The 230,686-nt window shown below is 39.0% G+C and carries 215 protein-coding genes, 6 pseudogenes and 4 riboswitches (1 of these 225 running past the window's edge); of the genes and pseudogenes, 191 read left to right on the forward strand and 30 right to left on the reverse strand.

The window, feature by feature from the left end:
* Positions 1-18: 18 nt before the first annotated feature.
* A complete protein-coding gene (locus NV377_RS02015) occupies positions 19-765 on the reverse strand; it encodes an EcsC family protein (RefSeq protein WP_258199500.1) in 747 nt (248 codons plus the stop codon).
* A 327-nt stretch (positions 766-1,092) separates the two neighbouring features.
* Entirely contained in the window at positions 1,093-1,905 is an 813-nt protein-coding gene (locus NV377_RS02020) for a class I SAM-dependent methyltransferase (protein WP_258199501.1), read from the reverse strand.
* 513 nt (positions 1,906-2,418) lie between these two features.
* Between NV377_RS02020 and NV377_RS02025 the strand changes: the two genes are divergently transcribed.
* Together NV377_RS02025 and NV377_RS02030 are read left to right on the forward strand one after the other, a co-directional pair.
* Entirely contained in the window at positions 2,419-2,757 is a 339-nt protein-coding gene (locus tag NV377_RS02025; protein ID WP_258199502.1) for a PadR family transcriptional regulator, read from the forward strand.
* Positions 2,754-3,656 carry a permease prefix domain 1-containing protein gene (locus tag NV377_RS02030; RefSeq protein WP_258199503.1) on the forward strand — a complete coding sequence of 301 codons (903 nt, stop codon included), beginning with the start codon at positions 2,754-2,756 and terminating at the stop codon, positions 3,654-3,656. Before NV377_RS02025 ends, NV377_RS02030 begins: the two co-directional genes overlap by 4 nt.
* Before the next feature lie 130 nt (positions 3,657-3,786).
* Here the strand turns inward: NV377_RS02030 and NV377_RS02035 are convergent, their stop codons facing one another.
* On the reverse strand, positions 3,787-4,968 hold the full coding sequence (locus NV377_RS02035; RefSeq protein ID WP_258199504.1) for an acetoin utilization protein AcuC: 1,182 nt from the start codon (positions 4,966-4,968) through the stop codon (positions 3,787-3,789).
* 39 nt (positions 4,969-5,007) lie between these two features.
* A complete protein-coding gene (locus NV377_RS02040) occupies positions 5,008-5,646 on the reverse strand; it encodes a GNAT family N-acetyltransferase (protein ID WP_258199505.1) in 639 nt (212 codons plus the stop codon).
* A gap of 181 nt (positions 5,647-5,827) precedes the next feature.
* Here NV377_RS02040 and acsA point away from each other — a divergent pair, with 181 nt between their 5' ends.
* A complete protein-coding gene (gene acsA, locus NV377_RS02045) occupies positions 5,828-7,552 on the forward strand; it encodes an acetate--CoA ligase (RefSeq protein ID WP_258199506.1) in 1,725 nt (574 codons plus the stop codon).
* Between the two features lie 166 nt (positions 7,553-7,718).
* Here the strand turns inward: acsA and NV377_RS02050 are convergent, their stop codons facing one another.
* Complete coding sequence (locus tag NV377_RS02050) at positions 7,719-10,805, reverse strand: transglycosylase domain-containing protein (RefSeq protein WP_258199507.1); 3,087 nt, start codon at positions 10,803-10,805, stop codon at positions 7,719-7,721.
* A gap of 386 nt (positions 10,806-11,191) precedes the next feature.
* Here NV377_RS02050 and NV377_RS02055 point away from each other — a divergent pair, with 386 nt between their 5' ends.
* Positions 11,192-11,719 (forward strand): NfeD family membrane protein, encoded by a 528-nt coding sequence (locus NV377_RS02055; RefSeq protein ID WP_258199508.1) that lies wholly within the window; start codon positions 11,192-11,194, stop codon positions 11,717-11,719.
* 33 nt (positions 11,720-11,752) lie between these two features.
* Entirely contained in the window at positions 11,753-13,273 is a 1,521-nt protein-coding gene (gene floT / locus NV377_RS02060; RefSeq protein WP_258200339.1) for a flotillin lipid rafts scaffold protein FloT, read from the forward strand.
* Between the two features lie 72 nt (positions 13,274-13,345).
* Here the strand turns inward: floT and rpsD are convergent, their stop codons facing one another.
* Positions 13,346-13,945 carry a 30S ribosomal protein S4 gene (gene rpsD, locus NV377_RS02065; RefSeq protein WP_258199509.1) on the reverse strand — a complete coding sequence of 200 codons (600 nt, stop codon included), beginning with the start codon at positions 13,943-13,945 and terminating at the stop codon, positions 13,346-13,348.
* Positions 13,946-14,312: 367 nt separating this feature from the next.
* On the opposite strand from rpsD, the gene NV377_RS02070 reads away from it, so the two are divergent.
* The 6 genes from NV377_RS02070 to NV377_RS02095 all read left to right on the forward strand — a co-directional run bounded on the left by NV377_RS02070 (position 14,313) and on the right by NV377_RS02095 (position 19,631).
* Complete coding sequence (locus NV377_RS02070; protein ID WP_258199510.1) at positions 14,313-16,211, forward strand: sensor domain-containing diguanylate cyclase; 1,899 nt, start codon at positions 14,313-14,315, stop codon at positions 16,209-16,211.
* A 153-nt stretch (positions 16,212-16,364) separates the two neighbouring features.
* Positions 16,365-17,081 (forward strand): hypothetical protein, encoded by a 717-nt coding sequence (locus NV377_RS02075; RefSeq protein WP_258199511.1) that lies wholly within the window; start codon positions 16,365-16,367, stop codon positions 17,079-17,081.
* 94 nt (positions 17,082-17,175) lie between these two features.
* The gene (locus NV377_RS02080; RefSeq protein ID WP_258199512.1) at positions 17,176-18,300 is read left to right on the forward strand and encodes an aminopeptidase; all 1,125 of its coding nucleotides are present in this window, start codon (positions 17,176-17,178) and stop codon (positions 18,298-18,300) included.
* A gap of 100 nt (positions 18,301-18,400) precedes the next feature.
* Positions 18,401-18,643 carry an HPr family phosphocarrier protein gene (locus NV377_RS02085; protein WP_258199513.1) on the forward strand — a complete coding sequence of 81 codons (243 nt, stop codon included), beginning with the start codon at positions 18,401-18,403 and terminating at the stop codon, positions 18,641-18,643.
* Between the two features lie 137 nt (positions 18,644-18,780).
* Entirely contained in the window at positions 18,781-19,077 is a 297-nt protein-coding gene (locus tag NV377_RS02090; protein WP_258199514.1) for an Fpa/YlaN family protein, read from the forward strand.
* A gap of 173 nt (positions 19,078-19,250) precedes the next feature.
* Positions 19,251-19,631, forward strand: a complete 381-nt coding sequence (locus tag NV377_RS02095; RefSeq protein ID WP_258199515.1) for an Asp23/Gls24 family envelope stress response protein — start codon at positions 19,251-19,253, stop codon at positions 19,629-19,631.
* Between the two features lie 28 nt (positions 19,632-19,659).
* Here the strand turns inward: NV377_RS02095 and ftsW are convergent, their stop codons facing one another.
* Both ftsW and NV377_RS02105 read right to left on the reverse strand, forming a co-directional pair.
* A complete protein-coding gene (gene ftsW, locus NV377_RS02100; protein WP_258199516.1) occupies positions 19,660-20,862 on the reverse strand; it encodes a putative lipid II flippase FtsW in 1,203 nt (400 codons plus the stop codon).
* A gap of 15 nt (positions 20,863-20,877) precedes the next feature.
* Positions 20,878-21,222 (reverse strand): YugN family protein, encoded by a 345-nt coding sequence (locus NV377_RS02105; RefSeq protein ID WP_258199517.1) that lies wholly within the window; start codon positions 21,220-21,222, stop codon positions 20,878-20,880.
* Positions 21,223-21,597: 375 nt separating this feature from the next.
* Between NV377_RS02105 and NV377_RS02110 the strand changes: the two genes are divergently transcribed.
* Complete coding sequence (locus tag NV377_RS02110; protein ID WP_258199518.1) at positions 21,598-22,776, forward strand: amidohydrolase; 1,179 nt, start codon at positions 21,598-21,600, stop codon at positions 22,774-22,776.
* Positions 22,777-22,799: 23 nt separating this feature from the next.
* On the opposite strand, the gene NV377_RS02115 is transcribed toward NV377_RS02110, so the two are convergent.
* Positions 22,800-23,630, reverse strand: coding sequence for a lamin tail domain-containing protein (locus NV377_RS02115; protein ID WP_258199519.1), 831 nt, complete (start codon positions 23,628-23,630; stop codon positions 22,800-22,802).
* A gap of 179 nt (positions 23,631-23,809) precedes the next feature.
* Here NV377_RS02115 and NV377_RS02120 point away from each other — a divergent pair, with 179 nt between their 5' ends.
* From NV377_RS02120 to NV377_RS02150, 7 genes are all read left to right on the forward strand, one after another.
* On the forward strand, positions 23,810-25,480 hold the full coding sequence (locus tag NV377_RS02120; RefSeq protein WP_258199520.1) for a DNA repair helicase XPB: 1,671 nt from the start codon (positions 23,810-23,812) through the stop codon (positions 25,478-25,480).
* Entirely contained in the window at positions 25,477-27,297 is a 1,821-nt protein-coding gene (locus NV377_RS02125; RefSeq protein WP_258199521.1) for a helicase-associated domain-containing protein, read from the forward strand. The genes NV377_RS02120 and NV377_RS02125 overlap by 4 nt, the downstream gene beginning before the upstream one ends.
* 71 nt (positions 27,298-27,368) lie before the next feature.
* Positions 27,369-27,851 (forward strand): YlbF/YmcA family competence regulator, encoded by a 483-nt coding sequence (locus NV377_RS02130; protein ID WP_373425785.1) that lies wholly within the window; start codon positions 27,369-27,371, stop codon positions 27,849-27,851.
* Positions 27,852-27,955: 104 nt separating this feature from the next.
* A complete protein-coding gene (locus NV377_RS02135; protein WP_258199522.1) occupies positions 27,956-28,219 on the forward strand; it encodes a YlbG family protein in 264 nt (87 codons plus the stop codon).
* A 351-nt stretch (positions 28,220-28,570) separates the two neighbouring features.
* Positions 28,571-29,008 carry a hypothetical protein gene (locus NV377_RS02140; RefSeq protein WP_258199523.1) on the forward strand — a complete coding sequence of 146 codons (438 nt, stop codon included), beginning with the start codon at positions 28,571-28,573 and terminating at the stop codon, positions 29,006-29,008.
* Between the two features lie 260 nt (positions 29,009-29,268).
* A complete protein-coding gene (locus NV377_RS02145) occupies positions 29,269-30,180 on the forward strand; it encodes a selenium metabolism-associated LysR family transcriptional regulator (RefSeq protein ID WP_258199524.1) in 912 nt (303 codons plus the stop codon).
* Positions 30,171-31,028 (forward strand): PHP domain-containing protein, encoded by an 858-nt coding sequence (locus tag NV377_RS02150; protein ID WP_258199525.1) that lies wholly within the window; start codon positions 30,171-30,173, stop codon positions 31,026-31,028. Before NV377_RS02145 ends, NV377_RS02150 begins: the two co-directional genes overlap by 10 nt.
* 72 nt (positions 31,029-31,100) lie before the next feature.
* On the opposite strand, the gene NV377_RS02155 is transcribed toward NV377_RS02150, so the two are convergent.
* Positions 31,101-32,912: an Rqc2 family fibronectin-binding protein gene (locus tag NV377_RS02155; RefSeq protein WP_258199526.1), complete on the reverse strand. Its 1,812-nt coding sequence runs from the start codon at positions 32,910-32,912 to the stop codon at positions 31,101-31,103.
* A gap of 154 nt (positions 32,913-33,066) precedes the next feature.
* On the opposite strand from NV377_RS02155, the gene NV377_RS02160 reads away from it, so the two are divergent.
* From NV377_RS02160 to spoVM, 19 genes are all read left to right on the forward strand, one after another.
* On the forward strand, positions 33,067-35,826 hold the full coding sequence (locus NV377_RS02160; RefSeq protein WP_258199527.1) for a calcium-translocating P-type ATPase, SERCA-type: 2,760 nt from the start codon (positions 33,067-33,069) through the stop codon (positions 35,824-35,826).
* Positions 35,827-35,932: 106 nt separating this feature from the next.
* Positions 35,933-36,766 carry a diaminopimelate epimerase gene (dapF, locus tag NV377_RS02165; RefSeq protein WP_258199528.1) on the forward strand — a complete coding sequence of 278 codons (834 nt, stop codon included), beginning with the start codon at positions 35,933-35,935 and terminating at the stop codon, positions 36,764-36,766.
* A gap of 24 nt (positions 36,767-36,790) precedes the next feature.
* A complete protein-coding gene (locus NV377_RS02170) occupies positions 36,791-38,653 on the forward strand; it encodes a bifunctional homocysteine S-methyltransferase/methylenetetrahydrofolate reductase (protein WP_258199529.1) in 1,863 nt (620 codons plus the stop codon).
* Between the two features lie 709 nt (positions 38,654-39,362).
* Positions 39,363-39,623, forward strand: a complete 261-nt coding sequence (gene remA / locus NV377_RS02175; RefSeq protein WP_005548256.1) for an extracellular matrix/biofilm regulator RemA — start codon at positions 39,363-39,365, stop codon at positions 39,621-39,623.
* 19 nt (positions 39,624-39,642) lie between these two features.
* Positions 39,643-40,254 (forward strand): guanylate kinase, encoded by a 612-nt coding sequence (gene gmk / locus NV377_RS02180; protein WP_258199530.1) that lies wholly within the window; start codon positions 39,643-39,645, stop codon positions 40,252-40,254.
* A gap of 16 nt (positions 40,255-40,270) precedes the next feature.
* Complete coding sequence (gene rpoZ, locus NV377_RS02185; protein WP_258199531.1) at positions 40,271-40,516, forward strand: DNA-directed RNA polymerase subunit omega; 246 nt, start codon at positions 40,271-40,273, stop codon at positions 40,514-40,516.
* 219 nt (positions 40,517-40,735) lie between these two features.
* Positions 40,736-41,260, forward strand: a complete 525-nt coding sequence (locus tag NV377_RS02190; protein ID WP_258199532.1) for a YfiT family bacillithiol transferase — start codon at positions 40,736-40,738, stop codon at positions 41,258-41,260.
* A gap of 64 nt (positions 41,261-41,324) precedes the next feature.
* Complete coding sequence (gene coaBC, locus NV377_RS02195; protein ID WP_258199533.1) at positions 41,325-42,545, forward strand: bifunctional phosphopantothenoylcysteine decarboxylase/phosphopantothenate--cysteine ligase CoaBC; 1,221 nt, start codon at positions 41,325-41,327, stop codon at positions 42,543-42,545.
* Positions 42,535-45,018, forward strand: coding sequence for a primosomal protein N' (priA, locus tag NV377_RS02200; RefSeq protein ID WP_258199534.1), 2,484 nt, complete (start codon positions 42,535-42,537; stop codon positions 45,016-45,018). The genes coaBC and priA overlap by 11 nt, the downstream gene beginning before the upstream one ends.
* Positions 45,019-45,269: 251 nt before the next feature.
* Entirely contained in the window at positions 45,270-45,758 is a 489-nt protein-coding gene (def, locus tag NV377_RS02205; protein WP_258199535.1) for a peptide deformylase, read from the forward strand.
* A 1-nt stretch (position 45,759) separates the two neighbouring features.
* On the forward strand, positions 45,760-46,707 hold the full coding sequence (gene fmt, locus NV377_RS02210; RefSeq protein ID WP_258199536.1) for a methionyl-tRNA formyltransferase: 948 nt from the start codon (positions 45,760-45,762) through the stop codon (positions 46,705-46,707).
* A 3-nt stretch (positions 46,708-46,710) separates the two neighbouring features.
* Positions 46,711-48,183, forward strand: a complete 1,473-nt coding sequence (rsmB, locus tag NV377_RS02215; RefSeq protein WP_258199537.1) for a 16S rRNA (cytosine(967)-C(5))-methyltransferase RsmB — start codon at positions 46,711-46,713, stop codon at positions 48,181-48,183.
* 148 nt (positions 48,184-48,331) lie between these two features.
* Positions 48,332-49,378 carry a dual-specificity RNA methyltransferase RlmN gene (gene rlmN, locus NV377_RS02220; RefSeq protein ID WP_258199538.1) on the forward strand — a complete coding sequence of 349 codons (1,047 nt, stop codon included), beginning with the start codon at positions 48,332-48,334 and terminating at the stop codon, positions 49,376-49,378.
* A 12-nt stretch (positions 49,379-49,390) separates the two neighbouring features.
* On the forward strand, positions 49,391-50,152 hold the full coding sequence (locus tag NV377_RS02225; RefSeq protein ID WP_258199539.1) for a Stp1/IreP family PP2C-type Ser/Thr phosphatase: 762 nt from the start codon (positions 49,391-49,393) through the stop codon (positions 50,150-50,152).
* Complete coding sequence (gene pknB, locus NV377_RS02230) at positions 50,149-52,320, forward strand: Stk1 family PASTA domain-containing Ser/Thr kinase (RefSeq protein WP_258199540.1); 2,172 nt, start codon at positions 50,149-50,151, stop codon at positions 52,318-52,320. Before NV377_RS02225 ends, pknB begins: the two co-directional genes overlap by 4 nt.
* A complete protein-coding gene (gene rsgA, locus NV377_RS02235; protein WP_258199541.1) occupies positions 52,277-53,269 on the forward strand; it encodes a ribosome small subunit-dependent GTPase A in 993 nt (330 codons plus the stop codon). The genes pknB and rsgA overlap by 44 nt, the downstream gene beginning before the upstream one ends.
* A 5-nt stretch (positions 53,270-53,274) precedes the next feature.
* A complete protein-coding gene (gene rpe / locus NV377_RS02240; RefSeq protein ID WP_258199542.1) occupies positions 53,275-53,919 on the forward strand; it encodes a ribulose-phosphate 3-epimerase in 645 nt (214 codons plus the stop codon).
* A gap of 18 nt (positions 53,920-53,937) precedes the next feature.
* Entirely contained in the window at positions 53,938-54,210 is a 273-nt protein-coding gene (locus tag NV377_RS02245; protein WP_258199543.1) for a hypothetical protein, read from the forward strand.
* A 132-nt stretch (positions 54,211-54,342) separates the two neighbouring features.
* Positions 54,343-54,423 carry a stage V sporulation protein SpoVM gene (gene spoVM / locus NV377_RS02250; protein ID WP_258200341.1) on the forward strand — a complete coding sequence of 27 codons (81 nt, stop codon included), beginning with the start codon at positions 54,343-54,345 and terminating at the stop codon, positions 54,421-54,423.
* Positions 54,424-54,522: 99 nt separating this feature from the next.
* Here spoVM and rpmB read toward each other — a convergent pair whose 3' ends face one another.
* Positions 54,523-54,711, reverse strand: coding sequence for a 50S ribosomal protein L28 (gene rpmB / locus NV377_RS02255; protein ID WP_258199544.1), 189 nt, complete (start codon positions 54,709-54,711; stop codon positions 54,523-54,525).
* A gap of 267 nt (positions 54,712-54,978) precedes the next feature.
* On the opposite strand from rpmB, the gene NV377_RS02260 reads away from it, so the two are divergent.
* The 12 genes from NV377_RS02260 (at position 54,979) to NV377_RS02315 (ending at position 68,388) form a co-directional block, all read left to right on the forward strand.
* Positions 54,979-55,338: an Asp23/Gls24 family envelope stress response protein gene (locus NV377_RS02260; RefSeq protein ID WP_258199545.1), complete on the forward strand. Its 360-nt coding sequence runs from the start codon at positions 54,979-54,981 to the stop codon at positions 55,336-55,338.
* A gap of 17 nt (positions 55,339-55,355) precedes the next feature.
* Entirely contained in the window at positions 55,356-57,101 is a 1,746-nt protein-coding gene (gene fakA / locus NV377_RS02265; RefSeq protein ID WP_258199546.1) for a DAK2 domain-containing protein, read from the forward strand.
* A 37-nt stretch (positions 57,102-57,138) separates the two neighbouring features.
* Complete coding sequence (gene fakB, locus NV377_RS02270; protein WP_258199547.1) at positions 57,139-57,996, forward strand: DegV family protein; 858 nt, start codon at positions 57,139-57,141, stop codon at positions 57,994-57,996.
* Between the two features lie 7 nt (positions 57,997-58,003).
* Positions 58,004-60,061: an ATP-dependent DNA helicase RecG gene (recG, locus tag NV377_RS02275; RefSeq protein WP_258199548.1), complete on the forward strand. Its 2,058-nt coding sequence runs from the start codon at positions 58,004-58,006 to the stop codon at positions 60,059-60,061.
* A 71-nt stretch (positions 60,062-60,132) separates the two neighbouring features.
* Positions 60,133-60,420, forward strand: a complete 288-nt coding sequence (locus tag NV377_RS02280; protein WP_258199549.1) for a stage VI sporulation protein F — start codon at positions 60,133-60,135, stop codon at positions 60,418-60,420.
* A 294-nt stretch (positions 60,421-60,714) separates the two neighbouring features.
* A complete protein-coding gene (locus NV377_RS02285) occupies positions 60,715-61,959 on the forward strand; it encodes a DNA polymerase IV (protein WP_258199550.1) in 1,245 nt (414 codons plus the stop codon).
* Positions 61,956-62,291: a YolD-like family protein gene (locus NV377_RS02290; RefSeq protein WP_258199551.1), complete on the forward strand. Its 336-nt coding sequence runs from the start codon at positions 61,956-61,958 to the stop codon at positions 62,289-62,291. Before NV377_RS02285 ends, NV377_RS02290 begins: the two co-directional genes overlap by 4 nt.
* A 493-nt stretch (positions 62,292-62,784) precedes the next feature.
* Positions 62,785-65,091, forward strand: a complete 2,307-nt coding sequence (locus tag NV377_RS02295; RefSeq protein ID WP_258199552.1) for a glycoside hydrolase — start codon at positions 62,785-62,787, stop codon at positions 65,089-65,091.
* A gap of 125 nt (positions 65,092-65,216) precedes the next feature.
* Positions 65,217-65,477 carry a hypothetical protein gene (locus NV377_RS02300; RefSeq protein ID WP_258199553.1) on the forward strand — a complete coding sequence of 87 codons (261 nt, stop codon included), beginning with the start codon at positions 65,217-65,219 and terminating at the stop codon, positions 65,475-65,477.
* A gap of 51 nt (positions 65,478-65,528) precedes the next feature.
* A complete protein-coding gene (locus NV377_RS02305) occupies positions 65,529-66,521 on the forward strand; it encodes an LCP family protein (RefSeq protein WP_258199554.1) in 993 nt (330 codons plus the stop codon).
* Positions 66,522-66,856: 335 nt separating this feature from the next.
* Positions 66,857-67,366 carry a helix-turn-helix domain-containing protein gene (locus tag NV377_RS02310; protein ID WP_258199555.1) on the forward strand — a complete coding sequence of 170 codons (510 nt, stop codon included), beginning with the start codon at positions 66,857-66,859 and terminating at the stop codon, positions 67,364-67,366.
* Positions 67,367-67,368: 2 nt separating this feature from the next.
* A complete protein-coding gene (locus NV377_RS02315; protein WP_258199556.1) occupies positions 67,369-68,388 on the forward strand; it encodes a linear amide C-N hydrolase in 1,020 nt (339 codons plus the stop codon).
* Between the two features lie 222 nt (positions 68,389-68,610).
* Here NV377_RS02315 and NV377_RS02320 read toward each other — a convergent pair whose 3' ends face one another.
* The gene (locus tag NV377_RS02320; RefSeq protein ID WP_258200342.1) at positions 68,611-69,765 is read right to left on the reverse strand and encodes an MFS transporter; all 1,155 of its coding nucleotides are present in this window, start codon (positions 69,763-69,765) and stop codon (positions 68,611-68,613) included.
* A gap of 372 nt (positions 69,766-70,137) precedes the next feature.
* Here NV377_RS02320 and NV377_RS02325 point away from each other — a divergent pair, with 372 nt between their 5' ends.
* From NV377_RS02325 to NV377_RS02360, 9 genes and pseudogenes are all read left to right on the forward strand, one after another.
* Entirely contained in the window at positions 70,138-70,719 is a 582-nt protein-coding gene (locus NV377_RS02325) for a TetR/AcrR family transcriptional regulator (protein WP_258199557.1), read from the forward strand.
* 15 nt (positions 70,720-70,734) lie between these two features.
* A pseudogene (locus tag NV377_RS26010) lies at positions 70,735-70,907 on the forward strand (nuclear transport factor 2 family protein); the annotation flags it as partial.
* A gap of 202 nt (positions 70,908-71,109) precedes the next feature.
* On the forward strand, positions 71,110-71,910 hold the full coding sequence (locus NV377_RS02330) for an aminoglycoside phosphotransferase family protein (protein WP_258199558.1): 801 nt from the start codon (positions 71,110-71,112) through the stop codon (positions 71,908-71,910).
* Positions 71,911-72,503: 593 nt separating this feature from the next.
* A pseudogene (locus NV377_RS02335) lies at positions 72,504-72,599 on the forward strand (DUF4303 domain-containing protein); the annotation flags it as partial.
* 627 nt (positions 72,600-73,226) lie between these two features.
* On the forward strand, positions 73,227-73,658 hold the full coding sequence (locus tag NV377_RS02340; RefSeq protein ID WP_258200343.1) for a GNAT family N-acetyltransferase: 432 nt from the start codon (positions 73,227-73,229) through the stop codon (positions 73,656-73,658).
* 356 nt (positions 73,659-74,014) lie between these two features.
* Positions 74,015-74,323, forward strand: coding sequence for a VOC family protein (locus NV377_RS02345; RefSeq protein ID WP_258199559.1), 309 nt, complete (start codon positions 74,015-74,017; stop codon positions 74,321-74,323).
* Between the two features lie 274 nt (positions 74,324-74,597).
* Positions 74,598-75,281 (forward strand): Crp/Fnr family transcriptional regulator, encoded by a 684-nt coding sequence (locus NV377_RS02350; protein ID WP_258199560.1) that lies wholly within the window; start codon positions 74,598-74,600, stop codon positions 75,279-75,281.
* Positions 75,282-75,410: 129 nt separating this feature from the next.
* Positions 75,411-76,253 carry a DNA alkylation repair protein gene (locus NV377_RS02355; protein ID WP_258199561.1) on the forward strand — a complete coding sequence of 281 codons (843 nt, stop codon included), beginning with the start codon at positions 75,411-75,413 and terminating at the stop codon, positions 76,251-76,253.
* Between the two features lie 355 nt (positions 76,254-76,608).
* On the forward strand, positions 76,609-78,693 hold the full coding sequence (locus NV377_RS02360) for an alpha/beta hydrolase fold domain-containing protein (RefSeq protein WP_258199562.1): 2,085 nt from the start codon (positions 76,609-76,611) through the stop codon (positions 78,691-78,693).
* 152 nt (positions 78,694-78,845) lie between these two features.
* Here the strand turns inward: NV377_RS02360 and pgmB are convergent, their stop codons facing one another.
* Genes pgmB through NV377_RS02375 form a run of 3 tightly spaced genes read right to left on the reverse strand, consistent with a single transcriptional unit; the run spans position 78,846 to position 84,099 of the window.
* Positions 78,846-79,481, reverse strand: a complete 636-nt coding sequence (gene pgmB, locus NV377_RS02365; protein ID WP_258199563.1) for a beta-phosphoglucomutase — start codon at positions 79,479-79,481, stop codon at positions 78,846-78,848.
* 46 nt (positions 79,482-79,527) lie between these two features.
* A complete protein-coding gene (locus NV377_RS02370; protein WP_258199564.1) occupies positions 79,528-81,798 on the reverse strand; it encodes a glycosyl hydrolase family 65 domain-containing protein in 2,271 nt (756 codons plus the stop codon).
* 3 nt (positions 81,799-81,801) lie between these two features.
* Entirely contained in the window at positions 81,802-84,099 is a 2,298-nt protein-coding gene (locus tag NV377_RS02375) for a glycoside hydrolase family 65 protein (protein WP_258199565.1), read from the reverse strand.
* A gap of 411 nt (positions 84,100-84,510) precedes the next feature.
* Here NV377_RS02375 and NV377_RS02380 point away from each other — a divergent pair, with 411 nt between their 5' ends.
* The 4 genes from NV377_RS02380 to NV377_RS02395 are packed head-to-tail and all read left to right on the forward strand — an operon-like array spanning position 84,511 to position 88,238.
* Entirely contained in the window at positions 84,511-85,554 is a 1,044-nt protein-coding gene (locus NV377_RS02380; protein ID WP_258199566.1) for an HD domain-containing phosphohydrolase, read from the forward strand.
* A gap of 26 nt (positions 85,555-85,580) precedes the next feature.
* Positions 85,581-86,120: a heme NO-binding domain-containing protein gene (locus NV377_RS02385; RefSeq protein ID WP_258199567.1), complete on the forward strand. Its 540-nt coding sequence runs from the start codon at positions 85,581-85,583 to the stop codon at positions 86,118-86,120.
* Between the two features lie 8 nt (positions 86,121-86,128).
* Positions 86,129-87,877: an ATP-binding response regulator gene (locus NV377_RS02390; RefSeq protein ID WP_258199568.1), complete on the forward strand. Its 1,749-nt coding sequence runs from the start codon at positions 86,129-86,131 to the stop codon at positions 87,875-87,877.
* A complete protein-coding gene (locus tag NV377_RS02395) occupies positions 87,867-88,238 on the forward strand; it encodes a response regulator (protein ID WP_258199569.1) in 372 nt (123 codons plus the stop codon). The genes NV377_RS02390 and NV377_RS02395 overlap by 11 nt, the downstream gene beginning before the upstream one ends.
* Before the next feature lie 108 nt (positions 88,239-88,346).
* On the opposite strand, the gene NV377_RS02400 is transcribed toward NV377_RS02395, so the two are convergent.
* Together NV377_RS02400 and NV377_RS02405 are read right to left on the reverse strand one after the other, a co-directional pair.
* The gene (locus NV377_RS02400; protein ID WP_258199570.1) at positions 88,347-88,763 is read right to left on the reverse strand and encodes a VOC family protein; all 417 of its coding nucleotides are present in this window, start codon (positions 88,761-88,763) and stop codon (positions 88,347-88,349) included.
* Between the two features lie 172 nt (positions 88,764-88,935).
* Complete coding sequence (locus NV377_RS02405) at positions 88,936-89,538, reverse strand: TetR/AcrR family transcriptional regulator (protein ID WP_258199571.1); 603 nt, start codon at positions 89,536-89,538, stop codon at positions 88,936-88,938.
* Positions 89,539-89,875: 337 nt separating this feature from the next.
* On the opposite strand from NV377_RS02405, the gene NV377_RS02410 reads away from it, so the two are divergent.
* Both NV377_RS02410 and NV377_RS02415 read left to right on the forward strand, forming a co-directional pair.
* The gene (locus tag NV377_RS02410; RefSeq protein WP_258199572.1) at positions 89,876-91,219 is read left to right on the forward strand and encodes an FAD-binding oxidoreductase; all 1,344 of its coding nucleotides are present in this window, start codon (positions 89,876-89,878) and stop codon (positions 91,217-91,219) included.
* 267 nt (positions 91,220-91,486) lie between these two features.
* On the forward strand, positions 91,487-92,020 hold the full coding sequence (locus NV377_RS02415) for a hypothetical protein (RefSeq protein ID WP_258199573.1): 534 nt from the start codon (positions 91,487-91,489) through the stop codon (positions 92,018-92,020).
* Positions 92,021-92,049: 29 nt separating this feature from the next.
* Here the strand turns inward: NV377_RS02415 and NV377_RS25865 are convergent, their stop codons facing one another.
* The 3 genes from NV377_RS25865 to NV377_RS02425 are packed head-to-tail and all read right to left on the reverse strand — an operon-like array spanning position 92,050 to position 94,066.
* Positions 92,050-92,199: an S-layer homology domain-containing protein gene (locus tag NV377_RS25865; protein WP_373425798.1), complete on the reverse strand. Its 150-nt coding sequence runs from the start codon at positions 92,197-92,199 to the stop codon at positions 92,050-92,052.
* 57 nt (positions 92,200-92,256) lie between these two features.
* On the reverse strand, positions 92,257-93,459 hold the full coding sequence (locus NV377_RS02420) for an MFS transporter (protein ID WP_373425786.1): 1,203 nt from the start codon (positions 93,457-93,459) through the stop codon (positions 92,257-92,259).
* A gap of 25 nt (positions 93,460-93,484) precedes the next feature.
* On the reverse strand, positions 93,485-94,066 hold the full coding sequence (locus NV377_RS02425; protein WP_258199574.1) for a TetR/AcrR family transcriptional regulator: 582 nt from the start codon (positions 94,064-94,066) through the stop codon (positions 93,485-93,487).
* Between the two features lie 193 nt (positions 94,067-94,259).
* Between NV377_RS02425 and NV377_RS02430 the strand changes: the two are divergent.
* Positions 94,260-94,546: pseudogene (locus NV377_RS02430) on the forward strand (DUF4180 domain-containing protein).
* Between the two features lie 185 nt (positions 94,547-94,731).
* On the opposite strand, the gene NV377_RS02435 reads toward NV377_RS02430, so the two are convergent.
* Both NV377_RS02435 and NV377_RS02440 read right to left on the reverse strand, forming a co-directional pair.
* Positions 94,732-95,376: a phosphatase PAP2 family protein gene (locus NV377_RS02435; protein ID WP_258199575.1), complete on the reverse strand. Its 645-nt coding sequence runs from the start codon at positions 95,374-95,376 to the stop codon at positions 94,732-94,734.
* Positions 95,377-95,681: 305 nt separating this feature from the next.
* Positions 95,682-95,834, reverse strand: coding sequence for a hypothetical protein (locus tag NV377_RS02440; RefSeq protein ID WP_258199576.1), 153 nt, complete (start codon positions 95,832-95,834; stop codon positions 95,682-95,684).
* A 258-nt stretch (positions 95,835-96,092) separates the two neighbouring features.
* Here NV377_RS02440 and NV377_RS02445 point away from each other — a divergent pair, with 258 nt between their 5' ends.
* A complete protein-coding gene (locus tag NV377_RS02445; RefSeq protein WP_258199577.1) occupies positions 96,093-96,428 on the forward strand; it encodes a PadR family transcriptional regulator in 336 nt (111 codons plus the stop codon).
* A 14-nt stretch (positions 96,429-96,442) separates the two neighbouring features.
* Positions 96,443-97,462 (forward strand): HAAS signaling domain-containing protein, encoded by a 1,020-nt coding sequence (locus NV377_RS02450; RefSeq protein ID WP_258199578.1) that lies wholly within the window; start codon positions 96,443-96,445, stop codon positions 97,460-97,462.
* 272 nt (positions 97,463-97,734) lie between these two features.
* Here the strand turns inward: NV377_RS02450 and NV377_RS02455 are convergent, their stop codons facing one another.
* A complete protein-coding gene (locus NV377_RS02455; protein WP_258199579.1) occupies positions 97,735-98,175 on the reverse strand; it encodes a hypothetical protein in 441 nt (146 codons plus the stop codon).
* Positions 98,176-98,179: 4 nt separating this feature from the next.
* Positions 98,180-98,355: riboswitch (cyclic di-AMP (ydaO/yuaA leader) on the reverse strand.
* Positions 98,356-98,752: 397 nt separating this feature from the next.
* Positions 98,753-98,982: riboswitch (cyclic di-AMP (ydaO/yuaA leader) on the forward strand.
* A gap of 92 nt (positions 98,983-99,074) precedes the next feature.
* A riboswitch (cyclic di-AMP (ydaO/yuaA leader) is annotated at positions 99,075-99,245 on the forward strand.
* 136 nt (positions 99,246-99,381) lie between these two features.
* Here NV377_RS02455 and NV377_RS02460 point away from each other — a divergent pair.
* The 9 genes from NV377_RS02460 to NV377_RS02495 all read left to right on the forward strand — a co-directional run bounded on the left by NV377_RS02460 (position 99,382) and on the right by NV377_RS02495 (position 110,993).
* Positions 99,382-99,792, forward strand: a complete 411-nt coding sequence (locus tag NV377_RS02460; RefSeq protein WP_258199580.1) for a hypothetical protein — start codon at positions 99,382-99,384, stop codon at positions 99,790-99,792.
* A 131-nt stretch (positions 99,793-99,923) separates the two neighbouring features.
* Entirely contained in the window at positions 99,924-100,001 is a 78-nt protein-coding gene (kdpF, locus tag NV377_RS25870; RefSeq protein WP_373425799.1) for a K(+)-transporting ATPase subunit F, read from the forward strand.
* 128 nt (positions 100,002-100,129) lie between these two features.
* Positions 100,130-101,809, forward strand: a complete 1,680-nt coding sequence (kdpA, locus tag NV377_RS02465; RefSeq protein ID WP_258199581.1) for a potassium-transporting ATPase subunit KdpA — start codon at positions 100,130-100,132, stop codon at positions 101,807-101,809.
* A 17-nt stretch (positions 101,810-101,826) separates the two neighbouring features.
* Positions 101,827-103,860, forward strand: coding sequence for a potassium-transporting ATPase subunit KdpB (kdpB, locus tag NV377_RS02470; protein ID WP_258199582.1), 2,034 nt, complete (start codon positions 101,827-101,829; stop codon positions 103,858-103,860).
* Between the two features lie 31 nt (positions 103,861-103,891).
* Complete coding sequence (gene kdpC, locus NV377_RS02475; protein ID WP_258199583.1) at positions 103,892-104,506, forward strand: potassium-transporting ATPase subunit KdpC; 615 nt, start codon at positions 103,892-103,894, stop codon at positions 104,504-104,506.
* A gap of 65 nt (positions 104,507-104,571) precedes the next feature.
* On the forward strand, positions 104,572-106,881 hold the full coding sequence (locus NV377_RS02480) for a histidine kinase (protein WP_258199584.1): 2,310 nt from the start codon (positions 104,572-104,574) through the stop codon (positions 106,879-106,881).
* Between the two features lie 174 nt (positions 106,882-107,055).
* Entirely contained in the window at positions 107,056-108,669 is a 1,614-nt protein-coding gene (locus NV377_RS02485) for a glycosyl hydrolase family 18 protein (RefSeq protein WP_258199585.1), read from the forward strand.
* Between the two features lie 297 nt (positions 108,670-108,966).
* Positions 108,967-109,962 carry an NADPH:quinone oxidoreductase family protein gene (locus NV377_RS02490; protein WP_258199586.1) on the forward strand — a complete coding sequence of 332 codons (996 nt, stop codon included), beginning with the start codon at positions 108,967-108,969 and terminating at the stop codon, positions 109,960-109,962.
* Between the two features lie 14 nt (positions 109,963-109,976).
* On the forward strand, positions 109,977-110,993 hold the full coding sequence (locus tag NV377_RS02495) for a S66 family peptidase (RefSeq protein WP_258199587.1): 1,017 nt from the start codon (positions 109,977-109,979) through the stop codon (positions 110,991-110,993).
* A 103-nt stretch (positions 110,994-111,096) separates the two neighbouring features.
* Here the strand turns inward: NV377_RS02495 and NV377_RS02500 are convergent, their stop codons facing one another.
* Entirely contained in the window at positions 111,097-112,176 is a 1,080-nt protein-coding gene (locus NV377_RS02500; RefSeq protein ID WP_373425787.1) for a glycosyltransferase, read from the reverse strand.
* Positions 112,177-112,381: 205 nt separating this feature from the next.
* A riboswitch (TPP riboswitch) is annotated at positions 112,382-112,489 on the forward strand.
* Positions 112,490-112,659: 170 nt separating this feature from the next.
* On the opposite strand from NV377_RS02500, the gene NV377_RS02505 reads away from it, so the two are divergent.
* The 8 genes from NV377_RS02505 (at position 112,660) to NV377_RS02540 (ending at position 118,623) form a co-directional block, all read left to right on the forward strand.
* Positions 112,660-113,685 (forward strand): ABC transporter substrate-binding protein, encoded by a 1,026-nt coding sequence (locus NV377_RS02505; protein ID WP_258199589.1) that lies wholly within the window; start codon positions 112,660-112,662, stop codon positions 113,683-113,685.
* A gap of 72 nt (positions 113,686-113,757) precedes the next feature.
* Positions 113,758-114,060: a thiamine-binding protein gene (locus NV377_RS02510; RefSeq protein WP_258199590.1), complete on the forward strand. Its 303-nt coding sequence runs from the start codon at positions 113,758-113,760 to the stop codon at positions 114,058-114,060.
* A complete protein-coding gene (locus NV377_RS02515; RefSeq protein WP_258199591.1) occupies positions 114,050-114,826 on the forward strand; it encodes an ABC transporter permease in 777 nt (258 codons plus the stop codon). The genes NV377_RS02510 and NV377_RS02515 overlap by 11 nt, the downstream gene beginning before the upstream one ends.
* Complete coding sequence (locus NV377_RS02520; RefSeq protein WP_258199592.1) at positions 114,826-115,578, forward strand: ABC transporter ATP-binding protein; 753 nt, start codon at positions 114,826-114,828, stop codon at positions 115,576-115,578. Before NV377_RS02515 ends, NV377_RS02520 begins: the two co-directional genes overlap by 1 nt.
* A gap of 273 nt (positions 115,579-115,851) precedes the next feature.
* Positions 115,852-116,178, forward strand: a complete 327-nt coding sequence (locus NV377_RS02525) for an antibiotic biosynthesis monooxygenase family protein (RefSeq protein ID WP_258199593.1) — start codon at positions 115,852-115,854, stop codon at positions 116,176-116,178.
* An 11-nt stretch (positions 116,179-116,189) separates the two neighbouring features.
* Entirely contained in the window at positions 116,190-116,993 is an 804-nt protein-coding gene (locus NV377_RS02530) for a TatD family hydrolase (protein ID WP_258199594.1), read from the forward strand.
* A gap of 126 nt (positions 116,994-117,119) precedes the next feature.
* On the forward strand, positions 117,120-117,890 hold the full coding sequence (locus NV377_RS02535) for a glucosaminidase domain-containing protein (protein WP_258199595.1): 771 nt from the start codon (positions 117,120-117,122) through the stop codon (positions 117,888-117,890).
* Positions 117,865-118,623, forward strand: coding sequence for a peptidoglycan recognition protein family protein (locus NV377_RS02540; RefSeq protein ID WP_258199596.1), 759 nt, complete (start codon positions 117,865-117,867; stop codon positions 118,621-118,623). The genes NV377_RS02535 and NV377_RS02540 overlap by 26 nt, the downstream gene beginning before the upstream one ends.
* A 119-nt stretch (positions 118,624-118,742) precedes the next feature.
* Here NV377_RS02540 and NV377_RS02545 read toward each other — a convergent pair.
* Positions 118,743-119,420, reverse strand: a pseudogene (locus NV377_RS02545) (HAD hydrolase-like protein); the annotation flags it as partial.
* Positions 119,420-119,809 (reverse strand): annotated as a pseudogene (locus tag NV377_RS02550) (methyl-accepting chemotaxis protein); the annotation flags it as partial. The pseudogenes NV377_RS02550 and NV377_RS02545, both read right to left, overlap by 1 nt.
* A 706-nt stretch (positions 119,810-120,515) precedes the next feature.
* Between NV377_RS02550 and rsmD the strand changes: the two are divergent.
* Positions 120,516-121,088 (forward strand): 16S rRNA (guanine(966)-N(2))-methyltransferase RsmD, encoded by a 573-nt coding sequence (rsmD, locus tag NV377_RS02555; protein ID WP_373425788.1) that lies wholly within the window; start codon positions 120,516-120,518, stop codon positions 121,086-121,088.
* Positions 121,089-121,111: 23 nt separating this feature from the next.
* Positions 121,112-121,624: a pantetheine-phosphate adenylyltransferase gene (gene coaD, locus NV377_RS02560; protein WP_258199598.1), complete on the forward strand. Its 513-nt coding sequence runs from the start codon at positions 121,112-121,114 to the stop codon at positions 121,622-121,624.
* Between the two features lie 7 nt (positions 121,625-121,631).
* On the opposite strand, the gene NV377_RS02565 is transcribed toward coaD, so the two are convergent.
* On the reverse strand, positions 121,632-122,816 hold the full coding sequence (locus NV377_RS02565) for a hypothetical protein (RefSeq protein WP_258199599.1): 1,185 nt from the start codon (positions 122,814-122,816) through the stop codon (positions 121,632-121,634).
* 107 nt (positions 122,817-122,923) lie between these two features.
* On the opposite strand from NV377_RS02565, the gene NV377_RS02570 reads away from it, so the two are divergent.
* The gene (locus NV377_RS02570; protein ID WP_258200346.1) at positions 122,924-124,027 is read left to right on the forward strand and encodes a S16 family serine protease; all 1,104 of its coding nucleotides are present in this window, start codon (positions 122,924-122,926) and stop codon (positions 124,025-124,027) included.
* A 42-nt stretch (positions 124,028-124,069) separates the two neighbouring features.
* Here the strand turns inward: NV377_RS02570 and NV377_RS02575 are convergent, their stop codons facing one another.
* Positions 124,070-125,323: a nucleotidyltransferase gene (locus NV377_RS02575; RefSeq protein ID WP_258199600.1), complete on the reverse strand. Its 1,254-nt coding sequence runs from the start codon at positions 125,321-125,323 to the stop codon at positions 124,070-124,072.
* 349 nt (positions 125,324-125,672) lie between these two features.
* Between NV377_RS02575 and NV377_RS02580 the strand changes: the two genes are divergently transcribed.
* The 42 genes from NV377_RS02580 (at position 125,673) to NV377_RS02785 (ending at position 167,243) form a co-directional block, all read left to right on the forward strand.
* Positions 125,673-126,191: a YceD family protein gene (locus NV377_RS02580; protein WP_258199601.1), complete on the forward strand. Its 519-nt coding sequence runs from the start codon at positions 125,673-125,675 to the stop codon at positions 126,189-126,191.
* Positions 126,192-126,223: 32 nt separating this feature from the next.
* Positions 126,224-126,397 carry a 50S ribosomal protein L32 gene (rpmF, locus tag NV377_RS02585; protein WP_015845071.1) on the forward strand — a complete coding sequence of 58 codons (174 nt, stop codon included), beginning with the start codon at positions 126,224-126,226 and terminating at the stop codon, positions 126,395-126,397.
* Between the two features lie 258 nt (positions 126,398-126,655).
* On the forward strand, positions 126,656-127,228 hold the full coding sequence (gene fapR / locus NV377_RS02590) for a transcription factor FapR (protein ID WP_258199602.1): 573 nt from the start codon (positions 126,656-126,658) through the stop codon (positions 127,226-127,228).
* A gap of 14 nt (positions 127,229-127,242) precedes the next feature.
* Positions 127,243-128,232, forward strand: coding sequence for a phosphate acyltransferase PlsX (gene plsX / locus NV377_RS02595; RefSeq protein ID WP_258199603.1), 990 nt, complete (start codon positions 127,243-127,245; stop codon positions 128,230-128,232).
* A gap of 8 nt (positions 128,233-128,240) precedes the next feature.
* The gene (locus tag NV377_RS02600) at positions 128,241-129,224 is read left to right on the forward strand and encodes a beta-ketoacyl-ACP synthase III (protein ID WP_308860050.1); all 984 of its coding nucleotides are present in this window, start codon (positions 128,241-128,243) and stop codon (positions 129,222-129,224) included.
* 490 nt (positions 129,225-129,714) lie between these two features.
* Entirely contained in the window at positions 129,715-130,647 is a 933-nt protein-coding gene (gene fabD / locus NV377_RS02605) for an ACP S-malonyltransferase (protein ID WP_258199604.1), read from the forward strand.
* A 79-nt stretch (positions 130,648-130,726) separates the two neighbouring features.
* Positions 130,727-131,476 (forward strand): 3-oxoacyl-[acyl-carrier-protein] reductase, encoded by a 750-nt coding sequence (gene fabG, locus NV377_RS02610; protein ID WP_258199605.1) that lies wholly within the window; start codon positions 130,727-130,729, stop codon positions 131,474-131,476.
* A 315-nt stretch (positions 131,477-131,791) separates the two neighbouring features.
* Entirely contained in the window at positions 131,792-132,025 is a 234-nt protein-coding gene (locus NV377_RS02615; protein ID WP_258199606.1) for an acyl carrier protein, read from the forward strand.
* Positions 132,026-132,167: 142 nt separating this feature from the next.
* Entirely contained in the window at positions 132,168-133,409 is a 1,242-nt protein-coding gene (fabF, locus tag NV377_RS02620) for a beta-ketoacyl-ACP synthase II (RefSeq protein WP_258199607.1), read from the forward strand.
* Positions 133,399-134,112 carry a ribonuclease III gene (gene rnc, locus NV377_RS02625; RefSeq protein ID WP_258199608.1) on the forward strand — a complete coding sequence of 238 codons (714 nt, stop codon included), beginning with the start codon at positions 133,399-133,401 and terminating at the stop codon, positions 134,110-134,112. Before fabF ends, rnc begins: the two co-directional genes overlap by 11 nt.
* 154 nt (positions 134,113-134,266) lie before the next feature.
* Positions 134,267-137,851 (forward strand): chromosome segregation protein SMC, encoded by a 3,585-nt coding sequence (gene smc / locus NV377_RS02630; RefSeq protein ID WP_258199609.1) that lies wholly within the window; start codon positions 134,267-134,269, stop codon positions 137,849-137,851.
* Positions 137,852-138,010: 159 nt separating this feature from the next.
* Positions 138,011-139,009 (forward strand): signal recognition particle-docking protein FtsY, encoded by a 999-nt coding sequence (gene ftsY / locus NV377_RS02635; RefSeq protein ID WP_258199610.1) that lies wholly within the window; start codon positions 138,011-138,013, stop codon positions 139,007-139,009.
* Between the two features lie 223 nt (positions 139,010-139,232).
* A complete protein-coding gene (locus tag NV377_RS02640; RefSeq protein WP_258199611.1) occupies positions 139,233-140,111 on the forward strand; it encodes a LysR family transcriptional regulator in 879 nt (292 codons plus the stop codon).
* A gap of 146 nt (positions 140,112-140,257) precedes the next feature.
* A complete protein-coding gene (locus NV377_RS02645) occupies positions 140,258-141,274 on the forward strand; it encodes an LLM class flavin-dependent oxidoreductase (protein ID WP_258199612.1) in 1,017 nt (338 codons plus the stop codon).
* Between the two features lie 47 nt (positions 141,275-141,321).
* Complete coding sequence (locus tag NV377_RS02650; RefSeq protein ID WP_258199613.1) at positions 141,322-142,515, forward strand: amidohydrolase; 1,194 nt, start codon at positions 141,322-141,324, stop codon at positions 142,513-142,515.
* 54 nt (positions 142,516-142,569) lie between these two features.
* On the forward strand, positions 142,570-143,061 hold the full coding sequence (locus NV377_RS02655) for a DinB family protein (protein WP_258199614.1): 492 nt from the start codon (positions 142,570-142,572) through the stop codon (positions 143,059-143,061).
* Between the two features lie 2 nt (positions 143,062-143,063).
* Positions 143,064-144,401, forward strand: coding sequence for an LLM class flavin-dependent oxidoreductase (locus NV377_RS02660; RefSeq protein ID WP_258200348.1), 1,338 nt, complete (start codon positions 143,064-143,066; stop codon positions 144,399-144,401).
* On the forward strand, positions 144,398-145,654 hold the full coding sequence (locus NV377_RS02665; protein ID WP_258199615.1) for a M20 metallopeptidase family protein: 1,257 nt from the start codon (positions 144,398-144,400) through the stop codon (positions 145,652-145,654). Before NV377_RS02660 ends, NV377_RS02665 begins: the two co-directional genes overlap by 4 nt.
* Before the next feature lie 19 nt (positions 145,655-145,673).
* Positions 145,674-147,011 carry an LLM class flavin-dependent oxidoreductase gene (locus tag NV377_RS02670; protein WP_258199616.1) on the forward strand — a complete coding sequence of 446 codons (1,338 nt, stop codon included), beginning with the start codon at positions 145,674-145,676 and terminating at the stop codon, positions 147,009-147,011.
* Positions 147,012-147,053: 42 nt separating this feature from the next.
* Positions 147,054-148,733: an ABC transporter substrate-binding protein gene (locus NV377_RS02675; RefSeq protein WP_258199617.1), complete on the forward strand. Its 1,680-nt coding sequence runs from the start codon at positions 147,054-147,056 to the stop codon at positions 148,731-148,733.
* Between the two features lie 21 nt (positions 148,734-148,754).
* Positions 148,755-149,681, forward strand: coding sequence for an ABC transporter permease (locus tag NV377_RS02680; protein WP_258199618.1), 927 nt, complete (start codon positions 148,755-148,757; stop codon positions 149,679-149,681).
* Between the two features lie 87 nt (positions 149,682-149,768).
* Positions 149,769-150,593, forward strand: a complete 825-nt coding sequence (locus NV377_RS02685; protein ID WP_258200349.1) for an ABC transporter permease — start codon at positions 149,769-149,771, stop codon at positions 150,591-150,593.
* Positions 150,594-150,618: 25 nt separating this feature from the next.
* On the forward strand, positions 150,619-152,652 hold the full coding sequence (locus NV377_RS02690; RefSeq protein WP_258199619.1) for an ABC transporter ATP-binding protein: 2,034 nt from the start codon (positions 150,619-150,621) through the stop codon (positions 152,650-152,652).
* A 203-nt stretch (positions 152,653-152,855) separates the two neighbouring features.
* Positions 152,856-154,346 carry a DHA2 family efflux MFS transporter permease subunit gene (locus NV377_RS02695; protein WP_258199620.1) on the forward strand — a complete coding sequence of 497 codons (1,491 nt, stop codon included), beginning with the start codon at positions 152,856-152,858 and terminating at the stop codon, positions 154,344-154,346.
* A gap of 223 nt (positions 154,347-154,569) precedes the next feature.
* Positions 154,570-155,100, forward strand: coding sequence for a hypothetical protein (locus NV377_RS02700; protein ID WP_258199621.1), 531 nt, complete (start codon positions 154,570-154,572; stop codon positions 155,098-155,100).
* Positions 155,101-155,340: 240 nt separating this feature from the next.
* Complete coding sequence (gene ylxM / locus NV377_RS02705; RefSeq protein WP_258199622.1) at positions 155,341-155,742, forward strand: YlxM family DNA-binding protein; 402 nt, start codon at positions 155,341-155,343, stop codon at positions 155,740-155,742.
* Entirely contained in the window at positions 155,729-157,126 is a 1,398-nt protein-coding gene (gene ffh, locus NV377_RS02710) for a signal recognition particle protein (RefSeq protein WP_258199623.1), read from the forward strand. Before ylxM ends, ffh begins: the two co-directional genes overlap by 14 nt.
* Before the next feature lie 265 nt (positions 157,127-157,391).
* Positions 157,392-157,664: a 30S ribosomal protein S16 gene (rpsP, locus tag NV377_RS02715; RefSeq protein ID WP_258199624.1), complete on the forward strand. Its 273-nt coding sequence runs from the start codon at positions 157,392-157,394 to the stop codon at positions 157,662-157,664.
* Between the two features lie 42 nt (positions 157,665-157,706).
* On the forward strand, positions 157,707-157,934 hold the full coding sequence (locus tag NV377_RS02720; protein WP_258199625.1) for a KH domain-containing protein: 228 nt from the start codon (positions 157,707-157,709) through the stop codon (positions 157,932-157,934).
* A 91-nt stretch (positions 157,935-158,025) separates the two neighbouring features.
* Entirely contained in the window at positions 158,026-158,550 is a 525-nt protein-coding gene (gene rimM / locus NV377_RS02725) for a ribosome maturation factor RimM (RefSeq protein ID WP_258199626.1), read from the forward strand.
* A 1-nt stretch (position 158,551) separates the two neighbouring features.
* Positions 158,552-159,298, forward strand: a complete 747-nt coding sequence (gene trmD, locus NV377_RS02730; RefSeq protein ID WP_258199627.1) for a tRNA (guanosine(37)-N1)-methyltransferase TrmD — start codon at positions 158,552-158,554, stop codon at positions 159,296-159,298.
* A gap of 174 nt (positions 159,299-159,472) precedes the next feature.
* Positions 159,473-159,814, forward strand: coding sequence for a 50S ribosomal protein L19 (gene rplS, locus NV377_RS02735; RefSeq protein WP_258199628.1), 342 nt, complete (start codon positions 159,473-159,475; stop codon positions 159,812-159,814).
* Positions 159,815-159,898: 84 nt separating this feature from the next.
* Complete coding sequence (lepB, locus tag NV377_RS02740) at positions 159,899-160,618, forward strand: signal peptidase I (protein WP_258199629.1); 720 nt, start codon at positions 159,899-159,901, stop codon at positions 160,616-160,618.
* Positions 160,619-160,632: 14 nt separating this feature from the next.
* On the forward strand, positions 160,633-161,529 hold the full coding sequence (gene ylqF / locus NV377_RS02745) for a ribosome biogenesis GTPase YlqF (protein ID WP_258199630.1): 897 nt from the start codon (positions 160,633-160,635) through the stop codon (positions 161,527-161,529).
* Positions 161,530-162,171, forward strand: a complete 642-nt coding sequence (gene rnhB, locus NV377_RS02750; protein WP_258199631.1) for a ribonuclease HII — start codon at positions 161,530-161,532, stop codon at positions 162,169-162,171. It begins immediately after the preceding gene.
* 117 nt (positions 162,172-162,288) lie between these two features.
* Positions 162,289-162,819 (forward strand): GNAT family N-acetyltransferase, encoded by a 531-nt coding sequence (locus NV377_RS02755; protein ID WP_258199632.1) that lies wholly within the window; start codon positions 162,289-162,291, stop codon positions 162,817-162,819.
* Positions 162,820-163,000: 181 nt separating this feature from the next.
* A complete protein-coding gene (locus NV377_RS02760) occupies positions 163,001-165,082 on the forward strand; it encodes a TP0910 N-terminal domain-containing protein (protein WP_258199633.1) in 2,082 nt (693 codons plus the stop codon).
* The gene (locus NV377_RS02765; RefSeq protein ID WP_258199634.1) at positions 165,079-165,372 is read left to right on the forward strand and encodes an EscU/YscU/HrcU family type III secretion system export apparatus switch protein; all 294 of its coding nucleotides are present in this window, start codon (positions 165,079-165,081) and stop codon (positions 165,370-165,372) included. Before NV377_RS02760 ends, NV377_RS02765 begins: the two co-directional genes overlap by 4 nt.
* A complete protein-coding gene (locus NV377_RS02770; protein ID WP_258199635.1) occupies positions 165,369-165,746 on the forward strand; it encodes a YraN family protein in 378 nt (125 codons plus the stop codon). Before NV377_RS02765 ends, NV377_RS02770 begins: the two co-directional genes overlap by 4 nt.
* Before the next feature lie 161 nt (positions 165,747-165,907).
* Positions 165,908-166,060 (forward strand): hypothetical protein, encoded by a 153-nt coding sequence (locus tag NV377_RS02775; RefSeq protein WP_258199636.1) that lies wholly within the window; start codon positions 165,908-165,910, stop codon positions 166,058-166,060.
* A gap of 180 nt (positions 166,061-166,240) precedes the next feature.
* Positions 166,241-166,753, forward strand: coding sequence for a nucleoside deaminase (locus NV377_RS02780; RefSeq protein WP_258199637.1), 513 nt, complete (start codon positions 166,241-166,243; stop codon positions 166,751-166,753).
* Positions 166,754-166,781: 28 nt separating this feature from the next.
* Entirely contained in the window at positions 166,782-167,243 is a 462-nt protein-coding gene (locus tag NV377_RS02785) for a hypothetical protein (RefSeq protein WP_258199638.1), read from the forward strand.
* 186 nt (positions 167,244-167,429) lie between these two features.
* Here NV377_RS02785 and NV377_RS02790 read toward each other — a convergent pair whose 3' ends face one another.
* On the reverse strand, positions 167,430-169,328 hold the full coding sequence (locus NV377_RS02790) for a terpene cyclase/mutase family protein (RefSeq protein ID WP_258199639.1): 1,899 nt from the start codon (positions 169,326-169,328) through the stop codon (positions 167,430-167,432).
* Positions 169,329-169,448: 120 nt separating this feature from the next.
* On the opposite strand from NV377_RS02790, the pseudogene NV377_RS02795 reads away from it, so the two are divergent.
* The 6 genes and pseudogenes from NV377_RS02795 to NV377_RS02820 all read left to right on the forward strand — a co-directional run bounded on the left by NV377_RS02795 (position 169,449) and on the right by NV377_RS02820 (position 173,899).
* A pseudogene (locus NV377_RS02795) lies at positions 169,449-170,579 on the forward strand (glycerate kinase).
* Between the two features lie 131 nt (positions 170,580-170,710).
* Entirely contained in the window at positions 170,711-171,181 is a 471-nt protein-coding gene (locus NV377_RS02800) for a hypothetical protein (RefSeq protein WP_258199640.1), read from the forward strand.
* Between the two features lie 129 nt (positions 171,182-171,310).
* A complete protein-coding gene (locus NV377_RS02805) occupies positions 171,311-171,859 on the forward strand; it encodes a GNAT family N-acetyltransferase (protein ID WP_258199641.1) in 549 nt (182 codons plus the stop codon).
* Positions 171,860-172,119: 260 nt separating this feature from the next.
* On the forward strand, positions 172,120-172,626 hold the full coding sequence (locus tag NV377_RS02810) for a hypothetical protein (protein WP_258199642.1): 507 nt from the start codon (positions 172,120-172,122) through the stop codon (positions 172,624-172,626).
* Between the two features lie 44 nt (positions 172,627-172,670).
* Positions 172,671-173,378, forward strand: a complete 708-nt coding sequence (locus tag NV377_RS02815; RefSeq protein ID WP_258199643.1) for a class I SAM-dependent methyltransferase — start codon at positions 172,671-172,673, stop codon at positions 173,376-173,378.
* Positions 173,379-173,431: 53 nt separating this feature from the next.
* Complete coding sequence (locus tag NV377_RS02820; protein WP_258199644.1) at positions 173,432-173,899, forward strand: hypothetical protein; 468 nt, start codon at positions 173,432-173,434, stop codon at positions 173,897-173,899.
* Positions 173,900-173,924: 25 nt separating this feature from the next.
* Here NV377_RS02820 and NV377_RS02825 read toward each other — a convergent pair whose 3' ends face one another.
* Positions 173,925-175,472, reverse strand: a complete 1,548-nt coding sequence (locus tag NV377_RS02825) for a YifB family Mg chelatase-like AAA ATPase (protein ID WP_258199645.1) — start codon at positions 175,470-175,472, stop codon at positions 173,925-173,927.
* A gap of 935 nt (positions 175,473-176,407) precedes the next feature.
* On the opposite strand from NV377_RS02825, the gene sucC reads away from it, so the two are divergent.
* The 55 genes from sucC to NV377_RS03100 form a co-directional block, all read left to right on the forward strand.
* Positions 176,408-177,568, forward strand: coding sequence for an ADP-forming succinate--CoA ligase subunit beta (gene sucC, locus NV377_RS02830; RefSeq protein ID WP_258199646.1), 1,161 nt, complete (start codon positions 176,408-176,410; stop codon positions 177,566-177,568).
* Positions 177,569-177,619: 51 nt separating this feature from the next.
* Positions 177,620-178,552, forward strand: coding sequence for a succinate--CoA ligase subunit alpha (sucD, locus tag NV377_RS02835; protein WP_258199647.1), 933 nt, complete (start codon positions 177,620-177,622; stop codon positions 178,550-178,552).
* Between the two features lie 318 nt (positions 178,553-178,870).
* Positions 178,871-179,995, forward strand: coding sequence for a DNA-processing protein DprA (dprA, locus tag NV377_RS02840; RefSeq protein WP_258199648.1), 1,125 nt, complete (start codon positions 178,871-178,873; stop codon positions 179,993-179,995).
* 28 nt (positions 179,996-180,023) lie between these two features.
* The gene (gene topA, locus NV377_RS02845; RefSeq protein ID WP_258199649.1) at positions 180,024-182,120 is read left to right on the forward strand and encodes a type I DNA topoisomerase; all 2,097 of its coding nucleotides are present in this window, start codon (positions 180,024-180,026) and stop codon (positions 182,118-182,120) included.
* 117 nt (positions 182,121-182,237) lie between these two features.
* A complete protein-coding gene (gene trmFO / locus NV377_RS02850; protein WP_258199650.1) occupies positions 182,238-183,557 on the forward strand; it encodes an FADH(2)-oxidizing methylenetetrahydrofolate--tRNA-(uracil(54)-C(5))-methyltransferase TrmFO in 1,320 nt (439 codons plus the stop codon).
* Positions 183,558-183,659: 102 nt separating this feature from the next.
* A complete protein-coding gene (hslV, locus tag NV377_RS02855; protein ID WP_258199651.1) occupies positions 183,660-184,205 on the forward strand; it encodes an ATP-dependent protease subunit HslV in 546 nt (181 codons plus the stop codon).
* A 20-nt stretch (positions 184,206-184,225) separates the two neighbouring features.
* Positions 184,226-185,629: an ATP-dependent protease ATPase subunit HslU gene (gene hslU / locus NV377_RS02860; protein ID WP_258199652.1), complete on the forward strand. Its 1,404-nt coding sequence runs from the start codon at positions 184,226-184,228 to the stop codon at positions 185,627-185,629.
* A 28-nt stretch (positions 185,630-185,657) separates the two neighbouring features.
* Complete coding sequence (gene codY, locus NV377_RS02865) at positions 185,658-186,425, forward strand: GTP-sensing pleiotropic transcriptional regulator CodY (protein WP_258199653.1); 768 nt, start codon at positions 185,658-185,660, stop codon at positions 186,423-186,425.
* 211 nt (positions 186,426-186,636) lie between these two features.
* On the forward strand, positions 186,637-187,056 hold the full coding sequence (gene flgB / locus NV377_RS02870; RefSeq protein WP_258199654.1) for a flagellar basal body rod protein FlgB: 420 nt from the start codon (positions 186,637-186,639) through the stop codon (positions 187,054-187,056).
* 3 nt (positions 187,057-187,059) lie between these two features.
* A complete protein-coding gene (flgC, locus tag NV377_RS02875) occupies positions 187,060-187,518 on the forward strand; it encodes a flagellar basal body rod protein FlgC (protein WP_258199655.1) in 459 nt (152 codons plus the stop codon).
* A 26-nt stretch (positions 187,519-187,544) separates the two neighbouring features.
* Positions 187,545-187,847: a flagellar hook-basal body complex protein FliE gene (gene fliE / locus NV377_RS02880; RefSeq protein WP_258199656.1), complete on the forward strand. Its 303-nt coding sequence runs from the start codon at positions 187,545-187,547 to the stop codon at positions 187,845-187,847.
* 40 nt (positions 187,848-187,887) lie between these two features.
* Positions 187,888-189,474: a flagellar basal-body MS-ring/collar protein FliF gene (fliF, locus tag NV377_RS02885; protein ID WP_258199657.1), complete on the forward strand. Its 1,587-nt coding sequence runs from the start codon at positions 187,888-187,890 to the stop codon at positions 189,472-189,474.
* A gap of 11 nt (positions 189,475-189,485) precedes the next feature.
* Complete coding sequence (gene fliG, locus NV377_RS02890; protein WP_258199658.1) at positions 189,486-190,499, forward strand: flagellar motor switch protein FliG; 1,014 nt, start codon at positions 189,486-189,488, stop codon at positions 190,497-190,499.
* The gene (locus NV377_RS02895; RefSeq protein WP_258199659.1) at positions 190,492-191,337 is read left to right on the forward strand and encodes a FliH/SctL family protein; all 846 of its coding nucleotides are present in this window, start codon (positions 190,492-190,494) and stop codon (positions 191,335-191,337) included. The genes fliG and NV377_RS02895 overlap by 8 nt, the downstream gene beginning before the upstream one ends.
* Entirely contained in the window at positions 191,324-192,649 is a 1,326-nt protein-coding gene (gene fliI, locus NV377_RS02900; RefSeq protein ID WP_258199660.1) for a flagellar protein export ATPase FliI, read from the forward strand. The genes NV377_RS02895 and fliI overlap by 14 nt, the downstream gene beginning before the upstream one ends.
* Positions 192,650-192,656: 7 nt before the next feature.
* A complete protein-coding gene (gene fliJ / locus NV377_RS02905) occupies positions 192,657-193,103 on the forward strand; it encodes a flagellar export protein FliJ (protein WP_258199661.1) in 447 nt (148 codons plus the stop codon).
* 32 nt (positions 193,104-193,135) lie between these two features.
* Positions 193,136-194,041 (forward strand): MotE family protein, encoded by a 906-nt coding sequence (locus NV377_RS02910; RefSeq protein ID WP_258199662.1) that lies wholly within the window; start codon positions 193,136-193,138, stop codon positions 194,039-194,041.
* A gap of 28 nt (positions 194,042-194,069) precedes the next feature.
* The gene (locus tag NV377_RS02915; protein ID WP_258199663.1) at positions 194,070-195,392 is read left to right on the forward strand and encodes a flagellar hook-length control protein FliK; all 1,323 of its coding nucleotides are present in this window, start codon (positions 194,070-194,072) and stop codon (positions 195,390-195,392) included.
* A gap of 31 nt (positions 195,393-195,423) precedes the next feature.
* Complete coding sequence (locus NV377_RS02920; protein WP_258199664.1) at positions 195,424-195,963, forward strand: flagellar hook capping FlgD N-terminal domain-containing protein; 540 nt, start codon at positions 195,424-195,426, stop codon at positions 195,961-195,963.
* Positions 195,963-196,343 (forward strand): TIGR02530 family flagellar biosynthesis protein, encoded by a 381-nt coding sequence (locus tag NV377_RS02925; protein WP_258199665.1) that lies wholly within the window; start codon positions 195,963-195,965, stop codon positions 196,341-196,343. Before NV377_RS02920 ends, NV377_RS02925 begins: the two co-directional genes overlap by 1 nt.
* Before the next feature lie 76 nt (positions 196,344-196,419).
* Positions 196,420-197,232, forward strand: a complete 813-nt coding sequence (flgG, locus tag NV377_RS02930) for a flagellar basal body rod protein FlgG (protein ID WP_258199666.1) — start codon at positions 196,420-196,422, stop codon at positions 197,230-197,232.
* 59 nt (positions 197,233-197,291) lie between these two features.
* Complete coding sequence (locus tag NV377_RS02935; protein WP_258199667.1) at positions 197,292-197,519, forward strand: flagellar FlbD family protein; 228 nt, start codon at positions 197,292-197,294, stop codon at positions 197,517-197,519.
* Positions 197,516-197,980: a flagellar basal body-associated FliL family protein gene (locus NV377_RS02940; RefSeq protein WP_258199668.1), complete on the forward strand. Its 465-nt coding sequence runs from the start codon at positions 197,516-197,518 to the stop codon at positions 197,978-197,980. Before NV377_RS02935 ends, NV377_RS02940 begins: the two co-directional genes overlap by 4 nt.
* Positions 197,981-198,014: 34 nt before the next feature.
* On the forward strand, positions 198,015-199,016 hold the full coding sequence (gene fliM, locus NV377_RS02945; RefSeq protein WP_258199669.1) for a flagellar motor switch protein FliM: 1,002 nt from the start codon (positions 198,015-198,017) through the stop codon (positions 199,014-199,016).
* Positions 199,006-200,235: a flagellar motor switch phosphatase FliY gene (gene fliY, locus NV377_RS02950; protein WP_258199670.1), complete on the forward strand. Its 1,230-nt coding sequence runs from the start codon at positions 199,006-199,008 to the stop codon at positions 200,233-200,235. Before fliM ends, fliY begins: the two co-directional genes overlap by 11 nt.
* Before the next feature lie 22 nt (positions 200,236-200,257).
* Positions 200,258-200,620, forward strand: a complete 363-nt coding sequence (locus NV377_RS02955) for a response regulator (protein WP_258199671.1) — start codon at positions 200,258-200,260, stop codon at positions 200,618-200,620.
* 16 nt (positions 200,621-200,636) lie between these two features.
* Positions 200,637-201,251, forward strand: a complete 615-nt coding sequence (locus NV377_RS02960) for a flagellar biosynthetic protein FliO (protein WP_258199672.1) — start codon at positions 200,637-200,639, stop codon at positions 201,249-201,251.
* Positions 201,252-201,265: 14 nt separating this feature from the next.
* Complete coding sequence (gene fliP, locus NV377_RS02965; protein WP_258199673.1) at positions 201,266-202,021, forward strand: flagellar type III secretion system pore protein FliP; 756 nt, start codon at positions 201,266-201,268, stop codon at positions 202,019-202,021.
* Between the two features lie 21 nt (positions 202,022-202,042).
* A complete protein-coding gene (fliQ, locus tag NV377_RS02970) occupies positions 202,043-202,312 on the forward strand; it encodes a flagellar biosynthesis protein FliQ (protein ID WP_258199674.1) in 270 nt (89 codons plus the stop codon).
* 12 nt (positions 202,313-202,324) lie between these two features.
* Entirely contained in the window at positions 202,325-203,116 is a 792-nt protein-coding gene (gene fliR / locus NV377_RS02975; protein WP_258199675.1) for a flagellar biosynthetic protein FliR, read from the forward strand.
* A gap of 15 nt (positions 203,117-203,131) precedes the next feature.
* On the forward strand, positions 203,132-204,232 hold the full coding sequence (gene flhB / locus NV377_RS02980; RefSeq protein ID WP_258199676.1) for a flagellar biosynthesis protein FlhB: 1,101 nt from the start codon (positions 203,132-203,134) through the stop codon (positions 204,230-204,232).
* A gap of 18 nt (positions 204,233-204,250) precedes the next feature.
* Entirely contained in the window at positions 204,251-206,281 is a 2,031-nt protein-coding gene (gene flhA / locus NV377_RS02985; protein ID WP_258199677.1) for a flagellar biosynthesis protein FlhA, read from the forward strand.
* The gene (flhF, locus tag NV377_RS02990; protein ID WP_258199678.1) at positions 206,278-207,705 is read left to right on the forward strand and encodes a flagellar biosynthesis GTPase FlhF; all 1,428 of its coding nucleotides are present in this window, start codon (positions 206,278-206,280) and stop codon (positions 207,703-207,705) included. Before flhA ends, flhF begins: the two co-directional genes overlap by 4 nt.
* Positions 207,698-208,564 carry a MinD/ParA family protein gene (locus tag NV377_RS02995; protein WP_258199679.1) on the forward strand — a complete coding sequence of 289 codons (867 nt, stop codon included), beginning with the start codon at positions 207,698-207,700 and terminating at the stop codon, positions 208,562-208,564. The genes flhF and NV377_RS02995 overlap by 8 nt, the downstream gene beginning before the upstream one ends.
* 23 nt (positions 208,565-208,587) lie before the next feature.
* Complete coding sequence (locus NV377_RS03000) at positions 208,588-209,865, forward strand: protein-glutamate methylesterase/protein-glutamine glutaminase (protein ID WP_258199680.1); 1,278 nt, start codon at positions 208,588-208,590, stop codon at positions 209,863-209,865.
* A gap of 40 nt (positions 209,866-209,905) precedes the next feature.
* Positions 209,906-211,972: a chemotaxis protein CheA gene (locus tag NV377_RS03005; protein ID WP_258199681.1), complete on the forward strand. Its 2,067-nt coding sequence runs from the start codon at positions 209,906-209,908 to the stop codon at positions 211,970-211,972.
* A gap of 75 nt (positions 211,973-212,047) precedes the next feature.
* Positions 212,048-212,509, forward strand: coding sequence for a chemotaxis protein CheW (locus NV377_RS03010; protein ID WP_258199682.1), 462 nt, complete (start codon positions 212,048-212,050; stop codon positions 212,507-212,509).
* A gap of 3 nt (positions 212,510-212,512) precedes the next feature.
* Positions 212,513-213,133 carry a chemotaxis protein CheC gene (locus NV377_RS03015; RefSeq protein ID WP_258199683.1) on the forward strand — a complete coding sequence of 207 codons (621 nt, stop codon included), beginning with the start codon at positions 212,513-212,515 and terminating at the stop codon, positions 213,131-213,133.
* Positions 213,130-213,624, forward strand: coding sequence for a chemotaxis protein CheD (locus tag NV377_RS03020; RefSeq protein WP_258199684.1), 495 nt, complete (start codon positions 213,130-213,132; stop codon positions 213,622-213,624). The genes NV377_RS03015 and NV377_RS03020 overlap by 4 nt, the downstream gene beginning before the upstream one ends.
* Position 213,625: 1 nt before the next feature.
* Positions 213,626-214,081: a hypothetical protein gene (locus NV377_RS03025; RefSeq protein ID WP_258199685.1), complete on the forward strand. Its 456-nt coding sequence runs from the start codon at positions 213,626-213,628 to the stop codon at positions 214,079-214,081.
* 4 nt (positions 214,082-214,085) lie between these two features.
* Positions 214,086-214,871: a FliA/WhiG family RNA polymerase sigma factor gene (locus NV377_RS03030; RefSeq protein ID WP_258199686.1), complete on the forward strand. Its 786-nt coding sequence runs from the start codon at positions 214,086-214,088 to the stop codon at positions 214,869-214,871.
* Between the two features lie 14 nt (positions 214,872-214,885).
* Positions 214,886-216,289: a flagellar assembly protein A gene (locus NV377_RS03035; protein ID WP_258199687.1), complete on the forward strand. Its 1,404-nt coding sequence runs from the start codon at positions 214,886-214,888 to the stop codon at positions 216,287-216,289.
* A 29-nt stretch (positions 216,290-216,318) separates the two neighbouring features.
* On the forward strand, positions 216,319-216,639 hold the full coding sequence (locus tag NV377_RS03040) for a hypothetical protein (RefSeq protein WP_258199688.1): 321 nt from the start codon (positions 216,319-216,321) through the stop codon (positions 216,637-216,639).
* A 27-nt stretch (positions 216,640-216,666) separates the two neighbouring features.
* Positions 216,667-217,257, forward strand: a complete 591-nt coding sequence (locus NV377_RS03045; RefSeq protein ID WP_258199689.1) for a DUF6115 domain-containing protein — start codon at positions 216,667-216,669, stop codon at positions 217,255-217,257.
* Positions 217,250-217,882 (forward strand): hypothetical protein, encoded by a 633-nt coding sequence (locus NV377_RS03050; protein WP_258199690.1) that lies wholly within the window; start codon positions 217,250-217,252, stop codon positions 217,880-217,882. Before NV377_RS03045 ends, NV377_RS03050 begins: the two co-directional genes overlap by 8 nt.
* Positions 217,883-218,062: 180 nt before the next feature.
* Positions 218,063-218,761, forward strand: coding sequence for a 30S ribosomal protein S2 (rpsB, locus tag NV377_RS03055; RefSeq protein ID WP_258199691.1), 699 nt, complete (start codon positions 218,063-218,065; stop codon positions 218,759-218,761).
* A gap of 114 nt (positions 218,762-218,875) precedes the next feature.
* The gene (gene tsf, locus NV377_RS03060) at positions 218,876-219,526 is read left to right on the forward strand and encodes a translation elongation factor Ts (protein ID WP_258199692.1); all 651 of its coding nucleotides are present in this window, start codon (positions 218,876-218,878) and stop codon (positions 219,524-219,526) included.
* 105 nt (positions 219,527-219,631) lie between these two features.
* A complete protein-coding gene (gene pyrH, locus NV377_RS03065) occupies positions 219,632-220,360 on the forward strand; it encodes a UMP kinase (protein WP_258199693.1) in 729 nt (242 codons plus the stop codon).
* On the forward strand, positions 220,360-220,914 hold the full coding sequence (gene frr / locus NV377_RS03070) for a ribosome recycling factor (RefSeq protein WP_258199694.1): 555 nt from the start codon (positions 220,360-220,362) through the stop codon (positions 220,912-220,914). The genes pyrH and frr overlap by 1 nt, the downstream gene beginning before the upstream one ends.
* 77 nt (positions 220,915-220,991) lie before the next feature.
* Positions 220,992-221,756: an undecaprenyl pyrophosphate synthase gene (gene uppS / locus NV377_RS03075; RefSeq protein ID WP_258199695.1), complete on the forward strand. Its 765-nt coding sequence runs from the start codon at positions 220,992-220,994 to the stop codon at positions 221,754-221,756.
* 27 nt (positions 221,757-221,783) lie between these two features.
* Entirely contained in the window at positions 221,784-222,578 is a 795-nt protein-coding gene (locus tag NV377_RS03080; protein ID WP_258199696.1) for a phosphatidate cytidylyltransferase, read from the forward strand.
* A 15-nt stretch (positions 222,579-222,593) separates the two neighbouring features.
* Entirely contained in the window at positions 222,594-223,733 is a 1,140-nt protein-coding gene (locus tag NV377_RS03085; protein ID WP_258199697.1) for a 1-deoxy-D-xylulose-5-phosphate reductoisomerase, read from the forward strand.
* Between the two features lie 85 nt (positions 223,734-223,818).
* The gene (gene rseP / locus NV377_RS03090) at positions 223,819-225,084 is read left to right on the forward strand and encodes an RIP metalloprotease RseP (RefSeq protein ID WP_258199698.1); all 1,266 of its coding nucleotides are present in this window, start codon (positions 223,819-223,821) and stop codon (positions 225,082-225,084) included.
* Positions 225,085-225,093: 9 nt separating this feature from the next.
* Complete coding sequence (gene proS / locus NV377_RS03095) at positions 225,094-226,542, forward strand: proline--tRNA ligase (protein WP_258199699.1); 1,449 nt, start codon at positions 225,094-225,096, stop codon at positions 226,540-226,542.
* Positions 226,543-226,880: 338 nt separating this feature from the next.
* Positions 226,881-230,686, forward strand: partial view of a PolC-type DNA polymerase III gene (locus NV377_RS03100; RefSeq protein WP_258200350.1) — the 5' portion only. The gene runs 520 nt beyond the window's last position; 3,806 of the gene's 4,326 nt are visible here — the first part of the coding sequence; it begins with the start codon at positions 226,881-226,883; its stop codon lies off the right edge, out of view.

Below are 230,686 nucleotides of genomic sequence, written 5' to 3' on the forward strand. Positions count from 1 at the left end.
TGAGCAACAGAGAAAAGATTAACCTAGAACTTCGAAATCATCGTGTAATCTCCGCAGCCTGTAAGCGTTCATGGCGAATTCGCGTAGCTCCTCAAGAATGGTATAATTCGCCCAGGCACCTGCGACAGCCCCGATTCCTGGCACCATCTGCAGCATTTTCCGGAAATCAATGGCGTCGCGATACTCGATCTGAAATGTCTCCCAGTCCATATTTTTGGAGTATTCAGCTTCGGAGAGCCATTGTTCCTTTTCAACATGCCAATGCTTGATGGAATTCAACAACCTAACACGGTTTTCCGGCCCCGCAAACGTCATTTGAAAAACCTTAAGAATGAATACACGCTCAGCGAAATGTTTGGTGTCATAACCGTAAACATGCGCCAGTTCGAACAAAAATTTCATCTTGATCGCAATTAAAGCTGGAAAGTCCACCACGCTAAACATAATACCGCCTGCTCCGGTTCCTGCGCCTTCGGCAACAGCGATTTTTTGGTACAAGGCAAACAACTCTTTTGCTTCTTGATCGGCAAACTCCAGTTCCAAATTACGTTGCACCAGGCGGCTAGGCGTATATTCCGCTCCGAACAGTGCCGTACGCACGATCGATCGTATGGTGGTGGTAATGATGATGTGCACCTTCGGGGGAATCAAATGATTAATTCGATTGCCGATTGTTTTCGATGTTTTTTCCAGCCATCCCGGCGGTTTGAACATTTTTTGTTCCCAGTTGGCAACTTCCCTCTGTACTTTATGTTCGTAATTCATGATCCATAGCTCCTCCAAAAGACTTGGCTATATTGTAACGAATATTTCTGTGATTCGGAACAGACTGCAGGCAGGTAACGGACCTCGACTAAAGTCCAGCACTGCGTTGATGATAGATAAGATTGAAATGTTCGACTCAAAGACCGTTAAAGGCTTTTTGGGCGTAGTATCAAATATCAAGAGCTTGCAAAAGGGGAGCTCCCCTTTTCCATTGAAGTAATGGTATATTCAATCCAATCGCTTAAGGATGAAATAGCACTATGGGAAATATTGAACTTGTATGGCTGTGTATCTAAAATTTGCTAATCATGATCAAGCTATCAGATGTTAGAGCTTTCTTGCTTTAATTACAAAAGTTACAGGAAGCATTTTTGCTTTTTTTGCAAAATCGCTGTTACTGTCCCGCGACTGCATAATCTCATCATCAGATTGCTCAATCATTTGCTCAATTACAAATCCCGCTTTTGCTAACGCATTCACATAGGTTGATAGTTTACGGTCAGATAAGGTTAGCGTACTTTCGTCAAGAGAAACTGAATACCAGGATTCATCGAAATAACATTTTTTGAAAACAAGCATATCATTTTCTGCAACAACACATTTATGTATAGGGTGAGACCAACTGAAAATAAATACGCCGTCTTTTTTTAGGTAAGAAGCAATTCGGCAAAAAGTACCCTCAAGGTCCGTTGTCCAGCCTATGGCATAAATCGAATAAACAAAGTCAAAATAATCCACTGGTAGGCCACATTCATCTTCCATGGGAGAACAGATCAAATTGGCAGAAAGACCGCTCACCGTCAAGTACTGCCTTGTCTTTTCGATTTGGTTCTCTGATAAATCTATACCCCATAGTTCAGCTGCTTTGCGTTCCCCGTGATATTGCAAAGATTGTCCCCTACCACAGCCTATCTCCAGCATCTTTTTCCCTGAGACATCGCCAAAAAGTTGACATTGTTCTTCTGATACAAATGATCCATAAAAAGGAAGTGAGGTTGCTCCTAAAATATCATTTCCTTTTGTATCCCAAAATAAGCTATTTGTTTTATGAACAACATTTTTATCCTTATCGACCGATATGGCTACGCCAACCTCGCCAGCGCCTATAATGTTTGTTCTATATACAGAATTCTTGTCCAACCAGATACCCTCCCCAAATATAAATAATATGAGCCGAAACATATAACCCATTTACGCGTTATCCCGATAACACATATCAAACACGAACACTTTGTGGTATTAACTATAGAATAATTTACCATTTTCTTATGAACAAATCCACCTAAAATCATCCATCCAGCGCCCGTTTGATCTCGTATTCATAACTGAACCATCCTGCTACAATGGTTTCGGTCTGCAGCATAATATCATTAAAGTACACCTCTCCAGAGCAGTTTGTGATAACTAGACGGATTGTGATGGAGCGCAGTCTGCCATAACCCTTGGAAGAGGCGTACCATAGCACATGAGGAATTAGAAATGAGTAAAGGTGATATTTGCACCACGCTCATTACGCTGACGGGAGAAGATAGCTCAATGCCATCAAGAGAACCTTTTCTCATCTAAAGGGAAGGATAGTTTCAAAAGAGACTTTACTTTACTAGTACCTTACTATACAATGTACTTAATTATACAATGTTTAAGGGAGATTCCATGGAAATTGATAAAGAGATATTAAAGGGCCACATAGACACAATACTGCTCAGTCTTCTGAGGGAAAAACCGGTATATGGGTATGAGTTAGCAAGAACTGCGTTAGACCGTAGTGAAGGCGCTTTTGAGTTAAAAGAAGCAACGCTTTATTTATCTTTAAAGCGGTTGGAAAAGAATGAATTGGTTACATCGTTCTGGGGGGATTCAGATAGTGGTGGTGGCAGAAGGAAGTATTATGAGTTAACAGAGACAGGGAGATTACGCTTGAAGGAAAAAAAGGCGGAGTGGCTTTTTTTTAGAACGATAATAAATCAGTTTATGGAGGGAATTGAAGAATGAGTAAACCTTCTCTAGAAGCTAACAATCAAAAGCTTATTCATAAGTATATAGATAGGCTGTGCAATAAAATGAATGAGTCTCCCCAAGAAGTTAATGAATTTCGTGAAGAGATGATTAACAACCTTATGAGTAGCGTGAAATATTGGAAGTCAAAAGGCTTAGGTGAATCTGAAGCAGTTAGTAAAGCTTTGAACAGCTTTGGTGAACCACAAGAAATTGAAACAGAGTTGAAAACACTATACAGAATTAAGAAGGTGTTTTCAGGTAATATACTAAAAAGCTCAATCGCTATGTTATTTTTAGGAATAATCATAGTAGGATGGTTTTTGTACTGGAATGAACTCCGTCATTATGATGTTGCAGATGAAGCTTTTGAAATTGTACTCCAGGAAGTAGGAACAGCAGAAAATCCAATCAGTGACACAATGATTAAAGAATTGGAGCAGTACATTAATAAAAGTACAAGTGTTTCAGGAGTTGTTCTACGTATACAAGAGGATACGGGCATAGCCCCTCAAGATTATCCTATACAATATAAGTATCCAGAAAATCTAAAGTTGGATAAACTTAATAACATTCCTAACAATGAATACATCTTTACCTACATTGTTCCTAGTGGAACCAATATACTTATCCCAGGCACGAACAAAGCAATAAGTATTGATGTGGGCATACATTTGTTTAATGATACGACATTCATGATAGGTATTATTTTGTTGTTTGGATATTGGATATTATTTGCAGTTTGGGCAAGTATGAATGTTTACTATAAGGGTCATGGTAGAGCATTATTGGTAGTCTTATTTCTGCTACTAAATGTCGTTGGATACGCCCTTTATTTATTAGGGGTGAAATTAATTGGTGGTAGTACGGTAATTTGGAAGCATAGGCTAACATAAAACAGGAGCTAATAAGCCATAAAATTAGTATCTGAGTCGCTTGAAAATTAAAAAATGAGCGACATAGACAATAAAAGTAATGTCTATGTCGCTCAATTGAAGAGTAATGAGCAACGAAGATTAAAGCAATTCAAATATCTTGTATAACTATCGCTGCTACTTGTCGATTACGCTCGCTTATTTCGGTGCGCCTTGGCATTGGTATAATCATATGAGGTTCATCTTGCCAGTATAAAGGTAATTCATCTGTTGCATAGCTACTCCAATAATTTCTCCATTTGTCAGGTAGCGGGAGTAGTTCGGGTTTCTTGAATTGTTCTACAAGTTCATGATCGCTCATTGCTAGCCATACATGCGACCATGCCCTTGGGACAACCCGCCATAAATCATAGCCACCGCCACCGATTGCTACCCACTTACCATTACAATATTGATGGGCAAATTGATGGATGATATTAGGGATTTGCTCGTAAATACGCATCGAACAATGAAGATGCGAAAGCGGATCATATGCATGAGCATCACAGCCATGTTGGCTAACGATCAGATCAGGTTTATAATGTTCGATCACTTTAGTTAATGTAAGTTGAAAACATTCGAGCCATGAGTCATCTTCTGTGTAAGGATCAAGTGGCATATTGAAACAAGAGCCAAAACCATGATCAAGACCTTTCTCATAGTGATAACCTGTGCCTGGAAATAGAAATTTACCTGTTTCATGAATGGAATATGTACATACGTTGGGATCAGCGTAAAAACTGATCTGCACACCATCTCCATGATGAACATCGGTATCGATATAAAGAATTTTAACTTGATGCTGTTGCTGAATATGGCGAATAGCAATAACTGCATCATTATATATACAAAAGCCTGCTGCCCGATTCTCAAAGGCGTGATGTAATCCACCGGCCAAATGGAAGGCGTGATCTGTCTCTCCCGTTATAACGGCTTCAAGCGCACTTACAGTGCCTGATACAATAGAACAGGAAGCATCATGCATCCCTTGAAAGTAAGGCGTGTCATCCCCATGTAGTCCATACTGCTCAGCGATATCAATCAGACTATTATTCGGCGAGTCGCTACTTAAACCTTTAATAACATTTATATACTCTTGACTATGAGCCAAGGACAGTAGATGTTCGACATCAGTTATTGCAGGTTGCTGTATCTGATCAGGTAGAAGAGCTCCGATACTTTCCAACAAACTTATCGTTAATTGATAGCGAATAGGGTGGAAAGGGTGATTACTTTGAAATTGATAGGAATTAGCTAAAGTAGGATGAATGAAGACAGATTTTGACTTCAACATAATTACGATCCATTCCTTTCTGCATGCTAATCAGTTTACTTAATACATGAAGCGACTGCGGAAACGAACACGATCAAATCTTTCAATCGAGGGAAGAGGTACCTCTGCTCCGATTTTGACCATTAAGCAATTCGCTGGGTGAGCACAGATTTCTTCATCATCAGTCGCATACCAAATCATATCGACGGTCTGCATTAACTTTTCCATCATCTTGCGATAATCCCACACATTTAACCCACTGCCTTCCAAATCCCAATGCCAATAATATTCCGTCGTATAGACGATCATATTATCTAGCTGTTGTTCTGCGAAAGAAAGCTGAATCAAATCTTTGCCTAATCCAAGTCCACGATAATTATCCGCCACTTCGATAGCTCCGAGCTCCACAAGATCAATCATTTTACCTTGAGACCAGCGTTCGTATTCGTCTGGATAATGAAACGTTACATAGCCGATAATATGCTGATCTATTGTAGCTGTAATGATTCGACCTTCTGGCAGAGAAGCAATTTCAATTAACGCTTCATGCTGTTCTAATGGTCGCCTGAATGCATCAAGTGTTGCATCCATCGTCATGTCACGTAATTGTTCAGGAGGAATAGGTCCGGAGATTCTAATGTGTTTCTGTAAGGAAGGGATATATTTCTCAACCAACTGAAAACGCTTTCTATGCTCCATTATAGTTCCCCTTTTATATGAAAATAATTTTTATGTAATCAATAATTAGTGCACAGCATAACTATATACTAATTATTGATAGATTGGAAATAGATAGTGCAAAGTAATATAAATATGATATAATAATTACCATGTAAGCGCATTCTTATATCTTATATGTTTGAATTAGGAGAGTGATTCAATGATTGAATTACATCAAGAGCGTATACCTGCAACGGTGACTAATGGGAATTTACAAAGCTACGAACAATCACGAAAAAATTTTTCATGGGAACAAATCGAACAGCAACTAAGTTGGTCATCTACAGGGAAGCTCAATATGGCATACGAAGCAATTGATCGCCATGTCGAGAATGGAAAAGGAGATAAAGTTGCGTTAATTTATAGTGATCAACAGAGAGAAGAGAGCTATACATTTTTACAATTAAGTAAGGGTAGTAATCAATTCGCCAATGCTTTAAGAAAACTTGGTATTCAAAAGGGTGAGCGAATTTTTATATTTATGCCTCGTACACCAGAATTATATATGAGTGCATTAGGTAGTTTGAAGATCGGAGCTATTGTTGGTCCGTTATTCGAAGCGTTTATGGAAACAGCAGTTAAAGATCGTCTAGCAGACAGTGAAGCGATTGCTATAGTTACAACACCTGCATTATTATCTCGGATTAAACGTGATGAATTGCCTTCTCTGAAACATATTATCGTATTTGGTAATGATGTTGAAGAAGGCGATGGTATATTATCTTATGAGAGATTGATGGCTGAATCTAGCGATGAGCAAAATATCGAATGGGTTGATCGTGAAGATGGCATGATTCTTCATTACACATCAGGTTCGACTGGTAAACCGAAAGGTATTTATCATGTACACAATGCGATGGTGCAACATCTTTATACAGGTCAAATCGTACTAGATTTGAAGGAAGATGATGTATATTGGTGTACCGCTGACCCAGGATGGGTAACTGGTACTTCGTATGGTATCTTTGCTCCTTGGTTGAATGGCGTGACGAACATTGTGCGAGGCGGACGCTTTAGTCCAAGTGATTGGTATAGTGTTATAGAGAAGTATAAAGTAACGGTATGGTATAGTGCACCAACTGCATTCAGAATGTTGATGGGAGCAGGAGATGAAATTGTTAATCAATTCGATCTAAGTAGCCTACGCCATGTACTTAGTGTAGGAGAACCATTGAATCCTGAAGTTGTTCGTTGGGGCATGAAAGTATACGAACATCGAATTCATGATACATGGTGGATGACGGAGACAGGTGCGCAATTAATTTGTAATTATCCAAGTATGGATATTAAGCCAGGATCGATGGGTAAGCCGATTCCAGGAGTGAATGCAACGATTCTTGATGATTATGGTAATGAACTTCCACCATACCGCATGGGTAACTTAGCCATTGCTACACCATGGCCATCGATGATGCGCAAAGTATGGAATAATGATGCCAAATACGAAGAATATTTCCGAATCGCCGACTGGTATGTTTCAGGCGACTCTGCTTATCGTGATGAAGATGGCTACTTCTGGTTCCAAGGTCGCGTTGATGATGTAATAAACACCGCAGGTGAACGAGTAGGGCCTTTTGAAGTGGAATCTAAGCTAATTGAGCATCCAGCTGTTGCTGAAGCGGGAGTGATTGGTAAGCCTGATCCGATTCGTGGGGAAATCATTAAAGCGTTTATTGCTTTACGCGAAGGATACACTGCATCTGAGGAATTGAAAACAGAAATTGCACAGTTTGTAAAAGTGGGCTTGTCAGCACATGCTGCTCCGCGTGAAATTGAATTTAAAGATAAGCTTCCGAAGACGAGAAGTGGAAAAATAATGCGTCGAGTACTCAAAGCGTGGGAGCTTAATCTACCTACAGGTGATTTATCTACTATTGAAGACTAATAATTTAAGCTAACGTTGACTAAATGATTACATGATTAATGATAACCATGAGATACCATAACATACAAAAGGCATTTGGAATGAGAAATTCCAAATGCCTTTTGTCTACAGTCAGAAGGGCTTAAGAAGCACAATGTTGCCTCTCAAGCCCTTTTTTTAATATTTATTATTGCACAACTAATTTAGTAGATTGAGAAGATTCTCCAGTCTGGTTCTCAGCAGTGATGATATAGGCACCGCCAGGTTGAACCCCACTGTGTTCAATACTCGTTCCGTTTGTAGAACCAAGTAATTGATAATTCCCATCGTTAGCAGCACTGTAATACACATGGTAATTCGATACTTGTTCAGAAAGCGGATTAGGGCTCCAGCTTATAATCAAGTTAAGACCAGAGTATTCAGCATATAAACCACTAGGAGCTGCTGGGAGTGGTAGAGCTACAGAACCACCATTATCACCGCCATCTGGATTAGTAGGAATAGACGGGTCAGTTGGGTCTGTACCTGGATCAGTTTCAGGCATTGGATTCCAAAGGCCTGAAGTCACCGATAAGCTTGGACTAGACTGTTTCCCTACAACATCGACAGCAACGACATAGAAGCTAGTGAATTCAGCTGGATTTGTATCAACTGTAATAGAATAGCTATCTTTGCTGTAAATAATGGAATTACCGTATTTTTCGAATTCTCCATTGTTTACGGAACGGAATACCCGATATCCTACGATATCAGCAGCTTTACTATTAGAGAATGTCAATACGCCATTATTCAATCTAACACTTGATGGTGCATCAGGTAGAGAACCATCATCCACGCGAGGGTCCGTAATAGACGGAGCATCTCGACCGGCATCAGCAGGAACGTATACAGAAAGATCACGACGACTCTCAGCTGATAGTTTAGATTGAGCATTTTTTAGATCAAGCATCAGTTGATCTAGCGGCATTTTACGAACAATGACAAGTTTTTCAACTAACATATCTTCAGGTGTAAGTGAATTTGGAACATAATTAATACCGTTATATTCAATGACTTTCATATTGATTAACGTATCGTCAACCTTTTTCGGAATGAACTGTCTATTGAACCAATCCGTAACGACAAGACCTGCTTGTTTGTTAAGGGATGAAGGCAATAATCCACTTGTTGAAGATACAGTCGCTTTCACAATGTCATCTGGTTGTGTGAACTCTTTGTTCACGAATAACTGTGATTGCTTTTCTGTTAATTGATTCATAATAAGTGCCCAAATCGAGCGTGCTCGTGTGCGACCTGTTGTCGTTAATGTATGAGTAGGTTTCTCATAACCAGCCCATACGCCTAATGTAACATCCGGTGAGAATCCGACAAACCACACATCACCATAGCTTTGTGTAGATCCAGTTTTACCACCGAAGTCAATATCTTTATATGCTTTCAGTTGACCAGCTAAGGCGTGAGCAGTACCTGCGCCATCTGAAATTACAGTTCTAAGCATATCAGACATTAAAAAGGCACTTTGTTCAGATACGACTTGTTTAGGCATATCTTGATGTTCATACACAACTTTTCCATTTGTATCAGTAATTTTAGCAATCATGAATGCGTCGTTGAATACCCCTTTGTTAGGTATAGCACCGTAAGCATTTGTAAGTTCTTCTACGGTTACTCCGTTAAGTAGACCACCAATTACACCGGTTTTAGCAGAGTAATCACTTTCCGCAATTGTAGTAATACCCAATTCTTTAACAAAATCAAGCGCAACAGGTATTGTAAGTTCTTCGTTATAAATTTTTAGAGCTGGAATATTCATTGACCGATTAAGCGCATTACGTGCAGTGACCAAGCCAGTAAATTTACGATTAGCGTTCATTGGAATATGGAAACCCTTTTGACCATCTTGCAAAATTAATGGTGCATCATCAATGATACTTGCTGGTTGAATTAAACCTTTATCAATTGCAGGCAAGTATGCAGCGATCGTCTTCATCGTAGATCCTGGTTGACGAATCATTTGAGTTGCATGGTTCAGCTGTTCTTGATAGAAGTCACGACCTTCAATCATACCAAGAATAGCGCCTGTAGTATGATCAATTAGCATAGCTCCAACTTGCTCCACACCTTTTTCTGAACTATCTGGTGTAAAGTTTTCTGGATTACTACCGATCTCTCTCATAATATCGTAGATATCTTTATTGATCGTAGTATGAACATGATATCCGCCACGTAATAATTCTTCACGCGCGTCTTCAATTAAACTTGCATTTTCTGGTAACTTCAAATCCTCAGCTGTTAGCTCTTTGTTCTTTTGCAATAGTAATACTTTTGCTGCTTCACGCTCAGCCTCTAACATAAGGAAAGGATAAGTGTTGTATGCTTTTTCTGTTGGTTCAGCGATTGAAGCTCGAATATCAAATGCAAGCGCTGAATTATATTGGTCTTTATCAATTTTTCCAGTTTCAAGCATACGACTTAATACGACGCCTTGACGTTTGATCGCATTTTCAATACCTTTTTCATTATACTGTCCAGAACCAGTGAAGGCAGTATATGTTGATGGTAATTGTGGTAAGCCTGCAAGATACGCAGCTTGTGCAACATTAAGTTTACTCAAATCTTCAATACCGAAAATTCCTTTTGCGGCAGCTTGAATACCAAATACTTGATAACCGTTAGAACCATTACCGAAAGGCATTTTATTTAAATAAGCTGTAATAATTTCTTCTTTTTTCAAAAATCTTTCCATTCTCAAGGAAAGGAAAATTTCTTTGATTTTTCTACTATCCGTGCGATCCAAATTAAGGAATACTCGTCGAGCGAGTTGTTGCGTAATTGTACTACCACCAGTTTGAGTGTCCTCATTAAACAGTTTTTCTTTGACGGCACGACCAAGGCCCCATACATCAATACCCGGGTGTTCAAAGAAATGGCTATCTTCAGTCGCTACTAATGCATCAATTGCGATTTGAGGGATATCATCGTATGTAACTACGATACGATCTTCATCTGTCCGTAACTGCCCGACAAGTGTCTCATCGTTGAAATATACATAACCTGTCATAGAATACTCAGCAACTTTGCTTTGAATATAAGATTGTGATCTTACATCTTCACCCTTCACATTGGCTGCGACATAACCTGCAACGACACCGCCTGCTAATAAGCCACCAAATATGACGAATAATAGAATCCATTTGAATGTTAAGAAACTAATAAGTGCAAACCAACGCCATTTTCCATAAGGAAGTGGCTGTGATTGTTGTTCCTCATGCATGTTTTCACATTCCTCCTCTAGCATAACGGAAATATTATACCATAAATATGTTAGCCAAGTATATCGTTCATACAAAAGCTCATGCCCGATGGCTCCTTTATTAGTAGAAGCAATCTTCAAATTATGACAATTTATGTATCATTAATGAAATGATTTTTTTTTTCTATATACGTTTCATTAATTAATAATTAGACGGTGTTTATAGGTCATTAGTTGCATTATTTGGAAATATAAAGCGCTTTATTGTCGAATGATAAAAATGCATCTAAAGTGCTATTTGTATTGCATTGAAGTAAATTATGAAACCATCTTTGGGAAATGATGTATTATTTATTGTAATCATGTAAAATGAATATGATTGACAATATAGGTAAAGGAGGAGGGGAATGGAAACTTTATACTGGGGATGCCTCATATTCGGTATTTTGTATACCATTGTTGTCGTTATTTTTGGCGATGTTCTAGAAGGAGCACTCGATGCTTCACTGGAATGGCTTCAATTAGACAATCTACCATTAATTCAGCCAATCACTCTAGTTGGTGGATTAGCTATCTTTGGTGGAGCCGGAATCTTGCTTATGCACTACACGGATTTCGCAACAGCAATGGTAATCTTAATATCGATATGCATCGGAATCATTGGCATAATTCTTATTTACTTTGTGTATGTGAAGCCAATGGAGAACGCAGAAATGTCAACCAGCTATTCGATGTTAGAACTGGTAGGTAAGGAAGCTGTTGTTACTACTCCTGTTCCAGTTGAGGGGTTTGGAGAAGTGATTGTGAAGACAATCGCAGGCATTACGAGCCATATTGCTGCAAGTTATGATAAGCAACCAATTGCAGCAGGCAATCATGTCGTCGTTGTAGAAGTCCATGAAAGTATACTTTATGTTGCAGAAATTCATTTGTAAAAACGAGGAGGTAATTTAAAAGTGAACGAAGCGATGATAGTTCCTTTGATCGTAGTTGGTATTATTTTAATTATTGGTTTAGCATTTTGGGCAAGATACAAAACGGTTAGTCCTGACGAGGCGATGTTAATTACCGGATCATTTCTGGGTACGCGTAATACATCTGTAGATGAATCAGGCCGTAAGGTGAAAATTATACGAGGTGGCGGAGCGTTCATACTTCCAATATTTCAACAGGCACAATTCCTATCTCTTTTGTCTCATAAATTAGATATTGCTACCCCAGAAGTGTATTCTGCACAAGGTGTACCTGTGTTCTCAAATGGTGTAGCTATTATTAAAATTGGTGGTGCTGTTGAAGACATTGCGACAGCAGCTGAGCAATTTTTAGGTAAACCTACTGAAGCGTTGAAAAGTGAAGCTCAAGAAGTTTTGGAAGGACACTTACGAGCAATTCTAGGGATGATGACTGTTGAAGAAATTTATCGTAATCGTGATAAATTCGCTCAAGAAGTGCAAGGTGTTGCAGCTCGTGATTTGAAGAAGATGGGTCTTGTTATTGTTTCATTTACGATTAAAGATGTACGAGATAAACATGGGTATTTAGATGCACTTGGTAAGCCAAGAATTGCTGCAGTTAAGCGTGATGCCGAAATTGCTGAAGCGGAAGCAGCGCGTGATGCTACCATTCAAAAGGCACTAGCAACGGAAGCAGCACAAAAAGCTGAACTAATGAAAGATACAAATATTTCTGAAGCTGAACGTGATAAAGAAATGAAAATTGCTTCCTTTAAAAAGGATCAAGACACAGCAAAAGCAGAAGCGGACCAAGCGTATGCGATTCAAGAAGCAAAAGCTAAGCAGTCTGTAGTTGAAGAACAGATGCGTGTTGAACTCGTTCGTAAAGAACGTGAGATTGATCTGGAAGGAAAAGAAATACTTAGACGTGAGAAGCAATTTGATGCCGAAGTGAAAAAGAAAGCAGATGCTGATCGTTATGCTGTTGAACAGGCCGCAGAAGCAAATAAAGTGAAACAATTGAAAGAAGCAGACGCCATTCAATACCGTATTGAAGCGGAAGCGAGAGCAAATGCTGAACAAGTGCGTTTGGAAGGTATTGCAATTGCTGATGTTGAGCGCGCTCAGGGTACTGCAACTGCAGAAGTTATTCGCTTGAAAGGATTAGCTGAAGCCGAAGCGAAGGAGAAATTAGCAATAGCATTTGAGAAGTTCGGAGAAGCTGCTGTATTAGATATTGTACTGAAAATGCTTCCTGAATTAGCAGGAAAAGTTGCTGAGCCAATTAGTGCAATCGATAAACTATCGATCGTTGATACAGGAAATGGTGAAGGTGCAGCTAGATTAAGTAATTATGTTACTTCTTTAATGGCTACAGCACCAGAAATGCTTGAAAATGTAACGGGTATTAATGTGAATGAGCTTATTCAAAAGTTTGTTAACGTAGACAAGAAACAACCTGATATTATCGAGCAAACGTTAGCAGCAGTTGTAAATAACGAAAAAAAAGTGATTGACACTAGTACTGATTTGTAATCTATCGATCGATAACTGAATATATATAATAAAAAGGACTGCATCGAAATGCAGTCCTTTTTGTACCGAATATTAACGGCTGTAGAACTCGACAATTTGTTGCAAGTCGATTTCTTGAGAAAGTTCAGCACGTTCAGCAAGACGAGTGTATTTACCCTCAACTGCTGATTCGTTGAACTCAATGTAACCAGGAAGGTGCACACGAGATTCGATAGCTTCCTTAACTGATTTCATGCTACGGCTACGTTCACGAAGACCAATTACATCGCCAACAGAAACGGAGTAAGATGCAATGTCAACTTTTTTACCGTTTACTGTGATGTGACCGTGAGCAACTAGCTGACGAGCACCAGCACGAGTGTTAGCAAAAGCTAGACGGTAAACTAGGTTGTCAAGGCGGCTTTCAAGAAGCACGATGAAGTTATCACCAGCAATACCCTTGATTTTCGTAGCTTTAACGAATAGATTGTGGAATTGTTTTTCGCTCAAACCGTACATGTGGCGAAGTTTTTGTTTTTCCATAAGTTGTAGACCATAACCACTGATCTTGCGACGAGAGTTAGGGCCGTGTTGGCCTGGAGGGAAAGCTCTTTTCAAGTCTTTACCTGTACCGCTTAGAGAAATTCCAAGGCGGCGGCTTAATTTAAATTTAGGACCAGTATAACGTGACATGTGTCGATTAACTCCTTCATCAAATGAAATTATTGAGGATGGGGTTGTGTTTCGCGGATAAGAAGGTTATAAAGTAAGAATTCATTCTTACACTGCCCCGCACATCAGCCGCAGGCTTGACAGTCCTTACATATCCTGAGGGTGACACAAAACCGTACGCCCTAATACCATCATTCATATATTATAAAGTTTTACACTTAAAAGTCAAGAAATGAAATAAAACTAGCACTTTTAAATATATTTGTAGATAAGTGCCTAAAGTCCTAATATTTTGAAGGTTGTTAGTGCAAAGTTCTCAAAAATAGAGTATGATATGGAAGAGAAAGCTCATCTCCTTAGGAATTACAAGGGAAGGGTTGGGTGTGTGATGATGGACGGAACTATTGGATTAAATAAACCAACAATTTGGTTTGCAGATGAAGATTTCCATGATGCAGATGAACCGTACCTTCCAGAACTATTAACTGAAAGTTATAAGTCTTGGTACGATGATGCTGAGGACATGAAATTATGTATGTCTGGAATATTTAGACTGTACACTAAAGCGAATAGTTACTTTGGTAATCATTCGGAGTTATCGTTACCCGTGAGCGTGCTGCAGTTAGATGCTCAAATGAGTCGTGCAGCAGAATTATGTTTAGAGCAAGGACAATTTATTCAATTCAACTATGAGAACATTCAATATAGCGCGATACTTGTTAAGCGTAGAAGAGATTCTGTTGCTTTTGCAACTTTTGTGTATGCAACGAAAGTAGATCAAGCGATATCGGATATCGAACTTGAAGCATATATGAAACATTTCCGAGTACATTTTTATCGTATCTTTGAAAGTGTATTTGTGAAAGAAATTATGATCCAGAAAACATTGATCGACAAAGAAGCTAGTCACCGTGAACGTTTATTTCTAATTTCTAAGCGATTATATGATCAGATCAATGCTGAAAGTGTCGTTCGTGAAGTGTTGTATAGTCTTGAGGATCTTTATCAAGATTCCGAAATTTATTTGTATCTTTCACAAGATCACTTAGAAGGTGATGCTCGTGTTCGTCCTCTTGAATTTCGAAACTCAGCGAATGATATTGTGACGGAAGCGTTTTTGGAAGGTAAGTGTTGCATTGATCGTGAGCAGAATGGATATATCAAACTAGCGATACCGATGAATGGAAAGCAAGCTGCTTATGGTGTACTTTGTATTGAAATAAAAAATTCTCATTGGGATGAATCTGATTTGCCTGCATTTATGTTAATTGCAGATACTGCAGGTTCTGCATTTGAGAATGCAAAGTTGTATGAGCAATCCAATTTACTCATTAATGAATTGAAAATCATTAATGACATGACAAAGCGTTTGAATCAATCTTTACGTTCTAAAGAAATATTCCAATTTGCAACATCAGAGTTGATGAAAATATTTGAAGCAGATTACTGCTGTGTGTTACAACTTGATCGTGAGAGCAATGAGTTCAAGATGAAAGCAAGTAATCATGAAGCATTAGTAGGAAAGACCTACTCTATTGATTACGGATTTACTGGGATTGTGTACCGTACGAAAGAAGCGTTGATTACTTCTGATTATTGGAATACACAACCTGTATCCTCAGAATTAATGGATGATACAAATTCTCGCTCCTTGATCGGAGCACCTATTTTCGTAGAAGGTGAAGTTGTAGGTGTGATTCTTGTTACGCATCGAGATGCTAATCATTTCTCATATGATAATTACAAATTGCTTCAAGTTATGAGTTCTCATATTGGTTTAGCTGTAACGAATGCTTCTTTACATGCTGAGATGCGAAAAATGGTCATAACTGATAATTTAACAAATTTACATGCACGTCATTATTTGAACGAGCAAATCCAGCGTCGTCAACGTTCAGACGCGCAAGGTTCATTGATTCTTGTTGATATAGATTTCTTCAAAAATGTCAATGATACGTATGGTCATCAAGTAGGTGATCGTATTCTTATTCAAGTTAGTGCAATCATTCGTTCTTCTATTCGTAATGGTGATATCGCAGCAAGATGGGGTGGGGAAGAGTTGGCGATCTATTTGCCAAATGTCCATGCTTCACGTGCCATTCAAATTGCGGAGCGCGTAAGAATTAGAGTAGAGAATGAAACGGATCCGAAAGTTACTGTATCATGCGGAATTTCTGAGTGGGAATCTGGTCAAGATAAGATTAGTGTAGAATCACTTTTCTATCGCGCAGATATGGCGTTGTACGAGTCAAAGAAGAATGGTAGAAATCGTATTAATATTGGATAATGTTGATTTTTATTAATATTGAATTATGAGTGGCTGAATATGAACTGCACGATGCAGTTTATATTCAGCCACTTTTTGGTTTGTAATATCGAATAAGATTAGTGAGAAAGAGTCACTCTAACAACGTAGCATTAAAGAGAGGGTGATTTGAACATGAGAAGAATTAATTGGCGTATTAGAGTAACGATTATATTATGTGCAGTTCTATTACAAGGATGTAGCATAATCACTGGTAATAGAACTGGTGATGATTGGTTGGAGCTTGTACATGCAGGCATCACTGCTGAAGATGACTTTCGTTTTGATGGCTCGGTTGCCATGGGTTTTACAGATGGTATTGCGTTAACTCCGTACTCATTCGAAGGGGAAATACAGAGTCATAAACAAATTGCATTATATGTAAAAGAAAAGAACAGTCTTGTGCGTAATCCAGTTAATGATCTGGATTTTATTGCGATGAATTACAGTAATGCTGAAATTGTCTATGAAGGTTTGGATAAAGAACAAGAGCAAAGTATCGTAGTTATTCAAGTCACTGCAGACGAAGAGGCGGCTACAAGTCGTTGGAAGGATCAATTAGAGCAAGAATTAACTAGCGTTACAATACAAGCCATTGGTGCGGCAGAAGAGGGTAGCAGCAATGTGAAGCTCGTTCAACAGGAAGCTCGTGAAGCTGAAGCAGCGCTAGCTGAGATGCTGAAAGAACTTAAAGTAAGCATGAAGTATACGATAACGATTGATAAGTTGAGAGCGAAGCCATTGAAGATGGAAGAGTATGTGGATCTACACTATAAGAAAAATGGATCACCGCTTAATGAATATCGTAAAACTAACATAAAATTTGACTTGGATGGACTAGAGGCAGGTTAATCTTAACTCCATTACTGCAAAAGTTATGTTGAAGTGATAAAGTAGTAATAGAAATTGATATAATAATTAGTTGAAAGTTCGAGGAGGTTTTTCAATGAGGGATCCAAGATTGAAACGTTTAGCACAAAATTTAGTGCAATATTCAATCAATGTACAACAAGGCGAGAATATTTTGATTGAGATGATCGGCGAAGAGACTGAACTCGTTAAATGTTTAATCGAAGAAGTCGCAGCTCGCGGAGGTCATCCATTTGTTGAATTGAGCGATCGTTCTGTTCTGCGAACGCTTTTACAACATGCAACAGAAGAACAAATAACACTTTGGGCAGAGCTAGATCTAGCTCGCATGAAAAAAATGGATGGATATATTGGTGTACGTGCAGGTAATAATGTAAATGAGCTTCAAGGTGTTCCGGCGGAAAAGATGAAATGGTACGAACAAATTCATCGTACGAAAGTACATATGGAACAACGAGTTAAGAAAACGAAATGGGTTATATTACGTTATCCAAATGCATCTATGGCACAATTAGCGCAAATGAATACGGAGTCATTCGAAGATTTCTATTTCAATGTATGTAATCTTGATTATGCAAAAATGGAACTAGCAATGGAACCATTATTTGAGCGGATGAAAACAACGGATCAAGTACGAATTGTATCACCAGGCACTGATCTTTCATTCTCTATTAAAGGTATAGGAGCTAAAAAATGTTCAGGTCATCGTAATATACCAGATGGGGAGGTTTTCTCAGCACCAGTGAGAGATTCTGTCCAAGGAACGATTCATTATAATACACCGACAGTATACTCAGGAACGACATTCCAAAATATTAAATTAACATTTGAGAATGGGAAAATCGTTGGAGCCGAAGCCGGAGATCAGACTGATAAACTGAATCAAATACTCGATACAGACGAAGATGCGCGTTACATTGGAGAATTTGCGATAGGTTTTAATCCGTACATCTTGAATCCAATGAATGATATTTTATTCGATGAGAAGATAGCAGGAAGCTTACACTTTACTCCAGGCCAATGTTACGAAGAATGTAACAACGGTAATAATAATAGCTCTATTCATTGGGATCTTGTATTAATACAACGTCCAGAGTATGGTGGCGGAGAAATCTACTTTGATGGAGAATTAATTAGAAAAGATGGGCAATTTGTTGTCGATGATCTACTGGCATTAAATGCTGAACATCTGATTTCGTAATAAGTTTATTTGAATTATTATGGAAACTACTTGAAGGAAGTTGCGTTTCAAGGTATGATTGTAACTGAAAAACCTTATTACTATTATGGAGGGATCTCCCATGTCTAATAACGCCGCAATTGTTGAAATTTCTCAAGCAGCAGGCAAATTCACTTCTTCAATCGTACTACAAGCAGAAAGTAAATACATCGATGTTAAAAGTATTCTAGGTCTATTTACAACTTTAGTTGGCGGTCACGCTTATGAACTGCATGTTCATGGTCCTGATGCAGCTGAAGCTAAAGTAGCTATGGCAGATGTTTTCGCAAAACATAACTTGAATGTAACAATTATAACTGAGTAATAAAATGGAAAGGGCACTTCTTCCCACGAAGAAGTGCTTTTTTATATATATAATGACTTTATCCTTGTACTATAATTGATTTTCGACTAATATAAAGAGAGTATAAGTTGTTCGAGAAGCAGTGAAGGAGGGATTCGATGTCTGCACTAGAGAATACTGAATTTTTAAATGAACGAGCACTACGTCTTCTGCAAGAAGATGCAGCTAAAATAGAGAAGCTAATAGAAGTTCAGATGGCGAATCTTACTACCCGTCAGTGTCCCCTATATGAAGAAGTACTTGACACCCAAATGTATGGGTTCTCACGTGAAGTTGACTTTGCAGTTCGTATTGGGTTAGTTAATAATAATGATGGTAAAGATATTTTAAGTCGTCTTGAACGTAATTTGGCGGTATTATATGAGGCACTAGATCAGAAGGGACAATCTCTATAGAGATTGTCTTTTTATATTGTAATTAAAATTGTAAGATTATCTATAAAAATGATGAAGTTTTTGTGAAACTACTTAAAACTGCCAAATGTATCCTGTTTTCAATTGAATAACCTTGATAAAGGATTCTATATCCTTTACAATGTACATATATGGCATATTGAGGAGTGAATGACATGACCGAAGAACTTCAAACTGGTGTAATTCGTATTTCTGATGATGTAGTAGCTACAATAGCGGGACTTGCGGCGCTCGAGACTCCTGGAATCGCAGCGATGTCTGGTGGGATCTCTGAAGGCCTTGCCAAACGTCTTAGTGGTAAGAATGTCCAAAAAGGTGTTAGTGTAGAAGTAGGGCAATTAGAAGCAGCCATTGATTTACGTATTATCGTTCATTATGGTATTCCTATTCAAGAGGTAAGTCGTCAACTGCAATTGAACGTTCGAGAAGCGGTTTCTAATATGACAGGACTTCAAGTCGTTGAAGTGAATGTAAAAGTTGAAGGCGTAGCCTTCAAAGAAGAGGAACAAGAAGAAGTAGTTATGCGTTTGAAATAAATAGATTATAAAAACGACTGCCTGTCCTTTAATCAAAGGACGGTGCAGTCGTTTTTTTCGTTGTTGTAGAAGTAATCGTAGTTTTGTGCAGCACTTTATAATATTCTCTTGAAATACTGAGTAACACACCCATACACATTAAGGTAACAAGCAAGGAAGAACCGCCATAACTAATGAATGGTAATGTAACCCCTGTAAGCGGAATTGCACCAGTAACCCCACCGATATTAATAAATGCTTGGAAAGCAAGTAATCCTACGATCCCAACACCTGTAACCATTCCAAATGTATCTGGACAGCGAACAGCAACAAGTAACCCTCTCCAAATAAATACGAGGTAGAATAAAATAAATAGAGCAGCACCGATAAAACCGAGTTCCTCTGCAATAATTGCGAATATGAAATCGTTATAAGCATATTGCAAATAGTGGAGCTTTTGCACACTTTCACCGAATCCAGCTCCTGCAATACCACCATGCCCTAATGCTTGCAGGGATGAGACAAGCTGCCATGCATCACCTTGAGCATAAGCGAGAGGATCTTTGAAAGAAGTGAAACGAGCAATACGATATCGCCAACTAGCTGGGTCAATCAAATAGGATATTGCAACCATTGGCGTAAGAACGGCGACTCCAATAACAGAAGTGAAAAAGAGTTGCTTTAAATTTGCGCCTCCGGCCCAAATCATCATTGCCGCACAGCTAACTATAATGATACAAGCACCTAAGTCAGGTTGCATCATTATAAGTGCACATACGAAAGCAACAATGATAAGTACGGGTACTAATCCACGCTTGAAGGAACGGAATTTTTCACCCTTTTTGGCAATTAGCGCACCTAGATACAGAATCAGTGATAGCTTGGCGAATTCTGTTGGCTGTATTCCTAGACCAGCAAATCCGAACCAACTTCGTGCACCGTTAAGTTCCGTTCCAATAAATGGAACAATTGCTAGCATAATTATTACTGGTATAAATAGTAATATTTGTAGTTTTCCAAGTTTTCGGAATGGTATGTTCATTAGGAAGAACATTCCGACTATCCCTAGAGCAGCAAAGACGAGCTGGCGTTTTGTGAAATATAGTGCGTCGTTGTCGTATACGGGAGATACAACAGCAATACCTGAGCTCGCGCTAAACACCATAACTAGTCCAAAACCGACTAGAATTAAGGTCATTATAAGAAGTAGAAAATCTGGTCTACCCTTGCTTTTTTTTTGCGGAGCTTTCATATAGTTACCTCATTATTAGCTTAATGATGCTTTCAATTGGCTCAGGCCTTTATCAGCAATAGTAAGCACATTTTTCGGAATAGGAGACTCATAATCAAGACCATGTGGGAAAGTAGCTCGTCCGATATATACGTCTTCAATGTTAAGTACAGCATGTGGATTTTCTAGTTTTCCTTCAATTGCACGAGTGCTTACTCGCACGTAGTAATCTGCATCAGTTTCTTTGTCAGAAATTTTCAAATCGTATGTAGCGCGATAGTATTCCCACTGCCAGCGTACAAATCCAGCTTTCTCAGCAGCTTCATCTAAATACCCTAATTCGCTAGTTAGTCCATTAAGACCGGAGTTTTCGATAATCATATAATTTCCTCCCAAAACTTTTCATAATATTTCGATGTTACTTCTCATGAAAGAAAAGTAGCAAAGTTAGACTAGTGAAGATCATGCATAGCTTTTAGAAAAACTTTTTAGTATTAATGTAGCGTAATAAATTAAAAGGCTTCATCATATAGAACTGTTGTTATCTTTCATAATGATAGTATGTTTCCAGTTCTAGTGCAAGTATTACTCATAGACAAAAAGCAACAGATGCCGACTTCTGCTGCGTATCAAACCTATTAAAATGAGTATTACCTCTTGTTGCTTTGTTAAACGGTTACCCAAAAGCATATTTTCTGTTACACTATATGATGAGATATTTTATAGTAAAAGGTAGTAAAATCAGGAGGTAACACCATGAACATTATTGCACATTTGGAGCCACATATTGAAAACATATATGAGAAAGCAGTGCACTGGCGTCGTTATCTTCATGAAAATCCAGAGTTATCATTTCAAGAGACGAAAACTTCCGCATGGATTCAAAAGAAATTAGAAGAAATGGGTTGTCATGTGCAGAGATGTACGCAAAGCAATGGACTAATTGTATCTATTGTTGGCGCTCACAATGGCCCTACAGTAGCTTTGCGTGCTGATATGGACGGTCTACCCATCCAAGATGAAAAAACAGTCGCTTATGCTTCAAAAGTGCCTAATGTGATGCATGCATGTGGCCATGATGGTCATACAGCTACTTTATTAGCAATTGCTGAATTTTATACGCAGCATACCGATAAGCTGAAGGGTGAAAGAAGATTATTATTTCAACCTGCTGAAGAGGTTGCTCCAGGCGGCGCAGCACCGATGATCGCTGAAGGTGTATTACGAGGAGTGGATGTCGTATACGGAGTGCATCTGTGGACTCCATTGCCGTACGGTAAAGTGTCCACCCGCGCTGGTAACTTTATGAGTGCAGTTGATGATTTCTATATCGATATTCAAGGGCTTGGAGGCCATGGTGGCATGCCGCATGACACTGTAGACACGATTGTAGTAGGAACTCAATTCGTTCAATCATTGCAAACGATAGTTAGTCGTAGTGTCAATCCAATGAATCCTGCAGTTGTAACGGTAGGTTCTTTCCAAGCTGGTCATGCCAATAATATTATTGCTGAGCGTTGTGGAATTAAAGGGACGATTCGAACTTTTGATGAACCAACGAGAGCATTAATTCATGACAAGTTAGAAAATATATTAATGACAACTTGTAATATGTATGGAGCAACATATTCATATAATCTCAAAAAAGGTTATCCTTCAGTTATTAACGATGAAACAGAGGCTAATCGTGTGTTATCAGTGGCAAGAGAAGTTATTGGTGCAGATAACGTTATCGTGGCAGAGCCGATTATGATTGCAGAAGATTTCTCTTATTATTTGAAAGAAGTACCTGGATGTTTTATGTTCGTTGGCGCTGGTAATGAAGAATGCCAAGCAACATATGCTCATCATCATGCTAAGTTCGATATTGATGAACGTGCGATGAAACATGCGATAAGAATGCTAGTTCATGTCGCTGAGCAATATGCGCAATAAAAAAGCTGATTGTAGTGGGAAGTTTATTCTTCCCATTCTGCAATCAGCTCATTTTTTGTGTTATACAACTCTGCACTTTCTTTTTGGGAAAGATCCCACACGTCATCACTACCCCAATAATAAGAATAGAGATCTTTTGATTTTTGATTTTCAGTAGCGTAAATCGTAATTTTTTCACCTGGCTCTAATATAAACTCTTCAAAAATGTAAGTTTGATTACCTGTAACACTCAAAAGTTTCCAATGGCTTAAATCAATTTCAGTCAAGGTATGATTAGAGATGATTGCTTTTTGTTCTCGCTTATTTATCGCTAATGAGATGCCTGTGTAACGCGTTTCTTTGATCGTAACATCTTCATTACTCGTTTCTTCCGCGTTAATCCAAACTCCAGTATGATTACCTTTAGCTTGTTGTTCGATCTGTTTATAAACGTTTTCCATCTTAATGTTTGGTTCGACAATTAGTAATTTGGCATAACCGAGTTCTAACAACTTTTCATTCAGTATTGTTCCATCTTGCAGCTGAACAATGGCTTGTAATTGGCCATTTTCCTTTCGCATTTCTGTATCAAAACTTAACATCACTTGTTCGGAGGCAAGGAGTTGATCAGAAATATATTGATGAATATCCGTTCCGAATGCTTCATCGTTAATGTTGGTAACATCAAGAGAAAGAAAGGTTACTTGTTCAATATGATCGCCTAATAAAATTTCAAAGGAGTCATTGTTTAATATTTTGCCGACTGGAAACCAGGTATTCTCTTTTATTACATTTGAAGTCGTAGCCGGGAGTGCGGAGCATGCTGCCAAAAGCATAAAAGCTAGGCAAAGCCCAACGTAATTCAAATTTCTCATATAAAGAATATCCTCCAAAATGTAGAAAATCGTGAATAATTAAACGATTATTTTATCTATTATACCATAATTAGCAGTAAAAAATATATGTTTCCAGCAAATGACTAGGTAATAGAGCATAAAAAGTGCAACAATCTTTCATACTGTAGCTATAAAGCTAGTTACAAGGAGGGTTTTATTTGCTCACAAAAGAGGCAATAATTGTACAAAGCGATCTTTCAATCTTACTGGATAGTCGTTCTATCTATGCAGTTGAAGTTCAAAAACAAATACAGCCTTTTACAGAACTTATTAAAGTAATGGGACAATATGAAGTGTATGAAGTGACAGCTATTACTTTATGGAACGCGCTGACACTTGGGATGAAGAGTGAGCGTATTCTTGATATTCTTCGCATGTATGTAAAAGGAACAATTCCTATTATGGCACATCAGAAGCTTCAATTATGGCTAAATCGTTTTGGTAGATTACAACTACAATATATCGACCAACAGTTATTGCTGCAAGGTGACTCAGAGATTATGAGTGAGCTTGCTCATCATAATTATATTCTAGATTGGATTGTGTCGAAGACAAGAGATACAGAGTGGATATTGAAGCGGGAAAGTCGTGGATTTGTTAAGCAAGAACTAGCTCGTGCAGGATATGCAGTGACTGATCTTGTTGGATATCACGAAGGTGAAACTTTATCAATTGAATTGCTAGAGAAAACTTCGAAAGGTCAACATTTCCAATTGCGAGATTATCAACGTAAAGCGATTGCTGCTTTTCATCGTGACAAATTAGGTGGCAGCGGCGTAATTGTATTACCTTGTGGCACAGGAAAAACAATAACTGGTATTGGTATTATCGCAAGTTTACAATCTGCGACGCTCATCGTTACGTCTAGTGTAACTTCAGCCAATCAATGGCGACAAGAATTAATTGAAAAGACCAATATTGATCCTAAGCGGATTGGTATATATGGCGGTAAGCAACGAGAAGTATTAGAAATCACGATAGCTACTTACACGATACTTACCCATAGACAACCATCATCAGATCAATACTTACATATGAAATTATTTTCCGAGCGGGATTGGGGACTTATTATTTATGATGAGGTTCAATTATTACCTGCGCCTATTTTTCGTATGACGGCGACGATTCAAGCGACGAGAAGACTTGGTCTAACCGCTACATTAATTCGTGAGGATGGTTGTGCTCATGATGTTTTTTCTTTAGTTGGCCCGAAGCTTTTCGACATGCAATGGAAGAAAGCAGAAGAACAGTCTTATATCGCGAAAGTACATTGCACTGAAATTAGAGTGTCATTAGCCAAAGAGTATCGTGAAGCATACCTATATGCACAACCTCGAACACGACTGAGAATAGCGGCTGTCAATCCCGGTAAACTAACGATTGTTAAGGAACTACTACAGCAACATCGTGACAAACCAACTTTAATTATTGGTCAATATATATCACAACTAGAAGAAATCGCATCTGCGCTTAACGTTCCGATGCTTAGTGGAAGCACAAGGCAAGTCGAACGAGAAGCGCTATATGCTAAATTCCGTAGTGGAGAATGTCCTATTCTAATTGTATCTAGAATTGCTAATCTAGCTGTAGATTTACCTGATGCGTGTGTTGCTATACAAGTTTCAGGAAGCTTTGGATCAAGGCAAGAAGAAGCACAACGAATCGGACGTCTCTTACGACCTAAGCATACTCTGAATGAAGCATGGTTCTATACATTAGTAACAGAGGAGACCAAAGAAACAGAGTTTGCTTTGAAGAGAGGGATGTTTATGCTTGAACAAGGTTATCAGTATCAATGTATATCACAGCATGAGGTGTTAAGTGAATGAATATGCACACTTGGCGTGGAAAATTAGATCGTGGTGTTCAGGCGAAATATATGAATCATCAGTTACTGAAGCCATTTAGTCAGGAATGGATCTGGGAGCAAGCAATTGTTGAACCCCAAATCATTCTTTTCGTGAAAGAACAACTCAATGACTATGATGAATTGGTACTACAATGGTTGTTACAAAATAAGGGGAACACCGTTACAGAACAAGAACAACTGATCAACGCCATGAAAATTCAATTGCATATATCAGGACAACAAGCGTTATTTTCTTTACTCTCCTTAGCAGAATTTGGTGTTATACAATGTAGAAAACATCCATGGAAAGGTCATATGTGGCAAATGCCATATCCTGTTTTTCATAATTGGCGCAGTACTATAAATCAAGAATTTCAATATTGGAAGCAATCTAGAGATCTAAATATCGCATACTATACTGTTGACCAAGGAAATATGATACCACTGGGAAAAACATTAATGTATATATTACTTGCAATGAATAAGTTGGATTTAAGTTACACGAAGAAAGGAGAGCTAGCAAAGTTAACAAGAGAGAAGTTAACAGCACTTAGCGCTTCTATAGATAATGAGTTTTTACGAGATCATCTTCCACATCTTCGCAAACAAACTTATGGTGCTAATCTGATGTTTTTTTTGGAATTAGCTTATGCCTTGCAATTAGTTGAGGAAACCGATGTAGGTTTAAAATTGAACATGTCTCATATTAACGAGTGGCTCCTACTTCATGAATGGCAACGAGAGGCTTTACATATGCAATGGATGTGTGAGTTCTTTCTCGTTCAACCCTATTATGAATCTACTGCTGTAACAATTAGTGAACTTATGACTTGTAATGCTGGTTTATGGTATGAGATTCATGCTCCTTCATATGAGTTGCAACTGTTATTGTCTATGTGGCGAACTTCAGGGTGGTTGACAACTCTTTCAGAGAAAAATTCAGAATACGGTACTCGTATGTTTGTACAACGTCATATTTTTGCATTGCATAGTCAATCTCAACTTGCGATTCAAGACAACGGTGAAATAATCGTTATGCCAGGAACTTCCTACCGACAGCTATGGCTCCTTGAACAGATTGCTGAGCGGATCAGTGAGCAAGAGATTATTGTATATAAATTAACATTACAGAGCTTAGTCAAAGCTCTAACAACTGGATATCCATTAGATCAAATAAAGCAATGGCTAGGGCAAAGCTGTGATCATGATTTACCGCAAATTGTTATACATATGCTACAAGCTGCGCGAACGACTTATGAGGAGTCTAGGCAGCGAGTTAACATGTCTAGTGAATTATTCGAAGTTAATCAAGATAAGGTGACCGTACCGAGTTTAATGACGAGTAAGAATGAGAAAAAGGTTACAAATTGTTCTTTACTTCATATGGAAGTGGTGTTTAGAGATGCATTACACCTCTTGCGGCCAATTGAACAATGGGGTAAGTGGTTAGCGACAACCAATCTAGTGTTAGACGAACCGTTATTAGAACATGAGGAACGGTATGAGCTACTTACTATGCAAGAATATGGTTCAATTACGACTAGTTGGATGACAGAATGTCGTCAATACCATTACTCTACTAGCAAACAAATTGTACAATTAGCTATAAATCATCAATTATCTTTGCAAATTAAAAAAGAAGGGGAATTGTTATATTTCCATCCGAACCGAATGTTAGAAGTTGATGATAAGTGGGTAGTAGAGGGAGTATTTGATCGTCAGCAAAGCGATGAACTGCAACTCGAACAGCTCAATGATTGGCAAGGTATTAAATTACATATAGCTACAGTTTTGTGATTTCTATTGGCGTACATTGCTGATTATGATAATGTATAGTTATAGCAATATGAAAAGGTGGTATGATGCCGATGTATGATCAAGTACAAGCAGTTGCGACTGAACCAGAAATAGCAACGTTAGATATGGCGTCGTTACTTCTGAAAGCATATGAGCTTGGTGACACTATTATTGATTCCGCTCCAGTTGCTAATTATTTATATTGGCAATCTGAAGTAGCTAACAATACAGAAGTGAAAGAAATACAACGTGAGTTCAACAAAGCTAAAGAACTTTTTGAAGAATGTCAACGTTTTGGAAGATTCCATCCCAATTATCATGAAGCAAAAGATAAAGTGAAGGAAGTCGAAGCGAAGTTGCAAGCAATTGCTTGCGTACGACAATTCAAAGAGCAAGAGCAGCAGTTGGATGAACTATTGCATGAAGTAGCTACGACAATTGCAAGAGCTGTTTCGGAAACTATTAAAGTACCAAGCAATGAAAAAGGCGCTGGAGCAGGCGGTGGCTGCGGTAGTGGTGGTTCTTGTAGCTGCGGTAGCGGTGGTTGCGGCTAAATCCTTTATATTGAAAAATGAAGTATAAGCTTTCGAAGTACTTTTCATTTGCTCTAGTAGTGAATCGAGAAGGCAATGAAAAGTTTTGGGAGGAATCATAACCAATGTTACCAGAGCGTACAGGTTTTATTATATGGGTTAGCGATATGAAGGCAGCTAGAGGATTGGAACGTTTCGGTACAGTTCATTATATGTCCCGTAAGCTACATTATGTTGTGTTGTATATGAATGCTGACAAAGCGGAAGAGCAACTCAAGCAACTTCATCGACTTGCTTATGTTAAAAAGATCGAAAGATCTTATCGTAATGAGATTCCAACAGAATACAGTAAAGATGTTGAAGATAAAACTAGAGCATACAGCATTTAGTATGTGAAGGTATGACAAGGAACTGAGGCAAATGTAGTTTTTACTACCTTTTCTCAGTTCTTTTTCGTTTTTAATAGCAAAGTTAGTCAATTGATAAGTTGCCGGTTAGTCAGTTAATTAATGGGCTCTTTAAATTCATAAAACACTTATTAGGGGTAGCAGATGCTATCCTTTTTTAGTTTCATCAGAAAATTACTTTTAAGTTATAAATAGAATATATTTCCATATTTTTTTTTCGGTATATAGTAATTAATTTGATCTTCATGTGTATTTGTTGGAAAATTCACCCAAACATGTTAATATAGGAATATAGATATAGGCTTTAATACCTAGTCCAAGGAGGAGCATAATATGAGAGAGAAGCGGACAAGGCGTTGGAGTACATATGAAACTTTTTATATTGAGCTTGGTACAAAAAAAGTGGCAGACATTCATATTACAACGCATGCTGAGAAACGTTGGAAAGAACGCGTCAATCTATCACCTGTTGGAATGCAACATATCGCAGATTATATGTGGGATAGCTTGAGACGATCAGCTATCAAGATGTATTACCAAGGGGAAGAAGAAGCCTATATCATTGATGATGATCTTGTGTTTATTGCGGATTTTACTGAATCTGATCATGACAAAGATATATTAGGTAATCCCTTGCATCGTATGCATGTCATTACTTTTCTCGGTCATTTATCCGAAGTTGTACAACTTAGAGATTTAAAGTCATATTACACTTGGTTAAGACATAATCGGAAAATGAATTTATTAAAAAATAGTAGAACGATAAGATGATCAATCGCAACTGTTTTTATTCAGTAATTACATAATGACAAGTAACTAATTACGAATGTCCCTTAAAAATAATGCTACACCAATACGAGACATGTATGTTAAGAAGAGGCTACTATTCAAGGTCACTGATCTTGAATAGTAGCCTCTTTTGGCTAACTAATGATTTATATTGAGAGATCAGGACTAAAGTAACGAAACCTATGTATTATAATATTTTGGAAGTTGTTGTATAATGGCAACAGTAGAAAGGTGGGAAAGACATGGCCTTAAATTTTCATCAATTACATATTTTCCATACCGTTGCGGATCGAGGTAGTTTCTCTGCCGCAGCCCAAACTTTATATATGACTCAGCCAGCGGTAACGATGCAAATCCAATCTCTCGAAGAATATTTTGGTACAAAGTTATTTATGCGCTCTACGAAAAAAATTGAGTTAACTGAAGCGGGAAAAGTACTGTTACCCTACGCTAAGAAGAGTATTGATTTGATCAGAGATACAGATATGGTGATGTCTAGTTTTACGAAACAACTGAAAGGTCGTTTGCAATTAGGGGCAAGCTTAACGATTGGTGAGTCTATTCTCCCACGCTGGTTAGGACCTTTCGGTAAGGAATTTCCTCATATCGGTATTAGTATGAAGGTTATGAATACGACTCATCTTATTGAGGAAATCGAGAATCATCAACTTAATTTTGCAATTATCGAAGCACCAATTCAGCATCCTGATATGCATATTGAAGCAGTGATGGAAGATGAGTTGGTCCTTGTTGTACCAAGCGATCACCCACTTGCAGATTTGGAAAAATTGCAACTTGAGGATGTACTACAATATCCATTTATACTACGTGAACAAGGTTCAGGAACAAGGCAAGTTATGGAAGATAAACTCATTGCTAATGGCTTTGATCCTCTGCAATTAAAAATTGTTATGGAACTAGGAAGCACAGGGGCAATCAAATCAGCCGTAGAAGCAGGACTAGGTATATCATTCTTATCGATATCTTCTGTGAAGCATGAAGTTGCTCTTGGACTTATTAAAACATTACCTATTGAGAATGTAACGTTTAAGCGTCAATTTTATTCCGTGTATTTGAAATCATCTTTATTGCCTATTTCGGCAGTCACGTTTTTGAACTTTCTAAGAGAGAGGGACTTAAGTCAATGGCTATAATTCAAACTACTATAGATATGCATGTTCATACGACTGCTTCAGATGGATTATTTTCACCTACAGAAATTGTAGCAATGGCAGCGCAATTAGGGTTAGCTGCGGTAGCGATAACAGATCATGATACAACCGCAGGGGTTAAAGAAGCGCTAATAGCGGCTGAACAATTTCATATTAAGTTGTTACCTGGAATAGAAATTAGTACCGTCGCTGATGGACAAGAAATACATGTGTTAGGTTATTTCACGAATAATGACGATGAACTTTGGCAACAGCGCCTTATCCAATTAGGAGCCACACGTGAAAGTCGTAATGAGATGTTACTTGCGAAGTTGAATGAACTTGGAATAGTTATAACATGGCAAGAAGTGATTGAGATTGCCGGTGATGCCCATGGATCTATTGGCAGACCTCATTTTGCGCAAATTCTTATTAATAAAGGGTATGTGAACAATAAGCAAGAAGCGTTTGATCAGTATCTTGGAGAGCATGGGAAAGCCTATGTGCAACCATTACGAATTCATCCATCAGATGCCTATCAATGGATTAAGGAGGCTGGTGGAGTGGCAATTCTTGCACATCCTGGCATCTATCACAACGATGCGCTAGTCGAACAATTGTTACAAGCTGGAGTAGACGGAGTGGAAGTTAATCACTCCGATCATACACCAGACCAAATAGAATACTACCAATCGTTAGCTAAACGATACAACTTGCTAATGACAGCAGGATCAGATTTCCATGGTATTGATGAACAGGGTACTCAAATTCATGGTCAATTAGGCAGTGTAAGTACGTCTATGGAAGTGTACGACCAGATCTATTTACTTCATAGGTCGCGAATGCAATAATCTTTCATAATGAAACAGGCATGTATGTCTCCACGGAAGTGAGGACGTACATGCCTGTTTTTGGTTAGTTCCTTATTTTATAACTTGAGGTAAAGCTTTTAATCTCGCTTCATCAGGAGTAATAAATACAGTTTTCTGATGATCGTAGATGACGAAACCAGGTTTTGAACCACTTGGTTTTTTCACATGACGAATTAGTGTGTAGTCTACTGGTACGAGACTAGAGGATTTCGCTTGCGAATAATGAGCAGACAGCATAGCAGCTTCTTCTAACGTTGGATCTCCAAACTCAGTACTACGAATAACGACATGAGAACCAGGAATATCTTTCGTATGTAGCCAAGTATCGTTCGAACTAGCTAGTTTGTTTGTCACGTACTCATTTTGTAAATTGTTCTTACCTACAAAAATTTCAATACCTTCTGATGAAGTGTAGCAAAGTAGTTTTGGCTTCGCATTTTTCTTCTTTTTAGGTCCTCTACGGACACGTTCACGTAGATATCCACCACTTACAAGCTCTTCGCGAATTTCTTCAATGTCGCCAATTGCTGCGATTTCAAGTTGTTGCAAAATATTGTTGAAATACTCAATTTCTCGCCCCGTTATTTCCATTTGTTCTAATACAACAATTTGACTGTTTTTTTGTTTACTATAGCGCTTGAAATAACGCTGAGCATTTTCAGAAGGTGTTTGTTGAGGATCTAACTCAATCTTAACGGTTGCTTGATCTTCATCGTAATAATTGACTACTTCGACGAAAGTATCTCCACGGTTCATCTGATGCATATAAGTTGTTAACAACTCTCCAATAATACGGAAACGGTCTGAATCCTTGGCTTCCGTTAATGTTGCTTCAAGTTTAGTTAACTTCGTTATATTCTTCGCTTTCTCGTTCTGAACAAAACGAATGAGATCACTAGCACGCTGCTTAACCGTATCGCGCTCTGCTTTGTCGCCATAGAAAGCTTCTAGACATTCACTAATTGTGCTGTACGTAGAATGCTCACCTGCAATATGAGTAAGTGCTGTGATAGAGAAGGCGGGTTTACTGGTCTGCTCATTTCTAATAATGATCGGGTGATACTGCTTCTCTTGAACTTGTTGCTGTAATTGGTTGAAGCTTTGCCATAATGCTTGCCAATCTTCAATTTCCAATGAACCTCCAAGCAACATTGGACGTTGTTCAGCGGGTAACCACTCTTCATACTCACCTGTTAATCCGCGATAAATTAGTTCTTTGGCTAATAATGGACTTAATCCACTAAAGCTATTAACTAACTGCTTACTTGTTAAGCAATTGTCAGTTGTTAATTCCTCATTGTGAGACAAAAGAATTTCTTCGAACTGAGCATAGCTATTCACCGTAAGTGGATCAATTTTATGCTGCTCAGGTGGCGAAGTATAGCTACTGCCTGGCATTACGATACGATAACTACTTAGTGCTGGTGTAACGTGATGAATTCCATCATGAATATTTCCTGTATTTGGATCAACAAGAATGATATTACTGTGACGACCCATAATTTCAATAATGATCCGTTTGAAGGAAGTGTCACCAACTTCATCTCGATGACGAATATCTAGATGAATGATTCGCTCACGAGTAACTTGCGAGACGGCTTCAATTACACCACCTTCACAATATTTACGCATAAGCATACAGAACATAGGTGCTTCTAGCGGATTGCTATATTGGGCTGTTGTCCAATGTACACGCGGGTAAGTAGGGTTGGCAGAAAGCAACAACTTACCTTGTACACCATTGCCACGTACGCTAAATACAAGCTCATGGCTCGTAGGTTGATGTATTTTAAGGATTCTTGCGCCTACACAAGCTTGAAGCTCGTCCACAATTGATTTTGTTACTAATCCATCCAAAGCCATAGCTGTAAACCTCACTTTACTATTTCATATCTCTATCATGCCATAACTTTTGTGAAAACTTAAGTGCTTTAGGGATATTTTATAAGTTGTCCGAATACATTTACGTTAGAAAGGTTGTCTAGCAAAATGGACAAATACAGGAGGGAAGCAGAGAATGAGTCAAATTCTATGGCATCAATTAAATCGTGAAGAGCTTACTGAAGCACTAGAAAGCTCGGAAGTACGCGGCTTAAGTCAGGATACTGTCACTGAGCGATTGTCACAAAATGGGTTGAACGAGCTAGCAGAGGGCGTAAAAGTATCGCCAATTCATCTGTTTTTGAACCAATTTAAAGATTTTATGGTGTTAGTACTGATGGGGGCTACGCTAATATCTGGCCTTCTTGGCGAATATTTAGACGCGATAACGATTGTTACTATTATTGTTATTAATGCAGTGCTTGGCTTTGTTCAAGAGTATCGAGCTGAGCGTTCTTTATTAGCATTAAAAGAAATGTCTGCACCAATGGCTAAAGTATTGCGTGATGGGAAGCAAATATCGATCGCGGCGAAAGAGGTAGTTGTTGGCGATATTGTGCTAATTGAAAGTGGAGATCGCGTACCAGCAGATATTCGTTTTCTTGAGGCGAACAATTGTTATGTAGAAGAATCAGCGCTTACTGGTGAGTCCATCCCAGTGTCAAAGCATGAGAGTTCGCTACGTGAAGCGGATCTTCCACTAGGGGATCAACGAAATGTTGGCTTTATGGGCACTTTAGTTACACGTGGTACAGCAATAGGGATCGTAATTCGCACAGGTATGGCAACTGAAATGGGTAAAATAGCGAACTTGATACAATCAACAGAAGAAATGCAAACTCCACTGCAGCATCGACTGGAACAACTAGGGAAAATATTAATCGCCGTAGCCATTGCACTTACTTTAATGGTTGTCGTAGCAGGAATTATGCATGGACAGCCAGCTTACGGAATGTTCCTGGCAGGGGTTAGCTTAGCCGTTGCTGCTATTCCTGAGGGGTTACCTGCAATCGTTACTGTCGCATTGGCATTAGGTGTACAGCGTATGATCAAACGTAAAGCAATCGTACGTAAACTACCTTCGGTAGAAACATTAGGCTGTGCATCTGTTATTTGTTCTGATAAGACAGGCACACTTACTCAGAACAAAATGACTGTCACGAATGTATGGCTAAGCGATCGTGCTTTGTCTGTAACAGGTCATGGATATGTACCTAATGGTGCGCTATTCGAGAATGGTCGTGAAGTAGATACTCGTCATGACAATTCAATTAAACGATTGCTACAAATTAGTGCGCTATGTAATAATGCGAGGCTCGTTCAAAATGAAAATATAGAGCGAAAAGGGAAAAATCAAGTAGAACAAGAGGAATGGTTACTTAACGGAGATCCAACCGAAGGTGCTCTGTCCGTACTTGCTACAAAACTGGGATCTCCAGCGAAAATGTTGGAAGCATTATATACAAGGGTCAAAGAATTTCCGTTTGATTCCGAACGTAAGCTAATGTCGGTTGTGCTATCACATCAAGGTGGTAGAATTGTCGCAGCAAAAGGTGCACCCGATGTTTTATTAGAACAATGTTCACATATTTTGTGGCAAGGGAAAGTCATTAGTTTAACCCCTGCGTTACGTCAAAAATGTGCTTCTGCCTATGAACAGATGGGTAAATCAGCACTTCGCGTACTTGCGATGGCGTATCGTGAACTATCTAGTTACGATCGATGCGAACAAGTAGAAGATGCAGAACGTAGTCTTATCTTCGTTGGTTTAACAGGTATGATTGATCCGCCACGAGCCGAAGTGAAAGATGCGATTTCTACATGCCGAGCGGCTGGCATCAAGACAGTAATGATTACAGGCGATCATCAGCTTACTGCAGAAGCAATAGCTGGTTCATTAGGGATAATTCCGCGAGGCGGCGAATCGATCTCTGGACGTCAACTTGAAGCGTTAAGTGATGACGAACTCGACAAACGTGTAGAAAATATTTATGTTTATGCCCGTGTCTCTCCTGAGCACAAGTTGCGAATCGTTCGTGCATTGCAACGAAAAGGTCATGTCGTCGCGATGACTGGTGATGGGGTTAATGATGCACCTGCAATTAAAGCTGCAGATATTGGCATTGCAATGGGGATTAACGGTACAGATGTTACGAAGGAAGCATCATCTCTTATTTTAAGTGATGATAATTTCTCTACTATCGTTGCCGCCATTGAAGAAGGTAGGGGCATCTATGAAAATATCCGGAAATTCATTCGTTATCTACTAGCATCCAATGTGGGTGAAATACTTGTGATGTTCTTGGCGATGATGGCAGGACTTCCATTACCGCTTGTACCAATTCAGATTCTATGGGTTAATCTTGTGACGGATGGGTTACCAGCGATGGCGTTAGGAGTAGATCAGGCAGAAAATGATCTCATGAAACATCGTCCACGTAAGGCAAAAGAAAATATATTCTCACGTCGCTTAGGTTGGAAAATTATTAGTCGAGGAATATTGATCGGAGTATGTACACTTGCTGCTTTTTGGGTAACGTTGCAAGAGGGTGATCTTGTTAAAGCTCAAACTGTTGCTTTTGCTACACTCGTTATTGCTCAACTTATCCACGTATTTGATTGCAGAAGTTCACGCTCGATTTTCCATCGTAATCTACTGCAAAATAAATATCTGTTGTTAGCTGTATTATCTTCCCTTATCTTAATGCTTGGCGTTATGTATATTACACCATTACAGCCTATCTTCAATACAGTTCCGATCGGTTTACGTGAGTGGAGTCTTGTCGTTGTAGCTGCTGCTATTCCTTCTGTTTTCTTCGGAGTGGGAAGTGTAATGAGTGGAAACAAATCTAAGAAAAAAAGTAACAAATGGAATTCAGCTGCCAAGGCTGCTTAATTGAATAATTGTGCAAATATTAGTACAGATCATCAATTCTCATCTCTCTCGTCATTCGATATGCTTAATGACACATAGAACAACGCGATGGCGAGGAGAGAGAAATATGGAATTCACTAAAATGCATGGACTAGGAAATGATTTTGTAATCGTATATGGGGAGCAACAATTGCCTGAGAATGCTTCTGAATTAGCGCTACAAATATGTAACCGTTACTTCGGGATTGGAGCAGACGGTCTTGTATATATATTACCTTCTGACAAAGCAGATTTTCGTATGCGAATTATGAATTCCGATGGTACAGAAGCAGAACAATGCGGTAATGCGATTCGTTGCGTATCCAAATACGTATATGATAACAATTTGACTGATTCCGAAGAAATAACAATTGAGACTTTAGGTGCGGGTGTACAAAAAGTACAATTAATGGTTAATGATGGTATGGTTGAAAAAGTTCGTGTAGATATGGGAGCTCCGATCTTACACGGTCTAACGATACCAACTACAATTGATAGTGATCACATCATTGAGCAGCCAATCGAAGTGAATGGACAACAGTTTACATTTACCGCTGTATCTATGGGTAATCCACATTGTGTAATCCCGGTTGAGGATGCTGCTACACTAGATTATTCGGTTATTGGCCCAATTCTAGAAACTCATGAACTATTTCCTAAAAAAATTAATGTTGAATTTATAACGGTTTATAATCGTTCACATATTGAAATGCGCGTGTGGGAACGTGGTGCTGGACCTACATTAGCATGCGGTACTGGGGCATGTGCTACTCTTGTAGCATCTGCTTTACGTGGTGTCACTGATCGTGAAGCTACCATTTCTTTGAAAGGTGGAGACCTTTACATTGAATGGAATTCAAGCGATAATCATGTATATATGACAGGACCTGCCGAAGATGTATTCCGAGGTACGTTCGAGTAGAGTGATATAGGTGGCGTTGCAGAAATGGATTTGAATTTCAGAGATGCGCTAAAACAGCGTATTTTAGTCGGCGATGGAGCTATGGGAACCTTTTTGTATAAAATGGGGTTCCCTATTGGCGTTCCATATGAACAATATAATGTGCTAAAGCCAGAAGTTGTTCTTTCTGTACACCAGCAATATGTTGATGCAGGTGCACAAGTGATTCAGACGAATACATATCAAGCCAATCGTGTCAAATTTGCACGTTATGGTATTGAGGATCAAGTAGATGAGATTAATCGTGCAGCTGTTCGACTCGCTAGACAAGCTGCAGGGGATAAAGCTTTCGTAGTAGGAACTGTTGGTTCAATCCGTGATGGTAAACGAGGAAATGTTAGAACGTTAACGTTAACTAACGCACTTCATGAACAAATTCATGCACTTTTATCTGAAAACGTGGATGGACTACTATTTGAAACTTTTTATGATCTAGAAGAGATCAAGCTTGCAGTACGTATCGCAAGAGAAGAAAGTAATATTCCGATCATTTGCCAATTTGCGGCTGAGGATTCTGGAAGAACGGTTGATGGTTATACGCTGGAAGAAGCTTTTGTTCAGTTGAAACAAGAGGGTGCAGATGTTATTGGTTTCAATTGTAGAACAGGACCAAATGGCATACTTAAATTATTAGATAGTATTGATAATAAGACGGATCTACCTTATTCCGTTTATCCAAATGCAGGTGCAGCAAGTTTTGTTGATGGGAAATACGAATATACAGCTGGACCAGACTATTTTGCGTCTATGGCAACGAAGTTTGCAGATCGCGGAGCACATATTATTGGTGGATGTTGCGGTACTACACCTAATCATGTGAAAGCAATGGCAGATGCTCTTGAAGATTATGTACCTGTTCCCGTTGAAGCGCTGAATGTATTAGTGAAAAAATCTAATAATGCAGCTACTTCTAATTCTCCTTCAAAATTCACATGGGGAACTGCTCGTCGTAATGAACAGACGATTCTCGATAAAGTGAAAGAGCGTCATACGGTTATCGTTGAGCTTGATCCACCTCGTGATCTTGATATCTCGAAGTTTATGGAAGGAGCCGCGGCTCTGAAAGAAATCGAAGTAGATGCCATTACGATGGCAGATAATTCGCTTGCTGTCACTAGAATGAGTAATCTTGCACTAGCCGCACTCGTTCAAGAACAGATAGGTATCACTCCACTAATTCATATTGCATGTCGTGATCGTAATCTTATCGGTACACAATCACATCTAATGGGATTAGATGCTCTTGGAATTGATCATGTACTAGCGGTTACAGGAGATCCTGCCCGTTTTGGTGATCTGCCAGATTCTAGTTCAGTCTATGATATGACTTCATTTGAATTAATTCGTATGACAAAGCAGCTTAATGATGGTGTAGCTTTTTCAGGTAAACCGCTTAAGCAAAGGGCTAATTTTGTAGTAGGTGCTGCTTTCAATCCTAATGTGAAACATTTAGATAAGGCAGTACAGCGATTGGAGAAGAAAATAGCAGCAGGTGCGGACTATATTATGACACAGCCTGTTTATGATGTTGGATTAATTGAACGTATTGCTGAATCAACAAAGCACTTATCCGTTCCAATATTCATTGGTATTATGCCTTTAGCAAATGGTCGAAATGCTGAATACCTTCATAACGAAGTACCAGGTATTCAACTTTCAGATGCAGTGCGAGCTCGTATGGCAGGTCTTGAAGGAGAGATTGGTCGTGCAGAAGGTGTGAAAATTGCGCAAGAGTTACTAGATTGTGCAATTAAGCATTTCAAAGGCATTTACTTGATGACACCGTTTTTACATTATAATATGGCGGTGCAACTAACAGAATACGTACACACCCAAACTCAAGCCTAATTTCGCTTGTGATTACGATGATTAGGCTGACGTAGCGGATTCGACGGCGAAGCTGCCATTCATCGCTTGCTCCAGTGCTCACGTACACAATACGTACGCTCTGCGCTTCGCTTCACTAACTTCATGTCATCTTCTTGGCACTGACAAGCGAAATACTCGAGGAAGCTTAACTTTCTTCTAGATATTCATTCATAGGAAACACTTGTGTTTCCTATGAATGTTTCTTACAGAAACATTTTAAGTGCTTACGTACACAATACGTACGCTCTGCGCTTCACTTCACTAGCTTCATGTCATCTTCTTGGTACTGACAAGCGAAATACTCGAGGAAGCTTAACTTTCTTCTAGATATTCATTCATAGGAAACACTTGTCTTTCCTATGAATGTTTCTTACAGAAATATTTTAAATACTCATATACCTATCGTTTTCGATGCATGTTTCTTGAAGAAACACATATGTTTTACAATATTTATCCGATCTTTGGGCGTTTTAGTCATTATTCTATCAATTATCGACGAAAAGCTTGTTCATAATAGAAAAATCAATTAAAATGAAGCTTATGTTATGATAGCTCTGTATAGTATGCTACTTTATTTTTTCGTCAACACTAGAATAATGAATCTTAATCTATACATCTATCAATTATGAACTGTGTGTTGCAATTGTATCTGAACTTGTTGAAAGATGCATGCGGAGGAGGATCTGGCTTGGCAATAAAGCTTATTAATATTGGATTCGGGAATATCGTTTCAGCGAATCGTATTATTTCGATCGTGAGTCCTGAATCGGCTCCGATTAAACGCATTATTCAAGAGGCGCGTGATCGACATATGTTGATTGATGCGACATATGGTCGTCGTACGCGTGCCGTAATTATTACGGACAGCGATCACGTTATATTATCTGCTGTGCAGCCAGAAACTGTTGCGCATCGTTTGTCCACGAAGGACGACGATAACGACGAATAGTACGAGGAGTTTGGAAGAAATGGGATTGTTAATTGTTTTGTCAGGTCCAGCAGGAGTAGGCAAAGGAACTGTATGTACGGCGTTACGTTCACGTATGCCTGAGCTAGTATACTCAGTATCAGCTACGACTAGACATCCGCGACCAGGCGAAATTGATGGCGTGAATTATTTTTTCAAATCTAGAGAACAATTTTTGCAGATGATCGATCATGATGCTATGCTTGAGCATGCAGAGTACGTAGGTAATTTCTACGGAACGCCGCGCGACTTTGTTGATGAGACATTAGCTAATGGTAAAAACGTCATCTTAGAAATTGAAGTTCAAGGTGCGATGAAGGTGAAGGATAAGTTTCCTGAAGCTGTCATGGTATTTTTGCTTCCACCATCACTTGCTGAGTTGAAAGCACGAATTACTGGACGCGGAACGGAAACCCTTGATACGATTAATACTAGAATGAATGTTGCAGTGGAAGAATTAAGTCTTCTTAGTCAGTATGATTACGCAGTAATGAATGATGAGATTGACAATGCTTGCGATAAAATTCGCAGCATCATTCTTGCGGAAAACTGCAGACGAGAACGTCTTCCTGCCCATATTTTAGCTATGGGTGCTGCAACAGAGAAAGCATGAGTGAGGAGAATGTCCAATGTTATATCCATCTATTGACGAACTAGTCAAAAAAGTTGACAGCAAATACACTTTAGTAGTTGCTGCTTCTAAACGTGCAAGAATGCTACGAAATGGTGAGAAGTCTGAATTAACGACTGCTCGCTCTCACAAAGCAGTTGGCTTTGCACTTGAGGAAATTTATGCTGATATGATCAAAGTTGAGCATATTCCTGGTAAAGAGAAGGATGAACAAAAAGACGAACGAAAAGACGAGCGCAGATAATAAAAGCTTAGTCTATTGCTCTTCGTTAGGAGATGTACGCATTGTAATGCGTACATCTTTTTTAATTTTGTTTGCACAAAAAGAAGGTTAAAATACTTTTAATGTTGAATTACTAAGCTTATATGGAAATATGATAAGATAGATAGTGTAACAAGAAAAAAGCTTATTATTTCTATGCGGAAAGCGATGACATCAACCTATTTTCTAGGAGGGATTGAGATGGAAAAAGTTACTTATCCAATCGGAAGATTTGTGTTTGAAGGCATGACAGCTGTGCAAAAACAAGAATGGATTGAGCAAATCGAGAAGTATCCAACATTACTAAAAGCGACAGTTGAAGGTTTTTCTCAGGAACAACTAGATACCCCATATCGCACTGGTGGTTGGACCGTAAGACAGGTTGTGCATCATGTTGCAGATTTCTCTACAAATGTACTAACTCGTTTCAAACTTGCTTTGACGGAAAATAATCCTACGATTAAACCATTCTTGGAAGAAAAATGGGCGCTTCTTAGTGATACACGTTCGATGCCAATCGAGCCAAGCCTAAGCATAATTGATGGTACGTATGCACGTTTATTCGTTTTATTAAAATCAATGAGCTCGGCTGAATTTGAAAGACAGTTTTATCATCCTGAAAAGGGTGCACAAATTTCATTGAAAGCATTTTTGTGCTTTACGAAATGGCATTCGTTTCACCATTTAGCTCATATTCAAGCATTGAAAGAACGCAATAATTGGTAACCGCAAACGAGTCCTATACTTTTTGAACTAACTTATTACACATAGATGAATAGGAGATGGCATAGTGCTACGAGGCAAGACAATTGTACTTGGAATTAGTGGAGGTATTGCAGCTTACAAGGCAGCTACGATTTGTAGCAAGCTTACAGGAGCTGGTGCTAATGTGCATGTTATTATGACAACGTCTGCTACAAAGTTCATTACGCCATTAACTCTACAGACGCTTTCCAAAAATGAAGTTCATATCGATACATTTGATGAGAATAATCCGCAGGTTGTTAATCATATCAATCTTGCAGATGCTGCGGATCTTATTCTTATTGCTCCAGCAACAGCGAATACTATTGGCAAATTAGCTAATGGTATCGCTGATGATATGCTCAGTACGACGTTACTTGCGGCTACTTGCCCTATTGTAATCGCACCTGCAATGAATGTTCATATGTATGAGCATCCTGCTGTAGTTCACAATATGAACTTACTTGCGGAGCGTGGTGCATTATTTGTAGATCCAGGTACTGGTCAACTTGCGTGTGGCTATGTAGCGAAAGGTCGTCTAGCAGAGCCAGAGGAGATTGTTGATGCTGTAAGTAATTGGCTTAGTAAGCCGCAATTACTTGCAGGTCAATCGGTCCTCGTTACTGCCGGAGGTACGATCGAACGACTTGATCCCGTCCGTTACTTAACAAATGATTCTTCTGGTAAAATGGGATTTGCTATTGCCGAAGCAGCAAGATTACTAGGTGCTGATGTTACGATCGTTGCAGGTAGAACTAGCGCAACACCACCTTCAGGGATTCGACTTGTTCGTGTGGAGTCAGCCGAGCAAATGCTAGAGGAAGTGCTAGCGCGCTATGAGCAAGCTAATGTCGTCATCAAGGCGGCAGCTGTTGCGGATTATCGTCCTCTACAACGTTATGGCCAGAAGATTAAGAAGAGTGGCGATATTCTACATCTTGAACTAGAGCGTACGACAGATATATTGCAAACACTAGGTGAAAGCAAACAAGATCAGATTTTAGTGGGATTTGCTGCTGAGACTGAACATGTCGACGAATACGCTTTGGATAAATTAAAACGTAAGCACTGTGATTTTATCGTTGCAAATGATGTTTCCGCTGAGGGAGCAGGATTTAATGGCGATACAAATATTATTACCATCTATAATAAGCAAGGTATTGTGGAGCGACTTCCGTTATTGAGTAAAGCGCAAGCAGCGGAAAGACTTATGAATATTGTAGCAGCCCGATTACAACAGATTAAGGATGATAGTCATGATCGCTAATATTATTGTAGATGTGCCGAGCCGTCAGACGGATCGGCCTTTTGATTATGAAGTGCCATTAGATATGCAACCATGGATTGAGGTTGGTAGTCGAGTGGGCGTTCCTTTTGGTGGTCGTGTACTACAAGGATTTGTTATCTCGCTTGCGATGGATACGGACTATGACAGAAGTAAGTTGAAATGTGTTTCGCAATTACTTGATCCAGTACCTCCACTCCTACCAGACCTGATTGATCTTTCGGAGTGGCTTAGTCATAAATACTGTTGTTCTCGAATTGCGTCTTTGCAAGTGATGCTTCCATCAGCCTTGAAAGGTAAGGAAGAAAAATATATCGGTTTATCTGAATTCTTTGAACAGGCAGAGCACTCAGATAAGCCGTGGTTGCAATACATTGCTGCGGAAGGTGGAGTAGTTACCTTCGATAAATTACTATCCGCTTATCCTGATGCTCATAAACATATTAAAGCAGCATTGCAGCAAAATATATTGTCTGTACGTGCCTCTGTAAAGGATCGTATAGGGATTAAAAAAATATTGACAGTAGTATTACCCGATCAACTTGATATCGCTAGAGATCAGCTGCCTGCACTTATGAAAAAGGCTCGTAAGCAATATGAAGTTCTTTCTTACATGCTAGAACATGCACAGCCACTTCCGATGCAACAATTAGTTGCAGCATTACACACTAGTTCAAGCGTTGTTCACGGATTAGTTGATAAGGGGCTATTGCGGTTGGAAGAACGAGAGCAAGCGCGCGATCCATATAAGCACCGTCAGTTTGAAGCTAGCTCAGCACTGCCTTTAACGACCTCACAGCATAGCGTATATGAACGGATTGTTACGAGTATGATTGCAGAAACTGGGCAAACGATGTTGCTCTATGGGGTTACTGGTAGTGGTAAGACAGAGGTATATTTGCAAAGTATTGCCCAGTGTCTTCAAATTGGGAAGCAAGCAATTGTACTTGTTCCTGAAATTGCCCTTACTCCGCAAATGGTTGAGCGATTCAAATCTCGCTTTGGTGATGCTGTTGCAGTCATGCATAGTCGCTTATCTGAAGGAGAACGTTTTGATGAGTGGCGGAAAATCCGTAATGAGCAAGCGCAAGTTGTCGTTGGTGCACGTTCCGCAATTTTTGCTCCATTTCAATCTATTGGACTCATCATTATCGATGAAGAGCATGAGTCATCTTATAAGCAAGAAGATACACCTAAGTATCATGCAAGAGATGTAGCAGTAAAGCGAGCTAAGCAACATGGTGCAGTAGTTGTTCTTGGTTCTGCAACGCCATCATTAGAAACTTACGTTGCTGCGAATCGTAATCCTGCGGATGGTAGTGAAGCTCCAATTCTTCATTTGCCAGAACGCGTCTCAGGTCAAGACATGCCAAAAGTTGAAATTGTTGACATGCGTGAGGAATTGCAGCGTGGTAACCGTTCGATGTTTAGTGGATCGCTTTATACAGCGTTGAAAGAGCGACTAGAAAGACAAGAGCAGACCGTCTTACTGCTCAATCGAAGAGGTTACTCTACTTTCGTTATGTGTAGATCTTGTGGTTATACAGCAACATGTCCACATTGCGATATTTCATTAACTTTTCATCAGAAAACAAGATCACTTCGTTGTCATTACTGTGGACATACAGAGTCATCACCTAAGCAATGTCCTACATGCGAATCAGAGCATATTCGATTTTTTGGAACAGGTACGCAAAAAGTTGAAGAAGAGCTTGCTAAATTATTTCCGGGTATACGTGTCATTCGTATGGATGTAGATACAACAACGGAAAAAAATTCGCATGAAAAATTACTGAAAGCATTTGGTGATCGTCAAGCAGATGTGTTATTAGGAACTCAAATGGTGGCCAAAGGTCTTGATTTCCCGTATGTTACGTTGGTTGGTGTAATCGCTGCTGATACGACATTGAATTTACCGGATTTTCGAGCAGGGGAACGTACATTCCAATTATTAACGCAAGTTGCTGGTAGAGCAGGTAGACATCATCTAAGTGGAGAGGTTATTATTCAAACATATAACCCTGATCATTATGCCATTACTGCAGCACAATATCATAATTATGAACAATTTATTGAAGAAGAGCTGTCATTGCGTGCTATAATGGCATATCCGCCGTATTGTAGATTAATTCTAATTACAATGTCACATGAACAACTTCCATTACTTTCGGATGTAAGTCAGCGCTTTGTGACAGAGCTACGAGAATTAGCAGAATATGAAGGTGTGCTTGTCCCTTTACGTAGTCGTATGATGCGTGCGCTTGAAATATTAGGACCGGTTGCATCACCTCTTGCTAGAATCAAGGATCGCTACAGGTATCAATGTGTGATAAAATATCGTGGTAGTATCGATGCGGGAAGTCTTGTACAACGAGCTATAAGTCCGTTTCTTGAAGGTAATGCAAAAAATAAGGTGTTGTTCAGTGTGGATGTTGATCCACAGGTAATACTGTAAGATGAAGTTCAAATAGCAGACTTTGATAACGATGAGCATGCTAACGTAGAATATTCGACATCAAATATAAAGCGGACTTTGATAACGATGATTGACTAGGTAGCATATTCTATATTGAATATGAAGCGAACTTGGCAAGTCTAGTATAAGCTTCCGAGGTATGTTTCTTTCAGAAACATTGTAGGTCTGCGTGTACCAATAACGTACACTAGAAATAGTTTAAGTTTATGAAAAGTTTTGGAGGTCATTTTATGAGTATTCGTCTAATTGTTAAAGAACCAGATCAGGTGTTGCGAGAAATCGCGAAACCAGTTACTAAATTCAATTCAAACTTAAAAAAATTATTAAAAGATATGGCTGAAACGATGTATGATGCAGATGGAGTAGGTCTTGCAGCGCCACAAATCGGGATATCTAAACGAGTTATAGTTGTAGATGTCGGCGATGAGAATGGTCTAGTCGAAATGGTTAACCCTGTCATTATTGAACGTGATGGTGAACAGTTAGGTCCAGAAGGCTGTTTAAGTATTCCTAATATTAACGGCGAAGTACTTCGTGCTGATCATATTGTCGTTCAAGGACAGGATAGTGATGGCGAAACTTTTACTGTTGAAGCAACTGGCTATTTTTCGCGTGCGTTTCAACATGAAGTTGATCATTTGAATGGAGTACTGTTCACAGATATTGCACTTAATACGTACGATGTTTCTGATCAGGTACGAAAAGGCGGCGAAAGATAATATGCGTATCGTTTTCATGGGGACACCGACATTCGCTGTCCCTTCTCTACGTACTTTAATTGAAGAAGGTTATAACGTAGTAGCAGTTGTATCACAACCAGATCGTCCGAAAGGGCGCAAAAAAGTGCTCACACCGCCACCTGTGAAAGAAGCGGCATTAGAGCTTGGGTTACCGGTCATTCAACCTGAACGAATGCGTAGTGAAGAGGCGGTAGCTGAAGTTGCTAGCTATAATCCGGATCTGATTATTACAGCTGCGTACGGTCAAATCCTACCTAAAGCTGTGCTCGATTTGCCTAAGTTCGGTTGTATTAATGTTCATGGTTCTTTACTTCCTCGTTATCGTGGAGGTGCTCCTATTCAACGCTCTATTATTAATGGTGAGTCTGAGACTGGAGTAACGATTATGTATATGGCTATTGGACTTGACACTGGGGATATGCTTAGTCGTGTTGCACTTCCTATTACGGATGAAGATAATTCAGGCACGATGTTTGAAAAGCTTAGCCTTGCTGGGGCGCAATTGCTCAAGGAAACTTTACCGCCGCTTCTTGCCGGTGAGCTGCCTGCAGTTGCTCAGAATGAAGATGAGGCGACCTATGCATCTAATTTAACTCGTGAAGATGAGCGTATTGATTGGACGCAGTCTGCAAGATCGATCTTTAATCAAGTACGCGGATTGTCACCAATGGCTGGTGCTTTTACGTATTTGAATAATGAACCTTTCAAGATTTGGGCATGTAAGCCGTTGTCTGCACATGCTGATGCAACAACAGTTGGCACAATAATTGCTGCCAGTTCAGAAGGAATTACAGTGCAGACTGGTGATGGTCAATTATTACTTACCCAAGTTCAGCCTGCAGGCAAGCGTATGATGGATGTCGCGGATTGGCTGCAAGGCGCAAGAGCAATTATAGGTGTTGAACTCGTTTCAGCCGTACAGGAGTAGACTATGAATAAGAAACCTTCAACATATAGACGAGCTTCATCTACTAATAAAGCTAAGTCTAGTAATGGAGCTCCTGGTAACATTCAGGGACAAGCTGCGCAACCAAAACCGAAATCTGCACGTCTAATTGCTTTAGAGGTGCTAGTTAAAGTCGAGGAAGCAGGAGCTTATAGTAATTTGCAATTGAATAAGACGTTACAAGAACAACAATTATCAAGGCAGGATGCTGCACTTACAACGGAAATCGTGTACGGTACGATTAGTCGAAAGTTAACGATCGATTATTGGTTATCTAAGTTTGTTGCTAAAGGCTTGCATAAGTTACAACCGTGGGTACATCAATTGCTAAGACTTAGTATTTATCAATTGGTGTGGTTGGATCGAATTCCTCCACATGCTGTTGTAAACGAAGCAGTAAATATTGCAAAGCGTAAAGGGCATCAAGGGATCTCTAGTATGGTTAATGGTGTTTTACGCAGCGCCATTCGTGGTCAAGCGGATCTTGTTATTAGTGGAATCCATTTGCCAAATAAAGTAGAGATGCTATCTGTTCGCTACTCATTTCCCGAGTGGCTTGTGAAGCGTTGGTTAGATGAGTATGGCTTTAAGACTACAGAGCAAATATTGAGTAGTAGCAATGAGGTGCCGCATAGCTCTATTCGTGTTAACACGATGAAAGCAACAGTAGCAGAAGTATTGCAAGCACTTGAATCAGAAGGTCTTAATGCATCAGTGTCACCACTTGCACCAGCTGGTATTAATGTACATCGTGGAGGGCATCTTGCTGGATTAGCTGGATTTGCTAGTGGGCAGTGGTCTCTGCAAGATGAAAGCTCTATGCTCGTAGCAGAAGTGTTACAACCTAAACCAGGGATGCTCGTTTTGGATGCTTGTGCTGCACCAGGTGGCAAAAGCATGCATATCGGAGAATTAATGCAAGGTAAAGGGAAATTAATTTCTAATGATTTGCATGAGCATAAGCGTCAATTAATTGAAGATCAAGCGAAGCGTCTGGGGCTGACACATATTGAGACGATGAGTGGAGATGCAATTGCACTTGCTGATCGTCTGCAGAAACAAAGTTTTGATGCGATACTGCTTGATGCCCCGTGCAGTGGTTTCGGCGTTATTCGCCGCAAACCTGAAATTAAGTGGACCAAAGAGAATAGTGATGTAGCAGCAATAGCTACGATTCAAAGTAAATTGCTTGATGCAATGAGTGATCTTGTGAAGCCAGGTGGTACATTAGTATATAGTACATGTACAATCGCTAAAGAAGAGAACGAAATGCAGATTGCTCAGTTTCTTGCTAGAAACCCTCAGTATAAATTAGATACTGGGTGGCCACAACCACTGCTAGAGTCGCTAAGATCGCAAGGGATTATCGACGATTCATTCGATGGTCAATTACAGTTACTGCCACAATATGCGAATAGTGATGGATTTTTCATAGCCCGTCTAGTTCGACACAATTAAGCTAAGATTAGCTTGTCATAATGGGCTGCAAGTTGACATAACATTGACAGATGGCTCGAGAGCCGCGTTTATGCTAAAATATATTGAAACATGCTTTATTATCGCTTTGCGAAAATGAAGCACCTATAAACTATACAGGTGTGATGAGATGAAACCATTTATTTATGACTATAGACACGAAGAATTGCAAGAATGGATGAAAGAGATCGGTGAGCCAGTTTTCCGTGCTGATCAAGTATTTGACTGGATTTATGTGAAACGTGTAACAAGCTTTGAACAAATGACGAACTTATCTAAAAGTCTTCGTCAAGCATTAACGGATAAATTCGAATTTCTAACATTAACAGAAATTACGAAATTCGAGTCTCGAGACGGTACTGTGAAATTCTTGTTTGGTTTACAAGATAATCATGCGATTGAAACTGTTATTATGCGACATAGCTATGGAAATAGCGTATGTGTAACGACTCAAGTTGGTTGTCGTATTGGTTGTACCTTCTGTGCGTCTACACTTGGCGGTTTGAAACGTAACTTAACAGCTGGAGAAATTGTTGCTCAAGTTGTCACTTCACAAATGATGCTTGATGCTACAGGTGAGCGTGTATCTAGTATTGTTATTATGGGTTCTGGTGAACCATTTGAAAACTACGATGCTACAATGACGTTTTTACGTAATATGATTCATGAGAAGGGCTTGAATATTGGTCAACGCCATATTACCGTTTCTACTAGCGGAATTGTACCAAGTATTTACAAATTCGCTGATGAAAACACACAAATTAATTTGGCTCTATCCATTCATGCTCCAAATGATAAGTTACGTTCTAAGCTTATGCCAGTTAACCGACGCTTCCCATTTGATGATGTTATTGAATCGATTCGCTATTACCAAGCGAAAACAGGCCGTCGTATTTCTTTTGAATATGCGCTTATCGGCGGTGTAAACGATCAAGTGGAACATGCAGAAGAGTTAGCTAGTGTAATCAAAGATATGTTATGTCATGTTAACTTAATTCCAGTTAACCATGTACCTGAGCGAGACTACGTACGTACTCCACGTAATGATATCTTTGAATTTGCCAGAGTATTAGAAAAAAATAACATCAATGTAACGATACGACGAGAGCAAGGTCATGATATTGCAGCTGCTTGTGGGCAATTAAGAGCCAAACATATGGAATCTACGGCGAGGTGATTACGTTTGTTAATGGTTAGTCGCAGTGATATTGGAAGAATTCGTCAAGTGAATGAGGATTCTGCGTTAACAGGGAATATTAATGACCAACTTTCGTTTGCTATTGTAGCAGACGGAATGGGTGGTCATCAGGCTGGAGATGTTGCGAGTCAAATCGCGGTTAAAGCTTTTCAGCGTATTCTGCAGCAACATGAAGAAATTACAAATTGGAGCGCAGAAGACGGTAAACGTCTGATGCGAATTGCTATTCGTCAAGCAAATGATGAAATATTCCAATTAGCTAAACATATGGAACAATATCATAATATGGGCACAACGATTGTTGCTGCCCTATTATGGGATCACATGATCATTGTTGGGCATGTTGGTGATAGCCGCGCTTATCGTATCAATGAACAAGGCATCCATCAGCTAACTGAAGATCATTCTTTAGTGAATGCGTTGGTACAATCGGGACAATTAACGGCCGAAGAGGCTGAGCATCATCCCCGAAAAAATGTATTAACCCGTGCGATCGGTACAGATGATGATGTCGAAGTAGATGTTCGTATTATCGAATGGGATAGCCGTGATATTTTGCTTTTATGTAGTGATGGCTTATCAAATCGCGTTAGCGAGTCTCAACTTCATCAAATTGTAATGAGTCAGCAACCACTTGCAACAAGTGCAGATCAATTAATTCTACTTGCTAATGAGGCTGGTGGGGAAGACAACATTACACTTGTTCTTTATGATCAAAACGGTCATGTACAAGGAAAGGAGGAGACACTATGATTGGACACGATCTTGCTGGTCGCTATGAGATAATTTCTCGTATAGGCGGTGGCGGAATGGCTTTAGTATATAAAGCGCATGATGTACTGCTTAATCGGAAAGTAGCGGTCAAAGTATTACGACAACAATTTGTTCATGATGAAGAGTTTATTCGTCGGTTTCGTCGTGAAGGTCAATCAGCAGCGGCACTTTCTCATCCTAATGTTGTAAGTATATATGACGTTGGTCAAGAAGAAGATATTCATTATATCGTTATGGAGTATGTAGAAGGCCATAATTTGAATGAAATTATTGTAGAGCGAGCTCCTCTTCAAATTGAAGAAGCAGTTCACATCGCACAGCAAATATGTGAGGCGCTTGATCACGCACATACGAATCATATTATTCATCGTGATATTAAGCCTCACAACATTCTTATTGGTAATAATGGTAGAGTGAAAGTAACTGATTTCGGTATTGCTAGAGCAGTAACTTCCTCAACGATTACACATACTGGTTCTGTTGTTGGATCTGTACATTATTTTTCACCTGAACACGCTAAAGGTGTGAATACAGGTGAGAAATCGGACTTATATTCTTTGGGAATCGTACTATATCAGATGTTAACTGCTCAACTCCCATTTTTTGGTGAGAGTCCAATTAGCATTGCATTGAAACATTTGCAAGATGATTTTGAAGAGCCTAGAGTTGCCAATTCGCATATTCCTCAATCAGTAGAAAATATCATTTTGAAATCAATGCGGAAAAATCCGAATGAACGCTATCATTCAGCAAAAGCAATGATGGAGGATTTAGAGACATGCCTTCAACCACATCGTCTGTATGAACCGAAAATTGTATTCAGTCAAGTAGATGAAATGCAGGAAACAAAAGTTATGCCTGCTATTCGTTCTTCGCAAATGCAAGATATGAATACTACCCGCACGCAGCAGGCAACGGGACCTGTAAGTAATACGGTGAGGATTGAAGACACTACGGCAATGAAAACTACAGCACTGGAAGACTCTGAGCTTACAAAGAAAGAAAACAATTGGAAGAAACCATTGATTGTCGTTCTTGTAACATTAGTTTTCTTGGCTGCGTTAATATGGGGATTTTTCAAGTTATTAGATACTTGGCAAACAGACGATGTCGACATACCTTATGTTGTAGACTTGACAGAGGAACAAGCTCGTGAAGCTATTGAGGAAAAAGGTTTGAGAGTTAAAGAACCAGTAACGCGTGAAACAAGTAAGGTTGTTCCACTAGGTAACGTTATGGAGCAATCGAAGATGAATATGAAGGTGAAGGTTGGATCTTTTATCGAATTAATTATCAGTAGCGGACCTGAGCTGAAACAACTACCTAACTATGTTGGTGGAATGAAAACAGCTACAATTAATTCCCTTGTAGAGCTTGGTATTAAGGAGTCTCAGCTCGAATTTATCGAAGTCAACGATGACTCTGAGGTAGGTACTATACTTGAGCAGACACCAAGTTCAGGTTCTGAAATTAATCCTGATGATGTGAAAATTACATTTACAGTAAGCTCTGGACCAGAGACGTTTGATATGCCAACTCTAGAGGGCAAAAAATTAGCTGATGTTAAAGATATTTTGAAAGCTTATGGTTTAATACTTGAAGAAGGTAATATTAAGTATGAGGCTAGTTATTTGTTCGAAAAAGACGAAGTTATTAGCCAAAATGTATTGCCTAATGAGAAAGTTGTTAAAGGTAGTAAAATCTCGATTGTTGTAAGTTCAGGGCAACCTAAGGATGCCAAAAACTATGTGTTTAATGTGCGTATTTCACCTGCGAACAGTGATTCTGCAAGTGAAGTGGAAATTATTTATTCCGATGCTCGTGGTGAAAATATGAAGCTTGATACACGTACGATTACAAGTACGGTTGATATTCCAGTAACGCTTGTGCTTGACCCTGATACGGTAGCAAGAGTATCTGTAACCCGAGATGGTACGTTCATGGATATCAAAGAAATCAGATATAAAGATATTTCAAAAGGTTCAACAACTGGATTGGAAATTCCAGGTAATGTTGTTCAACCGACTGCAACACCTACAACTACAGAAACTAACCCTACTCCACCGGGTGGGTCAGACCAAAATACGGAGGGTAACGAACATAATGAGCAAAACGAGCAATCCACGGAAACATTTGCAGAAGAATAATGAGACAACTACAGATTCTTCCGCTAGTCTCCAGGGAGTGATTGTTAAAGCACTGAGTGGTTATTATTACGTTCAACCTCAACATGATCGGATTTCTTCTAGCACGGTTCAATGCCGTGCTAGAGGAGTATTTAAGAACAGAGGCCTTACTCCTTTAGTAGGCGATGATGTACTCTATGTACCTACAGAAAATGGAGAAGGAACTGTTGTAGAATTACTTCCTCGTCATTCAGAATTAATACGTCCAGCTGTGGCGAATGTTGACCTTGCTATTCTCGTATTTTCTGTGCATGAGCCTGCCCTTAATTTACAATTGTTAGATAAGTTCTTACTTCATATTGAGCATGCAGGAATTCAACCTGTTCTTTGCTTAAGCAAGCAAGATTTATCTCATGATCCCAATAGTAAGGAATCATTGCAGGAAGAGGCGCTCAAAAGTATCGAGGAAGTCACTCGCATCTACAGTAATTTAGGCTATGAAATTTATGGGACGAGTTCTGTGGAGCATGAAGGAATATCCCCTTTACATGAAAGGTTGAAAGGGCATGTATCTGTGTTTGCTGGACAATCCGGAGTAGGGAAATCTTCGCTTTTGAATGCACTAGTTCCTGGATTGACACTAGAAACCAATGAAATAAGTAATCGGCTAGGACGCGGTAAGCATACAACTCGTCATGTAGAACTTATTGATATTGGCGGGGGCTATGTTGCAGACACGCCTGGTTTCAGCCAGCTTGATTTTACGGAGCTTGGTATTTCGGATCTTGCGTATGGTTTTATAGAAATGCGCGAGCTTGCCCCAGAGTGTAAGTTTAGAGGTTGCTCGCATGTTCAGGAGCCCGGTTGTGCCGTACTTGAACAACTTGCAGCAGGAAAGATTGAAGCAAGCAGGCATGAACATTATATAACCTTTCTTGCAGAACTCAAAGATCAAAAACGGAGGTACTAACAGTCATGACTATTATTGCACCATCTATTTTATCCGCTGATTTTTCTCAATTAGGTCAAGAAATTCAATCCATAGAAGCGGCAGGAGCGGATTGGGTACATATCGATGTAATGGACGGTCACTTTGTGCCTAACCTTACATTTGGCCCTCCGGTTATTGCTGCGGTTCGGTCTAAGACGAAACTGCCTTTTGATGTTCATCTTATGATTGAACGTCCTGACCAATACATTGCTGATTATATTGCTGCTGGCGCTGATCGTATTACGATTCATCTGGAAGCCTGTGCTCATCTTCATAGAACAATCTATTCAATTAAGGAAAAAGGTCTTCCTGTAGGTGTAGCTCTTAATCCAGCTACACCGGTTTCTTCGTTGATACCGATTCTTAATGATATCGATATGGTTCTTATTATGACGGTTAATCCTGGATTTGGTGGACAATCATTTATTCCGTATTCAGTAACTAAGCTTCGTGAATTACGAGCGCTCTTACAACAAGGTGAACTATCTCATATCGATGTGCAAGTAGATGGTGGTATTAATGCGCAGACAGCGCAGCTTGTTCGTGATGCAGGCGCTAATGTCCTTGTAGCGGGCAATGCTGTATTTAATGCTCCTAGTCGTGCTGAAGCTATAGCCTCATTACGTTAATAGGAGGAGGTAATTCGTATGAAATTTAATATTAAAACTTTCGTTTGGGTCATCTTGTACGCGATGATGGCTGGTGGAACGTTATCGTTATTTACTACGATAAGTTCGTTTATTAAATATTTGTTTTCATTATTGGCTGTCTATATCGGCGTTCGATTTTTTAGGCGCTTCGAAACGATCGGCTTACGAATTACGTTTATCGTATTAGCAATCATTATGTTCTTTATAGGTGTCTTTATTACGGTCGTTTATCAAAGTTTGACTAATCCAGACTTTTTATTAGGTCAGTAATCAAAATTTGGGCTTGAAATAATCTTTCTTTGAAGCATGTGGTGGCATACGTTGCGCTCTTTTTGCATATTATGATTACAAGAGTGGAGCTCACACGGAAAATGTAACCGCGTGTTTCGAGGAGGGGTGGACATGAAGTTCTATACCATTAAATTACCTAAATTTTTGGGTGGATTTGTAAAAGCAGTGTTGAATACATTCCAAAAAAGCTAACAACATAATGCTGGCTGTCGCAATCGCAACTCCATGGAGGCGTACAACCTTACAACAAAAAAAGCACCTGAAGATTCAGGTGCTTTTGTCTATGGCAAATTACACACGAGTAATTTTACCAGACTTCAACGCGCGAGCGCTGATGTATACACGTTTTGGTTTACCATCCACAAGGATACGAACCTTTTGAACGTTAACTCCCCAAGTACGACGAGTTGTGTTGTTCGCGTGAGATTTGTTGTTACCACTTCCAGGCGCTTTGCCAGTTACGAAACATTTGCGGGACATAAGTACACCTCCTTCACCAAATATCAAGTGTTCTTGCTTTAACAGCTCATTGCCTTTACAGCTATGTAAAGACTATGCTACTTGAATGATTAATCATGCATATTACTTCTAATATAAACAGACCTAAATATCGTAACATAAAGTTGATCCCTGTTCAACCTAATTCTAATTGAAATGTTGTGAAATTTCACTATACTCTTCAATAAAATCAATGTTTATAGTACAATGTAAATTAGTCCATAATATATGGCAAGGGAGTGAATAGTTATGCCGATACAATTAGATAATGATTATGGTCAGATCAATGTATCTGATAGTTGTATTGCCACAATTGCTGGTTCTGCCGCTATGGAATGTTATGGGCTCGTAGGAATGGCTTCACGAAATGGACTTAAAGATGGACTCGCAGTGCTTCTAGGTCGAGACAATTGGACTAAGGGTGTTGAAATAAGACAAGATCAACATGGTGTATATATTGATTTGTATATTATTGTGAGTTATGGAACGAAAATTTCTGAAGTAGCGAATAATATTCGTTCTAAAGTAACCTATGTGTTAAATGATGTAATAGGCCTTGCAGTTAACGAAGTTAACATTTTCGTTCAAGATGTAAGGGTATCTACCTAGCAGGAAGGGGAATTTCATTGGGTAAGCGAGCTATTAACGGTTCTGATTTTGCTGGAATGGCATTATTAGGAGCTGACTTACTAAAGCGAAATGCTGAACAAGTCAATGCACTTAACGTGTTTCCAGTGCCGGATGGCGATACTGGAACAAATATGAATCTAACAATGACTTCAGGAATAACTGAATTGAAAAACAAACAATCTGCTCATCTGGGGAAAACAGCTGAAGCATTATCTAAAGGACTATTGATGGGGGCGCGTGGTAATTCAGGCGTTATTCTTTCTCAACTATTTAGAGGGTTCTCTAAGTCATTAGCGAGTGCCGAGGAAGCGACGGCTATAGATATTGCTGTTGCCCTACAACATGGTGTGGATATGGCATATAAGGCTGTTGTTAAGCCGGTAGAGGGAACAATACTTACTGTAGCGAAAGAAGCAGCGCGTCATGCTGTGCAATTTGCTCGTCGTAATACAGAAGTACTTGAATTAATGCAAGAAGTACATCAAAGAGCTTACGAAGCTTTGCAAAAAACTCCTGATCTATTACCGATTTTGAAACAAGTAGGCGTTGTTGACTCTGGTGGTCAAGGACTTGTCTATATTTATGAAGGATTTGTACAATCATTATCCGGCAATTCAGAAATTTCAGATGATCTAACCTCTGAAGCTGCACCTGCAGATGTATATGTTCCACAGCCTATACGTAACATAGTTCCAATCTCCGCTCAAGCAAAACTAGAGACTTTAGATATTGAGTTCTTCTATGACATGGAGTTTTTCATCAAGCGCAATGTATCCGGAACTTCTGTATCCGCCTTTGATGAATCCGCTTACAAGAAAGCATTATCTAAAGATGGGGACTCAATTCTAGTAATTACAGATGATGACATTATTAAAGTTCATGTTCATTCTCGTAAACCAGGTGATGTGTTCAATTTGTCAGTTCCATATGGTGAACTTACAGATATGCATATTCTTAATATGCGCGAACAACATCGTGAATTGCTTGAAGAAGATAGTCACCAATCGCATGCGAATTTATCAGCTGCCGAGCTGTTAGCGGGACAGGCCATTGATAATCGTCCAACCGAGCAAGCCTTTGAGCGTGCGCCTTACGGGATGATTACCGTTGCACTTGGTGATGGGGTTGCTGAATTGTTCCGTAGTAGTGACGTGGATATCGTATTATCCGGTGGACAGACAATGAATCCAAGCACAGAAGATTTTGTGAAAGCGATCGAAGCACTCTCTGCGGATCATATTTTCATATTCCCAAATAATAGCAATATCATATTAGCTGCTGAACAAGCTGTGGAACTAACAGAGCGCTCTGTTACTGTAATACCTACCAAAACAATTCCGCAAGGGATTGCGGCGGTGCTTGCTTTTAAAGAAGACGAAACGCCAGAACGCAACAAAGAGTGGATGATTTCTGCTGCTAGTACGGTTGTATCAGGTCAAATTACGAAAGCGGTTCGCGATACGAGTATTGATGGTGTAGAGATTACTGAAGGACACTATATCGGTATTAAGGAAAAATCAATTGTAACTTCTGAGGCGGAACTTCTAGATGCATGTAAGGCTCTACTTGCAAGCATGCTTGAAGAAGAAGGGGACATTGTTACTATTCTTACAGGTGAAGGTTCATCAGATGAAATCTCAGCTTCGATTAGCGAGTGGATTAGCGAGCATTATAGCGATCTAGAAATTGAAGTGCAGCATGGTGGTCAACCGCTATATCCATATGTGTTTGCAGTCGAGTAATATCAATTAAGCGATAAGGGAAGGGGAATATCGTAAAATGGGAAATATTCGAATTGTAACGGATAGTACAGCAGACATTCCAGCTGATGCACGTGAGAAGTACGGCATTACTATGGTTCCACTTAAAGTATTATTCGGTGAGGAGACATTTAGAGATGCCATCGATATGACAACGGATGATTTCTATGCTCGTCTAAAAACATCCACTGTTATGCCGACAACATCCCAGCCATCACCTGCTGAATTCAGTGATGTATATGAACGTCTTCTAGCTGAAGACCCTACAGGTCCAATTATTTCAATTCATCTTGCATCTGTTCTAAGTGGAACGTATCAATCGGCAACGATTGCTCAGTCTATGATTGAAGCTGAAGATGCAAACATTACAGTTATTGATTCAAAATCAGCATCTTACGGCAATGGTATGCAAGTTATTCTTGCTGCTAAAATGGCTGAAGCAGGGGCTTCTGTTGAAGAAATCGTTGCTGCTATTGAAGAGAGACAGAAGAATGCAGAAATCTACTTCTTAGTGGATACGCTTGAATATTTACAAAAAGGTGGACGTATCGGCAGAGCTGCTGCTCTTATCGGTTCGTTACTTAATATTAAGCCGATTCTTTCGCTTGATGAAGTAGGAGCTGTATACTCTGCGGATAAAGCAAGAGGTAGTAAAAAAGCAATGGCTAAAATTGTTGAGTTATTGAAAGAAGCATATGGTGATGCTGAGGTTGGTCTGGTTGTCGCAAAGACAGATGATGCAACGATTGCACAAGAGCTTGAAGCACGTGTTACTGCTGAACTTAATGTGAAGGAAATCCATTATACAGCTGTGGGTACTGTTGTAGGTACTCATACTGGACCTGGTACTTCCGCTGTATTCTTATATAAGGTGTGAGCTTGGAATGATCAAACTTGATCAAATTCCAGTTAAACAGTTGAAAGGCGTGAGTGCTCTTAAGGAACAGGAGCTTCACGCCTTTGGCCTATATACTGCGAATGATATTATATTATACTTTCCGTTTCGATATGAAGATTATCGTGTACGTGACTTGACTGAAATAAAAAGTGGTGAAAAAGCTACAGTTATTGGAACTGTACGTGGTGTTCCTGTATTACAACGTTATGGTAAGTCAAAATCTCGTCTAACATGTAAAATACAAGTCGGTATTCAGTTAATTACTGCAACTTGGTTTAATCGTCATTTTCTTCGTGAAGGATTAATTCCCGATCGAGAAATTATGTTAACTGGTAAATGGGAACAGTCTCGTCTGCAATTAACAGTGTCAGAATCTGAGTTTCTTGATGCCGTCAAACCATCTGCAAAGATGGATACATTGCAGCCTGTTTATTCCGTAGGTGGAAAGATTACACAGCCATGGATTCGCAAATTAATTACAGCGACATTAGAACAATATGGCAGTATGGTGGAAGAAATTCTTCCCTATGGAATCGTCCAGAAATATAATTTGATGAATCGAGCAGAGGCTATTACACATATCCATCATCCTGGTGATTTTGCCGCTGGGCAAGAAGCACGAAGACGAATGGTGTATGAGGAATTATTTTTATTCCAGCTTCGTTTGCAGGCATATCGTGCACTTTCTCATCGGAGGCAGGCGGGTATTGCTATGCAGATTGACAGTCAATGGATTCGTGAATTTGCTGCGACGTTACCATTTGAACTTACAGACGGTCAGAAGAAAGCGATTAACGAAATTTCTGTTGATATGCGTCGTAATTATGGAATGAATCGATTGCTGCAAGGTGATGTTGGTTCTGGTAAAACGGTAGTTGCTGCGATTGCACTCTATAGTGCAGTGAAGGCGGGGTATCAAGGTGCATTAATGGTTCCTACGGAGATATTAGCAGAGCAACATTTGAAGAGCTTCACGCGTTTATTTGATAATACGAACATTCAAGTAGGGCTGTTAACAGGAAGTTTAGGTGAGCGCAAACGTCGTGATATGCTTGCCTCGCTGCAGATGGGGCTAATTGATGTTGTTGTTGGTACACATGCACTTATACAAGAGGATGTTTTCTTTAGCAAGTTAGGACTTGTCGTAGTCGATGAGCAGCATCGCTTTGGTGTTAATCAACGGAGCATATTACGTCAGAAGGGGATTCATCCAGATGTACTAACGATGACGGCGACTCCGATTCCGCGGACGCTTGCTATAACTGCCTTTGGTGATATGGATGTATCGACGATTCGCGAGCGTCCACAAGGGCGTAAACCGATCGAGACGTTCTGGGTTAAGCATAGTGCTTTAGATCGCGCATACGGCTTTATTCGCAAGCAAGTAGCGCTTGGTCGTCAAGCTTATGTCATCTGTCCTCTCATTGAAGAATCTGAGAAGCTAGAAGTGCAGAATGTTATTGATGTTCATATTACGATGCAGCAGGCATTCCCCGATCTACAAGTAGGACTGTTACATGGTCGTATGAGTGCAGCTGAGAAAGAAGCGTCGATGGGTGCTTTTGCTAGTAATGAATCACAAGTGTTAGTTGCAACAACTGTTGTTGAGGTAGGCGTAGATGTTCCTAATGCTACGATTATTATGATTATGGATGCTGAGCGATTTGGGCTTTCTCAATTGCATCAACTTCGGGGCCGGGTAGGGCGTGGCGAGCATCAATCGTATTGTATTTTACTTGCTGATCCCAAGTCAGAAGTAGGTCGAGAACGAATGAAGGTTATGACCGACACGAATGATGGTTTCGAGGTAGCGCGTCGTGATCTTGAACTTCGAGGTCCAGGTGACTTCTTTGGGACAAAACAAAGTGGTCTACCAGAATTCAAGCTTGCTGATATGGTTGCAGACTACGAATTACTTGAGCAGGCTAGGGAAGATGCTACTGAACTCGTGGCTCGCGACAGTTTTTGGCATGATTCTACGTACGCTAGATTAATAGAATGGCTTCGAAATGATCCTTTATTTCAAGGAGAACAAATAGATTAGGCAATTATTAGCGATCGCCTGCATATAGTTAATTCATTAGAGCTAGTTGCCTATACGGAGGTGTCTGATCAATGAGTTATCAAAAATTCGGTATTAGTCCGCAGTTAGTGGAGCGAGTGAAGTTTAAAGCGAAAAATCCAGCTACAAAGGAACGTCTTCGCAAATTACTTGGTGATGCTACCAAATACGATTTGCAGGATCGACTGAAGGTTCGTAAGCTGACCAAATCTGCTGCAACTATTTTGCAAGAAAAACTAACCGAAACACAGGAAGAACAAATTGTTACGTTCGTGTTAGCGCAAAAAATAGATCCAAACAATACGCTTCATTTATTGAAATTATGGAGTATGTTCCGCTAAGCTATTGTAATAGTGTAAGTTCGCTGCATTTTTGATGTCGAATATGCTACGTAGTAGTGCATCGTTATCAAAGTCTGTTTTTGAACTACCCCTAGGAAAAGGCATTCATTGCCCACTGCATGTTCGCATGTAGCAGGTGATGAATGCCTTTTTGTTATGGACTGGATGAACTGTCATAAATTTCAGTTGCATAACGAATAGAATAAGAGTATATAATAAATAAGAACATATGTTCTGTTGTGTGCATAATATAGCAGAACATATAATAGCGAAATGATTTGTGGGGCGAGTGCGATGACGCATAAGAAACAAGAGCGCATCATTATGTTAGCAGACTGTCAGTCTTTCTATGCAACGGTAGAAAAAGTTGCTCATCCTGAGTTAGAGGGTCGACCACTTGTTGTAGCGGGTGATCCGGAAAGGCGTTCAGGTATTATATTAGCTGCTTGTCCAATAGCAAAGCAGTATGGCATCAAAACTGCCGAGACGTTAGGTGACGCGATTGCCAAATGTCCTAATGTAGCTATTATTAGGCCTCGTATGGAGGAGTATATTAAAGTATCTTTGCAAATTACAGCGATCTATCAAAGTTATACAGATCTTGTTGAGCCATACAGTATTGATGAACAGCATCTTGATGTGACAGGCAGTGTACAAAATTATCATACCATTGAGCAAATGGCATACACGATTCAGCGACAAGTGATGCGAGAGACAGGAGTACGTATTCGAATTGGTATAAGTAGCAATAAAGTATTAAGTAAGATGGCTTGTGATCACTTTGCAAAACAAAATGCATCAGGACTATTTCGTTTACCTATTTCACATATTGAAGAGGTGCTATGGTCGCTTCCGATTGGCAATATGTTTATGGTAGGCAGAAAGATGAAGCATCATCTTGAAGTTATGGGCATTCATACGATAGGGGAGCTAGCTCGCACGCCGCTTGCTACATTACGTCGCCGCTTTGGAGTGAACGGTGAGGTGCTATGGCGAATTGCAAATGGAGTCGATGATTCACCTGTTTCTCCAATGACACACATTGCGCAGAAAGGAATAGGTCATCATATGACGCTACCTGTTGATTATGAAACGTTGGAAGCGATCAAGGTGCCACTGCTTGAGTTAACGGAACTTGTATGTCAACGTGCTCGAATGAAAGGTTACATGGGCTCTGTTGTGTCAGTAGGCTGCCACGGGGCTGACTTTGATTATCCTACAGGATTCCATCGTCAGAAAAAGCTAGATGATCCAACTTATTTAACGGATGATGTGTATCATGTTGCACTTGAATTACTCGAGAAACATTGGGATGGCTTACCGATTCGCAGTATTGGGGTGACGCTTAATCAATTTGTTAGCGATGAACAGTATCAGATGACGTTATTTGATAATCGTGAGGAACGACTTGCACTCGCTCGTACGACAGATTCGATTAAAGCTCGTTATGGCAATACAGCAATTATGCGAGCATCATCGTTGACGGAGGCAGGTCAAGTGCATGATCGTGCACGGAAAATAGGAGGTCATTACAAATGAGTTTGAAATTAACAGGGAATGGTCTATTCGAGTCATCACGAATGATGCTACCCGAACATAAGGAAGCCTATAATGAATTTCATAAAAATTTGGAACAGAAAGAACGCCCACACTTTGATGAACAACGATTAGTTGAACTTTCTTATCAGTTTGCCGAAGCGATGAATGAGAAGGCTACTGTTCGTATTCGCATTTATGATTTGTTCCAGGATCGATGGATAACAGGAAAAGTTCAGCGTATTGATGTTTTGCAAGCTCGAATGAAATTGGTGCAGGAAGACGAGACACGCTGGATTAAGCTTGAGGAAATTATTGATCTTGTCGTGGAGTAGATAGTTGCTGCTTCGCGACATATTAAAACAGGAAATTGAGTGGAGAAAATGCTTGATTTTCTTGTAACACTTAGGAAAAAACAGCATTTTTTTCGAAGACTTGTACTTAGTTGCGTGTTCTCAAATGTAACATTTCTTGCAGTTATTGAAATGAATTTTACTTAAAATGAGTCAGTAGTTCGGGGTAAAAAAATAAAACAAAGAACGAGCGTCGATGATGCCCGTTCTTTGTTTTATTAAATAACGTTTAAACGTAAGCTAATATTCAATTAAGTGAATCTTGTACAATCATATCGGGTTTGAATTTAAAATATTATGTTAGAGTTGTTTGTAACATTCATGTAACATACTCAGGTTATTCTATTTAAAGTGGTGTGATTGTTAGTCTATTTGCATAATCAAAATTTTGGTTTTGTGCTTGAATAAAAAATAGGTTAGTGATTTGTAAAATGAGTTTTAAAATGGGTCTATTATAAAATAGGAGGTAAGATAAATGAGGAAAATAAGTAAAATCATTTTAATCGTTGCAATGGCAAGTAGTGTTCTTACGGGGTGTATGAATGAAAAAATCATACCAAGTAAAGAGGAAATCTCACAAATTAATAATTTAAACTTTAACTTTAGTGTAGATCCGGAGACACTAGCGCTTGAGGTAGAGTCCAATGGAATTACCGAGAAAGTATCGGAGCCCTTGGAGAGAATGAAAGTTTCAAATTTAGAAGACAGTGGAGATAACATTAGCTGGAGCTATTTGGAACAGGGAATTGACGTTGATATCGAGAAAAAAGAAAATTATGTAGATGTAGCTATAAAATCAAGTAAAGTCGAAGACAACACGTTTATATGGCCAAAAGTGAACGGTGATGGATATATGCTCCCGTTTAATCAGGGCAAGTATATTCCAAGCAATGATTCTATTTGGACAGATTATTTAAATGAGGGAAAAATGAAGGTTATTGAGGCTTTATCTATGCAATTTTTTGCAGTTGATAAAAGTGAGTATTCGCTAGTATATATAATTAGAAATCCTTATAATAGTGAAATTGATTTTAATACAGAAAATGGTATTGAGTTTGCTTTTAATCATGAGTTTCCACAGATTAATGAAGAGAAGGAATATGGATTTAGAATATATTTAACTGAAAAAAATACAGTGGATGTTGCAAAAACCTATAAAAACTATTTGATTGAACAAGGTGATTTCAAAAGTTTGGCGGATAAGGCTGAAGAAAATAGTAATATTGAAAAGCTTTACGGTGCACCCCATGTTTATTTTTGGGATAGAACGGTGATTTCAGAGGAAAATATAAAATGGGCAAAACTGAAAGAAAGTTTACCTGAAAAACTGAAATTATGGATTCAGGAGTTATTAACTACTAAAGTTGAGGATGGATCAGAACTTTCATCGGGCTTAGAAGATTTGAATAACTTAGATTATGTAGACAATTACACTAAGAATAGAATACTAAAAGGTCTAAGTGCCGTAATGCAACTAAAAGAATTCTATAATCAGGAAATATTTACTGATTTAGATAAAGAAACGCAGGGGCTATTAGACAGGGGAATAGCAAAATTAAATGCTGTTGAATTAATTGACTTAAATAAGAGATTGTTAAAAAGCGTGCTTGGAAATGTAGTTGACCCAATAGAGGAGTGGGCAGCTGCAAATACCGTAGATGTGATAAAGGATATGAAGGATTCAGGGTTAGAATATATGTGGATTGGGTTGGACGACTGGCAGGAAGGGTTTATTAAGCCAGAGTTAATAAAAAAAGCGGAAGATTTGGGGTATTTAATTGGCACATATGATTCGTATCATTCAATCCATGAACCAGGTAAAGAGAAGTGGGAAACTGCCAAGTTTAAAGATACTTCACTATACGAGGATGCAACTGTAACGAATAAAGATGGGAGCAAGATTGAAGGATTCCAGGGTGTAGGTAGAAAATTGAATCCGACACTTGCAATGCCTAGTGTAGAAGAAAGAGTAACTACGATTTTAAGTACTGGCATAGCGTTTAACTCATGGTTTTTAGATACAGATGGCACTGGAGAGATCTATGATGATTATTCGCCAGAACATATTACTACTGAAAATGAAGATATCCAAGCTAGAATTAAGAGAATGGAGTATCTGCAAAAAGAATGGAATATGGTCGTTGGAACTGAGGGAGGAAATGATTTTGCTAACAAAACTATTGCCTTTGCACATGGAATAGAAACACCATCATTTTCTTGGATGGATGCGGACATGGCCAAAAACAAAGAAAGTGAGTATTATGTAGGGAGATACTATTCAAGTACTGGCGGAGTACCCGAATTATTCTCTAAACAAATACCTATAAAGGAAAAGTATAAGAAGTTATTTTTGGATACAGATTACACGATCCCATTGTACAAGTTGGTTTACAACGATTCAGTGATTACAAGTTATTGGTGGGGATGGGGAAGCTTAAAATTTGAAGATGAAATAGTAAATAGGATGTTGTATGAGATACTTTATAATGTCCCTCCTTTATATCATATAGATAAAGTTGAGTGGGAAAAACACAAAGAAACAATAGTTAAGCATTCTAAAGTATGGTCAAAGTTCAGTGAAAAAGCAATCAAGGAAGAAATGACAGATTTTCGAATTTTATCAGATGATAAACTCGTTCAAATGACAGCATATGGTGAAGAATTAAGTGCAGTAACAAATTTTTCAGAAGATGAATTTAACTATCACGGGGAGATAATACCTGGGAAATCAGTTTTAATTATTGATGGCGACAGTAATACTATCTATTCACCGGAAAAATAAGCGTGAAATTCACTACATTTTAACTGTTTATTTCCGATAAGCTAAATCAGAACACTAAGGAAGAAAATGCTGAATAATGCCCCTTTAAAAAAGAAGTGCACCCAACATTTGGAGGTGCTTTTTTTATGGAGAAATTTACAGAAAAACAAAAAATAGAAGCAGTAGAACAATATCTCATTACAGATAGTGGACACCGGTCTAAAATGAATCGTATGCGTAATCATTTTACCATTGAACCCGACGTAGTAATGGAACTAAAGTATGTAATAGAACACAAAACAAAGATTCATTCATTAAGTTTCTTTCTCAGTCCACCCGAAGCAACCTTTACCCTAAAAGAGGTAACGCAAATTAACGATGATGTCGTTAAAGACAAAGTCATATGAGTGGATACAAAAGAATAGATTAATGGAAATCTGTATGTAGGAACTAGAATAATGAAAAAGAGAGTTGAAAAAATTTCCATAGTAGCGATAGTGCTAGTCTTGATAGCATCAGGAGTTTTTGCATTTCGTAAACCTTTGGCTATGCTTGCATTTAATATATTTCTATCAGATCAGGTCGTGAACACGTTAGAGGAGAAGTCATATAAACCTCTAGAAGGGGAGGGAAATGTAACTTATAGTAAAGCAGAAACGCTGAACCCTTTTTCTGTTTTACTATTAGGTACAGACCAACGTGAAAATGAAACGGCGCGTTCAGATACAATGATTTATGCGGTGATAAGACCTCAAGAATCAAAGGTATTATTGGTTTCAATTCCACGGGATACCTATACTGAAATTATAGGAAAAGGAAAGAAGGATAAGATCAATCATGCCTTCGCTTTTGGCGGACAACGAATGGCGAAAGATACCATGGAGGCTTTGCTCGCCCATACGTTAGACTACTATGCTTCAATTAATTTTGTAGGATTAAAGGATGCGGTGGATGAGCTTGGAGGGGTGGAACTTCCGATTGAGAAGGATATCGTCAATAAAGGGATAGACCATGATAAATTCACGATTAAAGCAAATCAGTCTATTTATCACGGTACCGATGCTTTAAATTATGTTCGATACCGTGAGGATAGTGATTTCAATCGTACGAAGAGACAACAGGTCTTCTTAGATCAGGTAGCTAAAAAGATGATGAATCTAAATCAAATCGTTAAGATTCCACAATTACTTGATATTATGGGATCTAACCTACAGACGGACATGCAACCTAAGTTTATCATTGATCTGAGCAAACAACTCCTAGCCGGAAGTAAAGTTCAAATTACAAGTTATACGGTTATGGGTGAGAGTATCCGATTGAATGGGATATCCTATGACCGTGTGGATGAAGAAGATCTTAAATTTGCTCAAGATCTAATTGATAATTGGACGGACAACAACATACCAACAGATCAGTTACTAATGCCAGAAGATCAGGATAAAGCAGAGTAAGTTAATTTGAATAAGTAGCCCTGCCGCGAATAACGATAGTGATAATGGGAAGAAAATAGTCATTGAAAAGAGTCTTATGGAAATGCAATTATGCCATTTTTAATCCCTCATTTTGACGAGATATATGTAGTAGATTCTAGGAACAGACGCCTAATCGAAATGATTAGGCGTCTGTTTTTATGTGGATTCGTGAATTCTCGTCACGGCACTTATTCAATTTGAACCGTTCTATCTCCTTATTGAAGATGATTAGTTGTTCTCTTGCTGAATGAGTGTTGACATATTTTATGTCGTAGTATATAGTTGTGACATAAAATATGTCGGAGGTAGTAAGGATGAACAAATCAGAGATGGAACGGTCCAAAACTATTTTGGAATATTTGGTCATGATTAATGAGTTGTCTTATTCTGGGATAGGTCGTGAACTTAACATTACACCACAGCAGTTTTCAGACTGGATTAAAAAGCGTAGACCGATTCCGCAGGAGCGTTTGCAGGCCCTTGCAAATTATTTTGGAGTTGAAGAAGCAGTGTTGATTGACAATCATCAATATGCAAAGCCAATAACTTCTATTGCCAAAATCGAGCTTCATATGCTTCTAGTGGAACAAAAGGTAGAACAGTTAGAAGTTGAGGGTGCAGACGAGGAAGATATTGAGCCTTATCGAAATAAAAAGTTTGAACTTCAGCAAGAGAGGGAAGATGAGCTTCGTCTTGCAAGAATTGCCGTCGTGTTACAGCAGAGGGATGAACGAATCGATGCCCTTATCGATATCGTATTAGATGAGCTTGAAGCTGGACAAATAGAGGATCTCAGAAGAAAACTACAAAAAGGAGATGTATAGAAGTGAGTACAGCAATATATGTGGGCAAGAAAGGCATTAACCTACTTGGAAAAAACCAAGACAATCCCTACGACGGAGCTTACATATTCACCAATAAACGAAATGTTACGAAAAGAGCGATGGTCATGCCACCAGATCATCCGGCGGAATGGAGTTCGCGGTACGGCAGCTTAATTATCACGCAGGTAGGTAAGGAAATGCCAAATGGCGGCATGAACGAAGCTGGTCTCGTGGTGGAACAGACAACATTATGGCAGTCTGCTTATTCAGAGAACAGCGTCCTTCCGGCAATAGGCGAACTCCCGTGGATGCAGCTATTACTAGATACTTGTTCATCCGTACAGGAAGCGATAGAAACCGCATCAAGAGTCCGTATTGTACAGCCAATGTCACGTCTTCACTATATTGTTTGCGATCGTTTAAAAGACTGTGCGATTATTGAGTTTTTAAACGGAGAAATGAACGTGTATCGTGGCAATACGTTGCCGATTTCGATAATGGCGAATACACCTTATGTGGAGGCAGTTAGAGACTTGGAAGATATGGAAGAAAAGTGGCATATTAGGTATGATGATTATTCACGAAATTCGATGGAACGCCTCAAGAGAGTAGCAACTTCTATTGCCCTTCCGATACCCTCTAATGAGGGAGAACATATTGGTTACCTATTTGAAGCACTACAATCCGCTCGACGAGAGGATACCGCTTACAGTCTAGTATATGATTTGGAAAAATTGGAACTGCATTTCTTATCGAATCAATATCCTGAGAGGAAAGTCATTCGACTAAAAGAGTTGGATTTTTCCTTGCATTCCAGCGCAAAGGTGATTGATCTACATCAATTAGATCATGGAATTTGTAATGACCGTTTTGAAGAGTACAACTCAAGTATGAACCGAATAGTTGTGGAGTCATTTTTTCAAGATCCTGTATTAACTGAAGCATTTGGATGGACGATTACAGAAGAAATGATTAACTTTCTAGCTTCTTTCCCCGATTTGTATCAGTCCGGAGATGAATGAGGAGGCTACTATTCGTATTTATGATTTGTTCCAAGATAGATGGATAACAGGCAAAGTATCACGAATAGATCCGTTGCAAGTTCGGATGAAATTGGTACAGGAAGACGAGACACGCGGATTAAGTTTGAGAAAATTATCGATCTTGTGGTGAAGTAATTAGTTGCTGCTCGTGACACATTAAAAATAAAGGGAATTGAGACAAGAGATCGCTAATATGTCCCATTATTTAAGGCGATGGGTCAATACCCAGAATAGAAGAGCCAAAGCACTGACAATTGCACCTAACAAACACACTCCGTTCCAACCTGAGTAAACATAGATACTGGTAGATGCGATTGACCCGGTGGCGCTACCAATGGAATAGAAAATCATGTAACCAGCAGTAAGCCTACTGCGTGCCTCAGGGCGCAAAGTAAGGATCATGCTTTGGTTGGTGACATGTACGGCTTGTACTGCCAGGTCAAGAAGAAAAATACCGACGACTAATGCGAGAAGTGAATGTTGAGTATAACTTATTGGCAACCATGATGTAACCAACAGAATCAATGCGACGCCTGTGGTCCTATGCCCTAAACCTCGATCGGCAAGACGACCTGCTCGCGCTGCTGCTAACGCTCCAGCAACTCCAGCAAGACCAAACGCTCCAATAGCAGTATGTGAAAGAGAAAGCGGCGGAGCGCTAAGAGGCAGCACTAGGGAAGTCCAGAATATACTGAAAGCGGTAAAAATCAACATGGCTAGTGCAGCACGGATTCGCAGAATTCTTTCTTGTGCGAACAATGTGAGCAGCGAACGAAGCAACTGTAGATAGGATATTGATTCTCTTTTGTGATCATAATGCGGAAGTACCCTAAGCAATACACATGCCATGATTAGCGTTAATACCGCAGAGACAAGGTAGACGGAACGCCATCCGGCTAAATCCGTTAATACGCCAGCGAAAGTTCGCGCCAGTAGAATACCAATTACGATTCCACTTGTCACAACACCCACGGTACGCCCACGTTCAGCTGGGGCAGCTAAAGTTGCCGCAAACGCAACGAGCGTCTGTGCCACTACGGCAAGCAATCCAACCGCAGCTATGCCTATGAATAACACCATGCTGGTGGGAGCGGTGCCAATCACAATTAAAGCCAACACGGATACTAGCATCTGCCCAGTAATCAACCAACGTCGATTTAATAAATCGCCGAGGGGCACTAGCAATAGCAGTCCAAATGCGTAACAAACTTGAGTTATTGTAATAACAATGCCGACAGATGAATGAGTAATACCGAACTCGTTTGAAATAGCGTCCAGCAAGGGTTGCGCGTAATATATGTTGGCGACTGCCAGTCCGCAAGCGATCGCAAATAAGAGTGCAACATTGCGAGACATTAAAGATGCGGGCGCTGTTTCTGATGTTATAAGCGTCTCTTGAGCTGGTACAACGTGTTTGCCTGTATAATCCACGGTAATGACTTTCGATTCTTCAATAAACTTCCCCAAAGATAACGCCTCCTTAAATTTATGTTTATCAGATTTATAGAATAAAATACCGATCGGTATTTAATTTGTTGATAAATATAACTCGAAAAAAAGATATCTGTCAAGAGATTATTGTAGAGGAAAGCTGAAATGTAGCGATAACTCTAATTAATCTACTTTTGTATGAGATTTAAGAGCTGTAAAAGCTTAATCTTATTGACAGAATAATCTTCACATTATAAAATTATAACATACCGTTCGATATGAAAAGAGGGGATTGCTATGGCACGAAGACGCGAATTTGATGAGGACAATGCATTGGATGCAGCTATGCAACTATTTTGGGAAAAAGGGTTCGAAGCTACCTCTTTAAGCGACTTGACATCAAGAATGGGCATTCAGCGACCAAGCATATACTCCACCTTTGGGGACAAAAAAGGATTATTTGAAGCTGCGTTGCGAAAATATACAAATTCTCATGCTGCCTATGTTCGCGCCAATTTTCAAAACAATTCTTCTGTTAAAAAAGCATTCCGTGCCTTTTTTGAAAATATGGTGGCAAAAGAAGATGAAAAAAGTCCGAACTGGGGGTGCTTTTGCATCAATTCGATGGTGGAGCTTGCGCCTCATGATGAGAAATTTGCAATCCTAACAAGAGAACATCAAATGTATCTCTCGGTAATATTCCAAGAAACGATTGAAAGAGGTTTGCGCTCAGGTGAGCTTGATAGCACTATTAATGCAAAGGGTTTAGCACAGACGCTAGTCATATCGTTAATAGGACTGACGGTGTTCATGAAATCTCGTCCTGAACGAGTATTTGTTGATAATTCTGTAAAAGAAATACTTACATTGTTAAGATAGAATCAAAAAATATGGAATCGGGTCTATGTGCGTTGGAAACAAGTTGGTTACCATATCGGAGAAGCAGATGGTGCTTCAGTAACAGGCAAACCAATTGTGGACATAGCTAGTGCGTTTACCGTGTAGATAATAGCAAAACCATAGAATATTGGATCCACATCCACTACGGTGAACCGTATCATAATTAGGGGCAAGTTTTTTGGTGAACCTTTTAAACTCTAACTATTTTATTTCGTAGTGACTATCTTGGAGTAACAATCATTACCACAACTTACGTTCACGAAAAGGGTTCTGGGTTTTAAGTCGCGAATATGATGTATGTACTTTATTAACTGATTTGGTGAATCATGATTATAGTGAAATATCATAGAAATGAGTAGGTGAGGCATAGTGACTCAGGAAGAAGTGTTAAAAGGCGGAAATGTTAATCACATTGTCCGTAGGGAAAACACTGTTCTCCGTCCCACAGGTTATTGGAGCCCGTGTGTTCATGAGCTACTTAAGCATCTAGAGAAGCAAGGCTTTCAGGGAGCACCAAGATTTCTCGGAATCGACGATTCCGATCGTGAAATACTAACCTTCATTTCAGGGGAAGTCCCAGGGAATGATTACCCTGAACTTGAACCTTACATGTGGTCGGATGAAATACTTGTAGATTTAGCACGTCTTTTACGTAGTTTTCATGATGCGACTGAAGAATCAACTCTCATGACGAAGAGCAAGTGGCAGCTTAGTTATGTCGACGAACGTGAGCACGAAGTGATATGTCATAATGACGCTGCATTGTACAACGTGGTCTTTCAAAAGGGGATTCCTGTGGGGCTGATTGATTTTGATATGGCTGGTCCAGGTCCACGTATGTGGGACATTGCTTATTCCCTCTATACATCGGTTCCACTTGCGAGCTTCGAGCCTGACCATTCTTCGGGAAAAACGGTGAAGTACCAATCGGATCTACACGCAACGGATCGCCATCAACGAATTCATTTGTTTTTTGAATCGTATGGAACTCCCGTCCCCAATGAACTGTTTCAGTGGATTATTCAACGATTGACTACAATGTGCGATACGTTGAGAAATGGTGCTGCCGAAGGGAATCTTGCCTTTCAAAAAATGGTTGATGAGGGACACTTGGCTCACTATGAGAGCGAAATTCGATTTGTAGCGGATCATTTCAATGATTGGATATAGAATTATGTGTTATTCAAGTGGATTACTATAATTGAAGCATAGCGAGATCCAAGAAAGGGTCATCCCGTAAAGGATGGCCCTAAAACTTGTCGTTCCAGACAGCACGGAGAGCCTTATCATAAGTGACGATAAAAAAATTGTTATGGAAAGTTGGATAGTGTTGTAGAGATGTGGAATATTGTTATAGAGGTTGTCCCAAAAGTCATAAAATGACGGAGGGACATCCTTTTTTTATGAGAAAGCTTGAGAAGACTGTCGAAGCATTAAGAAAGTTAAGCGAAGGGCATACCAAAGTATTAGACAAGCCAAATAATGAGGCTCCAGACATCAAAGCTGTCATGTACGTAAGCAAAGCAATGAGAACTGAATCAGCGTGCTCCACGATTATTTTGTATGGGGTACGGTGAAGGAGATCAGCAAAACGCTGTCCCAGTTTACCGAGGAGCCAGTGATGACCGCCGGATATAGTATTACGACTGCGATCTTCTTTACATACATAGACTGAATACAGCCGAGGAATGGTGGGAAAGCCGGTTTCCCCAAAGAATGGACTTGTTCGTGCCGGACAGTGACAAACTTTAAATGGCGAAAGTTATTATTACTGTACGCTATATACTACTGGCGAGGGACATGCACCAAGCATCTCCGCCTGGTCATGGGAAGCTTTGGAGATGGAATCGGCCAGATAAGGAGACGAAAGTAATACACCGGGATCGACGATAGCGGAACTCATCAAATGGTTCTATGCCGATTTGCCCTATTGTTGTTTCGGGGATGAGATCAATATCGAAATTGCCCTACGTTTGAATCGGGCGGAATCTCTAGCATGCAAGTATGGTTGGCGGAAGCAGGGGAGTAGAAGCATCCGCTTTCGGGATCTCTAACCGTCTACAATATTCCGGTTTAATGATCACAGAAACGGAAATCACGATGGCAGCACTCTTGATGAACACTTGCTACCGCAAATCTGTAGCTTGATCGTGCAATGTTTAGTCGTTGTCATTGTATGTAGTTGACGGTAGAAGTTATAATAATCTTGTATGGCTTTTTCAGTCAACTAGCATAATTTCAACACTATTAAATGAGGTGGAACTATTTGTAGTACATTACTAAAAATTCATCGGGATGACATTGCTAGAGCGGCTGCTGTTCTGGCAGAAGCATTTGCACAGGATGACCCGCTTTATCAACATATTTTACCTGATGAAACAACAAGACTGCGCGTACTGAATATATTTTTCCATCGTTATATTGAAATGCTTTATCCTTATTCGGACTTGCTAACGACGTCAGATAACTATGAAGCTGTCGCATTGGTGTTCCATTCGGAGCGTCAGACGGGAACGTTACTCTCGAACGTTAATTACATGAAACAGATTGGACTAGCGATCATAAAGTCTTTACCGATTTGCAAAATCATTGGTGTGCGAGGTTTCATTAGAGGACTATCTATTTTATTGAATATGAGTTCCTCATGGTTATCGATGCTCGGGGATCAGAAATATATGCATTTGGATATGCTTGTCGTGCAGCAACGCTATCGTGGACAAGGTTTCGTCTCAAAGATTATTAAACCATTACTAGACGAGTGCCAAGATAAGAAGTACTTATGTTCGTTAGAGACACAGACACCGAGTAATATACCAATGTATGAACATTATAAGTTCTGTATGGTTAAAGTTATTCCATTACAGAATAGTTCACTTGAGCAGTATTGTATGGTGTACACACCTGATGGTGCTCAGTAGGGCGATGTGGGACACATGAATCAATAATTCATATATTAATAAGTAATACCGAGTATCATAAATATGAGGGTATCTCAAGAGCTATGCAAATGGCTTAGAGATACCCTCATTTTCTTTAGAGTGGAAATATAGCTGTGGAGGAAGTGGTGAATTGGAATAGTAATGTAACTGGTCACACTTTATGAAGAGGATTTATTAGGGTAGTATAGAATAATATTACATATATTTGACGCACATAGAAATAGTAGACGTAACGTACATCCAAAAAAGCTGGGAGGTTACACAATGAGCAGATTTAGTCATATCGATCTAAGGTGAATTGTTGGCACGAAGTAAGTCTGTTTTATGAAAAATTAATGTATGAACTTGGGTTTACGAATACATATCATTCGGAGCGATGGAAAGTATTCGCCGCGCAAGGAGATCTTCCTAGCGTTTCATATTTTGCTATAACAGAAGATGCTGAGCATAAGCCAAGCAGTAACTTAATCGGTTTTTGGGGAAATGATCGTTCAGAGGTAGATCATATTGCGGAAGTTGTAAAACAATATGGAGGAACTATTAACAGCGGCCCCGCGTTATTCCCGATTAGTCCGAGCTATTATGCCGTTTATTTTGAAGACCCTTGCGGCAATAAGTATGAAATGGTGCACAGATTGAATTAATATAAGAGAAAAGAACGTAATAACGAGAACAACCAACAAACGCTCGGTTTCTGAGCGGTTTTTTTTTGAGATAAAATAAATTGTATTTTAAGGATTCATTTGGCATCACTTACCCATAATCAGAAAAGCCATGCATCTAATTAAATCACTTAGATGGTACGCCACGATTATTTCCCTTTAATTTCCATTCATACTGGACGATAAACCTTTATAATAAATGTAACTAGACCACTATCAATTAAGCCTACAAAAGTAAAGGTAAGCAGGGGGAACAATGGATAACATTCATTACTTATCACAATTTAATTTACTTAAAGCGCTAGATACAGATGATCTGATTGAGATGGAACAATTAACTGTAATAACGGTTGTCCCGAAACATACATTTATTCAAACGCCAGAAACGTTTTCTGAACGGTTATTTTTTGTAAAAAAAGGGAAGGTTCGCTTATACAAAGTGAATGTGGAAGGGAAGCAATTTACATCGGATATTATTAATGAAGGTAATGTATTTGGTGAACTAGACATGATCTCATTTGGAACTAGAGAACATTATATTGAAACAATAGAAGAGAGTCATATTTGTCACATTGATTCTAATAGATTTGAAGAGTTCATTTGTAATCGACCGCGATTTATGTTGTCACTATTGAACGTACTGAGCGAACGTATCAAAAGTATGAGTCGGTTAACCGAGAATCTAGCACTTGGTAATCTGCATAATAAAATTTTGTTCATTCTTATGAAGCTAGCTGATGAACATGGGGAGAAGAGTGATGATAATTACTGCAAAATAAGTGTTCCGCTTTCCCATCAAGAAATTGCCAATATGATAGGTGTAAGTAGAGAAACTGTTACGATGGCATTACAGGAACTTGTTAAAGAAGAGCTTATTAAAACAGGTTTTAAGACGATACATGTAGATCGAGAAAATATTTTAGCAACAAATATAACTTAAGAGTAGTTGATGTAATCTTTTGTAGAGAGTTGTGAAGCACATTACATCTTATTTATCGAGAGTACAGTAACATACCAAGGGATAGGTACTTAATAAAACCTTAAATTTGTATGTGAAATGAAGATTTCGATGAATAAACAAAATTTACTTGTAATCTCGAATGATTTATTAATTAGGAAAGGTGCTCGAAAGATAAGCGAGATTCCAAGTGAAGTGATAGAACTGCTACAGAAAGGGCAATTACAGACAGTCAATTTGACGGAATGGATTGCTGTTGATCATATGACTCTACTTCAAAATATTGTAGATGAATTAGGGTTAGAAAAGGAGTCGGCAGCCGTTATTCAAAGGCTGAACAATCTATCCGAAAAGAAAGTGATGAAAATAATACCTGCAATTGCTCGTGAATGGCAAATATTATTAGATAGTAAATCAGAAGTAGATAGTATCAGACTTTACGCAGCGCTATCTCAACATCTTTCGGATAGTGTCCGCTGTTGGGCTGCTTACATTATAGGTCAGAATCAACGAATGAGCTTACATGATAAATTAGTAAATATACGTCCGTTTGCCGCAGATGATCATTTTGGTGTACGCGAGATAGCTTGGATGGCATTAAGGGAGGATACTATTAATAATTTAATAGAAACCATTCGCTACTTAGATGATTGGGTGTTTGAAGAGGATGTGAACATTCGAAGATTTGCTATCGAATTGACCCGTCCGCAAGGTGTATGGGCCAAACATATTACTGCTCTGAAAGAAAATCCAATGATAGCACTCACGCTTCTTCAATCGGTTAAGTCTGATCCAGCAAAATATGTTCAAGATTCAGTAAGTAATTGGTTGAATGATGCTAGCAAGACGAGGCCAGAGTGGGTAAAGCAAATCTGTGAGCAGTGGTTGAAAATCTCGGATACAAAGGAGACAAAGCGGATTGTCACTCGAGCGCAAAGAAGTATAGTGAAGTGAATCGGTAGATAAGGTGCAATATGAAAATTTGAGGGGAAAGAGCTTAGTTTGGAACTCATAAGAAGAATAAACGCCAAGGAATGAATTTCTGATGACTGGCGTTTTTTTGATGATTTTTAATGTGAGTTGAGTAAAATTCACTATTTCAACTAGGTAAAAGTATAGTGTTGGTTACTGTGGCCGACTTAAGAAGTGCGTAATAACAAACATCATTCACGTAGCAATGCATGTTTGTTAAACACTTATATGATTTTATAATGAATTTGCGAATGGAATTATATTACTGTTCGCGGATTCTAGTAATTAGAATCCAGGTGTGCGTCATGCAATAATACTTTTTAAGGAGGTTGTTATAGTGAAGCGATGGGTTATTTCCGTTTTTGCAATTCTACTAATCGTTATAGGTTGCTGGATGTTGATGAATGCTCTTGGTAATGAGAGCAATTCTGAAAATCAAGAAAAAGCAGTAGTAACCGAGGATACCGTTACTACTAATGCAGCAATTATCAATGTTACTGTTAATAACGGACGAGATTTGGTCCAATACTTGACTCCGGCTTATGAAGTCACAGTGACAAAAGATATTCTGTATGCGAACAAGAAAAACGAGACGGATGTTGAAGAACTGCTTAAATTCGATCTGTATCAGCCAGTCGAAGACAATAATGAGCAACGACCAATATTTATTTACGTTCACGGTGGAGGCTATACAGGGGGGAATAAATCTGACACAGGTGACTTTTCAACGGAACTGGCGAGTCGAGGATATACCGTACTATCCATCGATTATAGGTTGAAAAATAATCCATTTATCAATTTCAATCGCACGCTTACTGACGCTTGCGAGGATATAAGTGATGTAATCCATTGGATCAACGACAACGCAGATCGTTACGGTATGGATGCCAGTCATATTGTTATTGGCGGTGATTCGGCCGGAGGTCATCTTTCAATGAACTTTGTCAATCAATATCTAATTACAGATCCGTCCACCGTTAAGTCTATTATTGCCATTGTGGATATATATGGCGGTGATCTGACGGTAATCCCGAACAGCGAGCTGCCGCCGGTTCTTATCATTCATGGAACAATAGACACAATGGTGCCGTACTATAAAAGTGTTAAAGTGGCCGAGCAATTAAATAGGAAAGGAATTTATTATAATTTTCTCACGATGGAGGATGTCGGACATGATTACAAAAATGAAAAATACTATAATGAAGTCATTGAGACGACATCACATTTCCTATGGAATGTGATGAATAATAGCGATCTTGCAAAACTACCTGAAAACTCTGGGATGTCAGTTGCTTCTGGCGATGCCTTTGAAATCAAGTTACCCGAAGACTACAGAAACCGTTTAAAGGAGCAGCTCAATATCTCTTTGCCAGAGGGATGGCTGTTCATTAGCGAAGAAGCCGATGCAGTTCAGATACAAGTCACAGAAGATTTGAAGCGTGGAAATCACTCACTATTCGTCTCTTCGGATATGGAGGGTGTCTTGGCGAGAGGCTTTGCTGTAAATGTAAATGTAATCGACCCACTGGATGTGCATTATGAGACATTTTATGATGAATCTAACAAGGCGATAAGCACGCACATGAAAATTACGAATCGATCAACGAATAATTTCAGTGGCTTAGTGGAGGCCGCTTATGAGACAGAACAATTCACCAAAGGCAATTATACTTCGTCAATTGAAGCTCTGAAACCAGGGGAAAGCATCCAACTTGACATTCCTGAGCTTGCACGAGGAGAGCGCACACTAAAAGCTTTTAATGAAGCGGGCACATTATTACAGACTAAGGAGGATTCATTCAACGTACTTCTGTTGCCAAAGTTCAGTCCGTCCGTCCAACTTGACGGTAACTTGTCAGAGTGGAGTGATCAGGCTCGCTTTGATGTGAAGGATGTTAAAATTGTTGGATGGAGAAGTGGGCAGGATATTAGCGCCACGGGCTATATGTCATGGGACTCGAACAACCTTTACCTTGCGGTAGAAGTTTTGGATGATAAGCATGCCCAGTCTGCATCAGGTGATGCGATATGGAGTGGGGACAGTATCCAGATCGGTATAGGCATTGCTAACTCAGATGGTACAGTTCCATCTGAGTCTCATGAAATTGGTGTGGCTCTAGGAGATGATGGAGCTTTATACAAGTGGCGCTGGATGGCCCCAATGGGATTCGATATGGGTGATGATTTAGAACTTCAGTATGCGGTGGTTCGTACAGATTCCAAAACCAACTACGAAATTGCAATCCCTTGGGGGGAACTGAGCAACGACACTACAGGGGTGAAGCAAGGAATGAAGCTTAAATTTTCGATGCTTGTCAATGACAATAATGGTGAGAGGCGCAGAGGGTGGCTAGAATACAACAGTGGCATAGGCTCTGCCAAGGATATTAATGCCTTTGGGGATATGTATTTGGTCGAATGACAGGACTTGAAGGAATTAGATGCTAGATGTACTCTAAAACAAATGTGAAGGAATTCAACTTGAACGATCCAACAAAAGATGCTTCGAGCCTCACATGGTAGTGAGACTCGAAGCATCTTTCATTCTAAATCTAACTAACTTCTTTTCCAAAGTTAGCCTACTAACTCATACAAACCTGCAATAACAAAGTCAGCTTCCTTCAATATATGCTGACTGCCTATGCCAACAACCTTTGAGCCAGCAGCCTTTCCTGCCTGTACGCCAGCTTCTGCATCTTCAAATACGACGCAGTCTTTTGGATCAAGACCAAGAGAAACGCTTGCCATAACGAATACCTCAGGGTCTGGTTTGGCTTTAGATACTTTATTACCATCAATGATAGCATCAAAAAGGTCAGCTATTTCTAGCTTATCAAGTATAAACTCTGCATTTTTACTAGCTGAGCCAAGAGCAATTTTAATTCCTTTGCTTCTCAATTGTTGTAAATAAGTCTTTGCTCCAGGTAAAATTTCTTCTGGCTGAAGCCTCTTAATATATTCTACGTACTCGTTGTTTTTACTTTCAGCCATTTCATTAAAGACCTGCTGATCTACCTTGACACTACCAATTTCCAGCAGAATACGTAAAGATTCAACACGGCTAACTCCCTTTAAGCGCTCATTATCTGCCCCTGTAAATTCAAATCCTAATCGACGAGCTAAAGATTGCCAAGCGAGGAAATGGTATTTTGCTGTATCCACGATAACGCCATCTAGATCGAAGATGGCACCCTTCATATGTTCCAACATGTCGTTTCTCTCCTTCGGATCATAAATAGTTGCTTGATTGGTTCAATTATGAAAGCTCTACTCGCAGCTCTTGACCAGCCTCTACATTATGCAATTGCTCGTTAATCTCAAATGCAATAGGGTGAGAATGATCTCCTTGTGGCGTAATGACAACAGCTTTGCTATCCACTGTTACTTGGAATAATTGTCCTTTAAGCAATAATGGGAATCGGATTGAATTCCATTGCTCTGGCAGGGAAGGCTTAATCTGTACTCGCTGACCGTTAAAGTGTACGCCAGCAAAGCCAAGTACAGTGGCCATCCAAGCGCCGCCATTGGCAGCAGGATGTGTTCCACCGATGTATAGATCACCAACATACTGCTTAGATTCACCAGTCAAATCAATTGTTGCTGTACGAAGGAAATAAGGGTAAGCCCAGTTTGGCGAACCGACATCAGTAGCAACCATTGCGTAAATACAAGAGCTTAAGCTTGAGCCATGCTCTGTACGTGGCTCATAGTGGGTCCAGTTCGCTTGCTTGGTCGCATGATCATATTGATCCTTGAAAAGATGCAGCATAAGGATAACATCAGCTTGCTTCAAAATTTGGGTTGTTGTTGCAAGACCATTTCCACCACCAAGATATTCATTTTTGTTCAAAATGCGTGATTTAAGCTCGGGAAGCGTGACATCCTCAAGTGTAAAGTAACGATCAAATTGCTCTATCAATAAGCTTTCTTCATATGGTGAAGGGACATATAGGTTGTTATTCATATGATATAGCTGTGCAAGTGTAGTTTCACTACCTGCAATTAATTTTTCATATTGGGGATAATCGTTGATTTTCAACGTTTCCATAGCTTCAAGGGCAATATTAACGGTTCTTTTGACCATGTTGTTAGTAAAAGCATTATTACCTACACGCTCATGATATTCATCAGGCCCAGTGACATCTAATATCTCGTAGCGCTTCTTACGACTGTTATAATACGCATAGGAGTAGAAGAAGCGGGCACATTCCCAGATTACTTCTGCACCACCATCGGTTAAAATGCTGTGGTCTCCTGTGAATGTGTAATATTGCCATATACCATGCGCAACATCAGCACTAATATGCACTTGTTTATCTCGGAAATACGTACGCATCGGACGTCCTGTAAATACATCGTTAACGTTAAATAATGTGCAAGCATCGTCGCCGGTTTCCTGACTTTCCCAAGCGAAAAATGCTCCTTCATAGCCATACTCGGCAGCTTTTTTTCTTGCTCCATCTAATGTATGAACCCGATACATCATCAAATTACGAGCGATTTTAGGCTGAGTATAGAGGAAGAAGGGCAGCATGAACATTTCAGTGTCCCAAAATACGGCCCCCTTATACACTTGGCCAGATAATCCACGAGCAGGAATAGATAATCTCTCGGAATGACCTGGGGCAATAATATGCAGTTGATACATGCTGTATCTTAATGCTTCCTGCGCCTCTTTATCTCCATTAATTTTGACATCACTGACGTTCCACTTTTCACGCCAAACTTGCTTATGTTCCTCCAGTAATGCCTCATAGCCAGTTACTAATGCTTCCTTGCTCTCAGCATAGGCTGCAACGGAACAATTATGCACACCATCTAAGCTCGTAAATACGGCTACATACTTGTGGAAGGAGTAGCTCTCATTAGCTTCGGTATTCAGCTTGATTTCCCGATAAACTCCATATTCATGTGGAACCGACTTTTGCTCGCAAAATGTTACATTGATTGCTTCTGCAACAGAGATCGTATGCTTTAGCTCATGGGTAAGAGCATCTAACTGCAGTATATTCTCAGTTACACTTGCATTCAGTTGTTCAAGATGCGGACCATTGATATCCCATACGTCACCGTCAATACCTGTACGAATAACGAATTCTGCCGCTTTGTTTGATCGCAATTCTATTTTGTTGACGAGAAGGTGGAGGCGAGACGCACTACAGAAACGTCTAGTTATTAATGTAACGGTATGGTCCTCAGCAAATTGAAAAGTTGTAGAGCGTTCATGTACACCATGAAAATAATCCAATTGCTGCGTATGATGAATAACTGTAGCCGATAGAGTACTAAGCTCCACACCATCACAGTAAATGTTCGTCGCTAAGCCGTTAGGGGCATTAACAGGCTCACGCCACTTGTCTTGAAATCTATCGTAGACACCAGCTAATGTTGTCGCTGTCAATTGGGTCTTATCGAATTCCTCCAACGTACCCCGATAGCCCATGTAACCATTACCGATCATATATTTATTACTATTGGCTATAATACGCTCCTTATTAAAGTCATTTTCCTTAATGATCCAGTTCATCGCTTATCCCACCTTTACAAGGCTGATCTCAAGCGCCTTTTCCCCAACGTTGTACTCTTGACCATAAATGGTAATGGCAACAGCCTCGCCAGAAATCGTCTTAAACGTAGCGCCATCCTTATTGACCTCGACAAGTAACTTAGATCCCTTATATGAAATAGGGAAGCTGTAACGATTCCAACGAGCAGGAATCGTTGGTTGTAATACAAGATGATCGCCATCGGAGCGCATACCCCCAAAGCCATATACAATGTTCATCCATGCTGCTGCAATAGAGGTTGTATGCAAACCTTCGCGTGTATTGCGATTGTAATTATCTAGATCTAACCGTGTGGCAAATTCAAAGAACTGATAGGCCTCTTCATCCTTTCCAATTTCAGCAGCGATAATAGAGTGAATGGATGGAGATAGAGAGGATTCATGAATACAACGAGATTCATAGTATTCATAGTTGGCGAGTTTTTCAGCTACTGAATAATCTCCACTGTATAGGAACATAAACATCAGTACGTCAGGTTGCTTAATCATGTCGTAGCGATACAAGCGGTCGTAGGACCAGTGTGAATACAAAGGGAATTCGGCAACTGGAATAGAGTGAATATCAAGGTGAGGCATATCAAAGAAGCCATCATGCTCTTCATAAATACCCGATACGTTATCTTTAGGAATTTTCATAAGTGCTGCTTTTTTGCTCCAGTCAGCTTGTTCATCATCTGTTAAAGAAAGGCGTTCTGCTAATGCTATTAATGCTTCGCTTGAATGTTTAGACATGTTATCAATCGTTTCTAGTGTATATTCGAATAGCTTTTTCGCCATTAAATTAATGTAGCAATTGTTGTTAACCATAAGTTGGAATTCATCGGGTCCCATTACACCGAAATAGCCGTATAGAGCTGTCTGTTGTCCCCATTGTCCACGAGTAGCATACAAACGACTAATTTGGATCAGCATTTCTAAACCTTTTTCATACAGAAATTCAGTATCTCCTGTAATGTTGACATAGTGACGGATGCCGTAGGCGACAGCCGTTCCTACATGAAGCTGTAGATTGGAGTGCTGCCATAGATCGCAGCTTTCTGTACCGTCAATTGTAGCAATTGGATAAAATGCACCTTGACAGTCCAATTCCTTTGCACGCTCGAGGGCGTGAGGTAGTGATTGGTAACGGAATTCTAGTAAGCTTTTCGCTGCTTTTGGATTATTGAATATATAAAATGGCAGGCAATATGATTCTGTATCCCAAAATGCCAACCCTCGATAAGCTTCACCTGTTAGTCCTTTCGCACCAATGTTGAAGCCAGGGTTATCACCATGATACGTTTGATACAAATTAAAAATACAGAAGCGAATGCCCTGCTGATTGTCGGGATCCCCATCGATAACGATATCAGATTCGGTCCATACCTTTTCCCAGTAGCTTGCTTGCTGCCGAGCCAATGACTCATAGCTAGCATCAACATAAGACTGCGCTTGTTCAAGAGCCGTATTCCACAAATCATCATGCCAAATAGATAACTCCTTTTCTGCATAGTTGTATACAAATTTATCAAAGGTGGATGCTTCGCCTTGAGTTAGCTTGATTGTTACATCCTGTCCAATGAAGAGATCTCCTGCAATAGGCTTAGTTTCCACAGCGTGAGGTACATCAATGGTAAAGGCAGAGAAGAGGCGGTTTTTCGTATATACTGTTTCACAAAGAATGGCTGTAACTCCATCGATTTGCCCTTGCTTAACACTCTCCCAGAAGCTGCGACCTTGATCTTCATGGATGATAGAGAAATCAAGACCTGTTCTTACCGTAACTTCACCAGAGAAGTTAAGAGGTTTGAAAATAATGCGCTGACAGCCCAAATTAGAAACATCCATACTTACAAAACGCTCAAATGTTATTTCTAGCTGCTTGCCGTTCGGTAAATGCCACACTAAACTGCGTTCATAAGTACCACGCTTAAAGTCCAGCTCTCTTCTAAAATTACTAAATGTACTGGTTGCGAGATCTAAAGCTTCGCCGTCCACATTAATTCTTGTGTATAGCCAATCGACTGAATTGACCATAAAACGCAAAAAACCAATAATGCCTTTATAATGGGCAGGCACTTTGCTCTCCTCAAATAATCCATTGAAATAACTACCTAATAAAGAATCCCCGCTATAGCCTTCCTCTGGATAAGCGCGTACGCCCATATATTCATTTCCTAATGAGAAGATCGATTCAGATACACGGTTACGAGTAGGATCAAAGCCTTCTTCAATGACCTTCCATGTATCTACAACGAGATACTTATCTGCTACTTTTGCCATTATTATTCACTCCCTTAAATGCTCTTAGTATTTTAGATAAACAAAAATCATGAAAAGATATACTTTCAGATTAGTTCATACCAAGCCCTTATGAAATGTTCAACTCTAATCATTTTATGTGCGTTTATACTGTGTTTAAGGTAAGTATTTACAACTACGATAACTTGTCGCAGTAATACAATGATAAAGAGGGAAAAATTAACGCGGTTCATTAGACAATTGAAAAGAGGAATCTACCTAATTCTAAGGATGTAAAACAATGTTTGGGCTTTTTTCGATGCTACCTGAAATCTCTATCCAATAAAGATATTTGCAGGAAAAGGATTTCAGCGGGATTTGTCGAAAAGTGTAAAAAGTAGTTTAGAGTTAATGGTAGAACAGTAAATATATACATAGATAGAGTGAGGCAAAATGATGGATGAGCTGTGGATAAAAAATGCTAAATTTCTAATCGTCGATGACCAAGACTACAATGTTAGTCTTTTGGAACGTATACTACGACGTGCTGGTTACCTCAATGTATCAAGCACTACAGAGCCGCAACAGTTAGAGGCACTCTACAACGAGTTTCAACCGGATATTATATTGTTGGATTTACATATGCCAGAAATGGATGGATTTACAGCTTTGAACCAACTGAAGAGACTGAAAAAGGAAGGAGACTATCTTCCAGTATTAATTCTCACAGCAGATGTTACGCAAGAATCGAGGCAAAAAGCACTTCATGAGGGTGCTAATGATTTCCTTACAAAGCCATTTGACCGAACAGAAGTAATGTTGCGCATTCAAAATTTATTGAGAACAAGATATTACCATTTGCAGCTCCATGATTATAATCAACACTTGGAAGCGAGAGTTCTCGAGCGGACTAAGGAATTAAAACAAGCGAAGTATGAAATCCTTCAAGTGTTGGGACGAACCTCGGAATATCGGGATGATGAGACGGGACAACATACGCAGAGAGTAGCACGTTTGGCTAAGGAAATCGGAGCTGCTCTAGCATTATCTGCGGAAGAAGTGAATCTCATTGAGCAAGCTACGCCCTTGCATGATATAGGGAAAATTGGAATTCCTGATGGGGTATTATTGAAGCCAGGTAGGTTTACTCCCGAGGAGTTTGAACAAATGAAAATGCATACGAGAATCGGAGCGAATATTCTTGATGGTAGCTCGTTTCCAGTTTTGCAATGGGCTAAGACGATTGCACTCACACATCATGAAAAATGGGATGGCAGTGGATACCCGAATGGGTTAAGTGGGGAGGAGATTCCTCTGCCTGGTCGAATCGTTGCTTTAGCTGATTTTTATGATGCACTAACCCATGAACGACCTTACAAAAGAGCCTGGACTAAAGAAGAAGCATTAGCGGAAATTGAGAAACAGAATGGAGCACATTTTGATCCCAAAGTAGTTACCGCTTTTATGAGTGTCATTCATAGCAACGTTGTTCAATAATATTTCATGATTGGAAGGTGTTAGATATGAAAGGAATGATATTTACATCATTTTTAGAAATGGTAGAAAGCAAATTTTCACTTAAAATAGTAGATGAAATCATTGAAGCGTCAGAGTTGCCATCAGGTGGTAGTTACACGACAGTCGGTACTTACGATCATAATGAAATGATTAAGCTAGTAGTAGAACTCGGTGAACGGACAAACATACCTGTACCAGACTTAGTACGAACATTTGGAGAATATCTTTTTGGTCAGCTATTAGAAATGCATGCTTATTTTCTGGAAGAAAACAACTCGGTATTTGAGTTTTTACAAAAAGTAGATAGTTACATTCATGTAGAAGTTCGCAAATTATATTCCGATGCAGAGTTACCTGCTTTTCAATATGATAATTCGATAGATGGAACACTTATTATGACTTATCGATCTTCTAGACCATTTGCCGATCTAGCAGAAGGTCTAATTATCGGAAGTATCGCCCACTATGGTGAGAAAATAGATATTAAGCGCGAAGATCTTTCTGATGACAATGCAACTCGTTTTGTATTAAAGAAAATGGAGTGAGATTGCTGATGGACGAAATTGAAGTTCTTCGTAGACAACTTGAGCGTGAAAAAAAGGCTCGTAAAGCAGCCGAGCAAATTGCGGAGCAAAAAACTAGAGAAATTTATTATGTGAATCAAGACTTGCGAAAACTAAACGATCAGCTAGAGGAATTAGTTAAAGAGCGAACGATAGAATTATCAAAAGCGCGTGATGAAGCAGTCGAAGCCAATCAGATAAAAAGCCAATTTCTCGCTAATATGAGTCACGAGCTTCGAACTCCACTTAATGCAATTATTGGTTATAGTGAAATGTTGAAAGAAGAAGCTGATGAGCTCGGTGAAGTTAACTTTGCATCGGATCTTGATAAAATTAATACTTCAGGTAAGCATCTACTAGTGCTCATTAATGATATTCTAGATCTGTCCAAGATTGAAGCGGGTAAAATGGAGCTTTATGTCGAAGAGTGTGATATTTCTAATATGATCCATGAAATCGTAACAACTGTCTATCCCTTAACCGAAGCAAACAAAAATCGGATTGAAGTTGATTTTCCTGAGGGATTTATTTTGACAGATATTACGAAACTTAGACAGATTCTTGTTAACGTGCTTAGTAACGCAAGTAAGTTCACTAAAGAAGGAATGATCTGGTTCTCAGCTTCCTATAATGTCCAAGATGGCAAACAAGGGGTTGAGTTTCAAGTTAAAGATACAGGAATTGGTATGACGAATGAACAAATTGACCAATTATTTCAATCCTTCAAACAAGCAGATTCATCTACGACGAAGAAATACGGTGGTACTGGACTAGGATTGGCGATCAGTCAAAAACTTTGCCAAATTATGAACGGTAAAATTACTGTATCGAGTGAGTATGGCGAGGGTACAACGTTCACCATCTGGCTCCCTCAGCTAGAGAACGCATCTGCTGGAAGAAGCGAGTTATTGTCAGACGAAATTAACGTTATGAAGTCGATGAGTTCTCGCACCGTGTTGGTTGTTGATGATGATCCTGATATGCATCAGTTAATGCATCATTATCTAGGGAAAGAAGAATGGACAGTGGTTATAGCTAAAGATGGACAAGAAGGTGTTCGTCTAGCAAAGGAATTGAATCCGACTATTATATCCTTAGATGTGTTAATGCCAGGAATGGATGGATGGAACGTATTAACGACAATTAAGAACGATCCAGAAATTGCTAACATTCCGGTAGTAATGATATCGATGACTGATGATAAAAATTTGGGTTATGCATTAGGAGCGTCAGAATTTTTGATCAAACCTATTTTTCGGGAAAAATTAATAGCTGTGTTAGACAAATATATTGATGAGCAGCGATCACATTCTGTGTTGGTTATTGAGGATGATATACCAACAAGTCAAATGATGACTAAAATGCTAGAAAAAGAAGGCTATCGTGTGACGAGTGCAAGCAATGGTCAGCATGCTCTGCAATGCGTCTCTCGAGCGAAACCACAATTAATTCTACTTGATTTAATGATGCCTAAGATGGACGGGTTTGAGTTCATTACAGAGTTACGGAAACGAGAAGAATGGTGTACTATCCCGATCGTCGTTATTACCGCTAAAAATATAACTGAAGATGATAGGCTACGGTTAAATGGATTTGTTAAAAATATAGTCCAAAAAGGTAATCTGCAACGAGGCGCTTTACTACATGAAGTTCGTCAGCTAATTGTAAGCACGAATATAGAGCAATCCAAAAAGAATAAAGGGATAGTTTCTTTAGATGAGGGAACATATGAAAAGTAAGATACTTTTAGTTGAAGATAATGAAATGAACCGAGATATGTTGTCTCGTCGATTATTACGTAAGGGTTATCAGGTAATTATCGCTGTTGATGGACAGCAAGGCATTGAAATGGCTAATTCGGAGTCACCAGATCTCATCCTAATGGATATGAGCTTACCCGTGATGGATGGATGGGACGCTACAAGTTTGTTGAAACAATCAAATGATACGAAACATATCCCTGTAATAGCGTTAACTGCTCATGCGATGTCCAGTGATCGAGAAAAAGCATTTCAAGCAGGCTGTGATGATTTTGATACGAAACCTATTGAATTTAATCGGTTGCTAGATAAGATGCACATGTGGTTGAAGAGAACATAGCACAACAAAACTCCTTCTTGCTCAGCAAGAGGGAGTTTTGTTGCACTAATGACTAAACTATTATTTAACGTCACATAATGGCAAGTGCTCATATATGTAAGAGAAGGATTATGCTTGGTGATTTTCCGGATCTTCCATATGAAAGACTTCCCATATATGCCCGTTAATATCTTGGAAGCTCCAACTGTACATATGACCATAGTCCTGCGCATCATTTGACGGTGTTCCCCCGGCAGCAAGAGCTTTGTTCACGATCTCATCAACTTCGGCACGGTTATCAACGGATAAAGCTATGAGCATCTCTGTCGATTTCGTTGCATCGACAAGTTCCTTGTTGGTGAACGATTGAAAAAATGGTTCCACAAGCAACATGGCAAAGGTATTGTCATTGATAATCATGCTCGTTGCATTCTCGTCTGTGAACTGCATGTTGAACTCGAATCCAATTTGTTTGAAGAAATCCATCGTTTTCTTCAAATCCTTAACAGGCATGTTAATAAAAGTTTTACTCGGTTGGAATGCCATTTCGAATCACCTCTTCGATTATTATAACTTTAAAAATGTAAAATAAAGTTATTGGATTGAGCATATTATTTAACTTACCAAATGTCAAGTAACGTTTGATTATAAGTTCTAATAGAATCAAAAAAAGACCGAGTGTGAGGACTCGGTCTCCGGACCAGAGCAGAGATATGTTTTACTCGGCTGATTTCTGAAATATTTTTTCGCTAATCTGTGTAAGGAAAGCCATCCATTTTTCTTGAAAGTCTTTATCGGTAGGAGACATTCCAGTTATCATCTTTGTTGCATCTGCAAAGACCAGTGGGTATGTCGTTAAACTAGTAATTGCTAAGGTGAGTAAAGCAGGATCTAAATCTTCGGGAACAAGTCCAACTTCTTTTTTAGCTTTTATATCTTCGACGTAGGATTGCAAAACATGCTTTCTAATTGTTTCTCTTTGAGGATTTTTTGGTTGGTCTTCAAGCGCCTCCCAAGCTGTGAATCTTTGAAAATCCAATCTGTAATCTATGTTTACTTTTAAACGATGTCCTGCTAGTAGGGCAGGATTTGTTGGCGTTTGTAAGGCGATAGGCTGATGCTCGGAATATAAGATATCCATTACTGCTTCGAAGATATCATCTTTTCCCTTAAAGTAATGATATAACAGTTGTTTTTTGACATTCGCTCTTGTAGCGATCGATTCTATTCGAGTGGCAGAGAAGCCTTTCGAGAAAAACTCTTCTCTTGCAGCATCAAGTATTTTTTTGCGCGTACGTTCCGCATTTCGAATCTCACCCAAGTTTTCATCTCCATTATGATGTATTGTAAACAAACTATATTATGTAATTTACTATGAGTCAAGTTAGTCATGTTGACGTATTGATGTTATCATTCGTGCTTCTTATAAGTAATCGAAAAGATAAGTATCTCTAGGCTCTGCCATAAGTAAACCGCATAACGATGGGTTCTTAAAAATTTTGCTATTGATTCCTGATAGACCTCCAAAATTTTGTTTTTTGTTGAATATGACTAACTTCAGTACATTAGTCCATTCCTAACACAAATGTCCTTCATACGATAGAGGGTGCCTTAATTTGATTAAGGTGTAGACATTTGCCGAAAGGAAGATATGATCAGTGAAATCAAAAACGAGGCTTACTGGGCGAGTTATCTTTAAAGGTGATTCAGGTTATGAATCGGCACGTAAAAATTGGGATCCACATACAGATAAATACCCCAAAGTATTTGTTTTTGCACAAAGAACACAAGATGTGGCGAACGCAATAAAATGGGCCCGAGAAAATAATGTTCCTATTCGTCCAAGGAGTGGAAGGCATTCTTTAGAAGTTAATCTTTCACAAGTTAACAGTGGAATAGTAATCGATGTAAGTAATATGAAAAAAATTAAACTTAATAAAAAACAAGGAACGGTTATTGTCCAGACAGGCAATAGAGTTGGAAGAATCGCAAAGACGCTTGCAAAGCAAGGCTTTATAGCTCCATTTGGTGATAGTCCCTCTGTTGGGATCGGTGGAATTACACTCGGTGGGGGAATCGGACCACTCCAACGTTCGATTGGTCTCATCAGCGATAATCTTCTCGAAGTAGAGATGGTTAACGCAAAGGGAAAAGTTATTCGTGCCAACAAAAAATGTAACGCTGATCTACTATGGGCTTCCCGCGGGGGTGGCGGCGGAAACTTCGGAGTATATACAAAGTATAAATTTAAAGTTCATCGTGCTCCAGCGGAGGCTACAGTATATCGAATCACTTGGCCATGGAATCAATTCGAAAAGGTACTCAAAGCATGGCAAAAATGGGCCCCTTTCGTTAATGACAAACTAGGTAGTGAATTATCAATTGGTCCGAAAAAGGGTGGAAATGTCACAATGGAAGGGCTATTTCTCGGATCGAAGTCTGAAGCAATCCGTTTATTAAAGCCCGTTACTTGTGTAGGAACCCCCACTAATAAATTAATACGGTTGTTACCATATACTGAGGCAGTGAACTTTTTATTACCTCCCGATCCAGTGCTTACTCAAAGGACCAGTAATCAGTTCTCTTCCGGTTTCGCTAGAAAACCGTTCCCCAATAAGGCGATTAAGTCAATGCGTAAATTTTTAGAGAATGTAGAGGGAGGGGCAGGATTCTTCTTCCTTAACTGGGGTGGAGCTGTAAGTCGTGTATTACCTAGATCAACTGCATTCTACTGGCGCAAAGCGAAATTTTATGTAGAGTGGAATAGCTCATGGATCAATCAAGCCGAGGCAGCTAAAAATATCGCGATAGTTCGTAATACACGCCGGAAGTTAGATCCTTTTATTGTAGGGTCATATATAAACGTTCCAGACCAAGGAATTAAAAATTCCGGTCCCGTTTACTATGGAGCGAACTATCCTAGATTACGAAGAATAAAAGCGAAATATGATCCTGGAAATGTGTTTCAAAATCCCCAAAGTATCACTCCGGCTCGCAAATAGCAAGAGCTTTACCAAAATGGAAACCGCATCCCGAGAGGATGCTTTTTTCATTTTATTTGGATGTTACACTTAATACAACGTTTACTGACGACATCCTTCTGCAATTTACATCGGAGTAAAGGATTCATCGATATTTCCTTGATGAGTTATGGCATTTGAAAAATTGCTTACTTAGAATAAAAGTCGAAGGTAGGCTACACACAATTGAATAAATGCTATAATATGTAAAAACCTTTATAAGATCACATCTTATTTGATTGGAGGATTATGATGGACTATATTCGTGACTATACGATGTATGCAGCGATTTTTGGAATGTTTAGCTTTTGTTGGTTCGGTTGGGCGCAGGAGAGGCCAAAGGCCAGCTGGCGCATATATATTGGCATCGCTTCAGGAATTGCACTTCTCGTCTGCTTATTAGGTGTTTATTTAAGTATTAAACATTGGAACGAACTGTCAGTCTTATCTAATAATTCTTCATTTACGATGTATTTGATTACTGTATATATCGAATTTATTGTGGCTGGAGTAGGGGCTTTCTTACTTATTAGGAAAAAAGCAAAAGACTATATTGCACCTTGGATTGCTTTTGTGGTAGGTATTCATTTTATAGGTTTGGTTACTGTTTTTAATGATCCTAGCTTGTATGTGCTAGCTGCACTTTTGGTTGCAGTATCAATCCTTGCGGTTATCGTCGCACCCAAACTTCACGTTGCTAGCAGTGCGATAACAGGAATTGGGTCAGGAACTATTCTGTTCGGATTCGCAATGCTAGGTTTAGTTCGGTATTTTGTGAATTAGAAAAGAGAGGCTGAGAACCTCTCTTTTTGCTATAAGAATCTTGCAACAAATAGGCCGAATGTTCTGTCAAGTAAGGTAGCCAATTCTTCACGACTTAGCTTATCTTCTGGTTTAAATGTACCATCATTATATCCGTTCATAATACCGGCTTTTTCGAAGTGCGAGGAAAAAAGGTGGATTAGACATAAAAAAGCTGTCGAAAATTTCTCGACAGCTTAAGTAGGTTGTTCCAAATATTATTTTGCCAAGCTGTTAGCGGATTGTTGTTCTTTCCACATCATCGTAATGACAAGACCAACAAACATAATGACAGCAGAAAAGAGATACGGATAGTTGATGTCTACATCAAATAATATACCGCTTAAAGCTGGCCCGACAATAGTGCCCAAGCTGGTATATGTTGAGTTCATTCCGGCAATAAATCCTTGTTCTTTTTCGGCAGATTTTGATAAATAGGTTGTTAATGCTGGACGTAGCAAGTCAAATGCGAGAAAGATGAAACAAGTTATTAGTAAAACGGCTAGATAGCTAGATACCATCGTGGATGCAACTGCTAATAGTACACCAGCAATTAAGAGTATTTGAATGAGTTTCTTTTCACCTAGTTTATCTACCATTTTACCAAACATAAAGACTTGAACGACAACCCCGAAGATAGCGCTGATTGTAATAATAGTAGCAATATCTTGTGGAGTGAATCCAAATTTATGATCAGAATACAGACTAAATACAGTTTCATATGCAGATAAACCAAAGGCAAGTACAAATACAATAATAAAGGCAATAATATATACTGGCTGTAGTGATCGCTTGAGATCACTCACCAAATTTGTATCTTTTTTAAGTCGACTGATATCCAAAAGCTGCTGTTTGGTTAGTGGCTCTTTTAGAATAAATATCGATGAAATACATGTTATTAATGCGAAGCCAGCTGCGAAGTAGAATGGGGCACGCACACCAAGCTCAGCGATAAAGCCACCGATACCTGGACCAATAATAAAACCAGTACTAATGGCAGCAGAAATATAACCCATCGCTTTCGGTCTTTCCTCTACTGAGGTAATATCCGCAACAAAGGCAGTTACCGCAGGCATAATAAATGCACCACTAATACCACCTAATATTCTAGAAAAATAAAGAACGGATATATGTGTACCTATACCAAAGATTACCTCTGATATACTGAAGAGGAATAATCCGATAATAATCATTTTCTTTCTACCATAAGTGTCAATCCATCGTCCTGCAAGAGGAGAGACAAGTAATTGCGCGAACGCAAAGGCTGCCATAAGATAACCCATCGATTGGCCTGATAAATGCATCATATTCATAAAGGATGGCATAACAGGGACGATAAGTCCAACTCCTAGAAAAACAATGAATATATTACTTAATAAAATGAGTAAAACTGTTTTTTGTTCTTTTAATGGTTTTTTCATGAAACAATACCTCGCTTTTGTATAATCATAGCTGTGAAATACCCCTCCAAAAAACGGTCCATGAGGCATTAAGTTTATCGTGTAAACGTTGTTCATTATTGCCATATGCAAGTTCTAGCATAATTGAATCAACAATACCTAAGAACGCAAGAGTTGGCACTAAGGCTGTATCTTCCATGATGACTTTGGCATCGATCCAATCTTGAAATTTACTTTCAAGTACGGTTTGTATCTTTTCTTCCGAATCGTATACTTCCTCATTAATCTCTTCAGCAAGATGGTGAGGTGGAAAAAAAGACATTCGCAGCCAAAACTTTAACTGTTCGCTCTGTTGAAACAAATCAATGACCAATTGCAAATATCCTAATAAATCTGCATGGGCATTTTGGGTATCCACTTTACTCAAATAATTTAGTTTCGATGTGACTTCAGTCTCTTTGGCATCTTGTAAAACTTGTAAAAAAAGATCATCTTTTCCTTTAAAATGAGCATAGAGTGACTGTTTTTTCATACCGACATGATCGGCAATTTGAGACAGCGATGCTCCCTCATACCCATGAATTGTGAAAAATTTTAAAGCAACGTCTTTAATCTCTTTACTCTTCAATAGAATCACCTCAATATTAACGAACGTTCGTCAGTTATTTTATCAAAAAAAAATTTTTTATGCAATGAAAAATTGAAAAATCTCTATATCCACTAAAGCAAGGCGAAGTGTGTATATCTCCTAGACATAGCGATGATAACCGTTACAATTGTAAGTAGTATGTGAGAATGTTTACTGATTTAGGAGGGTGAATATAAAAATAACGAAAGTAGAAGTCAGTGGGGTAAGTATTGCCGTCGTGAGCAGTAGCGACATTCTAATTGACGATGTGCAAGTTTTTTCGATTTGAAAACACGTCTTGCAGGTGAAATTCTTCAGAAATTCATCAATTATCAAGTGAAGGTTGCAATTATTGGAGAATTTACTGAGTATCCAATTTGCAGCCTTCAAGATTTCATCTATGAATGTAATAGAGGAAACGATATCTTATTCTTGCCCACTGAGCAACAAGCGATTGAAAAGTTAAGCATGTTAAAGTAGAAGATGGAAAGGGAGGAAGCTAGGGGCTGTAGAGCGACGTGTCACCGCCGAAGTAATTCTACGAATCGCATTGATATAAACAAGGGTTGTACTCATGTTAATTTGGTAGAAAAAGCAGAGATTCTATTTCGCTGACTACCGAATAGAATCCCTGCGTAACCCATCTGCAAATGATTGTTAAGAAACTATAAACTATTAGAGTACTGTTTTTCACGTCGTTGATTAATAGAAGTCATATAGTGGACAAGTTGGTACGTTAGTTCAGCAAATACAATTCCCCCAAACACATCAATGAGCGCATGCTGCTTGGTGAAGACAGTAGAAATGATAATAAGCCACAACAGTGTATACATAAAGACTCTAACTGAAAGTTTGGTGACTAGATCACGCTTCAAAGTAATAAATAATAAATAGCTTGTTAAGCAGTGAACGCTTGGAAAACAGTTGAGAGGTGCGTCAGACTGATAAATAAAATTAACAAGCATACTTGCTAAGTCGGTACCTTCAACATCAGGTCGAGGTACATAGGTAGGGAAAAACCAGAAAACGACATTGCACGCCATGACGGAAAGATTATAGATCAATAGCGTACGCCAATAAAGACTGCGATGTTTTAAGGCTAGATATAAAAAACTAAGATACAGAACAGGCATCCAACTTATATAAGGGAAGATGAACCATTTCACAAAAGGAATTTGTGTATCAATCCAGTAATAATTAAAAATTATGTCTGTGCCGCTATTACTCGCAATCCACATATAAATAAGCCCTTGAAGAGGAATGGATAGAATACCTAAAAGATGCTTCCATTTATTAACCCACATTATCATTTTAAGTCCTCGCTAGATTTTCATGAAGTTTTTTATTCTAAAGTGTAAACGCTAACAGAGGAGTGCATATTTGTCAATGTTAATGCGCTCTTTTAATTGTATTCAGTCGCATATTGATTTAATGCTGAAAATGCGAAAAAGGGTAAAGTTTCTTTGGCGATGATGAGGATAGTGGAGAATTTAGTATCCAAGATTATAACATAAAAAAACGAGACCACGCTTGATATTCCAAGCATGAACTCGTTTTTTGAGTAGAAAAAGTAGTTATTATTTAGCATATTTAATAAAATCATTATGATGAATGTCTAGAAGAGCATTGCTTGCTCAGAAACTTCAGGAGAATATACAACTGGCTCGCCATCAGAAGCGTTCATATCTCGATGATCAACTAATATGTTTAGTTCATTTTTACCGTATTCGGGACATATGCCCAGTATGACTGAGGATAAATAATCCACATCTTTTTTTCCAAATAGTCCTACAACTCATAAGCAGATACAAATCCTTAAGTTTCCAATATGATTTACGATAGAACACATCCTTTCTCACAAAATGAAATACGAGAACCCCCATGTCCTGTAAGAGACATGGGGGTTCTCAATATTAAGCGCATAGTTATAGCTATATTGTAATTTTATAATTATTTTCCATATTTAATAATAAGGTATTCACAATAGTGTGTGTCGTACAGTATAATGAAATTAGGAGTTGATCGCATGGTGAATATTCAAGAAACAATAAATGGATTAACGCATGAACTAAGACGTGGCACGCTCATTATTGGTGTGCTTAGTCAATTATCTGAGCCGCAATATGGTTACTCGCTCGTTTCCATATTGGAAGAGAAGGGCATTAGCATTGATCCCGGAACATTGTATCCGCTCCTTCGCAGATTAGAAAAGCAAGAACTCCTTGAAAGTCAGTGGGACACTAACGAGTCTCGTCCCCGAAAGTATTATCTTCTTAGTCAGACTGGTAAAGAAGTTTACGAGCAGCTATGTGTGGAGTGGAAGAACTTGACGCAAAGTATGAACAGCTTAATTGAGCTGTAAGGGAGAGATGGTAGATGGAGATCATTGATCGATATGTTTATGCGGTAATCCAGCGGGTACCACAACTGCAAAGGGAAGAAATTGAGAAAGAGTTACGTGGATTAATCGAAGATATGCGAGAGGACCATGCATCGGAGGGACGAACGGAAGAGGAAATTGTTGAGGCTGTCCTTAATGAGCTTGGTTCTCCGTATGAACTTGCAGCGGGGTATAGAGGTTACAAAAGATATTTAATTGGTCCTGAATTGATCGAATCGTATCTTATAGTTCTTAAAGTGGTATTGTTCTCAATTGTGATCGGTTTGTCGGTTGTACTCGGTATAGAGCTTTTTGTAGATCCAATCGAAGGTTTGGATACATTTATTGGCTTTTTTGCTTCTTTAATCTCAGCATCCGCACAAGGTTTTGCCTGGGTCACTTTAATCTTCCTCTTTATTGAACATAAAGGTAACAAATCTAGTTATAAGAAGGTTTCTGGAATAAAAAAAGAATGGAAGTTGTCCGATCTACCGCCGCTTCCTACAGAGAAAACTCGTATTCGACGTAGCAAACCGATTGTAGCTATTATTTTTACGATTCTGTTCATTATGTTGTTAACTTTTTCAGCAGACTACTTTGGTATCATCCGAATGAATGATGAGACTATAGTAATTTCTTTCTTAAACGTAGAGGTACTTCAAAGTTATCTTCCTTTTATATGGATTCTTGCAGTGTTCAGGATATTGAAAGAAGGTATCAAACTCGTAACGGGCAGATGGACAAAGAATATAATATTAATGCAGATTCTATTCAATCTGTTGTGGTTCCTTTTAGCATTGATTATGTTTATGGACCAATCGTTATGGAATATGACATTTCTTGATGAATTGATGCAAGCTGATCTTATGTTCGCTGGAAGTGAGATGTTCCAGACGAGTAGTGAATTGTGGCAGTATTGGACAAAGATTCTCATTTATATTGTAGCGATCATAGTGATCATTGAAACAGTCGTCCTTGGTGTGAAGGCGTACGGTATGAGAAATAATAAGTCATAACAGAAGCCCCCGGTTACAAAAGGCTTAGATCATCAAAAAGCATATATAGTCATGTTAAAATCCCCTTTTAAAAGACACTCGCACGAATTCGCATGTTCAGTTGCGAAATTGAGTGAACTTGAAGGGGATTTTTGTAGTTTGAGCGAGAAAGCATAGCTACCTTCGAAACTAAATCTATATTAACTGCAGGCTTTCAGAACCGAGATGTTATTCGATGTCGAATAAGCTACGAAGTCAATCATCGTTATCAACGTTCGCTTTTTGAACTTCCCCTAGAAGAGGGATAGATAAAAGATGGATCGATCCATCAGCGCATTATTATAGTTATTATCTCGCGTAAACGTAGCACGATGAGGTGCTAGTTCGTTAGGAATGCTATGAATATGTTGAACAGCACTGTTAAATAATTGACGAATAGGGAAGTGTTTGGCGTTGGAGTTTGTATCATTCTGCATAGTTTCAGACAAGCCTCCAACCCCTATAAAGTGGGGTAAAGTAGCACTCCAACTGTTCCAGCTGGTAGGCTTCTGCGCTTCACTAATAAACAGTTCACTCCATCCATATCCTTGATTTGTCGTTAGACACATACAAGCCCTAAATCCACATTCATCGATTTCTATCAATGGAATAACAAAAAGCTCAATTCTTTTCACTTTAAATGCTAGTAGTAGTTGAAGATCAGGTAAGGGGTCAATCGTTTGACAAGTTAACATATCTTTCTCTCCTCATGTTCGCTTACGGAGTTAGCTGACGGATTCGGAATAAGAGAGCTTCCCTACAGACGCTTATAAAGCGACCGATTCACCCCATGCTCCTGATGAATATAAATCTTTTCTTCATCAATTGCTTTGGTTCCCCCGCTTCTAGTATATAGAACTCAGCGATTATTATTGGCTGTATACAGCTTCGCGACTATATTAACCTGATGTTGATCTTTTGTAAAACCTAATGTAGTCATTGTCAGGCTGCATAAAGCCATAAAAGATAAATTTCAGTTGTTATGACGACGAAATCATGATCGTTCTCTCGAATACTCGTTAATACTCTGTATATTAACCTATGTTAAGAAGTCAGATAATTCAGTTCAACTTTCCATCAAGAAACTTGAACCTATATTTCAAAATAAAGAGAAAAACGGAGATAATCGTACTATTCTAAAGTTATTAATATATGTAAGCGATAACAATTGGCTAAGGAGGTCTGTTTTCAAGCTTAAATGGCTTCTGAGTTTACTTTACACGAACATTTGCAAGGAGTAAGATTCGTTTCATGGTATAACAGTTTTTACCATAACTTGAATCGCTGAATATTTGTCGTAAGACGAAAGCGGGGGAACCAAGCAAACAAAAAACTCAATTTGAGAAGTTGTTTGCTCAGCGTGTCATGAACCGATGTGAGAGTCGGAGAGTGATATCGCAGGGGTGAATCTTGATCCGGGTACCATGGAACCGGTAAAAGTAGGGCGACTCTCACCGTCCGAATCCGACAGCTAACCTCGTAAGCGTTGAAAGAGAGAGGAATGATGAAGTTAGTAATTTAGTAAATGGAACGGTACCATAATGGTGTATGTTTCTGACTTGATATAACCAGCAGCAAAGCAGTCATATTGTAAAATGTTTTAGCGCTGAGTCCTGTGAACAACAGGAGCGGGGGAACCAATAGAGTGGATGGTAATTACGTCTTGAAGCTCATGGGGTGAATCGCTTGGCTTGCAGCCAAGTGTAGGGCGACTCTCAAGCCCGAATCCGACAGCTAACCTCGTAAGCGTTTTTTGAGAGAGGCGACAATCGTCGTGTGCCGACTTGTCATGGTTTGTTTTGCCATGATCAAAGAAGCCTCGGGAGAATTTCCTCTGCTCCCGAGGCTTCTTTTTTGTTGCCTTTTTTTCTTAAACTTAGCGTTACCAGGAGGAAAATAAGATGGAACGAGAGTATATCGTAGTGGCTGGAATGAATGAAGCAGCACTATCTTTTATTAGATTATTAAAGCACAAAGAGCTTCCCTTCGCTGTACTTACAAATAACAAACAAGAGGAGAAGGAGCTAAAAAATATTGGGATTTCAACGGTTATTCGGATAAATACAAATAATCGATCTAGTTGGGATGTGCCGAAAATTGCTATAGGAAAGGTATTCGTATTTGAAAGTAGCTTGGCATTAAGTTGTCGCTATCTACAATGCTGTAGTCTATGGACAACAAAGCCCATCTATGTCATTACTCCACATTTGAACCCAAGAGCAATCTATAAAGGACTTGGCGCCAAATACGTTATATATTCGCAATCAGGAGAACATGGATTTCTATTGAGTGAACAAGACACTGGCAATTGAACGGTTTTATAAGGAGGTTAAACGATGGTGGACGTGTACATGATTATAACTTTAATCGTTTGTTTCGGATTATTTTATGGTTTTCTTACGTGGTGTGGCGCTAATATCGACCAATCAGGAGGAGATGCGTAGTGATCATAGTATTAGCTGTAACAGCCTGTCTGTTCATATATCTAGTTTATGCCTTAATCCATCCAGATAAATTCTAACAATGAAATGGAATTTTACTCTGTGAAACCAAGAAAATGCTTATGAGGTTAGATTTTGCTACGCAAAATCCGAGAGAATGCTTACGAAGATAGATTTTACTATGTAAAATCTTTTAGGAGGTCAAGAAATGGAAATTTTGCAAATGGTGGTTGTTATAGCCATCCTTGTTATGTTGGTTAAGCCATTTGGCACTTATGTGTATCATGTGTTCTCTAATGAAGAGAACCGATTGGATAAAATATTTGGACCAGTAGAACGGTTGATTTACAAGCTGATTGGCTTGAAACAGCGTGCTGGGATGACTTGGAAAAAGTATGCACTGAGTTTTATCGTTACCAATATCGTCTTGGTGGCAGTAAGTTACTTGATATTACGACTGCAAAAGATATTGCCGTTCAATCCGAATGGAATCGACAATATGGAGTCAACTCTCAGCTTCAATACGGTCATCAGCTTTATGACCAATACGAACTTGCAGCACTATTCAGGTGAAACGGGTTTATCCTATTTCGCGCAGATGGCTGTTATTACGATGATGATGTTCACATCTGCTGCAACAGGATTCTCAGTTGCTATCGCATTTATACGCGGTATTACGAGCAAAGGAACTACGATTGGGAACTTCTTTGAAGATTTTGTTAAAGCACACACCCGTATCTTCTTACCGATTTCCTTTATCATTACGTTGGTATTGGTCGCACTTCAAGTACCACAAACACTTGATCCGACGTTGACACTGAAAACATTAGAAGGTGCAATGCAACAAGTGGCAATCGGACCAGTAGCTTCGCTAGAATCTATCAAACATTTGGGGACTAATGGTGGAGGGTTCTTCGGGGTCAATTCAGCCCATCCATTTGAAAATCCGAATCCAATGACGAATGTCATTGAAATATTGTCAATGTGGGCTCTTCCAGCTGCATTAACTTATACATTCGGCTTGTTTGCAAAGAACAAGAAACAAGGCTGGGTTATTTTCTCGGCAATGCTATGTTTGTTCTTAGTTTTTCTTACTACTGTATATGTTTCTGAGAAAACTGGTAACCCAGTAATGAATAGCCTTGGTATAGATGCTTCACAAGGTAGCATGGAGGGTAAGGAAGTAAGATTCGGTATCGCTCAATCCGCGTTGTTCACTGCAGTGACAACTGCAGCAACAACGGGAACGGTTAACAATATGCATGATACGCTCACACCGATTGGCGGCTTGGTGCCGCTAGCAGAAATGATGCTTAACGTCGTATTCGGAGGTAAAGGTGTCGGCTTAATTAATATGCTGATGTATGCGATATTGGCCGTCTTTATATGTGGGTTAATGGTTGGACGAACTCCAGAATTTCTAGGTAGAAAAATTGAACCGAGGGAAATGAAATTAATCGCGATTGCAATTTTAGCTCATCCACTTATTATACTCGGTCCAACTGCATTGGCGCTTATGATGGATATAGGGAATGTTGCTATTTCTAATCCAGGTTACCACGGTATTACTCAAGTGTTATATGAATATACGTCATCGGCAGCCAACAATGGATCGGGCTTTGAAGGACTTGGTGATAATACGCCGTTTTGGAATATTAGTACCGGTATCGTTATGCTATTAGGTCGATATATTTCGATTATTGCGATGCTTGGTGTAGCCGGATCACTGCTTCAGAAGCAAAGAGTGCCTGAGACGATCGGTACTTTCCGAACAGATAATGGATTATTTGTAGGTCTTTTAATCGGTACAGTTTTATTAATTGGTGCACTAACATTTTTACCGGCAATCGTACTTGGTCCAATTGCCGAACATTTGACACTCCGTTAACGATGAGGTGAAGGAATATGAATGGCAATCGTAGAAAGCGCATGTTAAACAGAGAGGTAGTTCAACGTGCAGTTAAAGATAGTTTCATCAAGTTAAACCCTGCAATTATGATGAAAAATCCAGTAATGTTCGTCGTAGAGGTCGGTACGGCAATCGTACTACTTATGACGATATTTCCAAATTATTTCGGATCAGAAGATAGAATTGGTTTTAATCTGTCGGTATTTTTAATTCTTCTGTTTACGCTATTGTTCGCCAATTTCGCAGAAGCGTTGGCAGAAGGCCGAGGTAAAGCACAGGCTGATTCATTGAAAAAGACGAAGCAAGAGGTTGTGGCTAATAGATTGTCAGGTAGTGTGATCACAACTGTTCCTTCCTCAGAACTTCGTAAGGGAGATATTGTTGTCATATCTCAAGGCGAGATGATTCCTGGCGATGGAGAAATTATTGAAGGTCTCTCATCAGTAGATGAATCCGCAATTACAGGGGAATCGGCTCCAGTTATTAAAGAAGCGGGTGGAGACTTCAGTTCCGTTACTGGTGGGACACGTGTCGTAAGTGACTCGATCACAGTTCGAATTACAAGTGATCCTGGTGAATCATTCATTGATCGTATGATCTCACTCGTTGAAGGAGCGAAGCGTCAAAAAACTCCCAATGAAATTGCACTCAATACGTTATTAACGAGCTTGACACTTATATTTCTAATCGTTGTTGTGACGCTTGCGCCTATTGCGAACTTTGTAAACATTAAACTAGAGATTCCAGTGTTAATTGCCCTGTTAGTTTGTCTTATTCCAACAACGATCGGGGGTTTGTTATCAGCGATCGGGGTAGCGGGAATGGACCGAGTAACGCAGTACAATGTACTTGCTATGTCAGGTAAAGCAGTCGAGGCAGCAGGTGATATTAATACGATGATCCTTGATAAAACAGGTACGATCACATTCGGTAACCGAATGGCGAGCGAGCTTGTTGCTGTAGGACATCATTCGAAGGAAAGGTTAGCCTCTTGGGCAGCAATTAGTTCGCTTGGGGATGAGACACCTGAAGGTAGATCTGTATTGGAGTGGATGAAGAAACATGAAGTGAGTTATGACGCTACGCTTGTCGATAAAGGAGAATTCATTACATTTAAAGCAGAGACAAGAATGAGTGGTATTAATCTAAAAGACGGTCGTCAAGTGCGTAAAGGTGCTGTAGATGCGGTACGTAAATGGGTAGCAGCTAAGGGTGGTACAATTCCTAACGATTTGGAAGAGAAAGCTAATCGAATTTCTTCTGTCGGAGGAACACCTCTCGCAGTCGCAGTAGATCAACAAATATTCGGTCTTATCTATTTGAAAGATACAGTTAAGCCTGGTATGAAAGAGCGTTTTGATCAACTGCGTCAGATGGGTATACGGACGATTATGTGTACTGGTGATAATCCGCTTACTGCAGCAACAATAGCACGTGAAGCCGGAGTAGATGATTATATCGCGGAAAGCACGCCTGAGGATAAAATTGCTGTAATCCGTCGTGAACAGGCAGAAGGAAAGCTTGTTGCAATGACGGGTGACGGTACCAACGATGCCCCAGCATTGGCGCAAGCAGATGTTGGTATCGCGATGAACAGTGGTACTATTGCAGCGAAGGAAGCCGCGAATATGGTTGATTTGGATTCAGATCCATCGAAAATTATTGAAGTTGTCGCAATCGGCAAACAGCTACTTATGACGCGTGGAGCATTGACGACCTTTAGTATTGCGAATGATATCGCCAAATATTTTGCGATTATTCCGGCGATGTTTATGGTTGCCATTCCAGAGATGAATGTGCTTAACGTTATGAAGCTTGAATCACCGTATTCTGCGATATTGTCTGCACTAATATTCAATGCAATCATTATCCCGCTCCTAATCCCACTGGCAATGAAAGGTGTTGCCTATAAGCAGATGAGCGGTTCTCGATTGTTACGCCGCAACCTGTTGATTTATGGTCTTGGTGGTGTTATTGTCCCGTTTATCGGAATTAAGATCATTGATCTAGTCGTTCATTTATGGGTTTAATACGGATATTTATTGAGGGAGAGAATGGATTATGAGTGCAGAAGTTATGACAAAAGAAATGCAATCAAGCGGTTCTATGCTATGGATTGCGGTGCGAGCAAGCTTAGTTTTCATCATCATTTGCGGGATTATCTATCCGCTTGTAAGTACGGGTGCAGCTCAGCTGCTCTTTCCGCATGAAGCGAATGGTAGTTTATTGAAAGATAGTAAAGGCAATGTAGTAGGATCAGAATTAATAGGACAGAATTTCACAGATCTTAAATACTTCCAAGGTCGTGTCTCTAGTATAGAATACAAAGCAGAAGCTTCAGGATCTAATAACTTTGGCCCCTCTAATCCTGCGTTACTAGAAAGAACGAGAGCGACGATTGAACAATGGAAGCTAGATAATCCAGATGTACTAATTAGTCAACTACCTATCGCATTAATTACAAACTCTGGATCAGGTCTTGATCCTCATATTACGCCGCAATCAGCCCAAGTCCAGATTCCACGTATTAGCAAGTTAACAGGCATTTCAGTAGATGAGCTTGCTGCAATGTTAGAAGCTAATACGGAAGGACGTGATCTTGGCCTTTTCGGTGAAGAACGCGTTAACGTGTTGAAGCTGAATATAGAGCTTGCTGAACGACTTTCTAATAAATAAAGCAACAAATCAATTCGCCCGGACATCAGTTCAACCGCCACAATCTTGGAGAGAGGAGACGAAGAATGGTTCACTTCAAAAGGAAAACGCCAGAGGAGATACTAGACTCTATTTCAAAACTCCATAGAGGGAAATTAAAAATAATTATTGGCGCTGTTAGTGGCTCGGGCAAAACGTATCATATGCTGCAAGAAGGTTCTCAATTGAAGGATCAAGGCATCGATGTCGTGATCTGTGCTGTCTCGACAATGCAAAGACCAGAGACACAGAAGCAACTCGGTCAACTGGAACGCGTTCCAAGCATTCATTGGTGGAAGGATGGGGTAGAGCAAAAGGATCTTAATCTTGATACTCTGCTTCAGCGTAATCCTGAAGTAGTTCTTGTAGATGGTCTTGCTCATAGTAATCAGCTAGGCTCTCGTCACCGAACAAGGCTTGAAGATATCATCTATTTGATGGACCATGGCATTAGTGTCATAACGACGATTAATGTTTATGAGCTTGAGGGCGTCGATGATATTGTAATGCGCTTAACGGGCATCCAAGCAGAAGAAACAGTACCTTCGAATACTTTAGCAATTGCCCATGAAGTTAGGTTAATCGACGTTTCCACAGAAACGATGCTTAACAGAATAGAAGAAGGTGAACTTGGTGAGCTACAACACCAGGCAGTATGTGAGCGTAGCAACCTAGGGATACTGCGTGAGTTATCGCTTCGGCTAGTAGCAGAAGGGGTTAATGAATCGCTAGAAAAACATCGGGAGGAACTTGGTCTAGTTGGAGCATCCGGAGCAACCGAGAGAATTCTAGTATCTGCGCAATATCATTGGAATGGTTCATTATACGTAAGACGAGGACAGCAAGTAGCAAAGCGGTTAAATGGCGATTTAGTCGTACTTGCTTTTGTTAATGTAAAGAAACAGCTAACCAAAGATCAATTGACTTTCAAAAGATCAATCATTCAGTTAGTCGAGAAAGTTGAGGGTCGATTTCATGAGTTCCCTTTAGCACATCGGCGTGAGCTTCCAGCTAATTTAATAAAGTATGCCTCAGAACAAAACGTGACCCGGATTGTGATGGGTCATTCCAAGCAAAGTCGATGGCAGCAGTTTTGGCAAGGATCACTCGCTGACAACATCCTTAGTAAAATGAGAGGCATAGATTTATTTCTAATGGCAGATCGAGCGGAACATGACGGACAGCGTATACTGCCATTCAAACAGCGGCACAACGAAGAGCAGGAATTATTTCGAAGACTTAGTTCTGAAGAGATGGAGTGTAAAATCAAGACGATTAAGAGAGGTACCTTCAAAGTATATATAGGTGCTTCCCCCGGAGTTGGAAAGACTTTTACGATGCTACGAGAAGGTAATGTTCTACTTCGCAAAGGAATCGATGTTGTTGTTGGGCTATTGGAGACGCATGGAAGGAAAGAGACAGCGGAGCAAATCGGAGAGCTCCAGCTTATCCCTAGACTTATCATTAACTATGAAGGAAAGCTACTGGAAGAAATGGACACAGAGGCAATTATTAGGCGGAATCCTGATGTAGTGCTTGTTGATGAACTCGCACATTCGAATGTGCCCGGCAGTGTTCGCAAGAAGCGTTATGAAGATATTGTTCGCATCGTAGAACATGGAATCTCAGTTATTACGACGGTTAATGTTCAACATTTGGAAAGTTTGAATGATGCGGTTGAAGCTCTTACTGGTGTAAGAGTTAGAGAAACGGTACCCGATGTGATGCTGAGGCTTGCGGATGAAGTAGAATTAATTGATGTAACACCTCAAATGCTGCAGAAGCGGATGCTTGACGGTAAAATCTATGCGATGGATAAAGTACAGCAGGCACTAAGTGCGTTTTTCACGATGGGTAACTTAATCTCTCTTCGTGAGTTAGCTCTGCGGGAAATTGCAGATGATGTGGACGAACGATTGGAAGCGTTAGATCGTAGTCACTCATTACGTGGTGAACTTCGTATAAGAGAAGTAATATTCGTAGCGATTACGATTCACTCCAGTTCAGCGGAACGTCTTATTCGCCGTGGCTTCCGAATCGCTTATCGATTAAAGGCTAATTGGTATGTTCATTATGTAGATGATAGTATTCAATTAAGTAACGACATGCTCAAAAGACGCCAAGCATTGATTGAGCTTACCCATCGAATGGGTGGACTTTTCCAATCTACTAAGTGTAACGGTAGAAAAGAAATAGCTGACATGCTAATTATTGAAGCTGACAAAGTGAAAGCGACCCAGCTTATTATGGGTCAATCCAAACGATCTAAGTGGTATTTTCTGTGGCAAGGCAATATTGTACGTCGCATACTACGTTTAGGACGCCATATGGATGTATTAGTCGAAACGGATAGATAAGTAACTATACAACTTTGATACTAAGCGGCTAGTATTTAATCTAAAATAATCTTCTAATACTATCTATAATATTTCTGAAACATTTCGTTATTCTAGTACGTCTAGTAATTTGGATATATAAAACTAGAAATGAACTTTATTGGAAAAAAGGGAAGGTAGTGAGAAGAAATTACTATGATAAAACGAGTTAGCTTTTTGGTCTTAATATTATCAATGCTATTTGCAAGTAGTGCTTTTGCGTACAATGTTCAGCTACAGCCTTTTAAGGATGAGGAGAACGATTATTCACGAGAACCAATTTATTCGTTATCTGCATTAGGCATTATTAATGGATACGAGGATAGAACGTATCGTCCCAATAATGACTTGTCTAGAGAGGCTTTTATAAAGTTGCTTGTAATGGCGAGTCAGTTAGAAACTGAATTAGTTGGAAGTGTTCCAGCAGGAGTGGATAAAGGTCGCTGGTCTGCGCCGTTTATTTCTGTTGCTTATGAACACAAATGGATTGATAGTTTACTAGATCAGAAAGGGACGTTTAACCCATCGCAAACAATTACTAGACAAGAAGTTGCTATGCTAGTAGGAAAAGCGTTGCTAGATTCGGAGAATGAAGAAGTTCGTCAGCAATGGCTTGCAACAGATTGGAAGAAGGAGCGTGATGTTCGAGCTTTCAAGGATCAATCCACAATTGATGTAGATATGCAGCCTTATGTTTACTATGCAGCTAGTCGTGGCATTATGGAAGGCGATAAATCGGGATTTAAGCCGAAAGAGTCGTTAATTCGCAAACAGGCAGCAGCAGTTATTTATCGCTTAATTGATGAGCGAGTTTCTGAAGAAAAAGTTAATTTTACAGGTTTTTATGCAATTTCATCCTATGGTGCAATCAATCAGATGAATAAGCTTACCGATGTTATCTTCGGGTGGTCTCACTTGGAATATAGTAGCGCTGGGGTAGCAACATTGAAAACTAGTTCAAATACTAGTAAAACAGTGAATGTCATTCCAAGTGGCTCTAATGAGGCTATTACTGCTGCTGACTCTGCTCAATTAACTAAGGAACTGATGGTATTTTACAACAATAGCAATTTGAAAGAATTTCTTAAAGATAAGATAGCTCAGTCTGTATTTATCCAATCGCTATTATCGAGTTTAAATGATCAAACCTACTCGTTCACTGGAGTAAGTATTGATTTTGAAGGGTTGCTCAAAGAGGAAAGTGCTGCGGATTATGTTGCATTTTTACAAGATTTGAAAAAGCAGTTAGGTTCTTATACATTATCTGTTGCTGTACCACCTATTTACTATTATAAAGGTTATGATTTGGAACAAATAGGTAAAGTAGCTGATACAGTCATTTTGATGGCTCATGACTTTACCGATAGCCAGCTTCCTTCAGCCCCATTGCCGCTAGTGAACGATACGGTAGTAACCGCACTTCAAGCGATTCCGAAAGAGAAGCTAGTGCTGGGTATTTCGAAACAAGCTAACCAATGGATTACTTCAAATGGCGTAACCGCACCTCCGGTTATACCAGCTGTCGCAGATGTAGAGAAAAGACTAGCAATGCCGAACGTCGTTAAGACATGGTCGATGCCGTATTTTCTAACAAAAGCTGAATTTGCAGATGAGCGAGGCAGTCATGTTCTATATTACGAGGATGCACAAAGTATCGCCAAAAAAATATGGCTTGCGAAGTTTTATGAACTGAAAGGTGTTTCCTTATGGCAAATGGGGAATTATACTGCTTCAGATTGGGAGATAATTGGCAAACAATCAAGTAGATGATGTTCAAAGGGCGGATTTTGATAACGATGAGTTTGCTAACGTAGCTTAGTATGCATCGAATATGAAGCGAACTTGGGAAGTCCATTAGGTAAGTGACTTAATAGAGGGAGAGGTGTGCATAATAATTATGCACACCTCTCCCTTGTTCATGTCGTAAGCTCAGAAGTATAGAACAGTTGTTAGTACTATTTCACAAGTTTTTTTGATATGCTTAAAAGAAAAACTGCAGATAAAGTAATGTGACAAGAACTGATCTTGTACTGCTCCTGCTGACTACATATTAAAAGGAGTACAACCATGACACAATCATTTAATGCACTAGTTGTGAACAAGCAAGAAGATCAATTTTCTGTAGCCATTAATAAGCTTACACTCGATGATTTACCTCAAGGAGAAGTATTGATTCGGGTTCACTATTCTGGAGTCAATTATAAAGATAGTTTAGCTACTATTCCTAACGGGAATATCGTTCACACGTATCCTTTTGTTCCTGGTATTGATCTAGCAGGGGTAGTTGTTTCATCTGAAGATGATAGATTTCAAGCAGGGGATGAAGTGATCGCTACTAGTTATGCTATCGGTGTTTCTCATTATGGAGGTTACAGTGAATATGCTCGTATTTCTGCGGATTGGATTGTTCCACTTCCGAGCGGTCTCTCGCTGAAAGATGCAATGATTATTGGAACTGCTGGTTTTACTGCTGCATTATCCATTCAACGACTCGAAGAAAATAAAGTATCACCAGATAAAGGTAAAGTGCTTGTTACTGGTGCGACTGGTGGTGTTGGAAGCTTTGCGGTCGCTATTTTGTCTAAACTTGGCTATGAAGTTGAAGCTAGTACAGGTAAAGAATCTGAACATGAATACTTGAAGGAAATTGGAGCATCTACAATCGTATCTCGTAAAGAGGTATATGATGGAGAAGTTAAAACATTAGACAAACAAAAGTGGGCAGCAGCGATCGATCCAGTTGGAGGCGAGCAACTTGCAGCTCTTCTAAGTCAACTTCAGTATGGAGGAGCCGTAGCTGTTAGTGGATTAACTGGTGGAGTGAAAATACCAACAACCGTACTCCCATTCATATTAAGAGGCATAAATTTATTAGGTATCGACTCTGTGTATTGCCCGATGGACACTCGACTGAGTGTGTGGAATCGCCTAGCAACAGACTTCAAACTATCAAATCTAGAAGAGCTCATTCAACAAGAAGTTACACTAGAGCAACTTCCCGATATGCTTCCTACTTTACTTAAGGGGCAGGCACGAGGCAGGATTATTGTAAAACTATATTAATGAGGGGTGTCTAGATGATTCAATATCCGGTTTTAGAAGCATCAGCAACCATTGGGATAACCGCACCTTCTTCAGGAGTCAGAGAGGAAATGCATAATTTATTAAAACTTTCATGTAGTCGTATGCGGATGAGAGGATTTGATGTTAACTGCGGGGAAACCGTCTGGACTCAGAATAAAGCAAAATCAGCGCCAGCTAAAGTTCGCGCAGATGAATTTAATAAAATGATGCGCGATGCTACTATTGACATTATAATGCCGCCTTGGGGTGGAGAATTATTAATCGAGATCCTAGAACATATTGATTTTGAAAATGTTAGTTGTAAGTGGATTATGGGGTATTCAGATATAAGTGTATTGTTACTTGCTATTACATTGAAAACAGGGATTGCGACTGCTCATGGTACGAGTTTCTTTGATCTAAGAGGAGAATTTCTAGATGAGACGACAGCAATGTGGCAATCTGTCTTATCAACTAAAACTGGACAATCAATTCTGCAACATTCATCGTCAAACTATCAAAAGGAATGGAAACAATTAGATTCCTCAACAGAGGTCTATCAGTTAACAGAACCAACTTATTGGAAAGTTGTTTCAGCTGCTCATGTTAAATTACAAGGTCGATTACTTGGTGGATGTATTGATGTGATAAGACATTTGATTGGTACTCCGTTCGGAGATGTTAAACATTTTCAAAATCATTATATAAATAATGAACCGATCATATGGTATTTAGAAAATTGTGAGATGGTAACAACCGATGTACGAAGATCATTAGTGCAAATGAAATTAGCAGGATGGTTTGATCATTGCACAGCTGTTATGTTCGGCAGAAGTAACGCCAATCAACCGTTTGACAATTATACGATCGAAAATATGTATGAAGAACTTTCTGATGAATTACAAATACCAATTATCTACGATATTGATTGTGGACATGTGCCGCCACAAATAACATTGATAAATGGAGCTTATGCTGAGATAGAAGTACAAGGGGGGAAAGGGTCATTGAAGCAATATTTTAATCAATAATGATGTCAAAGATCTAGTAAATCTGTCGTCAGAATAAATAGCAAACAGCTTTGTTTTCATGGAGAAACAGGGCTGTTTGCTATGACAGGACATTCGCTAATTACTACAATAAACCTAATCCTTTGTAGTAGTTCTCATTATATTTCATACTTGGATGATTCGGGTTAATAGCCATCGCAAGTCGATGATGTTCAACTGCTTTTTGAAGATTTCCGAGACGATCATGACATACCGTTAATTGTAGATGAGGTAACCATGTCGCAGTAGCTGGATTATGAAAGCTCATATCCGATGTATACTGGCTCGTTAAAAAAGCTTGCTCATACCAGTAGATCGCTTGTTGAAATTTGTTATCATTAACAAACAGTGCACCGAGCTGGCAACAGAAGTCGGGTCGCGGTTGTATATATTGCAATGTGCGAAGTAGGTTGATAATAGCAAGATCACGTTTGCCAAGTGCTTCATAACAATCGGCTTTACGCGAACAAGCAGCAACATTGTCTTCAACCCAGCCACCATTACCATCAAGGAAAGTATCATACCATTTAATTGATTCCTCATATCTATGATGATCTCGCAATTCATTAGCGAAATAGAATTGATCACGTGGAGAGAAGTGCTCGCCAGCTTTATGACGTTCCAAGTAAATATTTAAGTTACGATCACTAGATTGACGCTCTTTGCGGTGTGTAACGGCAATTTCTGAGCTGAAACTTGCACCAGCTACTGCTAAATATTCATGAACAGCTCCGATCCAGCGGAAGTTATTACTCCGTTTCACCAGACGATTGCGACGATAACTATATGTAGGGTTACCGTTATCGTCAAAAGAAAGATGGTATTTCATCGTTACAGTGTCGTAATTGAAATCTGGCGTTTGTTTTAATTGTAGTAGACGTTCTAGATCTGCAGGTTGAATAACATCATCTGCATCCAGCCACATAATATAATTAGAAGTTGCTTGATCAAAGCTATAATTCCGAGCATCTGCAAAATGATTAATCCATGCAAAATCATATACTTTTGCTTCGAAACTTTCAGCAATTTCCTTTGTACGATCTGTTGATCCTGTATCTACAATGATGATCTCATCTACCGCTTTCTGAACGCTAGAAAGACAACGAGCAAGCACACTCTCCTCATTTTTCACAATCATACATAGGCTTATCGTAAACACATACATCCATCCTTTATTATAAATTATTAACCAATAACTTCTGTATGGAGATGAACAAAACGGATTAGAAAACAAAGTCGTAAACTCAATAGTATATGTATATTAATGGGGCATAAGAAAAGTGCTTAACAGGCCTCATTTTTTTGAATTCGTGCAAAGGGGTAGTCAAAGGAGAATGACTTTGCTATAATTACCAATAGATTGACCAAGTGAATACGCTTTGGGGAGCTAGTAAGCTGGCTGAGAGGGAATGAACCAATTCCGACCCGTTAACCTGATCCGGATAATGCCGGCGTAGGAATGTGAGCATACTTTTGCATGAGATGAGAACTATAGTGGAAAACTATAGGTAATCTATCATAAGCGAAGTAACAGCCGAAATTGACGGCGCCCTTCCTAATTTATAGAAGGGCGCCTTTTTATTTGCCTATGTTATCAGCGTGTCCTCTTGGATAATCACAAAAAGAGAGAAGAATGGGAGAGGAAGACATGAAAGTAAAAGGATTGAAATGGTTGTTAGTTATTGCTTTGCTATCCGTAATAACAGCTTGTGGTAATGAGAATGTGCAACAAAATAATCAAACTGGAACGAATGGAGAGGGCGACAAAGAAAAGACGCTTCGTAAAATTCAACTAGTGCTTGATTATACGCCTAACACGAACCATACAGGATTGTATGTCGCACGTGACAAAGGCTACTTTGCCGAACAAGGACTTGAAGTTGAAATTATTTCTCCAGTACAAGGCGGAGCAGATGCTGCAGTTGCTTCTAACAATGTTGAATTTGGTATTAGTTATCAAGAAAATGTAACAGTAGCTAGAGTAGCGGGGGTGCCAGTTGTATCTTTGGCTGCTGTCATCCAACATAATACATCTGGATTTGCATCTAAGAAGGACAAAGGTATTGATTCACCAAGTAAATTCGAAGGCATGCGTTATGGTGGATGGGGTTCTCCTATTGAAACATCAATTATTGATTCTTTAATGAGAACAGATAATGCAGATTTTGATAAATTAGAAATTGTAAACATGGGAGATAGCGACTTTTTTACAGCAGTTGAGCGCGATGTTGATTTCGCATGGATATTCTATGCATGGACAGGAATTGAAGCTGAGCTACGTGGTGTCGATTTGAATATGGTTTATATGAACGAATACAATGAGAATTTGGATTACTATACGCCAGTTGTTGTGACAGGTGAAAAGCTAGTAAAAGAAGAACCTGAACTCGTTCGTTCATTCCTTGCAGCAGTTGCGAAAGGTTATCAATACAGTATTGATAATCCAGCGGAAGCAGCAGAAGTATTAATTGCGGCAGAGCCAGATTTAAATGCAGAGCTTGTACGAGCTAGTCAACAATGGTTAAGCCCGAAATACCAGGATGATGCTCCTCGTTGGGGTGAACAGAAGTTATCGGTATGGGAAGGTTATGCAGATTGGATGTATAGTAATGAATTGTTAAATGGCGAGCTTGATGCTGAAGCCGCATTTACAAATGAATTTTTACCACAATAAGAGTTGAGTGTTAGCACACAAAAAGTTGACGAAGAGTAAAATCAAATAATGAATAATAAGGGGATATTACAAATGGCTAATGCATTATTAAGTATTCAAATGATTCCGAAAACAAATAACGGAGAAAGTGTTATTCCATATGTAGATCAAGCGATTGCTGTTATTAAGCAATCTGGACTACCTTACCGCGTTGCACCACTTGAAACGACAATGGAAGGTGATCTTTCAGAACTATTGCAAGTTGTACAACGTATGCATGAGGTAATGATTGAAGTAGGTTGTCCAGGTGCTTTATCACAAATCAAAATTTCATATAATCCAATTGCCGGAGCATCGATGGATAAATTGTTGGAGAAATATCCGGATGGCAAATAAGCAATCTCGTTGGAGTAATATATGGCCCCCAGTAGTGACGCTATTATTTATTGGTATCGTCTGGGAGTTAATAGTAAGGATGAAGCTTGTCTATAGTTGGCTTATTCCTTCTCCAATTGGTGTATTTCAGGGGATGATCGCAGATTGGCCACGCTTGATGGAACATCTTGCAGCTACAACTAAGTTATCACTTATTGGTTTTGTAGGTGGAGCCATTGCAGGATTTGTTCTAGCAGCAGTGCTACATTTTCTCCCTGTTGTAAGAAAAGGGTTATATCCGGTATTAATCTTATCGCAAACGATTCCAGTCATTGTTATTGCTCCTATCCTTACGATGTTACTTGGATACGGAATGATGCCGAAAATATTTCTCATCATTTTAGTTTGTTTCTTCCCAATATGCATCGCTACACTGGGAGGACTTGCACAAGCAGATCATCAACTTAAAAATTATTTGAGCATGATCGGCGCTTCAAAGTGGCATCTATTCATTCATTTAGAACTACCAAGTGCGCTTACTAATTTATTCGCTGGCTTGAGAATTGCTGTTTCGTATAGTGTACTAAGTGCAGTTGTTGCGGAATGGTTATCACCAAAAGTCGGTTTAGGAAGTTACTTGATCTTATCTTCAAGAGGATATATGCCGGACCGAGTATTTGCTTCAGTGCTCTTAATTGTTCTAATGAGCCTTCTACTATTTTGGATTGTGTCCTTTATTGAGTCACGCTTTGTACATTGGCGTCCGAAGAAAGGAAGTCAAGGCTAATGCTTGAATTGAAAAACATCTCAAAATCATTTACACATAAGAAACAAGAAAAACAAATTCTGCAACATATTAGCCTCAGTGTCGACGAAGGTGAGTTTGTATCAGTAATTGGTCCGTCCGGAAGCGGGAAAACGACGCTATTTCAAATTATTGGTGGGCTAGAACCGGTTAATAGTGGTGAAGTTTGGATAAATGGACAGCAGACAACGAGTCAGCGTGGTCATGTTGCTTATATGCCTCAACAAGCTTCGCTCATGCCGTGGTATAGTGTGAAACGTAATATTGCACTAGCGTTGCAAGTAGCTGGCATTAGTAAGCAACAAGCTCAGACGCAAGCTCAAGAATGGTTGCAAAAAGTCGGACTTGCGGAGTATGCTGATGCTTATCCACATATGCTTTCAGGTGGAATGAGTCAACGTGTGTCGTTTCTACGAGCTTTGTTATCGCCTCAGACATTAATGCTACTTGATGAACCGTTTGGTGCACTGGATGCATTAACTAGGTTACATATGCAGCAGTGGTTACTATCCATTTGGGAAGAGAATCGTCGTTCAGTATTGCTCGTTACGCATAGCATTGAGGAAGCGTTATTGCTATCTGATCGAATAATTGTATTGTCTTCTTCCCCTGCCACAATTTTGGATGAAATCAATGTACCATTCGCAAGACCTAGAGCAAGCGATTTATGGAGCACACCAACCTTTAATGAATTGAAGCAGCGTATTTATGAGCAACTTCACACGAACAACTAATTACTTTAGTAGACAATTTTTTGATTATGTCAAGTTTATAACTGTAGATACAACAGTTATAGGTATAGTACAGTAGTAGCTTATGTTAAATTAACAGTACAGTGTTAATCGGTAAACATGCCGATGATGAAAACCAGCTTGTTATCTAGTAATAGGGACGCTTGTTCGTGGTCCCATTTACGGTAAGCTGGTTTTTGTTATATCGATTAGGTTACAATGTGTTTAATTTTATTCGACAATATGACATCATAGTAGATTAGGAGAATGATAAAAATGACTAACTTAGCGAAAACATATGAACAACCTTACTACGCAGTGATTTTTTCCTCTGAACGAACAAATGGAGATCACGGCTATAACATGATGTCTGATAAAATGGTAGAACTGGCGAGTACACAAAAGGGGTACTTAGGAGTCGAGAGTGCAAGAGATGAGAATTTGGGGATTACCGTTTCTTATTGGGAAACACTTGATGATATTACTGCATGGAAAGCTAATGCAGCTCATCAAGTTGCACAAAGACGTGGTAAAGAAGAGTGGTATAGTCGATTTGCTCTACGTGTATGCAAAGTGGAACGCAATTATATGTTTGAAATGTAGGAGACGGTGAGATGGCTACTGAAAGTCTAAAGTTTATCGATGCGCATATTCATTTGGAACAATACAGTGAAGAAGATTGCAAAGCTATTATTGAACGTGCGTTACATCATTCTGTTAAACATGTTGTAGCGGTATCGATGGATCTCGCCTCCTCAGAGCGTACGTATAAACTTACGCAGAAGTACGGAGAGGTCATTATGGCTGCATACGGACATCATCCTGAGCAGCCATTGCCTAGCGAACAAGAAGAACAGATATTGATGGATTTGATAATGGAATATCATATCGCTAACAAATCATTTGCCATTGGTGAAATCGGATTACCTTATTATAGCGCGCTAGAAGCGAGAGAACAGGGAAGAGAATTTTTATTAGAACCTTACATTGCTTTTCTAGATCGAATGCTTGCCTTAGCAAAAACAGTAGATCGCCTTGTTGTATTACATGCCGTATATGAAGATGCGAGCATTGCGTGTGATCTGCTCGAAAAACATCAAATTAAAAAGGCACATTTTCATTGGTTTAAGGGTCCCACTAATACGATTGCTCGAATGATTGATAATGGTTATTATATATCGATTACACCTGATGTATTTGTGGAGGAAGAAATTCGTGAACTCGTTCGTAAGTACCCATTAAGTCTGATGATGGTGGAGACGGATGGTCCTTGGCCATTTGAAGGTCCATTTGCGGGGCAAATTACGGAACCAATGATGGTTATTGACGTGGTTAATGAGATTGCCAAGTTGAAAGGAATGTCTGCATGGGAAGTAGCGGAGACGGTATACAATAATACATTGAAGTTATATCGATAGAATCCAATAAGAAGGAAGCGATTATTTGTCCATCGGATAAATAGCCGTTTCCTTCTATTGATTTAAAGCATAAATAATAGAGTTACTAGAATTCATAATACGAATAAAAAGGGAGGGAACGAGAACTTGAGCGAGTTAACGAGACAACAGTTTTTTGCTGCAATAGCGCCTACCATAGTATTGATTCGTCAACAAGGTTCTCCAATTTTACCTTCGGTTAGATTAGCACAAAGTTTACTTGAAACAGGTGGAGTTATTCATGCTTGGAATAATCTTGGCGGTATTAAGGTAGGCGGTGGCAAGTTAACACCATATTGGCGAGGAGATGCAGTAACGAAAGGAACATGGGAATTTATCGGTGGGCAAGAAGTGAAAGAAAAAGCTGCATTTCGTGCATATCGCACGTTATATCACTATTACAAAGATCAAGATGAATTATTCAACAACACTAGGTACGCTAAAGTACAAGAGGCAAAGACTGCATTAGAACAAGCGGAACAAATCCGTTTGGCAGGATATGCAACAGACCCTGACTACTCATCAAAAATCATGTCGATTATAACAAAATATAATCTTGATGCATTTGATACGGCAACGGTTAAATTCAAGCCTGAAATTGGCTTTGAAGGAGCAAGTTTAGTACCTGTTATGGTTGATCAAAGATTATATTGCACAGCCTATTTAGAAAAAGGAATTACGTATATACCTGTTCGCAAAATCGCTGAATTATTTGGAGCTAAAGTAGATTGGAAAAGTAAGAAAGTCTATGTCAATGGAGTACTCGTAGATACGAGGTTAGGTGGCTCAACTAGCTTTGTGAAACCGAGGGATGTTATGAATCTACTAAAAATTAAATTAGAGTGGGATACCTATGCAAAGGTTCTATTTATCAATTAATTATGTGGATTTCAAAATATGGGATGAGGATAGTGATTTGTTAATGAGCTATGAGTACAGACAAGATCATATTCCGAAAACTACTCCTTACAATCGAAGACCATCACTAGTATTGGAACCAACGAGCATTACGATTCACAACACTGGGAATCCTTCAAGTACCGCAAAAAATGAACGAGCATGGCTTACGAATACTTCCAATGATCGTGTTGCATCTTTTCATATCGTTATGGATGAGAAAGAAGCGATCGAAGTATTGCCATTGAATGAAGTAGCGTGGCATGCTGGGGATGGAAGTGGAATGAAAAGTGGAAATCGTACTTCCATTGGGATCGAGATTTGTGAAAGTGGTAATTATAGCGTAACGCTTGATCATGCGATTGAGTTAGTCGCGAAAATGTTGCATGAACGAGGATGGGGAATAGAACGTCTACGTCGACATTATGATTGGAGCGGGAAAAATTGTCCTAGACTTATGAACTCTGATGGTAAATGGTCTGGCTGGACAGTGTTTGTCAATAAAGTTAATGTAAAACTCCAAGCTTTGAATGTAGATAGTAGTGGTGAATCAGAAGGTGAGGCTGATCAAATGAGTGTAGAAGATGCAAATAAAATAATAAAATTTTTAAGTGCTGCTTATTTAGCTACAGATAACAAAGAGGCACGTAATGAGTTTAATAGATTGGCAAATGAGCTCCGTAAAGCAAGTGGTCAGAAACCTAGTAGTGGTTAGATTAGCGAAATACAAGTGATTAGTAGAAATGGGGCTGTTTTACGGTCATAAGTAAATGACCTTAAAACAGCCCTTTCTACGATTACTTCTATACCACTGTTTGGATAGTACATAACGTGTTATTGTAAATCCAGATCAAGCAATACCGATTTTAACTCTATTAAGTCTTCAATTACGAAATCAGCTTGAGCCATTTCATCAGTTTGTGCAAAATCAAAATTGCAACCAATCGCTATTAAATCATTATCTTTAGCTGCATTTATGTCAGATAGACGATCTCCAACTACTGCTGCTTCTTTTATATTATATTTATTAATAATTGACTTCACTAAATCACCTTTATTAAGTGTATCAATTTGTTGAATACTAAATGTTTCAGTTACCCACGTATCTAACTGATAATAACTAACGATGGCTTTCAAATAATCCTTTAATCCGTTACTAGCTATGTAAATTGAGTAATTATTATCTTTTAAGTAACTGAACACTTCCTTAACATGAGGATATAAAGCACCTTTTCCACTGCTAATATTTTCGACTAATCTATGTAAGAAATAAATATCAGTTTGTTTTTTTACTTCATTGGAATGTTGAGGTAATAAGGTTTCCCATACTATTGGTAATGGTACACCCATTATTTCCCGGAATTTATGAAGTGGGGTTTCAGTATCCCATTCATTTAGTTTCCGTAAATGGTCAAATGTATCATTAAGAGATAATTCTAGTATTTTATCTGTTTGAAATAGAGTTCCATCCATATCAAAAATTACTGATTGCACCATTACGTTCTCTCCTTTTATTGTTCTGGATTAATCGTTTCATTACTTAAATGATCTAGTTTCTTCGTTAATTCGGTTAACTGATTGATGTTAGTAACGATATCACTAACATGGTTTTGCTGAATTTCAGCACTGGCAAGTACTTGTTCTACGGATGCCGCAGATTGCTCGGTAATCGCAGTTATTGAACTCATTTCACTAGTAGCTTCTAATATCTTTTGTTGGATAAGCTCAACACGTTCATTAACTTGGTGAGATGCTTCCTGGACATGTTGAGATAACTTACGAATCTCGGTTGCAACGACAGAAAAGCCTTGCCCATGTTCGCCTGCTCTCGCCGCTTCAATAGAGGCATTTAAGGAAAGTAAATTCGTTTGATTCGCAATATCTCCGATTAATGAAACAATGTCATTAATTTTATGACTTTCCTCAACATAATGACAGATGATATTAAGAGTTGCTACTACGCCTAGCATGATACAAGCAAATAATAAAAATACCATTAATATATTTCTTTTGTGAAAATCTTGCCTCTGACTATTCATACTTTATGACTGCCCCTGTGTCCAATTGGATATCATATGTAGTGATATTAATAAAATTCGACAAAAGCAATCATTTTCCTGCATTATACAATATTGTAATAATTAATGACTATTTATTACAATATTTAAGATTAAATGCTTAATTATGGAGAGGGTTTTGATTGTGTGAAAAGCTATAGGTAAGTTTCATTGACGATATTGGAGTGAGTTTAGAGGTATGTAACCAGTTGAGCAAATGCTTACGAAGGAACTTTTTTTAATCGAGAAGATTAATTTAGTAGAAAAGAAAAAGTTTTTAAACACAAAAAAATAGCGAGGCCCTATAAATAGGGCCTCTATCCAAAAAAATGGGAGAGGAGAAACCGGATGAAGAACTTATGGGGAAACGTAAGTCTTCTCCGCGGTTGTCTACGACATCTAGGACGCCGATAAATATATTGTGGACGAGAATAGGCTAAAATATACTTATGATTCAAAAAAATGTTTTAGGTAGCGATTGTACCCTCTCTTTCATCAACATTCGTTGTATGGTAATCTTATTAAGATTAGCATTAGGGAGGAACATAAGGTGAGAGTAATTGCTGGCAAAGCAAAAGGAAGAGCTTTGAAGGCCGTACCAGGTCAAGGTACTAGACCTACAACAGATAAAGTAAAAGAAGCAATTTTCAGTATGATCGGACCATACTTTGATGGAGGTAAAGCGCTAGATTTATTCGCAGGAACTGGCGGACTAGGGATCGAAGCGTGGAGTCGAGGTATAGAAGAGGTTGTATGTATTGATAAAGAGAAAACAAGTATCGATATTATTCGTAGCAATGTTGATTTAGTTGGAGCTAGTAATTGTATTGAGATCTATCGCAATGATTCAGCTAGAGCGTTGAAGGCACTTGCGAAACGTGACATACAATTTGATCTAATATTCCTTGATCCACCATATCGTATCGTTGATATGGATGCGTGGATGTTGCAACTGGCTGATCTAGGATTAGTTGCTGATGAAGCAACAATCGTTGTGGAACATGATGCGAAAATACAATATCCACAGGAGCTTAGTGGATTTGAACTGTTACGAACGAATCAGTATGGTGATATCGCGGTAACCATTTATAGATATACAGCCGGAAATGGTTCAATAGAGTAATTTAAACAGTAGGAGTGAATAGGATGAACTATAACCCACAGCGTCCAGAAAGAGTAGCCGTATATCCTGGAACTTTCGACCCTGTTACATATGGTCACTTAGACATCATTCAGCGATCAGCGCGTCAATATGATCGTCTAATCGTGGCAGTACTTAATAATACTAGTAAAAATCCTTTGTTTACAGTTGATGAAAGAAAAGAATTACTTACTGAAGTGACAAAAGATTTCCCTAATGTCGAGATAGATAGCTTCCGTGATCTACTCGTTAGATTTATGCGTTTAAAACAAGCAAGTGTTATTGTACGTGGTATCCGTTCGGTTACGGATTTTGAATATGAACTTCAACTTGCTTCTACAAACTACATGCTTGATGATGGAATAGATACCGTGTTTATGATGACAAATCCTAAGTACTCATATCTTAGCTCAAGTATCGTTAAAGAAATTGCAAAATTTCAAGGCGATGTATCACAATTAGTTCCTCCAGAAGTAGAGAAACGATTACGTGAAAAATGTGGACCGCAGCGTCCATAACTTCAGACTAAAACAATTGATCTTTCAAACGTAGTTTTTGCACTACTGTAATGAGAGTAATGAATATGATGAACACAAGGCACATTATGATACTTTCCTTCCATATAAATGGGAGTTGTTGTGCTTGATAGGATGCAGGGGAATAATTTCCTGCAGAAGTAGAAAAAACAGTTTGATATTCAATATGAAGCCACTTGCTAAATGCCCAGCTAAGTGGCTTCCATAATATATAGGTCATGAAAAATCCGCAGATTGCATGGAAAATCCGGTATTTAATAAAGAGCAAGGTACGTATTGGTTGACCAGTAGTATAAAAACTCACTTGCAAAATACCGCTAATACCACTGAATGATAGACACGCAACAAGTAATGCGCATCCGAGAATGATAGAGTTTTGTCCCATTGTCCATACACTAATAGCGTAACTACCGATATGTAATTCAAGTAAGGCATGTGCTAAAAACGGCAATTGTAAGGTGAAGTTATTCAACAAAGAGGTAGCAAAAGCAGCGATGACAGAAGAGAATATGATGAAACCTCCGATAACAAAAAGCTTTTGAACACTTGCAGCCACGCTATCACCGAGCACTTTGCCAAGTCCACGACCATCAAGTTTTCGACCAAGCTCCATACTAGCTACAAAATTAATATGTGAGTGATTATCTGTCAAGTCAAGGTCGTTGGACTTTCGAGTAGCGACATAACTATGTAACGTCATAAGAATGATCGCAGAAATCCATATTGTACTTATAATGATTAGTCCGAGAATGGGTGTATGGAAAAATCCTGCACCGATAATAACTGTGACGAAAATGGGATTAGGAAAATGCATATAACCGAGTAGACGTTGCGCTTGTTGCTTAGATAATTGCTTATCTTGTAGTAGCTGTAATGTTGGTTCTACACCCGCAGGAAATCCACTTAGAAGGCTCATGATGAAAGGTAGACTAGCTGCTCTTGGCATTTTCAATAGTCGAGTTGTAAATGGTGAAAGTAATGCTTGAATACCATGAACTAATCCAAATGCTAATATTAATTCATATAATATTAAAAAGGGTAGTAAACCAGGGAATACTAATTTCCACCATATCGTTAATCCGCTAAGTGAAGCTTCAAGGGCAACATCTGGTGATAGCACGACAGAGAGCACGATACTTAACAATAATCCAGCAATAATGAATGTTCTATACAAGGGAATCTCTCCTTTAGCATTCGTGTGAATGGCTTATTCATCATTTATTTTTACGCAATAGCTTGTCAGAATAGACCTTTATATGTAAGGAGATCATCATTTTGAAAATGAACAAACTTGAAATACAATATAAAACGATATTGAAAACTGCAGTTATTACGATTGTTGTGATGGCGGTTCTGCTGTATGCCCCATCCCCTTTTGTAGTTGTTAAGCCTGGTGTTGCTGTTTCATCAAATTCATTCGTAACCGTTATTGATAAAGCTGTATATCCAAACTGGGATCAGACTGATCAGTCGATTGGGTCAGATACGGAAAGAGAAGGTACATTTCTACTAACTGCTGTATTAATGGATGCACCCAATATATGGGATTCATTACGATCTATCTTTCAATCTAATAGAACAGTAATGTGGAAATATGAAGTGTTGGGTGGAGATACTGTTGAGCAATATGCAAAGCGCGCAACTACAATGATGCAAGGATCTTATGATCACGCTTTAGAAGCGGCATATAGATACTTAAATATTGCTTACCACAATGAATCTCAACAACTTTTTGTCAATACAGAATCAGCTTCAGTGAAACCCAAATCGGGTGATCAACTTCTATCAGGTGATCGTATTAATGGCATATATAGCAATGAAAGTATTACACCTGTAACCTCGGTAGAGGATATAACAGAATGGATGAAGGAACATGAAGAAGCTACAATTATTGAGCTACAGGTTGAGCGAGTATCGGAATTAATACACTTGACAATAGACTTAGTAGGGGATAAATCGCAAGTTCTGAATGATGCCAATATTGCTACTCTACTTAGTGTAGATGGATTTAAGCAAGTGCATAACATTATTCCCGAAGAAGATAAATATAAAGTAGCGTTCGAAGATAGTTCAATCGGAGGGCCATCAGCAGGGCTTGTGTTGACTTTGACGATAATTGATCTACTTACAGATGGGGATCTAACAAAAGGTCATAAAATTGCAGTTACAGGGACGATAGATGCACAAGGTCATGTTGGAGCCATAGGTGGTATTAAGCAAAAGGTGTACTCAACAGATGAGCAAGGAGCAGAAATCTTCATCGTACCACAAGGCAACGAAGCAGATGCGACTAAGAAAGTTCATAAACTAGGTAGTGAAATGGAAATTATCGCAGTCTCAACATTAGAAGAAGCGATGGAGGTCATCGCTTCTATTAATAATTAATTCTAGATTTATAATAGTAAATGTGAGGTCGCTAAAGGAAAGCTATACTCGAATAGGCGACTGTGTATAATCCATTAGACTAAGTTCTGGTTGTTCAGGTGATCTTGCTAGCATGTAAGCGGCGGTAGCCGCAATATCAAGTTCAAGATAAGTAGATGGCTTAGCAATCGCAGCGGGGGAGTGGATAATAGGAAGTGTTGCTGTTTTCTTCATTTGCTTGAGCAACGCTTGTCCTCGTTCCGTAAAACCTAAAACTCGTATGTATTGAATTCCGCTAGCAAGCTGCTCACGTTGAAAATGCTGTTTTTGATGCTGCAGTAAAATTGCAAGCAACGCCCTTTGCAACTTAGTTCTTGTATAACGCTTTGTTTTTAACTGTAAGAGTAGCTGCTCTAATGTATATTGTGGCAATGAACGTAAACAATATTTAATGCGATGTTGCAATCCTTCTTCAATCTCACGGTAAGTAGCTAAGTTGTCGCTAGAGCTAACAACGAGTGAATGAAATAGTGGAGTAGCGAAATTTTCCCAGTGCATAGGTGTAATACCTTGTTGTTGCTGTGCTACTAATAGATGGTATGTACTGCTAGGGATATAAGGTTTAATCACATCTAGTGAAGAATGCTCCAATAATAGTTTTCTAATAGCTGTTGCACTAGCAATTGCTAAATCTGTTGGTAGTTCATCATGATATTGTGCTTTTTCACGAGTAATAGTATAAGGGGTCATTGAACTCCCTATACGTTCCTTGGCAATAAGATAGTGTAGACCAAGTGTATGATTAGGTAAGTCGAAGCGGAAATGCTCTTCCTCGTTAGCATTATTAGCAGATGAATTTTGATCGTACAATTGATGTAGTGCAGAACTATACGCTTGCGGATAACTTAATCCAAGGTTAAGATAAGACTCAAGCTGTTGTTTGAATTGTGGTGATTCTTCTGAGACAAGCTTTGCTGCTTGTAAGAGAGGTGTCAGTTGTCCACTTTCCGTGCCGAAGCAGAAACAGTCAACTACGCCTGTAGCTTGTAGTAAGGCGATAGAGCCGTGTGCAAACCATTCTGCGGATGATGTCGCATATGCAACGGGTAACTCGATTACGAGGTCACAGCCGCCTTGCAGTGCCATTTTGGTGCGTGTCCACTTATCAAGTAACGCAGGTTCACCGCGTTGCAAGAAATGTCCGCTCATAACAGCTACGACAGCGTCTCGCTCCGTAAGTTGCTTAGATTGTTGTAAGTGATGAAGATGTCCATTATGAAAAGGATTATATTCAACGATTAGGCCGACAGCGTTCATGGCTTAATTTTCCTTTCTGAAATAAGTCTTTAAGTGCAAGTTCAAAATGCAGGCTTTCGCAAGCCGTGAAGATGGAGCGCTACTTGAGGGAGCAAGAAGCTCCAGTGTACGTAATTGGTACACGAATACCGGACTTTCCAAGTTCGCTTCATATTCGATGCGAAAGTAACCTTCCTGCAATACTTCGTTATCAAAGTTTGCTTTTTGAACAACCGCTTTTCGTATCAATATAGCACAATGGTGAACACATGGACAAAGTTGACATTCGACAGAAGAAATAGATCGTGATAATCTTGACAAAACATGAGCTAGATGGATATAATAAACTTTGTCTGTTTGGGGTGATACTATGCAGTTTCGTATGAAAGAATTGTTAGCTAAAGATCAAACTGAGATCGTGAATACACAACTAGATGTAACAGAGCTATTTCGTAATCATCAGGATGTAATTTCTACTGGACCTTTACATATCCAATTAACAGTTAAACCAGAAGGTGAAATTGTTATGGTAGAGGGAAATCTTGAAATAGATATGGAATTAGCTTGCTCTCGTTGCCTTGAGTCGACTCATACTCACTTAAGTATTCCATTCGCTGAGCAGTTCAAGCCCGTTTCATCTGATAGCGCGGTAAGTGCTGAAGAGGACGAAGAAAGTGATCTCATTGAGATTGCCACTGAGAAATTAGATTTGCAGCCATTTGTGGAGGAGTATTTGCAGTTATTTATGCCTTTTGCTCCGCTATGTAAAACTGAATGTGAAGGTTTATGTGCGCAATGTGGTAGTAATCTTAATGAAAATCAATGTAAATGTAGTAAAGAGAGAATCGATCCTCGACTAGAGTCGTTGAAAGATTTCTTTAAGGAATAATATTCCTTAAATTTGTGAAGGAGGTGTTAAATATGGCAGTACCTCAACGTAGAACATCCAAGACTCGCCGTGACAAACGTCGTACTCATTTTAAACTAGCTGTTCCAGGCATGGTGAAATGTGAGCAATGTGGAGAACTAAAACTAGGTCACCACGTTTGTAAAGTTTGTGGATATTACAAAACAAAAGAGATCATTTCTCAATAATCGATTTCTTTATAGCATCTTATCTTAGGATAAGATGCTATTTTATTTTAAAAAGATTATGAATTTTCAATCGGAAATGGACGTCCTTATGAATAAATAGATTGCACTTAGCATAAATCTCAATTATACTATTTTAGTACCAGGTATTAAAATTTGATACTAACAATATCGTTTTTATAAGCGAGCTTTTTGAACAATTTCTAAAAGTTATTAATATTTTTACATAATGAATTAATTTGACAGGAGAGTGATGCCGACATGGCGAAATTAACAAAACGTGAGCGGCATCGTCTGCTGATTCAATATATAGAAGATAATCCCTTTGTTACAGATCGTGAATTAACAAGAGTATTGAAAGTTAGTATTCAGACGATTCGACTAGATCGTATGGAGCTAGGGATTCCAGAATTGCGTGAACGCATGAAAGAAATGGCCGAACGATCTTATGATTCAGTTCGATCTTTGCCACTTGATGAAGTTATTGGTGATATCGTTGACTTGCAACTAGATCATAGTGCTATATCAATTTTTGAAATTCGAGATGAGCATGTATTCTCTCGAACAGGAATTGCTAGAGGACATCACTTATTCGCACAAGCTAATTCATTGGCGGTAGCAGTTATTGATTGTCCGATCGCACTTACTGCAACAGCAGATATTCGATTTGTTAGACCGGTGAAACTTGGGGAAAAATGTATAGCGAAAGCTTATGTTCGCTTAAATAATGAAGAACGAAGCAAGTCAAAAGTAGAACTGAACACCTACGTGAGCGATGAATTGGTGTTTCAAGGAACCTTCGTGATCTATCGTTCAGATGTGACAAGCAGCTGAGGAGGAGAATAAGTATGAAAATTGCTATTGATGCTATGGGTGGCGATAACGCTCCGAAAGAAATAGTTGAAGGTGCTATTGCAGCGGCAAAAGAAAATCATGATATTGAAATTGTTCTTGTAGGTAATGAGCAAGCAATTCAATCTATCATCGGCGATCAGAAACCAAGTAACCTTTCAATTATTCATGCTGATGAAGTAATTGAATCTGATGATGAACCTGTAAAGGCTGTCCGTCGCAAAAAAAATTCTTCCATGGTAGTGGCTGGTAAGCTAGTTAAAGACGGTGAGGCAGATGCGATGTTATCTGCTGGGAATACTGGGGCATTAATGACTACGGGACTGCTTATCGTAGGGAGAATTGCTGGTATCGAACGCCCTGCTTTAGCACCGTTACTGCCTTCATTAGATAAAGTAGGAATGCTAGCACTTGATTTAGGTGCCAATATGGACGCTACTGCAGAACAACTTATGCAATATGCCGTTATGGGTAGTATTTATCGAGAGAAAGTAGAAGGTCTTAAAAATCCTCGAATAGGCTTATTGAACGTAGGTTCAGAAGAAATGAAGGGGAATGAAGTGACGAAGGCTGCATACGCACTACTTAAAGAGAGTAATCTGAACTTTATTGGAAGCGTTGAGTCGAAGTCGGTACTTAATCGTGAATGTGATGTGCTTGTATGTGATGGTTTCTCAGGGAATATTATGTTGAAATCATACGAAGGTGCAGCATCTACTATATTCAATGAATTGAAAAAGGCGTTTAAACTCAATTTCTTAACGAAATTAGCAGCAGCGGTTATGTTGCCAAAACTTAAAGGATTGAAAAAGACACTTGATCCGAATGAATTTGGTGGAGCGCCACTATTAGGTATTAACGGGTTAGTGCTGAAAATTCATGGTTCTTCGGATTCAAGAGCTGTTCAAGCAGCTGTGAAGCAAGCCAAAACGGCAGTAAGCAGTGGGCTTATTGCATCAATAAAAGCAGAAATCAATAAGGAGTGATCGTAGTTATGAACGCTATTCCAGTAGGTATTCTTGGAACAGGTAAGTATGTACCTGAACAAGTGTTGACAAATAAAGATCTTGAACAAATGGTTGAAACTAATGATGAATGGATCGTAACTCGTACCGGCATTAAAGAACGTCGTATAGCTGCGAGTGATGAAGCAACTTCTGATCTTGCATTCAAAGCAGCCGAGCAGGCTATTGCAAATGCAGGACTTACGGTAGATGATATTGATCTAATTATTGTAGCTACGGTTACTCCTGATATGTCATTTCCATCAACGGCTTGTCTCGTGCAAGCGAGACTTGGTGCTAAATGTCCTGCATTCGATCTATCTGCAGCATGCTCAGGCTTTATTTATAGCTTAGTAACAGGTAATGGATTAATTCAAAGTGGATTATACAAGCGTATTCTTGTTATCGGAGCAGAGACATTATCACGGATTACTGACTATACAGATCGAAACACTTGTATTCTATTCGGAGACGGTGCAGGTGCAGTTGTAATCGGAGAAGTTCCAGCAGGTCGAGGTTTCCAATCGTTTGAGATCGGTGCAGACGGTACAGGTGGCGAATTGTTGAAAGTTAGTGGTGGTGGTTCTCGTAAACCAGCATCTGCTGAGACTGTTGCGAATAAAGAGCATTCTATCTATATGGCTGGGAATGAAGTATTCAAGTTTGCAGTTCGTATTATGGGCAATGCGGCTGAATCTGCGATTGAAAAAGCAGGATTAACGAAAGCAGATATTGATCTACTTGTTCCGCATCAAGCTAACATTCGTATTATTCAATCATCACTTAATCGTTTGGAACTTTCAGAGGATAAAGCGATGATCAACTTGGATAAATACGGCAATATGTCTGCTGCTTCAATTCCAGTTGCTTTAGCTGAAGCAGTTGAACAGGGTAGAGTCAAAGAAGGCGACAAACTTTGTTTGGTTGGGTTTGGTGGGGGCCTTACATGGGGAGCCACAGTAATCGTCTGGTAGTAGAGGTTATTAAAATGTAAGACTGTGATCACGATGTAACGCTAACGTAGCGTAGTCGGCGTCGAAGATAACATTCATCGGTTGCTGTGGTGCTCGTGTACCAAGGACGTACACTCCGCTCCTCGCTTCCCTAGCTTCATGTCATCTTCTTGGTGCTGACAGCCTTACATTTTAATTTCCATTAGAATGGATATTAAAATGACGGATTATGGCTTTCAAGTGTTTTTAGTTTGGGATCGCTTTGTAGCTCTAACGTAGCTTAGTCGACGGTGAACACATCAATCTTCGATTGCTGTCGTGCTTACGTACATTTCATGTACGTTGTGCTACTCGCTGGATGTCTTATAATGTATCCTTGGAGCAGATAGTTTCGATGGTGCCGGTGCAGTTCTGAACTATAATTTTGTAGCTTTATTCGCTCGTGTTCACTTGTGGACACATTGCTTGGAGCTAATTGGATAAGTATGAAATAGACTTAGGAGGTTATTACGTGGGTAAAATAGCTTTCGTATTTCCTGGGCAAGGTGCTCAGGTTGTTGGAATGGGAAAAGATATTTATGAGCATGATGCAGAAGCACGCTTAATTTTTGAGCAAGCTGATGCGGCTCTTGGTTTCTCGTTAAGCAACTTAATTTTTGAAGGTCCAGATAGTGACCTGAAACAAACGATAAATACGCAACCAGCGTTGCTAACGGTTAGTACAGCTTTCTTGAAATTAGTTGAGAAGGCAGGTTTCAAAGCTGATTATGTTGCAGGGCATAGCCTTGGCGAATATAGCGCACTTGTAGCTGCTGGTGCACTTAGCTTTGAAGATGCTGTACGTACAGTTCGTGCACGCGGTCAATATATGGAACAAGCTGTACCAAGTGGTCAAGGTGCTATGGCAGCGGTGCTAGGTGCAGAGCGAGCGGCGCTTCAACAGCTATGTGCAACTATTACTGCTGAAGGTCATGCAGTGGAACTTGCTAACGTTAATTGCCCAGGGCAAATTGTTGTATCTGGATCAGTTGCAGGAGTGAATGAAGTTGTTGCACGTGGTAAAGACATTGGTGCAAAACGTGTTATTCCACTTGAAGTTAGTGGTCCATTCCATTCTTCACTAATGGGTAATGCAGCTACGATGCTTGCAACTGAACTAGCTAATGTAATGATGCAAGATGCAACAATTCCTGTTATTGCTAACGTAACAGCAGAGCCTGTTGTTGATGCAACTGAGATTAAATCTTTACTTGAGCGTCAAGTATGCGCTCCTGTACTTTGGGAAGATAGCATTGTGAAACTGATTGACCTTGGTGTAGAGACATTCGTTGAAATCGGTTCTGGTTCTGTACTAACAGGATTAATCAAAAAAATTGATCGCAACGTTAAAGTTATTACCATTAACAAGTTAGAAGCATTAGATTCATTAACGGTATCTCAGTAATAGGTTAAGCATCCGATGTACTTTTCAATTACTAAGAAGTATATCTGGAAGTTAATTGAAAAGTTTAAGGAGGTTTACTATGTTTGCTAGCTTAGAAGGTAAGAAAGCATTAGTTACTGGCGCATCTCGTGGTATTGGCCGCGCAATCGCTATTTCATTAGCGGAAGCTGGTGCGGATGTAGCGATTAACTACTCAGGTAGTGAAGAGGCTGCAGCGCAAACGGCAGAAGCAGTTCGTGCGCTTGGTCGTGAAGCAATACTGATAAAAGCAAATGTTGGTATTGTTGCTGAATTTGACAACATGGTTAAACAAGTGGTTGAACAATTTGGCACAGTAGATATTCTTGTTAATAATGCGGGAATTACTCGAGATAACCTTATTATGCGCATGAAAGAAGAGGAATTCGATCAAGTCATCGAAACGAATCTGAAAGGCGTGTTCAACGGTATTAAAGCTGTGACTCGTCCGATGATGAAGCAACGTTTTGGTCGCATTATTAATATTTCATCCGTATCAGGTGTACTTGGAAATCCAGGTCAAGCAAACTATGCTGCAGCCAAAGCTGGTGTCATCGGCTTAACGAAGGCAAGTGCGAGAGAATTAGCTTCTCGTAACATTACAGTTAACTGTATTGCACCAGGATTTATCCAAACAGAAATGACTGATAAGTTATCAGAAGATATGAAGCAGGCGTTGGAAGTTCAAATACCACTTGCTAAGCTTGGAAGTGTAGAAGATGTTGCAAATGCAGTTCGCTTCTTGGCTTCGGAAGAAGCTTCGTATATGACTGGCCAAACTGTTCATATTGATGGTGGCATGTACATGTAAGGAAGTTCAAAACATTCACTTGTGATCACGATGGAAAGCTCTTTAGCTTATTCGGCATCGAAAGCCTGCGTGTGCTCGTGTACTTGTGTTGTACACGTTGCTTGGTATTATTTCATCGTTTGGTAAGAGACAAGTGATCATTATGAACTTTCATTTGAAGATGTATTTCAAAACGCATGCTTTGATAACGAAGTATTGCTGGGAACTTAATCTACTTTCGAAAGTTCGCCTTTTGAATTTTCATTTTAAGAACTTTTGTGGAAAGATAGCATTTTAGTATCGGTTTTCGTATAATACGATAAGGAGGTGAATCGGATGTCCGATGTACTAGAACGCGTAACCAACATTATTGTTGATCGCTTAGGTGTAGAACAAGATAAAGTAGTAGCTGAAGCTTCTTTCAAAGAAGATTTGAATGCTGACTCACTAGATGTAGTTGAACTTATTATGGAGCTTGAAGACGAGTTCAACATTGAAATTTCTGATGAAGATGCTGAAAAAATCTCTACGGTAGGAGATGTATTAAGTTACATACAATCTCATACCTAAGGTTGGACGAGTCCCGTTGTTTAACGGGACTTAACTCCATCTCCTTCACAAATGAAATTTTGACAGACGAAAATGAGAACTGATGACAATCAATTCTTTTTGATATAGATAAGGCAATTCAATCGTAGTAGGGGTGAACAATATGAAACGCAGAGTTGTAGTAACTGGAATGGGTATCTTAACTTCATTAGGTTCTGAATTAGACCAGTTCTGGGGCAACCTGATGGAAGGTAAGTCAGGCGTGTCGTTAGTTGAGCAATTTGATTGCTCGGAATATCCAACGCGTATTGCTGCTGAGGTCAAAGACTTTGATCTAGAAACCTATGGTATAGAAAAGAAAGAAGCTCGTCGTATGGATCGTTTCGTACAATTCGCTGTTGCGGCAAGCTTAAAAGCAATTGAAGATTCGGGCTTGAAAATCGGTGATAATGTAGACGCTGAGCGTATGGGTGTAATTGTAGGCTCTGGAATAGGTGGTCTTGGAACTTTTGAAGATCAACATAAGATTCTTCTAGAGAAAGGTCCAAAACGTGTTAATCCATTCTTTATTCCGATGATGATTGCAAACATGGCTTCTGGTCAAGTTTCAATGATTGCTGGAGCAAAAGGACCTAACTCTACATCAGTTTCAGCTTGTGCCTCGGGTACACATTCGATTGGTGACTCGTTCCGACTAATTCAACATGGTGATGCAGATGTTATGATCGCTGGTGGAGCAGAAGCAACGATTCGTCCTACAGGTATGGCTGGATTCTGTTCGATGAGAGCAATGTCTACTCGTAACGATGAACCTGAGAAAGCAAGTCGTCCGTTCGATGTTGATCGTGATGGATTTGTAATGGGTGAAGGTTCAGGTATTCTAGTTCTTGAATCACTTGAGCACGCGCAAGCACGTGGTGCGAAAATTTATGCTGAAGTTACCGGATATGGTATGAGCGGTGATGCTCATCATATGACTGAACCAGATCCAAATGGTGCATCTCGTTGTATGACGAATGCAGTTAAAGATGCTGGTGTTGATCCTTCAGAAGTAGATTATATTAATGCACATGGTACGTCTACTCCAGTTGGTGATGTTTCTGAATCAACAGCTGTGAAAATGACATTTGGTGATCACGCATATAAATTAGCAGTAAGCTCAACGAAGTCAATGACTGGTCATTTACTTGGTGCAGCTGGCGGTGTAGAAGCCGTAATATTAGCCCTAACCCTGCAAAATGGAATTATTATTCCAACTATTAATCTTGACAATTTAGATCCAGAACTTGATCTGGATTATGTGCCTAATACGCCTCGAAAAGCGGATGTTAAAGTAGCATTATCTAACTCATTCGGCTTTGGTGGACATAACGCTTCCATCATGATGAGAAAATATGAAGCATGATTTATTTGATGAGCTGCAGCTTAAGCTGCAGCTCAATTTTACAAGGGTGAAACTTCTACGCCAAGCATTTACACATACGTCATATGTGAACGAACACAAGCGCGGCTCAGTCCAGGATAATGAGCGGCTTGAATTTTTGGGTGATGCGGTATTACAACTACTCGTATCTGAATATTTGTACAAAACGTACACGAAACGACCTGAAGGTGAATTAACGCGTATGCGTGCCTCAGTGGTCTGTGAGCCTTCATTAGCTCACTTTGCAGAACGATTGGATTTTGGTAGATATGTACTGTTAGGTCGTGGTGAAGAACAACTTGGTGGTCGTAATCGTCAAGCATTGTTAGCCGATCTATTCGAATCATTCGTAGGTGCGCTGTATTTGGATGCAGGAATTGATGTAACAAAACAATTTCTAGAACAGTATATGTTCCCTTATATAGATTCCAACAACTATGGTTTACTGATGAAAGATGCAAAATCGAAACTACAAGAGCGTGCTCAGCATATCGGTCTTGGTGCAATCGAATATCGCATTATCGAAGAACGTGGACCAGCACATGACCGTGAATTTGTCATTGAAGTAGTACTAGATAGTGTATGCTATGGAGTAGGCGTTGGACGTTCTAAGAAAGAAGCTGAACAACGTGCAGCTGCTGAAGCATGGAGTAAGCTAGCCGAGCAAGAAATGAGAAACGCGTGAGGCCGGTAACATCTTAGATCTCGTACATACAAAAAGCATTCCGGTGGACTTCAATTGTCCAAAGGGATGCTTTTTGTATGTGGTGATTTTCTAGTAATATCATATCGAGACCACTTAAAATGTGGTACAATGTTCGGGAGGTGAAAGCCAAACTATGTTCTTGAAAAGAATTGAATTAGCGGGATTTAAATCATTCGCTGATAAAACTGAATTGGAATTTGTGAACGGTATTACAGCCGTTGTTGGGCCTAATGGATCTGGTAAAAGTAATATATCAGATGGAATCCGTTGGGTTCTTGGTGAGCAGAGTGCGAAAAGTCTCCGCGGTGGCAAGATGGAAGATATCATCTTTGCAGGTAGCGATGCCAGACGTGCAGTGAACTATGGAGAAGTAAGCTTAACGCTAGACAACTCCGATGGTGCCTTGCCGCTCGAATATAACGAAGTAACAGTTACAAGACGCGTCCATCGTAGTGGTGATAGCGAGTATATGATCAATAAGCAAGCTTGTCGCTTAAAGGATATTACGGAGTTGTTTATGGATACAGGAATCGGTAAGGAAGCTTATTCGATTATTGGACAAGGTCGTATTGAAGAAATATTAAGTACTCGCTCTGAAGATCGTCGAGGGATTTTTGAAGAAGCATCGGGAATTGTTAAGTATAAGTCTCGAAAAAAAGAAGCAAAACGGAAGTTAGATGATACTGAACAGAACTTGTTACGTATTCATGATCTCGTAACTGAACTTGAGGACCAGGTAGAACCATTGCGCAAGCAATCTGAAGTAGCTATTCATTTTAAGCAACTTAAGGAACAATTGAAATCAAAAGAAATTTCATTATATGTTCATCAGATTGAAACACTACATAGTGCATGGTCTGAGTCAACTAGTAAGTTGGAAAAGCTGCAAGAAGAAGAACTTAAACTTTCATCTGTCGTAAGCAAGCATGATGCTGTATTAGAAAGTGATCGCTTGCAATTACGTGAAATAGAAGCTCAACTCGATGAATTACATCAAGCAATGCTTCAAATCAGTGAAGATGTTGAAAAATGCGAAGGTTATGGCGAAATCATCAAAGAACGTATCCGTCATAATGATGCTACAAAATTAACCGTAACTCAAACTATCGAAGTTACTGATGCTAAAATTATGTCTTTATCGCAGGAAGAAGTATCTATACGTAGTAAGGCAGCAGAGATAGAGGAGCAATTGAGTGAGCACCGTATTAAGCTAGCAGCTGAAGAAATTCGGATGCAAGGGGTTACGACTGGAAGCGCTCAAGATGAAGAAGAGCGTCTGAAAGGTGAATTATTAGACGTTTTCAGCTCCATGGCACAGCTTCGTAATGAAGTGCGATATACACAACAACAACAAGAAGCACTGCAACGTCGTATGGAACGAATACAAGAAGACGAAGCGAAATGGACTGGACAACAACGTGCATTGGAAGCTAGGGAATACGAGCTGGATCAGTCATTAGCAACAGTTGTTGCTGACATTAATAAGTTACGTACGAAAATGCTTACTGAAGCTGATGAAGCTCGTAAGTTGAATCTTTCACTTGAACAAGAAAGTACTAATTTACGAAAATTAGAACAAAAAATAGATAGTGACTTATCCCGTAGAGATACGATGAAAGAAATGCAAGACGCGATGGATGGTTTCATGCATGGTGTCAAAGAAATTCTGAAAGCATCTCGTAGTCAACAATCAGGTATTCAAGGTGTTCATGGTGCTGTTGCAGAACTTATTCATGTGCCACAGCGTATTGAGACCGCAGTCGAAACTGCATTAGGTGGAGCACTTCAACATATCGTTATGCAAGACGAGCGTAGTGCGCGTACCGCGATTTCGTATTTGAAGCAACGTCAATTAGGTCGTGCAACTTTCTTACCGCTTGATGTCATTCGTGGTCGTCGTCTGAATGAATCTGATAAACGTATGATTAGTGAGTTAGATGGATTTGTTGGTATTGCAGCTGATTTAGTGAAAAGTGATAAGCAATATGAAGAGATTGTCTATAACTTATTAGGGAATGTGCTTCTTGCTGAAAATTTGGAACAAGCTAACCGTATTGCTTCTCGCTGTCAGTACCGTTATCGTATCGTAACACTAGAAGGCGATGTAGTTAATGCTGGCGGTTCAATGACAGGTGGTAGTCAGCAGAAGAAAGGCGCAAGTCTACTTGGCAGACATCGTCAGATTGAACAATTGGATGAAGTCATTGTACAAACCAAACAACAAATTGAGCAATTGCGCGCGCAAATTGTTGACAATCGCAAAGAAATATCGATTCGCAATCAAAATGCTGAACAAGCACGTGAGAAGCTAGAGCAAAAAAGAGTAGAAGAACAACAGCTTAAAGGCGAACTTCAACAATTACAGCAAGAGATGAAGTTTTTGAATGAGCAACAAGCGTTATCTTCTTCAGATAAAAGTACACAGACAACAGAAAGTGTCGCTGCTGAGCAATCAATTGAAATTGCAAAACAACAGTTGGAGCAACTATCTCTGAGAGAAAAGATACTTCAAGAAGCTATAAAACTTGCCGAGCAAACCCGTAAAGTGAATGAAAGTCAGAAAGAAGAGCTACAGGTTCAACTTACTGATCTGAAAATTTCTGTCGCTAAGCTGGATCAAGAATATAGTAATTATGAGGATCAAGCTGGTCGTTTAAGAGATGAGATTGCAAGGACTAAGCATGAACTGCGTCAGCAGCAACAACAAGAGACGCAATTAAGTCAAAATGGATCTAATCTCGAAAAAGAAGCGATTGAACAGGCTGAGCAACTTGTGAATTTGAAAGATGCTAAGTTACAATGTAGCGATAAGACAGATCATTATCGTATGCAAAGATCTCAGAAATCAACTGGCTTGGAACAAGGGGAAAGTGAGACGAAGGAACAGCGTATAAGTCTTCGTAATATTGAAGAGCAAATGCGTCAAACGGAAATCGTACTTAACCGCCAAGACGTTGAATTAGATCATACGATTCGCAAACTTAGTGAGGAATATAGTTATAGCTATGAAATGGCTAAAGAGCAATACCCTCCACCTGAAGAAATCGCTCCTATGCAACTTGATGTGAAAGATTTGAAACGTCAAATTAGTTCATTGGGTGATATTAATCTAGGTGCAATTGAAGAGTATGAGCGAGTGAAAGAGCGTTTTGATTTCTTATCAGAACAGAAAAATGATCTGATGGAAGCAAAGTCTACATTATATGAAGTTATTAAAGAGATGGACGATGAAATGTCGAAACGCTTCAAAACCACATTTGATGAAATTCGTAAACATTTTATCGTTGTATTTAGTAAATTATTCGGCGGCGGTCGTGCAGATCTGATCCTTGTTGACACTAGTAATATATTGGAAACAGGTATTGATATTGTTGCACAACCACCAGGGAAGAAGCTGCAAAATCTACAGTTATTATCAGGCGGTGAACGTGCTTTAACTGCCATTGCACTTTTATTTGCAATATTACAAGTGAAGCCTGTTCCATTCTGCGTGCTAGATGAAGTCGAAGCTGCGCTTGACGAAGCTAACGTCTCTCGCTTTGCTCAATATTTACGTGAATTCTCTGAGTTAACGCAATTCATTGTCGTAACGCATCGTAAAGGTACAATGGAAGAAGCCGATGTATTGTATGGTGTGACAATGGAAGAGGGCGGCGTGTCTAAGCTTGTATCTGTTCGACTTGAAGAAAGTCATGAGCTGGATGGCGTAACTGCTTAATCTATGAAAAGTTTCGAGAAGATGCTTCCGATGTACTTTTCATAAGCAACGAAGTAACTATACAAGTCATGAAAAGTTTTAGCTTCCGATGTAACTTTTCATCAACAAGGAAGTCATTCAAGTAAAACATGAAAAGTTTTGAGAGGATGTTATCCAATTATGGGGTTTTTCAAAAAGTTGAAAGAAACGATTGCTTCGAAGACTGAGGCGGTAACTAATGTATTTAAGGAAGGGCTGGCTAAGACTAGAACAGCTCTTGTTGAAAAAGTTGAAGAACTAATTACCCGTCGCAAAAAAATCGATGAAGAGTTCTATGAGGAACTTGAAGAGATTCTAATTGGTGCTGACGTAGGTGTCACTACAGTTATGCAACTTATCGAAGAGTTACGTGCTGAAGTGAAAAAGCGTAAAATCGAAAGTGCTGCTGAGTTGCAACCCGTTTTATCTGAAAAACTTGTAGGGATGCTTAAAGGTGATGGCATATCACATCTAAATGTTGCACCTGCTGGCGAAATCACTGTGTACCTATTTGTAGGTGTTAATGGAGTAGGTAAAACAACAACGATCGGCAAACTAGCTCATAAGCTGAAAAGTGAAGGTAAAAACGTACTACTTGCTGCAGGAGATACATTCCGAGCTGGTGCTATTGAACAGCTTGAAGTATGGGGACAACGCGTTGGTGTAGATGTGATCAAGCAATCTTCTGGTTCTGATCCAGCTGCAGTTATCTATGATGCTGTTCAAGCAGCAAAGCAACGTCAAGTTGATGTATTGATCTGTGATACAGCTGGTCGATTACAAAATAAAACTAACTTGATGGAAGAATTGAATAAAATCTTCCGTGTTATTCAGCGTGAATTACCTACAGCACCTCATGAAGTGTTACTAGTGCTAGATGCTACGACAGGTCAAAATGCGCTTAGCCAAGCAAAATTATTTGGTGAAAAAAGTGGCGTAACTGGACTTGTCCTTACGAAACTTGATGGTACAGCTAAGGGTGGTATTGTCATTGCCATTCGCAATGAATTGAATATTCCTGTGAAACTTGTTGGTCTAGGTGAAAAAATGGGCGATCTTCAAGAATTCGATTCCGATCAGTTTGTACATGCATTATTCGCTGGTCTCATTCAGAAGGAAGCAGATCAAGAAGAATCATAGAAATTAATCGAATGAAATCCACCTAGTAAAGGTGCTGAATGGTAAACGCTAATTCAGTATCATGACTAGGTGGATTTTTCTTTTTGTACATAGAAATATAAATTAATAGGGAACTGAAGAAAATTAAATATATAGTAAAATTAAGGAATATCTTTGTTTATATCTAATTCCGTGTTAATCTATATGAAAAGTTTCTATTATAATAGTATTGGTGGAGATATTTATGAATATTGAGAATATCGAGGCGTTTGTGTATGTGAACCACTATGGTAGCTTCAATAAAGCTGCAGAGGTACTGTACCTCTCACAGCCTTCAGTAACTGCACGAATTCAGACTTTAGAACGAGAACTGGATAGTAAACTTTTTGACCGCCTAGGTAAACAAATAAAGCTTACAGATAAAGGGAAACAATTCCTCCCATATGCCCAGCAAATCCTCCAAACACTTCAAAAGGGTAAAATACTCATACAAGATCGCAGTGTTCGTTCACTCGAATTGAGAATAGGCAGCACGGTATCTGTGTCAAATTATCTCATTCCAGAAATATTGCATGAATTGAAGGATTGGTTTCCTGAAATAACATTTAAACTGTTGACTGCTCCTTCTTTTGACTTAATTAGCAAGTTGCTTGATAAAGAGATCGATTTAGCTTTTGTCCGAAAATTAGTCCACCCATCTGTACAATCTATTCCTTTCTTTAATGACCCGATACGTCTGTATGTGTATAAAGGACATCCATTCACCATGAAGACTAACATTACAATCCAAGAAATTAGTGAGCAAATATTTGTGTTTTTTGAATGCGGTTCGTTAGACTGGCAACGTGTTCATCGTGTATTTGATCACCTAGAACATCCACTTAATATTGTGTATAACGTGGATAACTCGGAAACTGCGAAGAAGCTTGTACTTCAGCATGCAGGAATTTGCTTCCTACCCGATTCATGTGCCAAAGAAGAAATGATGAATGGGAGTTTAGTTCCTATTGAAATTGAAGAGACGAAAGGAATCTCCCTTCAAACAAACCTTATTTCCTTAACTGGTGAAAATATAGAAATCATTAATGCTTTGCGAGAAAAGTTATCATTCAATACTATTTAATTTTATTATTACTATCGGATTATCTATTGATGTATAGAGAAACTCTATTAGCGCCTTTAAACAAGAGGTGATACATTTATATGTATACAATTCGCACTAAACTTATTGGAATTGTTGCAAATATACTTTGAACAGAGGTGTTACTATTGGCAATCACAATTAGCATACTAGATCAAAGTCCGATCTACCCAGGTGAATCAGCTAAAGAAGCATTCGCCCATACTGTAGAACTTGTACAAAAAGCAGAAGAATTAGGTTACAACCGATATTGGGTTTCAGAGCATCATGATACAGATTCGTTAGCAGGTTCATCACCAGAAGTGCTAATAGCTTATTTATTAGCGAAGACAAAGAAAATCAGAATCGGATCAGGTGGCATTATGCTTCAACATTACAGTCCTTATAAAGTAGCCGAAAACTTCAATGTATTATCATCGCTCGCACCAGATAGAGTTGATCTCGGAGTGGGGCGTGCACCGGGTGGATTACCACGTAGTACTCAAGCGTTGCAAAAAAGTATTACTGAGCCATTGTCTTTAACGGAAAAGATCATTGAACTTAAGAAGCATTTACATGGAAAACTTGGCGAAGATGAGTTGCTTGTAGGTTTACAGGCGACTCCGATTCCTCCAGTCGCACCGGTTCTTCATGTGCTAGGAGCATCAGTAGAAAGTGCAGAGATTACTGCCGAACTCGGACTACCTTATGTTTTCTCTCTATTTATTAGTGGTGATGAACAGATAGCTTTCAATGCAGTTCATAAATATAATGAAAAATTTATTAGTAAAAATGGCTCTACTCCGAAGGTAATTGTGGCATTGACAGCCATTGTTGCTGAAACGGATGAAGAGGCACTTGAATTGAAGTCGCCACAGAAGCTAGTAAAAGTTCATTTGGCTAGTGGACGTACCATTACACTCGGCACAATTCAACAAGCAGAGGAGTACGGAATTCAGGCAAATGAGCCGTTCACAATCGAAGAAAGAGAAGCTCTTGTTACACTTGGATCAAAGGAAACTGTAAGGGAAAATTTAATATCCTTACAGGGAGCATTAGGAATTAACGAATTCATGATTACAACGAATGTAACTCCTTTCGAGAAACGAATACGGTCGTTTGAGTTACTGAGCGAAGCATTCACAGAAGCTACAGTATTACAATAGTGAATGTAAAAACTTAACAGACCAACATATTTTGAGGGGGAGAAGAGATGACAAAGAGTACATCTCTAAGCAGTGCAAAAGTGTTCTCTAATTGGTTAAGTGATATTAGAAGAGAATTACATCGTTATCCTGAGTTATCAGATGAGGAGTTCGAGACGACAGCTAAAATTAGGAAGTGGCTCGAGAATGCTGGTATTCGAATCGTAGACTATTCCCTCCATACTGGCGTAATTGCGGAGGTTGGTGGACTAAATGGTGGCTCAATCATTGCCTTACGCGCAGATATTGACGCTTTACCAATTCAGGAGTCATCAGGACTTTCATTTGCTTCTGTAAGCCCAGGTAAAATGCATGCTTGTGGTCATGATTACCATACCGCAGTCCTTATAGGCACGGCAATTTTACTGAAAGAACATGAAGAAAAACTTAATGGTACGATCAGGTTAATTTTCCAGCCTGCAGAAGAGAAGGCGACAGGGGCTCGCGAGGTTATCAATTCCGGGGCATTAGAAGGTGTTACGTCCATATTGGGGTTTCATAATAAGCCAGATTATCCTGTTGGTACAGTAGGCATTAAAGGGGGAGCACTGATGGCTGCTCCTGATCGATTTTCAGTGGATATAGAAGGCAAAGGGACACATGCTGCAGTTCCTGAGTCAGGAATTGATCCTATTAACGTTGCTTCGCATATCGTGACAGCACTTCAGTCAATTGTAACTCGTAATGTAAGTGCACTTGATCACGCCGTTATTAGCGTCACAAAATTTCAAAGTGGCACAACATGGAATGTCATACCAGACAGGGCATATCTGGAAGGAACAATAAGAACCTTTGATGAAGTCGTTCGTCGTCATATCATTGAGAGGTTTGATCAAGTAGTCGAAGGGGTCGCTACTTCATTCAATGCTAAAGCATCAGTACATTGGATTGAAGGACCACCTGCAGTCCACAATGATGATGAACTTGCTGAGTTAGCATGGCAAGAGGCAGAAGAGCTTGGATTGATACCTATCATTGCCACTCCTTCTCTTGCGGGTGAAGATTTCTCAGAGTACCAGCAGAAAATACCAGGTTTGTTTGTATTTATAGGAACTGCTGGTAATCATGAATGGCATCATCCCGCTTTTGATCTAGATGAGCGATCGCTTCCTATTGCGGTAGATTTTATTGCCGGAACCGCAAAGCGAATGTTGTTGCATGCGAACAATAAGATTGGAAGTGTAGGATTTTACAACATTTGATCGTATCAAGCCAACGCAACAGTTGGTATCTCAATTATAATTGGAGGCAAAAAAATGAGTGAACTCGATATTGAAGCTTTTTTGAATACACATATGCGATTAGTTGAATCTATAGCTGGACTTAGTAATGAACAACTGAGATGGAAAGCAACAGAATTGAGCTGGAGCGTTACAGAGGTGCTCGCGCATCTTGCAGATCATAACATCGTTGTTTCGTTTCGCATTAGAGGAATACTAGCAGATTCGAAGGAGCAACTTGTTACTTTTGAGCAAGATCAATGGGTTGCTGGACAGCATTCTAACGCGAGTGAAGTGAGTGATATTTTGGATTTGTTCGGGGCATTGCTTCAATATAATCGTTTGCTTTTCAACAGGCTCAGCGAACAAGAGTTGGCTAAGAGCGGCATTAACTTCAAGGGAGATACTGTTCTCATCCGTGATATCATTCCAGCATTTACAAACCATGTGCATCATCATATTGCTCAAATTGAGCGAATTAAAACAGCATATTTAGACCAAGTGCATATTAAGAAGGGAAGTGAATAATGATGGGACAACGTAAACAGTTGAAGTTAGGCGCTATGCTTCATGGTGTAGGTAGTAGCACTTCATTATGGAGACATCCTGGTATTCAGTCGGATGCAAGTGTGAATTTCGAATTGTACAAAAGCTGGGTGGAGAAAGCTGAAGCAGGGAAGTTTGATCTCGTGTTTGTTGCAGATGGACTCTACATTAATGAAAAGTCCATCCCACATTTTTTGAATAGATTTGAACCAATTACGATACTAAGTGCACTTGCAGCGGTTAGTAAAAAGATTGGTCTTGTAGGTACCCTATCGACTTCTTATAGTGAGCCCTTTACCGTTGCGCGTCAGTTTGGCTCGCTTGATGTAATAAGTGGTGGACGCGGAGGTTGGAATATCGTTACTTCTCCGCTTGAAGGAACTGCTGCGAATTACGGAAAAACAGAGCATCCTGAACATGAGAAGCGTTATCGAATCGCGAAAGAATATTTACAGGTAACACGTGGATTATGGGATTCATGGGAGGATGATGCTTTCATACGGGATAAGGAATCTGGAGTGTTCTTTGATCCGTCGAAGTTACACGAGTTGAATCATACAGGTGAGTTTTTCTCAGTGAAAGGACCACTTAATATAGCGCGTTCTAAGCAGGGGCATCCAGTTATTTTTCAAGCAGGATCTTCTGAAGTCGGAAAAAATTATGCTTCCAAAGAAGCCGATGCTGTATTTACTGGCCATGAAACGATTGAAGAAGCAATTGAATTTTATAATGATGTGAAAAATAGAGCGATAACGTTCGGTCGTAACCCGGATGACGTACTAATATTCCCAGGGATTAGCCCAGTCGTTGGTGTAACGCAAGAAGAGGCTGAACGGAAATATGAAGACGTAGTTGCTTTAGTATCAGCAGAGAATGCGCTACTATATTTGGGAAGATATTTTGAACACCATGATTTCTCTCAATACGATTTGGATGCACCTTTCCCCGAACTAGGTGAATTAGGTCGAAATAGCTTTCAAAGTGGTACAGATAGAATTAAAGCGAAAGCCAAGGAACATGGACTTACACTTCGGCAAGTTGCACTATCGGTAGCAACGCCTCGACCTAACTTTATCGGTACAGCAGAACAAGTGGCAGATCAAGTACAGCAATGGTTTGAAGCGGGTGCTGCAGATGGATTTATGGTTGGATCATCCGTTCCTAATGGACTAGAGGATTTTATTGAGTTAGTTGTGCCAATTCTTCAAGCAAGAGGCTTGTTCCGAACAGAATACGAGAGCGATACATTGCGTGGTAATTTGGGATTGAAAGTTCCCTTGAATCGTTATAGCGAATTGCTCAAGGTGGAAGAACGAGTGTGATTGACAATAGTACTTCCAGAACCTTATTGGAATCAATGCTAAGCTATGCAGATACATTGCAAGAAGAGCTTGTACTGGTTCGTAGAGATCTTCATCGTCATCCTGAATTGTTATATCAGACAGATCGTACGGCTAGCATCGTTGTTACTCTCCTAGAACAATGGGGGATTGACGTTACTCATAATGTAGGGCCTCATTTTGGAAAAGGTGTAGTAGGTACATTGCGCGGAGGTGCAGGAAATGGACCGACGATACTGTTCCGCGCTGACATGGATGCATTGCCTATCGAGGAATTGAATGAGATAGACTATCGCTCTAATTATCCGGGTATTATGCATGCCTGTGGTCATGATGCACATACAGCCATGCTGCTTGGGTTAGCCAAAACTTTAGCAGCGCATAGAGATCGATTAATCGGAGAATTTCGCTTCATCTTTCAGCCGGCTGAGGAAGGCGCAATGCCTAGCCCATTGGATGGAAGACTCCTTTCCGGGGGACGCGACATGATTGAAGCAGGAATTCTAGAAGGCGTTGATCGTTGTTACGCTCTTCATGTGTGGCCAGAGCTACAAGTTGGAACATTAGGAGTGCATGTTCATTATGCAATGGCAGCCTCGAGTCATTTTCAAGTCGTGTTCAGCGGAATAGGAGGTCACCATAGCACACCTCATCTAGCAGTAGATGCTATACAGATGTCAGCTAGTTATATTTCTGCCGTAAATGGGATGATGACGTATGGAATAGATCCTACAGAATCGGCTGTACTTGTATTCGGAACGATACAAGCGGGAACCGTAATCAATGCTATCGCGGAACAAAGTGTCATCACAGGTACTTTTAGAGCATTTAGCAAAGAGACCGTTTCTAGTATAACAAATGGATTAGATCAACATGCTAAGGCAATTGCTAACGTATATGGAGGCTCTTATGAACTAGTAATACGGGAAGGAATTGCTGTAGTGAACGATGCGGAAGCTGTGAAAGACGTCTTGCGAGTTGGTTCTGCTATTTTTGGTAGTGAGCAAGTACAAATTATTGATCGTCCTAGTTTAGCTGGTGAGGATTTCGGGTGGTATCTTGATCGTGTACCTGGAGCATTCGTTTTACTAGGTTGTCGTAATGCCGAGTTAGCAATTACCGCAGGGCTGCATAAGTCTCATTTTAACTTAGATGAGTCTTCACTTACACAAGGTGTACGATTACTAGCTCATTTGGCTATAACAGAAATGAAGGATGAGGAAGCAAAATTATAACGATAAAGGTGGAGTGTATATGGGAAACAAAAGATATTTGAAGTTAGGTGCAATTCTTCATGGGATAGGGCCAGGCTCACTCTGGAGACATCCTGAGATGCAAGCTGATGCAAGTGTTAGTCTTCCATTCTATAAACAGCAGGCTCAAAAAGCAGAGGAAGGGAAATTTGATTTTGTCTTCGTAGCGGATGGCTTGTATATCAATGAAAAGTCAACTCCTCACTTTCTCAATAGATTTGAACCAATTACGATTCTATCAGCACTTGGTGCGGTAACTTCCAATATTGGTCTAATCGGTACATTGTCAACATCCTATAGTGAACCGTTCACTGTCGCTCGTCAGTTTTCTTCGATTGATCATATAAGTGGTGGGCGTGCAGGATGGAATGTAGTTACATCTCCATTGGAAGGAAGTGCATTGAACTTTGGTGGGAAGGAACATCCAACGCATCCAAATCGATATAAAATAGCTGAAGAATATATCGAAGTCGCTAAGGGACTATGGGATTCATGGGAAGATGATGCTTTTGTACGAGATAAAGAATCTGGAGTCTTTTTCAATCCTCAGAAGCTACATCAGCTTAATCACAAAGGCGAATTCTTCTCAGTGCAAGGACCGCTCAATATTGCTCGTTCTAAGCAAGGGCAACCAGTGGTGTTTCAAGCGGGTTCTTCAGATAGTGGTAGATCACTTGCAGCGAAGACGGCTGATGCGGTATTTACTGGTCCCGAGTCTATTGATGAAGCTAAGCTATTTTATAGTGATGTAAAGAGTAGAATTAAGAACAATGGTCGTAATCCAGAGCATACACTAATTTTTCCTGGGATAAGTGTAATTATTGCACAAACTCAAGAGGAAGCAGAGCAGAAACAAAATGAAATTATTAATTTAGTTACGATTGAATACGCACTAGATCATCTGGGAAGGTTTTTTGAACATCATGACTTTACTCAATACTCGCTTGATGAAGCATTTCCGGATTTAGGTGACTTCGGATCAAATTCCTTCAGAAGTACGACAGATCGAATTAAGCTACGTGCGAAAGAAAATAATCTGACGCTTCGTCAAGTTGCGCTTCAAGCGGCTACTCCACGTACCGCATTTATTGGTACACCGGAGCGTATCGCAGATATATTACAGCAATGGTTTGAAGAAGGTGCTGCGGATGGCTTTATCGTTGGATCGCCTATACCTGAAGGGTTCAATGACTTCGTAGAGTTAGTTGTTCCTATTTTGCAACAGCGTGGCATATATCGCACAGAGTATGAGTCTAATACTTTACGAGGAAATCTAGGGATACCAATTCCGACAAATCGTAATACAGTAATAAAGCTTGCTGACGTAATTCCGACTTAATCTATGTGTATACATTAATATAAAGTAAAGGAGAGAATCTTCATGAAATCAATAAATTATAAGTTTTCAATGATTACTATGTTATTAGCCTTATCACTGGTGTTGTCAGCATGCGCTAATGGTCAGAACACAACGAATTCTGAAGTGAAACAAGGATCTGGTCAAAGCACATTAGCAACAACTGGTACAACAGATAAAGGAGAAAGCTCCGCTGTTGTAGGTGGAGAATTGAGTTATGCTCTTGCAACATCTCCAGATACACTGGACCCACATCGAAGCGGGTTAGCTGTAGCCGTACGTGTAATCCGTACGATTTATGATTCATTAGTAGTACAACTGCCTGATAACACAATCAAACCTTGGCTTGCTACGGAGTGGACATTATCAGAGGATGGGAAAAGTTATACGTTCAAACTTCGACAAGACGTTACATTCCATGATGGAACACCGTTCAACGCGGAAGCAGTAAAATATAACTTTGATCGAATTCTTGATCCCGAGACTAAGGCAGCGAACGCGGCTGCACTTTTGAGACCATATGAATCATCAGAGGTCATTGATGAATTTACGATTCAATTAAATCTATCGTCACCTTCTCGTGCGTTTCTAACTAATCTAAGTCAAGCACTACTAGGTATTGTTTCGCCAACTGCAGCGAAGGATTACGGAGATCAATTTGGTAAAAATCCTGTTGGATCGGGACCATTTAAATTCGTTAGTTGGGAAGAAAATGCAGATCTCAAAGTAAAACGAAATGATGATTACAAATGGGCTCCTGAACTTGTCTCGAACAAAGGAGCTGCTTATCTTGATCAAATCACGTTCAAAATTGTGCCTGAAGAAGCAACGAGAATTGGTAGTGTTCAGAGTGGACAAATATTAGCAGCAGAAACTATTCCACCACAAAACATTGCTTCTTTCGAAAGTGATCCGAATGGTCAATTGTTTAAGGTGAATACGGTTGGTTTGCCTTATACTTTATTTTTCAATCTCAACCATGAACCCTGGAACGAATTGAAGGCTAGACAGGCGGTACAATATGCAGTCGATGTTGAGAGTATTGTTAAGACACTGTATCTGGGCACTTATGATCAAGCTTGGTCACCACTTAGTCCAGGGATATTAGGATATGACAAATCGTTAGAAAATGGGATCAAGCCAGATCTTGATAAAGCTAATCAACTACTTGATGAGCTTGGTTGGTTGAAAGGAACAGATGGTATTCGCGAAAAGGATGGCAAAAAGCTGACTTTACATTATGTAGATGTTACCCCTAATCGTGAGAAACGAAACGATATTGCTGTCATCATTCAACAACAATTGAAAGCCATAGGCATAGAGGTGGAAGTCGAGATTACGAAGGATTACAAAACAGTAATCTATACAAACCATGACTATGATCTATATGGTAACAGCCAAGTGAACACTGATCCGAATGCACTTTATGCACTCTATCATTCTACTGCTCCTAATGCCCCACTTTCATTGTCGAAGTTGAATGAACCAGCAATAGATAAACTTCTTGAACAAGGATTAATTGAGCAAGACGATGTTAAGCGCGAACAAATTTATAAAGATATTCAGAACTACATCATAGATAATGCAATTATTCTTCCAATTTACGTATTCCCTTACACCGTTGGAGCACATAAATCCGTGAATGGTTTGATCTTTGATTTCCTTGGTTACCCAATATTCAATGATGTATTTTTACAAAAATAATAAAAAGGGGCGTACACCATTATGATTGGATTAATTTCAAAACGTATTGTTAATTCGTTGCTCGTTATCGCAGGTTCTCTGGTACTTGTTTTCACTATACTTTACGTACTTCCAGGCGATCCAACGGATATGATACTTGATCCAACGATGGCGTCACCTGATTTAGTTGCGAGCTTGCGTCAACAACTAGGCGTCGATCAGCCCTATCATATCCAATTGTTTCGTTACTTTGGCCATATGGTACAAGGGGATTTTGGGAATTCTCTGTTGAACTCGGAGCCGGTTCTTCCTAAAATCGTTAAACATCTTCCAGCAACATTAGCGTTGACTGCGGCAAGCTCAATTGTCTCAGTCATCGTCGGTATATTCCTAGGTGTGCTATCAGCCATTCACCGCAATCGATTTATCGATATAGCTGCTCGTACTGTTGGATTGTTTGGCATCTCGATGCCAACTTTTTGGTCGGGTATTCTACTGATTCTTATCTTTAGCGTTAATCTTAAATGGTTTCCAGCAATGGGTTCCGACGGTTGGAAGAGTTTGGTGCTGCCAGCGATAACTTTAGGAACCGTCGGAGCCGGATTTATTGTGCGAATGGTCCGAAACAGCATGTTAGATATTATTAGCGATCATTTTATTATGACACTTCGTTCTAAAGGTTTAACCGAACGTGCGATTATGTATCGGCATGCACTAAGAAATGCTTTAATTCCTGCTGTGACGATGATGGGAATGATGATTGGCGAGATGCTGGCTGGTACCGTCGTCATTGAAACGGTCTTCTCAAGGCAAGGAATTGGTCGAGTAATAGCAGATGCTATTATGGCGAAAGATCTGCCAGTTGTGCAAGGCGTTATTTTCTTTTCAGCAATTGTCTATGTCGTCGTTAATTTATTAGTAGACATTTCATATTCCGTTATTGATCCAAGAGTAAGACGTTCCATATAAGTAGGGAGGAGATGAATCATGATGAGAGATATAGTAGCACCCAAACTAGTATGGGGTGATATAAAAAAAGGAAATCGAGTATTTCGAATGGTGAGCCGGATTGCATTCTCTAACATTCTTCTATACGGAGCCGGATTTGTATTTTTATTTATGCTAGTTTGTGTCTTTGTTCCGTCTTGGATTGCCCCCTATTCACCGACCGAAATGATGGTGAATAGCGCAATGCAGTCACCGAGTAAGGTTCATATTTTTGGTACCGATTATTTTGGTAGAGATATATTTAGTGTAGTAGTCTACGGGAGTAGAGATTCTTTGTTCATCGGTTTTGCTTCCGTATTAGTTGGTGGATTATTGGGAGGTGCAATTGGGTCTGTCTCAGGATACTTTGGAGGCAAGGTTGATACGATATTGATGCGCTTGAATGATATTCTCATGACAATCCCAGGTATCTTGCTTGCACTAGCGATTGCTGGAGCGCTCGGACCTAGTCTGTTCAATATCGTATTGGCTGTAGCCGTTTCATCTATTCCGGGTTACGCACGTGTTATGCGAGCTCAAATAATGAGCATTAATGGAAGAACATTTATAGCTGCATCCAAATCAATAGGTGCAAGTCCTCTTCATATTTTTTGGAAACATGTGATGCCGAATGCATTCTCACCACTTCTTGTTATGGCTACGCTTGGAATCGGAACTTCCATATTAGCAGGCTCAGGATTAAGTTTTCTTGGTCTAGGTGTATTGCGAGAGATTCCTGATTGGGGGACTTTACTTGCCCAAGGTCGTAGTTATTTGACGGTAGCGTGGTGGATTTGTACATTCCCAGGAGTAGCAATAACACTTTTTGTTCTATCAGTTAACATTATTGGGGATCGACTTAGAGATTCATTAGATCCTAAAAAAGCTACTTAAGTCAAGGCAAGAGGAGGAACTTCCCTTGAAAGCATTACTTCATATTGAAAATCTATCTGTTGATTTCAATACAAATCGTGGTTCGCTTCAAGCGATTCAAGACATTACGTTATCCATACGAGCTGGCGAAACGGTCTGTCTAGTTGGAGAGTCGGGAAGTGGTAAAACAGTTACGTCAAAAGCAATTATGCGACTGATAGATCATGAGAATGGCTTTATATCAAAAGGCAGCGTTATGCTCGATGATATTAATTTGGCAACTCTACCTGAAGATGCGCTTCGCAAAATAAGAGGTAAACGTGTCGCAATGGTTTTTCAAGAGCCAATGGCTGCCTTCGATCCCGTATTTACGATCGGAGAGCAGATCGTAGAGACCATTATGCAACATGAGAAAAAAACTAAAAAAGATGCTTGGGTACGTGGAATAGAACTACTATATAGAGTAGGTATTCCAGAGCCAGCAATACGTATGAAACAGTATCCCGGAGAATTATCTGGAGGAATGCTACAACGAGCAATGATAGCGATGGCACTGTCATGCGGACCAGAGCTATTAATTGCTGATGAGCCGACTACTGCACTCGACGTTACGATACAAGCTCAAATTTTGATGCTATTGCAAGATTTGAAACGTGAGTTTGGTATGTCAATCTTACTAATTACTCATGATCTAGGAATTGCAGCAGAAATCGCTGATCGTATTGTGGTCATGTATGCAGGAAAGATTGTCGAGCAGGGGAGTGCTATACAATTATTCGAACGTCCACAGCACCCTTATACGAGGGGACTATTGAAATCAATTGCTACATTAGATACTGTTCGTGGTTCTAGATTATACTCCATTGAAGGATCTATACCTAGTCAATTTTCTCTACCAACTGGTTGTGTATTTCATCCAAGATGTAAGTACGCAACGAATCAATGCAAGACAGAAGCACCGGTTCTTAATGATATTGAAGGTAGACAGGTTGCTTGTTGGCATTCTGAACTTGTTGTGGGTGAGGGGGACTGGCGTGTTGAACGGCTACAGCATAGTACAGACATTGAGCAGATAATTTCCAGTGCTTTACATGCTGAAGTTGAGCATACTTCGGAAATTTTATTTGAGGCTAAGCATCTTCACAAATATTATTCTGTAAAAGGGAAGGGTTTGTTTGCATCGCGTACTTTCATTCGCGCGGTTGATGATGTTTCTTTTTCTATAAGGAAGAACGAGACTTTTGGACTTGTTGGAGAATCTGGTAGTGGTAAATCAACACTTGGCCGGTTGTTACTTCAATTAGAACGCGCAACTTCAGGTAATGTTCGCTTTCAAGGGCAAGAACTTACTAATCTAGGTGGTTCCAAATTACGGTCTATACGGAAAGATATGCAGGTGATTTTCCAAGATCCTTACGGATCATTAGATCCGAAATGGACGATTGGAGATTCTATTGCTGAACCGTTACAAGTTCATGGTGGCCTATCAGTTAAAGAAGGTCGAGAACGAGTTGAAGAATTATTGAACTTAGTTGGTTTAGATCCTTCTATTGCTGGACGATACCCACATGAATTTTCAGGCGGGCAGCGGCAACGTATTGGGATTGCACGGGCGATTGCGCTAAATCCCAATTTTATTTTAGCTGACGAAGCAGTTTCTGCACTTGATGTGTCTGTCCAGGCTCAAATCATTAATCTGTTGCAAGATCTGAAGCAGAAACTTGGATTGACCTACCTATTTATCGCACATGGATTACAAGTAGTAAGACATATATCAGATAGAATTGGTGTTATGTATTTAGGTAAATTAGTTGAGATTGCTCCGAGTGATGAATTGTTTCTGCGCCCAGCACATCCTTATACAAGAGCGCTTATTGCATCTATTCCAGAGGCTGATCCCACGGTACAACGGAAATTTGTTTCAATTGAAGGAGAGATACCATCTCCAGCCAATCCGCCAAGTGGATGTCGTTTTCATCCACGTTGTCCTATAGCAACAAGTAGATGTAAGGAAGAACAGCCAGCACTTCGTGAGGTAGAGAAAGATCGTTTTGTTAGTTGCCATTATCCTTTACTATAAGTTCAAGTTCAAAAAGCAGGCTTTTAGAACCGAGAAGATGGAGCGCTACTTGAGGAAGGAGGAAACGCAAGTGTACGTTATTGGTACACGTGGCCCGGACTTCCGAAGTTCGCTTCATATTCGATGCCGATTATACTTCCTGCATCACTTCGTTATCAAAGTCTGCTTTTTGAGCTACCTCTTTAACAAAGCGAGGTGTTGATTTGTCTACCGACTTAACTCATGCAAGGTCGCCCTTTTGGCCAGCGATGACGATTATTTTCCTAGGTTCTTTTGTTGGTATGTATCATGTCGTATCACTCAATGTATCGTTACCTGGCTTTATGGCGATTTTTGATTCGGACTTGCAACGTGTGCAGTGGATTATTACGGGATTCGCACTGGCTTGTGGCATGGTAGCTCCAATTAGTGGTTATGCCATAGATCGCTTTGGAAGTAAACGGTTGTTTCTGTTTTCTTTGATAGGGATCTCTATAAGCTCAATGCTATGTGCAAGTGCTTGGAATATCCAATCACTCATCGCCTTTCGAGTTTTACAAGGTTTATTCTGCGGTTTCATTCAACCTATTTCTTTAGCGATGATTTATCAGACAGTGGAGAAAGAAAGACAGGTTCTTGCAGTAAGTATTTGGTCGTTCTCAACCGTATTCAGCACCTCAATTGGTCCTACCCTTAGTGGATGGCTTCAAGGTTACAATTGGCATTTAATTTTTCTTGTTACGGTGCCAGTTGGGCTTTTCACTTTTGTGGTCGCTGCTATAATTCTTCCAGACACTCGACATAATAAAAAAACAAATCTCGACTGGCGAGGTTTACTGTTAGCGACTTTTGCTAGTCTTTCATTGTTGTTATTTTTCGGAAATATGAATGTATGGGGTTGGCAGTCCATGTGGACTTGGGGAACAATACTTCTTGGTACTGTTAGCACTTTAATGTTCATAAGTCATGAGCTGCGGACCCCACACCCCCTTCTTCATCTAAAACTATTCAAAAATGTTACATTTACTTTAAGTCTATCTGCCTCACTTATTCTAACATTTGGAATATACTCTGGCGTCTATTTTATTCCTCTATTTCTAGGGGAGATTCAGGGAATGACATCATACCAAATCGGGTTGAAGTTCTTGCCAGCAGCAGTTTGCCTTACATGTGCTACTTTTTTATCGGGTAGATTGTATAAGAGATTGGGTCCAGCAAAGTTACTAACAATAGGTAGTATCATTCTTTTCATCTCTACGTATTATTTTAGTTATCTTCGCCTTGAAACAACGATGTTAGCTGTGATGGTGTGGTTATCTATTCGTAACACTGGAACCGGATTGACAATGACCCCCATTACGAATGCAAGCATGTCATCTATACCAGAGGAGTACCTTGGTCACGCATCAGCGTTGATAAGTTGGTTGCGCCAAGTGTTTAGCGCTATGGCACTTGGATTATGTACATCGCTATTTTATGCTAGGATGGGAGTACATGAGAAGAGACTATCAGTATGGGATGAAGGTGTCACTGATAGATTAGCATATCAGAAGGCTTACATATTAAGTATTAGTGATGCATTCCGAATTGCAAGTCTAATAATAGTTATAGTAATTCCATTATCATTGTTGTTAGGTAAGAGGTTAGCGAGGTCATCAAACCGCTCAGTACAGAGTAATGAGAGTCTCAGTAATACACATAATGTAGGGAAATAAATATTTATGAGATTAAGTGAATATATTGAATCTGAATAGGTTGTCCCACAAGTAGATGGTTTCTACAAGGGACAGCTTTTTTATGCTATGTAAAAACGAGATCGAATTGTATCACTGATCTGAATAGATTGTATAAATTGACTTTATTCCTTGAATAACGATATCGATTGCATTAATGTTAACATGATGAGAATACCCAGGAACATGAAATGAAGGTGATGACATGATAGATCAACAGTTACGAGCAAAAGAACTTTTTGATAAACATTATGGGAACAAGCTTCAAATGTTCCGCGAAGGTCAGCTTGAGGAATACAAAAGTTGCAATATTGCAATAGAACAAGAGATGCAGTGGATAAAAGAATTAATTCAGCATTTTTCAGCACAATTATCTATTAGAAATTGGGATGCGGTACATCATCTTGACGTAACTGCAAGTAATTATAAAGATATTGATATTGTTACGAATATTTTGTTGTTCTCAACAAGACATCTGAAAAGTGCAGACAGTATTGTAAAGCTCAAGTATGCAGAATATATGATTCATATTATTGGCTCGACAAAAGATATATTAACGAAGGCTCAGCTTATTGATGCGATTAAGAAAACACTGTTAATTTTTGATGATATAATAAAAGGTCAATTAGTCGTTGATCCCGGTCATGAATTGAGCCTTCATCAATTAAGCGATAAGAAATCACTTAATAATCGGGCGAAGCGTGGCATTGAGCAGTTAGAGGGTATAACCATATAGAGGAAGTTCAAGCAGAAAATCCATACGCTGTTGGCGATAGAGACTTTCTCGCTGCTGAGAATGGGAAATATTTCACAACGGTGGCTACTATTGCGAAAATGAAGTAGTGACAAGTAAAAATACTTGACACATGAAAATGATTAAGTTATGATAATATTCGTTGCCAAGTGTAAAGGTAAACTACTTTACAGTGAAAGCCGATTGGTACACGCTTCAAAGGATGTAATGGAGGGAAATGGAATGCAACATATAGAGCCAGATGCCCTAGCCAAGACAACACGCATTAATTTGCTGTTAGATTTCTATGAAGAGTTATTAACAGATAAGCAACGAACTATTTTAACATATTACTACCACGATGATTTTTCATTAGGTGAAATCGCTACTGAATTTGGCATTAGTCGCCAAGCAGTGTATGATAATATAAAGCGGGCCCAGCAGGCGCTGGAATCGTATGAACGAAAGTTGGGACTGTTAACCAGGCATGGGCAAACAGTGCACCTGACGGAGCAATTAGAAGATCAACTTGATCAACTACAACTTCCGATGGAGCAACGACAACATTTACAAACTGTCGTTGAACAGTTACGTTCTATAGAAATTATGACACAAATGGAGGCGATAAAGGATGGCAGCATTTGAGAGTTTGTCGAGTCGGCTGCAGAATGTTTTCAGCAAGCTGAAGGGCAAAGGAAAAGTTTCTGAAAATGATGTCGCTGAAGCGATGCGTGAAGTACGACTTGCTCTTCTTGAGGCAGACGTTAACTTCAAAGTCGTGAAAGACTTTATAGCCAAGGTGAAAGAGCAAGCTATTGGACTAGATGTATCTAAAAGCTTTACGCCTGGCATGGTCATTATTGATATTGTTAATAAAGAACTTACTGAGCTTATGGGTGGAACTCAAGCGAAGCTTGCTAAAGCTAACAAACCTCCAACAGTTATTATGATGGTTGGTTTACAGGGTGCGGGTAAAACAACATCCTCTGGTAAGCTTGCAAGATTATTGCAAAAAGGAAACCATAAACCACTACTAGTTGCTTGTGATATATACCGTCCTGCGGCAATCAAACAACTTCAAGTTCTAGGTGAGCAGATCAATGCACCAGTATTTGCAATGGGTGATCAAGTTTCTCCTATTGAAATAGCTCGTAATGGTTTGCAACACGCCAAAGATAACGGTAATGATTATGTTATTTTCGATACAGCTGGTCGATTACATATCGATGAAGCTTTAATGGGTGAATTGAAAGACATTCATGCCATTGTTAAGCCAGATGAGGTGCTCTTAGTCGTTGATGCAATGACTGGTCAGGACGCTGTAAACGTCGCTCAAAGCTTTCATGAACAATTGGAGCTAACAGGTGTCGTTCTAACGAAACTAGATGGGGATACTCGTGGTGGTGCGGCTCTTTCTGTAAAAGCTGTAACCGGACAACCTATTAAGTTCGCGGCAATGGGCGAGAAGATCGATTCTTTGGAGCCGTTCCATCCTGAACGTATGGCATCTCGTATCCTTGGTATGGGTGATATGCTTTCTCTAATTGAGAAAGCGCAAGCGGGAATCGATGCAGACAAAGCTGCTGAGATGGAACGCAAAATGCGTAATGCGGAATTTACTTTTGATGATTTCCTAGAGCAAATGGAGCAAGTCAAAAAATTAGGTCCATTGGATCAAATTATGGATATGTTGCCAGGCATGGGTAAGATGAAAGGTAATATGAAAGATATGAAGGTTGATGAAAAGCAACTGGATCGCGTGGAAGCCATTGTCAAATCAATGACAAAGGAAGAGAAACAAAAGCCAGAATTACTTAATCATAGCCGACGTAAACGTATTGCTACAGGTAGTGGTTCTACCATTGTTGAAGTTAATCGACTGATCAAACAGTTTGATGATATGCGTAAAATGATGAAACAATTTAGTTCAATGATGGGCCCGAACGGACCTAAAGGTCTTAAAGGTGGTAAAAAAGGTATGAAGGGGATGAAAGGGCTTCTAGGCAAAAACATGAAGTTTCCCTTTTAGACTTTGATCACGATGGTTATGCTGATGTAGCGTATTCGGCTTCGAATATGGCATTCATCGCTTGCTCCGTTGCTCGTGTACCGATTACGTACACTGTGCTACTCACTTCACTAGCTTCATGCCATCTTCTTGGTGCTGAAAGTCTAAAATCGCTTCGAAGCTTTTGTGGTGAATTCGGTCGCCGTATGCTCGTGTACTTTGTACCTGTGCTACTCGCTTGGTGTTTATATTCAATGTATGATTTTTCGAAGGAGGTGAATTTCTAATGGCAGTTCGTATTCGTTTGAAACGTATGGGTGCTCACAAAGCTCCATTCTATCGCGTAGTAGTATCTGATTCTCGTTCTCCACGTGATGGTCGTTTTATTGAAGAAATCGGTACTTATAATCCAGTTGCGCAACCTGCAGTAGTAACAATCAACGAAGAAAAAGCGTTGAAATGGCTACAAACAGGTGCTCAAGCATCTGATACAGTTCGTGACTTGCTTTCAAAAGCGGGTGTAATGAAAAAATTCCATGAGCTTAAACAACAGAAGTAATAACTATTAGTTATTACTGTTGAGAAGCGGAGGGCTTTGTTGATGAAGGAGTTAATTCTTGTCATAGCGAAGGCTTTAGTGGATCATCCGGAAGATGTGCGCGTTCATGTTAAAGATGAACGCAGTACGATTTACGAGCTTTCGGTTCATCCATCTGATGTCGGTAAAATTATCGGTAAGCAAGGTCGTATTGCGAAAGCGATACGAACTGTGGTGAACTCGGCTGCAACTAAGTCTAACGAGCGTGTGATCGTTAACATTCAATCATAAGTGAATGCGCCGTCAGGAGGGTTAGGATGAAAATCCTGACCCTCTTTTGGCATGGAAATGCGAAAAAGTTTGTTAAGTAAGGGATGATGAAATGAGTGGAACTTGGTATAATGTTGGTCTGATTGTGAATACACACGGACTAAAAGGTGACATTAAAGTAATGTCACGTACAGATTTCCCAGAAGAGCGCTTCGCTGTAGGCAGTAAGCTCGTTATGTTCAATGAAGAAACAGGGCAATCTATAAAAATTGAGATTGTGAACTCGCGTGAGCAAAAGGGAATGTACTTTATTAAGTTAAAAGGTTATAACGATATTAATGAAGTAGAGAAATTCAAAGGCTGGCTTATTAAGGTAGCTGCTGAAGATCAAGGTTCATTAGATGATGGCGAATATTTTTATCATCAAATTATCGGCTGTGAAGTATACAGCGATGAAGATGAATTGCTTGGCGTAGTAACAGAAATTCTGTCTCCAGGCGCCAATGATGTCTGGGTTGTAGAACCTGAAAAGGGCAAAGGCAAACAGATTTTGTTACCAGTAATTGATCCTGTCGTACTTAATGTTGATGTGGCAAGTAAACGAATCACTGTTCATTTGCTAGAAGGATTGGTCTAACATGAAAATTGATGTGTTAACATTATTTCCAGAGATGTTCACTGGTGTGTTCAGTAGTAGCATCTTGGGAAAAGCTCACCAAAAAGGAATAGTTGAGCTTAACGCGATTAATTTCCGTAAATATGCCAATAATAAGCATAATACGGTAGACGATTATCCTTACGGCGGCGGCGGTGGTATGGTCTTGAAGGCTGAACCTGTATTTGCTGCAGTGGAGGAATTACAAGCTCAAGCTTCAGAGCCACCACGTGTAATTTTGATGTGCCCACAAGGGGAAAGTTATACACAACGTAAGGCAGAGGAATTAAGCGCGTCTAGCCATCTCGTATTCATTTGCGGTCATTATGAAGGTTATGATGAGCGTATTCGTCAGCATCTAGTTACAGATGAAATATCTGTAGGAGATTATGTGCTTACCGGTGGAGAAATTCCTGCGATGACAGTAATCGATAGTATTGTTAGATTACTGCCGGGTGTTCTTGGCAATGAGACAAGTGCAATTACGGATTCATTCAGTACTGGTCTACTGGAATATCCTCACTATACAAGACCTGCTCAATTCCGCGATTGGTCAGTTCCAGATGAATTATTATCTGGGCATCATGCTAATATTGAGAAGTGGAGACGTGAACAATCGCTATTACGCACATTGGAACGTCGACCTGATCTACTTGAGCATGTTGAGTTGTCCAAGAAAGAGCAGAAATGGCTATCTGAGCAACGAAAGTTGTTAACTAACAACCCATAATAGCATTGTGATTGAACAATTAGGACAAACCCATAAGTTATCATTGTATTGATGCTATAAATATGATAAAATGATTAATGTTGTTCGTATAACGGGTGGTCCGCTATAAACGATGATCTACTCAGAAGAATAGGGAGTTTATAAGAACATCTATGGTGAAAGGAGTTGAATGTATTGAATATCCTACAAGCAATTGCTCAGGAACAGCTTCGTCAAGACGTACCTAATTTCCGTCCTGGTGACACGCTAAAAGTATACGTAAAAGTAATCGAGGGAACTCGTGAACGTGTTCAGTTATTCGAAGGCGTAGTAATTAAACGTCGCGGTGGCGGAATTAGTGAAACTTTTACTGTACGTAAAATTTCATACGGTGTTGGTGTGGAAAGAACTTTCCCTCTTCATTCACCAAAGCTTGAAAAAATCGAAGTAGCACGTCGTGGTAAAGTTCGCCGCGCTAAATTGTACTACCTTCGTAACCTTCGTGGTAAAGCTGCAAGAATTAAAGAAATTCGTTAAAATGAATCATCAAGAGGAGCTTGTTCTATCAAGCTCCTTTTCGTTTTTTTTTGCATCTGCTAGAGTCTAGAGGAGGGCTGTACAATGGAACCCAAAGATGAGTTACTAGATCAACAAAAAGCTACGAAAGATGATGTAGCTGAGCAGTATGAAAGCTCTCAGGATGAAAATAATGATATGGCACCTGGCTCTACAGTTACAAGGGCGAGCAAGAAACAAAAACAAGAGAAAACGTACAAAGAGGTTGTGGATTGGATTAAGTCCATTGTAATCGCTGTTGTACTTGTTGCCATAGTTCGTATTTTTCTATTCTCACCATTTATTGTTGATGGTGATTCAATGGAACCTAACTTTCATACCCATGAACGTGTAATAGTTAACTTGCTTATTTATAATATTAGTAAGCCTGAATATGGTGATGTTGTCGTATTCGATGTACCTGAAGAAGGTAGACGTTTCATTAAGCGTATTATTGGTGTACCAGGTGATACTATTAAAGTAGAAGGTGACCAACTGTACATTAATGATAAGTTAATTACAGAGCCTTATCTTACAAAAGCCATTGCAGAGAGCATGGCTAATGGAACGACTTATAACGGAATTGGAGACTCATTCAGTTTCCCTAATGAAAGTTACCCAGATAACGTTGTCCCTGAAGGAATGTATTATGTGATGGGCGATAATAGAGGTTATAGTAAGGATAGTAGAGCTATCGGTTACGTATCGGAGGACGAAATTATCGGACGTGCTGATGTCGTAATGTGGCCATTAGATAAATTAGAGTTGGTTAAGCATTACAACTAGATGAGGTGACTTAAATGGCGATTCAATGGTTCCCGGGGCATATGACCCGTGCCAAGCGTCAAATACAGGATAAGCTGAAATTAATCGATATTGCGATTGAACTACTAGATGCACGAGTGCCTATTTCTAGTCGTAATCCAATGATTGATGAAATTTTGCAAGGAAAGCCAAGACTTATCATTTTGAATAAGTCTGATTTGGCTGATCCTGTCATGAATGAACAATGGAAACAATATTTCGAGAATGAAGGACATACTGTTGCTATTGTAGATTCTAATACTGGTACACGTGTCAATGAAATTCCGATTTTGACTAAGCAAATATTGAAAGCAAAGATCGATAGACAGATTGCTAAAGGGATGAATCCTCGTGCTAACCGTGGACTAATTGTAGGTATTCCGAACGTTGGGAAATCTACCTTAATTAATCGTCTCGCAGGCCGTAATATCGCGATCACTGGCGATAAACCAGGTGTTACGAAAGGTCAACAATGGATTAAAGCAGGCGGCGAATTAGAGTTGCTTGATACACCAGGTATTCTATGGCCGAGATTTGATGATCAAATCGTAGGATATCGATTGGCAATGACAGGCGCAATTCGTGAGCAAATTTTGAATATTGATGAAATCGGATATTATGCGATTAAAACACTTGCGGGCAGATATTGGAACACAATTGCGGAGCGCTATAGCTTAACGATCGACCCTCCGAAAGATCTGGAAGATAACGAAGAAATTGTTCGAGTTATGGAAGAAATCGGACGCAAACGTGGTTGCTTAATGAGTGGTAACCGAGTAGATCTTGATAAAGCATCTGGAATCATATTGCGTGATCTACGTGCTGCCAAATTAGGACGTATTACGCTAGAAGCTCCATTTGATGATATGCCTATAAGAGAGGTTAAGAAATAGATGTCTGATGTCATCGATTTGTTGGACTTTGAGAAGGCGTTATGGTCACAAGGGATTGAACATATTGCTGGTGTGGATGAGGTAGGTAGAGGTTGTCTATTTGGTGATGTAGTTGCCGCTGCGGTAATCTTACCACCTGGTTGCATCATAGATGGGATCAATGATTCCAAAAAGCTAACGGAAAAGAAGCGCGAGCAGCTATACGCCGAAATTATTGATCAAGCTGTAGCTTACTGTGTCGCGCGAATTCCAGCACCAATCATTGATGAACTGAATATTAAGCAAGCTTCACGTCTAGCGATGAAGCAAGCAGTTGAAGGTCTACAAGTAGCCGCTCAATTTCTTTTAGTGGATGCAGAGATTATTGATCTTGAAATTCCTCAAGAAGGTATTGTAAAAGGTGATGCACGTAGTCAATCGATCGGAGCTGCATCAATATTAGCGAAAGTTACTCGTGATCGTCTGTGCGAACAAGAGTGGAATGACTTATATCCGCAGTATGAACTTGCGAAACATAAAGGTTATGGTACGAAAGTACATAATGCAGCAATCTTGGAATATGGCCCTACAATTATGCATCGCAAAACATTTTTGAAGAAGCTCCTTGGTGAGCAATTAGAGAGTGTATGGCCGAAGCAATAGTAGATATTGAATGTTATATTATGCTTTACAAGCAATAGAAGCGACTTGTAACCTAACTTAATGGATAGGATGCAGGTCGCTTTTTGTATCTCGATGGATAATGAGAGGAGTGGGAAAATGTTTCCTACATTAGAGACGGAAAGATTGTTACTGAGAGAAATCGTAAAGAATGATGCTGAGGGTATATTCTCCTGCTTTTCTAATGAAAATGTTACTCGATATTATGGGCAAGAAACATTAGTACATATAGAGCAAGCTGAAGCATTTGTTGATTTTTTTGCCAATAGTTATAAAGAGAAAAAAGGAATGCGCTGGGGAATTGAAATCAAAGGGCATCAAGGAATAATTGGGACTATGGGATTCAATGCATGGTCACCCAAACATAAACGAGCAGAAATTGGTTATGAAATACATCCTGAGTACTGGAGAAAGGGTTTCACTTCTGAAGCTCTATCTAAAGTAATCCAATATGGATTTGATGAATTAGCTCTAACACGTATTGGGGCAGTTGTCTTTATAGATAATGAAGCATCAAATAAGTTGCTAATTAAAGCTGGATTTCATAATGAGGGCATTCTGAGGGGTTATATGTATCAAAATGGAGTAGCTTACGATACTAATATGTATTCCATTCTCAATAAGAATTGATATGCTTTTATCCCACTGAAGGGTAGAATAACTTTGAATTTTTGTATTGTCTCTACTATAGAAAATCCAAGATGAATCTACATAATTAATTAAAGTTATAAAGGGATAGGATTGTAGTCAAAAAAAAGCGCTCAATAGCCGATAAATACTATATGTGAATGAAATGAGGTGGACAGCGCGCATGAGTATCGGAAATATTAAAGGCATATTGGGCGATGCAGTTAGCAATGATGTAAGAACATTAGAATTGAAGATTGGTCAGGTTGTTCGTGGCGTTGTTTTACAACAATATGATAATAACGAAGCGTTAGTTAATATAAATGGAGTACAAGTAAGAGCGAAGTTAGATATTCCGTTAATGGAAGGTCAAGCTTCATTACTTCAAGTTCAGCCAGATTCAAAAGGCGCATACATTTTGTTAAAACAAGTTGATCCGACGACACTTGGGATGAATGATCCAATGAAAGACATATTGAAAGCTCTCAATATGCCAGATAAAGCATGGGCGAATGATATCATTAAAGATTTGCGTAAAGAAGGATTTCCTTTGAATAAAGAAACAGCGGCAGCATTTCAGAAGGCAGCTCAGTTAATACCACCGGGCGTTAACCAAGAGCAATGGATGCAGGCAGCGGCTAGCGCATTTAAACGAGGATTACCGATGACCCAGGCAACCATTTCTGCTTTCCATCAGTTGCAATCGGGAGCACCTTTACACTTATTAATCGATCAATTGAAAAGCCAACTGTCTACGCTATTACAAGCTAACAATAGTGGGTCTACAAATACAAGTGCTCAGACAGTGTTAATGCTTAATCAGCTTTCAACTTTACTGGATGAAGGATCGGCATTGTTACGTTCTTTGGCAACTAATGGTGCAACGACGCAAAATTCTCTATCAATTGGGGCTGGTAATCAAGGAGCTATTGTAGCAACTGGTAGTGGAGAGTTAATAGCTAAAGATGCTCCATTAGTATCACAACAAGGTCAAGCACAAGCGGCAACGCAATCACAAAGCGGATTAAGTCCATCAACTTCACAAGGGAATCTTGGACTGCTCTTGAAGTGGCTAGGAGTAAATCACGAAACTACACTTGGTAAGCAGTTGCTTAATCAGCCACTAACAAGTTCTCAGCCGCAGACTAATCAAGCTACTACTCCGTCTATACAGACGCCTCTAACAACTAGCAATTTACAAAGTGGTAATATGAATGTAGGACAAGGGAATGCTGTGAACTCAGCTGGTGCGCTGGGAAATACTACGGTACCACCTACAGGGCAGCAACCGAATGTAGGCAATCAAGTCCAGCCTGCAACAACGAATGCAGCTCCAACTACTAGTAATCAGAGTGCGAATGTTGCTCCAACACCGACTACACCTGCTGCACCAACACCTGTAACGGCGTTTCAGCAATCAGTGGTAACTAGTCAAAGTGCTGAAGTGACAAGCAATCAAGTAAGTTCACAACCAGTAAGTCCAAGTAATCCACAAGCTACTCAGCCTACTGCACCACAGCAAATTTCGGTTCAACAGGCAGCTCATTTGCAAGGAGCTCCCCAAGCTAATGTGCAAAGTGACATCGTTCATAATCAAGCGACTGTTCATCATAATCCATTGTCAGCAAGTCAGCAAGCTGATAACTTACAACCACAAGCAAATGCAGCAGTAGCTCAAGCTGGTCAAGCGACAATGAATCATGAGAGTTTAAAATCTTCGATTATGCAATTGCTGCAAAGTACGGATACACCTGCTGCGGTGAAGGAAACGGCACAACAGTTATTGAATGCGATAACGGGACAGCAATTAATGTTATCGACAGAGCGGAATCACTCCGTATTCTCACATGTGACGATGTTTATTCCATTACAGGATCAAGATGGTGGGCAGACAGCTGCTGTTCATATTCAAACTCGTCGAGACCGTAAAGGTGAATTGGATTCGGAAAATTGCCGGATAGTATTCGATCTTAATATGAATGCGATTGGACCGACGATGGTCGATGTGAATATTACAAGTAAAATCGTTAGCTTGAATCTATGGAATGATCATCCTGCGATAAGTTCCTTGATTGAGGCGCTTAAGCCAGAAATTAGCGAAGCATTATATTCTACAGGTTATATGCTTTCTTCCGTTAGAACTACGCCGATTCCAACAGCAGAAGCTGAAAATGAGCAGCTAGAAGAACTAAAACAGAGAATGCTTCCACCTGATGTCGAACAGATCAACTCGACGCGTTATAAAGGAGTCGACTTCAAAGTATGAATGAACAACAACCAGTTACCAAAATGCGTAAAGCAGTAGCGATGAAGTATGATCCGTTGAATACTTCTGTACCTACACTTATCGCTAAAGGGCAAGGTGAACTTGCTGAACGTATACTAGCTAAAGCGAAAGAGAATGGAGTGCCGATACAAGAAGACCAATCGCTTGTTGAAGTATTGTCTAAATTAGATATTGATCAAGAGATTCCACCAGAGCTGTTTGCAGTAGTTGCAGAAATATTGAGCTTTGTTTACCGAGCGGATCGAAATGCGAGGGATTGGCCACTATGACCCTGAATCGAAAGCAGCTAGGTGCGGAAGGTGAAGAGCGTGCAAGTTTGTATTTGCAAGAGCAAGGCTACATCATCTTACAGCGCAACTGGCGCTGTAGTTCAGGCGAGTTAGATATTATTGCAAGTAAAGATAATCAGCTTGTGTTCGTCGAAGTAAGAACAAGAACCGTGTATGCTCAAGGGTCAGGAGTGAATCGTTATGGTTCAGTGCTAGAAGCGATCACTCCCCGTAAGCAGATACAGCTACGTCGTCTAGCAGAGATCTATCTCTATCAAGCGAAGCTACGAAACATCTCGCTCCGCTTTGATGTAGTGCTAGTAGAGCGAAGCGGGGAACAATATTCGATGAATCATATTAAACATGCGTTTTAAGCTAGATCGTACTACGAAAGTAGGAAGGTCTGGCTTTTTTGTTGTAGGTTATTCGTGGGTAATAATTGATGAAAGTAGTGGAGTCGATGTGTGATATAATGTTGGGATATTGAGCTAGAATATTAGATAGAAAAGATCATTTACAAGGCGGAGGAAATCACATGCGAAGCGAAGATCAAATTAAACGAAAAATTCACGAACTGCAACAAGCTAAGAACTCATCTACCCATGAGGATAGAACAAGAGTATTAGAATCGCAAATATTGATACTTGAGTGGGTATTGAATAATCCTACAGAGAGTTATCATGCGTAGATGAGAAGAGATTGGTAGTACTGGAAGCGTGCCGAGATAATATCGGTGCGCTTTTTTTGTTGCATGTTAGTGGGTTTATATGCAATATTTGGTTGTTTAATTTGGATATGGTTGTTATATTTGAGGTGGGTAGAGTCAACATTATTTATGGAAATAAGATGTAAAAGGTGGGGTGCTTTTGTGAAATTATCTAATTATGATTATTTAGTTATTACGCTAGAAGAAGCTCAAAAAGCTTTTGAAGAAGGTACCTATCCTATAGGTGCTGTAATTATAGATGGTGAAGGAAATGTTGTGAGTAGGGGCAGAAATCGTGTATTTTCAGAAGGTGATTGCACAGCTCATGCTGAAGTAGACGCAATTAGAAGAGCTTGTCGTCGACTATTAGATATGGATAATAAGAAGTTTGTGAAGAATGATCTAACGTTATATACAAGTTGTGAGCCATGTCCAATGTGTTCATGCACCATATTAATGTCAGGGATTAAAAATATCGTTTGGGCAGCAGACGATGATGATTATGGAGGTATCCGGAAATTCAAGGAAGGTACTAAATTTCTTGAATTATTTAATACTCTTTCATATGTAGCGTCTCCATATCTTGACTTAGAAAATAGGCAAAGAGAGTTACTCGCAAAGTGGAATATTGGTAGAGGAATTATAAACACGGAGTGGGAGAACATGAAGGAGTAATATCAATAATTAGTTGATCGGAGATCATATGAAGAACAATAAGACATATGCAATTGTAAATCCGTCGGCAATCAAAACTATAGTTTCAATGCTTCTAATAATAGCGATTCAGATTTATAGACTTATCCACCAGAAAGACGATGTAGATAACTTATATTACTTCGTGATAGCACTAACAGTTTTCGGTGTTTTAGTATTGATCGTTTCAGTTGTAAGAACATATATAATGGAACCTAGAGAGATTCGAATTAATAATGAAAGTATACATATTAGAGGTAGAATCATTAGAGCAGAAGAGATAAAGATGATTATGATAAGTATCAATAAAAAACAGGTCATTGGTATTAAACCAAAAGGTAAACTAATTGTTCCGCTATCCCTATACTATTGTTATATGAAAGATCAGGATGAAGGAATACAAGATTTAGTAAACTGGGCAAATGAGAAAGGAATTAAGTTGGAAATGGGCTCATTCGTAAGATGGCTTTAATGAATTTGAGAACTTGATAAAAAACAATAAGAATTTGTAATATATCTAGCGTTGTAATTAGGACAGGAGGAAAAGATGAGTCATATTATGTTATTTCAATTAAAGATGGCAAGAGATTGGTGAATTGAAGTTGCAGAATCCTGTCCTAAAGAACTGGCAGCGATACGAACGTTTATAGCGATATGATTATGAGTGAAATCCCCCATACTTCTTCTTATAGTGAGCTAGCGTCACTAATGGCCAAATGTAACGATAACTATGGTAACGGTTATAGAAATTTCCTGGAAGTCCAGCACCTGTTGGATAAGTAGTTAACCAATTGCTCTCATGTATCGATGTAAGAAGTCGATCAATGCCTCGCTTAATTTCGGGAATTGGTTGATCATGTACAGCGATTAGAGCATCTAATGCCCATGCGGTTTGTGAAGGTGTACTTTCACGGAGCGGGACATAGCGCCGAATAATATCGCTATTACAAGATTCACCCCAGCCGCCATCACTGTTTTGAATACTTAACAGCCATTGATCTGCTTTTTGGATTGCTTTATGATTCGATGAAGTTCCAATTGCCATTAAGCCAGTTATTGCTGCCCATGTACCATAAATATAACAAACTCCCCATCGACCATACCAAGAACCATTACGTTCTTGATGAGTGAATAACCAATCCACTCCTTTTTTGACACTTTTGTTGTCATCAGTAAGCCCTCTGAAGTTACCTAGATACTCTAATGTTCGACCTGTAAGATCAGCATCAGATGGGTCTATTGCTGCAGATTTTGCACCATCTAGTGCGAGCCAAGTCAGCATCTTATTATTAGTGTTTTTCTCAAAAGCTGGCCAGCCACCATCTTTATTTTGCATTGATAATGCCCAGTTCAGACCTAGATTAATAGATTCAAGGTATGCTGGATCATTAATGCTTAGATTCTGAATGGCACGTAGAGCTGCAGTAGTATCATCTACATCTGGGTTTAAAGTGTTGGACTCCGAGAAGCCCCAACCTCCAGGAATCGCACTAGCATTATGTAGACTCCAGTCTCCTTTGTTATGCTGCTGTTGTAACAACAAATATTGACCTGCTTTACGAATCGATAGTTGGTCTTGCTTTACTCCCGCCTCTTGTAAGGCATATGTGATTAATGCTGTGTCCCAAACGGTGGAAGGAGAATTTTGTATGGTTGTCTTTTCATCAGTAATATATCTCATATCGATTAAGCCTTGAACAGCACTCGTAATAGTCGGATGTTTCTTATCATATCCAAGTGCAAGTAAAGAGAATACCATTAATATGGTGCTACTAGCATAGCTATATAATGTTCCATCTGCCTCGATACGATCTAACATATACTGCTCTGCCTTTGACATTGCTATGTCATGCAGTGAACGAGAACTACCGATCAATCTAGTTCGGCCTAACTCAATCATCTCGATCATTTGTGTGAATTCGATTGAATCATGTTCACCAGCATCTATTCGACTACTTTGAAGATCGCTAAGATTAGGGATGCTACCTGTTTGGATCGAAAAGCTTTGATTAGACATAATGAGCATTGGAATAAGGTGAACTCTTGAATAACCTGAGAATTGAAATATGTTAATAGGTTGTATTGTAGGGAGAAGGATGATCTCTAGTGGTATTAATTTGATGGAGGTGGGCCATTTGATCTGACCTGTTGCAGCAAGCACAGCATTACTCAATAAACCTTTTGATGCGCCAAGCCCACCTTGCGAGATAATGTATTGCTTTGCTCTTTGCATAAAATCCTCAGTTGATTTACTATAGCCGGAATAGAGTAAAGCGTAGTAAGCATCTATCGTTGCAGATAAATTCCCCTTTTCTTCATCTTTATATAAACTCCAATATCCATCGAGATGTTGCTGAGCTACTATGCGATTATGCAATTGTTGTATAATTAACTCATTCTTAGAATTTATGGATCTTAACAGTATAATCATATATGAATCAATGATTGTTCCATTTTCGAAGCAATAACGCCAAGAACCATCTGATTTTTGCTCATTAATCAGATAGTTTGCAAGTTTAGATATTTCATTCGTTACTTTATCATTATGTGATGGCATAAATCGTCACCTCCAAAACCTTTTTATTAGTATATAGAAGTGAAAAAGTAATCATGTTCATTTTTATAAAATGACGCTTGATATTGTTTGTATCTAATTTCTAGAAAGTAGGTAGAAGGTATGAAAATTATTGTTGCACCCGATTCATTCAAAGGAAGTATTTCAGCTATAGATGCAGCTCATGCCATTCAAAAAGGGATTAATAACTATTTACTTGAAATTGAAACGATAGTTATCCCTTTAGCGGATGGTGGAGAAGGTACTTTAGACTGTCTTCTAGCATCAAGAGGAGGGGAGGTCGTGCCTGCAACTGTAACAGATCCGCTCGGCAATAAGATCGAATCCGAATACGGAGTAATTGCATCAGAACATATTGCAATTATCGAAATGGCAAGAGCGTCTGGGATTGGTTTGCTCTCTGATTAAGAAAGAAATCCACTTATAACAACAACTTTTGGAACGGGAGAGTTAATTGCTCATGCACTAGATGCGGGTTATCGTAAATTTATTGTTGCAATTGGCGGTAGCGCTACAAATGATGGCGGAGCGGGTATGTTACAGGCATTAGGGATGCGACTTCTTGATGGGGACGGCAATGATATATCTTATGGTGGCGGTTGTTTAGATCGTATTGTAAAGATAGATTCTAGCGATTTCGATCAAAGGATTACTCAATCACAATTTATATTAGCTTCTGATGTACAAAATCCATTCGTAGGTCCAAATGGAGCTTCCTACATCTATGGTTCGCAAAAAGGTGCGACACCTGTAATGATGAAGCAATTAGATGATAATATGATTCATTGGGCAAATGTTATAGAAGCGAACACGGGAACACATCTACATGATCAAGCAGGAGCAGGTGCAGCTGGTGGACTTGGAGGTGCATTTCTCACGTTTTTCCCAGTTGAATTGAAGCGAGGTGTTCATGTGGTTATTGAGCATTCATCACTACTGGATCATTTACAGAACGCAGATTTGGTTATTACAGGTGAGGGGCGAATAGATCATCAGACAGCTTCAGGAAAAACCGTGATGGGAATTGCCGAGGAAGCAAGTAAATGGAACGTACCTGTTATTGCATTGGCAGGTTCTATTGGAGCTGGCATTGAGCAACTGAACGAGATAGGAATACAAAGCATACATAGTATCGTCAATGGTCCGATGTCACTTCAAGAAGCGATGGCGCGCGCACCGGAATTACTAGAACAAACCACAGAGCAATTGATGCGATTAAGGTATATGAAATAAAGTGTGATAAGGTAAAAAATGGTTGAATAGTATGTTGTTAGATAGTATGTTTATGGAAGTGAATTTACTGTAGAGTTCTATTTTATTAATAAGAAGTTATATGAAATTACTATGAGAGCGAGAATAATGATATGAAACAGATTACCATCAATAAGTGGGTAATTGAATACGACGAACAGAGAACAAACGACTTTTATAAGTCTCACTATTTAATAACAGAAGGATGTAGCTGTCTTAATTGCAAGAACTTCGTAAAGGCAGTTGAAGTCATGCCGGAGGGGATAATTAGTTTTCTAAAGAAATTAGGAATAGATCCAAGAAAGGGAGAAGTTTCAGCGTTTTGTGAGAATGAAGATGATACTCACCTTTATGGAGGATTTTATCATATTGTAGGAAAATTAATTAGCGGACCTGATTGTTGGATTAAGACGGTTGAGAATGAACTTACACATGCAGTTCTTGATAGTGAAATGTATGAAGTAGATGGAATTATATTTGGTTTTACATATGGCGTGAGTTTATTGCCCACTAATTTCCCTGAACCGGCATTGCAAATAGAATTTCAAGGAAATATCCCTTGGGTATTATCAGAGAAACCATAGATGGAATTATGAAAATTCGAAGGAGTGGTTAGACGCCCACCTAAGATAAGAGCCATCTAATGTGGGCGTTTGTCGTGATGACAAAAACGTTATACGAAAGTACCTACAAAACGAAAGGAAAATATTAAAATGAGTATATTTCCTATATTAGAAACCGATAGATTGGTGTTAAGACAATTAAATCAAGAAGATTCTCAAGTTCTTTTTGAGTATTTCTCATTGGGTGAGGTAATAAAATATTACGATTTAGATTCGTTCAATGAAATAAAACAAGCTGAACAATTGATTCATAATTGGAACCAAAGGTATGAAAACAATCAAGGAATTCGTTGGGGAATTACATTGAAATCGGAAAACCGATTGATTGGGACATGTGGGTTTCACAATTGGATGAAGGAACATTATAAAGCAGAAATCGGATATGAATTAAACCCGAAATATTGGTGTAATGGCATTATGACGGAGGCAATAAATGAAATTCTCGAATATGGATTTGAGGAATTAGAGCTTAACAGAATTGAAGCATTCATAGATCCGGAGAATATAAGTTCAAGAAAGTTACTTGAGAAAACAGGATTAAAAGAGGAAGGACTGTTAAAAGAAGTATTTTATGAAAAAAGTCAATTTGTAGATGCTATCATTTTTGCAATATTAAAAAAGAATTATAAAGGTAAGTAAACAATATGAAATAAGGGTGATGAGCAGAAAATTGTTCAGATATTAAGAGACACTATTATTTCAATGTACTATTCAACAATCAAGATGTTTTTGGAATAGGGATTACTTCATTCATAAAATTATCTAAGAGAACTAAGGGTAATTCGTAGAATACGTATCTAACATCTAACTTTACATTCAAGCATAGGGTAAGTGATTGCAGTCGAGGATATATGAAAGTAACGTCAAATTTCATAAGTGTAGTAAGAAAGGAGAATTATATGAAGGTAAAGCTAAAGCAAGAAGATCTTCAAAATATTCAATTGAGTTGGAAATGTATTGAACCCATGTTACTTGCTGTTCGAGGGAAAGACTTCCCTACTAAAATAGAAATGTATCAAAAGTTAAATGAAGGTCAAAAAGGATTATATTTATTTTACTCCTTCCACAACCACGCCAATACAATGGCAGAGTTCTACTGGTTTTCGTCTTATTACATAAATGAAGTTCAGTCATGGAGTGGAATAAAGAGTGGAGTGCAATATTATATGGATGATGAAATGGTAGACTTGCTAGAACAAATTGAATTGATCATTCAGCAGCGTAATCAAGAGAATATCACAGAGCGAAAAGCAAGTCCAACAGATTTAGAAACCGACGAGGAATTATATAATAAAGTTAAAGTACAATTCGATAGATATAGAGTACTTTCCGAGAATACAATTGATCTAATGAATCAGTGGATTATTAATAATAAAAAAGATTTCATTGATATTGATTCCCATTAGTTCGTAACAGGGATTAAGAGAATAATCTAATGGAGCTGAATTTAATGAAGCAGCTTGAAGAAATAAGATTGAATGAGAAAGCTTATCATGATTATTGTTACAGTCAAAATAAGCTATTTGAAGAAGGATCATGGTTAGGTAAACCAGCTAAAAGTGTGGTTGATGTAATGGAGTTCTTTAATGGTGAAAATCATTTGAGAATATTAGATTTAGGAAGTGGTGTAGGAAGGAATAGTATACCTATTGCCCAAAAATACGGTCATCAGATTGAGAAAATAATTGGTGTAGATTTAATAGAATCAGCAAAATATTTTGCCGATCAGTATGCAAAGCTATACGAAGTGGGAGATAAGATAGTAACGGTTGTGTCGGATATAAGTAAGTTCGATATAGTTATAGATGATTTTGATTATATTTTTGCAGTATCTAGTCTTGAACATATCGAAAGTATAGAAGTATTTGAAGAGGTTTTGCAACATATTATTGAGGGAACAACAACTAATGGTATAAATGCATTTATAATAAACTCCAATATAACGGAATACTCGTTGACATCAAATAGATTTCTAGAACCAAGTTTTGAGATTAGATTTGAAACTCAACAATTACTAGACATGTTAAAAGTCAAATATGCAAGCTGGAATGTGATTAGACATGACATTAAACCTTACGAAGTTAAGATTAATAGAGATAAAGAAGAGGTACTCTTGAGAGGCGATGCTGTAACGTGGATCGTCAATAAAACTCATTGAATACAGCTACCCAATTAACAATCTATTTCAACTAGATATGGCGGAATGAAAATATGAAGAAAAAATGGATAGTGAGTGGTATTATCGTAATTGCATTGATATACGTTTTATATGGTTATCATCGTCCGCAATATGTAGAGTTAAGTTTCAACAGTGTTATCTTTTCACTTGATAGTGATTTTGAAAAATCTATTGAGGTTTCTATGAAAGGAGAGCTTTATAAAAGTCTAGTAGGGAATGGTATGTTTCGAGGTGAGTTGAGTGCGGAGGAAGATTTGAAGTACAATGTCAAACTGACAGAGGAAGGTAATCTTTTCGAAGGCTTTATTATTGTAAAGGATTCAAATAAAAATACTATAATCATTGGTACAGTTAATGTCTCTCCTAAGTTAGATAAAATATGGATCCAATTGGATGATGTGAATGAGCGATATTCATTGACAGAAGGGTATATAGCTGGGCCTGCTAGTAATGTAAGTAAAGCAAAACAGATTGCTAGTATGATTTTCGAGGGAAAATAAGTAAAAGATTTTATGGGACATTCAACTATAAATGTAGCTGAATGTCTAGTTTTCGATACTGAATCGCTTCAGCGACATGCTCTAAATGCACATCAATACATCCTGCAAGATCAGCAATGGTACGGGCAATTTTAATAATTCGATCATATCCACGCATACTCATTCCTAATGCTTGAAACGCATTTTCAATCAATTCATGTGCCTCTTCTGGCAACTTAACTAACTGCTTAATACCTTGAGTCGTTAACTCACTATTATAATTGAATGCATATAGACGATATCGTTGCTGTTGCAATGTAACTGCTTGCTGAACTAATTTACGCATTTGCTCAGACGTCATTGCGAGGTCTTCTTTGGAAGGAACAAGTGAAGTGGGTCGAGCAACATCAATTTGTAAGTCAATACGATCCAATAGCGGCCCAGATAGCTTAGCTCGATAGCGATGAATCATTGCTTGTGTACAGGAGCAACTCTGTCCTTCACGTTCAAATCCATAATATCCACATGGACACGGATTATACGATGCAGCTAGTAGAAATGAAGCGGGAAATGTAATATGACTTCTTGCTCTAGATATCGTTACCGTATGTTCTTCCATTGGTTGACGAAGTAACTCTAGCACTTGCCGTGAAAATTCTGGTAGTTCATCAAGAAACAGTACTCCATGATGAGATAGAGTGACTTCACCGGGTTTAGGAATACTGCCACCTCCGATGAGACCGCCGACTGAAATGGAATGGTGTGGGGAACGGAATGGTGGTGCAGTAAGAAACTCAGAGGTTTGCGGAGGTAATTTCCCAGCAACACTATAAATTTTGGTTACTTCAAGTGCTTCAACTTCCTGAAGAGGAGGCATAATACTAGGTAGTCGACGCATTAGCATTGTTTTACCAACGCCTGGTGGACCCGCTACAATAATGTTATGACGACCAGCAGCGGCAATTAATAATGCTCGTTTTGCTTCCTGTTGACCAACGACATCACATATATCGATATCTTGCCTATGAACTTTATTAGTAGAAGCTTGATTCCGGGCTTTCTGATGCAAAGCTAGTAATTCCTCTGATGTTACATAATTGATATTTTCTAATTCTCGTAAATTAGTAATGGGACACAATAATAGTCCAGAAATGAGTGAAGCTTCGAAAGAATTCACATGTGGTAATATGATTTTCGTAATGCCAGCTGCTTTTGCATATTCTAGCATGGCAAGAATGCCGTGAACGGGTCTAATATGTCCGTCTAATGATAATTCACCAACAACTAACGATCCTGAAAGTTCGCAGTTGATTTGCTTAGATGCCTTCAGTATACCTGCTGCAATCGCAAGATCTAGCCCTGTTCCTTCTTTCTTCATATCAGCAGGTGCGAGATTGATCGTTATCCTTTCCAAAGGAAATTGATAATTACTATTACGAATAGCTGAACGTACACGCTCAACTGATTCGCGTATTGCGGAATCAGGCAATCCAACTACGTTGATTTGCGGTATTCCGCTCGTTATATCAACTTCTACCGTAATTCCACGTCCGTTTACTCCAATAACAATTGCACTAGCAAGTGATGTGTACACAAAAAGCACCCCCAATGGTTAGATTGGAGGTGCTTCCTCAATTTATCTATTCATTTAATAATAAGTAGCATACAAAAATTTGTCAATTAGAGGTTAGTAGGGGGTATGTTTACTGGTGGACGTTTTCTCAAACTTGCTCATGTAATTTGGGGTTTGGTGAGTTAAATTGTAACAGACCTCAAAATTATGTTCTATGCGAGAAAAATATGAAGAAACAGCAAAATAGACCTCGAAAATATGGTCTATGCGAGAAAAATATGAAGAAACCGTGCAACAGACCTCAAAATTATGGTCTATGAGAGCAAAATATGAAGAAATCGCGCAACAGACCTCAAAATTATGGTCTATAAGAGAAAAATATGAAGAAACCGCGCAATAAACCTCAAAATTATGGTCTATGCGAGCAAAATATGAAGAAACCGTACAACAGACCTCAAAATTATGGTCTATGCGAGAAAAATACGAAGAAATCGCGCAATAGACCTAGAAATTATGGTCTATGCGAGTAAATAAATGAAAAAACAGCACAATAAACCTCAAAATTATGGGCTATGAGAGCGAAATATGAAGAAACCGCGCAACAGACCTCAAAATTATGGTCTATGCGAGTAAAATGCTAAGAAACAGCACAATAAACCCAAAAATTATAGTCTATGAGACTAACCTCTGGATAAAAATACAATTAGGTTATCATAAACTTTAACCCAATAAGTTAGTGAAAATACCTTAATATGCAATTATATAATGAAAAGTAGCATATATAACTGCATAGAAAGTGGAAATTTATCAACGATATCAAAAAGAGATCATATCAATAGCAAAATAAGCTCACTCTTTTTCTAGAAATAAGAGATAATCATGGAGAAAGATGTTACAATGTAAGCAGTTTCTTTGTACATATTACTGTAATAGTCAGTGAAATGGAGGATTTCAACATGAACATCCATGAGTATCAAGGCAAAGCTGTACTAAAACAATATGGCGTATCCGTTCCCGAAGGGAAAGTAGCTTTCACAGTTGATGAAGCTGTACAAGCTGCGCAAGAACTAGGGACTTCGGTAGTTGTCGTTAAAGCCCAAATTCATGCTGGTGGCCGCGGTAAAGCCGGTGGAGTAAAAGTAGCAAAAAATCTTGACGAAGTTAGAGCTTATGCAAGTGAAATTTTAGGCAAGGTGCTAGTTACTCATCAAACTGGTCCAGAAGGCAAAGAAGTTAAGCGTCTTCTGATCGAACAAGGTTGTGACATTAAGAAAGAGTACTACGTTGGTGTAGTTCTTGATCGTGCCACAGGTCGTGTAACGTTTATGGCATCAGAAGAAGGCGGTACTGAGATCGAAGAGGTTGCTGCCAGTAATCCAGAGAAAATTTTCAAAGAAGTGGTTGACCCTGCGATCGGTTTACAGGCTTTCCAAGCTCGTAAATTAGCATATGCAATCAATATTCCGAATGAACTAGTTAACAAAGCTGCTAAATTCATGCTTAGTTTATACAGCGCTTTCGTGGAAAAAGATTGCTCTATTGCCGAAATTAACCCTCTAGTTGTAACAGGTGATGGCAACGTAATGGCATTGGATGCGAAATTGAATTTTGACTCTAATGCATTGTACCGTCACAAAGACATTTTAGAACTTCGCGATCTTGAAGAAGAAGATTCTAAAGAAATTGAAGCATCCAAGTATGACCTTAGCTACATTGCACTTGATGGCGACATCGGATGTATGGTTAATGGCGCAGGACTTGCGATGGCGACAATGGATATAATTAAACATTACGGTGGAGACCCAGCTAACTTCCTAGATGTTGGGGGCGGTGCGACTACTGAAAAAGTAACAGAAGCATTCAAGATTATTCTGTCTGATGAAAAAGTTAAAGGTATTTTCGTGAACATTTTTGGCGGCATTATGCGTTGTGATGTTATCGCAAACGGTGTGGTAGAAGCTGCTAAGCAAATCGGCCTAGATCGTCCACTTGTCGTTCGCCTTGAAGGAACGAATGTGGAACTAGGAAAGCAGATTCTTAATGAATCTGGTCTGAATATTGTTGCGGCTGATTCCATGGCAGATGGCGCGCAAAAAATTGTAGCTCTAGTGAAATAGAACTGCATTTCTCGAGTAAATACACGAAAACATTCAGAGGATGTGAGATAAGTGGCTATTTTGGTTAATAAAGATACAAAAGTTATTACTCAAGGTATCACTGGTGCTACTGGTCTATTCCATGCAAAAGGTGCATTAGACTATGGCACGCAAATGGTTGGTGGCGTTACACCTGGTAAAGGTGGAACATCAGTGGAGATTACACTTGAGAATGGTGATGTAGCTACATTACCAGTATTTAATACAGTATCACAAGCGGTTGAAGCTACAGGTGCTACTGCATCTGTTATCTACGTACCGCCTGCTTTCGCAGCTGAAGCTATTATTGAAGCAGTTGATGCAGGACTTGAACTTGTTATCTGTATTACAGAAGGTATTCCTGTACTTGACATGGTTAATGTAAAACGTTATATGGAAGGTAAAGATTCCGTATTAATCGGACCTAACTGTCCAGGCGTTATTACTCCAGGCGAGTGCAAAATCGGTATTATGCCTGGTTATATTCATGCTCCGGGTCATGTAGGTGTAGTGTCTCGTTCTGGAACGCTTACTTATGAGGCTGTTCATCAATTAACTACTCGTGGTATTGGTCAATCGTCTGCGATTGGTATCGGTGGAGACCCTGTTAAAGGTTCTGAGTTTATCGATATTTTGAGTCGCTTTAACGATGATCCTGAAACTTATGCAGTAATTATGATCGGTGAGATCGGCGGAACTGCAGAAGAAGAAGCTGCTGAGTGGATTAAAGCTAATATGACGAAGCCTGTAGTAGGTTTCATTGGTGGTGCAACTGCTCCTCCAGGGAAACGTATGGGACATGCTGGAGCGATTATTTCTGGTGGTAAAGGTACCGCTGCTGAGAAAATTACTACGCTTGAAGCTTGTGGAATTAAAGTAGCACCTACACCATCTGAGATGGGTTCAACTCTAGTATCTGTACTAGAAGAACAAGGTCTACTTGAAAAATGTATTACAGTGAAATAATGATATAGATCTATAAGTTAAGTTCAAAAAGTGGGCTTTTAGAACCGAGAATATGAAGTGTACTTTCCAAGTTCGCTTCATATTCGACGTCGAATAAATTGCGAAGCTAATCATCGTTATCAAAGTCTACTTTTTGAACAATCTCTGTAAGGCAAGCAGCCTTATCTCTTTCAATTGAAAGGGGTAAGGCTGCTTTTTTTATGAAATATTTAGAAAATTTAAGCAATTTACGATGCAAGACTTGCAATCTGCCTCTATATTAAGGCACAATATGAGAGTGCTAGTGCAAGCTCTTGTTCATAACGGAGGAGTATTCACATGAACAATGATCCGTATAAACACTTTATGATCGAGCTTTCCGAAGTAGCAGGTGTTGGTTGGCATACAATGAAACTTATTATAGATAACAATCTTTATGAGGAAGATGTATGGCATGTTGAACGATTACAACAACTTGGAGTAAAGGCACAAACTTCTGAAAGATTATATCAATTTAGAAGCAATTATAATTATGAGAGTAATGAAGAAAGAGTAACTCATCAACTACGGAATCGATATAGCTGTATTACCTATTGGGATGATCGATATCCAGAAACGTTGAAACAAATTGCTCAGCCACCTTGGATTCTATACGTTCGTGGCCGACTAGAACTACTTCAGAGACAATCGTTAGCTATAGTTGGCACTAGATATCCTACGAGCTATGGTAAACAGTGTACAAAGCTATTCAGTGGACAATTTGCAGAACAAGGTTTAACGATTGTGAGTGGTTTTGCTAATGGTGTTGATACCATTGCTCACAAAGAAGCGTTAGCATATCTAAGTTCAACGATTGCAATATTACCTACAGCAATAACTCAATGCTATCCTGCTAACAATTATGAATTATATGAACGTATAGGAGAAGAAGGTTTACTTCTATCTGAAAGTGTACATGCTTCACCTGTACACCCTGGTCAATTTCATCAGCGTAATCGAATTATTGCAGGCTTAAGTCTTGCTTCTATTATAATAGAAGGAGAACGAAAAAGTGGTTCGATGATTACAGCAAAGCATGCAATGGATATGGATCGTGAACTATTTGCGGTACCTGGACCTATTAATTCAGCAAAAAGTGATGGACCAAACTTTCTTATTCATAATGGATATGCTAGAATGCTATTGTCCTCACATCAATTGTTTGAGGAATTACCATGGTTAAAAAATATTGTGAATAGTCAACATGCTAATGAACCGAATCTCCAAAAGAAGAACAAATTATTATATGAATTGTCTGAGGATGAAGTTATTATTGTTACATTGCTGAGAGAAAATTCCCTCTCTATTAATGAGATTTTTAATATTACTAATATTCCGTTTGGACATTTGAACGTTCTTCTGCTAAATTTATGTATAAAACAATTCATAGAACAACATCCTGGTTCAATATATATTGCACTGTAATTTGTTTCTAAAAGAGGAGGCACCTCGTATGGCAGATTCGTTAGTCATTGTAGAATCACCCGCCAAAGCCAAAACGATTGGTAAGTATTTAGGTAGTAAATATATTGTCAAAGCGTCTATGGGACATATTCGTGATTTACCTAAAAGTCAAATTGGTGTTGAAGTGGAAAATGATTTTAACCCGAAATACATTACGATTCGTGGTAAAGGTAGTGTATTAAAGGAACTGAAAGACGCAAGTAAAAAAGTTAAAAAAGTCTATCTCGCAGCCGATCCCGATCGCGAAGGAGAAGCGATTGCTTGGCATTTGGCTCATTATCTAGATATCGATGAGACAGATTCCTGTCGTGTAGTATTCAATGAAATTACAAAGCAAGCGGTAAAGGATGCATTCAAATCGCCGCGCGCTATTAATATGGACTTAGTTAATGCACAACAAGCAAGACGTATTTTAGACCGATTAGTGGGCTACAAGATTAGTCCGCTATTATGGAAAAAAGTTAAAAAAGGTCTATCAGCTGGCCGAGTACAATCGGTAACGGTGAAAATGATTCTTGATCGTGAACACGAGATTGATGCTTTTATTCCAGAAGAATATTGGTCAATTACTGCAAAACTTGAACACCAAAAACAGAATTTTGAAGCGAAGTTCTATGGTTTGAACGGTAAGAAGAAAGAACTTTCCAATCAAAATGATGTTGATGAAGTGCTAGCTGCTATGGCAAATGATAAGTTTACTGTAGCTGAAGTGAAAGAGAAAGAAAGATTAAGAAATCCTTCTCCACCTTTCATCACAAGTTCATTGCAGCAGGAAGCGGCTCGTAAGCTTGGATTTAGAGCTTCTAAGACGATGAGCGTTGCGCAACAGCTTTACGAGGGTGTAGAGCTTGGTAAGGAAGGTACAGTCGGTTTGATTACGTATATGAGAACCGATTCCACTCGTATTTCTCCTATTGCGCAAGAAGAGGCTCGTGAATATGTGACCAACAAATACGGTGCTACGTATATTCCAGATGAACCAAGACAATATTTGAAGAAAAACAGTAACTCACAAGATGCGCATGAAGCGATTCGACCAACATCTATTATTCGTGATCCAGAAACGATGAAACCTTTCTTGTCTCGAGACCAATTCAGACTGTACAAATTAGTCTGGGATCGTTTTGCTTCAAGTCAGATGTCATCTGCTGTTCTTGACACAATGACAGTTGATTTCAACAGTGGGTCAGCAACTTTCCGTGCTACAGGTTCAAAAATTAAATTCGCAGGATTTATGAAAGTATATGTGGAAGGTAACGATGATGATACGGTAGAGGAGTACACTTTACTTCCTGCACTATCCATTGGTGAAAAACTTGATCCAGAAACTATTGATCCAAAGCAACATTTCACTCAACCACCACCGAGATATACGGAAGCAAGACTTGTGAAAGCGCTGGAAGAGTTAGGTATCGGTCGACCAAGTACGTATGCTCCTACATTAGAAACGGTTCAAAAACGTGGCTATGTGGCATTAGAGGAGAAAAAGTTTTTTCCTACAGAACTTGGAGAATTAGTCATTCAGCTTATGGAAGAATTCTTCCCTGAAATTTTGAATGTTGAGTTTACTGCCAATATGGAAGGGAACCTTGACCATGTGGAAGAGGGAACGGAAGATTGGGTTAAAATTTTAGCTGACTTCTATGAAACTTTTGAGAAGAGATTAGAAGTAGCTGAAGAAGAAATGAAAGAAATTGAAATTCAAGATGAGGTATCTGATGAGCTTTGTGAGAAGTGCGGCAAACCATTAGTATACAAAATGGGACGCTTCGGAAGATTTTTAGCATGTTCTGGATTCCCAGATTGTAGAAATACGAAACCTATCGTGAAAGATATTGGAGTTACTTGCCCGAAATGTAATAAAGGACATATCGTCGAAAGACGAAGTAAAAAGGGTAGAATCTTCTTTGGTTGTGATTCTTATCCAGAGTGTGATTATGTTTCATGGGATAAGCCTACAAACAAACCTTGTCCAAATTGTAATGAGGTACTTGTCGAAAAGCGTAATCGAAGTGGCGCCAAACTAAAATGTGTAAGTTGTGATTACTCGGAAGAAATTATCGAGGATGAGAACGAAGAACTATAACATAGTTATGTATAGATCGTAATACCTATATGTAACGTCATGTCCTCCCATTCTTTGGGAGGATATTGTCTTTCTATACTTAAAACTAGAGAATGTGATTTGAGAGGATGAAATAGATTGAGCAATCAGAAAGTAATTGTTGTAGGTGCAGGTCTAGCGGGTAGCGAGGCAGCTTGGCAAATCGCTGAGCAAGGCGTTGAAGTTATTCTATATGAGATGCGTCCTGTAACAAAAACTCCTGCACATCATACGAACCAATTTGCTGAGTTAGTATGTAGTAATAGTTTGCGAGCAAATGGTTTAAGTAACGCGGTTGGGGTATTGAAGGAAGAAATGCGTATGCTGGATTCCATCATTATCAGTAGTGCTGACCAACATGCTGTTCCAGCTGGAGGGGCATTAGCAGTTGACCGTGACGGTTTTTCTGGGGAAATCACGAATCGTTTGCGCAATCATCCGCTAATCGATGTTCGCAATGAGGAAGTAACGGAAATTCCTGAGGACGGAATTGTTGTCATTGCTACAGGACCATTAACAGCAGAATCATTGTCTAAGCAAATTCAAGGATTACTTGGAGAAGAGTATTTCTATTTCTACGATGCAGCAGCTCCTATCATTGAAAAAGATTCCATTGATATGGATAAAGTATACTTAGCATCTCGTTATGATAAAGGTGAAGCTGCCTATTTGAATTGTCCGATGACTGAAGATGAATTCAATGCATTCTATGATGAATTAGTAACTGCTGAGGTTGCTCAATTAAAGGAATTTGAAAAGGAAGTATACTTTGAAGGTTGTATGCCTATCGAAGTTATGGCCACTCGTGGTAGACAAACGATGTTATTCGGCCCTCTAAAGCCGGTAGGACTTGTTAATCCTCATACAGATAAATTGCCACATGCCGTTATTCAATTACGTCAAGATAATGCTGCAGGAACTCTATACAATATGGTAGGCTTCCAAACGCATTTGAAATGGGGAGAGCAAAAACGTGTGTTCTCAATGATTCCTGGACTTGAAAATGCGGAGTTCGTACGTTACGGCGTTATGCATCGTAATACATTTATCAATTCACCCAGCTTGATGCGTCCTACGTATCAAACGAAACAAAGAGAGAATTTATTCTTTGCGGGTCAGATGACAGGTGTAGAAGGATATGTTGAGTCAGCAGCTTCAGGATTAATCGCTGGTATAAATGCAGCGAAACTTGCAAAAGGTGAACCTTTAGTGCAATTGCCTGTACAATCAGCGCTTGGAAGCATGGCTGAGTACATTACAACAGCTGATTTCAAACATTTTCAACCAATGAACGCAAACTTTGGTCTGTTTCCACCACTTGAGAATAAAATTCGAAATAAGAAGGAAAAAAATGAGGCGATCGCAAATCGCGCATTAGAGCATATTCAACAATTTAAGGATGAGCATTTCGGTAGATAATTCCAATCTATGTGTTAATAAAACCTGTATTGGGAAAAGTTACTTTATATCCTTGAGAAGTTACTCAAAAAGTACATGAAAAGTTTGGAGGAGGCGTAAAAGATGGAAATGCAATTTCATGCGACAACGATTTGTGCTGTAAGACACAATGGCAAAGGTGCTATTGCTGGTGATGGGCAAGTGACCTTTGGTAATTCAATGGTCATGAAGGGAACGGCAAAGAAAGTACGTCGTTTGTACCGTGGTCAAGTTGTATCAGGTTTTGCTGGCTCTGTAGCAGATGCTATTACGTTGTTTGAAAAGTTTGAAGCTAAACTAGAAGAACATCATGGTAATTTGCAACGTGCAGCAGTTGAACTTGCCAAAGAATGGCGTTCAGATCGTGTCCTTCGTAAACTGGAAGCGATGATGATTGTAATGGACAAAAGTGGAATGTTATTGATTTCAGGTAATGGTGAAATTATCGAACCTGACGATGATGTTATTGCCATCGGTTCAGGTGGATCTTTTGCTTTATCGGCTGCAAGAGCGATGAAACGTCATGCTCCTGACATGGAGGCTAAGGATATTGCCCATGGAGCTTTGGAGATTGCAGCAGAAATATGCGTTTATACTAATCACAATATTGTGGTAGAAGAAATATTATAGAGTAGCGGAGGCGATGAGGAATGGATAACAAAGCTCTGACACCGCGTCAAATTGTTGCGGAACTTGATAAGTATATTGTTGCTCAAAAAGATGCAAAACGTTCAGTGGCGGTTGCGCTACGTAATCGTTATCGTAGAAGTATGTTAGATGAAAGCCTTCGCGATGAGATTGTTCCGAAAAATATTCTTATGATCGGACCTACAGGAGTCGGGAAGACGGAAATTGCAAGACGTCTTGCTAAATTAGTGAAAGCGCCATTTGTGAAGGTGGAAGCTACTAAATTTACTGAAGTAGGTTATGTTGGACGTGATGTTGAATCGATGGTCCGCGATTTGGTTGAAGTTGCGATTCGTATGGTGAAAGTTGAAAAAACAGAAGTCGTTAAAGCTGAAGCTGAAAAACTTGCTAATGAGCGAATTGTTGAACTACTGGCACCTTCACAAGTTAAACCTAAATCTAACAAAAACCCATTCGAAATGTTGTTTGGTGGTAATAACTCTGATGATTCCGAACGTGATAAAGAAACAGAGATTGATCATGGACTAGCAGAGCGAAGAACAAAAGTTAAGGCTGATCTTGAAGCAGGTAGACTTGAGAATGAGCAAATCCAAATTGAGGTAGAAGATAGTTCTCCCAATATGATGGATATGTTGAGTGGTCAAGGTTTAGAAAATTCTGGGATGAACATGCAAGATATTTTAGGTTCACTAATGCCTAAAAAACCTAAGAAGAGAAAGTTGCCTGTAAAAGAAGCAAGAAAAGTACTCACACAAGAAGAAGCTACTAAACTTATTGATATGGATGAAGTCATCGCAGAATCTGTTATTCGTGCTGAGCAGAGTGGAATTATTTTCATCGATGAAATCGATAAAATTGCTGCACCGTCTCGAGGATCAGGCCCAGATGTATCGCGTGAAGGTGTCCAAAGAGATATTTTACCGATCGTGGAAGGCTCTACGATTATGACGAAGTATGGACCTGTTAGAACTGACTATGTGCTGTTTGTTGCAGCTGGTGCATTCCATATTGCAAAACCTTCAGATCTTATTCCTGAGTTACAAGGGCGCTTCCCAATTCGTGTCGAATTAACTTCTCTTACTGAAGAAGACTTCGTTAACATTTTGACAGAACCAAAAAATGCATTGACGAAGCAATATACCGCATTATTGGAAACTGAAGGTATTAAAATTGACTTTACTGAAGATGCGATTAAAGAAATTGCTAAAATAGCAGCAGATGTGAATCGGAATATGGAAAATATCGGTGCTAGAAGATTGCATACTATTCTCGAAAAATTGTTAGAAGATCTTTCATTTGAGGCTCCTGAATTAACGTTAGAACATATGCAAATTACTCCTGAGTATGTTAGAGCTAAGCTAGGGAACATTGCAAAAGATCGTGATTTGAGTCAATATATTTTGTAGCAGCATTAGATTTGGGAGGCAATTGGTAATGAGTTTATTGAATAAAACACGAACTTTGAATCGTTTATTACAGCGTGCAGCAGGTAAGTCAGTTAACTTTAGAGAAATGGCTGAAGTGCTTTGCACGACGATTCAGTCCAATGTGTTCGTTGTTAGTCGTCGAGGTAAAGTGCTCGGTTGTGCTGCTTTAGATATTTATGCACATGATTATTTACGTGCTTTGAACTCAGATGAACTTAGATTTTCTAATGAAATGAATGCTTTGTTCTTAGAGTTCGCAGAAACAAACACAAATGTTTCTATGGAAAAAATGGATTCTGAATTAATTGTCAGATTAGGTGATCAAGAAAATATGACTATTGTCCCAATTATCGGTGGGGGCGATCGGCTTGGTACATTATTACTTACGCGTATGAAAGCAGAGTTTACCGATGAAGACCTAGTTCTTGCGGAGTACGGTAGCACAATAGTTGGTATGGAGATATTAAGAGAGCGCAGCGAGGAGATCGAACAAGAAGCTCGTAGCAGAGCGGTAGTTGCTGTAGCAATTGGATCACTGTCCTATAGCGAATTAGAAGCGGTGGAACATATTTTTGAAGAACTTGATGGTAAAGAAGGGTTGCTTGTAGCTTCGAAGATAGCGGACCGTGTAGGTATTACACGTTCAGTTATCGTAAACGCACTTCGCAAATTAGAGAGTGCAGGAGTTATTGAAACGCGATCTCTAGGAATGAAAGGTACTTACATTAAGATACTGAATATACAATTATTACAAGAATTAGAAAAACAAAAATAAAGACTAGTAGAACATACACCCCAAAAGCCCTAGTTAATAAATAAAATAGGGCTTTTTTCTTATTGTAATAATTTAGGGAATTCTTGATTATATAGATATATCTTTCGACGAAATATTATAAATTTTTAATATTTTTTGTTATGAAATAGAGGATTTTGACATCTATATGTTGAATCAGAACATTACGAGCAGTAAGAAAGTGGTGAAATGAATGAAACTTTTGAATAGTACCTCTTTTCAAAGAATGGAATCTGCACTATATAATGCTGAAGCAAGGCAACGTGTAATATCTAATAACATTGCCAATGCAGAGACTCCTAATTTCAAAAGATCAGAGCTTCTCTTCGAAAATATAATTGCTGATGCAATGGGTGAAAACTCTACATCTTCCTTAAAAGGTCAAATAACGAATGATCGTCATATTGCGATTAACGGTGGTAAACTTGGTTTGCCAACTGCAAAACTTGTAACAGACACAACGACTGCAATGAATTCTACAACGAATAATAATGTTGATCTTGATGCAGAAATGACATTACAAGCTAAAAATCAACTTAATTATAACTTGTATGTACAACAGTTGAATCATGAATTTTCAATGATGAGAATTGCGATTACAGGGGGGAAATAATAGATGAAACTTACTAATGGTTTTGACATTAGTGCATCTGCTTTAACAGCGAACCGTATGAGAATGGATGTTATTTCGTCGAATGTCGCCAATGCCGAAACGACTAGAGGTAGCTTTGTCAATGGTGAATATGTTCCATATAAAAGGAAAATGGTGGTCATGGATGCAAAGGAATCATCCTTTGCATCTGTCCTTAATAATACATTGAATGGAAAGCAACAAAGTAAATTGTTAAATGGTGTAAATGTGACAAAAATCATAGAAGACACTTCTCCAACTAAGTTAGTCTATAATCCGGCTCATCCTGATGCTAATGCGGATGGCTATGTCAACATGCCAAATGTTGACATTGCAACTGAGATGGTTGATATGATAGCTGCTGTTCGAGCGTATGAATCGAATGTTACAGCTCTAAATGCTACGAAATCAATGTTTATGAAAGCACTAGAGATTGGGAAATAGTTTTATACTAAGAATGGAGGTCACATATGATTGATTCAGTTTCAGGTATAAGTTTACAACAAATTAAAAGTATAAATGCAGCTTCTAATGAAAAGACAACTGCAGATATTACGAAATCTTTTGGACAATTTCTTACTGATGCATTAGAAAATGTATCTGCACAAGAAGCAGAAGTACACGCGAAAAACGATTTGTATCTTGCAGGTAAAGTTGATGCTACTGAACTATTGATTACATCAAGTCAAGCTCAGTTAAGTTTGCAATTAACCTCACAGATCCGCGATAAAGCAGTTAATGCATATCAAGAAATTATGCGGATCCAAATCTAAGTTTGTTGAGACTAGCATAGAACTCGGATGAGGTGAAAACGTGAACGAAAGAGTCGCCCAATATGTTAATAAGATAAAAAGTGCGTTTCAACAAATGGGAAGAAAACAAAAAATATGGCTTGGTGCTTCGATAGTAGGATTAGTAGTAGCAATCGTGCTTGCGACTGTTATTTTTACGAGAACTGAGTACGAAGTTGCTTTCAATAATTTGGATGCAACAGATTCAGCTGCAATAATTACTTATTTGGAATCGGCAGCTATACCTTATAAGCTAGATGCTATGGGTACTTCCATTTCCGTTCCAACGAAAGATGCTGCAAAAGCAAAAATCGAAATTGGTTCTCAAGGTATGATTCAAAATGGATCAATTGGATTCACTGAGGCTTTCGGATTAGGAAGCTCTACTCTCGGTACAACGGAGAACGAATTCAATGTAAAATATCAAAATGCCGTTAATGGAGAAATTCAAAAATTATTGAATGGACTTCAAGGAATCCAAAGTTCAAAGGTGCTAGTTACAGTGCCTAAAGAAAGTGTATTTCTAACAACGGATGAGCAAAATAAACCTACTGCAGCCATAGTACTTAATTTTACGGCTGGATATCGTCCAACACAAGCGGAAATAGATGGATATTTTAATCTAGTAAAATCTTCCGTTACAGGTCTTGAAGTGAGTGACGTTACAATCTCTAGCCAACAATTAGGTGAGTTAATGTCGTCTTCAACCAATGATTTGTTAGCGGGCAGTTCCAATTTAATAGAAACACAATTCAAGGTTCAGAAAATGTATGAGCAGGATGTGAAAACTAGCGTTCAACAATACTTAAGCCAAATTTATGGCGTTGACAATATTGTCGTTAGTATTTCTAGTAGTTTGAACTTTGACAAGAAATCAAGTCAAGAAAGTCTTGTTTCACCGCTTGAAAATAACAACAATAACGGCATCATTATTAGTGAACAACTTGAAACTAATTCCTCTACCAATTCCAACGGAACATCAGGTGGAGTTGTTGGTACGGGCGAAACAGATGTTCCAACCTATCAAACTTCTACTAATGATGGTGAAAGTAGTTCTGAATCTAGTTCTTCTGTTACAAATTATGAAGTTAATAGAGTTAACAATATTATAGAATCTGCACCTTATGTTGTTAAAGATCTATCAATTAGTGTAGGTTTTGAGGCTTCAGAACCAGCAAATCCAGCGGAACAAGCTGCAATTACAGATTACTTAAAAAGCGTTGTAAGAAGCCAACTAGCTAATTCTGGTCAAAATGTAGAAAACGATGAACTTTTGAATAAGAAAGTAACGCTTATTGCACGTAATTTCAATACTGCAAATGTTGAAACTTCAGGTTCTGGAATTTCTCTAGGTTGGTTAATCGGTATCGGTGCTTTGGCATTAGCTGCCATTATTGCTCTAGTAGTAGTAGTAGTTTCACGTCGTCGCAATGCTGCAAGACTTGCAGAAGAAGCAATAAATGATATTCCAGAGAGACCTGCTTATGAAGAGATTAATTTGGATAATTTACAAAATGATAGTCAAGCTCGTAAAAATCTAGAAACACTTGCCAAGCGCAAACCTGACGACTTCGTCAACTTGCTACGTACCTGGCTAGTAGATGAATAGAGGTGCTGTAATTGTCGAAAATTTCTCAAGGGTTGTCTGGACGTCAAAAGGCAGCAATTTTATTAATCACGCTAGGACCAGAAGTTTCCGCACAAATCTTCAAACATTTACGCGATGATGAAATTGAGCAACTAACACTTGAAATCGCTAATGTTAGAAAAGTTGATAGTACTGACAGAGATAATATATTGACGGAATTCCATCAAATATGTATGGCTCAAGAGTATATTTCTCAAGGTGGTATTGCTTACGCGAAGGAAATACTGGACAAAGCATTAGGTGAGGAAAAAGCGAAAGAAGTATTAACACGCTTAACAGCTACGCTTCAAGTTAGACCGTTTGACTTTGCACGTAAAGCTGATCCAGCACAAATTCTAAACTTTATTCAAAATGAAAATACGCAGACGATCGCTCTTGTTCTTTCTTACCTACAGTCTGAACAAGCATCAACAATTCTATCGTCTCTACCGCAAGACAAACAAGCAGATGTAGCGAAAAGAATTGCGATGATGGATAGTACTTCTCCTGAAGTAATTACTCAGATTGAGCATATTCTTGAACAAAAGCTATCTTCTACTGTTACACAAGATTATACAAATGCAGGTGGTATTGATTCTATCGTACAAATCTTGAATGGCGTTGACCGTGGTACTGAACGTACTATTCTAGATGCACTTGAGATTCAAGACCCTGAACTTGCTGAAGATATCAAAAAACGTATGTTTGTATTTGAAGATATTGTTAGTATCGATAATCGCTCAATTCAAAGAATTATTAGAGATGTGGAAAATGCAGACTTACAACTTGCACTTAAAGTTTCTAGTGAAGAAGTTCGTGAAGCAATCTTCCGCAATATGTCTAAACGTATGGCTGAGACATTCCAAGAAGAAATGGAATTTATGGGACCTGTTCGTTTACGTGACGTTGAAGAAGCTCAAACACGCATCGTAGCAATTATAAGAAGACTGGAAGAATCTGGTGAAATTATTATTGCTCGTGGCGGAGGAGATGATATCATTGTCTAATCTAATCAAGTCTTCTCATGTTATGACGCTAGAAGAGCTGAGAAAGTTGCGCTGGAATAATCAATATATTCCGCAACATGGAGAAACTGATAGAGAAGAGACAAGTGAACCAGTTGAAGTAAGCCCTGATGCTACTACTATTTCCTTGAGAGATCAAATCCTTTCTGATGCCATGTCAACTGCAGAAGCACGTATTAGTGAAGCTGCGAATGAGTGTGAAAAACTTCTTGAAGATGCTAATGCACAGATCGAAGTTTGGTGGCTTGAGAAACGTAATGAGGATGAAGCGATAAAAGAGAAACATCAGGAAGAAGGACATCAACAAGGTTATCAGTCTGGTATGGTGCAAGCACAGCAAGAAGTGAGAGCTGAATGGGAGCATAATCTTGAAGAAGCATCAACTATATTGAAGGATGCATATCGAACTCGTGAGCAGATTATTCAAGAAGCTGAACCATTTATCGTTGAGTTAAGTTGTAGTATTGCTGAGAAAGTTATTGGCAGACAACTTAGTCTAGAGCCTGAGATGGTCTTAGATATCATTACGAGAACTCTTTCGCGGAGACGTGAGCAAGGGGAGATTACATTGTGTGTCTCGCCAGCGAACTTATCTTTTGTGCAAGCAGCGCGTGAAGAACTGAATGCTACGATCGATTCTCAGGCAGAATTAGTTATTATTCCGGATTCATCTGTTAAAGATGAAGGATGTGTTATACGTTCTAAGTTCGGAAGTATAGATGCTAGAATTGACACACAACTATCAGAGATTAAGAGAGAACTACTTTTAATCGCACATCAAAGCATTGAAGAAAGAGGTCAAACCAATGACGCCGATTAATTTGGAAATGGATAAGTATCGAGATCATCTAAAAAATATCGATCCAGTTCGCATTAACGGCAAAGTCACGCAAGTAATCGGTCTAACGGTAGAGTCACAAGGCCCTGACGCTAGTATTGGTGATCTATGTTATATCTATCCTAGCAAATCATCAAAACCATTGAAGGCTGAAGTAGTTGGTTTCAGAGAGAATAAGGTTATTCTTATGCCTCTCGGAGAATTACATTCTATCAGTCCTGGTTGCGATGTAGTAGGAACGGGTAAGCCGCTGACAGTTCAAGTAGGATCAGAATTGTTAGGAAAAGTACTAGATGGATTAGGAAATCCGCTTGATGGCAGTTTCTTGCCGAGTAGAATGCCCAGCTATTCGACGCATAGCGCACCTAATAATCCGCTAGCTAGACCACGTGTATCAAAACCGCTTGGTATAGGTGTTAAAGCAATTGATGGTTTGTTAACCGTCGGTGTAGGACAACGTGTAGGTATATTCGCTGGATCTGGAGTAGGGAAAAGTACGTTACTAGGAATGATTGCTAGAAACACTTCAGCTGATGTTAATGTTATTGCTTTGATCGGTGAGCGTGGTCGTGAAGTGCTAGAATTCATAGAGAAGGACTTAGGACCAGAAGGTCTAGCGCGTTCGGTCGTTATTGTTGCAACATCTGATCAACCTGCATTGATTCGAATGAAGGGTGCGATGATCGCTACTTCGATAGCTGAATACTTCCGTGATCGTGGATTGAATGTCATGTTAATGATGGACTCCGTAACACGTTATGCAATGGCAATGCGTGAGGTTGGTCTAGCTATTGGTGAACCGCCTGCTACGAGAGGTTATACGCCGTCTGTATTTGCTGCATTGCCTAAGTTGCTAGAACGAGCTGGGACAGGCAAGAAGGGCTCGATAACGGCCTTCTACACCGTTTTAGTAGATGGTGATGATATGAATGAACCAATTGCAGATGCTGTTCGTGGAATTCTTGATGGTCACATTGTGTTAAGTCGTCAGCTCGCGCATAAGGGACATTATCCCGCATTAGACGTCTTGCAGTCTGTAAGTCGTGTTATGAATGAGATTGTTACTGATGAACAGCTGGATGCTGCCAATGAACTTAAGAGACTTCTAGCGATATATCGTGAGTCAGAAGATTTAATTAATATTGGTGCTTATCAAAAAGGGTCAAATCATAATATTGATATGGCCATTGACTATATTGATTCTATTAACGAGTTTACGAGACAACGTACGAATGACAAAATTACGTTAGAAGAAGCTCAAGAGAAATTAATTGCTAACTTTGGTAGGAGTTGATTAATCAATGGCATCTTTTAAGTACACTTTTCAAAAGATAGTAGATTTGAAAGGTAGTGAAAAAACTCAGGCGGAATGGATATTGTCAGATGCGCTAGCAGAACTAAGAGCTGAACAAGATCTTCTTGAACAATACGTGCAAGAGCAAAAGAGTTGGGAGCTTAAGTTAGAGCAATCCGTTCTCGAAGCGATACCTTTATCAGAAGTGCTTATAATAAACCAATATATTGAGTACTGTGCTGAAAGTATTAAGCTCAAGCAAAAAGATATCATGAGAGCCGAACGGAAAGTATTCCAGAAACGTCAAGAACTTGCTTCAAAGATGAAGGAAGAAAAGGTTTGGCATAAAGCAAAAGAACATGCTTTCGATAAATTCAAACACGAAACGCAGTTGAAAGAACAAAATGAATTAGACGAGATGGCTTCCATCCGTTTTATGTCACCAACCCCATAAGAGACAAACGCCTGCAAAGGGAGTGAATGGAATTGGCAGCCATAGAAGAGGACAATCAAGAAACTAGTTTTATCGAGCGATTTATGTTTTTCTTACTTCCATTTTTATTTGTAGCCGTACTACTAGTTGTAATGTTAACTTTATTTAACGTTGATTTCCGTAGTGGAGCAATTAAAATTGGTCAGGATATTCCGATCGTGCGTAATTTCTTACCTGAACCAACAGAAGGCTCTACTGGGTCAGATGGTAGTGTTCGTAGTGAAAAATTAAATGAAAAGCTAACTGCTCTTGAAGCGGAACTTGCTACTGTACGTACTGAACTTGCTGAAGCTACCACAGTAAAAACTACCCAAGAGAGCACTATTACATCTCTGCAAGAGGAAAATGGTCTCTTGAAGCAGAATGTGGCTGAATCAAAACTTACAGATGAAGAGTACAATAATCGAATTATTGAGTTAGCGAGCATGTTTGCAAAGATGACGCCTAGTAAGGCAGCTCCTATTATGCAAAGTATGACGCTTGAAGAAATGGCTTTGATTTTCAGTCAGATGCGTTCTGATGATCGAGTTAAGATTATGGAGAAAATGACGCCACAAATCGCGGCTGATGTTACTTTGAAATTGAAAGACAATGATTCCGTATTGAATATGGAAATCGCTGCACTTCAAGCTCAAGTAAAAAAACTTCAAACTTCTACATCAACGACAGCGTCGGCTTCACAAGTATCTGATGCAGAACTTGCTGCTACGTTCTCGGCAATGGAACCTAAAGCTGCTGCAGATATGCTAGTGAAAATGATGGATATTAGTTCAAGTAAAGTGCTACGTATTCTTAAAGCTAGTACTAGTACTGCACGTTCTGCTATTTTAGAAGAAATTTCAGCAGTAAATGAAAGTACAGCAGCAATGCTCGTAACGAAACTTATGCAAGATTCATAATCCTTTATATTTGAAAGGAGGTGAAAAATTGGAATTGTTAAATGTACTTAATACGGGTGCAGTTATGGGAAGTGTTAGTTCATCTTCAACTTCGACAACTTCGTCAGTAGAAGGAGCAACATTTCAAAATCAACTAGTTCAAATTGTTAACAATCAAGCTACAAATACTGGAGCTACTGAATCAGTAACTACGACTGGATTGTTAACACAACTAGTAGGCAGTGTACCTGTACTAGCTGATGAGACTTTAAGTACCGAAGAGTTGGATCAGCTTGTTGAAAACTTGCTAGATCAATTAGAAACCTTGAAAGATGAAGAGCTTACTGGCGATCAGCTTAGTTTGCTAGATTCATTAATGCAACAGCTTGAAGCGCTTGTACAAGTGATTACTCTTCAAAATGTACAACCAACAATATCTTTTGAAGCAGAAGTAGATGGAGCACTAGTTGCTACTCAAAGTAATGGCCAATATGCGGCGGTTACAAAACTTCAAGATCAATTATTGTTATTGCAACAAGCATTGCATGAAGGTTCTATGAAAATTACTCAAGGGAAGCAACCAGAAGTGATTGTTACTAATCAACTACAGCATTTGCAATCTTCACTTGAAGATTTAGTCAAAGAAATAAAGACTAAGCAAGGAGAATCTAATCAAGCCATTACTTCTCCATTTGTTGCTGTAACGAAAGAAGATAGTGCAGCATCCCATCTACAACGTTTGTCGCAAGAAGTGGCTTTTACTACCCCTTCTTTGACTACTCAGACGGAAGTGATAACGCAAACTGAGGGCGATGATTTACAAAGTCAACCAACAACAGCATTAGCGATGTTGAAAGCTGATAATGTGAAAGATTTCTTGCCGCAATTAACGAAAACTGGAGCAACAGCTACTTCTGCATTTGTATTAGCTAGTGAATTTGCCGATACGATGGAAGGTCTTATCGTACAAAAGTTCAACATTTCTTCATTGAATGGTTTAACTGAAGCTAGACTAATGTTAACTCCTGAAAATTTAGGTCATGTTGATGTGAAAATATCAATGCATAATGGCATATTGACGGCGATCTTCCAAGCTGAAACTGCTATGGGCAAAGATGCATTAGAAAATCAAATGGTGCAGCTACGTGCTTCTCTAGCATCACAAGGAATTACTGTTGATAAAATCGAAGTAACTCAAACTGCATTTGCCGCTGAATTATCGCAACAGCAAAAGCAAGGTAGTCAACAACATTTACAAGATCAAAATGGTCAGCAACGTAATAATGGTGATGAGAACTTCGAAGAACAGTTAGTTACGAACGCGTCTCATAAAGAATTAGGATATGGTCGCGCGGTCAATGAAATGGTGTAATAACACCTAAAGTTGAACGGAGGTGAAAATAATGGCAAGTGCAATTACATCTTCAGTGGTGTGGCCGAACTACGACTCAAAAAATGTTAATAAAGCGACTTCAAAATCCAATGATCTGGGAAAAGATCAGTTTCTTAGTATTCTAATTGCACAACTACGTAACCAAGATCCTATGAATCCAATGAGTGATACAGATTTCATTGCTCAAATGGCTCAATTTACATCTGTTGAACAATTGTCGAATATGTCGGATGAGTTAGCATTGATTCGCCAGAATATAGGGTCTGCATCTAGCTTGATTGGTAAGACAGTTACTTGGAATCAATTTGATGAAGCAGGTAAAGTAATTCAAAAGAGTGGCGTAGTAGATTCGATTATTTCACAGGATGGTTATTTGTATGTTGAAGTTAATGGCGAACGTATCGGTATTGACTTTGTCGGTCAAATCTCAGAGACGAAACCAAGTACAGATCAGCCCGATGAACCTACTGAGGAAACTCCTGAAGTTCCTGGAGACGGTTCTACTGAAACACCTGAGAATGACTCTTCAAATGGAGAGGTGACTGAATAATGAGTGATATTATTAAAGTCGGTCATATGTATCCAATGAAAGTTAATCCAAGTGCATTAACCAATAATACTCGTGGGCAGCAATCTTCTGACACTGCTAAGTTCTCAGATGTATTAGATGGTGCAATGTTGAAATTCAGTCATCATGCTGAACTTCGAATGGCACAAAGAGGGATTAAACTTCCAAGCGAAGGGTTAACTCAAATTAGTGAAGCAGTTGATTCAGCTGCACAAAAAGGTGCGAAAGACTCATTGATCGTCTATCGAGACATCGCCATGATCGTGAATGTACCAACTAGAACGGTTGTGACGGCGTTAGATGGCGGACAACTCAAAAGTAATGTATTTACACAAATAGATAGTGCAATCATCTTAAATTAGGCTGGACCGTTAAGGGAGCCTATAGCTGTTGACCGATTGATACAGCTAATTATAAACACTTGGGAGGATTATAAGAATGCTAAGATCCATGTACTCTGGCGTTTCTGGAATGAAAGGTTTTCAAACAAAACTTGATGTCATCGGTAATAATATCGCTAACGTAAATACAGTAGGTTTCAAAGCTGGTCGAGTAATGTTCTCAGATATTTTGAGTCAAACAATGAGTGGTGTTACTGCTCCAGAAGAAGGAACTAGTGGTGGTGTTAACGCGAAACAGATCGGTCTAGGTGTAACGATCTCTGCTATTGATACTGTCCATACTCCTGGTAGTGCTATGACAACAAATACACCTACAGATTTACGTATTGATGGTGATGGATTCTTCGTACTTTCAGCTGGAGATGGCACAGAACAGATGTTAACTAGAGCAGGTAATTTCGTACTTGATGGTAACCGTCAACTTGTAAATGGCGATGGACTTTTCGTACTTAGTACAGATGGTACCCCAATTGTACTAGATGAAGAGATTACTGCTTTCTCTATTGGTCAAGATGGTGTTATTAATGGCGTAACTGCTGACGGGCAAGTTGAGGTGGCTCAGATTGGTGTTGTTAAAGTAGTTAATCCAGGTGGACTTGAAAAGCTTGGTGGTAGTTTGTACCGTATGACAGTGAATGCTAACCCAGAAGGTGAGATGGAAATTATCGCGCCGAATGATGCTGAACTAGGAACAGGTGCAATTATTGCTGGACAGTTAGAAATGTCTAACGTCGATCTAACTTCTGAATTTGCTGAAATGATTATTGCTCAACGTGGTTTCCAGGCCAACTCAAGAATCATTACTACTTCCGATGAGATCTTACAAGAAGTTGTTAACCTGAAACGTTAATCACTTAAGTAGTTAATAGGGAGGTCCCATGATCTCCCTATCTATAGGAGGGTTGCCATATGATTACATTGACGCGAATTAATGGTCAAAAATTGACGATTAACGCGCTACTTATTGAGTTGGTTGAAGAGGCTGCTGATACCGTTATTACTTTAACAACGGGAAATAAAATTGTAGTGAAAGAAAAGACTGCTGATATTGTTAGTCTGAATCAGCAGTTTCTTCAAGCAATTGGCCTAATTGCTGCGGCCCAAAAGATTGAACATACAAAGGAGCCTTTGCGATGAAAAAGATGCTGCCATGGTTAATTACCATTCTGTTGTCAATTACATTAATTGCTATTGTTGGTTTTGTCGTGTTCGATATGATGACTGGAGATGACAAAAAGACAGCTGCAGGAAATGAACCAGTTAAAGTTGAAGTGTTAAGCGCGAAAGAACGTGTTGAAGTTACATCTACTCTTACGCAATTCAGAAGAAACCTGAAAGATCCTGAATTTGTTGTTATCATTAATTTCGCATTCCAAATGGATAACAAGAAAACAAAAGAAGGCTTTGATCAGATCTTAGATATTGAAGTTAAGCCAATAATTAGTAGAGCTTTAGCTGATATGACAGCGGAAGAGCTTAATGGATCCCAAGGTGAAGATAACCTTGAATCTAAATTGTTAAATCTTATTAATCCGATTTTACCAAAAGGAAAACTAGTTAAAGTTGAGATTACTGATTTCCTTATTTCAAAAATCTAGCTACTAGAGAATTTCCTCTAAGGAGGTGAGAGACATGGTTGATGTTTTATCTCAAAATGAGATTGATGCATTATTAGCGGCATTATCTTCAGGTGAGATGGATGCAGAGGACTTAAAAAAAGAAGAAGTTACGAAAAAAGTTAGTGTATATGATTTTAAGAGGGCCGTTCGATTCTCGAAAGATCACATTAGAAGCTTGACTAGAATTCATGAAAACTTTGCACGGTACTTGACAACTTACTTCTCAGCTCAACTTAGAACTTTTGTTCAAATCAATGTGGTTGACGTAGAGCAGCTACCTTATGATGAATTCATCCGATCTATCCCAAAAATGACCATTCTGAACATTTTTGAGGCTGATCCTTTGGAAGGTCGTATGGTTCTAGAAGTTAATCCAAACGTAGCATATGCAATGCTAGATCGCTTGCTCGGTGGACCAGGTACAGCACCAGCGAAAATGAATTCTCTCACTGAGATTGAAACTATCGTCATGGAAAAGGTATTTTCAAGAGCATTCGAAAGCTTACAAGAGGCTTGGAAAACAGTTATTGATATTAAGCCGAGGTTAGAAGCACTTGAAACTAATCCACAATTTATGCAAGTTGTTTCACCCAATGAAACAATTGCGTTAATCTCTTTCAGTACGAAAATTGGTGATACAACAGGGATGATCAACTTATGTATACCACATGTCGTATTGGAACCAATTATGCCAAGATTGTCTGTACATCATTGGTTTGTATCACAGAAAAAAGAACGTATACCAGAGGAAGTTGAGATGCTTGAGCATCGAGTTAAGAAAACTAAGCTGCCAATCATAGCTGAGCTTGGTGAAGCATCGATTACAATACAAGAATTTTTAGGTCTTGCTCAAGGTGATGTTCTAACATTAAATAAACCTGTTGATGAAGGGCTTAAAATAAGAGTTGGAGAAAAGATTAAATTTATCGGAAGTCCAGGATCAATTAAAGATCGCATCGCGATACAAATTGATGAGATTTTGAACGAAGGAGCGGAAGAAGATTATGACGAGTAAAGATTATTTGTCTCAAGAGGAAATCGATGCGTTGCTTCGTCAATCCTCAAGCGAACCTGAAGAAACGGCAGTAGTAACAGAAGCAACTTCAGAGGTCCTTCTGGAAAGTTTCCTTACATCTATGGAACAAGATGCCTTAGGTGAAATTGGAAATATTACATTTGGTAGTGCAGCAACTGCTCTATCTACACTACTAGGTCGTAAAGTTGATATTACTACACCTACAGTATCACTAGTACGAAAAAGTGAGCTTGGGGATGTTTTTCCTAAACCTCATGTAGCAGTAAGCGTAGAATATGTTGATGGTTTTGAAGGAATTAATTCCTTAGTAATTCGTACAAAAGACGCTCAAGTTATTGCTGATCTTATGCTTGGCGGAGAAGGAACTGTATTGAACGAGGAATTGAATGAAATTCATATTTCTGCCGTTCAAGAAGCGATGAATCAGATGATGGGTTCATCTGCAACTTCAATGTCTACTATTTTTAATAGATTAGTTAATATTTCACCACCAGGTATTAATATACTAGATGTATCTAGTGGAGATGGTTTAGATCATCTTCCTGCAGATGATATTATGATCAAAATCGCATTCCATCTGAGAATTGGTGATCTAATTGATTCAACAATTATGCAGTTATTGCCGATCTCATTTGCAAAACAAATGGTTGCTACGCTTATGGGTGATACAACGGAAGAAATAGCTGCACCAGCACCTGTAGCGCAAGCACCAGTAGAGCAAATTGATCCACCGGTAGCACAGGCGCCACAGTACAATGAAGTGCCACAACAACATATGGCGAACGTACCACAGGTTGCTCAGCAACCACAGGAAATGTACGCACAGCCAGCGATGGGGTATGATATGCCTAATAATAACATGAATTCGAATCGTAATGTTAATGTGCAACCCGTGCAATTCGCTAATTTCAATCAAGGCAGTTTACCACACACTGATGGAACTAATCTAAATTTACTACTCGACATACCATTGAAGGTCACTGTAGAATTAGGAAGAACCCAGAAGCAAATTAAGGATATTCTTGAGTTATCTCAAGGTTCAATCATCGAGTTAGATAAACTAGCAGGTGAGCCAGTCGATATTCTTGTGAATAACAAGCTAATCGCAAAAGGCGAAGTTGTTGTAATCGATGAAAACTTTGGTGTGCGCGTAACAGATATCGTAAGTCAATGGGACAGAATTCAAAAACTACAATGAGTGATCTCTAGGAGGAAGAAACATGGCAAATCGTATTCTAATTGTTGATGATGCTGCATTTATGAGAATGATGATACGTGATATTTTAAGCAAAAATGGTTACGAAGTAGTAGGTGAAGCACCAGATGGTGCCCAAGCCATTGAAAAATTCAAAGAAGTAAAACCTGATCTAGTAACAATGGACATTACGATGCCTGAGATGGACGGTATATCTGCATTGAAAGAAATTCGTAAATTAGATCCAAATGCAAAAGTTATTATGTGTTCTGCGATGGGTCAACAAGCTATGGTTATTGACGCGATCCAAGCAGGAGCAAAAGACTTTATTGTAAAACCATTCCAAGCTGATCGTGTTATTGAAGCTATTAAAAAAACGCTTGGTTAATGAGAGAAGGCTTAACATGTTGAAGTTAGGTTGGAAAATAACTGCATTAACAACTTTACTTACAATGTCTCTTCCTTATATCGCTGTTGCTTCTGACGGTAACAGCGAGTTAGGAGTCGGCTTGAGTAGTGGAGTTGACAAAATGGATACCGGATTCGTAGGTGAAGTTATCTGGGTATTCGTCGCGCTTGCTATTGTAATAACTCTATTAATTTTCACAATAAAATTTCTTTCAAAGCGTAATCGTGCGTGGGGTACTGGGCGCGGTCTTCGTTCATTAGGTGGTATTAGTCTTGGTCAAAATTCTTCGATGCAAATTATTGAAATCGCTGATCGTATCTATGTTGTTGGGGTAGGTGACCAAGTAACTCTACTCGACAAAATAGATGATTCAGAGACAGTAGCGAAAATTATTCAAGATCTTGAATCGAAAGAACAACCGATGATTTCATTGGCAACGATGAAGGAATGGCTATCATCTAGTAAACGTTCGAAAACGGACTTCAAAGAAAATGAAACTAACATGTGGAATGAGTCTAGTTCTTTTGAAGACTTACTGCAAAGTAAGCTTGATAAACAAGCGGAACGTAAGCAGGAGTTAGAGTCACTTTTGAAAGATAATAATAAATGAATGGTTGATGGACAATGAAAAAAAAGTGGATGCTTATCGTACCGCTGTTACTGTTTCTATTACTAACGATGGTACCGTACGCTCACGCTGAAGCACTTCCTGATATCTCCATTAACGTTGGTGGTTCTGATGGTGAAAGTTCAGGTACAGGCACAGTAACGATACTTCTATTAATTACTGTATTGAGTATTGCACCTGCTATATTAGTTCTTATGACGAGTTTTACTAGAATTGTCATAGTACTAGGTTTCGTGAAAACCTCAATGGGTACAAGTACTGTACCTCCATCTCAAGTTTTAGTTGGTCTAGCAATGTTCCTAACTTTCTTTATCATGGCGCCAACATTTAATCAGATCAATGAAGTAGCACTGCAACCATATATCCAAGGTGATATTACGCAAGAACAAGCGCTTGAAGAGGCAGCTAAACCTATGAAAGAGTTTATGTTCAAGCATACTCGCGAGAAAGATTTGTTGTTATTTTTAGAATATACTCAAAGCGAGAAACCTGCTACTTATGATGATATACCAATTACAACTTTAATTCCCGCATATGCGATAAGCGAACTGAAAACTGCATTTCAGATGGGATTCATGATTTTTATTCCATTTCTCGTAATTGATATGATCGTAGCGAGTACGTTGATGGCGATGGGGATGATGATGTTACCTCCTATTATGATTTCATTACCATTTAAGATCTTATTATTTATATTAGTAGACGGTTGGTATCTGATCGTTCGATCATTACTACTAAGCTTTAGTCCATAAAGTTTGTGAGGAGGGAAGACATTGAGTGCAGACTTCATAATTGGTCTAGCAGGAGAAGCCGTATTCACTGTCTTGAAAGCATCCGCTCCCATGCTTGTGCTAGCATTAGTAACTGGATTAGTAGTGAGTGTCTTTCAGGCGACAACCCAAATTCAAGAACAGACGTTAGCGTTTGTACCGAAGATTGTAGCTGTTTTATTGTCTGTTATTGTCTTTGGACCATGGATACTGAATACGGTTGTTGACTTCACGTATACGATATTTAGCAATTTACACCAATATATCGGTTAGGCTGTGAATTCGATGACAGAAGTATTTATGAATGGAGTACCTATTTTTTTGCTTATATTTTGTCGAGTAACAGCTTTTTTCGTCGTATCACCTGTTTTTTCTCATAAAACGGTGCCGTCGATTTTTAAGATAGGACTAGGTTTTTTTATCTCAGTATTTATCTTTATGATGCATGCTGATAATCAGGTGATGGTTCTTGATATACAATATGTGTTGCTAATCATTCGTGAAGTATTAATAGGGTTAATGATGGGGTTCATTGTCTATTTATTCTTTGCATTAATGCATACAGCAGGTGGAATTATCGACATGCAGATTGGTTTTGCAATGGCGAATATTATTGATCCTGTTTCAGGAACGTCAGTTCCATTACTAGGTAATTTTAAGTATTTATTGATGTTAGTTTGTTTTCTAATGATGAATGGACATCACTACTTGCTATCTGGTCTAATGGATAGTTATCAGTGGATACCGATAGAAAACAATTGGTTCTCGAAAATGGCAGACGGCAGTATTGCTGAGTTTATTACAAATTCAGTAGTGCTTAGCATTATCATTGGTATTCAGATCGCAGTGCCTATCATGGTAGCTATGTTTATAACTGATGTTGGTTTAGGATTTTTAGCTAAAACAGCACCGCAATTCAATGTGTTCGTTATTGGTTTTCCAGTTAAAATCATGTTAGGTCTATTACTAATAATATTGATGTTACCTGGTATGAGTTTAATTTTTGAAAAAGTTTTCTCAATTATGTTTAACACTTTAGAACAATTTTTCGGAGTTGTTGGTGGTCCGCCTGCATAGATTGGAGGCAATTTCGTGCAAAAATATGCATTACATCTTGATTTACAACTATTCAATCAAGAGAAAACAGAAAAAGCTACTCCTAAGAAAGTTTCTGATGAACGTAAAAAAGGTCAAGTTGCTAAATCACAAGAATTACCGGCAGCACTAATTCTTACTTTAGTATTTGCATCATTTATGATGATTGGTGGATATTACAAAACGCATTTCATGAGATTATTCAATAATCTATTTGAAAATTGGTTGACGTTAGAATTAACTGCTGGCAATCTAGGTGATTTCTTTGTCTCTATTATGTTAGAAATATTGATTCTATTAGCACCAATTTTCGTAATTGTCATGTTAGTTGGAGTCATAGGAAACGTTGTACAGTTCGGTTTTCTTTTGACCGGTGAACCACTGCAACCAAAGTTTAGTAAGTTGAATCCGTTGGAAGGGTTCAAACGGATATTTTCAATGCGGAGCCTTGTTGAGTTTGCGAAGAGTTTACTTAAAGTTACGATTATTGGCGTGATGGTTTATACTATTATTTCCGGAGAATGGGTAACGATACAAGGATTAGCATTACAACCGCTAGATATCGTATTCGCTTATGCAGCTTCACTAGTAATTCGTCTAGGTATTACTATTGGTGCCATTCTAGTTGTGCTAGCATTACTAGATTTCATGTATCAGAAATATGAACATGCAAAAAGTTTGAAAATGTCTAAACAAGATATTAAAGAAGAACATAAAAAATCAGAAGGTGACCCTTTAATTAAAAGTAAAATTCGAGAGAAGCAATTAAGAATGGCAATTTCTCGTATGATGCAAGAAATTCCTAATGCTGATGTCGTCATAACAAACCCGACACACTTTGCTGTTGCACTAAAGTATGATTCTTCTAACATGGAGGCACCAAAAGTTATCGCTAAAGGAAAGGATCATCTCGCGCTCAAAATTCGTGAGGTTGCAAAGGAGCATGGTGTCATTACAATGGAAAATAAGCCGCTAGCTAGAGCACTGTACAGTCAAGCTGAGATAGGAGACTCTATACCAGCTGACTTATTCCAAGCTGTAGCTGAAGTATTGGCATATGTATATAAGCTTAAAGGTAACAAACAAAATCGGAAGTAACTAGGGGGTGGGACCATCATGAAGCTGAAAGAGCTCATTATTACTTGCGGTATCATAGGAATTATTCTCATGATGATCGTGCCAATCCCTACATTGCTTATTGACTTTCTTCTAATTGTGAATATTACGATAGCACTTACGATCTTACTAGTTGCGATGAATACGAAATCTGCTCTTGATTTTGCTATTTTCCCAGCAATACTTTTAGTTACAACAATATTTAGGCTAGCACTAAGTATTTCTACAACAAGAAGTATTCTTTCTAAGGCAGAGGGCGGAGAAGTAATTGAAACATTTGGTCAATGGGTAGGTGGAGGAGACGTAATTATAGGCTTTGTCGTCTTCTTAATTCTAGTAGTTGTTCAATTCATTGTTATTACTAAAGGTTCTGAGCGAGTTGCTGAGGTAGCAGCTAGATTTACGCTAGATGCAATGCCAGGTAAGCAGATGAGCATTGACGCCGACTTAAATTCAGGAATTATTAATGAATTTGAAGCGAAAGAACGTCGTTCTACTATTGAAAGAGAATCTAATTTCTTCGGAGCAATGGATGGTGCAAGTAAGTTCATTAAAGGTGATGCGATAGCAACGATTGTTATGATGATTATCAATCTAGTTGGTGGGTTTATTATTGGTATGGTGAACTGGGATTTATCTTTCGCTGAATCACTTAATAAATTTACGATCTTAACGATTGGTGATGGACTTGTTGCACAAATTCCAGCACTATTAATCTCTACTGCATCTGGTCTAATCGTTACTCGTTCTGCTTCTGATGGTAACCTTTCAGAAGATATCACTGCTCAATTATTCAAGTATCCGAAATTACTTTATGTTGCTGCTGGTACGATTGCGATGTTAGGTTTTACTCCGATCGGAATTATGCGTACATGGCCGTTTGCTATTGGAATTGCAATAGGTGCTTATCTAATTCAAACTTCTCAAAGTAAGAAAGCGGCACAAGATGAATTACTTGTGGAAGAACAGCAGATTGAAGAGGTACGAAGTCCAGAAAGTGTCATTAGTTTACTACAAGTTGATCCGATTGAATTTGAATTTGGTTATGGATTAATTCCATTAGCTGATACGCAACAAGGCGGAGATTTGTTAGATCGAATTATTATGATTCGCCGGCAATGTGCACTTGAATTAGGTTTAGTTGTTCCAGTCATACGAATAAGAGATAATATTCAACTTAAGCCCAATGAGTATGTGATTAAGATCAAAGGAAATACTGTTGCGCGCGGTGAGTTATTATTGAATCACTATTTAGCAATGAGTCCTGGCTTTGAAGATGATTCGATTCATGGCATTGAGACAACTGAGCCAGCATTCGGATTACCTGCCATCTGGATTGATGAGATGACCAAAGAACGTGCGGAGCTATCAGGTTATACAGTTGTTGATCCGCCATCTGTTGTTGCTACTCATTTGACAGAGATCGTTAAGCGCCACGCACATGAATTACTTGGTCGTCAAGAAACAAAAGCTCTTGTTGAAAATGTTAAGACGAATTATCCTGCACTTGTGGATGAACTAATTCCGAGTATTATGTCTTTGGGTGATGTTCAAAAAGTATTAACGAAACTATTGCAGGAAAAGGTATCTATTCGCGACCTAGTTACTATATTTGAAACACTTGCTGATTATGGTCAATATTCTAAAGATACAGATGTTTTAACAGAATATGTTCGTCAATCATTATCTCGTCAAATTACGTTGCAATATTCAACAGCTGGTCAATCATTGCGCGTCATTACTGTAGGCGCACAACTTGAAAAGAAACTTATCGATGCAGTTCAACAAAATGATCAAGGTAGTTACGTTTCACTTGATCCAGTGTCATCACAACAAATTTATCAGAGATTAACAGAACAAGTAAATCGTTTACTGCAATCTGGTCAGCAACCAATCGTACTTACTTCACCTACGATTCGAATGTATTTACGTCAAGTTGTTGCACGGACATTGCAAGATATTCCAATCTTATCATATAGTGAATTAGAGCCAAATGTAGAAGTCCAAAGCGTTGGGGTGGTTAATCTATGAGGGTAAAACGTTATGTAGTAGATACTTTGCCTGATGCCGTCTCTCTCATACGTGATGAGATGGGAAATGATGCAGTCATATTAGAAACGAAAGAGATCAAAATCGGTGGATTTCTAGGTATGTTTCAGAAGCGTAAAATAGAAGTAATGGCAGCAGTTGAGCCAAGCGCTCAAAAAAAACCGAAAAAAATAACTAGTGATCAAGTAGATTATGTTGTTGATCAAATATTAAAGGCTAGTCAACGTAATAAGGAATCAGCTATGGTGGAGGAAGATGAAGTTCGTACATCACCTTCACCAGTTACTCAAGCTAAAGCTAATGAAGCTTTAGCAATACGAAACAGTTCATCGTTCGCTTCCAAATTATATGGGGGACCCTCTCAAGTAGATTCTCCTGTACAACGAGAATCTACGAAGGAATCAATTCCCGCAAATTCATCACAGGGTGAAGTTACAACTTCTATGGAAGCTCTAGTAAAAACTGATGTACAACAATATCAGTCTCAGGAATTAGTGAAAGAGAAGTCTAATGATTTTTCACAAACGGAGCTCTTTATTGTAAATGAATTAAAAAGTCTACGTCATGAAATGCAACGGTTAGCATCTAATTCTAATGATACTCGATCCTTATCTCCAGCAGTTGAAGCAATTAAGCAAAGATTAGGAGAACAAGAAATATTCGAGCAGTGGATTGAAGTAATTAGCGATGAATTGTACGAACTAGAAATTCAAAATAATGAGTTATTATCTATCGATGCCGTTTGGGATTTTTCAAAACAAAAATTTCTTGAATGGCTTTCTCCATATCGATGTGCAGAAATCAATTCGAACTCTAGAGTTGTCCAATTTGTTGGCCCAACAGGAGTTGGCAAGACAACGACAATAGCAAAACTTTCTGCAAATTATTCAATTAAAGATGGTAAGAAGATGGGTCTAATTACAGCTGATACTTATCGTATTGCAGCTGTTGAACAATTGAGAACGTATGCTAATATTTTGAATATTCCTTTAGAAGTTGTATTTTCTCCTTTAGATTTGCAACGTGCTTTCGCACAATTAGAACAAGCAGAACTTATTTTCATGGACACTGCAGGTCGTAACTTTAAAAGTGATATTCATGTATCAGAAGTGAATAGTTTACTGCAAACGGATGAAGCTAGTGAAGCTATTCTCGTGCTTAGCCTGACAAGCAGAACTCAAGATATGAACGTTGTTGCAGAAAAATTTAGCAAATATGGCGTTAGAAAAGTTGTCTTTACGAAGCTTGATGAAGCCAATGTATATGGTTCTATTTTTAATATGATTATGATGTATGGGTTACAGCCACTATTCGTAACAAGTGGTCAAAATGTACCTGACGATATTGAAGCGTTTTCAATAGAGGGTTATATAGAACTATTGCTAGGAGATCCACATCATGAATGATCAAGCAGAAGCTTTACGACAACTAGTAAAACAGCATTCCGATACGCAAAATCAGAAGGAAACGAGATTTCTTTCTGTCACTAGTGGAAAAGGTGGAGTTGGTAAATCTAATTTCAGCTTAAATTTCAGCCTAGCCTTACAAAGGTTAGGGATGAAGGTATTGGTGCTAGATGCAGATATAGGGATGGCAAATATCGACGTACTTATGGGTACTTCATCAAAGTATAATCTGTACCACCTCATAAAAAACGAAAAAACTATTTGGGATATTATTAGTATAGGACCTGAAGGATTGCATTATATAGCAGGCGGTTCAGGATTATTAGAACTAGTAAGATTGACAGAACAAGAAATTGATCGTTTCGGTCGAGAAATATTAAAACTACAAGGTCAGTATGATTATATTATTTTTGATACTGGAGCAGGTCTTTCAAAAGAGACAGCGCAATTTATTACATCATCTGATGAAACGATTGTTGTTACAACTCCAGAGCCTACTTCCATAACTGATGCATATGCTTTAATTAAGATGGTCAATTCATTAGATTCAGATGTCAATTTTCGACTTGTTGTTAATCGATCAACTGATCGACAAGAAGGTGAAATGACAGCCAATAATATTAGTAATGTTACGAAGCGATTTCTTAATATTGATTTGCCAGTACTAGGTTACATTTCTGATGATGTTCACGTATCGAAATCTGTTAAGAAACAAATGCCTTTATTAATGTTATTTCCAGATTCAGAAGCCTCTAAAGGAATTATGTTAATAGCGAAAGATTTCTTGAATATACCACATAAAAGCAATTCTTCTGGTGTGAAAGGATTCTTACATAAACTATTTAGACGTACTAGATAATCCTTGAGAATGGAGGAACAGTGATGGACCCTTATCGTGTATTAGTCGTTGATGATTCAGCGTTTATGCGTAAAATAATAACCGATCTTATCGAAAAAGACTCCCAATTTAAGGTTATCGGGACCGCTGTTAATGGTATTGAGGCTGTTGCTAGTGTAGAGAGACTCAATCCAGATGTCATTACATTAGACCTAGAAATGCCACTTATGAACGGAATAGATGCGCTACAGCACATTTTGAAAAAACATAAACTTCCAATCATCATGTTATCTGGAATAAGTGAAGCCAACACTCGTGATACAATAAAGGCTTTGCAATTTGGAGCATTTGATTTTATTCGGAAACCAACTAGTGTAGGGGCTCAGTCACAAGATATTAATTCTGTTGGAGATATGATACTGGAAAAGCTAAAAATCGCAGTACTGACCCGCAGAAAATCAAATGTATTCAAATCAGTAACTGAAACAACAAAGGGAAGTATTAATTTATTACAAAATCGTACAGAAACAGCGTCAAATCTATTAAAAAATGATAAAATTGGTAATATACAAAATAGTAACTCACTAGCAACTAGTAAGTCGAATATAATAGAAAAGAAAACAAAGCCAATTGTTAAAAAGGCTACCTCTGAAACACCTCTTAAATCAATGATAACACCTAATATTAATGTTAATAAGTTGGGTGCTAATGATGTGGTTTCACAGGTTCGCAAAAAGGATCAAACTATTACGCAAATTGTCGCAATTGGAACATCTACAGGTGGTCCTAGAGCATTACACGAGGTCATAAGTGCATTACCAGGGACATTAAGAGCTCCTGTTGTAATTGTTCAACATATGCCACCAAGGTTTACCAAGTCTTTGGCTCAAAGACTTGATAGTTTTAGTGAACTGTCGGTTATGGAAGCAAGTCAAGGTATGAAATTGGAAAACGGTAATGCTTATGTTGCTCCAGGTGGCTATCATATGGAAATTGTGATGGTTAACCATCATTACGAGATTAATCTTACTAGTGCACCAGCCAGAAATGGTCATAGGCCCTCTGTTGATACATTATTTGATTCTTTACTTCCATTTTATGAATTAGAGAGACATATTGTCATTATGACAGGTATGGGAAGTGATGGTGCTCAAGGGATGAAACAACTCTTTGATCAAGGCGTTACTTCGACTATTGCGGAAGCAGAAGAAAGTTGCATCGTGTATGGCATGCCTAGGTCAGCAGTAGAACTAGGCGTAGCGAATAAGGTGCTTCCATTAATACAGATTGCACCTGAAATTATTAATGTAGTAATGAGATAGGCTCCAAAGTGCGGTACAAACTAATAGGAGGTGTCATGTAATGGATATGAATGCTTATTTATCAATGTTTATTGACGAATCGAATGATCACCTGCAGGCGCTAAATGATAACTTAATGAAGTTAGAGAATGATCCAGAAGATATCTCAATTGTCCAAGATATTTTCCGTTCTGCTCATACGCTAAAAGGGATGTCTGCAACAATGGGGTATGAAGATCTCGCTTCGTTAACTCATGAGATGGAAAATGTCCTTGATCTGGTTCGTAACAATAAACTAAAAATGGACAGTTTTATTTTTGACACTTTATTCAAAGGTTTAGATGCACTTGAAACGATGGTGCAAGATATCGTTGAAGGTGGAACAGGGAAAGCAGACGTATCTGCAATCGTAGCTGATCTAGTGAAAATCGTCAAAGGTGACTATACAACGGATACAGCGGCATCAACAACTGCTACAGCTAGTTCCGCATCAGCAAAAACGAATAATAGTGGTGCTATTTTAGATCAGTTTCAATCTTCAGTATTGAAGCAATCTATTGAAAGTGGGCATCAAGTATTTTATGTGAAAATTACGCTAACTGAGAGTTGCGTATTGAAAGCAGCACGTTCTTATATGGTATTCGATGTATTAGAAAGTTCTGGCGAGATCGTAAAATCTGAACCATCTGTTGAAGAATTGGAGCAAGAAAAGTTTGATAGATCATTTACAGTATTCACAATTTCTCAAATAAGCTCAGATGAAATTGTATCTAAAATTAATAAGATTTCAGAAATTGAGAGCGTAGAAGTATCTGTGTTAGATGAAGATTCGCTTGCATCACTTTCATATTCTGATACACCTACTAGTAAAAATGCTGCATCTGAATCTACTGAAGTAACTTCTAGTAAAGCTAGTACTCCTGTAGTACAAATAGATGATAAAAAGAATGTAAAACAAGTATCTCAAGCTGCTGTAGCTAATCGTACAATTCGAGTTGATATTGATAGATTAGATTCCTTAATGAACTTATTTAGCGAAATGTTAATTGACCGTGTACGCTTGGAACAATTAGCTAGTGAAATTAAACGTAATGATTTGTCAGAAACGATAGAGCATATGGCACGTGTTAGCTCTGATTTGCAAAATATTGTATTGAAATTAAGAATGGTTCCTGTAGATACAGTGTTCAACCGATTCCCTCGTATGATCCGTGATCTTGCTAAATCATTGGATAAAAAGATTGATCTTGTCATTACTGGGGCTGAGACGGAGCTTGATCGCACTGTTATTGATGAAATTGGAGACCCGCTTGTCCATCTATTACGAAACTCAGTAGACCACGGTATTGAAACGATTAGTGAACGTATTGCAGCCGGTAAGTCTGAAACTGGGACGGTACACTTACGCGCATTCCATAGTGGAAATCACGTGTTTATCGAAGTTGAAGAAGATGGTAAAGGGATTAACAAAGATAAAATATTGGAAAAAGCAATTAGTAAAGGTATTGTAAAACCAGAAGAGGTTAGCAAACTTACTGATGATGAGATTCATATGTTAATTTTTGCAGCAGGCTTCAGTACTGCTGATGTAATTTCAGATATTTCTGGTCGTGGTGTAGGTCTGGATGTTGTACGTACAAAAATAACTTCCCTTGGTGGTAATGTTGCGGTTACTTCTGTACAAGGCAAAGGAACTAAGTTCTCAGTACAGCTACCGCTAACGCTTTCTATTATTTCGGCGATGCTTATTAAGTTAGGAGACGAAAAATATGCTGTTCCACTTAGCTCAATCGTGGAAACAGCGATCATTCCTAAAACTAGCGTTTTAAGTGTTCATGGTAATTCAATGATTAAGTTCAGAAATGCCGTTATTCCACTTATATCTCTATCAAATCTGTTTGATTCTACTAGCTTCAATGAGCAACTAGAAGACGAACATGAGATTATTGTCATCCACAAAGGTGAGAAATGGGCTGCAATTATTATTGATGAATTTATAGGACAAAGCGAAATTGTATTGAAGTCACTGGGCAAATATATGAAGAACGTTAAAGGTATTTCAGGAGCTACTATTCTTGGTGATGGTCAAGTTGCATTAATTATTGATCCAAACGCTTTAATTAAATAAGTATAGACTTCCGATGCTACTTTTCATTATTGAGAAGTATATCGAGAATTATGAAAAGTTTTAGGAGGGGTTAGTATGGCTGAGGAATTGAAAGTAATCGTATTTGGACTAGGTAATGAAGAGTATGGAATCGAGGTAGACAAAGTAAAAACGATTGAAAGAATGTCCCCAATCACTAGAGTTCCGAAAACACCATCATTCATCAAAGGTGTAATCAATCTACGTGGAATTGTTGTTCCTGTTCTTAACTTAAGTGGTCGTTTCAATCTTCCCGAAACAGAAGCTACAGAGCATACTCGTATTATCGTTGTCGTTGTTAATGAGATGGAAGTTGGATTTATTGTAGATGCTGCCAATGACGTTATTGATATTGATACTAGCACGATTGATTCACCGCCAGATATTGTTGGTGGCATTCAAGCTAAATACTTAGATGGTATTGCTAAAATAGGCGATGATAGACTGCTTATTATGTTGAATCTATCCGAAGTTTTGAATCGTTCAGAGCTTGTTCAACTAGAACAGATAGAGGTGTAATCATTGACTAATTTTAACCGGTTTGAAGCGTTTGAACTTGATGTATTGAAGGAAGTAGGCAATATAGGAGCAGGTAATGCAGCTACAGCCTTGTCTACGTTATTGAACAAGCCGGTAGATATGTCGGTTCCAAGTGTAAGGCTTATGCCTTTTGAAGAAATAGCTGAACGTGTAGGTGGTTCTGAACAAGTCGTCGTTGCTGTGTTTTTACGAGTTGAGGGTGATGTTCCTAGTAATATGTTCTTTATTATTCACGAGGAATATGCTCAACAATTAATGAAGCAGCTTATCCCACTACAGCATGTCGATGATGGTATTTATTCTGAAATGGAATTATCAGTTTTATGTGAAATTGGTAATATACTTGCTGGATCTTATCTGTCATCCTTAGCAGATTTCACAAAACTTTCTATGATGCCATCTGTTCCAGTTGTCGCTCATGATATGGCAGGAGCTATTCTAAGCTACGGCATTATGCATTATGGTCAGATGGGTGATTCAGCTTTACTTATCGAGACAAAATTTATTGAAGATTGTAATACAATTGAAGGTCAATTCTTTCTAATACCTGATCCAGATTCGTTCCAAAAAATCTTTCAAGCTCTAGGGGTAGGTAGTCCATGATAAGCGATAAACTAATCAAAGTTGGTATGGCAGATTTGAATATCGCTACTAATGGTGAGGTGTTAAAAACTACTGGACTCGGTTCATGTGTTGGGTTAACCCTATATGATCCGAGAAAGCATATCGCGGGAATGGCGCATGTTATGTTGCCTTCCTCAAGTATTGCTAGAGAAAATCCAATTAACCTTGCGAAATATTCGGATACTGCAATTCCTAGATTAATTGAGCGATTATTAGAAAATGGTGCAAGTATGAGTGCGCTCCAAGCGAAAATGGCTGGAGGCTCTCAAATGTTTACTTTACCTGGACAGAACGATACGTTAAGAATTGGCCCTCGTAATGTGGAATCTTGCTTAATGTTACTAGAGGAATATAAAATTCCATTACTGGCACAGGATACTGGTGGTAATTTTGGTCGAACGATTGAAATCAGCAGTGATAACGGTATTCTATCAGTTCGTAGTGTTCAGTTTGGAACAAAGGAGCTTTAAAATGTTTGGTACATGGCGTTGGAATCTCAGTTTTGGGATATTTGGTTTTTTCTTGATCATGTTGTTCTCTCTAACCAATAATCCACTTATCACATCTCTCATTAGAGGTACCTATGCTTTGATTACTTTTTTTCTACTAGCTTATCCTGTACGTTTGGTATGTGGTGTGATCATTAATCCGAATCAGAAAGAAGAGAATGCATCACAATTAGATGCTGATCAGTCGCTTAAAGGGACAAATGTCAATTTAGTTACACCTGATGAAGATGAAGACTTGAATGAAGTTTTGAGAGCACAGATTGCACAAACTAAAGCGTCTAATCCAATTGATGAAGTTAAAGGTGCACAAGACCTGAGTCAACACTTTCAACCACTAAAACCAACTCAGCTTGTAAACACTGACAAAATGGAATCTGAGGAATTGACAAAAGTAATACGTCATCTAACAGGAGAGTGATTCGATGAACGAGCAAAAAGTGCCTCATTTGACTAACATCGAATTGTGGCGAGCATGGAGAGAGCAAGGCAACATAGACGCCAAAAAAGACCTGATTGAAAATTATTTGCCTTTAGTAGATTATGTTACAAATAGAATGGCAATTGGATTACCGAAAAACGTAATTAAAGAAGATTTAGCTAGTCATGGAATAATGGGTTTGATAGATGCGATTGAGAAGTTTGATTATTTAAGAGGTTTACAGTTCGAAACGTATGCTTCATGGCGTATTCGAGGTTCTATTATTGATGGTTTGCGACAAGGTGATTGGGTTCCTCGTTCTGTAAGAGAAAAAGCTAAAAAAATTGAAGAAGCATATCAGGTGTTAGAACAAAGACATATGCGCTCTATTACAGATTTGGAAGTATGTGAGTATCTAAATATTAATGAAAAAGAATTCGCCAATATGGTTCAAGATATTTCAGTTACTACTATTTTTTCATTAGAGGAACCACTACGAGAAGAAGAGTCAGAGACAAGAATGTCTCTTTTAATAGATCAAGCAGCTAAAAGACCCGAATCAACGGTTGACGATGTGTTTTTAGAACAAAGTTTGATGAAGGGTATCGATAGACTAACTGAGAAAGAACGAACAGTAGTTTCATTATTTTACTTTGAAGATTTGTCGTTAAGTGAAATTGCTGAAGTGATGTCGTTATCACCTTCACGTATCTCTCAACTTCATTCGAAGGCTATACAGAGATTGCGCGGAGTGTTGGAACAGTACAAAGAACAATTATTTCAATCGTAGAGAGGAGAGCAGATATGGACAAGCAAATTTTTGATACCAACATTAATATCGAAATTTCTGCTGATAAGCTAACGGCTTTGTTAAATTTTCATTATATTACCGATCAAGTTTCGTATGAAGTGGCAGACCTAGACGAATATATTAGATCAAAAGGTATTGTCCATGGAATACTGTACGACAATTTACGATTAATTGCTAAGGATCCCCTTGCCTTTATGAAACAAAAAATTGAAATTGCCAAGGGAACACCAGCTGGTAAAGGGATAGATGGTAAAGTTGATTTTGTTACTAAAATTAAAAAACAAGCAGTATATGATGAATCATCTGATTCAGAGACGATAGATTTCAAACAAATCAAGAAACTTGATAATGTCAATAAAGGTCAACTCATCGCACAATTGATACCACCTTCTTATGGAAAAGCAGGAATTAGTGTAAAAGGTGAACCAGTAGCTGCTACTCTTGGTAAGTCTGCACGCTTTAAAGTAGGAAAAAATGTATTGAAGAACGGTGACGGAAATGCTTTATACTCTGCAATTGATGGTTTGATCTCAATAACGGATCAAGAGAAAATTAATGTGTTCCCCGTATTTGAAGTAAATGGTGACGTTGATTATCGGGTTGGTAATATCGATTTTGTTGGCACAGTTGTTATACGTGGAAATGTACTTACTGGGTTCAAAATAAAAGCAGTAGGTGATATTCGCGTCATCGGTGGAGTGGAAGGTGCTGACTTAGAATCTGATGGCTCTATCGAAATTACTGGCGGTATAATGGCTTCTGGTAAAGGGCAAGTAAAAGCGAAAAATAACATTAAGTGTTCGTTCATACAAGATGCTAATCTTATCGCTGGTCACAACATCATTGTTTCACAAAGTATAATGCATTCCATTGTACGTGCTGGACAATCAGTAGAATGTAATAGTTCCAAAGGTCTTATCGTAGGTGGAACCATTCAAGCAGGAGAAGGCGTTTCAGCAAGAACAATTGGTAATTCAATGTCTACGAATACCATTGTGGAAGTTGGTGTTAACCCCACTTTACGTGAGGAACAAGTAGAACTACGTCATTCAATGAAAGAACACGCTGAAAACTTGGATCGTACTGAAAAGGCACTTGTTATTTTGGATCAAATGGCGGCAGCTGGTAAATTGACGCCAGATCGCTTTGCAATGAGACAAAAGCTTATTAATACGAAGCAACAGACAGCAAATTCAGTTTCTGAAATGAAGGATCGCTTGTTCGAAATTGAAAAGTTGCTTGAAAATAGTGAGAAGGCAAGTGTAAGTGTTAAAAATACTGTTTATGGTGGTGTCAAAATCGTAATCGGACGATATACTAGATATATCAAAGATAGTACTTCAAATATCCTTTTCAAGTATGAAGATGGAGAAATTGTTATGTTACCAATATATTAATACCAATGATATGAATTGGGGTGATAATTATGGGCATCAATCCATTAAATCTCCAACTATCGGTACCAAGGACTCCTGAGATGAGTTCGCTTCAACAGCAAGCGAGTCAGAGGCCGGTAACTGAGCAGACAATTTTAGCTTCAAATGCTTTGAAACATACTGACGAACTAAGATCTGTAGCGAATTCGGTTGAAGAGATTGACAAAACCCTCATACGTGACCAAGACAATGCTAATCAACAGGAGCATAAATCAAAGAATCAGAAAAAAACCGATAAGAGTGTTGACCAGGAGCTTCATGACGACAGCAAGCATCCATATAAAGGGCATAGACTCGATATTCGATTATAATTCAGATTAATCAAGGCGGGATACAATATGCAATCTTGGCAATATATCGCTTTATTAGGAGCAGTTATTGCTGTTACAGCAGCGATATTACCAAAAAACAAGAAGTACCAAGCTGCTTCTGGTTCAAATCATGCTCAATTCGAACAATTAGAAATGTCATTCGAGCAATTTATGGAAAACATGGAGAAAGAGCATGATGGATTGGTTAAGATGCTAACGACCTCTTTACAAACAATGCGCGAGGAAGACCGCTTAAAGACTGATCAAATTACGCGTTTGGAGAAGAAGTGCTCAGAATTAGAAGAGCAGCTTTCTTCCCTTTCGCATGCAAACGTGGCTTTAGAAACGAAATTATCATTATTAGCAGCAAATACACATTTTACAAGTCAAAGTTCGGCACAGGATATGCAACATGCTGCTTTCGATTCACAGCTAGAACAGTTGAAGCAAAGTATTATTCCGGAGAACAGTATACATAATCGATACGTTGAATTGTTCGAATTGTATGATAATGGGAAGTCAGTTGAAGCAATTGCCAAGAAGCTTGGTAAAAACAAAGGTGAAGTTCAATTAATATTGCAACTAGCAAAGCAAGAGGAGAATGCGCGTAATGCATAAACGATCCTTACTAATCGGTGTAGGAATTGGAATAATCATTGGTGCACTATTACTCCAACTTTTCAATCTAGGTGCAGATAGTCAGAAACAACTTGATCAGATCAGCAATGAAATCAATGATACTACTCTTGATAGAGCTTCAGCAAAACCTGAAATAACACCGCAAGATAATGTAGTTGATGATAAGGTGGAGGGTGAAGAACTTGAATCGACTCCATCTAACACAACAGGGATAGAAACAGATATCGAAACTGATAAAGAGGCACAGCAGCCCACAGCAGCTACACCAGTTGCGGAAGAACAACCTGATCCTGAAGTAACAGAAAAGGTAACAGAACCTGACGTACAAGCAACTGAGCATGCGATACAGTATGTCTTGCGTGTTCATCCAGGTGCAACTGTTAACAAAACCGCCCAATTACTTGTTGATTACAATATTATTGAAGATACAGTTTCTTTTGCAAAACTGCTTAAAGATCGTGATACAGCGATTAGAGCTGGTTACTTTCTAATCGAGGAAGAATCAACAGATGAGCAAGTTCGTAAACTGCTATCAGGCATTCCCTTATCCGAAAAAGAGAGAAAAAATTATATTAATGTCGAAAAATTAACTTTAATCGAATAAAATCAACGATTGATGTACGATTTAGGTTGATTCTGTAACCACGATATGGTATATTAATTTTCGGTGTTAAAAACACACGCTTATCAATCTTGTTATTGGTGCTTTTGTTTTTCAAAAGTAATAATGAGAAATGCGATTAGCGGCGGACACAATAAAAAACCAAAACAGGAGGTGTTGAATATGGCGGTTATTTCCATGAAACAACTACTAGAAGCTGGTGTGCATTTCGGTCACCAAACTCGTCGTTGGAATCCTAAAATGGATCGTTATATCTTCACAGAAAGAAACGGAATTTACATTATCGATTTACAAAAAACAGTTAAGAAAGTTGATGAAGCATACAACTTTGTTAAATCAATCGCTGCTGATGGCGGTACTGTTCTTTTTGTAGGTACTAAGAAACAAGCTCAAGATTCTGTTAAAGAAGAAGCTGAGCGTTGTGGTAACTACTTCATCAACCAACGTTGGTTGGGTGGTACTCTAACTAACTTCCAAACTATTCAAAAACGTATTGATCGTTTGAAACAGCTTGAGAAATGGGAATTAGATGGTACTTATGAAGTTCTTCCTAAGAAAGAAGTTATCATTCTTAAGAAAGAACAAGATCGTCTTGAGAAATTCTTAGGCGGTATCAAAAACATGAAGAAACTTCCAAGCGCATTGTTTGTAATCGATCCTCGTAAAGAGCGTATTGCTGTTGCAGAAGCTCGCAAATTGGGTATCCCAATTGTAGGTATCGTTGATACAAACTGTGATCCAGACGAAATTGACTACGTTATTCCTGGTAATGACGATGCAATTCGTGCTGTTAAATTGCTTACTGCTAAAATGGCTGATGCTATTGTTGAAGCTAACCAAGGTGAGCAAACAACTGCTTAATTGCAGAGTTTGGGCATAACAACATAAACAACAAAGGGTGGTCAGATGGTGAAAACCTCTCACTACCCTTTTTTTGAACTAAAATACCATAGACGACTCTAGGAGGTTTTTTACATGGCAGTAGATGCGAAGGCAGTTAAAGAATTACGTGAAAGAACAGGGGCAGGAATGCTTGATTGCAAGAAAGCTCTAGAAGAAACAAACAATGATATTGAAAAAGCAATCGATTTCCTTCGTGAAAAAGGACTTGCGGCAGCAGCGAACAAAGCTGGTCGTCTAGCTTCTGAAGGTCTTGTTGAATCATACATCCACAGCAATGGTCGTATCGGCGTTCTAGTTGAAGTTAACTGTGAAACTGACTTCGTTGCAAAAACAGATCAATTCAAAGAATTCGTAAAAGATGTTGCAATGCATATTGCTGCTTCTAATCCGAAATTCGTTCGTCGTGAGGAAGTTTCTGCTGCAGAACTTGAGCATGAAAAAGAAATTCTTACTGCTCAAGCGCTTAACGAAGGTAAACCTGCTCATATCGTTGAAAAAATGGTTGAAGGCCGTATTTCTAAATACTATGAAGAATTCTGTTTGCTTGAACAGTCATTCATCAAAGATCCAGACAAAACAATCGCTACTCTTGTTAATGAAAAAATTAGCAAAATTGGTGAGAACATCTCCATTCGTCGCTTCGTTCGTTTCGAACTTGGTGAAGGTCTAGAGAAAAAAGTTGATAACTTCGCTGAAGAAGTTATGGCTCAAGTAAACCTTTAATCCGAACTCAAGTATAGAGGGGCGGGGCTTCTGCCCCGCCTTACTTGTATCATCGCAACAAAATTGAAGACCTCGTTAAAGAGGTGTAAGATGGAGGTATAAAAGTTGGAACATCCAGTATTTAAGCGCATCGTATTGAAAGTTAGTGGTGAATCACTAGCAGGTCAAGAAGGATATGGAATTGAAGCAACAGTAATTTCTTCTATTGCAAGCCAAGTTAAAGAGGTAATCGCACTTGGTGTAGAAGTAGCAATCGTAGTTGGTGGCGGCAATATTTGGCGTGGTATCGCTGGTACTGCTAAAGGTATCGACCGTGCAACAGCTGATTACATGGGAATGTTAGCAACTGTAATGAATTCCTTAGCTCTTCAAGACGCTCTAGAGCAAATTGATGTGCCAACTCGCGTACAAACATCAATCGCAATGCAACAAATTGCTGAGCCTTATATTCGTCGTCGTGCTATTCGTCACCTTGAAAAAGGTCGCGTAGTTATTTTTGCTGCAGGTACGGGTAACCCGTTCTTCTCCACAGATACAACTGCTGCACTTCGTGCTGCTGAGATCGAAGCAGAAGTTATCCTAATGGCGAAAAATAAAGTTGATGGAGTATACTCTGCTGATCCATTCAAAGATGAAACAGCTGAGAAATTTGAAGAATTGACTTACATGGAAGTGTTGAATCGTAATCTTGGTGTTATGGATTCTACTTCAACTTCTCTTTGTATGGATAACAATATTCCGCTTATCGTATTCTCGATCACAGAAAACGGCAACATTAAACGTGTCGTACTAGGTGAAAAGATCGGTACTATTGTAAAAGGGAGTGGGAAATAATGCCACAAGAGATTAAAAAGTCTGCTGAAGAAAGAATGGATAAAGCGATCAGTTCACTGAAACGTGAATTTGCTACGCTACGTGCTGGAAAAGCTAGTCCAGCTCTTTTGGATCGTATTCAAGTTGAATACTATGGTACAATGACAGCATTGAATCAACTAGCAAACATTACGACTCCTGATTCCAGAACGTTACTTATTCAACCTTGGGATAAATCCTCAGTAAGTGATATTGAACGTGCTATTATGAAGTCTGATGTAGGTATGACGCCTTCTAATGACGGTGGAACTATTCGTTTGTCAGTACCTATGCTGACTGAAGAACGTCGTATGGAACTTGTGAAAACAGCTAAAAAAATTGCTGAAGAAGCAAAAGTTGCCATTCGTAATATTCGTCGTGATGCAAATGATAGTATTAAGAAACTTGAGAAGTCTGAGATTTCAGAAGACGAATCAAAACGTTATCAAGATGATGTTCAAAAACTTACAGATAAATTTATCGCTGAAAGTGATAAAGTATTAGCTACAAAAGAAAAAGAAATATTAGAAGTTTGATGTTTAGTGCCCCTCCATAAGGTGGGGTTCTTTCAATAAATGGACAGAATTCTTTGATTTTGTTGGGGGGGAGCTTGTTGATTAAGCGTCTTTGGTCTAGGAAAGAGGAGAAATCTTCTATTTCAGAACATACCCTGAAATCCGATAATATTCCAGTTCACATTGCAATTATTATGGATGGTAACGGACGATGGGCTAAGAAGAAGGGACTTCCTCGAATTGCAGGACACCGTTCAGGTATGAAAACAGTGAAGCGTATCACGATGGCTGCTAGCGATCTAGGTGTAAAATATTTAACGATGTATGCTTTTTCTACCGAAAACTGGAAACGTCCAAAAGAAGAAGTAGACTTTTTGATGAAGTTACCTCAACAGTTTCTCGAAATGGAAATTGATGAGTTGATGGAAAATAATGTTCAAGTACGTATGATGGGTGATATTAAGAACCTTCCTGCTCATACAAGAGCAGCTGTAGAAGTAGCGATGAGAAAAACAGCTAATAATACAGGTTTAGTTCTGAACTTTGCACTTAATTACGGGGGAAGACTTGAATTAATTGAAGCCGTAAAACGTGTAGCTTCTCTAGTAGAGAAAAAGGAAATTAAGATTGATGATATTAACGAGGAATTTTTCTCCTCATATATGCAATCACAGCAAATACCAGATCCAGATTTGCTAATTCGTACTAGTGGTGAAGTTAGATTAAGTAACTTTATGCTATGGCAATTAGCTTACAGCGAATTTTACTTCACAGATGTATACTGGCCTGAATTTTCTGAAGAGCATTTCACTGCAGCGATACAAGAATATCAGCGGCGCGCTCGTCGTTTTGGCGGTGTGTAGCCTCATCATTCGAGGTGAAATTTTGTAATGAAGCAAAGAATTGTTACTGGTCTATTATTTGGTGTTTTTTTTATTGGTTTATTAATTGTGGGTGGTCCATTATATTCATCGTTAGTTCTTCTGATGTCGATAATTGGATTATTTGAATACAGTCGTATGAATAAACTAAGCTGGAGTAACCCAATACATATCATTTCAATAGTCGCTCTATTGGCATTTGTATTTCCATACGAACATTATGGAATGATATGGATTACTGATCAAACGATCATATGGCTGCTGATGTTTATATTATTTGCGTTTACGGTATTATCCAAAAATAAGCATACAATCGATGAAGTAGCAGTAGGTTTTTTAGGTACAGTTTACATAGGGATCGGCTTCGCGTCGATGATCGATGTTCGTCTACTTGAAGAAAATGGTTTATGGTGGAGTATTCTAGCGTTTTGTGTAATATGGTCTTCAGATATCGGAGCATATTTCTTTGGACGTGCATTTGGAAAACATAAATTATGGCCATTAATAAGTCCGAATAAAACTATTGAGGGTGCAATTGGCGGAGTAGTTAGTTCCGTTATTGTTGCTGTCATATTTGCATTATTCGCTCCGGATTTAATTGAAATATGGCGTGCAATCGTGATTGGTGTTGTTGCTGCAGTAGCAGGACAATTCGGTGATTTGATCCAATCGGCATACAAGCGTGTGCGAGGTATTAAGGATATGGGTAATATAATGCCAGGTCATGGCGGAATAATTGATCGCACGGATAGCTGGATTATTGTTTTTCCGATATTAGTGTTAACACAACTTATTCCTGTCTAATGTGGAGGTAATATCTTGAAAAAAATTTCACTACTAGGATCGACAGGATCAATAGGTACTCAAACGTTAGATGTTGTTGATCAACATCCGGATAAATTTGAAGTTATTGCTCTTTCTGCAGGTAGTAATATAGAAAGATTAATTGTACAAGCACAAAAGTATCAACCGAAAGTAATAAGCGTTGCAACAAAAGAACTTGCAGAGCAATTGAGTTTACATATTCCTCCTCATATTAAAGTTGTATATGGAGAAGAAGGCTTAATAGAAGTAGCGACTGTTTCAGATGCTGAAATCGTTGTTACAGCTATTCTAGGAAGTCGTGGATTGCCTGCTACTTTAGCGGCGATCGAAGAAGGTAAGACAATCGGACTTGCTAACAAAGAGACGCTTGTAACGGCAGGACACATTGTTATGGAGCGTGCTAGAAAAAAAGGAGTTTCGATTTTACCGATTGATAGCGAACATTCTGCTATTTTTCAATGCCTTAACGGTGAATCTATAAGTAGCATTGATCATATTACACTTACAGCCTCAGGAGGCTCTTTCCGTGATTATACTAGAGAGCAACTAGCGAATGTAACGGTGGAACAAGCGTTGAATCATCCTAATTGGTCGATGGGCGCTAAGATCACAATTGATTCCGCTACGATGGCTAACAAAGGTCTTGAAGTAATTGAAGCACACTGGTTGTTCGACCTTAGCTACGATCAGATCAAAGTGATCATACATCCAGAAAGTATTATTCACTCTTATGTTGAATTCAATGATCGTAGTGTCATTGCTCAACTAGGAATGCCTGATATGAGAGTTCCAATTCAGTATGCATTAACGTATCCAGATCGGATTACTACTCGTACTGAACGTTTGGATTTAGCTTCGATTAGTAAGCTTAATTTCCGCAAAATGGATTTTGATCGATATCCAATGCTTAGACTAGCCTTTGAATGTGGAAGAGCTGGATTGTCAGCTCCTACTGCTTTTAATGCTGCGAACGAAATTGCAGTTGAGCGCTTCTTACGTGGGGAAATATCGTTTATAGCCATTGAACATGTTGTAGAGTCTGTTCTCTCGCAACATCATAGCTGCAAAGTTGATAGTATTGAGGCCATCATTGCTGTCGATCAGGAAGCAAGATCAATTGCCGCTCGAATTTAATTGAGAATGGTAGTTCTCTTGTAACTCACAGTAGAATAATGATAATCTATGTACAGGCCGTAACAACGGGAGGCTATGATAAAGTATGCAAATGATTCAAACGGTGCTATTAACGGTATTAGTGTTTTTCGTAATTGTAACGATTCATGAATGGGGTCATTATTACTTTGCTAAGCGCGCTGGTATTCTAGTGAGAGAATTCGCGATAGGCTTTGGTCCTAAATTGTTCTCGTTCAAACGTGGTGAGACGAAGTTTACGCTTCGTTTAGTTCCTGCTGGTGGTTATGTGCGTATGGCTGGTGAAGATCCTGAAATTGTTGAAGTGCAGACGGGTCAAACAATAGCTGTAAGATTAAAGGATGGGGTAGTACATCGTATCTACTTGGATCGTCTCGATGAACGTAGTGAAGCCATTCGTGGTGAAGTACTTTCAGTGGACTTAGAACGCCAATTACATATCGATCTCGATATAGATGGTGAAGTAGAGAAGTATAGTATTCATCCACAAGCATTAGTTATCGCTAGAGGTAATGAAACGCAGATCGCGCCAATAGATCGTCATTTTTCTAGTAAATCAGTGGGCAAACGTGCAATGGCTATTTTTGCTGGTCCGATGATGAACTTTATTTTGGCTTTCGTCTTATTTCTAGTTTATATTCAGATGGCTGGAATTAAAGATAGCATTTTAGTTGGTGACATTCCTAATCAGCAATCTCCGGCAGCTATGGCAAATCTGCAGGTTGGAGATAAAATAGTTACAGTTAACGGTGAAGCTATTGGAGTAGATTTTGGCAGAATGATTGATATCATTGCTGAAAATTCTAATAAACCGGTAGACATTCGAATTGAACGTGATGGTGTTGCTCAAAACATTAGTGTAACTCCGCTTCCTGATGAAGCTGGAGACGGTAAAATAGGTGTGGCACCAAGCTATGGTACACGCTCTGCTGGCTTTGGTGAAACATTTACAGCAGCAGGTACATTAATGAAAGATATGACAGTTATGATCTTTGATGGGCTGAAAATGCTTGTTACGGGTCAATTCAAACTAGATGATCTTGGTGGGCCAGTCCGTACTGCTGAAGTTACTGCGGAAATTGCTCAACAAGGTATTGTGCAGTTGACGAGTTGGACTGCAGTGCTTAGTCTATACTTAGGAATATTTAATTTATTACCAGTCCCAGCATTGGATGGTAGTAGATTGTTATTTATAGGATTAGAAGCTGTTCGTCGTAAACCAATTAATCCGAATAGAGAAGCATTTGTTCACTTTATTGGCTTTGCGATGTTAATGTTATTAATGCTTGTCGTAACATACAATGATATTTTGAGATTAATACGAGGGGAGTAATTCTAGCTCATGGCTAAGGATAAACAATTTGTAACAGAGATTACACCTCAATCAGAGGACTTTTCTAAATGGTATATTGATGTAATTAAAAAAGCGGAACTAATGGATTATTCTCCAGTGCGTGGTTGTATTATATTCAGACCTGAAGGTTATGAGTTATGGGAGAATATTCAAAGAGATCTTGATCGCAGGTTTAAAGAAACAGGACATAGAAATGCTTATTTCCCTTTGTTCATTCCTGAGAGCTTCTTCCAAAAAGAGAAGGAACATGTCGAAGGTTTCAATCCTGAACTACCATGGGTAACAGAAGCTGCAGGTGAAGTGCTTGAGGAACGTCTAGCTATTCGTCCTACCTCTGAAACGATGTTTGGGCATATGTATTCCAAATGGATTCAATCTTATCGTGATCTTCCAGTTCTAATTAACCAATGGGCAAACGTTGTTCGTTGGGAGAAAAGAACACTTCCATTCCTACGTACAAGTGAGTTCCTATGGCAAGAAGGACATACTGCACATGAGAATGAAGAAGAAGCACGTCAAGAAACTCGTCAGATGCTTGACATCTATACAGAGTTTGTAGAAGAATTTCTTGCGATTCCTGTTATTAAAGGTGAAAAAACACCATCCGAGCGTTTTGCTGGTGCTGTAGATACTTATTCTATCGAGGCAATGATGAAAGATGGTAAAGCTGTTCAAGCAGGTACATCTCATTATCTTGGTAGTAAGTTTGCTGTTGCATTTGATATTAAATATTTGGATCGCAATAACGAGTTACAATTCTGTCATACAACTTCATGGGGAGTAAGTACTCGATTAATCGGGGCGCTAATTATGGTTCATGGTGATGATCGTGGTCTTGCATTACCTCCGAAAATTGCACCGACTCAAGTCATTATGCTTCCAATTGGCCCTGCCAAAACTAGAGATGCTGTTGTTGGTCGTGTTGATGAATTGTATACTGAATTGAAAAAAGCAGGAATTCGTGTTCGTGTAGACGATCGTTCTGATGTAAGTCCTGGCTGGAAATTTAATGAATATGAAATGCGCGGTATCCCTGTTCGTCTAGAACTAGGACCTCGTGATATGGATAATGGACAAGTAATGCTTGTTTCTCGTATAACAGGAGAGAAGCGTGCTGTTCTTCAAGTAGATTTAGTAGCTGAAGTTGAGAAATTACTTGCAGAAACACAACAAGCGATGTATGATCGTGCACTAGCATTCCGTCAAGAAAATTCTTATTCTGTAGATACACTTGATGAGATGAAAGCAGCTATGGAGAAAAAACGTGGCTTTGTTGAAGCTGGTTGGTGTGGTTCTGCTGCTTGTGAGAAAACAGTAAAAGAAGAGACTGGTGCGACAAGTCGTAACATTCCTTTCGAACCTGATACTCACAAATCTACTTGTCTAGTGTGTAATGATACTGCAAAACATACAGTCATCTTCGCAAGAGCCTATTAGAGGAAATTCAAAAAGCAGACTTTGATAGCGATGTGTATGCTAACGTATCTTAGTCGACATCGAATATGCCTCCCCATCGAAAGCCTGCGTGTGCTCACGTACACAAAACGTACGCTGTGCTACTCGTTTTCGCTGTGGGGCATCTTCTTGGCTCTGAAAGCCCGCTTTTTGAACCTTCATTTGAAGAGGTAGTTCAAAAAGCGGAATTTGTTAACGAAGTTTTTAACCTTTTTTAAGAGAAAGTTTTAAAACCATTTTTTAAAACTTGAATATATTTAAAAGTTCATGCACTATTATTATTTAGTATTACAATGATCTAACGTCAGGAGTGGATAATGATGAACCATGCCGACGGTAAGCGTCAGCGCTTTGAGATGTTGTTAGAACAGTCAGGGCTGCCGCAGGAACTCATTCAAGCTTATTTCGAAGATGGGTACATTGATCAAGTCATCGTTAATAAGCACAACAATGAGTGGACGTTTTGCATTCGCAAAACGTCCTTAGTTCCTTTACAGGCATATAATGGCTTAACACATCAAGTTCGCAAAAAGTTTGCCCATATTGCGAGTACTTCATTTCAGTTTAACTATGATTCTATTGTTGAGTCTGAAAATATTATAATGCAATATTGGCCAGTATTTCTTGAGTGGGCTCAGAAAAATATAGCCTCTGTTAATGGTTGGCTACAGAGAGCGGATATTGTAGCAGTTGATAAACTGCTAACCATTGGATTGATGGATCATACCGGATTAGAGCTAGCTAAGAAGAAGAAAATTGATGAAGCAGTAAGTAACTTCTATCAGTCTTATTTCGCACGAGAAATCGCTGTGAAACTTAGTCTTTCTGAAAGTAAGCAAGAAATTTATGAGCAATTCCGTGATGAAATTCAGCAAGAAGATAGTGAAGAGATATCACGACTTATGGCTGAGGTGCCTGTTGAAGTTGAAGAAGAAGAGACAACAAGCAACACTAACGAAGAAGTTATTCGTCTTGCAATTGGCTACGATATTCGTGATGAAGCTATACCGCTAATGAATATTGTAGATGAAGAAAAGAAGATTGCGGTGCAAGGTTCTGTCTTTGCATTAGATATGAAAGAGCTTCGTAACGGAAGTACATTATTTACATTCAATCTGACAGACTTCACGGACTCTTTAGCGATGAAAGTTTTTGCTAAGACGAAGGAAGATGTTAAGATTTTAAGTAAACTGAAAAATGGTAAATGGATTAAAGCGCGAGGGAAAGTAGAGTATGACCGCTTTATGCAAGAGCCAGAATTAGTTATGATTCCTAATGATCTTCATGAGGTAAATGCACCACCTAGTCGCATGGACTATGCGAAAGAAAAACGCGTGGAATTCCATCTTCATACAACGATGAGCACAATGGATGCCGTAACACATATTAGCGATTATGTAGCAATGGCTGCCAAATGGGGACATAAAGCGATCGCCGTAACAGATCACAGTAACATACAATGTTATCCAGACGCAGTGAAAGCTGCTAAGAAACATGATATGAAAGTAATGTTTGGTGTGGAAGCAAATCTAGTTAATGATGCTGTGCCGATTGTGCTTAACGCACAAGAATTATCGTTAGCAGATACAACTTATGTCGTATTCGATCTCGAGACAACGGGTCTATCTGTAATTAATAACAAAATTATTGAAATAGCTGGTGTACGGATGAAAGGTGGGGAAGAAATTGACCGTTTCACGTCATTCATTAATCCTCATCAAAGAATTCCATACAATATTCAGCAATTAACGAATATTACGGATGAAATGGTTGCCGATGCACCTGAGCTTGAACCAACCTTAAAGGCGTTTATTGAATATATCGGCAATGATGTGCTGGTTGCTCATAATGCTCGCTTCGATATTGGGTTTATTCAAGCTAATTGTAAAACATTAGGTTTTCCAGAAGTGAAAAACCCAGTGCTTGATACGCTAGAACTAGCCCGTTTGATTTACCCAACAATGAAAAATCATCGTTTGAATACGTTAGCTGATAAATATAAGGTAAGTCTTGATAATCATCACCGCGCCATTGATGATACGATTGCTTTAGGTGGCATATTAAATGGACTAATTAAAGATTCTTTAGAAAGAAATATAGTTAAGCTTACCCAACTTAATGATTATGTGGGCCTTGATCTATCTAATGTGAGACCATTCCACTCGTCCGTTTACGCACTGAATGCAGTAGGAAAGAAAAATTTGTTCAAATTGATTTCTCTTTCTCACACGGAGCATTTCAAAAAAGTAGCTACTATTCCAAAAAGTAAATTAATGGCTCATCGTGAAGGCTTGCTCGTCATATCCGGTTGCGAAAAAGGTGAATTTTTCGAGACGGTTCTCAATAAGTCTCAAGAGGAAGCCGAAGAAGTTGCTCAATTCTATGATGTTCTAGAAATTCAACCGATAGATTTTTACATGCATCTTGTAGAAAAAGGCTTAGTAGGCTCACGAGCTGATATAGAACAGGCATTAAGACGCATTTATCAAATTGGTATTAAATTGAATAAACCAGTTATTGCTACAGGTAATGTTCATTACCTTAATCCAATGGATAAAATATATCGAGACATAACGATACTTGGTATTACTGGCTTTAGTCCACTGAAAAGTATGCGCAAGCCAGATGCACATTTCCGTACGACGGATGAGATGTTGAAAGAATTTTCGTTTTTAGGTGATGAAATTGCTTATGAAGTCGTTGTGACGAATACGAATGAATTGGCTGAACGATTTGAATCTTATAGCATGTTCCCTAAGGAGTTGTTTACTCCGAATATTGATGGAGCAGACGATGAAATTCGTAATACATGTTATGATACGGCCAAATCTATGTATAGTGATCAGCTGCCACAAGTTGTTATTGATCGACTAGAGAAAGAGCTTGTTCCGATTATTAAGTACAAGTTTTCTGCCAACTATTTGATCTCGATGAAACTAGTTAAAAAATCGAATGAAGATGGTTATCTTGTAGGCTCACGGGGGTCAGTTGGATCATCCGTCGTAGCGATGTTCCTTGGTATTTCTGAAGTTAATCCACTACCTGCGCATTATTTATGTCTCAATTCAGATTGTAGATATAGCGAATGGTTTTTAGATGGTAGTATACCTAGTGGTTTTGATTTGGTTAATAAGGACTGTCCTCATTGTGGCAAACCAATGAAGGGTGAAGGACAAGATATACCTTTCGAAACATTCTTAGGTTTTAAAGGGGATAAAGTACCCGATATCGATCTTAACTTCTCAGGTGATTACCAGCCGATCGCGCATAACTATACGAAAGAATTGTTTGGTGAAAAAAATGTATTCCGTGCGGGAACGATCGGTACAGTTGCGGAGAAAACTGCCTATGGTTTTGCTAAGAAATACGAGGAAGAACATGGGAAAAAATGGCGTGGAGCTGAAATTGTTCGTTTGGCAAGTGGATGTACTGGGGTGAAAAGAAGTACAGGACAGCATCCTGGCGGAATCGTTGTTGTTCCTGATTATATTGAAGTTGAGGATGTTACACCTGTTCAATTCCCCGCTGATGATGTAAATGCTGAATGGAAAACAACACATTTCGATTATCACGCATTTGATGAGAACTTACTAAAACTCGATATACTTGGTCATGATGATCCAACGATGATGCGGATGTTACAGGATCTTACAGGTGTAGATCCTACAACGATTCCGATGAATGATCAAAAGGTTATGAGTTTGTTCAACTCAACAGACGCCATTGATGTTACATCACATCAAATTCGTTCACAAGTGGCTACGTTCGGGGTGCCAGAGATGGGAACGAAGTTCGTCAGGCAGATGCTTCATGAGACGCAGCCTTCCAGTTTTGCGGATTTACTGCAAATCTCTGGACTATCTCATGGTACTGGCGTTTGGCTAGGGAATGCTCAAGAATTAATTAAAAATGGTACTTGTAACATTAAGACAGTTATCGGTTGTCGTGATGATATTATGTTATTCTTGATCTATAAAGCAGGAATGGATGCCTCGCTTGCTTTCAAAATTACGGAGAGTGTACGTAAAGGTAAAGGGTTAACACCTGAATGGATTCAAGATATGAAAGACTGCAATGTACCTCAATGGTACATAGATTCTTGTCTACGGATTGAGTACATGTTCCC

It is taken from the genome of Paenibacillus endoradicis, from assembly GCF_024721975.1.

Coding starts and splice junctions, on each gene's coding strand:
- NV377_RS02015 (WP_258199500.1), bottom strand. CDS start 765: ATGAATTACGAACATAAAGTACAGAGGGAAGTTGCCAACTGGGAACAA.
- NV377_RS02025 (WP_258199502.1), top strand. CDS start 2,419: ATGGAAATTGATAAAGAGATATTAAAGGGCCACATAGACACAATACTG.
- NV377_RS02030 (WP_258199503.1), top strand. CDS start 2,754: ATGAGTAAACCTTCTCTAGAAGCTAACAATCAAAAGCTTATTCATAAG.
- NV377_RS02035 (WP_258199504.1), bottom strand. CDS start 4,968: ATGTTGAAGTCAAAATCTGTCTTCATTCATCCTACTTTAGCTAATTCC.
- NV377_RS02040 (WP_258199505.1), bottom strand. CDS start 5,646: ATGGAGCATAGAAAGCGTTTTCAGTTGGTTGAGAAATATATCCCTTCC.
- acsA (WP_258199506.1), top strand. CDS start 5,828: ATGATTGAATTACATCAAGAGCGTATACCTGCAACGGTGACTAATGGG.
- NV377_RS02050 (WP_258199507.1), bottom strand. CDS start 10,805: ATGCATGAGGAACAACAATCACAGCCACTTCCTTATGGAAAATGGCGT.
- NV377_RS02055 (WP_258199508.1), top strand. CDS start 11,192: ATGGAAACTTTATACTGGGGATGCCTCATATTCGGTATTTTGTATACC.
- floT (WP_258200339.1), top strand. CDS start 11,753: ATGATAGTTCCTTTGATCGTAGTTGGTATTATTTTAATTATTGGTTTA.
- rpsD (WP_258199509.1), bottom strand. CDS start 13,945: ATGTCACGTTATACTGGTCCTAAATTTAAATTAAGCCGCCGCCTTGGA.
- NV377_RS02070 (WP_258199510.1), top strand. CDS start 14,313: ATGATGGACGGAACTATTGGATTAAATAAACCAACAATTTGGTTTGCA.
- NV377_RS02075 (WP_258199511.1), top strand. CDS start 16,365: ATGAGAAGAATTAATTGGCGTATTAGAGTAACGATTATATTATGTGCA.
- NV377_RS02080 (WP_258199512.1), top strand. CDS start 17,176: ATGAGGGATCCAAGATTGAAACGTTTAGCACAAAATTTAGTGCAATAT.
- NV377_RS02085 (WP_258199513.1), top strand. CDS start 18,401: ATGTCTAATAACGCCGCAATTGTTGAAATTTCTCAAGCAGCAGGCAAA.
- NV377_RS02090 (WP_258199514.1), top strand. CDS start 18,781: ATGTCTGCACTAGAGAATACTGAATTTTTAAATGAACGAGCACTACGT.
- NV377_RS02095 (WP_258199515.1), top strand. CDS start 19,251: ATGACCGAAGAACTTCAAACTGGTGTAATTCGTATTTCTGATGATGTA.
- ftsW (WP_258199516.1), bottom strand. CDS start 20,862: ATGAAAGCTCCGCAAAAAAAAAGCAAGGGTAGACCAGATTTTCTACTT.
- NV377_RS02105 (WP_258199517.1), bottom strand. CDS start 21,222: ATGATTATCGAAAACTCCGGTCTTAATGGACTAACTAGCGAATTAGGG.
- NV377_RS02110 (WP_258199518.1), top strand. CDS start 21,598: ATGAACATTATTGCACATTTGGAGCCACATATTGAAAACATATATGAG.
- NV377_RS02115 (WP_258199519.1), bottom strand. CDS start 23,630: ATGAGAAATTTGAATTACGTTGGGCTTTGCCTAGCTTTTATGCTTTTG.
- NV377_RS02125 (WP_258199521.1), top strand. CDS start 25,477: ATGAATATGCACACTTGGCGTGGAAAATTAGATCGTGGTGTTCAGGCG.
- NV377_RS02130 (WP_373425785.1), top strand. CDS start 27,369: ATGTATGATCAAGTACAAGCAGTTGCGACTGAACCAGAAATAGCAACG.
- NV377_RS02135 (WP_258199522.1), top strand. CDS start 27,956: ATGTTACCAGAGCGTACAGGTTTTATTATATGGGTTAGCGATATGAAG.
- NV377_RS02140 (WP_258199523.1), top strand. CDS start 28,571: ATGAGAGAGAAGCGGACAAGGCGTTGGAGTACATATGAAACTTTTTAT.
- NV377_RS02145 (WP_258199524.1), top strand. CDS start 29,269: ATGGCCTTAAATTTTCATCAATTACATATTTTCCATACCGTTGCGGAT.
- NV377_RS02150 (WP_258199525.1), top strand. CDS start 30,171: ATGGCTATAATTCAAACTACTATAGATATGCATGTTCATACGACTGCT.
- NV377_RS02155 (WP_258199526.1), bottom strand. CDS start 32,912: ATGGCTTTGGATGGATTAGTAACAAAATCAATTGTGGACGAGCTTCAA.
- NV377_RS02160 (WP_258199527.1), top strand. CDS start 33,067: ATGAGTCAAATTCTATGGCATCAATTAAATCGTGAAGAGCTTACTGAA.
- dapF (WP_258199528.1), top strand. CDS start 35,933: ATGGAATTCACTAAAATGCATGGACTAGGAAATGATTTTGTAATCGTA.
- NV377_RS02170 (WP_258199529.1), top strand. CDS start 36,791: ATGGATTTGAATTTCAGAGATGCGCTAAAACAGCGTATTTTAGTCGGC.
- gmk (WP_258199530.1), top strand. CDS start 39,643: ATGGGATTGTTAATTGTTTTGTCAGGTCCAGCAGGAGTAGGCAAAGGA.
- rpoZ (WP_258199531.1), top strand. CDS start 40,271: ATGTTATATCCATCTATTGACGAACTAGTCAAAAAAGTTGACAGCAAA.
- NV377_RS02190 (WP_258199532.1), top strand. CDS start 40,736: ATGGAAAAAGTTACTTATCCAATCGGAAGATTTGTGTTTGAAGGCATG.
- priA (WP_258199534.1), top strand. CDS start 42,535: ATGATCGCTAATATTATTGTAGATGTGCCGAGCCGTCAGACGGATCGG.
- def (WP_258199535.1), top strand. CDS start 45,270: ATGAGTATTCGTCTAATTGTTAAAGAACCAGATCAGGTGTTGCGAGAA.
- fmt (WP_258199536.1), top strand. CDS start 45,760: ATGCGTATCGTTTTCATGGGGACACCGACATTCGCTGTCCCTTCTCTA.
- rsmB (WP_258199537.1), top strand. CDS start 46,711: ATGAATAAGAAACCTTCAACATATAGACGAGCTTCATCTACTAATAAA.
- rlmN (WP_258199538.1), top strand. CDS start 48,332: ATGAAACCATTTATTTATGACTATAGACACGAAGAATTGCAAGAATGG.
- NV377_RS02225 (WP_258199539.1), top strand. CDS start 49,391: ATGGTTAGTCGCAGTGATATTGGAAGAATTCGTCAAGTGAATGAGGAT.
- pknB (WP_258199540.1), top strand. CDS start 50,149: ATGATTGGACACGATCTTGCTGGTCGCTATGAGATAATTTCTCGTATA.
- rsgA (WP_258199541.1), top strand. CDS start 52,277: ATGAGCAAAACGAGCAATCCACGGAAACATTTGCAGAAGAATAATGAG.
- rpe (WP_258199542.1), top strand. CDS start 53,275: ATGACTATTATTGCACCATCTATTTTATCCGCTGATTTTTCTCAATTA.
- NV377_RS02245 (WP_258199543.1), top strand. CDS start 53,938: ATGAAATTTAATATTAAAACTTTCGTTTGGGTCATCTTGTACGCGATG.
- spoVM (WP_258200341.1), top strand. CDS start 54,343: ATGAAGTTCTATACCATTAAATTACCTAAATTTTTGGGTGGATTTGTA.
- rpmB (WP_258199544.1), bottom strand. CDS start 54,711: ATGTCCCGCAAATGTTTCGTAACTGGCAAAGCGCCTGGAAGTGGTAAC.
- NV377_RS02260 (WP_258199545.1), top strand. CDS start 54,979: ATGCCGATACAATTAGATAATGATTATGGTCAGATCAATGTATCTGAT.
- fakB (WP_258199547.1), top strand. CDS start 57,139: ATGGGAAATATTCGAATTGTAACGGATAGTACAGCAGACATTCCAGCT.
- recG (WP_258199548.1), top strand. CDS start 58,004: ATGATCAAACTTGATCAAATTCCAGTTAAACAGTTGAAAGGCGTGAGT.
- NV377_RS02280 (WP_258199549.1), top strand. CDS start 60,133: ATGAGTTATCAAAAATTCGGTATTAGTCCGCAGTTAGTGGAGCGAGTG.
- NV377_RS02285 (WP_258199550.1), top strand. CDS start 60,715: ATGACGCATAAGAAACAAGAGCGCATCATTATGTTAGCAGACTGTCAG.
- NV377_RS02290 (WP_258199551.1), top strand. CDS start 61,956: ATGAGTTTGAAATTAACAGGGAATGGTCTATTCGAGTCATCACGAATG.
- NV377_RS02295 (WP_258199552.1), top strand. CDS start 62,785: ATGAGGAAAATAAGTAAAATCATTTTAATCGTTGCAATGGCAAGTAGT.
- NV377_RS02300 (WP_258199553.1), top strand. CDS start 65,217: ATGGAGAAATTTACAGAAAAACAAAAAATAGAAGCAGTAGAACAATAT.
- NV377_RS02305 (WP_258199554.1), top strand. CDS start 65,529: ATGAAAAAGAGAGTTGAAAAAATTTCCATAGTAGCGATAGTGCTAGTC.
- NV377_RS02310 (WP_258199555.1), top strand. CDS start 66,857: ATGAACAAATCAGAGATGGAACGGTCCAAAACTATTTTGGAATATTTG.
- NV377_RS02320 (WP_258200342.1), bottom strand. CDS start 69,765: ATGTCTCGCAATGTTGCACTCTTATTTGCGATCGCTTGCGGACTGGCA.
- NV377_RS02325 (WP_258199557.1), top strand. CDS start 70,138: ATGGCACGAAGACGCGAATTTGATGAGGACAATGCATTGGATGCAGCT.
- NV377_RS02345 (WP_258199559.1), top strand. CDS start 74,015: ATGTATGAACTTGGGTTTACGAATACATATCATTCGGAGCGATGGAAA.
- NV377_RS02350 (WP_258199560.1), top strand. CDS start 74,598: ATGGATAACATTCATTACTTATCACAATTTAATTTACTTAAAGCGCTA.
- NV377_RS02355 (WP_258199561.1), top strand. CDS start 75,411: ATGAATAAACAAAATTTACTTGTAATCTCGAATGATTTATTAATTAGG.
- pgmB (WP_258199563.1), bottom strand. CDS start 79,481: ATGTTGGAACATATGAAGGGTGCCATCTTCGATCTAGATGGCGTTATC.
- NV377_RS02370 (WP_258199564.1), bottom strand. CDS start 81,798: ATGAACTGGATCATTAAGGAAAATGACTTTAATAAGGAGCGTATTATA.
- NV377_RS02375 (WP_258199565.1), bottom strand. CDS start 84,099: ATGGCAAAAGTAGCAGATAAGTATCTCGTTGTAGATACATGGAAGGTC.
- NV377_RS02380 (WP_258199566.1), top strand. CDS start 84,511: ATGATGGATGAGCTGTGGATAAAAAATGCTAAATTTCTAATCGTCGAT.
- NV377_RS02385 (WP_258199567.1), top strand. CDS start 85,581: ATGAAAGGAATGATATTTACATCATTTTTAGAAATGGTAGAAAGCAAA.
- NV377_RS02390 (WP_258199568.1), top strand. CDS start 86,129: ATGGACGAAATTGAAGTTCTTCGTAGACAACTTGAGCGTGAAAAAAAG.
- NV377_RS02395 (WP_258199569.1), top strand. CDS start 87,867: ATGAAAAGTAAGATACTTTTAGTTGAAGATAATGAAATGAACCGAGAT.
- NV377_RS02400 (WP_258199570.1), bottom strand. CDS start 88,763: ATGGCATTCCAACCGAGTAAAACTTTTATTAACATGCCTGTTAAGGAT.
- NV377_RS02415 (WP_258199573.1), top strand. CDS start 91,487: ATGATGGACTATATTCGTGACTATACGATGTATGCAGCGATTTTTGGA.
- NV377_RS02420 (WP_373425786.1), bottom strand. CDS start 93,459: ATGAAAAAACCATTAAAAGAACAAAAAACAGTTTTACTCATTTTATTA.
- NV377_RS02435 (WP_258199575.1), bottom strand. CDS start 95,376: ATGATAATGTGGGTTAATAAATGGAAGCATCTTTTAGGTATTCTATCC.
- NV377_RS02445 (WP_258199577.1), top strand. CDS start 96,093: ATGGTGAATATTCAAGAAACAATAAATGGATTAACGCATGAACTAAGA.
- NV377_RS02450 (WP_258199578.1), top strand. CDS start 96,443: ATGGAGATCATTGATCGATATGTTTATGCGGTAATCCAGCGGGTACCA.
- NV377_RS02455 (WP_258199579.1), bottom strand. CDS start 98,175: ATGTTAACTTGTCAAACGATTGACCCCTTACCTGATCTTCAACTACTA.
- NV377_RS02460 (WP_258199580.1), top strand. CDS start 99,382: ATGGAACGAGAGTATATCGTAGTGGCTGGAATGAATGAAGCAGCACTA.
- kdpA (WP_258199581.1), top strand. CDS start 100,130: ATGGAAATTTTGCAAATGGTGGTTGTTATAGCCATCCTTGTTATGTTG.
- kdpB (WP_258199582.1), top strand. CDS start 101,827: ATGAATGGCAATCGTAGAAAGCGCATGTTAAACAGAGAGGTAGTTCAA.
- kdpC (WP_258199583.1), top strand. CDS start 103,892: ATGAGTGCAGAAGTTATGACAAAAGAAATGCAATCAAGCGGTTCTATG.
- NV377_RS02480 (WP_258199584.1), top strand. CDS start 104,572: ATGGTTCACTTCAAAAGGAAAACGCCAGAGGAGATACTAGACTCTATT.
- NV377_RS02485 (WP_258199585.1), top strand. CDS start 107,056: ATGATAAAACGAGTTAGCTTTTTGGTCTTAATATTATCAATGCTATTT.
- NV377_RS02490 (WP_258199586.1), top strand. CDS start 108,967: ATGACACAATCATTTAATGCACTAGTTGTGAACAAGCAAGAAGATCAA.
- NV377_RS02495 (WP_258199587.1), top strand. CDS start 109,977: ATGATTCAATATCCGGTTTTAGAAGCATCAGCAACCATTGGGATAACC.
- NV377_RS02500 (WP_373425787.1), bottom strand. CDS start 112,176: ATGTATGTGTTTACGATAAGCCTATGTATGATTGTGAAAAATGAGGAG.
- NV377_RS02505 (WP_258199589.1), top strand. CDS start 112,660: ATGAAAGTAAAAGGATTGAAATGGTTGTTAGTTATTGCTTTGCTATCC.
- NV377_RS02510 (WP_258199590.1), top strand. CDS start 113,758: ATGGCTAATGCATTATTAAGTATTCAAATGATTCCGAAAACAAATAAC.
- NV377_RS02515 (WP_258199591.1), top strand. CDS start 114,050: ATGGCAAATAAGCAATCTCGTTGGAGTAATATATGGCCCCCAGTAGTG.
- NV377_RS02520 (WP_258199592.1), top strand. CDS start 114,826: ATGCTTGAATTGAAAAACATCTCAAAATCATTTACACATAAGAAACAA.
- NV377_RS02525 (WP_258199593.1), top strand. CDS start 115,852: ATGACTAACTTAGCGAAAACATATGAACAACCTTACTACGCAGTGATT.
- NV377_RS02530 (WP_258199594.1), top strand. CDS start 116,190: ATGGCTACTGAAAGTCTAAAGTTTATCGATGCGCATATTCATTTGGAA.
- NV377_RS02540 (WP_258199596.1), top strand. CDS start 117,865: ATGCAAAGGTTCTATTTATCAATTAATTATGTGGATTTCAAAATATGG.
- coaD (WP_258199598.1), top strand. CDS start 121,112: ATGAACTATAACCCACAGCGTCCAGAAAGAGTAGCCGTATATCCTGGA.
- NV377_RS02570 (WP_258200346.1), top strand. CDS start 122,924: ATGAACAAACTTGAAATACAATATAAAACGATATTGAAAACTGCAGTT.
- NV377_RS02575 (WP_258199600.1), bottom strand. CDS start 125,323: ATGAACGCTGTCGGCCTAATCGTTGAATATAATCCTTTTCATAATGGA.
- NV377_RS02580 (WP_258199601.1), top strand. CDS start 125,673: ATGCAGTTTCGTATGAAAGAATTGTTAGCTAAAGATCAAACTGAGATC.
- rpmF (WP_015845071.1), top strand. CDS start 126,224: ATGGCAGTACCTCAACGTAGAACATCCAAGACTCGCCGTGACAAACGT.
- fapR (WP_258199602.1), top strand. CDS start 126,656: ATGGCGAAATTAACAAAACGTGAGCGGCATCGTCTGCTGATTCAATAT.
- plsX (WP_258199603.1), top strand. CDS start 127,243: ATGAAAATTGCTATTGATGCTATGGGTGGCGATAACGCTCCGAAAGAA.
- NV377_RS02600 (WP_308860050.1), top strand. CDS start 128,241: ATGAACGCTATTCCAGTAGGTATTCTTGGAACAGGTAAGTATGTACCT.
- fabG (WP_258199605.1), top strand. CDS start 130,727: ATGTTTGCTAGCTTAGAAGGTAAGAAAGCATTAGTTACTGGCGCATCT.
- NV377_RS02615 (WP_258199606.1), top strand. CDS start 131,792: ATGTCCGATGTACTAGAACGCGTAACCAACATTATTGTTGATCGCTTA.
- fabF (WP_258199607.1), top strand. CDS start 132,168: ATGAAACGCAGAGTTGTAGTAACTGGAATGGGTATCTTAACTTCATTA.
- rnc (WP_258199608.1), top strand. CDS start 133,399: ATGAAGCATGATTTATTTGATGAGCTGCAGCTTAAGCTGCAGCTCAAT.
- smc (WP_258199609.1), top strand. CDS start 134,267: ATGTTCTTGAAAAGAATTGAATTAGCGGGATTTAAATCATTCGCTGAT.
- ftsY (WP_258199610.1), top strand. CDS start 138,011: ATGGGGTTTTTCAAAAAGTTGAAAGAAACGATTGCTTCGAAGACTGAG.
- NV377_RS02640 (WP_258199611.1), top strand. CDS start 139,233: ATGAATATTGAGAATATCGAGGCGTTTGTGTATGTGAACCACTATGGT.
- NV377_RS02650 (WP_258199613.1), top strand. CDS start 141,322: ATGACAAAGAGTACATCTCTAAGCAGTGCAAAAGTGTTCTCTAATTGG.
- NV377_RS02655 (WP_258199614.1), top strand. CDS start 142,570: ATGAGTGAACTCGATATTGAAGCTTTTTTGAATACACATATGCGATTA.
- NV377_RS02660 (WP_258200348.1), top strand. CDS start 143,064: ATGGGACAACGTAAACAGTTGAAGTTAGGCGCTATGCTTCATGGTGTA.
- NV377_RS02670 (WP_258199616.1), top strand. CDS start 145,674: ATGGGAAACAAAAGATATTTGAAGTTAGGTGCAATTCTTCATGGGATA.
- NV377_RS02675 (WP_258199617.1), top strand. CDS start 147,054: ATGAAATCAATAAATTATAAGTTTTCAATGATTACTATGTTATTAGCC.
- NV377_RS02680 (WP_258199618.1), top strand. CDS start 148,755: ATGATTGGATTAATTTCAAAACGTATTGTTAATTCGTTGCTCGTTATC.
- NV377_RS02685 (WP_258200349.1), top strand. CDS start 149,769: ATGGTGAGCCGGATTGCATTCTCTAACATTCTTCTATACGGAGCCGGA.
- NV377_RS02700 (WP_258199621.1), top strand. CDS start 154,570: ATGATAGATCAACAGTTACGAGCAAAAGAACTTTTTGATAAACATTAT.
- ylxM (WP_258199622.1), top strand. CDS start 155,341: ATGCAACATATAGAGCCAGATGCCCTAGCCAAGACAACACGCATTAAT.
- ffh (WP_258199623.1), top strand. CDS start 155,729: ATGGCAGCATTTGAGAGTTTGTCGAGTCGGCTGCAGAATGTTTTCAGC.
- rpsP (WP_258199624.1), top strand. CDS start 157,392: ATGGCAGTTCGTATTCGTTTGAAACGTATGGGTGCTCACAAAGCTCCA.
- NV377_RS02720 (WP_258199625.1), top strand. CDS start 157,707: ATGAAGGAGTTAATTCTTGTCATAGCGAAGGCTTTAGTGGATCATCCG.
- rimM (WP_258199626.1), top strand. CDS start 158,026: ATGAGTGGAACTTGGTATAATGTTGGTCTGATTGTGAATACACACGGA.
- trmD (WP_258199627.1), top strand. CDS start 158,552: ATGAAAATTGATGTGTTAACATTATTTCCAGAGATGTTCACTGGTGTG.
- lepB (WP_258199629.1), top strand. CDS start 159,899: ATGGAACCCAAAGATGAGTTACTAGATCAACAAAAAGCTACGAAAGAT.
- ylqF (WP_258199630.1), top strand. CDS start 160,633: ATGGCGATTCAATGGTTCCCGGGGCATATGACCCGTGCCAAGCGTCAA.
- rnhB (WP_258199631.1), top strand. CDS start 161,530: ATGTCTGATGTCATCGATTTGTTGGACTTTGAGAAGGCGTTATGGTCA.
- NV377_RS02755 (WP_258199632.1), top strand. CDS start 162,289: ATGTTTCCTACATTAGAGACGGAAAGATTGTTACTGAGAGAAATCGTA.
- NV377_RS02760 (WP_258199633.1), top strand. CDS start 163,001: ATGAGTATCGGAAATATTAAAGGCATATTGGGCGATGCAGTTAGCAAT.
- NV377_RS02765 (WP_258199634.1), top strand. CDS start 165,079: ATGAATGAACAACAACCAGTTACCAAAATGCGTAAAGCAGTAGCGATG.
- NV377_RS02770 (WP_258199635.1), top strand. CDS start 165,369: ATGACCCTGAATCGAAAGCAGCTAGGTGCGGAAGGTGAAGAGCGTGCA.
- NV377_RS02775 (WP_258199636.1), top strand. CDS start 165,908: ATGCGAAGCGAAGATCAAATTAAACGAAAAATTCACGAACTGCAACAA.
- NV377_RS02785 (WP_258199638.1), top strand. CDS start 166,782: ATGAAGAACAATAAGACATATGCAATTGTAAATCCGTCGGCAATCAAA.
- NV377_RS02790 (WP_258199639.1), bottom strand. CDS start 169,328: ATGCCATCACATAATGATAAAGTAACGAATGAAATATCTAAACTTGCA.
- NV377_RS02800 (WP_258199640.1), top strand. CDS start 170,711: ATGAAACAGATTACCATCAATAAGTGGGTAATTGAATACGACGAACAG.
- NV377_RS02805 (WP_258199641.1), top strand. CDS start 171,311: ATGAGTATATTTCCTATATTAGAAACCGATAGATTGGTGTTAAGACAA.
- NV377_RS02810 (WP_258199642.1), top strand. CDS start 172,120: ATGAAGGTAAAGCTAAAGCAAGAAGATCTTCAAAATATTCAATTGAGT.
- NV377_RS02815 (WP_258199643.1), top strand. CDS start 172,671: ATGAAGCAGCTTGAAGAAATAAGATTGAATGAGAAAGCTTATCATGAT.
- NV377_RS02820 (WP_258199644.1), top strand. CDS start 173,432: ATGAAGAAAAAATGGATAGTGAGTGGTATTATCGTAATTGCATTGATA.
- sucC (WP_258199646.1), top strand. CDS start 176,408: ATGAACATCCATGAGTATCAAGGCAAAGCTGTACTAAAACAATATGGC.
- dprA (WP_258199648.1), top strand. CDS start 178,871: ATGAACAATGATCCGTATAAACACTTTATGATCGAGCTTTCCGAAGTA.
- topA (WP_258199649.1), top strand. CDS start 180,024: ATGGCAGATTCGTTAGTCATTGTAGAATCACCCGCCAAAGCCAAAACG.
- hslV (WP_258199651.1), top strand. CDS start 183,660: ATGGAAATGCAATTTCATGCGACAACGATTTGTGCTGTAAGACACAAT.
- hslU (WP_258199652.1), top strand. CDS start 184,226: ATGGATAACAAAGCTCTGACACCGCGTCAAATTGTTGCGGAACTTGAT.
- codY (WP_258199653.1), top strand. CDS start 185,658: ATGAGTTTATTGAATAAAACACGAACTTTGAATCGTTTATTACAGCGT.
- flgB (WP_258199654.1), top strand. CDS start 186,637: ATGAAACTTTTGAATAGTACCTCTTTTCAAAGAATGGAATCTGCACTA.
- flgC (WP_258199655.1), top strand. CDS start 187,060: ATGAAACTTACTAATGGTTTTGACATTAGTGCATCTGCTTTAACAGCG.
- fliE (WP_258199656.1), top strand. CDS start 187,545: ATGATTGATTCAGTTTCAGGTATAAGTTTACAACAAATTAAAAGTATA.
- fliI (WP_258199660.1), top strand. CDS start 191,324: ATGACGCCGATTAATTTGGAAATGGATAAGTATCGAGATCATCTAAAA.
- fliJ (WP_258199661.1), top strand. CDS start 192,657: ATGGCATCTTTTAAGTACACTTTTCAAAAGATAGTAGATTTGAAAGGT.
- NV377_RS02920 (WP_258199664.1), top strand. CDS start 195,424: ATGGCAAGTGCAATTACATCTTCAGTGGTGTGGCCGAACTACGACTCA.
- NV377_RS02925 (WP_258199665.1), top strand. CDS start 195,963: ATGAGTGATATTATTAAAGTCGGTCATATGTATCCAATGAAAGTTAAT.
- flgG (WP_258199666.1), top strand. CDS start 196,420: ATGCTAAGATCCATGTACTCTGGCGTTTCTGGAATGAAAGGTTTTCAA.
- NV377_RS02935 (WP_258199667.1), top strand. CDS start 197,292: ATGATTACATTGACGCGAATTAATGGTCAAAAATTGACGATTAACGCG.
- NV377_RS02940 (WP_258199668.1), top strand. CDS start 197,516: ATGAAAAAGATGCTGCCATGGTTAATTACCATTCTGTTGTCAATTACA.
- fliM (WP_258199669.1), top strand. CDS start 198,015: ATGGTTGATGTTTTATCTCAAAATGAGATTGATGCATTATTAGCGGCA.
- fliY (WP_258199670.1), top strand. CDS start 199,006: ATGACGAGTAAAGATTATTTGTCTCAAGAGGAAATCGATGCGTTGCTT.
- NV377_RS02955 (WP_258199671.1), top strand. CDS start 200,258: ATGGCAAATCGTATTCTAATTGTTGATGATGCTGCATTTATGAGAATG.
- NV377_RS02960 (WP_258199672.1), top strand. CDS start 200,637: ATGTTGAAGTTAGGTTGGAAAATAACTGCATTAACAACTTTACTTACA.
- fliP (WP_258199673.1), top strand. CDS start 201,266: ATGAAAAAAAAGTGGATGCTTATCGTACCGCTGTTACTGTTTCTATTA.
- fliR (WP_258199675.1), top strand. CDS start 202,325: ATGACAGAAGTATTTATGAATGGAGTACCTATTTTTTTGCTTATATTT.
- flhA (WP_258199677.1), top strand. CDS start 204,251: ATGAAGCTGAAAGAGCTCATTATTACTTGCGGTATCATAGGAATTATT.
- flhF (WP_258199678.1), top strand. CDS start 206,278: ATGAGGGTAAAACGTTATGTAGTAGATACTTTGCCTGATGCCGTCTCT.
- NV377_RS02995 (WP_258199679.1), top strand. CDS start 207,698: ATGAATGATCAAGCAGAAGCTTTACGACAACTAGTAAAACAGCATTCC.
- NV377_RS03000 (WP_258199680.1), top strand. CDS start 208,588: ATGGACCCTTATCGTGTATTAGTCGTTGATGATTCAGCGTTTATGCGT.
- NV377_RS03005 (WP_258199681.1), top strand. CDS start 209,906: ATGGATATGAATGCTTATTTATCAATGTTTATTGACGAATCGAATGAT.
- NV377_RS03010 (WP_258199682.1), top strand. CDS start 212,048: ATGGCTGAGGAATTGAAAGTAATCGTATTTGGACTAGGTAATGAAGAG.
- NV377_RS03020 (WP_258199684.1), top strand. CDS start 213,130: ATGATAAGCGATAAACTAATCAAAGTTGGTATGGCAGATTTGAATATC.
- NV377_RS03025 (WP_258199685.1), top strand. CDS start 213,626: ATGTTTGGTACATGGCGTTGGAATCTCAGTTTTGGGATATTTGGTTTT.
- NV377_RS03030 (WP_258199686.1), top strand. CDS start 214,086: ATGAACGAGCAAAAAGTGCCTCATTTGACTAACATCGAATTGTGGCGA.
- NV377_RS03035 (WP_258199687.1), top strand. CDS start 214,886: ATGGACAAGCAAATTTTTGATACCAACATTAATATCGAAATTTCTGCT.
- NV377_RS03040 (WP_258199688.1), top strand. CDS start 216,319: ATGGGCATCAATCCATTAAATCTCCAACTATCGGTACCAAGGACTCCT.
- NV377_RS03045 (WP_258199689.1), top strand. CDS start 216,667: ATGCAATCTTGGCAATATATCGCTTTATTAGGAGCAGTTATTGCTGTT.
- NV377_RS03050 (WP_258199690.1), top strand. CDS start 217,250: ATGCATAAACGATCCTTACTAATCGGTGTAGGAATTGGAATAATCATT.
- rpsB (WP_258199691.1), top strand. CDS start 218,063: ATGGCGGTTATTTCCATGAAACAACTACTAGAAGCTGGTGTGCATTTC.
- tsf (WP_258199692.1), top strand. CDS start 218,876: ATGGCAGTAGATGCGAAGGCAGTTAAAGAATTACGTGAAAGAACAGGG.
- frr (WP_258199694.1), top strand. CDS start 220,360: ATGCCACAAGAGATTAAAAAGTCTGCTGAAGAAAGAATGGATAAAGCG.
- NV377_RS03080 (WP_258199696.1), top strand. CDS start 221,784: ATGAAGCAAAGAATTGTTACTGGTCTATTATTTGGTGTTTTTTTTATT.
- rseP (WP_258199698.1), top strand. CDS start 223,819: ATGCAAATGATTCAAACGGTGCTATTAACGGTATTAGTGTTTTTCGTA.
- proS (WP_258199699.1), top strand. CDS start 225,094: ATGGCTAAGGATAAACAATTTGTAACAGAGATTACACCTCAATCAGAG.